The sequence below is a fragment of the Ruegeria marisrubri genome, from assembly GCF_001507595.1.
Taxonomy (GTDB): domain Bacteria; phylum Pseudomonadota; class Alphaproteobacteria; order Rhodobacterales; family Rhodobacteraceae; genus Ruegeria; species Ruegeria marisrubri.
The window spans coordinates 55253-281594 of sequence record NZ_LQBQ01000034.1 but is presented as its reverse complement, the minus strand read 5'-3'; the positions used below and the strand labels follow the sequence as shown (position 1 = coordinate 281594).

Annotated in this window: 209 protein-coding genes and 3 tRNA genes (2 of these 212 cut by a window edge); 123 read left to right on the top strand and 89 right to left on the bottom strand. The window is 63.1% G+C overall.

Annotated features, from left to right (window positions below; translation table 11 throughout):
* A protein-coding gene (gene guaD, locus AVO45_RS13860; protein WP_068347937.1) for a guanine deaminase crosses the window boundary here: on the bottom strand, positions 1–1176 show its 5' portion. 114 nt of this gene lie to the left of the window's left edge; the window shows 1176 of its 1290 coding nt (coding positions 1–1176); it begins with the start codon at positions 1174–1176; its stop codon lies off the left edge, out of view.
* Positions 1177–1313: 137 nt separating this feature from the next.
* Between guaD and mgtE the strand changes: the two genes are divergently transcribed.
* Together mgtE and AVO45_RS13850 are read left to right on the top strand one after the other, a co-directional pair.
* Entirely contained in the window at positions 1314–2708 is a 1395-nt protein-coding gene (mgtE, locus tag AVO45_RS13855; protein WP_068347935.1) for a magnesium transporter, read from the top strand.
* Positions 2705–3262: a 5-formyltetrahydrofolate cyclo-ligase gene (locus AVO45_RS13850; protein ID WP_068347930.1), complete on the top strand. Its 558-nt coding sequence runs from the start codon at positions 2705–2707 to the stop codon at positions 3260–3262. Before mgtE ends, AVO45_RS13850 begins: the two co-directional genes overlap by 4 nt.
* A gap of 3 nt (positions 3263–3265) precedes the next feature.
* On the opposite strand, the gene AVO45_RS13845 is transcribed toward AVO45_RS13850, so the two are convergent.
* A complete protein-coding gene (locus AVO45_RS13845) occupies positions 3266–3502 on the bottom strand; it encodes a putative hemolysin (protein WP_068347922.1) in 237 nt (78 codons plus the stop codon).
* Positions 3503–3621: 119 nt separating this feature from the next.
* On the opposite strand from AVO45_RS13845, the gene AVO45_RS13840 reads away from it, so the two are divergent.
* The 4 genes from AVO45_RS13840 to AVO45_RS13825 all read left to right on the top strand — a co-directional run bounded on the left by AVO45_RS13840 (position 3622) and on the right by AVO45_RS13825 (position 8384).
* Entirely contained in the window at positions 3622–4434 is an 813-nt protein-coding gene (locus AVO45_RS13840; protein WP_068347914.1) for a TIGR00282 family metallophosphoesterase, read from the top strand.
* Positions 4435–4540: 106 nt separating this feature from the next.
* The gene (locus AVO45_RS13835; RefSeq protein ID WP_068347906.1) at positions 4541–6319 is read left to right on the top strand and encodes an SLC13 family permease; all 1779 of its coding nucleotides are present in this window, start codon (positions 4541–4543) and stop codon (positions 6317–6319) included.
* A gap of 101 nt (positions 6320–6420) precedes the next feature.
* Positions 6421–7185, top strand: a complete 765-nt coding sequence (locus tag AVO45_RS13830) for a YbaY family lipoprotein (protein ID WP_240482144.1) — start codon at positions 6421–6423, stop codon at positions 7183–7185.
* Between the two features lie 143 nt (positions 7186–7328).
* Positions 7329–8384, top strand: a complete 1056-nt coding sequence (locus AVO45_RS13825; protein ID WP_157770171.1) for a patatin-like phospholipase family protein — start codon at positions 7329–7331, stop codon at positions 8382–8384.
* A gap of 16 nt (positions 8385–8400) precedes the next feature.
* Here the strand turns inward: AVO45_RS13825 and AVO45_RS13820 are convergent, their stop codons facing one another.
* From AVO45_RS13820 to AVO45_RS13810, 3 genes are all read right to left on the bottom strand, one after another.
* A complete protein-coding gene (locus tag AVO45_RS13820; RefSeq protein ID WP_068347901.1) occupies positions 8401–10062 on the bottom strand; it encodes an FAD-binding dehydrogenase in 1662 nt (553 codons plus the stop codon).
* Between the two features lie 116 nt (positions 10063–10178).
* Positions 10179–10913 carry a glutamine amidotransferase gene (locus AVO45_RS13815; protein ID WP_068347899.1) on the bottom strand — a complete coding sequence of 245 codons (735 nt, stop codon included), beginning with the start codon at positions 10911–10913 and terminating at the stop codon, positions 10179–10181.
* Between the two features lie 48 nt (positions 10914–10961).
* A complete protein-coding gene (locus tag AVO45_RS13810) occupies positions 10962–12734 on the bottom strand; it encodes an SLC13 family permease (RefSeq protein WP_068347897.1) in 1773 nt (590 codons plus the stop codon).
* A gap of 107 nt (positions 12735–12841) precedes the next feature.
* On the opposite strand from AVO45_RS13810, the gene AVO45_RS13805 reads away from it, so the two are divergent.
* Positions 12842–13582, top strand: a complete 741-nt coding sequence (locus AVO45_RS13805) for a YebC/PmpR family DNA-binding transcriptional regulator (RefSeq protein ID WP_068347896.1) — start codon at positions 12842–12844, stop codon at positions 13580–13582.
* A gap of 75 nt (positions 13583–13657) precedes the next feature.
* On the opposite strand, the gene AVO45_RS13800 is transcribed toward AVO45_RS13805, so the two are convergent.
* Positions 13658–14347 (bottom strand): nitroreductase family protein, encoded by a 690-nt coding sequence (locus tag AVO45_RS13800; RefSeq protein WP_068347893.1) that lies wholly within the window; start codon positions 14345–14347, stop codon positions 13658–13660.
* 39 nt (positions 14348–14386) lie between these two features.
* Positions 14387–15271, bottom strand: coding sequence for a LysR family transcriptional regulator ArgP (locus tag AVO45_RS13795; RefSeq protein WP_068347891.1), 885 nt, complete (start codon positions 15269–15271; stop codon positions 14387–14389).
* 87 nt (positions 15272–15358) lie between these two features.
* On the opposite strand from AVO45_RS13795, the gene AVO45_RS13790 reads away from it, so the two are divergent.
* The 7 genes from AVO45_RS13790 (at position 15359) to AVO45_RS13760 (ending at position 21894) form a co-directional block, all read left to right on the top strand.
* Positions 15359–15958 (top strand): LysE/ArgO family amino acid transporter, encoded by a 600-nt coding sequence (locus AVO45_RS13790; protein ID WP_068347889.1) that lies wholly within the window; start codon positions 15359–15361, stop codon positions 15956–15958.
* A gap of 39 nt (positions 15959–15997) precedes the next feature.
* The gene (locus AVO45_RS13785; RefSeq protein WP_068347885.1) at positions 15998–16939 is read left to right on the top strand and encodes a DMT family transporter; all 942 of its coding nucleotides are present in this window, start codon (positions 15998–16000) and stop codon (positions 16937–16939) included.
* Positions 16940–17009: 70 nt separating this feature from the next.
* On the top strand, positions 17010–17582 hold the full coding sequence (gene betI, locus AVO45_RS13780; protein ID WP_068347883.1) for a choline-binding transcriptional repressor BetI: 573 nt from the start codon (positions 17010–17012) through the stop codon (positions 17580–17582).
* Positions 17579–19087, top strand: coding sequence for a choline-sulfatase (betC, locus tag AVO45_RS13775; protein WP_068347881.1), 1509 nt, complete (start codon positions 17579–17581; stop codon positions 19085–19087). The genes betI and betC overlap by 4 nt, the downstream gene beginning before the upstream one ends.
* Positions 19088–19176: 89 nt before the next feature.
* A complete protein-coding gene (gene betA / locus AVO45_RS13770) occupies positions 19177–20835 on the top strand; it encodes a choline dehydrogenase (protein ID WP_068347879.1) in 1659 nt (552 codons plus the stop codon).
* 69 nt (positions 20836–20904) lie between these two features.
* Entirely contained in the window at positions 20905–21543 is a 639-nt protein-coding gene (locus tag AVO45_RS13765; protein ID WP_338055976.1) for a thermonuclease family protein, read from the top strand.
* A gap of 111 nt (positions 21544–21654) precedes the next feature.
* Positions 21655–21894, top strand: coding sequence for an HP1242/YdcH family protein (locus AVO45_RS13760; RefSeq protein ID WP_068347876.1), 240 nt, complete (start codon positions 21655–21657; stop codon positions 21892–21894).
* A gap of 61 nt (positions 21895–21955) precedes the next feature.
* Here AVO45_RS13760 and AVO45_RS13755 read toward each other — a convergent pair whose 3' ends face one another.
* Entirely contained in the window at positions 21956–23356 is a 1401-nt protein-coding gene (locus tag AVO45_RS13755; RefSeq protein ID WP_068347874.1) for a helix-turn-helix domain-containing protein, read from the bottom strand.
* A gap of 63 nt (positions 23357–23419) precedes the next feature.
* Entirely contained in the window at positions 23420–24625 is a 1206-nt protein-coding gene (locus AVO45_RS13750; protein ID WP_068347871.1) for a multidrug effflux MFS transporter, read from the bottom strand.
* 182 nt (positions 24626–24807) lie between these two features.
* Here AVO45_RS13750 and AVO45_RS13745 point away from each other — a divergent pair, with 182 nt between their 5' ends.
* The 5 genes from AVO45_RS13745 to AVO45_RS13725 all read left to right on the top strand — a co-directional run bounded on the left by AVO45_RS13745 (position 24808) and on the right by AVO45_RS13725 (position 30388).
* Positions 24808–26340: an acyl-CoA carboxylase subunit beta gene (locus AVO45_RS13745; protein WP_068347869.1), complete on the top strand. Its 1533-nt coding sequence runs from the start codon at positions 24808–24810 to the stop codon at positions 26338–26340.
* A 200-nt stretch (positions 26341–26540) separates the two neighbouring features.
* A complete protein-coding gene (locus AVO45_RS13740) occupies positions 26541–27023 on the top strand; it encodes a DUF6497 family protein (RefSeq protein ID WP_068347867.1) in 483 nt (160 codons plus the stop codon).
* A gap of 136 nt (positions 27024–27159) precedes the next feature.
* A complete protein-coding gene (locus tag AVO45_RS13735) occupies positions 27160–27513 on the top strand; it encodes a hypothetical protein (protein WP_068347864.1) in 354 nt (117 codons plus the stop codon).
* A 505-nt stretch (positions 27514–28018) separates the two neighbouring features.
* Complete coding sequence (locus AVO45_RS13730; protein ID WP_068347855.1) at positions 28019–28222, top strand: hypothetical protein; 204 nt, start codon at positions 28019–28021, stop codon at positions 28220–28222.
* Positions 28223–28342: 120 nt separating this feature from the next.
* Positions 28343–30388, top strand: a complete 2046-nt coding sequence (locus AVO45_RS13725) for an acetyl-CoA carboxylase biotin carboxylase subunit (RefSeq protein ID WP_068347852.1) — start codon at positions 28343–28345, stop codon at positions 30386–30388.
* 94 nt (positions 30389–30482) lie between these two features.
* Here AVO45_RS13725 and AVO45_RS13720 read toward each other — a convergent pair whose 3' ends face one another.
* Complete coding sequence (locus tag AVO45_RS13720) at positions 30483–30929, bottom strand: DUF4174 domain-containing protein (protein WP_068347850.1); 447 nt, start codon at positions 30927–30929, stop codon at positions 30483–30485.
* Between the two features lie 114 nt (positions 30930–31043).
* Here AVO45_RS13720 and AVO45_RS13715 point away from each other — a divergent pair, with 114 nt between their 5' ends.
* From AVO45_RS13715 to AVO45_RS13685, 7 genes are all read left to right on the top strand, one after another.
* Positions 31044–31985: a hypothetical protein gene (locus AVO45_RS13715; protein WP_068347848.1), complete on the top strand. Its 942-nt coding sequence runs from the start codon at positions 31044–31046 to the stop codon at positions 31983–31985.
* Positions 31982–34108 carry a methylmalonyl-CoA mutase gene (gene scpA, locus AVO45_RS13710; RefSeq protein ID WP_068347846.1) on the top strand — a complete coding sequence of 709 codons (2127 nt, stop codon included), beginning with the start codon at positions 31982–31984 and terminating at the stop codon, positions 34106–34108. Before AVO45_RS13715 ends, scpA begins: the two co-directional genes overlap by 4 nt.
* Before the next feature lie 156 nt (positions 34109–34264).
* Positions 34265–34867, top strand: coding sequence for a VOC family protein (locus AVO45_RS13705; protein ID WP_068347845.1), 603 nt, complete (start codon positions 34265–34267; stop codon positions 34865–34867).
* Entirely contained in the window at positions 34864–35346 is a 483-nt protein-coding gene (locus tag AVO45_RS13700; protein WP_068347843.1) for a GNAT family N-acetyltransferase, read from the top strand. The genes AVO45_RS13705 and AVO45_RS13700 overlap by 4 nt, the downstream gene beginning before the upstream one ends.
* 51 nt (positions 35347–35397) lie before the next feature.
* Complete coding sequence (locus AVO45_RS13695) at positions 35398–36078, top strand: molecular chaperone DjiA (RefSeq protein ID WP_068347841.1); 681 nt, start codon at positions 35398–35400, stop codon at positions 36076–36078.
* Between the two features lie 4 nt (positions 36079–36082).
* Positions 36083–37096 (top strand): endonuclease/exonuclease/phosphatase family protein, encoded by a 1014-nt coding sequence (locus AVO45_RS13690; RefSeq protein ID WP_068347839.1) that lies wholly within the window; start codon positions 36083–36085, stop codon positions 37094–37096.
* A gap of 37 nt (positions 37097–37133) precedes the next feature.
* Entirely contained in the window at positions 37134–37523 is a 390-nt protein-coding gene (locus AVO45_RS13685) for a hypothetical protein (protein WP_068348089.1), read from the top strand.
* 21 nt (positions 37524–37544) lie between these two features.
* On the opposite strand, the gene AVO45_RS13680 is transcribed toward AVO45_RS13685, so the two are convergent.
* The 4 genes from AVO45_RS13680 to AVO45_RS13665 form a co-directional block, all read right to left on the bottom strand.
* On the bottom strand, positions 37545–39089 hold the full coding sequence (locus AVO45_RS13680; RefSeq protein WP_068348082.1) for a Ppx/GppA family phosphatase: 1545 nt from the start codon (positions 39087–39089) through the stop codon (positions 37545–37547).
* A 49-nt stretch (positions 39090–39138) separates the two neighbouring features.
* Positions 39139–39828: an HdaA/DnaA family protein gene (locus AVO45_RS13675; RefSeq protein ID WP_068347837.1), complete on the bottom strand. Its 690-nt coding sequence runs from the start codon at positions 39826–39828 to the stop codon at positions 39139–39141.
* Positions 39829–40902, bottom strand: a complete 1074-nt coding sequence (locus AVO45_RS13670; RefSeq protein ID WP_068347835.1) for an AI-2E family transporter — start codon at positions 40900–40902, stop codon at positions 39829–39831. It lies immediately after the preceding gene.
* Positions 40903–41049: 147 nt separating this feature from the next.
* Complete coding sequence (locus AVO45_RS13665) at positions 41050–42414, bottom strand: FAD-dependent oxidoreductase (protein ID WP_068347833.1); 1365 nt, start codon at positions 42412–42414, stop codon at positions 41050–41052.
* Positions 42415–42583: 169 nt separating this feature from the next.
* Here AVO45_RS13665 and proS point away from each other — a divergent pair, with 169 nt between their 5' ends.
* A complete protein-coding gene (gene proS / locus AVO45_RS13660; protein WP_068347831.1) occupies positions 42584–43924 on the top strand; it encodes a proline--tRNA ligase in 1341 nt (446 codons plus the stop codon).
* A gap of 25 nt (positions 43925–43949) precedes the next feature.
* Positions 43950–44819 (top strand): glycosyltransferase family 2 protein, encoded by an 870-nt coding sequence (locus tag AVO45_RS13655; protein WP_157770170.1) that lies wholly within the window; start codon positions 43950–43952, stop codon positions 44817–44819.
* Here AVO45_RS13655 and AVO45_RS13650 read toward each other — a convergent pair.
* Entirely contained in the window at positions 44816–45226 is a 411-nt protein-coding gene (locus AVO45_RS13650) for a hypothetical protein (protein WP_240482143.1), read from the bottom strand. The genes AVO45_RS13655 and AVO45_RS13650 overlap by 4 nt on opposite strands.
* Before the next feature lie 266 nt (positions 45227–45492).
* On the opposite strand from AVO45_RS13650, the gene AVO45_RS13645 reads away from it, so the two are divergent.
* Positions 45493–46779: a lipoprotein-releasing ABC transporter permease subunit gene (locus AVO45_RS13645; protein WP_068347827.1), complete on the top strand. Its 1287-nt coding sequence runs from the start codon at positions 45493–45495 to the stop codon at positions 46777–46779.
* Positions 46772–47458 (top strand): ABC transporter ATP-binding protein, encoded by a 687-nt coding sequence (locus AVO45_RS13640; RefSeq protein ID WP_068347825.1) that lies wholly within the window; start codon positions 46772–46774, stop codon positions 47456–47458. The genes AVO45_RS13645 and AVO45_RS13640 overlap by 8 nt, the downstream gene beginning before the upstream one ends.
* Here AVO45_RS13640 and AVO45_RS13635 read toward each other — a convergent pair.
* Positions 47442–47879 carry a DMT family transporter gene (locus AVO45_RS13635; RefSeq protein WP_068347823.1) on the bottom strand — a complete coding sequence of 146 codons (438 nt, stop codon included), beginning with the start codon at positions 47877–47879 and terminating at the stop codon, positions 47442–47444. The two genes, AVO45_RS13640 and AVO45_RS13635, sit on opposite strands and share 17 nt — an antisense overlap.
* 163 nt (positions 47880–48042) lie before the next feature.
* Here AVO45_RS13635 and AVO45_RS13630 point away from each other — a divergent pair, with 163 nt between their 5' ends.
* Positions 48043–48456 carry a c-type cytochrome gene (locus AVO45_RS13630; protein ID WP_068347821.1) on the top strand — a complete coding sequence of 138 codons (414 nt, stop codon included), beginning with the start codon at positions 48043–48045 and terminating at the stop codon, positions 48454–48456.
* Position 48457: 1 nt separating this feature from the next.
* Positions 48458–48883: a c-type cytochrome gene (locus AVO45_RS13625; RefSeq protein ID WP_068347819.1), complete on the top strand. Its 426-nt coding sequence runs from the start codon at positions 48458–48460 to the stop codon at positions 48881–48883.
* A gap of 4 nt (positions 48884–48887) precedes the next feature.
* Here the strand turns inward: AVO45_RS13625 and AVO45_RS13620 are convergent, their stop codons facing one another.
* The 3 genes from AVO45_RS13620 to AVO45_RS13610 all read right to left on the bottom strand — a co-directional run bounded on the left by AVO45_RS13620 (position 48888) and on the right by AVO45_RS13610 (position 50960).
* Positions 48888–49571, bottom strand: coding sequence for a hypothetical protein (locus tag AVO45_RS13620; RefSeq protein ID WP_068347817.1), 684 nt, complete (start codon positions 49569–49571; stop codon positions 48888–48890).
* Positions 49572–49613: 42 nt separating this feature from the next.
* Entirely contained in the window at positions 49614–50276 is a 663-nt protein-coding gene (locus tag AVO45_RS13615; protein ID WP_068347815.1) for a DNA-3-methyladenine glycosylase I, read from the bottom strand.
* Positions 50277–50390: 114 nt separating this feature from the next.
* On the bottom strand, positions 50391–50960 hold the full coding sequence (locus AVO45_RS13610; RefSeq protein WP_068347813.1) for a hypothetical protein: 570 nt from the start codon (positions 50958–50960) through the stop codon (positions 50391–50393).
* 229 nt (positions 50961–51189) lie between these two features.
* Between AVO45_RS13610 and AVO45_RS13605 the strand changes: the two genes are divergently transcribed.
* The 8 genes from AVO45_RS13605 to terL all read left to right on the top strand — a co-directional run bounded on the left by AVO45_RS13605 (position 51190) and on the right by terL (position 60656).
* Positions 51190–52140, top strand: coding sequence for an ABC transporter substrate-binding protein (locus tag AVO45_RS13605; protein WP_068347811.1), 951 nt, complete (start codon positions 51190–51192; stop codon positions 52138–52140).
* A gap of 9 nt (positions 52141–52149) precedes the next feature.
* Positions 52150–53202 carry a quaternary amine ABC transporter ATP-binding protein gene (locus AVO45_RS13600; RefSeq protein ID WP_068347809.1) on the top strand — a complete coding sequence of 351 codons (1053 nt, stop codon included), beginning with the start codon at positions 52150–52152 and terminating at the stop codon, positions 53200–53202.
* Positions 53199–55265, top strand: coding sequence for an ABC transporter permease (locus tag AVO45_RS13595; RefSeq protein ID WP_068347807.1), 2067 nt, complete (start codon positions 53199–53201; stop codon positions 55263–55265). Before AVO45_RS13600 ends, AVO45_RS13595 begins: the two co-directional genes overlap by 4 nt.
* Positions 55266–55381: 116 nt before the next feature.
* Positions 55382–56047, top strand: coding sequence for an NnrU family protein (locus AVO45_RS13590; protein ID WP_068347804.1), 666 nt, complete (start codon positions 55382–55384; stop codon positions 56045–56047).
* A gap of 70 nt (positions 56048–56117) precedes the next feature.
* Positions 56118–56636 (top strand): DUF2478 domain-containing protein, encoded by a 519-nt coding sequence (locus tag AVO45_RS13585; protein WP_068347792.1) that lies wholly within the window; start codon positions 56118–56120, stop codon positions 56634–56636.
* Positions 56637–57389: 753 nt separating this feature from the next.
* A complete protein-coding gene (locus tag AVO45_RS13580; protein WP_205627893.1) occupies positions 57390–58847 on the top strand; it encodes a site-specific DNA-methyltransferase in 1458 nt (485 codons plus the stop codon).
* The gene (locus AVO45_RS13575) at positions 58847–59257 is read left to right on the top strand and encodes a DUF5681 domain-containing protein (RefSeq protein ID WP_068347789.1); all 411 of its coding nucleotides are present in this window, start codon (positions 58847–58849) and stop codon (positions 59255–59257) included. The genes AVO45_RS13580 and AVO45_RS13575 overlap by 1 nt, the downstream gene beginning before the upstream one ends.
* Positions 59244–60656, top strand: coding sequence for a phage terminase large subunit (gene terL, locus AVO45_RS13570; RefSeq protein ID WP_068347788.1), 1413 nt, complete (start codon positions 59244–59246; stop codon positions 60654–60656). The genes AVO45_RS13575 and terL overlap by 14 nt, the downstream gene beginning before the upstream one ends.
* Positions 60657–60966: 310 nt before the next feature.
* Here terL and AVO45_RS13565 read toward each other — a convergent pair whose 3' ends face one another.
* Entirely contained in the window at positions 60967–61872 is a 906-nt protein-coding gene (locus AVO45_RS13565) for a LysR family transcriptional regulator (RefSeq protein ID WP_068348078.1), read from the bottom strand.
* Positions 61873–61897: 25 nt separating this feature from the next.
* Between AVO45_RS13565 and AVO45_RS13560 the strand changes: the two genes are divergently transcribed.
* From AVO45_RS13560 to AVO45_RS13550, 3 genes are read left to right on the top strand one after another with little or no spacing between them, the layout of a single operon-like run.
* Positions 61898–62422, top strand: coding sequence for a DoxX family protein (locus tag AVO45_RS13560; protein ID WP_338055974.1), 525 nt, complete (start codon positions 61898–61900; stop codon positions 62420–62422).
* A 60-nt stretch (positions 62423–62482) separates the two neighbouring features.
* Positions 62483–63304, top strand: coding sequence for a 4,5-DOPA-extradiol-dioxygenase (gene ygiD / locus AVO45_RS13555; RefSeq protein WP_068347785.1), 822 nt, complete (start codon positions 62483–62485; stop codon positions 63302–63304).
* Between the two features lie 12 nt (positions 63305–63316).
* On the top strand, positions 63317–64276 hold the full coding sequence (locus AVO45_RS13550; protein WP_068347784.1) for a glutathione S-transferase family protein: 960 nt from the start codon (positions 63317–63319) through the stop codon (positions 64274–64276).
* A 74-nt stretch (positions 64277–64350) separates the two neighbouring features.
* On the opposite strand, the gene AVO45_RS13545 is transcribed toward AVO45_RS13550, so the two are convergent.
* Positions 64351–65259 (bottom strand): TRAP transporter large permease, encoded by a 909-nt coding sequence (locus tag AVO45_RS13545; protein WP_240482142.1) that lies wholly within the window; start codon positions 65257–65259, stop codon positions 64351–64353.
* Positions 65260–65275: 16 nt separating this feature from the next.
* Here AVO45_RS13545 and AVO45_RS13540 point away from each other — a divergent pair, with 16 nt between their 5' ends.
* On the top strand, positions 65276–65659 hold the full coding sequence (locus tag AVO45_RS13540; RefSeq protein ID WP_068347783.1) for a hypothetical protein: 384 nt from the start codon (positions 65276–65278) through the stop codon (positions 65657–65659).
* A gap of 369 nt (positions 65660–66028) precedes the next feature.
* Here the strand turns inward: AVO45_RS13540 and pgi are convergent, their stop codons facing one another.
* The 8 genes from pgi to AVO45_RS13500 form a co-directional block, all read right to left on the bottom strand.
* A complete protein-coding gene (pgi, locus tag AVO45_RS13535) occupies positions 66029–67636 on the bottom strand; it encodes a glucose-6-phosphate isomerase (protein WP_068347782.1) in 1608 nt (535 codons plus the stop codon).
* A complete protein-coding gene (gene eda / locus AVO45_RS13530) occupies positions 67633–68286 on the bottom strand; it encodes a bifunctional 4-hydroxy-2-oxoglutarate aldolase/2-dehydro-3-deoxy-phosphogluconate aldolase (protein ID WP_068347780.1) in 654 nt (217 codons plus the stop codon). The genes pgi and eda overlap by 4 nt, the downstream gene beginning before the upstream one ends.
* 4 nt (positions 68287–68290) lie before the next feature.
* The gene (edd, locus tag AVO45_RS13525) at positions 68291–70102 is read right to left on the bottom strand and encodes a phosphogluconate dehydratase (RefSeq protein WP_068347779.1); all 1812 of its coding nucleotides are present in this window, start codon (positions 70100–70102) and stop codon (positions 68291–68293) included.
* Positions 70102–70797: a 6-phosphogluconolactonase gene (gene pgl / locus AVO45_RS13520; protein WP_068347778.1), complete on the bottom strand. Its 696-nt coding sequence runs from the start codon at positions 70795–70797 to the stop codon at positions 70102–70104. Before pgl ends, edd begins: the two co-directional genes overlap by 1 nt.
* 2 nt (positions 70798–70799) lie before the next feature.
* A complete protein-coding gene (gene zwf / locus AVO45_RS13515) occupies positions 70800–72251 on the bottom strand; it encodes a glucose-6-phosphate dehydrogenase (protein ID WP_068347776.1) in 1452 nt (483 codons plus the stop codon).
* A gap of 4 nt (positions 72252–72255) precedes the next feature.
* A complete protein-coding gene (gene gap / locus AVO45_RS13510) occupies positions 72256–73287 on the bottom strand; it encodes a type I glyceraldehyde-3-phosphate dehydrogenase (protein ID WP_068347774.1) in 1032 nt (343 codons plus the stop codon).
* 90 nt (positions 73288–73377) lie between these two features.
* Positions 73378–74304: a carbohydrate kinase family protein gene (locus tag AVO45_RS13505; protein ID WP_068347772.1), complete on the bottom strand. Its 927-nt coding sequence runs from the start codon at positions 74302–74304 to the stop codon at positions 73378–73380.
* A gap of 4 nt (positions 74305–74308) precedes the next feature.
* Positions 74309–75535, bottom strand: a complete 1227-nt coding sequence (locus tag AVO45_RS13500; protein WP_068347770.1) for an ROK family transcriptional regulator — start codon at positions 75533–75535, stop codon at positions 74309–74311.
* 246 nt (positions 75536–75781) lie between these two features.
* Between AVO45_RS13500 and AVO45_RS13495 the strand changes: the two genes are divergently transcribed.
* From AVO45_RS13495 to AVO45_RS13460, 9 genes are all read left to right on the top strand, one after another.
* Positions 75782–76789 carry a LacI family DNA-binding transcriptional regulator gene (locus AVO45_RS13495; RefSeq protein ID WP_240482141.1) on the top strand — a complete coding sequence of 336 codons (1008 nt, stop codon included), beginning with the start codon at positions 75782–75784 and terminating at the stop codon, positions 76787–76789.
* 114 nt (positions 76790–76903) lie between these two features.
* Complete coding sequence (locus AVO45_RS13490; RefSeq protein WP_068347769.1) at positions 76904–78214, top strand: ABC transporter substrate-binding protein; 1311 nt, start codon at positions 76904–76906, stop codon at positions 78212–78214.
* Positions 78215–78339: 125 nt separating this feature from the next.
* Positions 78340–79206, top strand: a complete 867-nt coding sequence (locus AVO45_RS13485; protein ID WP_068347768.1) for a carbohydrate ABC transporter permease — start codon at positions 78340–78342, stop codon at positions 79204–79206.
* A gap of 10 nt (positions 79207–79216) precedes the next feature.
* Complete coding sequence (locus tag AVO45_RS13480; RefSeq protein WP_068347767.1) at positions 79217–80047, top strand: carbohydrate ABC transporter permease; 831 nt, start codon at positions 79217–79219, stop codon at positions 80045–80047.
* A 12-nt stretch (positions 80048–80059) separates the two neighbouring features.
* Complete coding sequence (locus AVO45_RS13475) at positions 80060–81064, top strand: ABC transporter ATP-binding protein (protein WP_068347766.1); 1005 nt, start codon at positions 80060–80062, stop codon at positions 81062–81064.
* Entirely contained in the window at positions 81061–81834 is a 774-nt protein-coding gene (locus tag AVO45_RS13470; RefSeq protein ID WP_068347765.1) for an L-iditol 2-dehydrogenase, read from the top strand. Before AVO45_RS13475 ends, AVO45_RS13470 begins: the two co-directional genes overlap by 4 nt.
* Positions 81822–83321 carry a mannitol dehydrogenase family protein gene (locus tag AVO45_RS13465; protein ID WP_068347763.1) on the top strand — a complete coding sequence of 500 codons (1500 nt, stop codon included), beginning with the start codon at positions 81822–81824 and terminating at the stop codon, positions 83319–83321. The genes AVO45_RS13470 and AVO45_RS13465 overlap by 13 nt, the downstream gene beginning before the upstream one ends.
* Before the next feature lie 247 nt (positions 83322–83568).
* On the top strand, positions 83569–84072 hold the full coding sequence (locus AVO45_RS19785; RefSeq protein ID WP_157770168.1) for a hypothetical protein: 504 nt from the start codon (positions 83569–83571) through the stop codon (positions 84070–84072).
* 133 nt (positions 84073–84205) lie between these two features.
* Positions 84206–86470, top strand: coding sequence for a choice-of-anchor F family protein (locus tag AVO45_RS13460; protein ID WP_068347762.1), 2265 nt, complete (start codon positions 84206–84208; stop codon positions 86468–86470).
* A 192-nt stretch (positions 86471–86662) separates the two neighbouring features.
* Here the strand turns inward: AVO45_RS13460 and AVO45_RS13455 are convergent, their stop codons facing one another.
* Positions 86663–87205, bottom strand: coding sequence for a tyrosine-type recombinase/integrase (locus tag AVO45_RS13455; RefSeq protein WP_420819938.1), 543 nt, complete (start codon positions 87203–87205; stop codon positions 86663–86665).
* On the opposite strand from AVO45_RS13455, the gene AVO45_RS13450 reads away from it, so the two are divergent.
* Both AVO45_RS13450 and AVO45_RS13445 read left to right on the top strand, forming a co-directional pair.
* Positions 87090–87425, top strand: a complete 336-nt coding sequence (locus AVO45_RS13450) for a DUF2924 domain-containing protein (RefSeq protein WP_420819937.1) — start codon at positions 87090–87092, stop codon at positions 87423–87425. The genes AVO45_RS13455 and AVO45_RS13450 overlap by 116 nt on opposite strands.
* Positions 87422–89110 (top strand): recombinase family protein, encoded by a 1689-nt coding sequence (locus AVO45_RS13445; protein ID WP_068347760.1) that lies wholly within the window; start codon positions 87422–87424, stop codon positions 89108–89110. Before AVO45_RS13450 ends, AVO45_RS13445 begins: the two co-directional genes overlap by 4 nt.
* A gap of 468 nt (positions 89111–89578) precedes the next feature.
* Here the strand turns inward: AVO45_RS13445 and AVO45_RS13440 are convergent, their stop codons facing one another.
* Both AVO45_RS13440 and AVO45_RS13435 read right to left on the bottom strand, forming a co-directional pair.
* Positions 89579–90436, bottom strand: coding sequence for an ImmA/IrrE family metallo-endopeptidase (locus AVO45_RS13440; protein ID WP_157770166.1), 858 nt, complete (start codon positions 90434–90436; stop codon positions 89579–89581).
* A 5-nt stretch (positions 90437–90441) separates the two neighbouring features.
* A complete protein-coding gene (locus AVO45_RS13435) occupies positions 90442–90771 on the bottom strand; it encodes a helix-turn-helix domain-containing protein (protein ID WP_068347758.1) in 330 nt (109 codons plus the stop codon).
* Positions 90772–90899: 128 nt separating this feature from the next.
* Here AVO45_RS13435 and AVO45_RS13430 point away from each other — a divergent pair, with 128 nt between their 5' ends.
* Together AVO45_RS13430 and AVO45_RS13425 are read left to right on the top strand one after the other, a co-directional pair.
* Positions 90900–92207, top strand: coding sequence for a site-specific DNA-methyltransferase (locus AVO45_RS13430; protein ID WP_068347756.1), 1308 nt, complete (start codon positions 90900–90902; stop codon positions 92205–92207).
* Entirely contained in the window at positions 92204–92908 is a 705-nt protein-coding gene (locus AVO45_RS13425; protein ID WP_068347754.1) for a DUF5681 domain-containing protein, read from the top strand. Before AVO45_RS13430 ends, AVO45_RS13425 begins: the two co-directional genes overlap by 4 nt.
* A 69-nt stretch (positions 92909–92977) precedes the next feature.
* On the opposite strand, the gene AVO45_RS19780 is transcribed toward AVO45_RS13425, so the two are convergent.
* Together AVO45_RS19780 and AVO45_RS13420 are read right to left on the bottom strand one after the other, a co-directional pair.
* Entirely contained in the window at positions 92978–93274 is a 297-nt protein-coding gene (locus tag AVO45_RS19780) for a hypothetical protein (RefSeq protein WP_157770165.1), read from the bottom strand.
* A 92-nt stretch (positions 93275–93366) separates the two neighbouring features.
* Positions 93367–94161: a methyltransferase domain-containing protein gene (locus AVO45_RS13420; RefSeq protein ID WP_068347752.1), complete on the bottom strand. Its 795-nt coding sequence runs from the start codon at positions 94159–94161 to the stop codon at positions 93367–93369.
* A 166-nt stretch (positions 94162–94327) separates the two neighbouring features.
* On the opposite strand from AVO45_RS13420, the gene AVO45_RS13415 reads away from it, so the two are divergent.
* Positions 94328–95338, top strand: coding sequence for an AraC family transcriptional regulator (locus tag AVO45_RS13415; RefSeq protein ID WP_169796014.1), 1011 nt, complete (start codon positions 94328–94330; stop codon positions 95336–95338).
* Positions 95339–95749: 411 nt separating this feature from the next.
* Here the strand turns inward: AVO45_RS13415 and AVO45_RS13410 are convergent, their stop codons facing one another.
* The 3 genes from AVO45_RS13410 to AVO45_RS13400 are packed head-to-tail and all read right to left on the bottom strand — an operon-like array spanning position 95750 to position 98801.
* Complete coding sequence (locus AVO45_RS13410) at positions 95750–96535, bottom strand: alpha/beta fold hydrolase (RefSeq protein ID WP_068347749.1); 786 nt, start codon at positions 96533–96535, stop codon at positions 95750–95752.
* On the bottom strand, positions 96532–97623 hold the full coding sequence (leuB, locus tag AVO45_RS13405) for a 3-isopropylmalate dehydrogenase (protein ID WP_068347746.1): 1092 nt from the start codon (positions 97621–97623) through the stop codon (positions 96532–96534). The genes AVO45_RS13410 and leuB overlap by 4 nt, the downstream gene beginning before the upstream one ends.
* Entirely contained in the window at positions 97620–98801 is a 1182-nt protein-coding gene (locus tag AVO45_RS13400) for a TauD/TfdA family dioxygenase (RefSeq protein WP_082688801.1), read from the bottom strand. The genes leuB and AVO45_RS13400 overlap by 4 nt, the downstream gene beginning before the upstream one ends.
* Before the next feature lie 49 nt (positions 98802–98850).
* On the opposite strand from AVO45_RS13400, the gene AVO45_RS13395 reads away from it, so the two are divergent.
* The gene (locus AVO45_RS13395; RefSeq protein ID WP_169796013.1) at positions 98851–99774 is read left to right on the top strand and encodes a LysR family transcriptional regulator; all 924 of its coding nucleotides are present in this window, start codon (positions 98851–98853) and stop codon (positions 99772–99774) included.
* Here the strand turns inward: AVO45_RS13395 and AVO45_RS13390 are convergent.
* Entirely contained in the window at positions 99766–101409 is a 1644-nt protein-coding gene (locus AVO45_RS13390) for a N,N-dimethylformamidase beta subunit family domain-containing protein (protein ID WP_068347735.1), read from the bottom strand. The genes AVO45_RS13395 and AVO45_RS13390 overlap by 9 nt on opposite strands.
* Before the next feature lie 4 nt (positions 101410–101413).
* Complete coding sequence (locus AVO45_RS13385; RefSeq protein ID WP_068347733.1) at positions 101414–103894, bottom strand: CoA transferase; 2481 nt, start codon at positions 103892–103894, stop codon at positions 101414–101416.
* Positions 103895–103994: 100 nt separating this feature from the next.
* Between AVO45_RS13385 and AVO45_RS13380 the strand changes: the two genes are divergently transcribed.
* Together AVO45_RS13380 and AVO45_RS13375 are read left to right on the top strand one after the other, a co-directional pair.
* On the top strand, positions 103995–104924 hold the full coding sequence (locus AVO45_RS13380; RefSeq protein ID WP_082688800.1) for a GlxA family transcriptional regulator: 930 nt from the start codon (positions 103995–103997) through the stop codon (positions 104922–104924).
* A gap of 474 nt (positions 104925–105398) precedes the next feature.
* Positions 105399–106100, top strand: coding sequence for an IS6 family transposase (locus tag AVO45_RS13375; protein ID WP_068347730.1), 702 nt, complete (start codon positions 105399–105401; stop codon positions 106098–106100).
* Between the two features lie 526 nt (positions 106101–106626).
* Here the strand turns inward: AVO45_RS13375 and AVO45_RS13370 are convergent.
* Positions 106627–107472 (bottom strand): bestrophin-like domain, encoded by an 846-nt coding sequence (locus AVO45_RS13370; RefSeq protein ID WP_068347729.1) that lies wholly within the window; start codon positions 107470–107472, stop codon positions 106627–106629.
* Positions 107473–107500: 28 nt separating this feature from the next.
* On the bottom strand, positions 107501–108505 hold the full coding sequence (locus AVO45_RS13365; protein WP_068347728.1) for a helix-turn-helix domain-containing protein: 1005 nt from the start codon (positions 108503–108505) through the stop codon (positions 107501–107503).
* A 164-nt stretch (positions 108506–108669) separates the two neighbouring features.
* Between AVO45_RS13365 and AVO45_RS13360 the strand changes: the two genes are divergently transcribed.
* The 3 genes from AVO45_RS13360 to AVO45_RS13350 are packed head-to-tail and all read left to right on the top strand — an operon-like array spanning position 108670 to position 112666.
* Positions 108670–109731, top strand: coding sequence for a DUF1214 domain-containing protein (locus tag AVO45_RS13360; protein WP_082688798.1), 1062 nt, complete (start codon positions 108670–108672; stop codon positions 109729–109731).
* Between the two features lie 15 nt (positions 109732–109746).
* Positions 109747–110748 (top strand): DUF1214 domain-containing protein, encoded by a 1002-nt coding sequence (locus tag AVO45_RS13355; RefSeq protein ID WP_082688797.1) that lies wholly within the window; start codon positions 109747–109749, stop codon positions 110746–110748.
* Positions 110749–110767: 19 nt separating this feature from the next.
* Positions 110768–112666, top strand: coding sequence for an alkyl sulfatase dimerization domain-containing protein (locus tag AVO45_RS13350; protein WP_240482139.1), 1899 nt, complete (start codon positions 110768–110770; stop codon positions 112664–112666).
* Positions 112667–113154: 488 nt separating this feature from the next.
* On the opposite strand, the gene AVO45_RS13345 is transcribed toward AVO45_RS13350, so the two are convergent.
* The 3 genes from AVO45_RS13345 to AVO45_RS13335 form a co-directional block, all read right to left on the bottom strand.
* Positions 113155–115518, bottom strand: coding sequence for an arylsulfatase (locus tag AVO45_RS13345; RefSeq protein WP_068347724.1), 2364 nt, complete (start codon positions 115516–115518; stop codon positions 113155–113157).
* Positions 115519–115544: 26 nt separating this feature from the next.
* Complete coding sequence (locus AVO45_RS13340; RefSeq protein WP_068347722.1) at positions 115545–116288, bottom strand: porin family protein; 744 nt, start codon at positions 116286–116288, stop codon at positions 115545–115547.
* Positions 116289–116540: 252 nt separating this feature from the next.
* Positions 116541–117323: a DUF2092 domain-containing protein gene (locus tag AVO45_RS13335; RefSeq protein WP_068347720.1), complete on the bottom strand. Its 783-nt coding sequence runs from the start codon at positions 117321–117323 to the stop codon at positions 116541–116543.
* Positions 117324–117509: 186 nt separating this feature from the next.
* Between AVO45_RS13335 and AVO45_RS13330 the strand changes: the two genes are divergently transcribed.
* On the top strand, positions 117510–118514 hold the full coding sequence (locus AVO45_RS13330) for an AraC family transcriptional regulator (RefSeq protein ID WP_169796012.1): 1005 nt from the start codon (positions 117510–117512) through the stop codon (positions 118512–118514).
* Between the two features lie 419 nt (positions 118515–118933).
* Here AVO45_RS13330 and AVO45_RS13325 read toward each other — a convergent pair whose 3' ends face one another.
* The 7 genes from AVO45_RS13325 to AVO45_RS13300 form a co-directional block, all read right to left on the bottom strand.
* Entirely contained in the window at positions 118934–119371 is a 438-nt protein-coding gene (locus tag AVO45_RS13325; protein ID WP_068347716.1) for a VOC family protein, read from the bottom strand.
* Positions 119372–119394: 23 nt separating this feature from the next.
* Positions 119395–120105, bottom strand: coding sequence for a DUF4386 domain-containing protein (locus AVO45_RS13320; protein ID WP_068347714.1), 711 nt, complete (start codon positions 120103–120105; stop codon positions 119395–119397).
* 24 nt (positions 120106–120129) lie between these two features.
* Complete coding sequence (locus AVO45_RS13315; protein ID WP_068347712.1) at positions 120130–121029, bottom strand: EamA family transporter; 900 nt, start codon at positions 121027–121029, stop codon at positions 120130–120132.
* A gap of 22 nt (positions 121030–121051) precedes the next feature.
* The gene (locus AVO45_RS19775) at positions 121052–121195 is read right to left on the bottom strand and encodes a hypothetical protein (RefSeq protein WP_157770163.1); all 144 of its coding nucleotides are present in this window, start codon (positions 121193–121195) and stop codon (positions 121052–121054) included.
* A gap of 12 nt (positions 121196–121207) precedes the next feature.
* Entirely contained in the window at positions 121208–121846 is a 639-nt protein-coding gene (locus AVO45_RS13310; RefSeq protein ID WP_068347710.1) for a DsbA family oxidoreductase, read from the bottom strand.
* On the bottom strand, positions 121846–122469 hold the full coding sequence (gene wrbA / locus AVO45_RS13305) for an NAD(P)H:quinone oxidoreductase (protein WP_068347708.1): 624 nt from the start codon (positions 122467–122469) through the stop codon (positions 121846–121848). Before wrbA ends, AVO45_RS13310 begins: the two co-directional genes overlap by 1 nt.
* A gap of 108 nt (positions 122470–122577) precedes the next feature.
* Positions 122578–123465 carry a LysR family transcriptional regulator gene (locus AVO45_RS13300; RefSeq protein WP_068347706.1) on the bottom strand — a complete coding sequence of 296 codons (888 nt, stop codon included), beginning with the start codon at positions 123463–123465 and terminating at the stop codon, positions 122578–122580.
* 385 nt (positions 123466–123850) lie between these two features.
* On the opposite strand from AVO45_RS13300, the gene AVO45_RS13295 reads away from it, so the two are divergent.
* From AVO45_RS13295 to AVO45_RS13280, 4 genes are all read left to right on the top strand, one after another.
* Positions 123851–124483 carry a tyrosine-type recombinase/integrase gene (locus AVO45_RS13295; RefSeq protein ID WP_068347705.1) on the top strand — a complete coding sequence of 211 codons (633 nt, stop codon included), beginning with the start codon at positions 123851–123853 and terminating at the stop codon, positions 124481–124483.
* Positions 124484–124665: 182 nt separating this feature from the next.
* The gene (locus AVO45_RS20205; protein ID WP_068347703.1) at positions 124666–124935 is read left to right on the top strand and encodes a DUF3489 domain-containing protein; all 270 of its coding nucleotides are present in this window, start codon (positions 124666–124668) and stop codon (positions 124933–124935) included.
* Positions 124932–125387 (top strand): DUF2924 domain-containing protein, encoded by a 456-nt coding sequence (locus AVO45_RS13285; protein ID WP_068347702.1) that lies wholly within the window; start codon positions 124932–124934, stop codon positions 125385–125387. Before AVO45_RS20205 ends, AVO45_RS13285 begins: the two co-directional genes overlap by 4 nt.
* Entirely contained in the window at positions 125384–127072 is a 1689-nt protein-coding gene (locus AVO45_RS13280; RefSeq protein WP_068347701.1) for a recombinase family protein, read from the top strand. The genes AVO45_RS13285 and AVO45_RS13280 overlap by 4 nt, the downstream gene beginning before the upstream one ends.
* A gap of 186 nt (positions 127073–127258) precedes the next feature.
* Here the strand turns inward: AVO45_RS13280 and AVO45_RS19770 are convergent.
* Positions 127259–127342 (bottom strand) — tRNA-Tyr (locus tag AVO45_RS19770).
* 116 nt (positions 127343–127458) lie between these two features.
* Between AVO45_RS19770 and rlmB the strand changes: the two genes are divergently transcribed.
* The 3 genes from rlmB (at position 127459) to AVO45_RS13265 (ending at position 129462) form a co-directional block, all read left to right on the top strand.
* A complete protein-coding gene (rlmB, locus tag AVO45_RS13275; protein WP_068347700.1) occupies positions 127459–128232 on the top strand; it encodes a 23S rRNA (guanosine(2251)-2'-O)-methyltransferase RlmB in 774 nt (257 codons plus the stop codon).
* 146 nt (positions 128233–128378) lie between these two features.
* On the top strand, positions 128379–128804 hold the full coding sequence (locus AVO45_RS13270) for a YHS domain-containing (seleno)protein (RefSeq protein WP_240482138.1): 426 nt from the start codon (positions 128379–128381) through the stop codon (positions 128802–128804).
* A 187-nt stretch (positions 128805–128991) separates the two neighbouring features.
* Positions 128992–129462: a CoA-binding protein gene (locus AVO45_RS13265; protein WP_068347693.1), complete on the top strand. Its 471-nt coding sequence runs from the start codon at positions 128992–128994 to the stop codon at positions 129460–129462.
* A 29-nt stretch (positions 129463–129491) separates the two neighbouring features.
* Here AVO45_RS13265 and AVO45_RS13260 read toward each other — a convergent pair whose 3' ends face one another.
* From AVO45_RS13260 to hisA, 4 genes are all read right to left on the bottom strand, one after another.
* A complete protein-coding gene (locus AVO45_RS13260) occupies positions 129492–130076 on the bottom strand; it encodes a hypothetical protein (protein ID WP_068348069.1) in 585 nt (194 codons plus the stop codon).
* 78 nt (positions 130077–130154) lie between these two features.
* Positions 130155–130472, bottom strand: coding sequence for a phosphoribosyl-ATP diphosphatase (locus AVO45_RS13255; protein ID WP_068347692.1), 318 nt, complete (start codon positions 130470–130472; stop codon positions 130155–130157).
* Entirely contained in the window at positions 130469–131230 is a 762-nt protein-coding gene (gene hisF, locus AVO45_RS13250) for an imidazole glycerol phosphate synthase subunit HisF (RefSeq protein ID WP_068347690.1), read from the bottom strand. Before hisF ends, AVO45_RS13255 begins: the two co-directional genes overlap by 4 nt.
* Before the next feature lie 121 nt (positions 131231–131351).
* Positions 131352–132074, bottom strand: coding sequence for a 1-(5-phosphoribosyl)-5-[(5-phosphoribosylamino)methylideneamino]imidazole-4-carboxamide isomerase (hisA, locus tag AVO45_RS13245; protein WP_068348068.1), 723 nt, complete (start codon positions 132072–132074; stop codon positions 131352–131354).
* Between the two features lie 132 nt (positions 132075–132206).
* Here hisA and AVO45_RS13240 point away from each other — a divergent pair, with 132 nt between their 5' ends.
* A complete protein-coding gene (locus AVO45_RS13240; RefSeq protein WP_068347688.1) occupies positions 132207–132605 on the top strand; it encodes a DUF2147 domain-containing protein in 399 nt (132 codons plus the stop codon).
* A gap of 24 nt (positions 132606–132629) precedes the next feature.
* On the opposite strand, the gene hisH is transcribed toward AVO45_RS13240, so the two are convergent.
* Genes hisH through AVO45_RS19970 form a run of 3 tightly spaced genes read right to left on the bottom strand, consistent with a single transcriptional unit; the run spans position 132630 to position 134110 of the window.
* Positions 132630–133268 (bottom strand): imidazole glycerol phosphate synthase subunit HisH, encoded by a 639-nt coding sequence (hisH, locus tag AVO45_RS13235; protein ID WP_068347686.1) that lies wholly within the window; start codon positions 133266–133268, stop codon positions 132630–132632.
* A 58-nt stretch (positions 133269–133326) separates the two neighbouring features.
* Positions 133327–133914, bottom strand: a complete 588-nt coding sequence (hisB, locus tag AVO45_RS13230) for an imidazoleglycerol-phosphate dehydratase HisB (RefSeq protein WP_068347684.1) — start codon at positions 133912–133914, stop codon at positions 133327–133329.
* Positions 133915–133942: 28 nt separating this feature from the next.
* Complete coding sequence (locus AVO45_RS19970) at positions 133943–134110, bottom strand: hypothetical protein (RefSeq protein ID WP_205627892.1); 168 nt, start codon at positions 134108–134110, stop codon at positions 133943–133945.
* Here AVO45_RS19970 and AVO45_RS13225 point away from each other — a divergent pair.
* Positions 134091–134330, top strand: coding sequence for an Lrp/AsnC family transcriptional regulator (locus tag AVO45_RS13225; protein WP_068347682.1), 240 nt, complete (start codon positions 134091–134093; stop codon positions 134328–134330). The genes AVO45_RS19970 and AVO45_RS13225 overlap by 20 nt on opposite strands.
* A 90-nt stretch (positions 134331–134420) precedes the next feature.
* Here the strand turns inward: AVO45_RS13225 and AVO45_RS13220 are convergent.
* Both AVO45_RS13220 and AVO45_RS13215 read right to left on the bottom strand, forming a co-directional pair.
* Positions 134421–134495, bottom strand: a tRNA-Gly gene (locus AVO45_RS13220).
* Between the two features lie 35 nt (positions 134496–134530).
* Positions 134531–134605, bottom strand: a tRNA-Gly gene (locus tag AVO45_RS13215).
* Between the two features lie 303 nt (positions 134606–134908).
* Between AVO45_RS13215 and AVO45_RS13210 the strand changes: the two genes are divergently transcribed.
* Positions 134909–135781: a hypothetical protein gene (locus tag AVO45_RS13210; RefSeq protein WP_068347679.1), complete on the top strand. Its 873-nt coding sequence runs from the start codon at positions 134909–134911 to the stop codon at positions 135779–135781.
* Between the two features lie 72 nt (positions 135782–135853).
* On the opposite strand, the gene AVO45_RS13205 is transcribed toward AVO45_RS13210, so the two are convergent.
* Complete coding sequence (locus AVO45_RS13205) at positions 135854–139291, bottom strand: pyruvate carboxylase (protein ID WP_068347677.1); 3438 nt, start codon at positions 139289–139291, stop codon at positions 135854–135856.
* A gap of 137 nt (positions 139292–139428) precedes the next feature.
* Complete coding sequence (locus AVO45_RS13200) at positions 139429–140586, bottom strand: alpha-hydroxy acid oxidase (protein ID WP_068347675.1); 1158 nt, start codon at positions 140584–140586, stop codon at positions 139429–139431.
* A gap of 161 nt (positions 140587–140747) precedes the next feature.
* Here AVO45_RS13200 and AVO45_RS13195 point away from each other — a divergent pair, with 161 nt between their 5' ends.
* Positions 140748–143204 (top strand): ATP-dependent helicase, encoded by a 2457-nt coding sequence (locus AVO45_RS13195; protein WP_068347673.1) that lies wholly within the window; start codon positions 140748–140750, stop codon positions 143202–143204.
* Between the two features lie 397 nt (positions 143205–143601).
* Here AVO45_RS13195 and AVO45_RS13190 read toward each other — a convergent pair whose 3' ends face one another.
* Positions 143602–143853 (bottom strand): DUF1127 domain-containing protein, encoded by a 252-nt coding sequence (locus AVO45_RS13190; RefSeq protein WP_420819936.1) that lies wholly within the window; start codon positions 143851–143853, stop codon positions 143602–143604.
* Between the two features lie 885 nt (positions 143854–144738).
* Here AVO45_RS13190 and mraZ point away from each other — a divergent pair.
* From mraZ to murD, 8 genes are all read left to right on the top strand, one after another.
* Positions 144739–145242 (top strand): division/cell wall cluster transcriptional repressor MraZ, encoded by a 504-nt coding sequence (gene mraZ / locus AVO45_RS13180; RefSeq protein WP_082688795.1) that lies wholly within the window; start codon positions 144739–144741, stop codon positions 145240–145242.
* Between the two features lie 4 nt (positions 145243–145246).
* Entirely contained in the window at positions 145247–146242 is a 996-nt protein-coding gene (gene rsmH / locus AVO45_RS13175; RefSeq protein ID WP_068348066.1) for a 16S rRNA (cytosine(1402)-N(4))-methyltransferase RsmH, read from the top strand.
* A complete protein-coding gene (ftsL, locus tag AVO45_RS13170) occupies positions 146239–146607 on the top strand; it encodes a cell division protein FtsL (protein WP_068347663.1) in 369 nt (122 codons plus the stop codon). The genes rsmH and ftsL overlap by 4 nt, the downstream gene beginning before the upstream one ends.
* Positions 146604–148394 (top strand): peptidoglycan D,D-transpeptidase FtsI family protein, encoded by a 1791-nt coding sequence (locus tag AVO45_RS13165; RefSeq protein ID WP_068347662.1) that lies wholly within the window; start codon positions 146604–146606, stop codon positions 148392–148394. Before ftsL ends, AVO45_RS13165 begins: the two co-directional genes overlap by 4 nt.
* Positions 148395–148415: 21 nt before the next feature.
* Positions 148416–149897, top strand: a complete 1482-nt coding sequence (locus AVO45_RS13160) for a UDP-N-acetylmuramoyl-L-alanyl-D-glutamate--2,6-diaminopimelate ligase (protein ID WP_068347660.1) — start codon at positions 148416–148418, stop codon at positions 149895–149897.
* Positions 149894–151288 carry a UDP-N-acetylmuramoyl-tripeptide--D-alanyl-D-alanine ligase gene (locus AVO45_RS13155; RefSeq protein ID WP_068347658.1) on the top strand — a complete coding sequence of 465 codons (1395 nt, stop codon included), beginning with the start codon at positions 149894–149896 and terminating at the stop codon, positions 151286–151288. The genes AVO45_RS13160 and AVO45_RS13155 overlap by 4 nt, the downstream gene beginning before the upstream one ends.
* 24 nt (positions 151289–151312) lie before the next feature.
* Entirely contained in the window at positions 151313–152395 is a 1083-nt protein-coding gene (gene mraY / locus AVO45_RS13150; protein ID WP_068347656.1) for a phospho-N-acetylmuramoyl-pentapeptide-transferase, read from the top strand.
* Between the two features lie 160 nt (positions 152396–152555).
* Positions 152556–153956, top strand: coding sequence for a UDP-N-acetylmuramoyl-L-alanine--D-glutamate ligase (murD, locus tag AVO45_RS13145; protein ID WP_068347653.1), 1401 nt, complete (start codon positions 152556–152558; stop codon positions 153954–153956).
* A gap of 66 nt (positions 153957–154022) precedes the next feature.
* Here the strand turns inward: murD and AVO45_RS13140 are convergent, their stop codons facing one another.
* Positions 154023–155213, bottom strand: coding sequence for a BaiN/RdsA family NAD(P)/FAD-dependent oxidoreductase (locus AVO45_RS13140; RefSeq protein ID WP_068347651.1), 1191 nt, complete (start codon positions 155211–155213; stop codon positions 154023–154025).
* Positions 155214–155343: 130 nt separating this feature from the next.
* Between AVO45_RS13140 and ftsW the strand changes: the two genes are divergently transcribed.
* The 11 genes from ftsW to ftsA all read left to right on the top strand — a co-directional run bounded on the left by ftsW (position 155344) and on the right by ftsA (position 165428).
* Positions 155344–156507 carry a putative lipid II flippase FtsW gene (gene ftsW / locus AVO45_RS13135; protein WP_068347649.1) on the top strand — a complete coding sequence of 388 codons (1164 nt, stop codon included), beginning with the start codon at positions 155344–155346 and terminating at the stop codon, positions 156505–156507.
* Positions 156507–157604: a UDP-N-acetylglucosamine--N-acetylmuramyl-(pentapeptide) pyrophosphoryl-undecaprenol N-acetylglucosamine transferase gene (locus AVO45_RS13130; RefSeq protein WP_068347647.1), complete on the top strand. Its 1098-nt coding sequence runs from the start codon at positions 156507–156509 to the stop codon at positions 157602–157604. The genes ftsW and AVO45_RS13130 overlap by 1 nt, the downstream gene beginning before the upstream one ends.
* Positions 157601–159001 (top strand): UDP-N-acetylmuramate--L-alanine ligase, encoded by a 1401-nt coding sequence (gene murC, locus AVO45_RS13125; RefSeq protein ID WP_068347646.1) that lies wholly within the window; start codon positions 157601–157603, stop codon positions 158999–159001. The genes AVO45_RS13130 and murC overlap by 4 nt, the downstream gene beginning before the upstream one ends.
* Positions 159002–159105: 104 nt before the next feature.
* Positions 159106–160314, top strand: coding sequence for an APC family permease (locus AVO45_RS13120; protein ID WP_240482137.1), 1209 nt, complete (start codon positions 159106–159108; stop codon positions 160312–160314).
* On the top strand, positions 160311–160568 hold the full coding sequence (locus AVO45_RS13115; RefSeq protein WP_420819935.1) for a DUF2484 family protein: 258 nt from the start codon (positions 160311–160313) through the stop codon (positions 160566–160568). Before AVO45_RS13120 ends, AVO45_RS13115 begins: the two co-directional genes overlap by 4 nt.
* A complete protein-coding gene (locus AVO45_RS13110; protein ID WP_068347642.1) occupies positions 160565–160840 on the top strand; it encodes a DUF2484 family protein in 276 nt (91 codons plus the stop codon). The genes AVO45_RS13115 and AVO45_RS13110 overlap by 4 nt, the downstream gene beginning before the upstream one ends.
* A 16-nt stretch (positions 160841–160856) precedes the next feature.
* A complete protein-coding gene (locus AVO45_RS13105; protein ID WP_068347640.1) occupies positions 160857–161150 on the top strand; it encodes a hypothetical protein in 294 nt (97 codons plus the stop codon).
* Positions 161147–162073: a UDP-N-acetylmuramate dehydrogenase gene (gene murB / locus AVO45_RS13100; protein ID WP_068347638.1), complete on the top strand. Its 927-nt coding sequence runs from the start codon at positions 161147–161149 to the stop codon at positions 162071–162073. The genes AVO45_RS13105 and murB overlap by 4 nt, the downstream gene beginning before the upstream one ends.
* A 106-nt stretch (positions 162074–162179) precedes the next feature.
* On the top strand, positions 162180–163100 hold the full coding sequence (locus tag AVO45_RS13095) for a D-alanine--D-alanine ligase (RefSeq protein ID WP_082688794.1): 921 nt from the start codon (positions 162180–162182) through the stop codon (positions 163098–163100).
* Positions 163088–164086 carry a cell division protein FtsQ/DivIB gene (locus AVO45_RS13090; RefSeq protein WP_082688793.1) on the top strand — a complete coding sequence of 333 codons (999 nt, stop codon included), beginning with the start codon at positions 163088–163090 and terminating at the stop codon, positions 164084–164086. The genes AVO45_RS13095 and AVO45_RS13090 overlap by 13 nt, the downstream gene beginning before the upstream one ends.
* Before the next feature lie 7 nt (positions 164087–164093).
* On the top strand, positions 164094–165428 hold the full coding sequence (gene ftsA, locus AVO45_RS13085) for a cell division protein FtsA (protein ID WP_068348058.1): 1335 nt from the start codon (positions 164094–164096) through the stop codon (positions 165426–165428).
* Between the two features lie 7 nt (positions 165429–165435).
* Here the strand turns inward: ftsA and AVO45_RS13080 are convergent, their stop codons facing one another.
* The gene (locus AVO45_RS13080; protein ID WP_068347631.1) at positions 165436–166314 is read right to left on the bottom strand and encodes a LysR family transcriptional regulator; all 879 of its coding nucleotides are present in this window, start codon (positions 166312–166314) and stop codon (positions 165436–165438) included.
* A 152-nt stretch (positions 166315–166466) separates the two neighbouring features.
* Between AVO45_RS13080 and AVO45_RS13075 the strand changes: the two genes are divergently transcribed.
* From AVO45_RS13075 to AVO45_RS13050, 6 genes are all read left to right on the top strand, one after another.
* A complete protein-coding gene (locus tag AVO45_RS13075) occupies positions 166467–166730 on the top strand; it encodes a DUF4242 domain-containing protein (protein WP_068347630.1) in 264 nt (87 codons plus the stop codon).
* A 380-nt stretch (positions 166731–167110) separates the two neighbouring features.
* Positions 167111–168736 (top strand): cell division protein FtsZ, encoded by a 1626-nt coding sequence (gene ftsZ / locus AVO45_RS13070; protein WP_068347629.1) that lies wholly within the window; start codon positions 167111–167113, stop codon positions 168734–168736.
* 201 nt (positions 168737–168937) lie between these two features.
* A complete protein-coding gene (gene lpxC / locus AVO45_RS13065) occupies positions 168938–169870 on the top strand; it encodes a UDP-3-O-acyl-N-acetylglucosamine deacetylase (RefSeq protein ID WP_068347628.1) in 933 nt (310 codons plus the stop codon).
* A 124-nt stretch (positions 169871–169994) separates the two neighbouring features.
* Positions 169995–170861, top strand: a complete 867-nt coding sequence (locus tag AVO45_RS13060) for an outer membrane protein assembly factor BamD (protein WP_068348053.1) — start codon at positions 169995–169997, stop codon at positions 170859–170861.
* A gap of 21 nt (positions 170862–170882) precedes the next feature.
* Positions 170883–172532 carry a DNA repair protein RecN gene (gene recN / locus AVO45_RS13055; RefSeq protein ID WP_068347627.1) on the top strand — a complete coding sequence of 550 codons (1650 nt, stop codon included), beginning with the start codon at positions 170883–170885 and terminating at the stop codon, positions 172530–172532.
* Positions 172533–172633: 101 nt separating this feature from the next.
* On the top strand, positions 172634–174319 hold the full coding sequence (locus AVO45_RS13050; RefSeq protein WP_068347626.1) for a chloride channel protein: 1686 nt from the start codon (positions 172634–172636) through the stop codon (positions 174317–174319).
* 17 nt (positions 174320–174336) lie between these two features.
* Here AVO45_RS13050 and AVO45_RS13045 read toward each other — a convergent pair whose 3' ends face one another.
* The 3 genes from AVO45_RS13045 to cobT all read right to left on the bottom strand — a co-directional run bounded on the left by AVO45_RS13045 (position 174337) and on the right by cobT (position 178499).
* Positions 174337–174681 carry a DUF427 domain-containing protein gene (locus tag AVO45_RS13045; RefSeq protein WP_068347625.1) on the bottom strand — a complete coding sequence of 115 codons (345 nt, stop codon included), beginning with the start codon at positions 174679–174681 and terminating at the stop codon, positions 174337–174339.
* Between the two features lie 66 nt (positions 174682–174747).
* Positions 174748–176538: an aminopeptidase P family protein gene (locus tag AVO45_RS13040; RefSeq protein ID WP_068347624.1), complete on the bottom strand. Its 1791-nt coding sequence runs from the start codon at positions 176536–176538 to the stop codon at positions 174748–174750.
* An 86-nt stretch (positions 176539–176624) separates the two neighbouring features.
* Positions 176625–178499 (bottom strand): cobaltochelatase subunit CobT, encoded by a 1875-nt coding sequence (gene cobT / locus AVO45_RS13035; RefSeq protein WP_068347622.1) that lies wholly within the window; start codon positions 178497–178499, stop codon positions 176625–176627.
* 203 nt (positions 178500–178702) lie between these two features.
* On the opposite strand from cobT, the gene AVO45_RS13030 reads away from it, so the two are divergent.
* Complete coding sequence (locus AVO45_RS13030) at positions 178703–179908, top strand: chloride channel protein (RefSeq protein WP_068347621.1); 1206 nt, start codon at positions 178703–178705, stop codon at positions 179906–179908.
* Between the two features lie 48 nt (positions 179909–179956).
* On the opposite strand, the gene cobS is transcribed toward AVO45_RS13030, so the two are convergent.
* Positions 179957–180940: a cobaltochelatase subunit CobS gene (gene cobS / locus AVO45_RS13025; protein ID WP_068347619.1), complete on the bottom strand. Its 984-nt coding sequence runs from the start codon at positions 180938–180940 to the stop codon at positions 179957–179959.
* Positions 180941–181267: 327 nt separating this feature from the next.
* On the opposite strand from cobS, the gene AVO45_RS13020 reads away from it, so the two are divergent.
* Positions 181268–182173: a Hint domain-containing protein gene (locus AVO45_RS13020; RefSeq protein WP_068347617.1), complete on the top strand. Its 906-nt coding sequence runs from the start codon at positions 181268–181270 to the stop codon at positions 182171–182173.
* Between the two features lie 62 nt (positions 182174–182235).
* Here the strand turns inward: AVO45_RS13020 and AVO45_RS13015 are convergent, their stop codons facing one another.
* Positions 182236–182856, bottom strand: a complete 621-nt coding sequence (locus AVO45_RS13015; protein WP_068347615.1) for a J domain-containing protein — start codon at positions 182854–182856, stop codon at positions 182236–182238.
* A 107-nt stretch (positions 182857–182963) separates the two neighbouring features.
* Here AVO45_RS13015 and AVO45_RS13010 point away from each other — a divergent pair, with 107 nt between their 5' ends.
* Positions 182964–183218, top strand: a complete 255-nt coding sequence (locus AVO45_RS13010) for a BolA family protein (RefSeq protein ID WP_068347613.1) — start codon at positions 182964–182966, stop codon at positions 183216–183218.
* Here the strand turns inward: AVO45_RS13010 and AVO45_RS13005 are convergent.
* Complete coding sequence (locus tag AVO45_RS13005) at positions 183215–183643, bottom strand: DUF4177 domain-containing protein (RefSeq protein WP_068347611.1); 429 nt, start codon at positions 183641–183643, stop codon at positions 183215–183217. The two genes, AVO45_RS13010 and AVO45_RS13005, sit on opposite strands and share 4 nt — an antisense overlap.
* A 160-nt stretch (positions 183644–183803) precedes the next feature.
* Here AVO45_RS13005 and AVO45_RS13000 point away from each other — a divergent pair, with 160 nt between their 5' ends.
* Entirely contained in the window at positions 183804–184577 is a 774-nt protein-coding gene (locus AVO45_RS13000) for a TIGR01458 family HAD-type hydrolase (protein WP_068347609.1), read from the top strand.
* A 70-nt stretch (positions 184578–184647) separates the two neighbouring features.
* On the opposite strand, the gene gatB is transcribed toward AVO45_RS13000, so the two are convergent.
* From gatB to pepN, 4 genes are all read right to left on the bottom strand, one after another.
* On the bottom strand, positions 184648–186159 hold the full coding sequence (gatB, locus tag AVO45_RS12995; protein WP_068347604.1) for an Asp-tRNA(Asn)/Glu-tRNA(Gln) amidotransferase subunit GatB: 1512 nt from the start codon (positions 186157–186159) through the stop codon (positions 184648–184650).
* 126 nt (positions 186160–186285) lie between these two features.
* Positions 186286–187527 (bottom strand): hypothetical protein, encoded by a 1242-nt coding sequence (locus AVO45_RS12990; RefSeq protein ID WP_240482136.1) that lies wholly within the window; start codon positions 187525–187527, stop codon positions 186286–186288.
* Between the two features lie 161 nt (positions 187528–187688).
* The gene (locus AVO45_RS12985) at positions 187689–188120 is read right to left on the bottom strand and encodes a hypothetical protein (RefSeq protein WP_068347599.1); all 432 of its coding nucleotides are present in this window, start codon (positions 188118–188120) and stop codon (positions 187689–187691) included.
* Positions 188121–188173: 53 nt separating this feature from the next.
* Positions 188174–190726 (bottom strand): aminopeptidase N, encoded by a 2553-nt coding sequence (gene pepN, locus AVO45_RS12980; RefSeq protein ID WP_068347597.1) that lies wholly within the window; start codon positions 190724–190726, stop codon positions 188174–188176.
* Positions 190727–190946: 220 nt separating this feature from the next.
* On the opposite strand from pepN, the gene AVO45_RS12975 reads away from it, so the two are divergent.
* The 3 genes from AVO45_RS12975 (at position 190947) to AVO45_RS12965 (ending at position 194504) form a co-directional block, all read left to right on the top strand.
* A complete protein-coding gene (locus AVO45_RS12975) occupies positions 190947–193085 on the top strand; it encodes a malate synthase G (protein WP_068347595.1) in 2139 nt (712 codons plus the stop codon).
* A 65-nt stretch (positions 193086–193150) separates the two neighbouring features.
* On the top strand, positions 193151–193576 hold the full coding sequence (locus AVO45_RS12970; RefSeq protein ID WP_068347593.1) for a GlcG/HbpS family heme-binding protein: 426 nt from the start codon (positions 193151–193153) through the stop codon (positions 193574–193576).
* Between the two features lie 148 nt (positions 193577–193724).
* A complete protein-coding gene (locus AVO45_RS12965) occupies positions 193725–194504 on the top strand; it encodes a gamma-glutamyl-gamma-aminobutyrate hydrolase family protein (RefSeq protein WP_068348051.1) in 780 nt (259 codons plus the stop codon).
* 51 nt (positions 194505–194555) lie between these two features.
* Here AVO45_RS12965 and AVO45_RS12960 read toward each other — a convergent pair whose 3' ends face one another.
* Together AVO45_RS12960 and AVO45_RS12955 are read right to left on the bottom strand one after the other, a co-directional pair.
* A complete protein-coding gene (locus tag AVO45_RS12960; RefSeq protein WP_068347591.1) occupies positions 194556–196796 on the bottom strand; it encodes a xanthine dehydrogenase family protein molybdopterin-binding subunit in 2241 nt (746 codons plus the stop codon).
* A 3-nt stretch (positions 196797–196799) separates the two neighbouring features.
* The gene (locus AVO45_RS12955) at positions 196800–197264 is read right to left on the bottom strand and encodes a (2Fe-2S)-binding protein (RefSeq protein WP_068347589.1); all 465 of its coding nucleotides are present in this window, start codon (positions 197262–197264) and stop codon (positions 196800–196802) included.
* Positions 197265–197365: 101 nt separating this feature from the next.
* On the opposite strand from AVO45_RS12955, the gene AVO45_RS12950 reads away from it, so the two are divergent.
* Positions 197366–197944, top strand: a complete 579-nt coding sequence (locus tag AVO45_RS12950; protein ID WP_068347587.1) for a TetR/AcrR family transcriptional regulator — start codon at positions 197366–197368, stop codon at positions 197942–197944.
* On the opposite strand, the gene kynU is transcribed toward AVO45_RS12950, so the two are convergent.
* Together kynU and AVO45_RS12940 are read right to left on the bottom strand one after the other, a co-directional pair.
* The gene (gene kynU, locus AVO45_RS12945) at positions 197937–199130 is read right to left on the bottom strand and encodes a kynureninase (protein ID WP_068347586.1); all 1194 of its coding nucleotides are present in this window, start codon (positions 199128–199130) and stop codon (positions 197937–197939) included. The genes AVO45_RS12950 and kynU overlap by 8 nt on opposite strands.
* 96 nt (positions 199131–199226) lie before the next feature.
* Positions 199227–199979, bottom strand: a complete 753-nt coding sequence (locus AVO45_RS12940) for an SDR family NAD(P)-dependent oxidoreductase (protein WP_068347584.1) — start codon at positions 199977–199979, stop codon at positions 199227–199229.
* A 131-nt stretch (positions 199980–200110) separates the two neighbouring features.
* Between AVO45_RS12940 and AVO45_RS12935 the strand changes: the two genes are divergently transcribed.
* The 5 genes from AVO45_RS12935 (at position 200111) to AVO45_RS12915 (ending at position 206286) form a co-directional block, all read left to right on the top strand.
* A complete protein-coding gene (locus AVO45_RS12935; protein WP_099045732.1) occupies positions 200111–201052 on the top strand; it encodes an MBL fold metallo-hydrolase in 942 nt (313 codons plus the stop codon).
* Positions 201053–201222: 170 nt separating this feature from the next.
* Complete coding sequence (locus AVO45_RS12930) at positions 201223–201672, top strand: methyltransferase family protein (protein ID WP_068347579.1); 450 nt, start codon at positions 201223–201225, stop codon at positions 201670–201672.
* A 133-nt stretch (positions 201673–201805) separates the two neighbouring features.
* Complete coding sequence (locus tag AVO45_RS12925; protein ID WP_068347578.1) at positions 201806–203374, top strand: Re/Si-specific NAD(P)(+) transhydrogenase subunit alpha; 1569 nt, start codon at positions 201806–201808, stop codon at positions 203372–203374.
* Positions 203375–203387: 13 nt separating this feature from the next.
* Positions 203388–204821, top strand: coding sequence for an NAD(P)(+) transhydrogenase (Re/Si-specific) subunit beta (locus tag AVO45_RS12920; RefSeq protein WP_068347576.1), 1434 nt, complete (start codon positions 203388–203390; stop codon positions 204819–204821).
* 175 nt (positions 204822–204996) lie between these two features.
* A complete protein-coding gene (locus AVO45_RS12915) occupies positions 204997–206286 on the top strand; it encodes a DUF3422 family protein (protein WP_068347568.1) in 1290 nt (429 codons plus the stop codon).
* Positions 206287–206348: 62 nt separating this feature from the next.
* Here the strand turns inward: AVO45_RS12915 and AVO45_RS12910 are convergent, their stop codons facing one another.
* The 3 genes from AVO45_RS12910 to AVO45_RS12900 form a co-directional block, all read right to left on the bottom strand.
* Positions 206349–207320 carry an ABC transporter permease gene (locus tag AVO45_RS12910; RefSeq protein ID WP_068347566.1) on the bottom strand — a complete coding sequence of 324 codons (972 nt, stop codon included), beginning with the start codon at positions 207318–207320 and terminating at the stop codon, positions 206349–206351.
* The gene (locus AVO45_RS12905; protein WP_068347565.1) at positions 207313–208320 is read right to left on the bottom strand and encodes an ABC transporter permease; all 1008 of its coding nucleotides are present in this window, start codon (positions 208318–208320) and stop codon (positions 207313–207315) included. The genes AVO45_RS12910 and AVO45_RS12905 overlap by 8 nt, the downstream gene beginning before the upstream one ends.
* Before the next feature lie 96 nt (positions 208321–208416).
* Positions 208417–210126 (bottom strand): peptide ABC transporter substrate-binding protein, encoded by a 1710-nt coding sequence (locus AVO45_RS12900; RefSeq protein WP_068347564.1) that lies wholly within the window; start codon positions 210124–210126, stop codon positions 208417–208419.
* 227 nt (positions 210127–210353) lie between these two features.
* Here AVO45_RS12900 and AVO45_RS12895 point away from each other — a divergent pair, with 227 nt between their 5' ends.
* The 6 genes from AVO45_RS12895 to AVO45_RS12870 are packed head-to-tail and all read left to right on the top strand — an operon-like array spanning position 210354 to position 217355.
* A complete protein-coding gene (locus tag AVO45_RS12895; protein WP_082688792.1) occupies positions 210354–212231 on the top strand; it encodes an ABC transporter ATP-binding protein in 1878 nt (625 codons plus the stop codon).
* Positions 212232–212235: 4 nt separating this feature from the next.
* Complete coding sequence (gene argE / locus AVO45_RS12890) at positions 212236–213402, top strand: acetylornithine deacetylase (RefSeq protein ID WP_068347562.1); 1167 nt, start codon at positions 212236–212238, stop codon at positions 213400–213402.
* Between the two features lie 3 nt (positions 213403–213405).
* Entirely contained in the window at positions 213406–213789 is a 384-nt protein-coding gene (locus AVO45_RS12885) for a nuclear transport factor 2 family protein (protein ID WP_068347560.1), read from the top strand.
* 33 nt (positions 213790–213822) lie between these two features.
* Positions 213823–214989 (top strand): M20 aminoacylase family protein, encoded by a 1167-nt coding sequence (locus AVO45_RS12880; protein ID WP_068347554.1) that lies wholly within the window; start codon positions 213823–213825, stop codon positions 214987–214989.
* 14 nt (positions 214990–215003) lie between these two features.
* Entirely contained in the window at positions 215004–216167 is a 1164-nt protein-coding gene (locus tag AVO45_RS12875) for a M20 aminoacylase family protein (protein WP_068347553.1), read from the top strand.
* Positions 216168–216191: 24 nt separating this feature from the next.
* Positions 216192–217355: a M20 aminoacylase family protein gene (locus AVO45_RS12870; protein WP_068347551.1), complete on the top strand. Its 1164-nt coding sequence runs from the start codon at positions 216192–216194 to the stop codon at positions 217353–217355.
* A gap of 47 nt (positions 217356–217402) precedes the next feature.
* Here the strand turns inward: AVO45_RS12870 and AVO45_RS12865 are convergent, their stop codons facing one another.
* Positions 217403–218710: a 3-deoxy-D-manno-octulosonic acid transferase gene (locus AVO45_RS12865; protein WP_068347549.1), complete on the bottom strand. Its 1308-nt coding sequence runs from the start codon at positions 218708–218710 to the stop codon at positions 217403–217405.
* Between the two features lies 1 nt (position 218711).
* Positions 218712–219719, bottom strand: coding sequence for a GTP 3',8-cyclase MoaA (gene moaA / locus AVO45_RS12860; RefSeq protein ID WP_068347547.1), 1008 nt, complete (start codon positions 219717–219719; stop codon positions 218712–218714).
* Positions 219720–219808: 89 nt separating this feature from the next.
* Between moaA and AVO45_RS12855 the strand changes: the two genes are divergently transcribed.
* Entirely contained in the window at positions 219809–220231 is a 423-nt protein-coding gene (locus AVO45_RS12855; protein WP_068347545.1) for a hypothetical protein, read from the top strand.
* Here AVO45_RS12855 and AVO45_RS12850 read toward each other — a convergent pair.
* The 4 genes from AVO45_RS12850 to glmU are packed head-to-tail and all read right to left on the bottom strand — an operon-like array spanning position 220219 to position 224638.
* Positions 220219–220905 carry a DNA alkylation repair protein gene (locus AVO45_RS12850; protein ID WP_068347543.1) on the bottom strand — a complete coding sequence of 229 codons (687 nt, stop codon included), beginning with the start codon at positions 220903–220905 and terminating at the stop codon, positions 220219–220221. The two genes, AVO45_RS12855 and AVO45_RS12850, sit on opposite strands and share 13 nt — an antisense overlap.
* A 7-nt stretch (positions 220906–220912) precedes the next feature.
* Positions 220913–221455, bottom strand: coding sequence for a pyridoxamine 5'-phosphate oxidase family protein (locus tag AVO45_RS12845; protein WP_068347541.1), 543 nt, complete (start codon positions 221453–221455; stop codon positions 220913–220915).
* Positions 221456–221458: 3 nt separating this feature from the next.
* Positions 221459–223282, bottom strand: coding sequence for a glutamine--fructose-6-phosphate transaminase (isomerizing) (glmS, locus tag AVO45_RS12840; protein WP_068347539.1), 1824 nt, complete (start codon positions 223280–223282; stop codon positions 221459–221461).
* 3 nt (positions 223283–223285) lie between these two features.
* Positions 223286–224638 (bottom strand): bifunctional UDP-N-acetylglucosamine diphosphorylase/glucosamine-1-phosphate N-acetyltransferase GlmU, encoded by a 1353-nt coding sequence (glmU, locus tag AVO45_RS12835; RefSeq protein WP_068347537.1) that lies wholly within the window; start codon positions 224636–224638, stop codon positions 223286–223288.
* Positions 224639–224771: 133 nt separating this feature from the next.
* On the opposite strand from glmU, the gene AVO45_RS12830 reads away from it, so the two are divergent.
* Both AVO45_RS12830 and AVO45_RS12825 read left to right on the top strand, forming a co-directional pair.
* Positions 224772–225443 (top strand): HAD-IA family hydrolase, encoded by a 672-nt coding sequence (locus AVO45_RS12830; RefSeq protein WP_068347535.1) that lies wholly within the window; start codon positions 224772–224774, stop codon positions 225441–225443.
* Positions 225444–225505: 62 nt separating this feature from the next.
* On the top strand, positions 225506–226342 hold the 5' portion of the coding sequence (locus AVO45_RS12825; RefSeq protein WP_068348049.1) for a DegT/DnrJ/EryC1/StrS family aminotransferase. 354 nt of this gene lie beyond the right edge of the window; the window shows 837 of its 1191 coding nt (coding positions 1–837); the start codon lies at positions 225506–225508; its stop codon lies beyond the right edge, outside the window.

Below are 226342 nucleotides of genomic sequence, written 5' to 3'. Positions count from 1 at the left end.
CGCGATTGCCGGCGTGGATGCGAGATCAAGCACCACCAGATCCGCCTCCATTCCCGGCGCGATATTTCCGATCAGATCGTCCATCCGCAGCGCGCGAGCCGATCCGACGGTCGCCAGCCACAACAGCTGCGCCGGATGGAGCGGCACGCCGCGCAGCTGTCCGATCTCATAGGCCGCCGCCATGGTGCGCAGCATGGAAAAACTCGAGCCGCCGCCCGTGTCGGTCGCCAGTCCAATCCGGTGGCCGGCTGCCATCAGGCCGGCCATGTCGAACAGGCCCGATCCGATGAACGTGTTCGAAGTGGGACAATGGATCAGAGCGGCATCGACCTCGCGCAGCCGGTCACGTTCGCGCGGCTCCAGGTGAATGGCATGGCCATAAAGGCCGCGCCCGCCCAGCAGGCCAAAGCTTTCGTATGTGTCCAGATAATCCCGCGCGGACGGGAACAGCGACTTGACCCATTCGATCTCGTCGGTCTGCTCGCTCAGATGCGTCTGCATCAGGCAGTCCGGGTGCTCGGCCCAGAGGGCGCCCATGGCCTCCAGCTGCTCGAGCGTCGAGGTGGGCGAGAACCGGGGCGTGATCGCGTAAGAGATGCGGTCCACGCCATGCCATTTCTGCAACAGCGTCTTGGATTGGTCATAGGCCGTCCGCGCCGTGTCGCGCAGCCCTTCGGGTGCGTTGCGGTCCATGCAGGTCTTGCCGGCCACCACCCGTTGCCCGCGCGCCTGGGCCTCGGCAAAGAATGCCTCCACGCTTTCGGGATGGATGGTGCAGTAGCTGCACATGGTCGTGGTGCCATGCGCCGTTGTCAGGTCCAGGTAACGGGCCGCGATTTCGGCGGCATAGTCCGGCGAGGCGAACTTCATCTCCTCGGGAAAGGTGTAGGTGCTCAGCCAGTCGATCAGCCGCTTGCCCCAGCTGGCGATCATCGCGGTCTGCGGATAATGCACATGCGCATCGACGAACCCCGCCAGAATCAGCCGGTCGCGGTGATCGACGATTTCGGCCTCGGGATGTGCCTTGGCCAGATCCCGCACGCTGCCTGTACCGGCGATCATGCCTCCGGACAGCAGCACTGCCTCGTCAACCCGCACCGCGTCCCCCGGCTCCCCCTCAAAAGGTGAGCCGACAAAAGACAGAACACGTCCTTTCAGAAGGGTTTTCTGCGCCATGTCGCGAGGATCTCCGCCTTGTTGAAACCGGCCCCCAGCATAGGTGCCCACGAGAAGTGGGTAAATCGAGCTATTGTCATTGTTTTCCGGTAGCAGCTTCTTCTATTTAGGGGCCAATCACCTTGGAGGGGCAGCGTATGACGACAGGCAAGGAACAGGCCGGCATCGACCATTCCCGCGATGATGACGCCTATGCGCTGGACCGCAACACCGTTGCGGCCATCCTCTATGCCGTCGATGTCGACGACCGGGACAGGCTTGCTGAGCTGATGGAGCCGCTGCACGCGGCCGACATCGCCGACCTTCTGGAACAGATCAACCCGTATGACCGGGCCCGTCTGATCCGCCTGTATGATCGTGAATTCGACGGTGAAATCCTGTCGGAACTCGAGGAAGGCGTCCGCGAAGAGGTGATCCGCGTCCTGCGCCCCGACGTTCTGGCCGACGCCGTCCGCGATCTGGAAAGCGATGACGTCGTCGATCTTCTGGAAGACCTCGAAGAGCCCGATCAGGAAACCATCCTGGGCGCCCTGGAGGATGCCGAGAGGGTCGCCGCCCAGCAGGCGCTGTCCTACCCCGAGAACTCTGCCGGTCGCCTGATGCAGCGCGAAGTGGTCATGGCGCCCGAGCACTGGACCGTCGGGCAGGCTATCGACCATCTGCGCGCCAGCGAGGACCTGCCCGAAGACTTCTACCACATCATCCTCGTCGATCCGCGGCTGCGGCCCGTCGGCTATGTGACCTTGGGCAAGCTGATGGGCACCAAGCGCGAGGTGCCTCTGAAAGACATCGCCGAGGAAGAGTTCCAGACCATCCCCATCGATCAGGACGAAGAGGACGTGGCCTATGCCTTCAAGCAGTATCACCTGATTTCGGCTCCGGTGGTCGATCAGGACGGGCGGCTTGTCGGTGTTATCACGATCGACGACGCGATGGCCGTGCTCGACGAAGAGCACGAGGAAGACATGCTGCGGATGGCTGGCGTGGATGAGGACTCGAGCCTCTCGGACACCATTGCCGAAACTGCCCGCGGGCGGGCGACATGGCTGCTGGTGAACCTGTTTACCGCGATCCTAGCCTCCTTCGTCATCGACTTCTTTGCCGACACGATCGATCAGATGGTTGCTCTGGCGGTGCTGATGCCGATCGTTGCCTCGATGGGCGGCAACGCGGGCACGCAGACGATGACCGTGACCGTGCGCGCCATTGCCACTCGCGACCTGACCGCGAACAACGCCTTGCGGGTGCTCGTGCGTGAAATCTCGGTCGGGGCGCTGAATGGCGTTCTGTTCGGGTTGCTGATGGCGCTGGTCGCCGGGATCTGGTTCGGCGTGCCAATGCTGTCGGCGGTGATCGGTGTCGCGATGGTTCTGACTTTGGTCGCCGCGGCATTGGGTGGAATCCTGATCCCGATGGCGCTGGACAAATTCAACATCGACCCGGCGCTGGCCTCGGGTCCGTTCGTGACGACGGTAACGGATGTCGTCGGGTTTTTCGTGTTTCTGGGACTTGCCGGGATGGTGCTGCTATGACCGATCTGACCGAAATCAAGGCTGCCGCCCGAAAGGCGGCTTTCGCCCGTCGCAAGAAAGCGTTCGACAGCCGCCCGCCCGGTGCCGCCGGCCGCCTGTCCGAGGTGCTTGCGGGCTATCGCGGCGTTCCCTTGTCGGGCTACATGCCGATCCGAACCGAAATCGACCCGCTGCCAGCCATGGCCGAGGCGTCGGCCTACGGCCCCGTCGGCGTTCCCGTGATTCAGGGTGCTGGTCTGCCCCTGCGCTTTTCCCGCTGGACCCCGGACGGGGAACTCAAGGACGGTCCCTTCGGCGCGAAAGTGCCCGTTGTGGACGATTACTTCGATCCGGAAATCCTGATCGTTCCGTTGGTCGCCTTTGACGCAAGCGGGGGCAGACTGGGCTATGGCGGCGGTTTCTATGACCGCACCTTGGAAGGGTTGCGGGCCAAGCGGCCCACATTGGCGATCGGTTTCGCCTTTGACGCGCAGGAGGCCGAGGATCTGCCTCTGGAGCCGACCGACCAGCGGCTCGACATGGTGGTGACGGAATCGCGGATCCTGACTTTCTGAGGGTCAGTCTCCGAAGTGGCTGCGGATGAACTCCCAGGCGTCGACCTCCTGCCCGTCGGGCAGGATGCAGACGCCGGTCTGGCTGCCGTCCGACTGGGTGCGGATTTCGTAGGTTCCGCCGTTCTCCACGCAAAAGGTCGCGGCCGGATTGGCCATCGTCGTCTTGGTTTCGGGTTTTGACTCGGCGATTGCCCCGGTGGCCATCAGCAGGACCGCGATCGACAAGGTAGTGCGTTTCATGAAATTCTCCTCGAAAATGCGAGGCCAGTTTGCATTTGCGCGACCGAGTTTCAACACTTGTCTCGCACCAGGGTGTTCCCGCTTGTTCTCGGGCCCGGCAACGCCTAGGACGGGTCTTCATGAGGATATTGTTTCTTGGTGATGTCATGGGCCGCGCCGGGCGCGCCGCCGTCAAAGAACACCTGCCGCGCCTGCGCGAGGAGTGGCGGCTGGATTTCGTCGTGGTCAATGGCGAGAACGCCTCGAACGGAATGGGGCTGAGTGGCGATCATGCCAAACTGCTGCTCGACGCCGGGGCCGACTGCCTGACGCTGGGCGACCATGCCTTCGACCAGAAGGACATGCTGCAGTTCATCGAGTCCGAGCCGCGCATCGTCCGGCCGATCAACTATGCCAAGGGTGCGCCGGGCAGGGGATACCGGCTCTACAATGCGCCCGGCGGGCGCAAGGTGCTGGTGGCGCAGGTCCTGGGGCAGGTGTTCATGAAGCGGCCCTTCGACGATCCGTTTTCGGCCATCGAGCCCGTGCTCAAGGCGCATCCGCGTGGCGGCCAGGCCCAGGCCGTCATCGTGGACATGCATTGCGAGGCGACCTCGGAAAAGATGGCCATGGGGCATTATTGCGATGGCCGGGCCAGCCTCGTCGTCGGCACGCATACCCATGTGCCGACTGCCGATGCGCAGGTGTTGCAGGGCGGAACCGGCTATCTCAGCGATGCGGGCATGTGCGGCGACTACGATTCGGTGATCGGCATGGACAAGAAAGAGCCGATGCGCCGTTTTATCACAGGCATGGCCAAGACGCGCTTCACCCCCGCGACCGGAGAGGCCACCCTGTCCGGCGTTTACGTCGAAACCGATGACCGAACCGGGGCCGCGCAAACGGTGCGCATGGTGCGCATCGGCGGGCGGTTGCAGCAGGCAGCGCCCTGAGCGGAAACCGTCGGCGTGCAGGAGAGGCTTGCCGGATGGCAGGCAATGCGTGAAACTGGCTGCCGGGCAACTCGGCCAAGCGAAAGTATCGGGCAGAATACCAGGAATGCATCTCCTTCAGCTTTCAGATACCGGCAGCGCGATCCTTGCGCTGGTCATCGTCGCAGGCATGTTCGCCCTCTTCCTGCGCGAGATCTACCCGACAGAGGTGGTGGCGATCGTCGGCGTTGCGGTGATGCTGGTGACGGGTATCCTGCCTTATGAAAACGCCTTGCCGGTTTTGGCCAACCCAGCGCCGTGGACTATTGCGGCGATGTTCATCATCATGGGCGCCCTGGTCCGGACGGGGGCGCTGGATTCCTTCACGGTGATTGCCCAGAAGAAAGCGCAGAGCAACCCGCAACTTGCGATTGCGATGTTGATGGGATTTGTCGTGGTCGCCTCTGCCTTTGTCTCGAATACGCCGGTCGTCGTGGTGATGATCCCAGTATTCGTGCAGATCGCCCGGACCTTGTCGGTGCCGGCCTCCAAGCTGCTGATCCCGCTCAGCTATGCGGCGATTCTGGGCGGCACGCTGACCCTGATCGGCACCTCGACGAACCTTCTGGTGGACGGGGTGGCCCGCACGCACGGGCTGGACGCCTTCACGATTTTCGAGGTTACGCCGCTGGGGATCATCCTGGTGATCTACGGGATGGTTTACCTGCGGTTCATTTCGCCGCGACTGCTGCCCAAGCGGGACAGCATGGCCGAGATGCTCAGCGACCGCTCCAAGATGAAATTCTTCACCGAGGCGGTCATTCCCCCCGACAGCAACCTGATCGGGCGCGAAGTGACCGGCGTGCAGCTTTTCAAGCGGCCCGGTGTTCGCCTGATCGACGTGATCCGCGGCGACCAGTCGCTGCGGCGCAACCTCAAGGGCGTCAAGCTTCAGGTGGGCGACCGCGTCGTGCTGCGCACCCAGATGACCGAGCTGCTGAGCCTGCAGCAGAACAAGGAACTCAGGCGCGTCGATCAGCTGTCCGCAGTCGAGACCAGGACGGTCGAGGTGCTGATCACGCCGGGATGCCGGATGGTGGGGCGCACGCTGGGCGCGATGCGGCTGCGCAGGCGCTACGGCGTCTATGTGCTGGCGGTGCACCGGCGCAACCAGAACATCGGCCAGCAACTGGATCAACTGGTCGTCCGGGTGGGGGATACGCTGCTGCTGGAAGGCGCGCCCGAAGACATCCAGCGGCTGGCCGCCGACATGGACATGGTGGACGTGACCCAACCTTCGGCGCGGGCCTACCGCCGCAGCCACGCGCCCATCGCAATCGCGTCGCTGATGGGGATCGTTGTGCTGGCGGCGCTGGGTGTGGCGCCCATTCTGATGCTCTCGATCATGGCCGTCGCAATCGTTCTGGTCACCGGCTGCATCGACGCCGACGAGGCGTTTTCATTCGTCGAGGGCCGGCTGCTGGCCCTGATCTTTGCCATGCTCGCGATCGGTGCCGCGCTGGAAAGCTCGGGCGCCGTCGAGTTGATCGTCAACGCGGCTGCCCCTGCGTTGGAAATGCTGCCGCCGTTCATGATCGTCTGGGCGGTATACCTGCTGACCTCGATCCTGACCGAACTGGTTTCGAACAACGCGGTGGCGGTGGTCGTGACGCCCATCGCCATCGGTCTGGCGCACGCGGTCGGCGTTGATCCCCGCCCGCTGGTCGTGGCGGTGATGGTGGCGGCCTCGGCATCGTTCGCGACGCCGATCGGTTATCAGACGAACATGCTGGTCTATGGCCCCGGCGGCTACAAGTTCACCGACTTCATGCGCGTCGGCATCCCTCTGAACCTGACGGTCGGGTTGCTGGCCTCGTTGCTCATCCCGTTCATCTGGCCGCTCTGATCCGGTCCGGGCGACAGCGCTTTGTTGCCGATCAAAACACTGGTTTCTTGAATTCCCCAGATGTTGCGCAATCTTGAGTAGGCATTTGTTTGCAACAAAGGATGACGATCATGAGTTTGACCAGAGGTCTTGCAGCAATCCTTGCCGGGTTGATGATTTGGGCTGGAGGGAGTGACATGGCTCGGGCTGGAACGGTTCAGGGCACGGCATCCTATCGAGAGCGTATCGCGGTCATGCCGGGTTCTGTGTTGGAAGTGTCCCTTTTGGACGTGTCGCTGGCCGACGCACCGGCCGTGGTTCTTTCCTCGCAGCGCTTTGCGCTGGACGGAGTGCCGGCCGAATTCCAGCTCACTTATGATGACGCGTTGATCAAGGACAGAATGCGTTATGTCGTAAGGGCGTCGATCTACAACGGCCGGAAACTGCTTTTCACCACCGACACGGCGTATCCGGTGCTGACCAATGGGGCGGGCGATACGGTTGATCTGCTGTTGGTCAAGGTTCCGGCGAAACAGCCGAAACACGAGGTAAAGCTGGAAAACACGAATTGGAGCGCCGTTGAACTGAATGGTCAGGCCTTGGATGTCGAAAACGGGCCGGAACTGTCATTCGCGCAAGGTGGCATGGTCGGGGGTATAAGCGGTTGCAACCGCTTCACTGGACTCGCCAAGATTCATGGCGACAGGCTGCGCTTTCCCGACAACATGGCCGCCACGATGAGAGCCTGCATTCCGCCGTATGACGAGATCGAAAAAGAGTTTCTCGAAGCCCTTGCCTCGGTCGAGACATACAGTGTGGACGACAAAGGTCAGCTTGTCCTGGTGAATGCAGCAGGTGACGCCGTGCTTCGTTTCGAGGCCATGTAGCATACTGGGCGCGGGGAGTTTTCCCCGGCCCCAGACGGGTTAGGAAACAGATGAACAAGTTGTTGGCGCGATGCCCGAGGGTTGTCGGCATCTTGATCGCGTGCGTAGTCACGGCTTGCGCCCCGTTCGAGCGGGGATCGCAGATGACCGAAGGGCGCAGCGAACCGCCCGAAGTCGTTTCGCCGGAATTCAGGTTCTGGGCGGATGACTCGTCCGGCGCCTTGGCCGCGCATCTGCCCTCCGGAAAGCCGGTGCGGGATGTGCTGGTGCTCTCTGGCGGTGGGCCGGACGGGGCCTTCGGTGCGGGCGTTCTGAGCGGCTGGACCCAAAGCGGCAAACGGCCGTCATTCGACGTGGTCACCGGTGTCAGCATCGGCGCGATCATCGCCCCCTATGCCTTTCTGGGGCCGGACTATGACGACAGGATCGAAGATCTTGTTCTGAACCGGACGGGCAAGCTGAAGCGACCGGAGTTGAAAGTGTCGGGTTTGCTGCTCGACGCCGGAGCCTTCGAGCGCAACGCCCTGGCCAACCTTGTTCAGACCATTCTGACTCCCGACGTCGTCGCTAAAATTGCGCGGGAACACCGATCGGGCCGGCGGTTGTTCGTCGCGACGACCGAACTGGATTCGCAGCGCGTGTCCGTCTGGGATATCGGCGCCATGGCCCAACTTGCCACGCCCGAGGCCGTCAGAGCCATCAGGGGGGTCTTCGTGGCCGCCGCCGCGATCCCCGCAGCCTTCACGCCGGTTCAGTTTTCGGTTCCATCCTCCGTGGGGCTGCAGGACGAACTGCATGCCGATGCGGGCGTTATCACGCAATTCTGGGCCCCGGATCCGCGCGTGGTCCGGCGACTGGGAGGGGCCGGGCCCACATACCACATCATCGTGAACAATCTGGTCGAAGCGGATTTCGAAGTGGTCCAGCCCGATGCGGCAAGTTTGAGCAAGCGCGCCTTCACTACGGTGTTCCGATCGGCCCTGCATGCGGATCTGGCCTTGACCGAGACCTTGCTGGGACAGGCCGGGGGCAGGATGTCACTGGCCTACATCCCGCCGGACTGGCCCGTCGCGGCCCATGCCCTGGATTTCAACCAGGATCACATGCAGGAACTCTATGGAATGGGGCGACAGGCGGGCCGCAGCCAGTCGATCTGGGTTTCGCGTGTGCCGGAAAGCTATCGGACCCTGCCGCATTGATGCCGCGCGCAGGCGATCACGCCACCGCCCGTGACCGCCCGGCATTGCGCCCCGAGAAGATACAGCCGCCCAGGAAGGTCCCTTCCAGCGCGTTGTAGCCGTGGTATCCGCCGCCGCCGAAACCCGCGACCTCGCCGGCTGCGAACAGGCCGGGCACGACCTGACCGTCGGCGCCGATCATCTGGCTGTCGAGGTTGGTCTGCAAACCACCCAGCGTCTTGCGGGTCAGGACGTGCAGCTTGACCGCGATCAGCGGACCATTCTTGGGGTCCAGGAATTTGTGCGGTTTGGCGGTGCGGATCAGCTTGTCGCCGCGATAGTTCCGCGCGGCCAGAATCGCCATCATCTGCGCGTCCTTCGAGAACGGATTGTCCACCTGCGAATCCCGCGCCTCGATCTGGGCGCGCAGATGCGCCTCGTCGATCAGGCCGCCACCCAATTGGTTCATGCCGCTCACCAGCTCGGTCAGGGTGTTGGCGACGACGAAATCCTCGCCCTTTTCCTTGAACGCCTCGACCGGCCCGGTCGCCTTCGAGCCGGACAGGACGCGCTGACGGATCACTTCCTTCCAGCTGCCCGAGGTGAAATCGGGGTTCTGCTCCGACCCGGACAGGGCGAACTCCTTCTTGATGACCTTCTGGGTCAGAACGAACCAGCTGTATTCATACCCGGTCTTCAGGATTTCCCGCAGCGTCGTCAGCGTGTCGAAACCCGGCAGGCAGGGTGGTTGAAGGCGGTTGCCCCGCGCGTCGAACCACATCGAGCTCGGCCCCGGCAGGATGCGGATGCCGTGCGCGGGCCAGATCGGGTCCCAGTTGCGCACGCCTTCGGTGTAATGCCACATGCGGTCGCCATTGATGACGTGCCCGCCCGCCTTTTCGCTGATTGCGATCATCCGGCCGTCCACATGGAAGGGAACACCTGCGACCATGTCTTTGGGCGGCTCGCCGAGGCGGTCGCGCGGCCAGTTCTTGCGCACCATCTCGAAATTCCCGCCGATCCCGCCCGAGGTGACGATGACCGAAGGCGCATAGACCTCGAACTCGCCAACCTCGTTGCGATTGGTCCTGGCACCGCGCTGGACGGTGTCATCGGCCAGAACCTCGCCGGACACGCCCTTGGCTTCGCCGTTCTGCATGATGATGTGGCTCACCTGATGGCGAAAGCGCATATCGATCAGCCCGGCGCTGACATGCTCGCCCACGCGCCGCACGAAATGTTCCACCACACCGGGACCGGTGCCCCAGGTGATGTGAAAGCGCGGGACCGAGTTGCCGTGACCATTGGCATATGACCCGCCGCGTTCGGCCCAGCCGACCACCGGAAACCAGCGAAATCCCATTTCGTAAAGCCACGGGCGCATTTCACCGGCGGCGAATTCGACATAGGCCTCGGCCCATTTGCGGGGCCAGTCATCCTCGGGGCGGTCGAACTGGGCGCTGCCTATCCAGTCGCGCAGGGCCAGGTCGTGGCTGTCGCGGATGCCCATACGGCGTTGTTCGGGCGTGTCGACCATGAACAGGCCGCCGAGGCTCCAGAAGGCCTGACCGCCCAAGAAATGCTCGGGCTCCTGATCGACGATGATCACCCGCTTGCCCCGGTCGCCCAGTTCGGCGGCGGCGGCCAGCCCGGCCAGTCCGGCTCCGACGACGATCGCATCAGCCGTGTTGTTGGTCATCCGGTCCCCTCCCTCGACATTCTCGGGAGGTGAAACATGACCACGCCTCTCCCGATAGCGTTCAGGAGCAGCCTAGTTTGGGACCAACGCCCGAGGCAATGGGGCGTGCCGCAAGGTCAACCGTAGCGCTGGACGAAGCGGCGCAGGATCAGGCCCGGCTGCGTCACGTCGGCGGAGTGGCAGAGAGAAATCAGCCGCTCGGCATCTTCGGGCGGGAAATAGCCGTGGTTGCGGTAGATGTTGATGCGCTGCTCGAAATCCGCCGCGTCCGCCTCGGGGTGGAACTGCGTGGCATAGACGTTTTGGCCCCAGCGGATCATCTGGAACGGGCACGGGGCCGAGGCGACCAGATGCACACAGCCCTCGGGCAGGGACTGCACGGCCTCCTTGTGGCCGACGAAGGCGTCAAAGACCGGCTTCAGCCCCGCGGTCAGTGGATCCTGGGCACCATCTTCGGTCAGGGTGCAGGTCGAGGGGCCCACCGGTTCGCCATAGCGCGCCTTGCTGACCTCTCCACCCAGATGCGCCGCCAGTATCCCAAGGCCATAGCAACAGCCCATGAACGGGTGATCCGCGCCGGTGATCTGCGGCATCAGCCCCATGATCGCGTCTTCGATCCGGGCATCCATCGCCGATTTCTCGGAGGGATCGTCGCTGACGCAGCCCGGCCCGCCGCCGACGATGACACCCGCGTAATCGGTCACGTCCAGACCTTGGGGCAGGTCTTCGCAATCCAGTCGGATGCGGTGGGCGCGCTCGGGCGGCAGACAGCTGCGTCCCAGAATCGAGGCGAACTCGGCATCCGCAGCATCCGTTTCGGGGCGAAGTTGTAGGATCAGAAAGCGTTTCATGTCCCGCCCTTAGCCCGGGCATGCATCGCTTGGCAATATGCCAGCCCGCTACAGCGGCCAGAAGACCAGGATCGCCGGGATCGAAACCGCGACGACCAGCACCTCGAGCGGCAGGCCCATGCGCCAATAGTCGCCAAAACGGTATCCTCCCGGTCCCAGGACCAGAGTGTTGTTCTTGTGCCCGATCGGCGTCAGGAACGCGGACGAGGCCGCCACGGCCACGGCCATCAGGAACGGGTCGGGCGACACCTCCAGCGTGCGCGCCATCTGGATTGCGACCGGGGCCGCGACGATGGTGGTGGCCGTGTTGTTGAGCACATCCGAGAGCGTCATCGTCACCACCATCAGCACGGTCAGAATGACCCATGCCGGCATCCCCTCGGTCAGCGAAACCAGCGCCCCGGCCAGCAACTCGGTCCCGCCCGAGGTTTCCAGTGCGGCGCCCAGGGGGATCATTGATCCCAAAAGCACGATGACCGGCCATTCGATGTGGTCATAGAGCTGCGTGATCGGCAGGATGCCGGTCAGCACATAGGCGATGGCGACCAGCCCCAGCGCGATCGGCAGATACAGCAGCCCGACGCTGGCGGCCACGACCGCGGCGCCGAACAGGCCGATGGCCAGCCAGGCCTTGTCCTGCGCCGTCACGGCCAGACCGCGCTCGGCCAGGGGAAGGCAGCCCAGCCACTGGGTCACTTCCGCGCCGTGATCGCGCGGGCAAAGCAGCAGCAGGATGTCGCCGGGTTCGATCTGGGTGCTGCGGACCTGCCTGAAAATGCGGCGGCCCTGGCGCGAAATGCCCATCAGAACGGTGCTTTTCCAGCGGGCAAGGCCAAGTTCCCGCGCCGCGCGCCCGACGATGCGGGCATTTCTGGGAACGACGACCTCGATGATTTCCAGGCCCTCGCCAGCGGCGGTCACCGCCTCCTGTGCCTGCGTGTCCGAGAAATCGAGGTTGATCGCGGCCCGGAATTCATCAAGGGCTTCGGGTGTTGCCTCCAGCACCAGCGTGTCGCCTGCGCGCAGCAGCGTGTTGGCCGCGCGTCCATACTGCCGCTTGCCGTTCCGGATCAGCCCCAATATCGCCACGTCGGTCTTGTCGGCGGTCTCGTACAACTCGGCAAGGCGCTTGCCGATATGGGGCGACTCGGCCGGGATGGTGAGTTCGGCGATGTACTCGGCAAGCGCGTCCGACGTATCGCTCTGCGCACCGCGCTGAGGTATCAGCCGCCAGCCGATCACGGCGACGAAGATCAGGCCGGCCAGCGCCGCCAGCCCGCCGACCGGGGCAAAGTCGAACATGTGGTAGGGCTCGCCAAGGTTTTCAGCCCGGATGGCTGCGATGATGATGTTGGGCGGTGTCCCGATCAGGGTGGCCATGCCCCCCAAGATGGTGGCAAAGCTCAGCGGCATCAGGGTCAGCCCGGCCGCCCGCCCGGCCTTGCGCGCCGTCTGGATGTCGACCGGCATCAGAAGCGCCAGCGCGGCCACGTTGTTCATGAAGGCCGACAGCACCGCGCCGATGCCGCCCATCAGTGCGATATGGGCGCCCAGCCCGCGCGAGGCATCGACCAGCGTTCGCGTGATCATGAACACGGCCCCCGACCGCACCAGCCCGGCGGAAACCACCAGCACCAGCGCCACCACCAGCGTTGCCGCATGGCCGAAACCGGAAAAGGCGTTCTCGATCGGCACCACGCCGAAAACGACGCCCGCCATAAGGGCCGAGAAGGCCACCAGGTCATAACGGAACCTGCCCCACAGCAGCAGGGCGAAAACCGTGAGGAACAGCGCAAACAGGATGATCTGATCGGTCGTCATGCCCTCACCATACGCGCCAAGGGGCCACCGGCAAGCCGCTCTCTTGATCCTTTGCCCCGCAAACGTCTATATGAGCGCCGAACACGCAATCATCACGAGGACGCAACATGGCCGGCCATTCCAAATGGGCCAACATCCAGCACCGCAAAGGGCGCCAGGACGCCGCGCGGTCCAAGCTGTTTTCCAAGCTGTCGAAGGAAATCACCGTCGCCGCCAAAATGGGCGATCCCGATCCCGACAAGAACCCGCGCCTGCGTCTGGCGGTGAAGGAAGCGAAATCGCAGTCGATGCCCAAGGACAACATCGAACGCGCGATCAAGAAGGCCACCGGCGGCGACGCCGAGGCGTATGAGGAAATCCGTTACGAGGGCTATGGCCCCAACGGTGTCGCGGTCATCGTCGAGACCATGACCGACAACAAGAACCGCACCGCGTCGAACGTGCGCTCGACCTTCGCCAAGAACGGCGGCAACCTGGGCGAGACCGGCTCGGTCGGCTTCATGTTCGAGCGCAAGGGCGAGGTGGTCTATCCGGCGTCCGCCGGCGATGCCGACACCATTTTTGAGGCCGCCATCGAGGCCGGGGCCGAAGACGTCGAAAGCTCGGAGGACGGTCATATCATCTGGTGCGCCGACACCGACCTGAACGAGGTTTCCAGTGCGCTCGAGGCGGCGCTGGGTGAATCGGAATCGACCAAGCTGGTCTGGAAGCCGACCACCACGACCGAGCTGGGTCTGGAGGACATGCAGCGCCTGATGAAGCTGGTCGAGGCGCTGGAAGACGATGACGACGTGCAGCGCGTCACCACCAACTTTGAAGCCTCCGACGAGGTCATGGCGCAGCTTTGACGCCAGCAAGACCCGAACAAGAAGAACCCGGCCTTGCGCCGGGTTTTTCTTTTTGGCACCCCGGCACCCGCGTCTTCAGAAAAAGCTCGAAATCTCCTCGAGCGGTTTCTTCAGCTTGGCGACCGCGGGCACCGTGGCGTTCTCGGCCGGATGCCCCACCGCGATGATCATGGTCGGCTTTTCCGAGGCCGGGCGGTTCAGCGCGTCGTTGAGAAACCGCATCGGGTTCGGGGTGTGGGTAAGCGTGCAAAGACCCGCGTGATGCAGCGCCGCCAGCAGGAACCCCGTGGCGATGTTGACGCTTTCGGGGACGTAGTAGTTCTTGTAGCGGGTGCCGTCCTCGAACTGGCCCCAGCGCTGGGCGAAGACCACGATCAACCAGGGCGCGACCGTCAGGTGCTCTTTCACCGCGTTCGTTCCGATCGGTTCCAGCGCCTTGATCCATTCATCGCCTGCACCACCGGCATAGAACCGGCGCTCTTCCTCTTCGGCCTCGTCGCGGATGCGTTGCTTCAGGGCAGGGTCCGATACGGCGGCGAAGTGCCAGGGCTGGTGGTTCGCCCCCGAAGGCGCCGTGCCGGCGGTGCGGATGCAGGTTTCAATGACCTCGCGCGGCACCGGGCGATCCGAGTAGTCGCGCACCGTATGCCGCTTGCGCATCATGTCGTGAAACGCCTGCGCGGCGGCCAGCATCTGTTCGTCCGACAAATCGAGCCTGTCGGGCAGCGGGATCGGATCGTAGCTGAGCGCGTCGCGGGCGAACATGGCGAAATCTCCAACAGTTTCAGACGTTATCGGGTAGGGTCAGGCGGCGATCAACCCCTTGGCCGCCGCGACCCTGACGGCTCGGGTCAGCGGCCCAAGCGCCGGGGCCATGATGCGGCTGACCTGCCAGGTCAGGGGAACGTCCAGAGGTGTGTCTGGAATGAGGGCCTGTAGCCGCCCTTCACTCATGGGCTGTCGAACCAGGATTTCCGGGTTCATGCCCCACCCAAGCCCGGCGCAGGCGGCGTCGACAAAGGCATGGGTGGAGGGCATGTAATGGGTAGGCGGCACGATCCGCGCCCCCGCATTGGCCTCAATCCAGGCCTTTTGCAGCCCATCCTTGCGGTTGAAGGTCAGGCAGGGGGCCTTTGCCAGCGCCTTTGCCGTAACCCCTTGGGGAAACCAGCGCCGCATGTAGTCCGGGCTGGCGGTGGCGAGATAGCGCATGACCCCCAAGGGCACCGCATCGCATCCCGTCACCGGCCTGCCGCCCACCGTGATCGCGGCACTGACCTCGCCACGCCGCAGCCAGTCGGCCGAGTGGTCCTGATCATCCACCACCAGATCGAACAGCATGTCTTTGGTTCTGGCCATTGCGTCTATGAACCAGGTGGCCAGGCTGTCCGCCGGCACCGCAATCCTGAGCCGCGCCGGTCCCGTGCCCCGGTCCAGCGCGAGGTCGCGGTTGAGCTGTGCCTCGAGCAGGCCGACATCCTCGGCATGTTTGGCGATCCGCAGCCCCGCTCGTGTCCCGGTGCAGGGCGGCCCGCGCTCGATCAGCGAAGTGCCCACCCGGTCCTCCAGCGCCTTTATCCGCTGGGATATTGCCGAGGGCGTGACTGCAAGTTCGGCGGCGGCGGCCTCGAAACTGCCCAGCCGCAGGATCGCGGAAAGGGCGGCAAGCTGATTGGGGTCGAATGACATTAGGACTTCTTAATCAAGGTAATCATCTTTAATTCGATAAATCCATTTCAGTAGGCTAGTCAAATCCGGCAATCGTCAGGAGGCCCCATGCCCACGTCTTTCCTTCCCGGTTTTGCCCTCGGCTTCAGCCTGATCCTCGCGATCGGCGCCCAGAACGCCTTTGTCCTGCGGCAGGGATTGCGACGCGAGCACGTGTTTGCCCTGTGCCTGACCTGCGCGGTCTCGGACGCCCTGCTGATCGCGGCCGGGGTGGCCGGGTTCGGTGCGCTGGCGACCGCCGTGCCCGTGTTCGAGCCGCTGATGCGCTATGGCGGGGCTGCCTTTCTGGTTTGGTATGGCAGTCGCAGCCTGATGTCGGCGTGGAATGGCGGGGCCGTGCTCGAGGCCGGAAACGGGCAGGGAACCAGCCTGCGCGCGGCCTTGATCACGGTGATGGCCTTCACCTGGCTGAACCCGCATGTCTATCTGGACACCGTGGTTCTGATCGGTTCGATCTCGGCGCAATATGACGACCGGTTGGGCTTTGCCCTAGGGGCCACTACTTCAAGCTTTGTCTTCTTCTTCTCACTTGGCTACGGCGCGCGCCTGTTCGCTCCGCTGTTTTCCCGCCCGCGGGCCTGGCAGGTGCTGGATACCCTGATCGGCGTCACCATGCTGGCCATAGCCGCGAAACTCGTTGCCATGTGAAGGGTTGCCCTGCGGCGGAAAGCGTGGTCAACCGAAAACATGAGCACGCCCACCGCCCAATCCCGCCCGCTCGCGGGCATGTTCTGGATGCTGTCCGCCGGCATATCCTTCGTGATGATGACGGCCCTGGTGAAAACCATGGGCACCACGATGCACCCCATCCAGGCGGCGTTTCTGCGTTATCTTTTCGGCCTCGTGTTCCTGATCCCGGCACTGCCGGCGATCATGAGCACCAAGCTGACGAGGCGGCACCTGACCCTGTTCGGCGTAAGAGGGGGCATCCACGCGCTGGGCGTGATGCTGTGGTTCTTTGCCATGACGCAGATCCCGCTGGCCGAGGTCACGGCGATGAACTACCTCACACCGGTTTACGTGACCCTGGGCGCGGCGCTGTTTCTGGGGGAAAGGCTGGCCTTTCGGCGGGTTGCTGCCGTGTTCGTCGCATTGATCGGCGCAGCCATCATCCTGCGCCCAGGATTCCGCGAGATCTCGGCCGGGCACCTGGCCATGCTGGGCACTTCGCTGACCCTTGGCGGGTCCTACCTGATCGCCAAGGTCGCGGTCGGGGATGTGCGGCCCTCGGTGGTGGTGGCGCATCTGTCGATCTGGGTGACTCTGTTTTTGACCCCTTTCGCGCTGGCGGTCTGGACGCCGCCCAACTGGAGCGATCTGGGCATCCTGTTCCTGGTGGCCTGTTTCGCTACCGGCGGTCACTATTTCATGACCCTTGCGCTGCAGGCCGCACCCGTTGCCGTGACACAGCCGGTCACCTTTCTGCAGCTGATCTGGGCCACCCTGATGGGGGCATTGGTGTTCGGCGAAGGCGTCGACGTCTGGGTCGTCGCGGGCGGGACGCTCATTTTGGCGGCCGTCAGCTTCATCACCTGGCGCGAGGCGGTGCTCAAGCGCCGCGCGATCACCCCGCCCGGGATAACGCCTACCGTCAGGGTTACTGCGGCTCATTCCGATGATCCGAACTAGGTTATTGATTGACGAGTCAATAAAATCAGCTTAGCGTTTCGGCCATTGACCTGCCTTGAAGGGGTGCGACATGCCGAAAATCGGAATGGAACCGATCCGACGCGACGCGATCGTGAAAGCCACGATCGCGGAACTTGGCGTGAAAAAGTCCCTCGACGTGACCGTCAGCCAGATCGCCAAGCGGGCAGGCATGTCCAGCGCCCTGGCGCACCACTATTTCGGCGGAAAAGACCAGATTTTTCTGGCCGCAATGCGACATATCCTGACGGATTTTGGCGCCGTGGCCCGGTCCGAGCTCAAGGCCGCGCCAAAGGACGAGCGGGCGCAGGCCATCATCCGGGCGTGTTTCGACCCGTCCTGCTTCACCCCGGACGTGATCGCGGCCTGGATGACCTTCTACGTTCTGGCACAGACCAACCAGGAGGCGCTGCGCCTCTGGCAGATCTATCAGGCGCGAATCCGCTCGAATCTGATCCACGCGCTGCGGGGGCGGCTGAAGGACCCGGTAGAGGCGGCCGAGAACATGATCGCGCTGATCGACGGGCTGTATATCCGCGCGGCCCTGAGCGCCCCCGAAGAACCCGAACTGGCCGTGGGCCACGCGATGCGCGTTCTTAATACCCTGATCGAGGCCGAGAAATGACAAAGCCGAATATTCTGATCCTGATGGTGGATCAGCTGAACGGAACCCTCTTTCCCGACGGTCCCGCCGAGTGGCTTCATGCGCCCAACCTCAAGAAACTGGCGGCGCGGTCGACGCGGTTTGCCAACGCCTATACCGCCTCGCCGCTGTGTGCGCCGGGGCGGGCCAGCTTCATGTCCGGCCAGTTGCCTTCGCGCACCGGGGTCTATGACAACGCCGCCGAGTTCCGCAGCGACATCCCCACTTACGCCCATCACCTGCGCCGCGCGGGCTACTACACCTGCCTGTCGGGCAAGATGCACTTCGTCGGCCCCGACCAGCTGCACGGCTTCGAGGACCGCCTGACCACCGACATCTACCCGGCCGATTTCGGTTGGACTCCCGACTATCGTAAGCCGGGCGAGCGCATCGACTGGTGGTATCACAACATGGGCTCGGTCACCGGGGCGGGCGTGGCCGAGATCACCAACCAGATGGAGTATGATGACGAGGTCGCCTACCACGCCAAGGCCAAGCTCTATGATCTGGCCCGCGGCAAGGATGACCGCCCGTGGTGCGTGACCGTCAGCTTCACGCATCCGCATGATCCCTATGTCGCGCGGCGCAAATACTGGGACCTGTACGAGGATTGCCAGCACCTGCTGCCACAGGTCCCGGATCTGGGCTACGACAACCAGGATCCGCATTCCCAACGCATCTTCGATGCCAATGACTGGCGCAGTTTCAACATCACCGAAGAAGACATCCGCCGCTCGCGCCGGGCCTATTTCGCCAACATCACCTATCTGGACGACAAGATCGGCGAAATCCTCGACGTGCTGGAAACCACCCGGCAAGAGGCGATCATCCTGTTTGTCTCGGATCACGGCGACATGCTGGGCGAGCGGGGCCTGTGGTTCAAGATGAACTTCTACGAAGGCTCGGCCCGGGTGCCGCTGATGATCTCGGCGCCGGACCTGCCTGCCGGTCGGATCGACACCCCGGTTTCAACGATCGACGTAACGCCCACCCTGGGTGCGCTGGCAGGCGTGGACATGGCGGAAATCGCCCCGTGGACCGACGGCGAAAGCCTGGTGCCACTGGCCAATGGCGACGAGCGCGCGGCGCCTGTCCTGATGGAATACGCCGCCGAGGCGTCCTATGCGCCGCTTGTGTCGATGCGCTACGGCAAATGGAAATACAACCGCTGCGCGCTGGACCCCGATCAGCTCTTCGATCTCGAAGCCGACCCGCACGAGCTGGAAAACCTCGCGGACAGGCCCGAACACGCCGGCACGCTGCAAACCCTGCGGGCCAAGTCCGAGGCGCGTTGGGATCTGGACCGGTTCGACGCCGATGTGCGCGCCAGCCAGGCACGACGCTGGGTGGTGTACGAGGCGCTGCGACAGGGCGGCTATTACCCCTGGGATTACCAGCCGCTGCAGAAGGCGTCCGAGCGTTACATGCGCAATCACATGAATCTGGACAATCTCGAGGAAAGCCAGCGCTTCCCGCGCGGCGAATGACCTCTTCACCTTTTTGAAAATACTCCCGCCGGAGGCATCAGAGGGTTCCCCCCAGAGCCGCCGCCGGTCGGGTCCAAGGAGTCACGACCATGGAAGCAGATTTCGTCATCGTCGGCGCCGGATCCGCCGGATGTGCGATGGCCTATCGCCTCAGCGAGGCGGGCGCCTCGGTGCTGGTGATCGAATATGGGGGCACCGATGTCGGGCCGTTCATCCAGATGCCGGCGGCGCTCAGCTATCCAATGAACATGTCGCGCTATGACTGGGGCTATCAATCCGAGCCCGAGCCGCACCTGAACAACCGCCGGCTGGTCTGTCCGCGCGGCAAGGTGATCGGGGGGTCGTCCTCGATCAACGGCATGGTCTATGTGCGCGGCCACGCGATGGATTTCGACACCTGGGCCGAGATGGGGGCGGATGGCTGGTCCTACGCCGACGTGCTGCCCTATTTCAAACGGATGGAGACCTGGCACGACGGCGGTCACGGGGGCGACCCGGCCTGGCGCGGCAGTGACGGCCCGCTGCACGTCACCCGCGGGCCCCGGTCGAACCCGCTGTTCAAGGCCTTTGTCGAGGCCGGCCGCCAGGCTGGCTACGAGGTGACCGATGACTACAATGGCGAAAAGCAGGAGGGTTTCGGCCCGATGGAACAGACCGTCTGGAAGGGACGGCGCTGGTCCGCGGCAAACGCCTATCTCAAGCCCGCGCTCAAACGCCCGAACTGCGACATCGTGCGGGGGCTGGCCGCCCGCGTGGTGATCGAAGAGGGGCGCGCGACCGGGGTCGAGGTGATCCGGGGTGGCAAGAAACAAGTGATCCGCGCCCGCCGCGAAGTCGTGGTGGCGGCCTCGTCGATCAACTCGCCCAAACTGCTGATGCTTTCTGGCATCGGCCCGGCGGCGCATCTGGCCGAACATGGGATCGGGGTGATCGCCGACCGTCCCGGCGTCGGTGCCAACCTGCAGGACCATCTGGAGCTCTACATCCAGCAGGCGGCGATCCAGCCGATCACGCTCTACAAACACTGGAACCTTGTCAGCAAGGGCCTGATCGGGGCGCAATGGCTGTTCACCAAGACAGGCCTGGGCGCGTCGAACCAGTTCGAAAGCGCGGCTTTCATCCGATCGAAACCGGGCGTGAAATACCCCGACATACAGTATCACTTCCTGCCGATCGCTGTGCGCTATGACGGGCAGGCCGCTGCCGAGGGGCATGGCTTCCAGGCGCATGTCGGACCGATGCGCTCGCCGTCGCGGGGGGCGGTGACGCTGCGCTCGGCCAAGGTCGAGGACGCGCCGGTGATCCGCTTCAACTACATGAGCACCGAGCAGGATTGGGAGGATTTCCGAACCTGTATCCGCCTGACCCGCGAGATCTTCGGTCAGGACGCGTTCAAACCTTACGCGGGCCACGAAATCCAGCCCGGTGCCGACGTTCAGACCGACGAGGAACTGAATGCCTTCATCGCCGAACATGCCGAAAGCGCCTATCACCCCTGCGGCACCTGCCGGATGGGGCGTGCGGATGACCCGAATGCCGTTGTCGATCCGCAGGGCCGGGTGATCGGGGTGGACGGGCTGCGCGTTGCGGACAGCTCGGTCTTTCCGCAGATCACCAACGGCAACCTGAACGCGCCGTCGATCATGGTGGGCGAAAAGATGTCGGATCACCTGCTGGGCCGGGATCCGTTGCCGCGCGCCAACGAACAGCCCTGGATCCATCCAAGCTGGGCAACGTCGCAGCGTTAACCTTTCTTGACATGCCCTGTTGAATGCGCCCCGCAGAGGGCGCATCTTAACGGGATGTTAAGAGTTTGTTTGCTGTTTGTTCTGGCGTTGGTTCCGCTTGCTGCGACCGCGTCAGAAACGTTCTCGGGCCGTGTCCGCGTTGTCGATGCCGATACATGGGATGTGGGCGGCGTGCGCGTCCGCCTGCATGGCATTGATGCGCCGGAACTGGATCAGACCTGCCGATACGCAGACGGCACCGAATGGCGATGCGGTGTCTGGGCGACCCAGAGGGTGCGCGTTGCATATGAAGGGCACAAGGCACGATGCCGCCCGGTGGATCAGGATCGCTATGGGCGTATCGTGGCAAATTGCGCCGTTCAGGGTGTGGATGCGGCGCAGGTTCTGGTCGGCAAAGGGTTGGCTTTTGCCTATCGCAAGTATTCCCTCGCCTATGTTTCCCACGAATGGGAGGCGCGTCGGCGGAAGGCCGGGCTGCATGCCGGAGAGGCCCAGGAGCCCTGGCTGTATCGGTCTGCAGGTGCGGATGGTGCGCCTGGTGGAACGTGCAGGATCAAGGGTAACATTTCGTCCGGTGGCGAGCGAATTTACCATGTTCCCGGCCAAAAGCATTATGCCCGGACCAAGATCAGTCCCGGCAAGGGCGAACGCTGGTTCTGCTCGGCCGCCGAGGCCCGCAGCGCTGGCTGGCGTGCCGCCCTGCAGTGAAAAATTCCAGCCGATTTCACCGTTCTTGATCCGCGTCAAAGATGACTCTGCGAACGCGCTTTACTCGTAGGTGGCAACCGCAAGACACCGCAAGACAAGGAGCGAACAGACATGTCTCATACGCCACATGAACTGGCCGAAGAATTCCCCGACAAGGTCGAACTGATGAGCCAGCTCAAGCAGTCGGATGCACATTTTGCCCGGTTGGCGGACGAGTATCATGAAATCAATCGTCAGGTGCATCGCGCGGAAACCAATGTCGAGCCGATGGAAGAACTCGCCGAGGTTACCCTGCGCAAAAAGCGCGCGGCGCTCAAGGATGAAATCTGGAGCATCCTTTCCAAAGCCTGACTTGGCCTGAGAGGGGGAGCCACGGCAGGCCGTGGGTCCCCTGCCGGGTGGTTCCAATATTTCAATTCACTTCGTAGGGAAGCGTGCCGCGTTCATCGGCATTGATGGTCAGGCGCCGCTCGAGCGGCGGCACGGAGCGCTGGTGGCAGGTCTTGCGCTCGCAGATTCGGCAGGAAATACCGATCGGCTCGTAGGCGCTGGCGTTGTTCACGTCCAGATTGTCCGCATAGACCAGCGCATCGGCATGGCGCACCTCGCAGCCAAGCGCGATGGCATAGCGGCGTACGGGGGCGCCGAACGAGCCGCCCGGTTTCGAGACGTCCCGCGCCAGTGAAATATAGCGCACACCGTCCGGGGTCTCGGCCAGCTGGCGCAGGAAATGCCCCGGCGTTTCAAAGGCCCGGTGCACGTTCCACAAGGGGCAGGCCCCTCCAAAGCGGGCAAATTGCAGGCGCGTCGCCGAATGGCGCTTGGTGATGGTGCCTGCCTGATCCACGCGGACGAAGAAGAACGGAATCCCCTTGGCGCCCGGTCTTTGCAGCGTGGACAGGCGGTGGGCCACCTGTTCGATCGAGGCGCCAAAGCGGTTGCTGAGCAGTTCCAGATCGTGGCGGTATTCCTGAGCGGCGGCAAGGAAGGTGCCATAAGGCATCAGCGCCGCCCCCGCAAAGTAATTGGCCAGACCGATCTTGGCGATGGCGCGGGCCTCGTCGCTTTGGAACCGCGCGAAATCCAGCGTCGCCTCCAGCAGTTTGTCCTGACTCAGAAGAGCGACCTGCAACAGCAGCTGGAATACCTGCGTCTGCGGCGCCGCGCGCGAGGACAGGCGCAGAGTCCGCGATTTCGGATCATAGCTGCGCAGGGATTCGGTGTCGGTGAACTCTACGGTGATGCCGCGCTCGGTCAGGCTTTCCAGCGCGACGGTGCGGATGTCGCCGGACGGCCCCAGACGTTCGGCAAAGCGTTCGGCGGCCCGGTCCACCGCGTCTATGTAGTTGTCGCAATAGTGGAAGAAATCGCGCACTTCCTCCCACGGGCTGGCCTGAATGCGGGCGTCCTCGCGCCCCAGGGCCTCGTCCAGCGAGGCCAGCCGTTCATGGGTCTGTCGGTAGGCCTTGTGCAATTCGATGAAGGCGCGAGCCAGCGCGGGGGCGTTCGAGGCCGTCAGGCGCAGATCGGCAAGCGGCGGTATCGTGTCGGCAAAGATCGGGTCCGCCAACGCTTCGCGCATGTCCGAAACCAGCCGTTCGCTGTCGCCGGTGCTGAGTTCGGTGACGTCCAGGCCAAACTCCTGCGCCAGGGCAAGAACAACCGTCGTCGAGACCGGGCGGTTGTTGTTCTCCATCTGGTTCAGATAGGGCAGCGACACGCCCAGCTTTGCGGCGAAGTCCTTTTGCGTCAGCGACAGGCGGTTGCGGATCTCGCGCAGCTTGGCGCCGGCATAGAGCTTTTGGGTGGCCATGGGGTGCCTTTGCAGATTTCCTTTTCGGGAAGGCTAACTTTGCAAAGCTCGCCGCGCAAGCGGTCAGAGGCCAAGTTGTTTTTCGCGCCAGATGACGATCTGGATCGCCATGATGCCCAGAACCGAGGTCACCAGCATCAGCCACAATAGCGGCAGGGCGCCGGTCTCGGGTGTCAGCAACGCGCCCGCCAGCGCGCTGAGCGCCGCGCCGCCGCCCAGCATGATCGCGCCGCTCAGCCCCGAGGCCGTGGCCGCGAGGTGCGGGCGGACCGACAGTGACCCGGCCGTCGCATTGGGGATCGACATGCCGTTGCCGAGACCCACGAAGGTCATGAGGCCGAAAAAGCTGAGCGCGCTGCCCCATCCCGCCACTACGATCGCCAACGACAGCGCGACCCCGATTGCGTTCAGCCAGCACCCCCAAAACACCATCCGGTTGACGCCGAAGCGCACCGAGTAGCGGCCGCTGATGAAGTTGCCGAAGAAATACCCGACGGCAGGCGCGCCGAAATAGATGCCGACCTCGGCCGGTTCCATCCCGTAGACCTCGGTGCCCACGAAGGGCGCGCCACCGAGATAGGCAAAGAATGCGCCCGACGAGAAGCCTGAGGCCAGCGAATAGCCCCAGAAACGGGGAGAGGTCAGCAGTTCGGGATATTCCCGGAACTGCTGGGCCAATGTCTTGCCGCTTCTGAGCGCGGTTTCACCGAAATCCTTGAACACCAGAACGATGGCCATGCCTCCCAGTCCGAAAAGCAGCCAGAAATTGGCCTTCCAACCAAAGGATTCATCCAGAAAGCCCCCGATCGCGGGGCCGAGCATCGGGACTACGGCCATGCCCATCGTCACGTATCCCAGCATGGATGCGGCCTTGTCCTGCGCATACATGTCGCGCACCGCAGCACGGCTGAGAACGATGCCGACCGCGATCACCGCCTGGCACATGCGGAAGAACAGGAAAATCTCGGCGGTCGGCGCGAAAATGCAACCCAGCGTAGCCAGCAGGAACAGGGCAAGTCCCCACAGGATGACCGGGCGGCGCCCGGCCTTGTCCGCCAGGGGGCCAATCACGATCTGCATCAACGCGTTCACCGCCAGATACAGCGCCACCGACAGCTGCATGACCCGGTAATCGGTCCGAAAGTATTCGGTCATGTTCGGAAGGCTGGGCAGGAAAATGTTCATGCTCAGAGCGGACAGTCCCGACAGCAGGATCAGGGTCGCCAGCGTTGGCGGACTGCGGTGAACTTGGGCGGAGCTGAACTGCATGGTTTGCATCTATGACATGCCGATGGGCGAATCCATGCCCGGCGTTGCGTTAATGTGTTAATTAACAAGTTTGCATTTCGCTTTGAATGAATTGCCAAGGATTTGCAAATTTGCCGAATAGTTCTTTGGACTGTGTGGCCCACACTATATGGTCCGTCCAAATTTGACAGGGGACAATCGCGATGAAAGATATCCTTTCCGAGCTCGAAGACCGCCGCGAAAACGCACGGCTGGGCGGAGGGCAAAAGCGGATCGACGCACAGCATGCGCGGGGCAAACTGACGGCGCGCGAGCGGATCGAGCTGCTGCTGGACGAAGGCAGCTTCGAAGAGTTCGACATGTTCGTCACCCACCGCTGCACCGACTTCGGCATGGAAAAGCAGAAATCGGCAGGAGACGGTGTGGTCACCGGCTGGGGCACGATCAATGGCCGGATGGTCTATGTCTTCAGCCAGGACTTCACGGTCTTCGGCGGTTCTCTGTCCGAAACGCACGCGCAGAAGATCTGCAAGATCATGGACATGGCCATGCAGAACGGCGCCCCGGTGATCGGTCTGAACGACTCGGGCGGGGCGCGCATCCAGGAAGGCGTTGCCTCGCTGGCGGGCTATGCCGAGGTGTTCCAGCGCAACATCATGGCCTCGGGCGTGGTGCCGCAGATCTCGGTCATCATGGGGCCCTGTGCGGGTGGCGCGGTCTATAGCCCGGCGATGACCGACTTCATCTTCATGGTCAAGGACACGTCCTACATGTTCGTGACCGGCCCCGATGTGGTGAAAACCGTCACCAACGAGGTGGTGACCGCCGAGGAACTGGGCGGCGCTTCGACTCACACCAGGAAATCCTCGGTCGCGGACGGCGCCTTTGAAAACGATGTCGAGGCCTTGGCCGAGGTGCGCCGTCTGGTGGACTTCCTGCCGCTGAACAACCGCGACAAGCCCCCGGTGCGCCCGTTCTTTGACGAGCCGGACCGCGTCGAGATGTCGTTGGACACCTTGGTGCCGGAAAACCCCAACACGCCCTACGACATGAAGGAACTGATCGTCAAAGTGGCGGACGAGGGTGATTTCTACGAAATCCAGGAGGATTTCGCCAAGAACATCATAACCGGCTTCATCCGGCTCGAAGGGCGCACGGTGGGCGTGGTGGCAAACCAGCCGATGGTTCTGGCCGGGTGTCTGGACATCGACAGCAGCCGCAAGGCGGCGCGGTTCGTCCGCTTTTGCGACTGTTTCGAAATCCCGATCCTGACCTTCGTGGATGTTCCGGGCTTCCTGCCCGGCACCAGCCAGGAATATGGCGGGGTCATCAAGCACGGGGCCAAGCTGCTGTTCGCCTATGGCGAGGCGACCGTGCCCAAGGTGACCGTGATTACCCGCAAGGCTTATGGCGGCGCCTATGACGTGATGGCGTCGAAACACCTGCGCGGCGATTTCAACTATGCCTGGCCCACCGCCGAGATCGCGGTGATGGGGGCCAAGGGTGCCACCGAGATCATTCACCGAGCCGATCTGGGCGACCCCGAAAAGATCGCGCAGCACACCAAGGACTACGAAGACCGCTTCGCCAACCCCTTCGTGGCGGCCGAGCGTGGCTTCATCGACGAGGTGATCATGCCGCACTCCACCCGCCGCCGCGTGTCCCGGGCCTTTGCCAGCCTGCGGAACAAGCAGCTCAAGAACCCGTGGAAGAAGCACGACAACATCCCTCTCTGAGACCCGCAGGGCCCGGCGGGCACCGCCCCGCCGGTCCGTGACAGGCAAGCGACCGCAAGGAAAGGCGCGATGATCCGGCTTTGGAAAGATCAGGCATTTGGCATCAAGGACGTGGGCGCTATGCCGCCCGCGGTCGCGAAGCCGCGTCTTCTCCAAGGCATTGGCAAAGCTCAGTTTGACTGGAAAACCCGATTCGCCCCATGATCCGTGCCAAGCGTCATAGAACCGCGGACGCCATGTGCGTCGCGCAAGCAGCCCCGGCAGGAGGAGCCCGCCGCTGGTGGGGTCGGGGCTGCGGTTTTGCCTTGGGTGTGCTAGTTTCCTTTGCCTCGGGCGCAGAAGCTCAGACCCTGCTGCCCGTTCCTTCAGGCCAGCCCGTGCATCTCAGCGATGTCCTGCTTGATGAAAACCCCGGGGAATTGTGGGTGCGCTTCCGCTTTGTCGCCCCAAAGATCGGCCCGGCCAACGGGCAGATCGGCCATGACGTGGCCAGCATCGACATGGATCATCTGTGCCAGACGCTTGCCGTTCCCTACGTATCCGAGCATCGGCTTGAACCCGCGCGGGTGGTCATTTCCCTGTCCGATCGCGAGCTCGAATTCGGCCACGCCGCCCCCGAAGCAACCCAGTATTTCGAAGCCTATCGGCTGGAAGGCGCCCGCTGTATCTGGGAGGGGCTCTGACGATGAAGGGGATTCTTTCCATCGCCGGAGCCTTTCAACAGGCACGATCGACTTCGGAGGCGCACGCCATGACTTCAGCCAGACCCGGATTTTTCCTTGCCGCGAATGCGGCGGCGCAGCCCGCGGAGGGACTGCCATGCTGAAACACCGTGGATTTCCCGGACGCTATCCCGGCTCTGATTTTCAGTTCACGATTCGCCGGGCCAATCCAAAGGGCGCTACGCCCTTGGTGCGGCGCGAACGCTATCGGGATCGAAAGGCGGTGGATCGCCGGGTGGACGCGGCCTTCATGGAGGCGCTGTGGCAGCATTTCGGCGATCAGCCCTTCGAGCGCGGAAACCTGGATGCGGGCCGGCTGAGCTGGCTGTTCGGGCGCGAGGTCATCCCGGCCGAAGAACCCTTCGATCCGGAAAGCTACGAGGCGTTGCTGGTGATCGACGTCGAGACGGCACGGGCAAGTTTCCCCGACATTTTCGGCGTGGGAGGGTGAAATTGCGCCGCGCTTCCCCGATCCAACCTGCTGTCACAGCGGCATGTGTCTGGCCTGCACCGGCCCTGTCGCCGTTGCAGGGCACGCCTGCTCGGTCGTGGATGGGAGGCCAGGCTGGAAAAAACCTGCGAATTCAGGGGCGCTCCCCCCGTTTCGTAGGCGCAAATTCGCGCGTGACTTTGCGGGATGGGCGAAAAGTGGCCGGATTCTCATTTCCGGTTGACGCCGAGTTGGCGGGGCGCGCGGTTGCAGGCACAGTAACGGGGCCGTGCGGCAACAGATTTCCTGCGCCGCACATGCACCTACTATTCCGTACCCCTTCCTTGGGCGGGCAGGATTGTGGTTCCCACGAATTCCTGCCCGCATTTTTCTGCTCGCGGTCTGCCGAGGCAGATTGGCAGGAATTCGCGCAGATATTCCTGTCACGCGGGTTTGGCTTGCGAACCGCCCGCGCAGCCCGGCATCAGGCGGGCGAGCAGTCAACATCTGATAGGGGACCAAACTCATGCGGATTCTTCGTTTCATCCCGGCAGTCGCACTTTGCGCGGGCCTTGCCGCCTGCGGCGAGACGACCGGTGAACAGGCGCTCTATGGCGGCAGCGCGGGGCTTTTGGGCGCGCTCGTTCTCGACGCCGACCCGGTTGTCGGCGCGGCGGCCGGCGCTGCGGGCAACCTGCTGTACTGCAAGACCCAGAACACCTGCGACTGAGGCACAGCCTTTCCCGGGGGCCTTCGGGCGCCCGACCGCAATTACGCTGAACGCCACCCTGGGCCGGCCGGCCCTGGGTGGCGTTTTGCGTTCCAAGAACCCCAAGACAAAGGACGTTCCATGTTCAACAAGATCCTGATCGCCAACCGGGGCGAGATTGCCTGCCGGGTCATCAAGACTGCGCGCAAGATGGGTATCGGCACCGTCGCCGTCTACTCGGATGCCGACAAGCAGGCGCTGCATGTGGAAATGGCTGACGAAGCCGTCCACATCGGCCCGCCGCCGGCGAACCAATCCTATATCGTGATCGACAAGGTCATGGACGCCATTCGCCAGACCGGGGCGCAGGCGGTGCATCCGGGCTATGGCTTCCTGTCCGAAAACGCAAAATTCGCCGAAGCGCTCGAGGCCGAAGGTGTGGTTTTCGTCGGCCCGCCGAAAGGGGCGATCGAAGCGATGGGTGACAAGATCACCTCGAAGAAGATCGCGCAGGAGGCCGGCGTCAGCACCGTTCCGGGTTACATGGGCCTGATCGAGGATGCGGAAGAGGCGGTCAAGATCAGCCAGCAGATCGGCTACCCGGTGATGATCAAGGCCAGCGCCGGCGGCGGCGGCAAGGGCATGCGCATCGCTTGGAACGATGACGAGGCGCGCGAGGGCTTCCAAAGCTCCAAGAACGAGGCCGCAAGCTCGTTTGGCGATGACCGGATCTTCATCGAGAAATTCGTGACGCAACCGCGCCATATCGAAATCCAGGTTCTCTGCGACAAGCACGGCAACGGCATCTATCTGGGCGAGCGTGAATGCTCGATCCAGCGCCGCAACCAGAAAGTGGTGGAAGAGGCCCCGTCGCCCTTCCTCGACGAGGCGACCCGCCGCGCGATGGGCGAACAGGCGGTGGCGCTGGCCAAGGCCGTGGGCTATTCCAGCGCCGGCACGGTGGAATTCATCGTGGACGGGGAAAAGAACTTCTACTTCCTCGAGATGAACACCCGCCTGCAGGTGGAACACCCCGTGACCGAGCTGATCACCGGTGTCGACCTGGTCGAACAGATGATCCGCGTCGCCGCGGGCGAGCCGCTGTCGATCACGCAGGACGACGTAAAGCTGAACGGCTGGGCGATCGAAAACCGCCTCTATGCCGAGGATCCCTATCGCAACTTCCTGCCCTCCATCGGCCGCCTGACCCGCTATCGCCCGCCGGCGGAGATTGCCGCCGGGCCGCTGCTGGCCAATGGCAAGTGGCAGGGTGACGCGCCCGAGGGCGACACCGCGGTGCGCAACGACACCGGCGTCTACGAGGGCGGCGAGATCTCGATGTATTACGACCCGATGATCGCCAAGCTCTGCACCTGGGCGCCGACCCGCGAGCAGGCGATCGAGGCGATGCGCGTGGCGCTGGACAGTTTCGAGGTCGAAGGCATCGGTCACAACCTGCCCTTCCTGAGTGCGGTCATGGACCACCCGAAATTCGTCAGCGGCGACATGACCACCGCCTTCATCGCGGAAGAGTATCCCGACGGTTTCGAAGGCGTCACCCTGCACGAGGACGACCTGCGCCGTATCGCGGCGTCCTGTGCCGCCATGCACCGCGTCGCCGAGATTCGCCGCACCCGTGTTTCGGGCCGGATGGACAACCACGAACGCAAGGTGGGCACGGAATGGACCGTCACCCTGCAGGGCCACGAATACAACGTGACCATCGAGGCCGACCACGAGGGCTCGACCGTCAGCTTCGAGGGCGGCGGCGTGTATCGCGTGTCCTCGGACTGGACACCCGGAGACCAGCTGGCGGTTCTGGACGTGGACGGCAGCCCGCTGGTTCTGAAGGTCGGCAAGATCTCGGGCGGTTTCCGCATCCGCAACCGGGGCGCGGACCTCAAGGTGCATGTGCGCACCCCGCGTCAGGCTGAGCTGGCCAGGCTGATGCCCGAAAAGCTGCCGCCCGACACCTCGAAGATGCTGCTGTGCCCGATGCCCGGCCTGATCGTGAAGATCGACGTCGAAGTGGGGCAGGAAGTGCAGGAAGGTCAGGCGCTGTGCACCGTCGAGGCGATGAAGATGGAAAACATCCTGCGCGCCGAGCGCAAGGGCGTGGTTTCCAAGATCAACGCGGGTCCGGGCGACAGCCTGGCGGTGGACGAGGTGATCATGGAGTTCGAGTGACCGGGGTTCCCGGTCACTCGCCCAACCAGGGGGAAACCTTGAGACACGGCAAGTCACCCATGACGGACGCAGCCCGGCGAGGCGGGGAAGGGGCCTATTTGTCCTGGCGCCGCTCGCGAATTTCGCGCTCGCGCATGGGTGTCTTGTCGATCGAGCGGGTGATTTCGCGTACGCTCCACGGCGCCGGTTTGCGCAGCTTGACGATGCCGTCCTTGTCCACAAAGACCAGCTGGAAACCGCGCGGGCGCAGCTTGCTGCGGACGGCCGAGCGCGCCTTGGGGTCGGTGTCGGTCAGCACCACCACGTCGCGGTCCCGCAGCATCGCCTCGCCCTCACGCAGCATCTCGATCTGCTGCTGGAACCGGGGGTCGGCCGGGCTGTCGGCAAACACGATGATCGGCCGCATGATCCACAGAAATTCGCTCAGATCCGTGTCGCCCGCCGGACGGATCAGTTCGTCCTCGTCCGGCATAGTGGCATCCGCGGCCATGGCGGCCAGTGGGATTAGTGCAGAGAAAACAATGGCTAGCGTGCGTTTCATCTGGCCTCCTGTCCCATTGAATATAGCCGTTGTCAGGCCGAATGCGACCGCGGAAATGCGCGAAGGCGGTAAAATTTTTTCCGTTAATCGCTTTGTCAGGGGGAGAGCGTGAAAATGCTGGCTTTCCCCGAACTCCGGCTTGGTCGCCAGATGCGAGACAAGGGCGAACCTGTGAATGTCATTTTGCATATCGGCGCGCACCGTTGCGCCACCACCAGTTTCCAGCGCTACATGCGCTGCAATTCCGCGCGTCTCTCCAGGTCTGGGATCGGATTCTGGGGGCCCTACCGGGTGCGCAATGATCTGTTTCAGGGGGTCGTTCCGACCAGAACCGGCTTTATTGCTCACAGACGACGGAGACAGGCGGTGGCCCGCGTGCGCGTTCGTCTGGACCGATGCGCCAGACGGGGCATCAAACACCTCGTCGTGAGCGATGAGAACATGCTCGGGACCATGCCTCGAAACCTGCGCGAGGCATCCCTTTATCCGAATGCCGCCGAGCGACTGGCGGCCTATGCCGGGGTCTTCGGCGCGCGGGTGACGGAGGTGGTGCTGAATATCCGCAGCCTGGATCAGTATTGGACCTCGGTCATGGCTTATGGCGCGGCCAAGGGGCGCAACATGCCCGGTCCGGCCGGGATGGAAAAAATTTCGCGGGCCGGGAGGAGTTGGCGTCACGTTGTGGGCGAGGTGGCGCAGGCGTTGCCGGCCGCGCGCCTAAAGATTTTGCCGTTTGAATCCTTCGCCGGACACCCCGATGCGCAGCTTGCCGCGCTGACAGGCCAGCCGGCACCGCAGACAGATCGCGATCACTGGCTGAACGCGGCGCCCAGTCCGGGAGAGTCGGGCGCGACGAGCCCGGCGCAGGCCGGGGTCGAGCATCGGCCCCTGTTTTCGGCGGATCAGACCGCGCGGCTTCGGGAAGCCTATGCCGACGACCTTGTTTGGCTGGCAGGCGGTGCCGACGGGCTGGCGGATCTGATTGAGAACCCAAGTGAAAATCCGGCGGGGCTCAACCCGCCCTCGACCCGAATCGACAAGAGGAAGATGCAATGACCAAGACCGACGATTGGCGGGCGCTGGCTGAGAAAGAGCTGCGCGGCCGTTCCGTTGACGAACTGACCAAGACGACGCTGGAAGGCATCGAGGTCAAGCCCCTCTACACCGAAGAGGACACCGCCGACCTGCCGCATATGGGGTCTCTGCCGGGCTTCGGCCCCTTCACCCGCGGCGTGAAGGCGACCATGTATGCGGGCCGTCCCTGGACCATCCGCCAGTATGCGGGTTTCTCGACGGCCGAGGAATCGAACGCCTTCTACCGCCGCAACCTGGCGGCCGGTCAGCAGGGCGTGTCTGTCGCCTTCGACCTGGCGACGCATCGTGGCTATGACAGCGACCACCCGCGCGTGGTGGGCGACGTGGGCAAGGCGGGGGTGGCCATCGACAGCGTCGAGGACATGAAGATCCTGTTCGACGGCATCCCGCTGGATCAGGTCTCGGTCTCGATGACGATGAACGGCGCGGTGATCCCGATCCTGGCCAATTTCATCGTCACCGGCGAAGAGCAGGGCCATGACAAGTCGGTTCTGGCGGGCACCATTCAGAACGACATTTTGAAGGAATTCATGGTTCGCAACACCTATATCTACCCGCCCGAGCCCTCGATGCGGATCATCTCGGACATCATCGAATACACCTCGAACGAGATGCCCAAGTTCAACTCGATCTCGATCTCGGGCTACCACATGCAGGAGGCCGGGGCGAACCTGGTGCAGGAGCTGGCCTATACCCTGGCCGACGGGCGCGAATACGTCCGCGCCGCCATCGACGCGGGCATGGACGTGGACAAGTTCGCCGGTCGTCTGTCGTTCTTCTTTGCCATCGGCATGAACTTCTTCATGGAGGCCGCCAAGCTGCGCGCCGCGCGCACCCTGTGGCACCGGGTGATGACCGAGTTCGGGGCAAAGAACGAACGCTCGAAGATGCTGCGCACCCATTGCCAGACTTCGGGCGTTTCGCTGCAGGAGCAGGATCCCTACAACAATGTGATCCGCACGGCGTACGAGGCGCTGAGCGCGGTTCTGGGCGGTACCCAGTCGCTGCACACCAACGCGCTGGACGAGGCGATCGCGCTGCCCACCGACTTTTCGGCCCGGATCGCGCGCAACACCCAGCTGATCCTGCAGGAAGAGACCGGCATCACCAACGTGGTCGATCCGCTGGCCGGCTCCTATTACGTCGAAAGCCTGACCAACGAGCTGGTCGAAAAGGCCTGGGCCCTGATGGAAGAGGTCGAGGAGATGGGCGGCATGACCAAGGCGGTGGCCAGCGGCATGCCCAAGCTGCGGATCGAGGAAAGCGCCGCCCGCCGTCAGGCGATGATCGACCGGGGCGAAGAGGTGATCGTCGGTGTCAACAAGTACCGCAAGGACAAGGAAGACCCGATCGACATTCTCGAGGTCGACAACCGGGCGGTTCGTGACGCGCAGATCGCCCGGCTGGAGCGTATCCGCGCGACCCGCGACGAAGCGGCCTGTCAGGCCGCCCTGGACGAATTGACCCGGCGGGCGAAAGAGGGCGGCAACCTTCTGGAAGCCGCCGTCGAGGCTGCCCGCGCCCGCGCAACGGTTGGAGAAATCAGCATGGCTATGGAAAAGGAATTCGGCCGTCACCGCGCCGAGGTCAAGACATTGGCAGGCGTCTATGGCGCTGCCTATGAGGGCGACGAAGGTTTCGCCTCGATCCAGAAATCCATCGAGGAGTTTGCCGAGAAAGAGGGGCGCCGCCCGCGACTGCTGGTGGTCAAGATGGGGCAGGACGGCCATGATCGCGGGGCCAAGGTGATTGCCACCGCATTCGCCGATATCGGCTTTGACGTGGATGTCGGCCCCCTGTTCCAGACCCCGGCCGAAGCGGCGCAGGATGCGATCGACAACGACGTGCATGTGGTCGGCATCTCTTCCCAAGCGGCGGGGCACAAGACGCTGGCGCCGCAACTGGTGGAAGAGTTGAAGAAGGCCGGTGCGGAGGATATCATCGTCATCTGCGGCGGCGTGATCCCGCAGCAGGATTACCAGTTCCTCTATGACCACGGCGTCAAGGCGATCTTTGGTCCGGGCACCAACATCCCCGAGGCCGCACAGGACATCCTGCGTCTGATTTCAGAGGCGCGTGGTTGACCTGCGTTGGAGGGGGCTGTCTGCCCCCTCTGCACAACGCGCAGGGCGTTGTGCATTCACCCCCGAGGATATTTGTGGCCAGATGAAGCATGCAGGGGTGGCTTTCGTCGGGCCGGATGGCGATGAGGCCGCGTTGTGAAAGGTGGAGGCGCTGCCATGGAACTCGATCATCTTGCGGTGGGGGCCGCGACTTTGGAAGAGGCCGTTTCCCATGTGGAAGAGGCGCTGGGCGTTCGGATGCAGTCCGGCGGCCACCACGCCAGGTTCGGAACCTATAACAGGTTGTTGGGCCTTGCGGACGGGCTCTATCTGGAAGCGATCGCGATCGACCCCGAGGCCCCCGATCCGGGACGGCCTCGGTGGTTCGACCTGGACCGCCTGTCAGGCCCCGCCCATTTGCGCAACTGGATCTGCCGGGTGGAGGATCTGGGCGCAACCCTTGCCGACCTGCCGCAAGGGGTTGGGGCGCCCATCGACCTGGAAAGAGGCGACCTGCGCTGGCAGATGGCCGTGCCCGATGATGGGCGGTTGCCCTACGACAACATCTTCCCGGCCCTCATTCAGTGGCAGGGGGCGCTCCACCCGGCGAACATGCTGGCACCAAGCGGGTGCAGCCTGAAACGGCTGGTGGTGTCCCATCCGGACGCGCGTGAACTGTCGGGGCTGATCGGAGCCGTGGAGCGGGTTGAACTGGTGACCGGTCCCGCCGGGCTGAAGGCCGAGATCGACACCCCGAACGGGCTGCGGGTGCTGGAATGACCATCCGTCAGGCAAGGCCCGAAGATGCCGCGGCGATTGCGGAGATCACCAACGCGATCATTCGGGATACGCTGATCACCTTTACCTCCGACCTGAAACAGCCCGAGGCGATTGCGTCAACCATCGAGGCCCGCGGGCCGCGATACCTGGTGGCCGAGCTCGAGGGCAAGGTTGTCGGGTTTGCCACCTATGGGCCTTTCCGGTCGGGGCCGGGCTATGTGCATACACAAGAGCATACCGTGCAACTGGGGCCACAGGCGCGCGGCAGGGGGCTGGGCAGGGCCCTGATGCAACGGCTGGAGCAAGTGGCGCGCGAGCACGGAGTGCATGTGCTGGTTGCCGGCATCTCAGACGCCAACCCTCAGGGCATCGCGTTCCACGCGGCGCTGGGCTTTGTCGAGGTGGGACGAATGCCCGAGGTGGGGCACAAGCAGGGGCAATGGCTGGACCTTGTCTTGATGCAGAATATTATCTCGTAGGGATTGACGGTTAGACCTGACAGCGGCGTCAGGGCGGGATAGTCTGAAGCCATGTCTTTGTGGACCCGCATAACCGACGCGCTCAGCGCACTGGCCAAGGGCGAAAGCCTGGCCGAGGTGTTCGAGCGCCTGCGCACGCCGCCGGAAAAATCCGTGGCCTTCGCAATCGCCGTGATCGCGCTGGGCGCCAAGATGGCCAAGGCCGACGGGCAGGTGACCCGCGACGAGGTGACGGCCTTTCGCGAAGTGTTCCAGATCGCCAAGGACGACGAGGAGGGTGCCGCGCGGGTGTTCAACATGGCCCGGACCGATGTTGCGGGCTACAAGGAATATGCCCGCAAGATCAAGCGGATGTTCGCCGACGACGACACGACGCTGTGCGACCTGATGGAGGGGCTGTTCCATATCGCGATGGCGGATGGCTTCTACCACCCGGGCGAGAACGAGTTTCTTGAGGAGGTGGCCCGGATCTTTGGCCAGTCCGACGCGCAGTTCAGGGCGTTGCGCGCGCGCTTCGTCCCCGATGCGCCCAAGGATCCCTACACGGTTCTCGGCGTGACGTCCGACACGCCATTGCCGGAAATCCGCAAGGTCTGGCGGAAACTGGTGCGCGACACCCATCCGGACGCGATGATGGCGCGGGGCGTGCCCGAAGAGGCGGTCCGGCTGGCAGAGAAGAAGCTGATCGACATCAACCGCGCCTGGGACGAGATCAACGGCGCGCGGGGGTGATGGGATGCGGCTGGCGACCTACAATATCGAATGGTTCGCCAATCTCTTCGACAGGAACGACCGCCTGGTGGTCGATGACAGCCTGTCCGGGCGGCATGGCGTCACCAAGGCGCAGCAGGTCGAGGCCGTGGCCAAGGTTCTGACCGCCGTTGACGCCGACGCGATTCTGATCGTCGAGGCCCCCAATACCGGGCGCACCCAGAACACGATCCGGGCGCTGGAGCGTTTCGTCCACGCGTTCGATCTGCGCACCCGCGAGGCGGTGATGGGGTTTGCCAATGAAACCCATCAGGAGCTGGCGGTCCTTTATGATCCGGAAAAACTGACCGCTCGACATGATCCGATCGGGGAAGAGACGGGAAAGCGGGGCAGCGGCGAAGCGCCCAGGTTCGACGGCACCTTTCGCATAGACCTGGACATCGACGCGACCGAGGACATCGTGCGGTTTTCCAAGCCGCCCATTGAACTGGCCGTGCGGACACGGGCGGGAACCGAGCTGCGCCTCATCGGTGCGCATCTCAAGTCCAAGTACCCGCACGGGGCCGAAACGAGGGATGAGAAGATCCAGATATCGATCGCCAACCGGCGCAAACAGCTGGCGCAGGCGATCTGGATCCGGACCCGGGTCGAACGGCACATGGCCGCCGGAGAGCATGTGATCCTCATGGGCGACCTGAATGACGGCCCCGGGCTGGACCAGTTCGAGCACCTTTTCGGCCGCTCTTCGGTCGAGATCCTGCTGGAGACCGGGCTCTACGATCCCAATGCCGCCAAGGTGCGGCAGCTCCGGCCCGGCCCGCTGCCGTCCACCGCACGGTTCGAGCTGGAGGCAGAGGGGCGCTATATGCACGCACTTCTCGATTACATCATGATCAGCCCCGGATTGCGCGACAGAAACCCGTCCTGGCGGATCTGGCACCCGTTCGACGACAAGGAATGCTGGGAAATGCCAGAACTGCGCGAGGCTCTGCTGACTGCGTCGGATCATTTCCCCGTTTCGCTGGATATCGAGATATGAATTTTGAACAACGAAAGGTGATTCCGATATGGGTTTCATGAAACGGTTCATTGTCACATGCGCGATTGCAGGCTTCTCTGCGGTCCCGGCCCTGGCAGAGGAAGAGGACAACGGGAAATCCCTGATGGAACAGGGGGTCGAGCTGTTCTTCGAAGGGTTGCGACAGGAAATGGAGCCTGCCTTGGAAAACCTGCAGGGGATGGCCGAGGAATTCGGGCCCTCGATCCGGTCCTTTCTCGAGGTGATGGGGCCGGCGCTTGCGGAACTGGCGACGGAAATCCGCGACTGGAGCGCCTATGAGGCGCCGGAAATGCTGCCCAACGGCGACATCATCATCCGAAAAAAAGTCAAACCCGAAGAACCGGTGCCCGAAGGCGAAGACGCTGTTCCTGAAGACGAAGCCGAGGGCGGCGCGACAGATATCTAGGGGTGGTCGGCACGCGCCGGCCTATTTCTCCACGGTCACCTGCACCGCGGACTCGAGGGCGTCGGCCAGCGACTTCAACCGGGCTTCGGCCACTTCGCTGTAAAGCGGAACGGTGGCCCGCGGCAGGCTGAGTTCGAGGATCTTCTTCTTGGGAAAGAACCGCAGCTTGCCCATCTTCACGTCGTGCTGCATCCACAGCATCGCACCGAACCGCATCGCCTTGCCCAGAACCTCGGCCTGTTTCTGGCCCTTTTCGTCGAGCAGCTTGTAAAGCTCTTCGAACTGTCTGCCCTCGCGCTTGTTGCGATAGCGGTGCTGCAGCGCCAGACCAATGAATATCCGTTCCGAATGTTTCAGCCCGCCGAGATTGGCGCGGGTCACGTTGTCGAAACAGATTTCCGCCCGGTAATCGGGATGGGCCCGCCACGAGACGTCATGCAGCAGGCAGGCCGCCTTGATCAGCCGCACCTGCGATGGCGGGGCCGACCGGAACAGCGGCATGACGAAGTCGAACAGGTGCCTGCCGAAACCCGGCAGGCGGGCGTCCTTGGATTCAGAGAAATAGCTGGCCTCGATCAGCGGGTCGCGGTCGCGCAGGCGCTGGGGCATCTGCTCGTATAGCAGGCCTTCGCGAATGCCGTAGCTGGATATCGCGATATCCTTCGGCTTGAAGGTGCGGATCAGCCGGGCCAGCACGTCCATCGCATAAGGCAGCAGCGCCATGCGCGAGCCTGACACACCTGCCTTGGCGCGCAGTTTCTCGGGGTCCGATTTCTCGATGAACTTGATCGTTTCGTGAACCTGTTTGGTGGTCATGCGATATTCATGCAGGACCTTGAGGGGATAGTTCCGCCGCAGCATGTCGATCCGGGCAAAGGCGCGCCAGCTGCCGCCGACCAGAAACAGCCTGTCCCTTTGGGGGCCAAGCTGGTCGCGCAGCTCTTCCATGACCTGTTTGATATGCGCCTTGCGCCCGCGTCGGCCGCCCTTGATGTCGCGCAGGATCAGCGGACCAAGCGGAGAGGTGACACGGCGCCCGACCTGGTTGTCGCCGATTTCGGCCAGTTCCATCGAGGATCCGCCGATGTCGCAGATAAGACCATAGGCGCCGGGCCAACCCAGCAGAACGCCCTGCGCGGACAGGCGCGCCTCTTCCTCGCCGTTGATGACCGAAATCCGAAGCCCGGTCTCGCGTTCCACCTCGGCGCAGAAATCCGGCCCATCGGCCGCCTCGCGCACCGCGGCTGTCGCCACCACATGCAACGGCGGCAGATCGAGGTCCTGTGCCAAGTGCTGGAACCGCCGCAGCGCCGCCAGCGCCCGTTCGCGCCCCGTCGGGTTGAGGCGTCCGGTTTCGGACAGGCCCGCGCCGAGGGCGCACATGATCTTTTCATTGTAGAAATAGGCGGGCGACCGGGCGGCCCCGTCGAAAACCACCATCCGGACCGAGTTCGACCCCACGTCCACCACGCCGACTCGTGACAACGCCCGCACGCTTGGATCATCGAACAGCGGTCTGCCAAATGCTCCCCAGTCGGGAACGGTGGATTCGGCTGGTTTGTTCATCTTTCTCCGGCCTTTGCCGCTGGCAGGATGCGAAATCACGTCGGTCAGGTCAATCACCGGGCCCTGCGGCATCTGTGTCACTGGTGAGCACCCGACTGGCCAGCGCCCGGGTGATTTCGCGCTTTTCGGCCAGCGCCACCCGGTCCAGCCGTTCGACGACTTCGGCAGCGGTCTCGAATCTGCGGTCCATGTGTTTCACGAGGTAGGAAATGACCTCGGGGCGGGGGCTGAGTTGTCGGTCCACGAACAGCTTGGCCAGCACGGCGCACAGCAGCGCATCATCGGGCGGGTCCAGCGCGACGTGATGGGCGCCCTCGATCCGGCTTTGCAGGTCTGCCAACGGCAGGTGCCAGAACTTCGGCGCCAGGCGGCCGGTCATCAGCAGCGCGTTGCCTTCGGCCAGAACCAGATTGTGCAGGTGGAACAGGGTTTTCTGTTGCTCCAGGTCTCCGGCGATCATCGGAACGTCCTCGACCGCGATCGGGGTGCGGGCCAGTTCGGGAACGTCCTCGTGCCGCAGCCTTGATGCCTGCACGATCCGCCCGCCGGTCTCTCCGGCCCAGACATGGGCCAGATGCGTCTTGCCCGACCCTGCGGGGCCGCTGAGAACCAGCTTGTTCCCCGGCCAGGACGAGGCCGAGATCATCGCCACCGCCATCGCATTCGCCGGTGAAACGTAAAAGTCCTCTCGCCCCAGCGCCGTCTTGGCTGGAAGGTCAAAGCTGAGCTGTCTGGCCATTCAGTCGGTTTCCTGATCCTGTCCCGCCTTCCCCTGATAGAGGCGGCTGGTCAGATACTGTCCCGTTGCAAATCGTGCAAGCACACCCAGCGCGGCGGCCACGGGAACGGCGATCAACATGCCGACAAATCCGAACAAGGCCCCGAACACCGAGAGCGCCAGCAGCAGCCAGACCGGATGCAGCCCGACCGAGTCGCCGACCAGCTTGGGGGTCAGCAGGTTCCCCTCGACCACCTGACCGGTGGCGAAAATGGCGGCGACCAGCCCGATCGACGTCCAGTCCCCCCAGAACTGGAACAGCGCCAGACCGATGGCCAACGTTCCGCCGATCAGGGCGCCGAGGTAGGGGATGAAGGTGACAAGCCCGGCGATGACTCCGACGATCAGCCCGAAATTCAGGCCGACCGCCATCAGGGCCACCGCGTAGAAGGTTCCAAGTATCACGCAGACCGTGCCCATGCCGCGCACGAAAGAGGCCAGAACCTCGTCGATTTCCTTGGCCAGTTGCCGGATCACCGGGGCATGGTCCAGCGGCAGAAGCTGGTCGATCCGGGCGATCATCCGGTCCCAGTCGAGCAGCAGATAGACCGTCACCACGGGCACGATGACCAGCAGGACGACCACGTTGATCGCGGACCCGACGGATGCGACAACCGTCTGCACAAGCTCGCCGGTCCGCGATTTCAGCGTTTCGCCGAAAGAGGCAAGGAACTGGTGCGCATTTGAATCCTGATCCAGCAGCGACGGGAAGCGCTGTTCGATGAAGGCCCGGGCGTTCTTGAACAGGTTCGGGAAAGCTTCGGTCAGGTCGATCAGCTGCGTCACAAGCGCAGGCACCAGCAACACGAAGGCCAGAACGAAGACGATCACGCCGACAATGGTGATCAGCGCGGTGGCGGCGATGCGCGACAGGCCCAGACGTTCCAGCCTGTCGGCCATCGGGTCCAGGAAATAGGCGATCGCCCCTCCGATCACGAAGGGCAGCAGGACGTCCCCCAGCAGCCACAGAACCAGGGCGAACACTGCCAAGGCAATGCCCCAGTACCTGAGCTGATCTTTTGCCGGCAAAGACATCGGCCGTCCCTCGTCAAGGCGCGTTTCCATGTTCTTGGCCCATGGGCCTGAAGGATGCAAGTAATTCGCAGACCGCAGGATTTTCGAGCAAGGCGCGGCAGCACCAGAGTGGACTCGGCCACCGCTCCTCGAAACGAACGCTCAGCGTCAGTGTACCCGAACGCCCTGCCGGTCCAGTTCCTTCTGGATGGCGGCCATGTCCAGCCTGTCCAGTTCCCGGTTGCTTTTCAGCGCCATCACGGCGGCAATGCCCGCGCCCTGGCCCTGCACAGCGCAGCAGGCCATGTTGCGCGTCGCCGCATGGGCGATGCGGTCGGCCCCGTGCGACCGGCCTGCCACCAGCAGGCCGCGCACGCCCTTGGGCAGCATAGAGCGGTAGGGAATCTGCATGTAGCGCCCCGTCGTGGGCAGGATCAGGATGCCATAGCCGTCGATGAATTCGGGGTAGATGCCGATTGAGTCCTCGAACCGGCCCTGATGGCGCGCGTCGTCCTCGGTCATGTTGTAGACCGCGTCGATCTTGCGCGTGTCGCGGATGCCGATGGTCATCCCGAAGTTGCGCAGCCGCGCGTTCTCGCAGCCGGGCATGAACCGCCGCAGAGCCTCGATGGCCAGCATGGTCTGGCGGCGGCCCTCGATCTCGCCCCTGGTCAGGCTGTCGGGGTCGGTCCCGTCGATCCCGGCCAGGTGGATCAGGTTCATGTAGGTCAGCTCACCGGTGTCATGCATCGCGCCCCATGTGCCGGCGATGGTGTTCAGATGCGCCGGGATCAGCCCCTGGTCGATGGCCTGCTGGAACGGCTTGTAGACGAAGGGCGAGAACATGTCGTCCTCCTTGCCGCTGGTCTCGATGTTCCATTCACCGCCGCCGCCCCAGTCCTTGTAGGTCTGCGGGTCGGCTTTCACGCCTTCCATGAAGGCGCGCTTGTCCACCCCGGCCAGATGGAACATGACCGAGGCCGCCATCATCTGTTCCGGCTCGGTCTTGCGGGTCGGGGCGCCGGCGCGGTGGGCCACGTCGGCATCGCCGGTGGCGTCGATCACGACGCGCGCCAGGATCGCCTCGCGCCCGGCCTTCGACTCGGTGATGACCCCGGTGATGCGGTCGCCCTCCATGATGGGCGCAACGAACTGGCGATGCAGCATCGGGCGCACGCCGGTCTCTTCCACCAGCCGGTCGGCCACCAGCTTGAACCCCTCGCTGTCCAGCTCATAGCTCAGCGACTGGCTTTCCGGCACCGCCGCGCCCATCTCCTTGGCGCGCTGCTCGAACTCCCATCCGATGCCGCCGGCCTCGACCGTCTGTTCGTGACGGTACCAGGCAAAGCCCTCGACCCCGACGGCGGTGATGTTGCCGCCCATGCAGCCGAAACGGTCCAGCAAGGTCACCTCGGCCCCGGCGCGCGCAGCCGCCAGCGCGGCGGCCAGCCCGGCGGGGCCGGACCCCACCACCAGAATGTCGGTCTTGTGCACCACGGGGATGTCGCGGTCGGGTTCGCGGATGGTCTGCATCGGGGCCTCGTCTGGTTAAAGTCTCGGCACTGTTCCGGCGCGTGGTTGGCGGGTCAATCAAAAAACCGACGAACCTTGGGTCGCAAAAGCGCCAGAGACCGATTGCCTGTCGCGCGTTGATCGCATAGACCGCCAAGAACCGCATGTGTGACGCAAAAAGAGAGAGCTGATGCGCCTGTCCCGCTATTTCCTGCCTGTTCTCAAGGAAAACCCCGCCGAAGCCCAGATCGTCAGCCACCGGCTGATGCTGCGCGCCGGGATGATCAAGCAAGCCGCCGCCGGGATCTATTCGTGGCTGCCGCTTGGCTTCAAGGTGCTGCGCAAGCTGGAAAACATCGTGCACGAGGAACAGATCCGCGCCGGTCACATCCCGATCCAGATGCCGATCCTGCAATCGGCCGACCTGTGGCGCGAATCCGGGCGCTACGACGACTACGGCGAGGAAATGCTGCGCATGAAGGACCGGCACGGCCGCGACATGCTGTATACGCCGACGGCCGAGGAACTGGTCACCGACATCTTCCGCGGACACGTCAACAGCTACAAGGATCTGCCGCTGACGCTGTATCAGATCCAGTGGAAATTCCGCGACGAGATCCGCCCCCGTTTCGGCGTGATGCGCGGCCGCGAGTTCTACATGAAGGACGGCTACAATTTCGACCTGACCAAAGAGGACGCGCTGCACGCCTATAACCGCCATCTGGTCAGCTATCTGCGCACCTACGAGCGCATGGGCCTGCAGGCGATTCCGATGCGCGCCGACAGCGGCCCGATCGGCGGCGACGACACGCATGAATTCCTGGTGCTGGCCGATACCGGCGAGTCCGAGGTGTTCTATGACAGCGCGGTCACCGACATCCGTCTGGGGCAGCGCGACATCGACTATGACGACAAGGCCCAGTGCCAGGCGGTCATGGAGGAGTTCACCTCGCTCTATGCCCGCACCGACGAAACCCATGACGAGGCCCTGTTCCAGCAGGTGCCCGAGGAACGCCGCCGCAGCGCGCGGGGCATCGAGGTCGGTCAGATCTTCTATTTCGGCACCAAGTATTCCGAGCCGATGGGCGCCACGGTTCAAGGCCCCGACGGCAAGCAGGTTCCGGTGCACATGGGCAGCCACGGCATCGGCGTCAGCCGCCTGATCGGCGCGATCATCGAGGCCAGCCACGACGACAAGGGCATCATCTGGCCCGAGGGCGTGACGCCGTTCCACTGCGGCATCGTCAACCTGAAGCAGGGCGATGACGAGGCCGACGCGGCCTGTGACAAGATCTACAAGGCCCTGACTGCTCTGGGGCTCGAGCCGCTCTATGACGACCGCAACGAGCGGGCAGGGGCCAAGTTCGCCACGATGGACCTGATCGGCCTGCCCTGGCGCATTACCGTCGGCCCGCGGGGTCTCAAGAACGGCGTGGTCGAGTTGACCAGCCGCCGCACCGGCGAAAGCGAGGAGTTGAGCCCCGAAGCCGCCGTCACCCGCATCGCCGAGATCTATGAGCGCAGGGCCTAACACAGGTGACAGGCCGCTGATCTCGGTGATCACGGTTACCCGGAACTTGATCGAGGCGGGGCGCAAAGCTGCCGTTCAGGAAACGCTGCGCTGTGTTCAGTCGCAGACTTTCCGCCGTATGGAGCATGTGATCTGGGATGGCGAATCGACGGATGGCACCCAAGGTCTTCTGGAAGACGTGATCTTGGACATAGCCAGCACCGCTGATCACATCCCGATCCGCTACTTTTGCGGCCCAGACAAAAGCCTGTTTGACGCAATGAACAAGGCTGTCGATCTGAGTGCTGGCGAGTATGTTCTGTTCCTGAACTCAGACGACTTGCTGCCCGGGCCAGACTGCCTGCAGCAAGTTGTGAACCTTATAGGAGAGCGTCGGCCGGATTTCATTTACGGCGAAACCGTATTCGTCGAAGAGGACGGTCGCAAGCGTCACGCCCGCCGCCTGACGCTTAAATCCATCCTGCAAAGAATGCCTTTCGGTCATAACGCCATGCTTGTTCGGGCAGAGGTGTTTCGGAAACTGGAAGGTCATGATCTGCAGTTTCGCAGCGTTGCGGACTACGACATGATCTTGCGTATGATCCAGGCAGGTTATCGGAGCCTGCGGGTGCAGGTCCCCTTGTCGGTTTTCCGCAAAGGCGGGGTTTCAGCTGATACCGTGGCTGCGGGTGCGGAAATGGCTCGTTGTTGGGAAAAGAACTATGCTCGGTATTGCGACATGTCCGCCTATTCGCACGACGAGCGAGTCGAATGGTACGGCAAGGGCCAGCTTCCGGTTCGGTTATCCCTCGCGATCTTGCGACAGTCCTTGACGCAGCCGCTAATAGCTCGCGCCGCGATCTACAGCCTTTCGAAAACACTGCGCCGTTCGCTCCAGCCCTGGCGAAAGTTCTAGGCGCCGTTGGTGGCACCATTGGGACGCGCCGAGAGCAGATCGCCGTCGGCATGATCGCCGCGCGCGACCACGATCGGACGACCCATCCGTTGCACCAGGTCTTTCAGGTCGAGTCCGAGAAACCTCAATCCGCAAATCCGGTTGCCGGTCGTTCCGTCTGTCAGGCACAACCGCCCGTCGCGAAACGCCAGACGATATCCCTTTGCTTTCAATGTATCCGTCAAGATGTTCCAACTGGCTGCGGTCGTGAAGAGCGGCCGGATGGCCGCCCGCAGCAAAGCGGCTGTTTCGCAGTCCATGTCGGTCGAGTTGACGGGGAGCCCGGCCGTGCCGGACCCTTGAAGTTGACTATTGAAATCCATGAGCGACCCCCGCTCGTGAAACATTTGTCCCCCGATGATCAGCATGCCAAAATTTCGGAAAACTATCAAAATAAGAAATAATGTTACGCGAATAATGTGACAAATTCACTTCACCGTGTATGGGCAAGCTTCAATCATCCGCAAAATGGAAACAAAGAGCAGTTTCAATCTGGGATTGTTGAGTTGCCTGGCGCGGCAATACCCAGCCGAATGCGGTGAGTCGCTTCGGTCCGGAGCAGCCTTCAAGGTCGACAGACCTTGACCACGGCATCGTTTCCATTGAGGGTCCGGAAAAATTCTTCGGAACTGGAATGGCCGCGACACCTCCACCTTTTGCCCCGTTCGAATGGAAGATCGCCTGGCGATACCTGCGCGCCCGCAAGGCCGAAGGTGGCGTCAGCGTGATGACCTGGATTTCGCTGATCGGGATCACGTTGGCCGTGTTCGCTCTGATCGCGACGCTGGCCGTGCGCTCGGGCTTTCGTTCTGAATTCGTTGGAACGATCCTGGGTGCCAACGCGCATGTGACGGTCTTCAGCGCGGGAACCGTCGATGCACAGGGGCGGATCGACCGGCGTATCGAAAACTTCGACGAACTGGCCGAGAAGGTGGCGCAGGTGCCCGGCGTGTCCCACGCGGCGCCCCTGATCAAGGGCCAGGTCCTGATCACCAACCGCGACCGCAGCTCGGGTGTCGAAGTGTTCGGCATCCGCCCACAGGACCTGCGCGATCTGCCCGGCATCGCCGAAAGCGATCAGGCCTATGGCGATCTAGACCGCTTCGGGGACGGCATCGCCATCGGCTCGGGCGTGGCCCGCGCGATCGGTGCGACGGTGGGAGACCGGATCAAGCTGACCTCGCCAAACGGGGTGAAGACCGCCTTTGGAACTTCGCCGCGCGTGAACGCCTACGAGGTCGTCTATGTGTTTTCCGCAGGCCGCTATGACATCGACCGCACCCGCGTCTATCTGCCCTTTGCCGAGGCGCAGAGCTTTTTCAACCGCGAAGGCTATGCCGACGAGATCGAGGTCATGGTCGATGATCCCGAAGAGGTGGACAAGATCCTGATTCCGATCATCGAGGCCGCCGGAGAGCCGGTTCAGCTCTGGACATGGCAGGATGCCTCTGGCGGCTTCCTGCGGGCGCTCGAGGTCGAGGACAACGTGATGTTCATCATCCTGTCGATCCTCGTTCTGATCGCGGCCATGAACATCGTTTCGGGGCTGATCATGCTGGTCAAGAACAAGGGACGCGACATCGGCATCCTGCGCACCATCGGGCTGAGCGAGGGCTCGGTGCTGCGCGTGTTCTTCATCTGCGGCGCCTTCACGGGCATCATCGGCACGGTGATGGGCGTGATCCTTGGCTGCCTTTTCGCGATCTACATCGACCCGATCTTTTCCTTCGTGAACTACGCGATGGGCGGCGGTGTCTGGGATCCGGCGATCCGGGGGATCTACGCGCTGCCGGCCGAGCTGCACCTGTCGGATGTGCTCAAGGCGGTGGCGCTGTCGCTGGGCCTGTCCTTCTTCGTCACCTATTTCCCGGCCCGCCGCGCGGCGCGGCTGAACCCGGTCGAGGCGCTGCGCTATGAATGACGTGACCCTGCGGCTGAAGGGCCTGACCAAGACCTATCTGCAAGGCACGCCGGGCGAGGTGCGGGTGCTGCGCGGCGCCGATCTGGAACTGCGCGCAGGCGAGGCCGTGGCCCTGGTCGCCCCCTCGGGCGCGGGCAAGTCCACCCTGCTGCACATCGCGGGGCTGCTGGACACACCCGACGGCGGCTCGGTCCAGATTGCCGGGCAGGACATGACCGGCAAGTCGGACCGCGCCCGCACGGCCGTGCGGCGTCAGGACGTCGGCTTTGTCTACCAGTTCCACCACCTGCTGCCCGAGTTCTCGGCGCTGGAGAACGTCACCCTGCCGCAACTGGCCAACGGCGTTGCGGAGCGCGAGGCCGAGGCGAGGGCGATGGAGCTGCTGGAGCGGGTGGGCGTTGCGGCGCGTGCCGCGCATCGTCCGGCGGAACTGTCGGGCGGCGAGCAGCAGCGCGTCGCCTTCTGCCGCGCATTGGCGAACCGGCCCAGCGTCCTGCTGGCGGACGAACCGACCGGCAATCTCGATCCGGGCACTGCGGATCAGGTCTTTGACGCGCTGATGGATCTGGTGTCCAGCAGCGGCCTGTCGGCGCTGATCGCCACGCACAACCTGGACCTGGCCGCGCGCATGGATCGTGTGGTCCGTCTGGAGGGCGGGGTGCTCAGGCCAGCTGCGTGATCGCCACGCCAAGGGCCATGACCGCGATGCCGCCGGCCCGCATGAGGGACAGAGGCGTCACCTGCGCGCCGAACAGGCCGAAATGGTCTATGACCGCCGTGCTGACAAGCTGGCCCAACAGCACGAAGAACACCGCGTTCCCGACCCCGAAATGCGGGGCGACATGGGTGATCGACAGCACATAGAAGGCTATCAGCGCACCGCCCAGAAGAAGGTGCTTGGGCGACCCGGCCACCTTGCCCAGGGCCTGCGGTCCGGGAAATAGCACCAGCACGACCGCCGAGCACGCCAGGGCTACGGCGAAAAGAACCACGGCCGCCGCGGTCGGCGATCCGATCAGCCGCCCCAGGGCCGCGTTGAGCGCCGCAAGGATCGGAACCCCGACTCCGGCCGCCAGCATGATTACCGCGTATTGCGTCATGGTTCCGTTTCCCTCCGGGCTCGACTGTTGATCTGGATCATTGCTACTGTTCATCCTGTGGGCAAGCCTGTTATCGCTCGGAAAGGGCGGGATTTTCGTTCACTCCCGGCGCAACGGGGCGAAGGTTTGAACTGGCGCCGGATGCAGGCAGGAGGAGGCCAGAATGAGATCGGTTTTCGGAAAATTGCAACTCGCCGTGTTGGTGGTCGGCGCGGTTTCGGCGGTGCCGGGGCTGGCTCAGGACGCTGAACGCGGGGCCCAGATCTACCGGCACCATTGTGCCACCTGCCATGGTCTGGACGCGACCGGGAACGGCCCCATGGCCTCGGTTCTGGTGATCCAGCCCAAGGATCTGACGGCCTTGCTGGATGACCAAGGCGTGTTCCCGACCGAACGCGTGGTGTTCCGCATCGATGGGCGCGACCCGCTGGTCAGCCACGGCAGCCCGATGCCGGTCTACGGGCCCTATTTCGAAGGGCGCGATGTCGCGATCAAGACGCCGGCCGGTCAGCCTGTCCTGACCAGCGAACCGATCGCCGATCTCGTGGCGTATCTGGAAACGCTACAGGGAAACTGAGATGATTTCATTGCAAAGGACCCGCTCGTTTCTGGCCGCCGTTGCGGTGTTGGCGCCGGCTGCCTGCACGACGGAGCAGATGGAACAGGTGATGCCCACCGCGCATGAGGGCGAAATGCTGTTCGCCGCGAATTGCGCGTCATGCCATGACCACCGCGGCACCGGCGGGCAGCTGGAAGGCGGGCAAACCGCCCCCGACCTGACCCGGATTACCGAACGGAATGGCGGCGCTTTTCCAAGGGCCGAGGTTCTTTCGCAGATCGACGGCTATGGGCGCGGCAAGGTGTCCGAGGAGATCATGCCGGAATTCGGCGCCCTGCTCGAAGGCGATCTGGTGCCGGTCGAAGTCGACGGTGTTCTGACACCAACCCCCCGTCCCCTCGCGGCGCTTCTGGCCTATCTCGAAAGCATCCAGATGTCAGGCTGAACGGTCAGTCGCAGATCCCTTCGATCTTGGCCCCTTTCCACGGGATCAGAACGTCGCTCTCGCGCCCACGGGGTGGCAGGTCGGCCACGTCGAAAGCCTGGCTCAGCATCGCATGAAGCCGTTTGGTGCGGGCGGCTTCGGGGGCCAGGGCGCGGCAGCAGACATATTCCTCGACGATCGCGCCCTGCTGTTCGAACCCGTAGCTGAGGAAATCGGGCGCACCATCCAGTTCGAACAGGTAGGGGTCGGCGTCCCGGCCATGCTCGGCCGCGGCGCGCAGCGGGTGATACCCGGTTTCCTTGCGGTTCTGCCACTGCCAGACATGGGTCAGTTCATGCGCCAGCAGCATCGCGGCGATCAGGTTCACCGTGTCCGGGTATTCCGGCATGTAGTCGTCCAGATACCAGTCGCGGGTGAAGAATACCCGGTTGAACAGCGCCACCGCCGCGGGCTTGCCGGTCACGATCTCTTCCTTGGCCGGCGGCAGAATGCGCTCGCGGCAGGTGACCCTCGGGCGGGCCGTGCGTTTGAAGGTGACGGGACCGACGGGGGCGCCCTCGACCAGTCGCACCCGGTTCAGATCCAGATCTTCGCCATGAACACGTGCGGCAAAGGCGCGCTCGGTATCGGTCAGCGGCCGTCCGCATGAGGCAAGAAATATCAGAACAAGGAATGCACGCAGAAACATGAGGTTGAGCCTAGCCCGACGCAGGCCGTCCGCAAGTCGTTTTCAAAGGCTCATGGCCAGAACGCGGCTGATTTCCGTCAGCGACCGCCCCGACTCCTGCATCCACGTATTGAAAGCCTGCTGCACCGCCGCCATCGCCCGTTTCGAGGTCGGGGCCTTGTCCACCACCCCTTCGGCGACCAACCGTGCGACGACATCCCGCGACAGGATGAAACTGTCGCGCCCGGCAAAGCGCATCGCGTATTGCGCGGTGGTCCCGCCCAGCCGCGAGCCACGCTTGCCCAGCATGGCCAGCAGACCGACGTAATCGGTCGAGGGCCAGCCCCCCAGCACCTTCCCGGCACCGCCTTCCTCGCGCAGTTCCATCAGAAAGGCGGCGTTGTCGCGGACCGAGGCGATCTTGGTGCCATTGCGGACGATGCGCGTGTCCTGCAGCAGGGAATCAAATTTCTTGTCGTCCATGAAGGCGCAGCGGCCCACGTCGAACCCGTCGAACGCCTCTTCGAACCCGTCCCACTTGGCTTCGATGACCTTCCAGTTGAACCCGGCCTGAAACACGCATTTGGTGATGGTCGCCAGCCAGCGGTCCTCGGGCAGGGCGGCCAGTTCCCCGGGTGTTTTCGGCTTGCCGAGCTTTTGCTCCAGCGCGTCCGGACCACCATGCCGCGCGGCTGCAATTTCGAAGATCTCGTCAAAGTGATGCACGGAACACTCCCTTGCTGCGGGTATGTTGGCAGTTCCTTGCTGATTTGCAAGCGCGCATCATGGCTGCGGGCACCGCGATCTCGGTGCCAGCAGTTTCAATCGGTTTCCGTCAGGTCAGTCGGAAAACGGATCCGAATTCGACGCGGCAAACGGATCGGATTGCGAGGACTTGGCTTCCAGATAGGACAGCTGGCAATTCACCACCTCGTCGAAGGCGCGCCGCGATCCGCGCAGCGTGTAGCGGCCAAGAACGGCATCGCCGTAGTTCCAGGTCATCGAGGTTTCGCGCTGGAATTCCTTGACGAACAGATCAGCCTCGTCGGTCCCCGCGTCGATCATGAGGCGGAGCCCGGGAAAGCCGTCGGTCTGAAGGCCTTCCATCCCAAGAGACCAGGGTGTTTCGTCACCGAACTTCACGCCGATCTGGTATTCCTTCCCGGCTTCGATGGACCCCCAGCGTTCATCCATCAGCGTCACCTCGAGGCTCAACTCGTTGAACGTGCTGTCGAAGCCGATGAAAAAGGCGGTATCCTCTTCGAAAAGTGCAAAGGCCTGGCACCCTTCGGAATTGGGGTAAAAAGATACGTCCCAGCCGCCGACGCTCTTCCAGTCGACCGGATCGGCCGAGGCCGCGCCAGCCATTGCCGCCACTGCCAGAGCAGCCAGGTTCTTGTTCAGTCTCATCCCTCTTCCCTTCAAAAATTTCAAAGACATTAGAAACTTCTTCCGCAGCTGCCAAGCGTTGCGGGGCAATGTGGTGAATTTGGTTCAGACCTGGGCAAAATCCGCGACAAAACGGCTATGTCGTATTCTGATTGACTGGTTAATCAATAACCCGCTAGGGTATGTTGCTGACAGCCGCCGGGAATTGGCGGATAGTGCCAACCAGATGAATCCAACAGGGAGAGTACCGATGAAATCATTGAGTTTCGGCGTGGCCGCCATCGTGATGGCCGGTTCCGTTCAGGCGGCTGACATGGGCGCCGTGGACGAGCCGATCAAACTGGCCATCAACGAATGGACCGGCCAGCATGTCACCACGCATGTGGCCGGTGAAATGCTCAAGGCCGCGGGCTACAAGGTCGAATACGTCACCGCCGGCATGATGAACCAGTTCCAGGCGCTGGCCGATGGCGACATCCACGCAACGTTGGAAATCTGGTCGTCGAACGTGTCCGATGAGTACGCCAAGAAGATCGAAGAGGGCACCGTGGTCGAGATCGGTGACCTGGGCCTCGACGCCAAGGAGGGCATCGCCTATCCGGCGCATGTCGCCGATCTGTGTCCCGGCCTGCCCGCATGGGAGGCGCTGAAGGACTGTGCGCAGGTCTTCGCCACCGCCGAGACCCTGCCGATGGGCCGTCTGGTGGACTATCCGGCCGACTGGGGCACCCCGGGCGCCGACCGGATGGCCGGGCTGGACCTGCCGTTCAAGGCCGTGCCTGCCGGGTCCGAGGGCGCCCTGATCGCCGAGCTGCGCGCCTCGACCGAGCGCAAGTCGCCGCTGCTCATCACCTTCTGGCAGCCGCACTGGGCGATGTCGGCCTATGACGTGAAATTCGTCGATCTGCCGCCGGGCGAAGAGGCGTGCTTTACCGATCCCGCATGGGGCCCCAACCCGAACGCGGTCAATGACTGCGACTTTGCGCCCTCGCGCATCTTCAAGGCCGGCTGGAACGGTCTGGAGGAAAAATGGCCCGCCGCATACGAGATCCTCTCGAACTATCAACTGAGCGTCGAGGACCAGCAGCCGATGATGGGCGCGATCGACGTCGATGGCGGCGCGGTCGAGGAAGTCGTGGCCAAATGGATGGCCGAGAACGAAGGCAAATGGCGTCCGGTCGTCGACGCCGCGACCAAGTGAGCCACATAAGTGACTGACGCAAATACGCCGGCCATTGCCTGCCGGAATCTCTGGCAGGTCTTTGGCCCCGGTGCCGAGAAAGCCCTGACCGACGCGCTTGCTCGGTCAGGGGGGGATGCTGACAAGGCGGCTGCCGATCTGCGCGAGCGGGGGTATATCCCCGCCGTGCAGGATGCCAATTTCGACGTCCGTGACGGCGAGCTGTTCGTCATCATGGGGCTCAGCGGCTCGGGCAAATCCACCCTCATCAGGTGCATTTCGCAGCTATTGCCGGGCACCGGTGGCGAGATCCGCATCGAGGGCGAGAATGTCATCGGGGCGTCGAAGAAGCAGTTGACCGAACTGCGCCGGAAAAAGCTGGGCATGGTCTTTCAGCATTTCGGCCTGTTCCCCCACATGACGGTGGCCGAGAACGTGGCCTATCCGCTCAAGGTGCAGGGCGTCGGCCGCAAGGAGCGGCGCGCCCGCGCGCAGGAGGTCATCTCTCTGGTCGGTCTCGAGGGCCGCGAGGACAGTTTCCCGCGCCAGCTTTCCGGCGGCCAGCGGCAGCGCGTGGGCATCGCCCGCTCGTTGGCGGTGAACCCCGACATCTGGTTCCTGGACGAGCCCTTCTCGGCGCTCGACCCGCTGATCCGGCGGCAGTTGCAGGACGAGTTCCTGCGCATTCAGGCGACGCTGAAGAAATCCATCGTGTTCATCACCCACGATATCGCCGAGGCGCTGAAACTGGCCGACCGCATCGCGATCATGCGCGACGGCAAGATCGTCCAGATCGGAACGCCGGCCGACATCGTTCTGCGCCCGGTCGATGACTACGTGCGCGAGTTCTCCAAGGACGTGGCCAAGGGGCGCCATGCCAGGGTCGCCTCGGTCATGCACGAAGGCGAGGGCGAGCGCGGGCCGGATGATCCGGGCCTGACCACGACGATGACGCTGGACGAGGCCCTGGCGCATTGCATGGAACTGTACGAGCCGGTTCCCGTCCGCGACAAAAGCGGCGCGATCGTCGGCACGGTCCATCCGTCGGATCTGGCGGCTGCCCTGCAGGTGGACGAGACATGAGCGCCTCGGTCGATGTTCTGCCGGTTCAGTCCGCACGCCTGACGGCCGGGTCTTGGGCCGCGCTGATCACACTGGTGGTCGGCGCTGTCTGTCTTGCGCTAGAACCCATCGCGCCGTGGCTGGTCACCTGGCCCGCGGCATGGGTTCTGCCCGCGACCGACTGGGTCGGAACCGGGCTTGCCTGGTTCCTCAACGGCATCAAGCCGGTGGCCCGGCTGTTCTCGGACATCATGGCCTATCCGATGAACTGGGCGAATTTCGTGCTGGGCAAGACGCCCTGGCCGATCGTGATCGGCGTCGTGACGGCCTTGGGCTGGTATCTCGGCGGTCTGGCAATGGCGTCGCTGGGCTTTTTCGGCCTCAGCTTCGTGCTGGCTTCGGGCTATTGGGCCGAAAGCATGAACACGCTGGCGCTGGTCGCCGTTTCGGTGCCGGTTGCGCTGATCGTCGGTGGCGCCATAGGGATTCTCGCCAACGAGATTCCGCGCCTCAAGTCCATCGTGCAGGCGGTTCTGGACGTCATGCAGACGGTGCCGACCTTCGCCTATCTGACGCCGCTGCTGCTGCTGTTCGGCTTTGGCCCGGTGGTGGGCCTCATCGCCTCGGCCATCTATGCCGCCCCGCCAATGGCGCGCAACGTGATGCTGGGGCTGGAACGGGTCGAGCACGAGGTGAAGGAGGCTGCGATCATGTCCGGCGGCAACCGCTTTCAGCAGCTGTTCCAGGTCGAGATCCCCTCGGCCGCGACGCAGATCATGGTCGGCGTGAACCAGTGTCTGATGGCGGCCCTGTCGATGGTCATCATCGCCGCCGTCATCGGTGGCTTCAACGACATCGGCTGGGAGGTCCTGCTGACCATGCGCAAGGCGCAGTTCGGCGAGTCGCTGCTGGCCGGTCTGGTGATCGTGGTCTTTGCCGTGGTGATCGACCGGATGAGCGGCGTGCTGGCTACCGAGCGGCAGCGCCATGACACGCGCGTCGTCTGGGCGATTCTCGCCTTCGCGGCGGTGTTCACGGTGGCGTTCTGGGCGCGTCTGCCGAATCCGTCCGAACTGACGCTCCTGGATCCGGTGGCGCAGGCGGTGGACCAAGGCCTGACCGACTTCACCCTGACCAACGGAGCGTGGCTGGACGCGCTCAAGAACAACTCGATGTTCTATGTCCTGCTGCCTCTCAGGATTGGTCTGGATCAGGCGGTGCTGCCTTTCACATGGGGCTTCCTGTGGACGCCCGCCATGTCCTACGGGCTGTTCGCCGCGGGCGCGCTGATGGCGCTGCTGATGGCGTGGCGGGGTCATGTCACGGGCGGGCTGACGGTTCTGATCGCCGTGGGCATGCTGGAAACCGGCATCGCGAACCTGCCCTGGCCCTTCGTCCTGACCGGCGCTGCCGCGCTGGGCTGGGTTGCCGGGGGGCGGCGCCTGGCGGTGCTGTCCGTGGTGCTGCTGTCCACGATCCTCGTCTCGGGCCTGTGGGAAAGGGCGCTGCTGTCGCTCTATCTCAGCGGTGCGGCGGTGTTCTCCTGCGCGGTCGTGGGCGGGATGATCGGTCTGGCCAGCGCCGTGTGGGAGCCGGTCTGGAAAGTCGTGCGCCCGATCTGCGACATGCTGCAGACCATCCCGCTGTTCGTGTTCCTGATCCCGGTGCTGATGGTGTTCCAGATCGGCGAGTTCTCGGCCTTTCTGGCGATCTGCGCCTATGCCATCGTCCCGATGATCCGCTACACGCGGCACGGGCTGGTCAACACGCCCGACGAGATGATGGAGGCGGCGATCTCCAGCGGCGCGACCGAATGGCAGATCATGCGCGACGTCCGCGCGCCCTACGCGGCGCCCACGATCCTTCTGGGGCTGAACCAGACCATCCTCTATGCCTTCGCCATGCTGGTGATCGCGGCGCTGATCGGCACGACCGGTCTGGGGCAGTCGATCTACCTTGCACTTGGTCAGGCGGATGTGGGACTGGGCATTTCGGCCGGCGCGGCGATGGCCATTCTGGCGCTGATCGCCGACCGCATGGTGCAGGGCTTTGCCGAGGAAAAACGCAAGGCGCTTGGCCTCTGACACAGGCGGCGGGCGACAGCGCCCGCCGTTCCTCTTTCCCGGCCTCGTCTTGACATCGGGCAAGGAACGGGCCGACCCCATCGCTTAGTCGTATCGCAAACATGCGGAGTGAGCGAATGAGCGGTTGGGGCGAATTCCTGCTGGCCTTGGGTGTCTTTCTGCTGAGCCACGCCATTCCCGTGCGCCCACCCGTGCGCCCGTGGCTGATCGCGCATCTGGGCCGGGTGGGCTACTTCACCGCCTATTCCCTGTTCTCTCTGGCCGTGCTCGGCTGGCTGATCCTGGCCGCCGCGCGGGCACCCTATGTCGAGGTCATCCCGCCACTTCCCGCCCTGCGCTGGGTGCCCCTGCTGGTCATGCCGGTGGTCTGCTGGCTGGCGGCGGCGGGCATGTCGATCCGCAACCCGCTCTCGTTCGGCGGGCTGGGACGCGCGCCGTTCGACCCCGACCGCCCCGGCATCCTGCGCGTCAGCCGCCACCCGATCCTGCTGGCGCTGTTGCTGTGGGCGCTGGCGCACCTGCTGGCGAATGGCAGCCTGGCCCATGTGATCCTGTTCGGCCTGTTCGCCGGTTTCGCGGTAATGGGCATGGCGCTGATCGACCGCCGCAAGGCCCGCGAGTTGGGGCAGGAGTGGCAAAGGCTCTCGCGGAACACGGCAAGGCTGTCGCTGAGCGCCCCCAAACCCTGGCCGCGGCCCTGGGTCTGGCTGGCGGCGCTTGTCGCCTATGCCGCGCTGCTGCACCTGCACGCGCCGGTGATCGGGCTGTCGCCGCTGCCGTAACTCTGGGGAGTGGCCGAAAACCGAACCGCGTGCTACTGCTAACCAAATTCCGAAGTTCAGGAGTGAATACATGCATCTGGCCTATGTCACCACCACGGATCGCGGCGCGACGGATCGTCTGCTCAGCGCCGTGGCCGAGCGTTTGCAGGCCAAGGGCTTTGCGCTGGCCGGCGTGGTGCAGACCAACACCGAATGCGCCGATTCCCGGAAATGCGACATGGACCTGAGGGTGCTGCCCGACGGCGCGACGATCCGCATCTCCCAAAGCCTGGGCGCGATGGCGCGCGGCTGCAGGCTGGACCCGGCGGCTCTGGAGCAGGCCGTGGTGGACGTAACGGCATCGCTCGAGGCCGCGCCGCAGCTGCTGATCGTGAACAAGTTCGGCAAGCACGAGGCCGACGGCCGCGGCTTCCGCCCCGTCATCGCGGAGGCGCTGGCGCGGGAGATTCCGGTCCTCGTCGGCGTCAACGGCCTGAACGAGGAGAAGTTCCTGGAATTCACCGGCGAGGCGGCGGAAAAAATGTCTGCGGATGTGGACGCGATCGAGGCATGGGTGAGCGCCGTGATCAAGGAACGCAGCGCGGCCTGACCACGCATCTTTGATCCGGTGCGGATGTCCGCGCCGGGTCCGTGTGTCCGAAAACCGATCCCGGATCACGATACCTCACGCGACGCGACCAACGCGTTTTGCAGCGCGGTATTGTCGGTATTTCCGGGGTGTCTGAAGAGGGAGAGAGATGGTGGTGGACGCAGTCTGCAGCGAACTCGTCTCTGTGCGCCGTTTCCCTGCTAACAGGGAAAAGAACAGGGAAACTTCGAAATTTGTCGCGAAGCACGAACGGTTGCCATTGGGGATTGCCCAATCTTTTTAAACATCTGGCTTCCAAGCAAGGCACTCCCGTCTTGCCCAGAACAGGGAAGAGCAGGGAAAACCGCGACAAATGGCACGTCGCTACGGGCGGTCGCGGTCCGGGTCGACGTTTCCTGTTCGACGCGATGCGAATATCAGTGATGCTTCGTCTTCGGGTATAGTCAAATGCTTCTTTTCGCAGGCGAGGATGACGGCCTCCGTGGCGCCTCCAGCGGCTCATATATGCCGCTAGGCTAAAATTATTATTTGGGAACCTTTGTTCGACAGCTCTTCGCCCGACTCCCGTTTGTCAACTGTTATCAATGCTTTATTTGACGTCTGGTCGTATTTCATGTAGTTGTTGCCTGCGGTGTGTCCTTGGCCGAGGATAACGATGATGCGCCGTATGTGACACCTGATACGTCAAGTATTTCCTGTCTCGGCCCAGTGGACTTGCTGTCGCGCTTCCATGAAATCGCTGTGGAGGCCCCGATGGCTAAGAATGCTGGGCGTAGCGCCCAATCAAACGACATGACAGGTCGCAACGACCTTCTTCCGGACCTCACAATTGATCAGGTCCCGATCACAAACCTGAAATCTGCAAAACATCCAGTCAGGAAGCTGCCGACCCGGCAGATTGCCAGGGTCGAAGCGTCGATGCGGGAAAATGGGTTTGTTGTCCCCGTCCTGCTGGGCAAAGACGACGAAATCCTAGATGGCCATATCCGCATCGAGGCGGCGCGTCGGCTTGGTCTGAAATCTGCGCCCTGCATCCGGATCGATCATCTCGACAGTCGCGCTCAGCGCGCGCTGCGCATCGCTCTGAACAAGATCCAGGAAACAGGCGAGTGGGACGAGCGGGCGCTCAGGTTCGAACTGGCTTATCAGTTGGAGTTCGGCACAGAGTTGACGGTGCTCGGGTTCGAGGCACCCGAGATCGACTGCCTGCTTGAAATCGGACCGCCACCGAATGAAGACAGCGACCTGCTCCCCGAGATCGGTGATCTGCCCAAGCCGGACGGGCCAGCGGTGGCAAAGCTTGGGGACACTTGGATACTGGGAACGCATGTCATCGTCTGCGGCAACGCGCGAGACGAAAGCATCGTGGGTCATCTGTTCGGTAAAAATGTCGCCGACTTGGTCGTGTCGGATCCGCCTTTCAATGTGCGTGTCAACGGTCATATCAGGTCGCCGACCCGCCACTTCGAGGAGTTTGCAGAAGCCTCGGGAGAAATGAGCCGTGAGGAATTCACAGAGTTTCTGACGCGCTACCTTGCCATCACCAAGAGCGTCACACGACCAGGCGCGTTAATCTACAGCTTTATGGACTGGCGGCATATGGGCGAGATGCTGGCTGCGATTTCCGCGGCCGGGCTGGACCTCATCAACCTCTGCGTCTGGGTCAAACCCAATGGTGGAATGGGATCGTTTTACCGGTCGCGGCATGAACTGGTCTTCGTCGCGAAGCACCCGGGCGCTCCACATATGAACAACGTCGAGCTCGGCGTTCATGGTCGCTATCGGACGAACGTCTGGGAATATGCCGGCGCGACCGGGGGCAGGGCGGATGAACTCGACGACTTCACCCTGCATCCAACAGTCAAGCCGGTCCGGCTTGTCGAAGACGCGATTCTCGATGCGACGGTTGCCGGGGCAACGGTTTTCGATCCGTTTCTTGGTAGCGGGACAACGCTGTTGGCCGCCGAGCGCGCGAAACGGCGTTGTGTCGGGATCGAGATTTCTCCGGCCTATGTCGATGTGGCGATCCGGCGCTGGGAGGCGCTGACGGGTCTCGAGGCAATCCACGAGGCAAGCGGGCAGACTTTCGCGGCACGTGCCGAGCAAGTGCCTTGGACGGCCAAAGGCGAAACAAACCCCGATGGTGATTACACGACTTCACCCGGATCGGTCACGAACGACCCGGGTGACGCCGCCGAGGAGGATTTCTGATGTCCGACAAGAACGACGACGAAATCGGCAAGGGCAGACCTCCGAAACAGCATCAGTTCAAACCCGGTCAAAGCGGCAATCCCAGCGGCCGGCCGAAGGGCAGCAAGAACGTGCACCATGTACTGTCCAAGATCCTCGGCGAGAAGATCACGGTCACCGACGCGGGCAAAAAAATGGTCGTCGACAAACTCGAAGGGGCGATGCGGGTGCTGGTCATGAAGGCCTATGAGGGCAAGCCGCAGTCGCTGAAGCTGCTCCTCGAAGTGATGGAGTACTCGGGAGGATATGACCAACCGCCCGCCGAAAACCCGTTCACTGATGAGGACCATGCCGTGCTGATGAAGGAGCTGGATTGGCTCGACGAAGTTCGTGCGGCACACAGCGCGGAGGTTTCCGATGATACCGAATGATGATCTTTGTCGGTTGCTGCTCCACTCGAGGCTTCACGCGTTTCTCGCGCGGTCGTTCCGCGTTCTGAACCCGGGCAAGGAGCTGTCCGGCGCGTATTACGTTCGCGGTCTGTGTCATGCGCTGGAGCGGGTTGCGCGGGGCGAAGTGCGCCGCTTGATCATCGAGATGCCGCCGCGCCACTCGAAATCCACGGTTGCAAGCATCGTTTTTCCGGCCTGGATTCTCGGCCGTGACGCGAAGAAACGGATTGTCTGCGTCAGTTACAGCAACGATTTGGCGCAGTCGTTCAGTCACAAGTGTCGCGGACTGATGCAGGAGCCGTTCTACAAGGCGTGTTTTCCGGCCATGCAGTTCGATCCGAAGAAAAATTCGGTCGCCGAGTTCCACACCTCACGGAAAGGCTTCCGGATCGCCACGTCGATGCAAGGCACGATGACAGGCAAGGGAGGTGATATCGTCGTTATCGACGATCCAATGAAGGCGCAGGACACGCATTCTCAAGCTGCCCGCGACGCGGCCTTTGAGGTCTACCAGAACACCATCGCCACGCGTCTGGATAATCCAAAAACCGGAACCATTGTGGTAGTAGGTCAACGGTTGCATGAAGACGATCTTCTGGGCCGCCTGAAGCAAAGCGGTGACTGGGAAGTCCTGAGCTGGCCCGCGCTTGCACTCGACGAGCAGCCTTTCGATCTGGGCGACGGCATGGAGTATCGGCGCCAACGCGGCGAGCCGTTGGACCCGGACCGGTTTGGGATGGACGAGTATGCCAGGATCCGGTCGGAGATTGGCATGCTGGCCTTTGAGGCGGAGTACCAGCAACGTCCGGTTCTGCCGGGCGGCAACCTCATCAAGCTTGAATGGTTTGGTGCTTACGACAAAGCTCGTCCTCGAGCGCAGTACGAAGCCGTCGTGCAAAGCTGGGATACCGCAGCCATTCCGGGCGAGTCGAACGACTACACCGTATGCACGACGTGGGGCATCATCGGCAATTACATCGACTTGCTGGATGTCCACCGGCAGCAACAGCTTTATCCGGAAATCCTCTACGCGGCACTCGCGCTAAGAAAGAAATGGAAGCCGAACCTCATCGTCATTGAGAAAGCGGTAACCGGGCTGTCGTTAAAACCTGATCTCGTGAAGAAGAGCGTCAGAGAGGCGACGTGGCTTTCCCCAGAAAAGGGTAAGGTCGAACGCATGATCGCGCAGTCCGCCAAAATCGAGGACGGTCAGGTTCGTCTTCCCAAAGCCGCGCACTGGCTAGAGGGGCTAAAGGCGGAAGTGGCTGCCTTTCCAAAGGGAAAACATGATGACCAGGTTGACAGCATGTCGCAGGTCCTGCGTGCGCTGGATTATCGACCAAACGAACTCCGCCATTGCAGTAGGTTCAAGAGGTAGATCGGGAGTGAGCGAGAGGCGTTGGCGCAAGTTGATGAGTTTATCTTCGCCTGGCGTCAAGTGTTTCCAGTGATGGAAGGTGTCTATTAAGGCATGTTTTCAGAGGGTTGCGGGGCGTTGTGTGCAAAGTATGTTCACGCTTCGATCGCGTAGTATCGTGCCTTTTCGAGCTTAAGACGGTTTGGCGGTCAGGAGAAAGATCTTGATGAGAGTGTTGAGCTTACCTGGCATTTCAGTTCCACGGCTGTATGACCGTGCCCTGCCACCGCTCAGGATTGAATGGCTCGCCATGCCGAGTGTCCTTTCCAGATCACGGCGGCTGATACGCACCGGCATTTCCAAAGTCGCCAACCGCAAAATCGATAAGCGCGCGCACCTTTTGGGGCAGTGTGCGCCCTTCAAGGTAGACGGCAGCGACGCCGCCGCGTTCCCCGGCATGGCTTTCAAGCAACCGGACCAGCTCGCCGCGATCGAGTGCACCGCTCAAGGCGAAGCTTGGAACATACGCGATCCCAAGGCCGCGGCGCGTCAGATCGACCGCGGCACTTGCTGAATTAACGTGAAATCGGCCCTCAATCTGAGCCACGACCTGAGTGCCGTTTTGTTCGAAGGCCCAACGCTTGGGATTTCTGCGGTTGGTATCGACGATGCAGCTGTGTTCTGAGAGCTCGTTTGGCGTTTCTGGGCGGCCGACCCGCGCGAGGTAGTCCGGGCTGGCGACAGGCAGGCTTTCGAACGCGCCAAGTCGCCGGACCTTGAGAGAGGCCATGTCGAAGCGGCCAATTCGAAAGGCCACGTCGATTCCCTCTGCGGCAAGGTCGCTGAAGGCATCGCTCAGCCTGAGGTCGATGGTGATCCCTGGGTGAAGTTCGGAGAACCGCGCCAGCATTCCCGCGATGTAGAGCTCGCCGAAGGTGATCGGAGCGGAAATCCTCAGAACGCCCGACAACCCCTTCGAGGAATCCGAGACATCGGCCAGCAAGCCGTCGAGTTCGTCTAGCAGGGCAGGGGCTCGGGAAAGAAGATCGGACCCGGCCGGCGTCAGCCCGACCTTTCGGGTTGTGCGCTGAAAGAGCCGCACACCGAGACGCTGCTCGAGTTCGGCCACGTATTTCGAGGTCAATCGGTTTGACATGCCCAGCTGCGCTGCCGCCCCGGTGAAGGAGCCGGACTGCGCCGTGGCGACGAAGGCGCGGAGTTGATCGAAAAGGTCCATGCGATTATTGCGAACAAAATATGGAATGTCATTCGCGATCTTCGTCATTTTAAGGGCTATCTGCAAGGCTTATGTTCCTTCTCAGACAAGTTGTCCCTCGGGCGGCTTTCAACAAAAGGACACGGATATGACCACGCAAACAAACTCTGATTATGCCGCCTTTGCACTTCGCGTCGCGAGCGGTTCGCTCTTTCTCGCCCATGGCTGGCTGAAGATCAGCGTCTTCACCGTCGCCGGAACCGTCGGCTTCTTCGAGAGCCTCGGCCTACCCGGGCTTCTGGCCTATTTCACGATCGCTGCAGAGATCGTCGGCGGGATCGCCCTGATCCTCGGTGTCGGCACGCGTCTTGTGTCACTGGCGCTGATCCCGGTGCTTCTGGGGGCAACCTGGGTTCATGCCGGGAATGGCTGGCTGTTCTCGGCGGAAGGCGGAGGCTGGGAATTCCCGATTTTCTGGGCAGTCGTGCAGGGAGCGATTGCAACGCTCGGCAGCGGTGCCATCGCGCTGAAAGTCCCGGCGCTGCAGAGGGCACTGGGCCAGTTCGCCTGATCTTCCCATCAATCCCGGGCGGCCTTTGGGCCGCTCGGACACAATCGAAAGCGGCCCATCATGCGTATTCACAGCCTACAAGACCTCAAGGATCGATTTGCGCCCTGCGACCGGATGCCGGTCGTATTTCTCGGGCATGGCAATCCGATGCATGCGATCGAAGACGGGCCGTTCAGCCGATCCTGGGCGCTGCTTGGCCAAAGCTTGCCACGACCGAAGGCGATCCTCGTCGCCTCTGCTCATTGGACGACCAACGGAACGACCCTTTTGGATGTTTCGGCTATGCCGCGCACGATCCACGATTTCTACGGCTTCCCCGAGGCGCTCTATCAACAGCGCTACCCGGCCCCCGGCCAGCCTGATCTGGCGCGCGAGGTAGTGTCGCTTCTCGGCAGCCACCGCGCCGCCGGGGATGATACCTGGGGCCTCGACCACGGTGCTTGGGCTGTCCTGAAGTTTCTTTATCGCGATGCGGATGTGCCGGTCTTTCAGGTCTCGGTCGACATGGGACGGGGGCTGGAACATCAACTGGAGATCGGCCGCGCTTTGTCGGACCTGCGGGACCGGGGCATCCTGATCCTCGGCTCGGGCAATGTCGTTCACAATCTGCGCGCCATGCGCCGGGGTGGCACGCCACACGATTTCGCGCAGGAATTCGACGCGCTTTTCGCCGACCGTCTCTCGGACCGGGATTTTCGCGCGCTGGCGGATGCGGAAGGGATGGGCGCCCTCTTTACCGCGGCGCATCCGACCGTGGATCATTACCTGCCAGCGCTGACCATCGCCGGTGCGTCGGACACGCGCGACGAGCTGATCTTCATGACCGATGCGATCGATCTTGGATCGGTGTCGATGCGGTCCTTCATCTTTCACGCGACCTGAGGAGACCGGCACATGCTTGTGGATGGCAAATGGATGGAAAACTGGCAACCGGTGCAAAAGGCCGACAAGGACGGTCGCTTCGTGCGCCAGACCTCCCGCTTTCGCAACTGGATCACGCCAGACGGCGCGCCTGGCCCAACCGGGGAGGGCGGGTTCCCCGCCGAACCTGGCCGCTACCGGCTTTATGTTGCGCTGATCTGTCCCTGGGCGTCGCGTGCGCTGATAGCCCGAAAGCTGAAGGGGCTCGATGATATGATCCCGGTAGCTGTGGTGAACCCGACCCTGACCGATCAGGGATGGCGTTTCGGTGGCTATCCCGGCGCCGACGAGGATCCGCAGTTCAGCGCGCGCTATATGCACGAGATCTATACCCAAGCCGATCCGCGATTCACCGGGCGCGCAACGGTTCCGGTGCTCTGGGACACGAAGCGGAATGTGATGGTGAACAACGAAAGCGCCGATATCCTTCGCATGTTCGATACCGCATTCGAACATCTCATGCCCTCCGATCTGCGGCTCTATCCCGCGCATCTGGCCGCCGAGATCGACGCTCTGAATCCCCGCCTCTACGACTTGCTCAATAACGGTGTTTACAAGGCTGGTTTCACATCGTCTCAGCCTGCCTATGAAGAGGCGCTGGAGGGCGTGTTCGCCATGCTGGACGAGCTTGAGGAACGGCTGACTGGCGACTACCTGTTCGGGGACAGCGTGACGGAAACGGACATTCGCGCCTTCGTGACGCTGATCCGGTTCGACGCAGCCTATCATGGTCTGTTCAAGACCAATCGGCGGCAGGTCAAGGACTACCCCCGGCTCACCGACTACGTCACACGGATGCTCGACTTGCCCGGCTTGCGGGAAACGGTGAACATGGATCACATCCTGCATGGCTACTATTCGATCAAGGCGCTCAACCCCAATGGGATCGTGCCGAAGGCACCCGATCATATCGCGGAACTGCTGAGCCTTTGAGGACATCGCCTAATAATGCGAGGGGCGAGGATTTCTCCTCGCCCGTCGCTATTCATTTGGAAAGTGGCTCACGTCTAACCGACGGTGCTTCCCAGCCAAAGCGTGATCGCGGGGAAGGCCACCAGCAATGCAAGGCGCACCACATCGACCGCGATAAAGGGTACGAGGCCCTTGAAGATCCGAACAACCGGAACATCGGGCAGAACGGCCTTGAGAACGAAGACGTTCATTCCGACGGGCGGCGTCACAAGCGCGATTTCGGTCACAACGATAACGATGATGCCGAACCAGACCAGATCGAACCCTTGAGCGACAACGATCGGTGCGAAGAGTGGCACGAAGATCAGAATGATCGCCATGGAATCCATGACGCAGCCCAATACCATGAACACGAGCATGATCGCGAAGATCAGAGGGTAGCCTTCCAACCCGGTAGATTGCACCAGCGCGAGGACACCGGCTGCCAGACCGGACAGGGTCAGCAGTTTGGACAGCATCAGCGCACCAAACAGGACCGTGTAGAGCGAGACTGACGTATAGGCCGTGTCGATGATGACGGTTCGAAGCACTTTCCAGGTCAGGCGGCCATGGAAGGTCGCAATCAGGATCGCGAGGCCTGCGCCCATGCCGGCCGCTTCGGTCGGTGTGAAAAGCTTGGCATAAAGGCCGCCGATGATGAGACCGAACAGCAGAACGAAAGGCCAGATGCCGGACAACGCTTTCAGCTTTTCCGGCCAAGGCGTCTTTTCGCCTTGTGGTGCATGGCTCGGATTGCGGGCTGCAACGAACCGGATCGCGATCATATAAAGCGCGAGGCCCAGTAGGCCGGGGATCACACCCGCGATGAACAGGTCCCCGATATTGGTCTGGGTCAGGATGCCGTAGACCACCATGATGATCGAGGGCGGGATCAGAATGCCCAGCGTGCCGCCAGCGGCAATGGTCCCGGAGGCAAGCTCATCCGAGTAGTTGTACTTCTTCATGCTCGGATAGGCGACCTTGGCTTCGGTCGAAAGCTCGCGGAAGATCCTGCACGATCAGTGGCTGGATACCGCGATCACTTACAAGGTCGAATGGGAAAAGGAACTGCGTCGCCGAGAACAGCTCGGCATCACCGATCTGCCCGAACCGCTGCCGCACCCCGATCACGTGAAGATCGACATGATTGAGGGAACAGCCAGAGTCGTGGGTCCGGCGACAAAGGAGGAGAAGGCCGAGTACGACTGGTTCGTCGGACGGCGTGACATGTTCGAGGAGGAACTGCGCCATCTGCAAGACCGGCAGGATAAGGCCGCGGACACACGGTTGATCAATCAGATCGATGAAGAAATCGGCCAGATCCGCCGCATCCTCCAGATCATCGATGCAAAGCTGCCCGACTAGGCTCCGCATCTCGACGGCCGGGGCCACGAGCCCCGGTCGGCGAAAGACCCGATTGCAGCGCATACCGGTCATCTGACCGATCTACTCAGATGACTGCCCTGAGCCCATACTAGCCGTTGATGAAACTCGCAGCATTCGGCGCAAGGGGCGGAGAGCCGACATTCGCTGCGGCAAAGGTGAACGGCCGGTTCGAGCCGTACTCAACTGTGACGTCTCCCTTTGAATGGTGGATTCCAGAACTTTGCTGCGGGCAAGAAACGGTTCAGCCATTCAGATTGGCGTATTTGGTACGCAGGAATGAGAACCGTGAGGCAATCGGAAGCTGCCGAAGGCTCTCCGCGCCCTCGCTCACACTTTCGCGCGGTGTCCTCACCCGGACAATTTCCTGAGAAGCCCCCGGGTCGAGGCGTCTTTGCCTTGCGCGGGTGCGCCCCGAACCATCGGCAACAGCGCATTGGCCAGTTCCTTGCCCAGTTCCACGCCCCATTGGTCGAAGGAATTGATTCCCCAGATCACGCCTTCGACAAAGACGCGGTGCTCGTAGAGGGTGATGATTTGGCCGAGCGTGAAGGGCGTCAGTTTTGGGTAGGCGAGTGTCACCGACGGGCGGTTGCCTTCGAAAGTTCGGTGCGCGGCTTGAACTTGCCGCTCGTCGCCGTCGAAACCGAGGCCTGCAGCGATCTCCTTGGCCGTTTCGAAGGATCGCCCAATCATCAGTGCCTCGGATTGGGCGAGGCAATTGGCTTTCAGCAGGTCGTGGTGTTCCATGAGATCGGGCTCGTGGCTTTCGGCGGCGATCAGGAATTCCGCCGGAACGACCTCGGTTCCCTGATGGAGAAGCTGGTAGAAGGCGTGCTGTCCATTGGTGCCGGGCTCACCCCACACGACCGGGCCGGAGGGGCGGGGCAAGTCCTGGCCGTCGATCGTCACGCCCTTGCCGTTGCTTTCCATGTCGAGCTGCTGAAGATAAGCGGGAAGCCGCGCCAGCCGCTGGTCATACGGCAGCACCGCGCGGGTGGGATAGTTGCAGATGTTGCGATGCCAGATACCCACCAATCCGAGCAGGACGGGAAGATTCTGGTTCAGCGGCGCGTCCTGAAAATGCCGGTCCAAGGCGTGGCTGCCCGACAGGAATTCGCAGAAGCCCTCGGGCCCGACAGCCAGCATGATCGGCAGGCCGACCGGACCCCAGAGCGAATAGCGCCCGCCGACCCAATCAGCAAAGCCGAACACCCGGTCGGGGGCAATGCCAATGTCGGCGGTCTTGTCCAATGCGGTCGATACCGCGGCCAGGTGCGAAACGGCCCCTTCGCCCAAGGCGGCGCGCAGCCACTTCAAAACGGTATTCGCATTGGTCATGGTTTCGATCGTGGTGAAAGTCTTGGAGGCCACCACAACCAACGTCCGGCGCGGATCGAGATCGCGAAGCGTGTCCGCGGCGTCGGCGCCATCGACATTGGAAATGAAGTGGCAGCGCGGCCCGTCATGAAAGGGGGCGAGCGCCCGAACCGCCATCGCCGGACCAAGATCGGAGCCGCCGATGCCGATGTTGATCACTTCGGTAAAGCTTTGTCCGGTGGAAGAGGTGATCCAGCCCGACCGGATGTCTTCGGCGAAACGTTCCATGCGACGTAGCGTTTCGGCGATCGGCGGCCGCACGTCTTTGCCATCGACCATCAGTGGATCCGATGCCGGGGCGCGAAGCGCCGTGTGCAAGACGGCACGGTCTTCTGTGACGTTTATCTTTTCGCCTCGGAACATGGCGTCGCGCTTTTTTGCGACGCCGGTGGTTTCCGCCAGCCGGATCAAGAGAGACAAGGCATCGCCGTCGATGTTGGTCTTCGAGATGTCGAGAAGCATTCCATCGGTTTCCGCCGAGAACGTGCCGAAACGCTCAGGGTCGTCAAACAGGGAAAGGATCCGGCGATCACCCGCCGCGGCAAGGTTCCGTTCCAGCTTGTTCCAGATGTCGCTCATTGTGTTTTTCCCAGTTCGGAGGCCGCTCGGGCCAGTGCTTCGATTCCCGACCAGTCCTTGGCTGCAACGAGGTTCTTCGGGGCGACCCAACTGCCGCCAGCGCAAAGGACGTTGGGCAGGCGCAGGTAAGCCGTCGCGCTGCCAGGACTGATCCCCCCGGTCGGGCAGAAGGTAATTTGGGGAAGTGGTGCAGCGAGCGCGTTCAGCGCTGGTGCGCCGCCCGAGGCTTCGGCCGGAAAGAATTTGAGCATGTCGTATCCGCGCGACAGGAGGCGCATCGTCTCGCTCGCCGTCGCGGCCCCCGGCAAGAGCGGCAGATCCTCTTCCTCGCAGGCGGCCAGCAATTCATCCGTGGCGCCGGGAGATACGCCGAACGTCGCGCCGGCCGCTTTCGCAGCCCGGACATCGTCGGGCGTGACCAGCGTGCCGGCCCCAACGTACCCACCAGCGACCTCGGCCATGGCACGGATCGCCGGCAGCGCAGCCGGTGTGCGCAGGGTCACTTCCAGCGCCGGCAGCCCGCCGGCGACAAGGGCCTCGGCCAGGGGACGGGCGTTAGCGACGTCGTCGATCACCAGGACCGGAACGATGGGGGCAAACCCGCAGACTTCCCGGGTCAGCCGGCTTGCGTCGGAAGGAGTAAGGGCCACGGGATCAGCCCCCGAAGATCGTGGCGCCGGCGGTTGCAGGGCCTACCGAGTTCCGGAAGGCGGCAAACAGCTCGCGGCCGGTGCCGGCCTGGTTGGCGGAAAGATCCGCAATAGCGGCGGGGCGCTCTTCGACGCCGGACGTCAGGATTTCCAGCGTTCCGGCCACGGCGTCGACCCGGATCAGATCTCCGTCCTTCAGTCTGGCGATTGGCCCGCCGTCCACCGCTTCGGGACAGACATGAATGGCCGCGGGAACCTTGCCCGAAGCGCCGGACATGCGCCCATCGGTCACCAGAGCCACTTTCTGTCCACGTCCCTGAAGGATCGACAAGAGCGGTGTCAGGCTGTGCAGTTCCGGCATGCCGTTGGCCTTTGGCCCCTGAAACCGGACGACAACCACCACGTCACCGGTCAACTCGCCCGCCTTGAAGGCTGCCTTGACGTCGTTCTGGTCAGCGAAGACGCGAGCCGGCGCTTCGACCACGTGGTGCTCGGGCGCGACTGCCGAGACCTTGATCACCGCCGTGCCCAGCGATCCGGTCAGCCGCTTGAGCCCGCCGGTCGGCTGGAACGGGTCATTTGCAGGGCGCAGGATCTTGTCGTTCAGGCTGTGGCCTGATCCCGCGCGCCATGTCAGGACGCCGTCCGAATATTGCGGGTCCATGGTGTAGTTTTCCAGGCCCGTTCCCGCGACCGTTTTCGTGTCGGGATGTAGAAGACCGGCCTTCAGCAATTCGCCGATCATGTAACCGAGCCCGCCGGCAGCGTGGAAATGGTTCACATCTGCCAACCCGTTGGGATAGACTCGCGCCATCAGCGGCGTGACCTCGCTGAGGTCCGAGAAGTCCTGCCAGTCAAGCAGGATGCCGCCCGCCCGGGCCATGGCGACCAGATGGATCAGCAGGTTCGTCGAGCCGCCGGTGGCATTCAGGCCGATGATGCCATTGACGAAGGCGCGCTCGTCGAGAATGTCGCAGACCGGCGTGTAGTCGTTGCCGAGCGCGCTCAGCGACAGTGCGCGGCGGGCCCCCTCGCAGGTCAGGGCGTCGCGCAATTCGGTGTTGGGCGGCACGAAACTGGCCCCCGGCAGGTGCAGCCCCATGAACTCCATCAGCATCTGGTTCGTGTTGGCCGTGCCATAGAAGGTGCAGGTTCCGGGCCCGTGATAGGCGGCCATCTCGGCGGCCATCAGCGCGTCCCGGCCGACTTCGCCGGCGGCGAACTGGCGCCGGACCTTGGCTTTCTCTTCGTTAGACAGACCGCTTTCCATTGGTCCTGCGGGCAGGAACACCGCCGGCAAATGCCCGAAGGCCTGTGCCGCGATGACGAGGCCGGGAACGATCTTGTCGCAGACGCCGAGAAACACCGCGGCGTCGAAGGTGTTGTGGCTGAGCGCCACCGAGGCGGCGAGCGCAATCACGTCGCGCGAAAACAGGGACAGCTCCATACCTGCCTCGCCCTGGGTCACGCCATCGCACATCGCCGGAACCCCGCCGGCGACCTGTGCCGTTCCGCCTGCATCACGCGCTGCCTGCCGGATCAGTTCAGGGTAGCGTTCATAGGGCTGATGTGCCGACAACATGTCGTTGTAGGTGGTGACAATTCCCAGATTGCCCGCCGAACCGCCCGCCAAGGCGTCCTTGTCGGCCCCGCTGGCCGCATAGGCATGCGCCTGACCGCTGCAGGAAAGATGCGCCCGGGCCGGTCCTTTGGAATGGGCCGCTGCCATGCGGTCGAGATAGGGGTTTCGGGTTGCTTCGCTGCGCGCGATGATCCGGTCTGTCACGCGTCGGACGGTATCGATCGGGGTCGTCATTATTCCCCTCCATTTGTGTAGTGAACTGTCAGGTTTCGGCGCCCCAGAACGATCCGAACTGGCGCTTGCATGGCAGAGCCTTCGCTTTCGGCGTGGCGCAGCGCCGCGAGCTTTTCTGGCCCTTTGATCAGCAGGTGCAGATGCGTCGCGCCTGTCAGGGCGGACGCCGTCAGCGAGACGCGCGGTTCTTCCGCGCCCGAAGCGCGCATCGGGATAAGAACGTCCGGGCCCGCGACGTCCAGCGCCTTGGCGAGGTTGTCGCCGCCGGGAAATAGGCTCGCCACGTGCATGTCTGCACCCATGCCAAGAACGCAGACGTCGATTAAAGAAACCTTCCGAACACCGGCCGAAAGCTGTTCCAGAACGCTTTCCGGCGTTGCTCCGGCGGCGTATAGCGGCACGATCGTTGCCTCCGCTGCCGCGTTTCGGACGAACTGTTCTCTCAGTAGGCGCGTGTTTGACCGCGGTTCGGTTTCGGGAACGAAGCGTTCGTCGGACAGCAGGACCGAAACGCGGTTCCATTCGAGCGCGGCATTTGAAAGTTCTGCCAGAAATCGGGCCGGCGTCGTGCCGCCGGGCACGGCCAGCGTGGCCTTTTCCTGATGCGCCAACGTGTCCGACAGCTGCTTCGCCACGACGGAGGCGAGTTCCGCGGCTTGCTGAGCTGGGTCTGAATATTCGATGAATTCATGCATGGTTACGCCTCGATTTCACGCCAGCGGCGCCCGTCGCGGTGCATCAGCATCAGTGCGTCCTCTGGGCCCGAACTGCCGGCGTCGTAGGGCGCGGGATGTTGCCGGGCGTCCTCCCAGTTGGCGATGATCGGATCGGCCCAGGCCCAGGCGGCTTCGACTTCGTCGCCGCGCATGAACAGGGTCTGGTCGCCGCGGATCACGTCCATGATCAACCGTTCATAGGCGTCTTGCGCCTCGGCATGGGGCCCAAGCGCGTCGGCAAAGGTCATGTCGAGCGTAACCTCGGCCAGCCGCAAACCGCCCGGCCCCGGCTCTTTGATCGTCGTGCGCAGGGTGATGCCTTCGTCCGGCTGCAGGCGGATGATAAGGGCATTGCCGCGCAAGCCTTCGGTCTTGGGGAACATCATGTGCGGCGGGTCGCGGAACATGACCACGATCTCCGATGCGCGCGCCCGCAGCTTCTTGCCGGTGCGCAGATAGAACGGCGTGCCGGCCCACCGCCAGTTGCCGATGTTCACTTTCATCGCGACGAAACTCTCGGTGCGGCTGTCGGGATCGCCGGCATGATCGCGATAGCCGTCCGCCGCACCCTTGCCGCGGTATTGCCCGCGGACGATATCGGCCGGCTCAACCGGTTCCAACGCCTCGATCACCTTGACCTTCTCGTCCCGCACGGCGTTTGGATGCAGCCGGGAAGGCGGTTCCATCGCGGTCAGGCACAAAAGCTGCATCAGGTGGTTCTGCACCATGTCGCGCATGGCGCCCGAGCGGTCATAGTATCCGCCGCGGCCTTCGACGCCGAGGCTTTCCGCCACCGTGATCTGGACATGATCGACATGTGTGGAGTTCCACAGTGGTTCCCACAGCGAGTTGGCAAAGCGCAGCGCCATCAGGTTCTGCACGGTCTCCTTGCCGAGGTAATGGTCGATCCGGTAGATCTGGTGTTCCGCGAAACCGTTGAGCAGGTCGGCGTTCAGGGCCTTGGCCGATGCCAGATCATGGCCGAAGGGTTTTTCCACCACGATCCGGCTGTCGGGTGTTGCGATTCCGTGTTCGTTCAGGTTGTCGGCGATGGCCCCGAACAAAGTCGGCGAAACCGAAAGGTAGAAGGCGCGGATCACATCCGGGCGCATGAGTTCGGCAAGTTCGGGCCAGCCTTTCGTGCCGGTGACATCGACCCTGACATAGTCGAGCTTTTCGAGGAAGCGGTTCACCAGCCCCTTCTGCCCGGACGCCTGGGGCACAAATTCGAGCAGGCTTTCTCCAACCAGGTCGCGGAAGGTGGCGCGGTCCAAGTCCGACCGTGCCGCCCCTAAGATCCGAGCGTGTTCCGGCATCTGTCCTACCGCGAAGCGGTGGAAAAGGCCGGGCAGGATTTTCCGGCGGGCGAGGTCTCCGGTCGCGCCGAAGATGACAAGATCGAAGGGATCCACCGGGATGACACGCGAGACCATTTGCTCAGCTCGCCAGTTTGAGATGATCGGAGGCGTTCAGCAGCGCGCCGATGCGGCGGCCGGTGTCGATCATGCGGTTCGAGAAGCCCCATTCGTTGTCGTACCAGCTGACCACGCGAACCAGGCCGCCTTCGGTGACGGAGGTCTGCGCCGCCGCGAAGCAGGACGAATGCGGATCGTGGTTGAAGTCGATCGACACCAGCGGGTCCTCTTCATAGGACAGGATGCCCGCAAGCTCGCCCCTGGCGGCCTCGGCGATCGCGGCGTTGATCTCGTCGCGCGTCGCCGGGCGCTCCGGCATGAAGCTGAGATCCACCAGCGACACGTTGGGCGTGGGCACCCGCACGGCCGATCCTTCCAGCCTGCCCTTGAGCTGCGGCAGAACCTCGGAGATCGCGCGCGCGGCGCCGGTCGAGGTGGGCACCATCGACATCGACGCGGCCCGGGCGCGATAGAGGTCGCGGTGGTTGGTGTCGTGGCTGGGCTGATCGCCGGTGAAGGCATGGATCGTGGTCATGTAGCCGGTCTTGATGCCGAAGGCGCGGTCCAGAACCATCGCCACCGGGGCCAGGCAGTTGGTGGTGCAGGAGGCGTTGGAGACGATCACGTCCCCGGCGGTCAGGTCCATGTGGTTGACGCCGTAGACCACGGTCCGGTCCACATCGGTGCCGGGAGCCGAGATCAGCACGCGCTTGGAGCCGTTCTTCAGATGCAGCGCCGCCTGCTCGCGCGTGGTGAAGAGGCCGGTGCATTCATAGGCGACATCGACATCGCTCCAAGGCAGATCCTCGGGATTGCGGATCGCGGTGAGGCGGATCCTGCGGTTGCCGACGATCAGCATATCCCCATCCACTTGCACCGGTTCACGCAGACGCCCGTGAACGCTGTCGTATTTCAGCAGATGGGCGATGTTCTTCGGCGGCGCGAGATCGTTGATCGCGACGACCGCGATGTCTTCCGTGCCCTGTTCGATCAGGGCGCGCAGCACGCCCCGGCCAATCCGCCCAAAGCCGTTGATGGCAATCTTGATCGTCATGTCTTGTCCTCCGAGTGTTTCCGTTTCCGCGGCGAAGTGTTTGCGCTAACAGTCTGCGGTAAAAAAATGATGCCGTCCCTATCCGTCAATTCACAACTCTCCGGCCCATGGGGGATTGGCGCCGACCCGCGACACGGTGATGGCCGCGACCTTTGCGCCGTGTGTCATGGCCTCTTCCAAAGTTGCCGGCGACAAGGCGGCCAGTTCGGACTTGGTCAGTTTGCCGAGTTCGGACAGTTTTGCCATGACGCCTGCATTGAACGTGTCGCCGGCGCCAACGGTGTCGGCGATTTCGGTCCGGTGCGCAGGCACATGAACTTCCGCACCGTTCGCCAGGAATCCGGTCGCGCCCTCGCCGCCACGGGTCAGAATGACGACGGATGGTCCCTTGTGCAGCAGGATCTCGACCTTTTCGCGCAGGGACAGGGGTTCAGGCTGAATCCAGTTCAGGTCTTCGTCCGAAACCTTGATGATGTCCGCCAGTGCCACCATGCGGTCCAGCCGGTTGCGATAGCGCCCGATGTCCCGAATGAATCGGGGGCGGATGTTCGGATCCAGAACGACCGCACGGCCGGGACCCTCGCGTTCAAGAAGGGCGGAATAGGCGTTTGCGCCGGGTTCGCAGGCAAGGCTGATCCCCCCGAAGTAGAGGGCGGACACCTCCGCGGACAGGGCTGGCATCACATCTGCTGACAGCATGCGACCGGCCGTGTTTTCATCGAAAAAACAATAGGTCGCATGACCGTTCATGAGGCGTACGAACGCCAGGGTGGTCGGACGGTCCGAGGTGACGATGTGCGATGTGTCCACATGGCTGGCTTTCAACGCATCTGCAAGCTGTCGCCCGAACATGTCTGTCGACAAGCCAGTCAACATGCCGGTTTGTACACCGAGGCGCCCCAGCGCGATCGCCGTATTGAATACGGCGCCGCCGGAATGGGGAACGAACCCGTCGCGTCCCGTCCCGGTCGGTGCGGGGATCATGTCGATCAGGGCTTCTCCGCAACACAAGATCATGGGTTCAGCCTTTCAGAAAAGCGTTGCGGTCCACGAGGAACCGTTCGGACAGGGGCAGGCTTGCCGCGCCAAGCGCGCGGGCATCACCGCCAATGCTCCCCGCGCGGATCTGCGGCGCCTGGACGCCGGGCAAGGCAATGGCGTCGATCCGCTGTTGGACGCGTTCCACCAGATCGGCCCGCACCCGAGCCGGCATCCACCCGTCCACGACGACGCATTCGAAATCGATCAGGCAGGCCGAGGACAGCGCGGCGCAGGCAAGGCCGTTGGCCGCTTCCTCCGTCCAAGAATTCAGCGTTTCCTCGGCAACGGACCAACTTTCCGGGTCGTCCCAGAGCGAGTTGCTTTCGCCGCCATGAACGAGCACGGTTTTCTCCAGCGCCGCCAGCGAGGCCACGTCCACAAGTTGCTTGGTCGTAGTGCCCGTGATCCTGATCGGCACGGACCCGAGCGCCGCTGCGTTCCCGGTGCGGCCGGTATAAAGCATGTTGTCCAGAACCAGCCCACCGCCGACGAAGAAGCCGATGAAGAAGAAGAGAAAATCCCGTGGCTTGGTCTGGTCTCCGAAAACGAGTTCCGCACCGCAGGCCGCGGAGGCGTCATTGCTGAGATAGACCGGAAAGTCGAAACGCTCTCGGATTGTTGCAGCAATGTCAAAGTCTCGCCAGCCGGCCATTTCGGAAGGGGCAACACTCAGCGCCTCGGCCCAATCCCAAAGTTGAAACGGCATGGCAATGCCCAACCCCGCAACGCGATTTCGGTGTTCTGGCGGCAGGCGGTCGAGAATTTGACCGATGGCCTTGTGCGCGAACTCCACGACCCTGTCGGGAGCAGGGTAGGCGTGTTTCTCTTGGACCCTGTCCACAACCTGTCCAAGGAAATCCGTCAGGACAAGATCCAGGCTGCGCCGGCCGACCTTGAGGCCAAGGAAGAAGGCGCCCTCCCGGTTCAACCGCATGGGCACCGAGGGTTGCCCTACCTTGCCACGAACGGGCTCGCCTTTTTCAAGTAGCCCATCCGCTTCCAGAGAGCGCATGATCACGGAAACAGTCTGGGCAGACAGGCCGGTCATTCGGGCGATGTCCGCCTTGGCCAGGGCGCCCGACTGACGGATCAGAGACAGGACAAGGCGTTCGTTGTAGGCACGCATCCCGCTTTGATTTGACCCACGCGCGGTCACGGAGGTGACGCGGGTCAGGTCTTCTTCGTACTGCGTTGTTGCGTGTTGCATGGATTCTTCGTCAGTGGCGTGTTTTGCGGGGAATGTGGTTCAATCCGGTCATCGAGTCAATAAATAAATCACTGTGATTTATTAAAAGGCCTTTTCGCGCAGTTCAGCCATGTACCTTGGTGGACCAAGGGCAGGCAGCCTTGCCAAGCTTGATTTTTCGCAAGCCTTGTTCATATTGAAAAGAAAAAAATTTGCGCGCGGCAAGTTTAGTGATTGCGGGATGAAATGACTCAGAAGATACGAAACATGGAAGAGTTCGCGGCCATCAGCGGCATCTCTCGCCCGACCCTGTCGAAATTCTTCAACGACCCCGAAAGTGTCAGGCGTTCGACCCGGGAGCGGATCGAGAAGGCGCTCGAGAAGTACGATTACCGGCCAAACGTCTTCGCCATGAACCAGAACCGGAGCAAGACCAAGAACGTCGGGATCGTCGTGCCCTACTTGGCGGATCCGTTTTTTTCCGAGATCGGGCGCGCAGTCGAACTTGCCTGCCTGGATGCGGGCTACAGTCCGATTTTGCACAGTTCGCATGGCAGCCCACAACTGGAGAACGATAACCTGGATTCCTTGAGATCGCTCAAGCCGGCAGGCGTTCTCCTTGCACCGTTCGGCCGGGCGTCAGACAGGAAATTCATCCAGGAATTCGCGCGCGAAGTGCCATTAGTGCTGTTCGACGCCAACATCGAAGGCGCGGGAGAAGCGTTCATCGGAACGGACAATTTCCAGAGCATAGGATTGGTCGTTGAATATCTGTGCCGAAGCGGAGAACCGCCCTGCTTCTTCGAGATGAAAACGCCCTCGAACCCGAATGCGAACAAACGCCGTCAAGCCTATCTGGAGGCGATGGCACGGCAGGGGCACCCTGCGCATATCTTCCAGGCCGAAGGAGACGGGTGGGACTTCGAGGAGATCGGAAGTGTCGAAGGGGGGCGAATGCTGGCCGACAGGGTCTTTCCCACAAACACGGTTTTGTGCAGCAACGATCGCCTTGCCATCGGCATGCTGTCAGCGGCCTACCGTCAAGGGATCCGCGTGGGCCGGGGGCCGGACTGCACACTCCGTGTGGCCGGTCATGACGACCATCCGTTCTCGCGCTTTACCTGTCCATCCCTGACGACGATTGCGCAGGATTACTCCGCGATTGCGGATCACGCTGCCAGTGCCCTGTTTGCAATTTTGGAATCGGAGCGGCGGCCCGCGGCGCGTGAAGAGACCCTATTCGAGGGCAAGCTCGTGATGCGGGAGTCCGCCTAACCGCTTGTTATCTGGACCAGTAACCATAAAAATTGACGCGCGTAAAAAAAGAATTGACTGCGCGTCGCGAAATATCCTATTCTCTTCTGCATCATCCATACAGGGAGGACTCGGATGTCTCTGAAGAATTCACTTCTCACCGCGACGGCTCTGGCGGTGGTCACCGCAGGCGGCGCTTTCGCCGAAACCACCGTCACAATTGCCACCGTGAACAATGGCGACATGATCCGCATGCAGGGTCTGGCCGATGAATTCACGGCGGCCAACCCCGACATCAAACTGGAATGGGTGACACTGGAAGAAAACGTGCTGCGTCAGCGCGTGACCCAGGACATCGCCGCCAAGGGCGGCCAGTTCGACGTCATGACCATCGGCACCTACGAGGTTCCGATCTGGGGCAGCCAAGGCTGGCTCGTGTCGCTGAACGACATGCCTGACGAATGGGATGCCGACGACCTGTTGCCCGCCATCCGCGGCGGCCTGACCGTGGACGGCGAACTCTATGCCGCGCCGTTCTACGGCGAAAGCTCGATGGTCATGTACCGCACCGACCTGATGGAGAAGGCCGGTCTGGAAATGCCCGCAGCCCCGACCTGGGACTTCATCAAGCAGGCGGCCGCCGCGATGACCGACAAGGACAACGAGATCTACGGCATCTGCCTGCGCGGCAAGGCGGGTTGGGGCGAGAACATGGCCTTCCTGACCGCCATGTCGAATTCTTTCGGCGCACGCTGGTTTGACGAGAACTGGCAGCCGGAACTCAATGGCGAAGAATGGACGGCCACCGTCAATTATTACATGGACCTGATGAACAACTACGGTCCTCCGGGCGCCTCGACCAATGGCTTCAACGAAAACCTGTCGCTGTTCCAGCAGGGCAAATGCGGTATGTGGATCGATGCCACCGTTGCCGCGTCCTTTGTGACCAACCCCAACGACTCGACCGTCGCCGACAAGGTCGGCTTCGCACTGGCGCCGGACAACGGCCTGGGCAAACGCGGCAACTGGCTCTGGGCGTGGTCCCTGGCGATCCCGGCAGGGTCTGATGCCACTGACGCGGCCAAGAAATTCGTCGCCTGGGCAACTTCGAAAGACTACACCGCACTCGTCGCCTCGAAAGAGGGATGGGCCAATGTTCCGCCCGGCACCCGGACCTCGCTCTACGAGAATCCGGAATACCAGAGCGCCGCGCCCTTTGCGGAAATGACCCTGGGATCGATCAACGCCGCTGACCCGACCAACCCGTCGGTCAAGCCGGTCCCCTACACGGGCGTCCAGTTCGTGGCTATTCCCGAGTTCGCGGGCATCGCAACTCAGGTCGGCCAGGAAATCTCCGCCGCACTTGCGGGCCAGCAATCGGTCGCCGAGGCGCTCGAAAAGGCGCAGGCGCTTGCCGCTGACGAAATGGAAGCTGCCGGCTACTGACCGGCTTCCGCCCAGCCCCGGGGGAACCTTCCTTCTCCCCTGTCTCCCCCGGGGTCCAATTCTCTCTCTATGTCGCTAACCCGCTTCAGGTAGCCTGAGGGCGACCAACAGAGGAGGTGTGCCCCATGGCAACCCAACATTCCAGATCTGCGGCGCGCCTGATGATGGCACCGGCGGTGGTCCTGCTCCTCGGATGGATGCTCGTCCCGCTGATCATGACCCTCTACTTCTCATTCAAGAAATACCTTCCCCTGCGGGGCGGCGACCTGGGTTGGGTCGGGTTCGACAACTATGTCCGCTTCGTGACCTCCAGCGCCTTCTGGCCTTCGGTTCTGGCTACCTTGGCCATTGTCGGCGGCGTGCTGGTCATCACGGTCGTCTTCGGTGTCTTGCTGGCAATCCTGCTCAATCAGCCCATGTGGGGCCAGGGGATCGTTCGCATCCTCGTCATTGCGCCGTTCTTCGTCATGCCCACCGTGTCGGCACTGGTGTGGAAGAACATGTTCATGGATCCCGTGAACGGGCTTTTCGCGCATCTATGGAAATTCTTCGGCGCACAGCCGGTCGAATGGCTGAGCCAGGCGTCACTGCAGTCGATCGTCATGATCGTGTCCTGGCAATGGCTGCCCTTTGCGACGTTGATCCTGCTGACGGCCATCCAGTCGCTCGACAGCGAACAGCTCGAGGCTGCGGAAATGGATGGCGCTTCACCGCTCAAGCGTTTCGCCTACATCACCTTGCCGCATCTCAGCCGCGCCATCACGGTCGTGGTCCTGATCCAGACGATTTTCCTTCTGGCGATCTTCGCCGAGATCTTCGTGACCACTCAAGGCTCCTTCGGCACCCGCACCCTGACCTATCTGATTTATCAGCGCGTGCTGGAAAGTCAGAATGTCGGGCTCGGCTCGGCGGGCGGTGTCTATGCAATCATTCTCGCCAACATTGTCGCCATCTTCCTGATGCGCATCGTCGGCAAGAACCTGGACGCGTGAGGAGGATTTCATGGCGCGCGCAGTTACGCAGCAACGCAAGATCATCAACACCGTCCTCGCCTGGGGTGTCGGACTTCTGATCTTCTTCCCGATCCTCTGGACCATTCTGACCAGCTTCAAGACCGAAGCACAGGCCATCTCGGATCCGCCGGTCTTCCTGTTCTTCGACTGGACCCTGGAAAACTATGCCGTGGTTCAGGAACGTTCCGACTACATGCGGTACCTGTGGAATTCGGTCATTATCGCCGGCGGGTCCACGGTGCTGGGGATCATCGTCGCGGTCCCGGCCGCCTGGTCGATGGCCTTCGTACCATCGACCCGCACCAAGGATATCCTCCTTTGGATGCTCTCCACCAAGATGCTCCCGGCGGTTGGTGTTCTGTATCCGATCTACCTGATCTTCATCAAACTGGGGCTCCTCGATAGCCGGACCGGCCTCGTCATCGTGCTGATGCTGATGAATCTGCCGATCATCGTCTGGATGCTGTACACGTACTTCCGCGAGATCCCGGGCGAAATCCTCGAGGCCGCGCGCATGGACGGGGCAACGCTGAAGGAGGAAATCCTTTACGTGCTGACCCCCATGGCCGTGCCCGGCATCGCCTCGACGCTGCTTCTGAACTTCATTCTGGCTTGGAACGAGGCTTTCTGGACCCTCAACCTTACCGCGGCCAAGGCCGCCCCCCTGACGGCCTTCATCGCCAGCTATTCCAGCCCCGAAGGGCTTTTCTACGCCAAGCTCAGCGCGGCTTCGACCATGGCGATCGCGCCGATCCTGATCCTCGGCTGGTTCAGCCAGAAACAACTCGTCAGCGGCCTGACCTTCGGCGCCGTCAAATAAGGAGATACACACATGGGACGTATCACACTGGACAAGGTCTCCAAAAGGTTCGGCGACGTAGAAGTCATCCCCCCGCTGGACCTGACGATCGAAGATGGCGAGTTCACGGTCTTCGTCGGCCCCTCGGGATGCGGGAAATCCACCCTTCTGCGCCTGATTGCGGGGCTGGAGGACACCACAAGCGGGCAAATCCGTATTGACAGTCAGGACGCCACCCACGTGCCCCCCGCCAAGCGCGGTCTGGCGATGGTGTTCCAGTCATATGCGCTGTATCCACACATGTCGGTGCGCAAGAACATTGCCTTTCCGATGAAGATGGCGGGGGTTCCCGAAGACGAGCAAAAGCGCCGGATCGAGGCCGCGGCCAATGCTTTGAACCTGACCGACTATCTTGACCGGCGTCCGGGCCAACTCTCGGGAGGACAGCGCCAGCGCGTGGCGATTGGCCGGGCGATCGTTCGTGAGCCCTCCGCCTTTCTCTTCGACGAACCATTGTCCAACCTGGACGCCGCGTTGCGGGTCGGGATGCGGCTGGAGATCAGCGAACTGCACGAGCGGCTGAAAACCACCATGATCTATGTGACCCACGATCAGGTCGAGGCAATGACCATGGCCGACAAGATCGTGGTGCTGCAGGCCGGCGTGATCGAACAGGTCGGGTCACCGCTGGAACTGTACCACGAGCCCCGGAACAAGTTCGTCGCCGGGTTCATCGGATCGCCCAAAATGAACTTCATCGAGGGTGCCGAGGCCGGCAAGCACGGAGCCCACACGATTGGCATCCGCCCCGAGCATATCGCGGTTTCAGCCGATGAGGGCCCGTGGTCCGGTGCGGTGAGCGTTTCGGAACACCTGGGATCGGACACGTTCTTCCATGTTCACGATACTGGTCTCGCGGAGACCATCACGGTTCGCGCGGACGGTGAAGTCGGTTTCCGCCATGGCGACCGCATCCGCCTGACGCCGCGGGCGGAACTGATCCACAAGTTCGACGAAAACGGCCTGAGGATCGCATGACACGTCTCGCCGGGAAATCGGCGCTCATCACGGGCGCGGCCCGGGGCATCGGGCGCGCCTTTGCCGAGGCGTATGTCCGCGAAGGCGCGCGCGTGGCAATCGCCGATATCGAATTCGACCGGGCCCGCGAAGCTGCTGTGACTCTGGGCGATGCGGCAATCGCCGTCGAGATCGACGTTTCCGATCAGGCCAGCATCGACCGCGCCGTCCAGGATACGATCAAGGCCTTCGGGCAGATAGACATCCTGATCAACAATGCGGCGGTTTTCACGGCGGCACCGATCGTCGAGATCAGCCGCGCCGACTATGACCGCGTCTTCGACATCAACGTCGCGGGCACGCTGTTCACTCTGCAATCCGTGGCGTGGCACATGATCGAGCGCGGACAGGGGGGCAAGATCATCAACATGGCAAGCCAGGCCGGCCGGCGTGGTGAGCCCCTTGTCGCCGTTTATTGCGCGTCCAAGGCCGCGGTCATCAGCCTGACCCAATCCGCGGGGCTCAATCTGATCAGACACGGCATCAACGTCAACGCCATTGCACCCGGCGTGGTCGATGGCGAGCACTGGGACGATGTGGATGCATTCTTCGCCAAATACGAAGGCAAGGCGCCGGGCCAGAAGAAGGAAGAGGTCGGTCAGGCGGTTCCCTTCGGCCGCATGGGCGTGGCGAAGGATCTGACTGGCATGGCGGTCTTTCTTGCAAGCGACGAGGCAAACTACGTCGTTGCTCAATGTTACAACGTGGACGGTGGCCAATGGATGAGCTGATCCCCCTTTCCAACTCCACGCTCGGTCAGCTTGCCATCGAGCATCCCCGCTATGACCGCAAGGCGCTCACGCCTGGCATCGTTCATGTCGGCGTCGGAAACTTCCACCGTGCGCACCAGGCTTGGTACCTGCATCGCCTGATGCAGGCGGGGCGGGCCCGCGATTGGGCGATCGTAGGCGCGGGCGTCCGTCCTTATGACACCGCAATGCGTGAAAAGCTGTTGGCGCAGGATTGCCTGACCACCTTGATCGAGCTTGATCCCGAGGGCACCTCGGCCGAGGTGATCGGATCCATGATTGACTATCTGCCCGTCGAGGCCGGCAATGGCCCCCTGATCCGCGCGATGGCAAACCCGGCCATCCGCATCGTCGCTCTGACGGTCACCGAGAGCGGGTACTACGTGGATCCGGTGAGCAAGGGTTTTGACGCCAACCATCCAGATATCCAGCACGACGCTGCGCATCCCGACGTGCCGCGCACAGTTTTCGGCGCGATGGTCGCCGCCTATCGCATGCGTCGCGCGGCAGGCCATGACCCGTTCACCGGCCTGAGCTGCGACAATCTGCAAGGAAACGGCGCAATCCTGCGCCAGGCCGTTGTTTCGCTGGCACGGCTGTCGGATCCCGACTTGTCCGATTGGATCGAAGCCAATGCGAGCTTTCCGAATTCCATGGTCGATTGCATCGCCCCGGCGACAGGCCCCAAGGAACTGGCCCTGAGCCGGGATTTCGGGGTCGTCGATGCGGCTCCGGTGACTCATGAGGCGTTCCGGCAATGGGTGATCGAAGACAACTTTTGCACCGGGCGGCCAGACTGGGATCTTGTCGGTGCGACATTCTCGGATGACGTTCACGCCTACGAGAAGATGAAGATCCGCATCCTCAACGCCGGCCACCAGGTTCTTGCCAATGCCGGCGAAATCCTCGGGCTCGAAACCATCGCCGAGTGCATGGCCCATCCGCTGGTATCTGCGATGTTCCGCAAGGTGCAGGCTACGGAGATCGCTCAGACAGTTGCCGCGGTTCCGGGCACCACGCCTCTATCTTACGTCGACCTCATCGAGAGGCGGTTCGCCAATCCGAAAATCGTGGACACGACGCGGCGTGTGGCCTTCGACGGCTCCGCCCGCCACACCGGATTTGTATTGCCGATCGTTCGCGATCAACTTGCGGCAGGCCGGTCGGTTGAAGGTCTTGCTCTGGTCGAGGCCCTTTGGGCGCGCATGTGCGAAGGAACACGTGAAGACGGGTCTGCAATCGAGCCGAATGACCCTTTCTGGACCGATCTGACCGCAGTTGCGCGTGACGCACGTGAACGTCCCAGCGCCTGGCTGGAGCAGAGCCGGTTCTACGGCGAACTGCAGCAGGTACAACCATTCGCTACGGCCTTTGAGCGGTGGTTGCGCCTGATCTGGGAGGAAGGCTGCGACACGGCCATGAAAGACTACTTGGCAGTCGAGTCCGACTCAGCTGCTGGAACCGGTTGACGCGGGCGTCACCTCTTTTCCTGAACCATACGGTGATGTCGCCCATGGCTCTGGTGCGAGCGATCCCTCGAACGCAGGAAATGCTGCGCGATACACCAGTGGCAGAAATGCGAAAGTTGCAGCGCAGCGACAACGTGGCCAATGAACGTCGGCTCTGGGCCGGGAACGCCAGTTGGCGTCTCGTTGCCGAAGGTCCGTTTTGTCCCGCATCTCGGACATAGACCCTATTCTGCTGAACGTCCGTTCTATGGCGAAAGCAGACATAGCGCAGCGTAGCCACGACTTCGTCAGCGTGAATGTCTGCTTCTGTCGAAAAGCGGTCATCTTTAAATTCCGCTCGAAGTTCCGCTGTGCGGGACAAACCTGCCTGATGCCGCCGCAGCAAGACTTCGCGACAGACGGCGACCACATCTCTGTGCCCGTCGCGGCGGCGCGGCACAACTTCCCCGAAGCGGTCATTGAACGCCGCCAAAATAGCCCGAATTGGAACCGGTCGTTTGCCGCACCGGCGTCGGATGTCTCACATGCGGGACTGAACTGCCATTCACATGCGATTGTTGATGGTACCGTTGGAGCGGTTCGGGTCTGTTGGCGTGCGCTCAAAAACACTGGTATCAAACCGCAAACCGTTGGCAGACAAATTGCCGAAATATTGCGCAGACCCAAGTTCGGGTTCAATCCGCAAATGCAACGTAGCGAAGCGCTGCGGGTGTCTCTTTCGAGCCACATATTTAACTTCGCAACCAAGTGAGGGCGGTTTGCTCGTGCAAAAAAGGTTCGCAGTATGACACATATCAAAACCAGCATGTGTATTGCGCCTTAAAACGTTTTCAGTACTCAGCAACCATCGTTGGTTTTGCTGGCAGGAAAAGAGAAAGAGTAGAATGAGTAAAAAAGTGAACAATCTTCTTCGGACAGCAGCGCCCTTGGCGCTGGCGGTATTCGCCAACGGTGGCGCACAGGCCGACTTACTCTCTGAGGATGTGCTTGTTGGTACCTCAGGTGATGGTCTGATTTTCGCAGATCCCTCCGAGGGCGTCTTGGAACCGGGCATCAAAAGCGTAACGTTCACACGCACACGGGTGCCGGATGGCATGGGCGGGTTCACATATGTTGATCCGTTTGAGGAGATCATAACCGATCTCTCGGGTCTTGCACACCGCGGGGACGTAACGAACTGCCTGATGGCCAACAAAGCCAATGTCTTTTGTGATTCCGAAGGCGGTTCCGGAAAACGGATAAAGGTACAACTTACCGGGAGAAACCCGTTCGACATTAGGTTGCGCACGGTACCATCGGCCACATACCCGTCGGTGGATTACTTCACATTTGGAAAAGTCACCAACAAGGCCGGCGCGCGAATGACTGGATTTGCACTACAGATGCTGGATTCGACCGGGCGGCCAATGGGCGAACTGAACCCTGCAAATGCAGTGCTCTTCAATCTGGGCGCGACCGGGATAGGAATAGGCTCAAGGCTGCCTGACGGCCTGTTTGGTGCAGGTGGTCAAGAAGGTGAAATCGGATTTTTCTCGACTGACCGGGCGTCATTGGCACGCACAAGCAGCGCTGACACGCTTTTGTTCGGCGCATTGAGCAATGCCGAGTACGTCGCAAACTTTGGAACGGCGTTTTTGGATCAAACGCTCTTGCCGGATGGGTTGTTTTGGGATGACAACAGCGATCCGTCGGACGAAGCAGCCTTGGTTGCGTGGAACAACCTGGCCGCAGGTGGATGGACTTACGGAAACCTCGCGCTCAATGCAAATCTAAATGCCAAGTTGCAGGAACTTGCCGCCGATTTGGGAGTAAGCGTCGCGGAACTGCAATACGCGCCCGGAGCGTTGGTTCCCGCGAACGTTGTCGCGGCCGCGGACGCAAATGGCTTGTTTAGTACTGGCTTGATTGAGGATTTGGCGAATAGCAACCTCAACTTCACCATAACAGTTGGGAGCGTGGAAGCGGGGCAGTTTGTCTGGCGGATCGTTCCCACGTTTGCGCCTATCGTCGAAGGCACTGAAACTGACTATCAATTCCGGGTCGCTGGAAATCTGGATGCCGTTGCCAACGTACCGTTCTTGGATATTGGCAATGCATCCGAGTACAGAGCAGCAATCGACCAAATCCTCGCCTTGGACTCGTCAGAGCGTGGCAGGGCTATCGAAAGCATCGGCCACAGCTTTGCTCCTGCCTACGTAAGCCTCGGGTTCGAAGCTGCAAGAAACCAAATAAATCTGATTACTGATACTGCGCCTTGGCAAAACAGTCAGGACGGCGGCATGGTCACCCAAGGTGGTGGTGGGTCCTGGAAGTTTGACGATGGCCTTTACGGATTGATCGATCTTGGAGGCGTACGCGCCGAATACGACCCGACAGCCGGTTCGGTCGGGTACGAGATCGACCTGAAGTCCCTGTCGCTTGGGCTGGAAAAGCGTATCAACTTGAACACTTCTCTAGGCGTGATGGTTTCAGCATCCAATGGTTCTGCGGACGCCAATGGCGGTTTGGGCTCAATCGACGTCGACGCCTATTCAATCGCCGGGTTCGTGAGGTCGAATTTCACAAACGGCACGCAAGCGCAGGCGGTGCTTGGATACCAAGACTTGTCGTATGACTCTGAACGCGCTGTTCTTGGAAGACAGGCCTCTGCGTCTCCCGACGGGTCGCAGTGGTTTGCGGCGCTAAGAGCTGATCACCTTTTTGATCTGAAGCCTGCGTTGCGCTTTGGCCCCACCGCCTCTTTGGGATACTACGATGTGTCGGTCGACGGCTTTTCGGAGAGCAATGCCGGAGCGTTCAATCTGGCAGTCGGAGATCAGGACGTAGGCACGTTTCTGGGGTCAATCGGCGTCCGAGGCGAATATGGACTGCCATCCGCAGGCAACGGTAGCCGCCTGACAGGCAGCCTTCAGTATGCGTTCGTGAATGAGACGGGCGTGGGAACCGCGGTCGGTTTCGTGGGGCTACCCGGCTACGATGTACCCGGATTGGCGCTGGATGATCAATGGGTGGATGTAATGCTCGGTTTCGAGGCAGATGTTTCATCCAGCGGGGATGTTCAGACAACGCTTCGCGCAGGTTACAGCGGAGCATTCGGAAGCGACTACGAAAGCCACGGTTTGAACTTGGGTTTGAACGTTCTATTCTGACTCTTTTCTGCAAGTAATCATGCGACCGCCTTGCACCAAAGGCGGTCGTCTTTTTTCGGATCGGTGATTGGCGCAATGCAAGTAACCCTCAGTCACCACTTTGACTGCTCCGGGCTCGGTGCAGCCGCTGCAGCCAGGTGGGAGCAACGACTGGTTAGAGATGACGGACTACTGTTGCCGTCCGCCAAACGCTCAGATGTCGATTTTCTCGGCGATGCTCAGCGCGTCATCGAGTTCGACGCCAAGGTAGCGGACCGTGCTGTCCACCTTTGTGTGACCGAGCAGGAGTTGAACCGCCCGCAGATTGCCGGTCTTCCGGTAGATCAACGCGGCCTTCGTCCGCCGTAGGGAATGTGTTCCATACCCGCTTGGATCGAGGCCGATCGCAGACACCCAGTCATGAACAAGACGCGCGTACTGTCTCGTCGAGATGTACGGTGAGCTGTGGAACCTGCTTGGAAACAGGAACACCTGACCGAGCATCGCTACTGACGTGACCCACGCGAGTACTGATCGCCGCGTGTTTTCCGACACTTCGAATTGAACTGGCCGCCCTGTCTTGCTCTGGATGACTGACACTCGGTCGCGGACGGTATCGCCGACGACGAGGTCCACGACCTTGAGCCGAACCAAGTCACAGCCGCGCAGTTTGCTGTCGATTGCGAGGTTGAACAGTGCGAGGTCGCGCAGGTTGTCCGCGAGCTCTATCCGGGCCCGGATTGAAAGGCGTTTCACGAAGAACTGCAGGGGTGCCGTGCCAGCAACGGTTGGCGACGGCACCCGCATCCTGAAGACCTGGGGCGGGGAGATCCATGAAGTGGTGATCACAGCGGACGGTGGCGCGATTTGGAACGGCCAGAGCTATTCCTCGCTGTCGGCGGTGGCACGGGCGATGACCGGGACCAACCGCAACGGGCCCAGGTTCTTTGGTTTGCGCGAGGTGGCAAAGCCATGATCCGCCAGCGCTGCGCCATATATACCCGCAAGTCGACCGAAGAAGGGTTGGAGCAGGACTTCAACTCGCTGGATGCGCAACGTGAGGCTTGTGCGGCCTACATCCTGAGCCAAAAGCACGAGGGCTGGGCAGAACGCACTGACCGCTATGACGATGGCGGCTTCTCCGGCGGATCCATGGATCGACCCGGGCTTGCTCGATTGCTGAGGGACGTGGAGGCGGGCCGCATCGATGTCATCGTTGTCTACAAAGTGGACCGTCTGACAAGATCTCTGGCGGATTTCGCGAAGATGGTCGACTTGTTTGACGGAGCGGGGGTGTCGTTCGTGTCGGTTACCCAAGCCTTCAATACGACCTCGTCCATGGGCCGGCTAACGCTGAACGTTCTTTTGTCCTTCGCACAGTTCGAGCGCGAGGTGACGGCCGAGCGCATCCGGGACAAGGTGGCGGCCTCCAAACGCAAGGGCATCTGGATGGGGGGTGCCGTCCCCATGGGCTACGATGTCAAAGACAAAGCCTTGATTGTTAACCCGGGTGAGGCCCAAGCGATCCACACTATATTTGCCGAGTATCTGTCGGCTGGATCGGTACGCGAACTGTCCGACAGGCTCGGCGCGCTCGGTATCGTAAGCAAACGCCGGACCGACCGGTACGGGCGCTCCACGGGAGGTACGTCCTTCTCTCGTGGTGCGCTCTACAATATCCTGCGTAACCCCATCTACATCGGCAAAACCCGTCACAACAACGAGCTCTTTGAAGGGTTGCACGAGGCGATCATCGATAATGTCACCTGGCAGAAGGTGCAGGAGCAACTCGCAGACCATGGTGGCAAGAAGATCAGCGCGTCCCGACGGTCGGCGAAGCGCTTGCTGGATGGGGTGCTCTACGATTCCAAGGGTCGCTTGATGCGCACGACCTATGCCATCAAGTCGAAGCGCTCGGGCGGAACAGAACAATCGTGGCGGTATTGGTATTACACATCCAAGCCAACCAGATCAGACGACCAAGGCCGTATCGAACGTTTTCCGGCCGGAGAAGTCGAGCGGCTGGTTCTCAGTGCGATCATAAACCACTTGGGGGATAAGATCTGGCTGACCCAGCAAATTGGATCGACGATCGATCTTGATCCTCATTCGCTCCCGGAGATCCTCTCGGCGGCGGATGTCTGGTGTGCTCAAGCCGAGGCAACAAATGACGACTCAGTATCTGAGCATCTCAGCGGGTTGATCGATCGCATTGATGCAACAAACGGACGGTTTGTTGTTCGGATCAATCTGGGTGCTTTGCTGTCATCTGAGACAACCCAGCGTCTGATTCATGCCTCCTTGGAGTTCTCATTCAAGAAGCGTCAGAACGGTCGGGCGAAGCCGATCGTCATTGCGTCGCCGGATGCACCGCAGCCAGACCGAGACCTCATCAACCTTGTTGCTGATGCGAGAAGGTGGTCGGCCGAACTTCTTGACGGCAAGTCCAGCACTGTCCGCCAGATCGAAGATCGCGAAGGGCTCCGAAGTGGATCGGTCAGTCGCATCCTGCCACTTGCCTGGCTGGCACCGGATATCTCAACCGCCATTCTCGAAGGCCGTCAGCCAGAACATCTCACAGCAAAGAAATTGCGTAGCCTTCCGGAGCTACCGCTTGACTGGCATGAACAGCGGAAGATTCTGGGCTTTCCGCATCAATAGAGCATCCGGGCCTGCCCCAAGACCTCATGCGTAAGTGCCCCGCTGAGACTTCTGCCGAAATCGCGTCAAAATGGCCCTGATCAGAGACAATATGTGAGGTCTCGACCGTCATCATGTCTCGTAAGTCACTGAAAAATATAAACTAACCGGGAGGGATGTGTATCCCACAGTTTCGTGGAGACTAAGTGGTGGTGGTCTCAGTCTTGGGCGAACTAGTCTCTGGCCCAAAATCCCTGTTTACAGGGAATTTACAGGGAAACTCGGCTGATTTGGCCTCTGAAACGTCTATTTCGGTTATTCTCGCCTTGATTCAGTGCAGGATAACAGGGGTTTAGGGGACAATTCCCTGTTCTTTCAGGAACAGGGAATTTTGTGCGCAGGAACAGGGAACGCGCTTGTGTGAACAGGGAAGGTGATCGCGCGGAACAGGGATCGCGCCAAAGCCCGTGACAAATACGGCCGTTGCGTTCAACGGAAGCCCGGCATGCCAAGCTCTTTTGGGCCACCGTCATCCTTGTCGTCTTCCGGCAATTCGGCCCAAAGCAGCGTGACTGCATGTCCGTTAGCGGCGACCCGAGTTTGCTCGTAGAGTTCAAGGTTCGACCTGCCCGTCCAGGGGTGGGAGTCCGCCTCGGCAAACTGCGTGAAACCGGGTGTTGCATTGGCAATCGCGCGATGTGCAGCTGACGTTTGCGGGATCTTGTTGCCTTTGCTGAGAGCGACGAATGGAAAGTCTGCACCCTTGGCGAAATAGCGTACGGTCCCATTTTGCGACCAGACAGCCGCCAGTGGTTCTTCGCGCCGGTTCACCATGCGCCGCACGCAGGCTTCGAGGCTTACATCGAGATGATCCCTGAGACGTTGCACGTCGCGCAGATCCGGGTCGTCCGAATAGTACGGGTCCATCAGATAATCCGGCGCAAGGAGTTCGATCGCAAACTGGTTGGCCTGCGTTTCCTGCCGCAAATGCTGTCGTCCGTCCCGAGTCTCGCGCATGTTCTGAGCTGAGCAGGTGAATCCGGTCGCCGCGGACAGTTGGTGCCGTTCCATCAGGAAATGCCCAAGCTCATGCGCGATCGTGAACCGCGCACGCCGGCGGCCTTTCGAGTTGTTGGCGAGAATGCAGCCGGTGCTTCGTACGGTATCTGTCAGCAGCATACCCTCAAACCCTTCAAAACGATCCAGCCGCACCTCCGCAATATCCAGTGCGACGGCAATGTCCTGAACCGGGACGGCGCCATCCCGTTTAGCCAGTAGCTTGTGGATCGTGCGCGCAAGTACGGCCGGGTGATGAATGTCGGCAAGATCAATGCGGTCCAACTGCACGTGTATCAGTCGGTGGTTGAGGATGTTTGCTGCATGTTTTTGATCATCTGCTCGACGATCTGTCTGTCGCGATCGGTCAGAGTGTCCAGCCCGCGATGAATCCGTTCAATCTGCATATCTCCTTCGTTCGGTTCAGCAGCTTCGCCCGTCAGCACATCGATACTGACGCCGTAATGCGCGGCCAGTTTGCGCACCAGTTCGAAGGAGGGGTTTTTGCTGCGACCTTTCTCCAGTTCCCAGACATGCGCTTTGGACACGCCGACCTTGTCGGCGACCTGCTGCAAGGACTCGCCGCTCTTCTGGCGCAGGTTGAACAGCTTTTCCCCAATGTTCATGGAAACCTCCTGTCTGATGTGTCGGACATATCCATGCGCCTGAAGTTGACGGATGTCAAATCGTAAGATATATCAAACGAAAGAGGCAGGTGTGGTGATTCCGCCCGCAAGCAGTACAGGAGCCAAATATGGCGGCTACGAACATTGAACATATCGCGATCCGCGATCTCAAACCTTGGGCGCGCAACGCCCGAACCCATTCGAAGAAACAGGTGCGGCAGATCGCCGACAGCATCGAGCAGTTCGGGTTCACCAACCCGGTGCTGATAGATGAGGCCGGAACCATCCTCGCCGGACATGGCCGGGTAGAGGCAGCGAAGCTGCTGAGCATGCATGACGTACCGTGTTTGCGCTTTGATCACATGACCGAGGCCGAGAAACGCGCCTATGTGCTGGCCGACAACAAGCTTGCGCTGAATGCTGGCTGGGACGAGGACCTGCTGGCGGCGGAACTCGGGGCGCTGATGTCCAATAACCTGGAGTTTGATGTCGGGCTCACCGGGTTCTCGATCCCGGAGATCGACAGCCTGATGGAGGCCGTGGCTCCAGAAGAAGAGGGCGATCCGGCCGACGAAAACGTGCCGGATGAGGCGCCCGCCCGCGTGCGCCCGGGCGACATCTGGCAGCTTGGACGGCACCGGCTGATCTGCGGCGATGCCCTTGAGTTGGAAACCATTGCATCTTTGATGGACGGCCAGACCGCCACGATGGTTTTTACCGATCCGCCATACAACGTCCCGATCGACGGCCATGTGGGCAACTCGGGCAAGACGCAACATCGTGAGTTTGCCATGGCTTCAGGTGAGATGTCGGTGTCGGAGTTCACGCGCTTTCTGCAGCGGGCGTTTGGCAACCTTGTTGATCACAGTATCGACGGGTCAATCCACTTCATCTGCATGGACTGGCGTCACATGGGCGAGATTCTCGAAGCGGGGCAGGCGGTCTATGATGATCTCAAGAACCTGATCGTCTGGGTCAAGGACAATGGCGGCATGGGCACCTTCTACCGCTCGCGACATGAGTTGATCTTTGCCTTCAAGAAGGGCGATGCGCCCCACATCAACACCTTCGAGTTGGGCCAGCACGGGCGGTACCGCACCAATGTCTGGGAGTATCGCGGGGTCAACACGATGCGGGCAGGGCGCATGGAAGAACTGGCGTTGCATCCGACGGTGAAGCCGGTGCAGATGATTGCCGACGCGATCCGGGATGTCTCGGGGCGCGGTGATATCGTGCTGGATGTCTTCGGTGGATCCGGTTCGACCCTGATCGCGGCAGAGAAGACCGGCCGGCGCGGGTATCTCTGCGAGTTCGACGAGATCTACTGCGATCGCATCATCGCCCGCTGGGAGGCATATGCCAAGGATGAGGCGGAGCAGGTCTTATGCGGTTGGGCACCGCCGGCTGACGCCAAAGCAATGGAGGCGGCGGAATGAGCAGTGACAAGGACAAGCGCGCTCTCGTAGCCCGTCCCGGCTACGACGTAGGCTACGGCAAGCCACCCAAAGACACCCGGTTCAAAGCGGGCCAGTCAGGCAATCCGAAGGGGCGGCCGCGTGGCGCGAAGAACAAGCGTCCGGGCATGCATGAGGAACGCATGAAGGACCTCATCCTCGATGAGGCTTACCGGGATATCACGATCCGGGAAGGGCACCGCAGCGTGACTATACCCATGGCGCAAGCAGTCATGCGCTCTCTGGCTGTGAACGCCGCAAAAGGCCAGCACCGGTCGCAGCGACTCTTCTCGGAGCTGCTGGCTTCAGTCGAAAGCTCCCGAAAGATCCTGCACGATCAGTGGCTCGACACCGCGATCACCTACAAGGTGGAGTGGGAAAAGGAGCTGCGACGCAGGGAACAGTTAGGCATCACCGATCTCCCGGATCCGCTGCCGCACCCTGATCATGTGAAGATCGACATGGTCGAGGGGACCGCTAGGGTCGTGGGTCCTGCGACGAAAGAAGAGAAAGCCGAATACGACTGGTTCGTCGAACGGCGCGAGATGTTCGAGGACGAACTCCAGCACCTGCAGGACCTGCGGGCCGAGGCAAAAGACAAACGGCTGATCAGTCAGATCGACGAGGACATCGGTCAAGTTCGCCGCATCCTCCAGATCGTCGATGCAAAGCTGCCGGATTAGATCTCTGTATCGATACGGTCGGGGCTACACAGTTTGGTTGGTGAAAGACCGGATTGCCGCGCAAACCGGTCATCTGACAAATCCGTGCGTATGACCGAAATGAGCCCTGAGCGGTAGTGTCAGATTTTCGCTACATGCGCTCGCAGCGCAGATATCGCTGCAATTGCACAGGATTTCACGCTGTTTTGCAGAGGGAATAGCAGCCGTCCATGCGTCGCGCAGCAAAACTGAAACCATGAATTGGAAAGTTGTGGAACTTTCCGCACCTTCGCGCGCGCGGCGAATGCACGCAGAATGTCGAATTTCATACTCGCCCGCGAAGCAGCGGTATCTCGGCGACGCAGCGATTTTTTCCGGAGCGGTCATTCAACATTCGGGTTTTCCGTTCTGCCTTCCATCGGCAAGTCCGAATCGAGTAACCATTCCGATCCGGGTAGAGTGATCGGTATAGGCGACGCCTAAGGTTTCTGTGCTTTGACGATAAGTGCTGGCATGTCGAACTCGACCCTTCCGTCTCCGGTGGAGAACGGCGCCAAGGCGTGCTCGGACTCCTCCATTAGTTGTTCGAACTGTTCGTCCGACAAGACGCCTCCGAGTGTCCACACGCAGGCACGCTCGGTCGAGACCATCGCGTCGATCGACCTGAAGCGAACCTCGCCGTTACGCCGTACGATTTCTGCATCAACAAGACCCGCTTCGCGGCAGATGTTCATCAGTTGCTCTGCATCGCCGAGGATGAAGGGTGCCCGAAAGGCGTTCCCAACGTCTTTTCCGAACAACTGATCGAGCAGGAGCGCGAAAGCGCCGTATCCCTGCGAATTCTCGACCGCGTCACACACCGCCACGGCAAGCCGGCCCTTTGGCTTCAGGACCCGCATCATCTCGGTGAGCGCTTTCGGCCTATCCTCGAAGAACATGAAGCCGAACTGGCTGACGACCGCGTCAAAGTTGTTGTCGGGGAACGGCAGTTTCTCAGCCTTGCCTTCCCGCCACTCGATCCGCGCTGGCTTGCGGCGCGCAACGGCCAGCATTTCCGGATTGGCATCCAGCCCGACCACCGAGCCCGATGGCCCTGCAATCTCGGCGGCGGCCAGCGTCGCCGCGCCGGTTCCACAGGCCACATCCAGAACGCGGTCGCCTTTCTGCACCCCGGCTTCGGCGCAGACCATCGGTCCCCACTGGGCAAACAGTGCTGGCACGAATTGCTCATCATAGACCTCCGCCGGCGGGCGCGTTTTCTGCTGAACAGTCATCCTTTTTCTCCTTCTGGTGGACGTTCTGGGCGCAACGGCTGGGCACATCGCGGCAATGAGGTTATCCTGAGGCATGGTTCGGACCCATGACCAGACGTCTCTATCGCATGCTGGATCGTCCACGGTTCAGCACCAGCCGCCCCCCGGCGCGCAGGGCACGGCCGACATGCCAGTCCTCTGTCAGGACTCGGCGACCGACCCGCTGTCCGACGTGCTGCGGATGGTGAAGCTGACCGGCGCAGTGTTCCACCTAGTTGAGGCGACGTTTCCTTGGGGCGTGGATGTCCCCCGGGCGCGTGACTACTCTTCGATCATCCTGCCCCGCGCGCAGCATGTAATCTCTTACCACATCATCCTGAAAGGCTCGGGCTGGGCGGGCATTCCGGGCGGCGCTTCGACCTCGTTCGAGGCTGGCGACATCCTGGTGCTGGCCCACGGTGACCCCTATTCGCTGCTCAGCACGCCAGGGCAGACGCCCGAATACGACCGCGCGGCGACCATCGGTTTCTTCCGAGAGTGGATGGCGGGCAAGTTGTCTTTCGTGACCCGCGAAGGTGGCGGTGGCGCGGGCGGCGCCGAATACATGTGCGGTTTTCTCGGCTGCGACCTGCGCCCGTTCAATCCGGTGCTCTCGACCCTTCCGCCGTTGCTGCGCGTCCGACGGTCCGGACGGGACCGGCGGGGTCTGCTGGACCGCCTGATCGACCTGACGCTTGCCGACGCCCGCCTGCCGCGGATGGGCGGCGAAGCCATCCGCCTGCGGCTGAGCGAACTGATCTTCGTTGAGGTCATCCGCCTCTACCTGGACTCGCTGCCTGCGCACGACACCGGTTGGCTGTCGGGGCTACGCGATCCGGCCATCGGCAGGGTCCTGACCCTGATCCACGACCGCCCAGCCGATCCCTGGACGCTGGCCCTGCTGGCCGAAGAGGCGGGCATGTCCCGTTCCGCCATGGTAGCGCGCTTCACCCACCTGATCGGGCACTCTCCGATGCAGTACCTGACGCTCTGGCGCATGCAGATTGCCGCTCGCCTTCTTGCAGACAGTTCCATGAAGGTGGCGAGCGTCGCGTGCGAGATCGGTTACAAATCGGAGGCGGCGTTCAGTCGGATGTTCAAGAAAGCGGTTGGTGTATCTCCTGCCCATTGGCGTAAAATGACGATTGCGGGCGTCTAGTCAGGCACCATTGACGAGATTCCGCGCTGCCTACAAACCAAAGACGACAGTATCCGCGACCGGGGCAATGCCCGTCGAAACACCTCTGCGCTCTACCTGATTGGCCGCATTTCCTTCTGCAATGCAGTGGGCAATTCCGGCGGAGCACGGGTCCTTTGCGGGAGAGTGTGAAATCCTACGCCAAGCAAGACCCGCCGTTCGTACAGCGCACGGCGAATTCAACGAAAGAGCCCAGACTCACCGATGCTGCAGAATGAACAAAGGTCCGTTTAAGCAAGAAGCACATTTATTGGCTCGCAACGCGGTTTGGCCGGAAACTATTGGAATTACGTCTCTGCAAACGAGAACTGGTGTGCCCCGCGGAAACAAACACGCCATTTAACTTAATGAGTCGTGAGATTTGCTCAATTTTCATGCTTGCGACCTTGCAACAAAGTCGCAGATTGCGTTTGCAACTGCGCCTGGGCGTTCCTGTGCAAGATAGTGTCCGCTGTTTGGCAGAGTCAGCTGCTGAGTATTCGGAGAGAGTCGCCAAGCGTCATACCAAATCGAGCTTGGGTCTTCGCGGATGCTCTGCCGCCTGATGGGGGCTACTGTGGTATATCTCGTACTTTGAAGAACCAACACGGGGCATGTAATCGCTGAAATCCTCGTAAGGCACTTTTTGCTGTCCCAATTGGCCATGGATGCAGAGTAATCTACCATTGCCTCATCAGTCATTGCGTTCATCGTTTTGGTAAGATCCGATCGTAGCCCGTCTGGTAAGTTGCCTGGAAGCGCTTCATTGATCAGTGCGTTGACCAATTCTGCTTTTCCACGTGTCCTGAGGGCCTTTTTGATCGAGCCCGCCGCGAGGTCGGCGTTGGTCGGGACACAGCTGCCGTCGATCAGAATTATTGCATGTACAAGCGGCTGTGCTCGGAAAGCGATCTCGGCCGCGATGCGTGTTCCCATGCTGTGGCCGACCAATATCGTACGTTCGCAAATGGACTGCTCAATAATCTCTTGGGCCGCGGCTTCGATGGAAAACTCGCCCGGCTCGCTGGCACGCGTTGCGTGTCCCGGCAAAGTAAGGGCGCGGCCGCGCAGGTCTGGCGGAAGCATCTCTCGAAGGTCATTCCAATGATCAGGCGCGCCGCCAAAGCCGTGAATGAACAGCGTGTCCGCTTTTCGGGATCGGTCACCGACATGTCTCAAAGTTTTGCCACTACAGAGTTGGCGAAATCGTTCGTCGTTGCTGATCCTCCCAGATCTCGCGTCAACTGACCCTCAGCAAGGACATTATCAACCGCATTCTCGACACGCGCGGCTAGGTCCTTGCGCCCCAAGCTTAGGTCCAACATCATGCCAACACTCAGGATTGCCGCCGCCGGATTGGCGATGCCTTTTCCGGCGATGTCGGGCGCGGAGCCGTGCACCGGTTCGTAGAGTGCAGCCCGCGTCCCATCCGCACGCTCAGGACCCAGTGAGGCAGATGGCAGCATACCCAACGATCCCGCAATGGCTGCAGCGCAATCCGACAGAAGATCGCCAAAGAGGTTGTCTGCGAGGATCACGTCAAAACGGCAGGGGGCGCGGACCAGTTCAAACAGACAGGCATCGGCATAAAGATGATCCAGTTCGACCTGAGGCCAGTGCGTGCGGTGGATGACATCTACCCTTTCGCGCCACAGCTCCCCGGTTTCCATGACGTTGGCCTTATCGACCGAGGTCACCTTGCCGCGTCGATCGGCAGCCACCGCGAACGCCAATTGCGCTGCGCGATCAATCTCACCTTGCGCATAATACTGGGTGTCGATGGCGTGTCGCCTGTCACCGTGCTCGAATATCCCGCGGGGCTCTCCGAAATAGATGCCTGAGGTGTTTTCGCGAAAGACCAAGAGATCGGCACCGGACACGAGCTCGGGCCGAAAAGGTGTTTGCTCAGCGGGCAAAGGCCAAGATCTGACCGGGCGAAGATTGGCAAAAAGGTCAAGCTCCTTGCGCAGCCGCGACAGACCGCTACGCGCTGTCGGTCCGCCCGGAATATTGAGGTTGTCCCAGCCGGGGCCGCCTTCGGCACCAAACAGGATCGCATCAGACTGTCGTGCCAGTTCCATCGTTTCGTCGCGCAGAAATACCCCATGCGCCTCATAGCAGGCTCCCCCTGCAAGATCGTGGGTGATCTCGACTGGACGATCCAATGCCGGAGCAATGGCCTGCAAAACGCCGAGCGCTGCCTGAATCACTTCGGGCCCGATCCCGTCGCCTGGCAGGCAGAGCAGGCGGAACTGTTGCGGGCTCATAAGTGTGCCATGGACGACATGTGCCGCCAAGCCTCCAAACGCCCACGCGCCCGGTAGGCTACACGCAGCCGCGAGTGAAATTCATCAAGGTCCACATGACAGCTGCGCACGTGACGATGCGAGCGGGCCGGGTCAAAGCCTTCGCGACCGTGCAAGAGGCGCTGATTGTTGAACACCATCATCTCGCCTTCCTGTAGTTTCACTGTGACACGTCCTTCACCGGAATAGATCATTTCAAGCAACTCGCGCAACGCATCGTAGAAGGGCTCGACTAGATCGACCGGGCAATCCACCGGTGCCATGCCCCGGTCATTGATCCGCAGGCCGGTGACGCGTCCGTAGCTGTCTGTAGGGAAGATCGGGGCCTGCACATCAAAGGCTCGTCCCTCCTTCAGGGTTCGGTTGTGGCGTGCCTTTACGGTTTTCAGTATCTCGAAAGCCCGAGGGTTCTTCTCTTCCAACCGTTTGGCAAGCCAAAGCCCATCCGCCATGGTGCTATCGCCCCCGGCATCCGATTGTTTGAGAACGTGGAAAAAGGTAATCGCCGGGATTTCGATGCGGTAAGGCTCATCCGTATGCAATTCCAGCGCTATGGCCATGTCGCCCGCAATCTCGGGTTTGGGCTTCGATTCCAGTTCGAAAATGCCGTAATTGGTCAGATGTAGTCTGCCGACAAGTCCGGCAATCTCTTCGGTTCGCTCACGGGACGCGGGAACATCCTTTAAGATCAGGACGCCATCATCGCGCAGGGTTTCGAGGAAAGCCAGATGACAATCGGAGTCTGAGGCGACATCTGTATAAGAGAAGTAGGTCAAACGATCCGCCATTTCTGCACCCCAAGGCTGTGCAGGGGGGTGGCGGTGCAGGCGTTCGCGATCAGACAGGCAATGGCCCCGCAACCAGACCGGCGCGAATCTGGATATATGGCCATTCCCCCAATCGACGTATGCATGCCCATCTTGCCTGTAAGCCGAGATGATTTGCGGACGTGACGGTTGCTGCGTTAGCTGGACATGTCGCAGCCCGGTTTCACTTGGCCCACATGCATCGCAGTCGCAGGCATGTAAAAGCCAAATCGACGGGAATTCACTTCGATGGCCATCCGTCCAATCCACGACCATTCGCTCTGGTGTGAACTCAATATCTTGGATTTCACAGGCGTCGATCTGTTTCAGCATGTCAGTTGCCCTTTGTGTGTTTTCGACAGGATGCGACCAGCGTTTATCGTTGACAAATGAGAAATCATGTCAAGGTTGTTTAGCTAAGCTCAACATGGGGCCAACAACTATGCAACCAAAGCTCCGCGACCCTTCTTTTGTTGGTGCCCTGGTCTATTTCGACCGCGTTGCCGCGCATCTGAACTTTTCCCTTGCAGCACAAGAGCTTGGGGTAACGACATCGGCAGTTAGCCACCGGATCAAGCGACTTGAGGTGGCACTGGGACAACAGTTGTTTCGTCGTGATCATAGTGTGGTCGTGTTAACGGAAGCCGGATATCGCTTGCGCAACGCATCGAAGGAAGCCTTCGATATCTTGGGTCGTGCGATCGAAAAGACCACAGAGCAGCGTAGCCTACGGGTGTCCATTGGGCCCTTTCTTTCGGTGACCTGGCTCATGCCGCTGTTGTCCGAATACGAGAAAATCCACCAGAACGTCAGAGTCGAATTGGTTCATCACATCGGCAAACCTGATTTCGCGAATACCGATCTGGCGATCTGGTGGACCGAACCGTCAGTTGCTACGCGTCATGCAGTGCAGCTCTTTTCGGCATCGATGGTGCCCGTCGCGCGGGCGGACTTTGCAGTCGACATTCCAGTGTGGGAACAAGACTTGCCGCCGCTTCACTATCGGACCCGCAAACCCTGGCAGGATTGGCTTGCTTGCGCTGGCGGTCCTGCAGATTTTGCGATGCAAGGGGAGGTTTTCGATGATCCAAATATCGTGCTTGAAGCAGCAGCGCATGGCCGTGGTATCGCATTGGGGTTTGCGCCATTTGCCAACGCACTCATCAAGTCGGGTCGCCTGCGCGCGATCTCGGAATTCGCTGCACCGTCGCCGTTGAACTATTTTTTGTTCAGTGAAAAGGATGTGGACAAGGATGTTGCCGCCTTCAGAGTTTGGTTACTCGAGCAGGCGCAGAAGTTACCGTGAGCGCTCCTTCGATTTGCCAAACCTGTTCAAGACGTTGCGTGTGATCTGTTCGACTTGGGTATCTTGCCGGATCAGGCCCGCGACCCATTCACAGGTTGCGGCGGTGAAAATTTCGCCCTTGCTACGCGGCCAAGAGACGATCATTCCGTTGCCGCGTTTGCAGGCGTCCAAGGTTTCGGGTGTGACCTCTCCGAATAGAGCCTGTGCTTTGAACGCGGCGTCCGCCGCGCCGATATAGAGCGTTTCGCCCCAGACGCCGTGATCAGCCTCGATGTTGGTGGCCAGCCCCATGGCGAGGATTTCGATCTCTGGCACAGCACCGTCCGAGCAGGTGGGAAAGGGCAATCCATCCTCGAAGTGATAGTCCAGCCCGTCGACCTCATAGCCGAATATGCGCGAGCCAGAGCCCAACACGTCGCCATAGCCAAGCCCGGCATCGTCAAAGGCCCAATGAGAGTCTCGGTAAATTGTAAAGCCACCCGCGCCGCCGCCAACACAATTGCCAAGCCCGGAATAGATCCCGCGCAGGGCGTTGACACCGAAGGTCAAAGCACCGGGACGGTTGACCGGCTCCACCTCGAATGCGCCGGAGACAAGGTGCTCTTGATCCGTCCTCACCAAAGGGTCCTGATCCGCGATATATTTGTAACAAACCTGCGTGCGGCCTTCGTCCTCGATCCGGGTCTGCCACAGGAAATTCCCGGCAAACCGCGCGACATGGCCACCCGTTTCGACATAGGCATCGACGGCATCGCGCATCTCGGAACTCCAGTATTCATCGTGGCCAACGAACACGGCGCAGCTGTAGCGGTTCAGAAGATCAGAGTCGCAGTGCAGATCGTATTGAGAGATCACGTCGAAGTCGTAGCCCTCAGCCTCTGCCCAGCGGGCGAAATGACGTTCGTAGCTTGCCCAGCCCGCCGAGGCATATTTCTTGGAATAGCCATAGGCATAGGCCCACTCCATATAAGGGTAACGCACCATCTCGCCGGGTTTGGCAGGCTGTTCGCGCAGCGCGCGTGGCGCGCCCTCGGGCAGTTTGCAAAACCCGCGCGTCCATGGCCGTTGTGTCGAGACGATGGGAGAAAAGGCATCGCCATTGGGCCCGGTGATGCCCTCGTAGTGATTGGACCCGCCCCAGCAGTTATAGGCCAGCCAGGTGCCCGTCGCACAGACCAGCACATAAGGCGGAGGGGCGGCATCGGTAGCGCTTCTGATCAGGATGACATGGTGTTCTTCAACCATATCTTTGCCTTTCCGGGCGCGAAACGTGACCAGATAACCGCCCGGTGCCCAATCATCGGGAATGGTGAAGGCATAGGCCTCGGGCCAGCCGCAGCCCTTGACCGAGCAATCCCGGGGCGTTGGGTGGTGCCTCCCCGGCAGGCCGCTCTTGGTCAGCAATGGCACATAGTCCAGCCCGTCACGGCCGATCTCAAACTCCCATTCATCCGCCGTGGTCGACACATGCAGCGCGACGCAGTCGCCGGGGGCATAGCTCATCTCTGGGGTATAGCCCCAGATTTCCAACACGGCGTCATCGCGCGCAGGGCCGATATAGTAATTGTCAAGGATGTGACGCGCTTTGGCGCGGGTGCGAGGCGTGGTGGCCGTTCCAGGGTGGTCTTGTGTCAAATGTCTACTCCGGCAGATATTTATCCGACCAGCTTTCCGCAGCCGCGCCGCTTTCAATCATGCGCCCGATTTCATCGTCTGCATAGCCCAGGCGCGTAAGGATGGCCCGCGTGTCCTGACCATACTTCGGGGCAGGTCCTGGGATGGTGATCTTGGCTTTCTCGGGCCGCACCGCATTGGGTGCGACGAGGTCTACCCACCTCCCCATCGGGTGCTGATCATGGCGCACCGTACGAAAGGTCGCCTGGGAGATGTCGATCTTGCCCTCGCTTTCACGCTGCAACCCTTCATCGCGTGTACCGTGGAGCGAGCCAAGAGGTGTGATCCCGACCGACCCACCGGCAAAAGCACGCACCCAGTCGGCTACGGGTCTATGCGCAAACCGCTCGACAAGTGCATCTTCCAGTTCGGTGTCATCCTTTCCGATAAGATCTGCCAGATCGGGCACCCGTTTCAGGGCCGCTTCCCGTTCCGTTGGCGCCGCAAAGAACATCCAGCCCTCTTCAGCCATATAGCAACGGTAGAACGGCCCCCAACCCTGCACCGAACGCCCTGAAGGCTCATCAAATGCCGAGCGTCCCTCGAAATCATACATGAATTGAGCCTGAATCATTTCGCCTGCAGCAGCCAGTGAAGCGCGGGCAATACCGCCTTTGCCAGTGACCCTCAGCCGCTCCAGCGCCGCGCCAAGGGCAACACAGGCGCAATGTCCAGTGAGGGCGTCGATGGTGCCGAAATGTGCGTGTTCCTCGGGTGTTTTGGGCCCACCTCCAAAGCGGGTCATCACACCCGTCGCTGCCTGCGCAAGGTCGTCATAGCCAAGGTGGTCAGATTTCGCCCCCCGACGCGGCCCGCCCCAGGCATCCAACTGCACCAGAATGAGCCGTGGGTTGATTTCCTTCAGTTGCGCCTCGGTCAAACCCAGCGCCTGTCGCTGTTGATCAGTCCCGTTCATGGTAACCACATCAACCTCGGCTAACATTCGTCTAAGCGCCCCTTGTCCCTGTTCCGAGCGCAGATCGAGCAGCACGCTTTCCTTGCCGCGCTGCGCATGCAGCCCGAACACCACCGCGTTCCATGGGTCGACCGAAGGCCGCACTGGCTGGACCAGCGTGACCTGCGCCCCGAACCGCGACAGTGTCGACCCAATGGTCGGACCGGCAATGACATTGGTCAGGTCCAGCACCTTCAAACCGTCAAGCCACATGCCCTTTCCGTCGCCGCTCTTGGGCCTTCGCGGCGGCTCTGCAAGAACGCCGTCCAGCTCATCGCGAAAGTCATCACTCTCCGGCCCGGCGTTTTTTTCCATTGCACGCTGATCATCTGCCAACCACGCGACATTGCCCATTTGATGCATCCGTCCGTGGCGGGGATCGTCAAGTTCGATCACTAGCCCCGAGGCCAGCGCGTGCGGATCGGCCAACCATTCGGCGGTGCTGCGTTGTGCCGTGGCCGGGGCTTTGGCTGCGCCAAACAGCGTTTCCCACTCATGCGAGGGGCGGGTCAGAAAGGCCGCTTTCATCGCATCCGACAGGCGTTTGCGATCACCCGACCCCACCGGATAACTGCGCAGCGCCCAATCCCCGGGCCAATCCGCCTGATCGACATAGACATCAAAGTCCGGCAGGTCTTTCAACAGATCGCCAAGCCCCAAAACTTCAAGCACCCTTTGGGGGTGGTTCACGATCGAGCAGGACACGATATAGAACCCACGTCCATCGGCACAGGTGTAGGTCCGATAGAACGGATCAAGAAATTCGGACAGCTCGGCAAAGCTTAGGTTATTGGGCAGGCCCTTGTGTTCCCGCCGCTCCAGCTCCAACTCACGTGGGGATTTGTAGCGGTCGGGATAGTTTTCAATCTGTTCGCAATTATAAACCAGCCCTTCCAGCAGGGCAGACGCAAGCGGCACCTCAATGTGATCGCCTCCCATTTGGGATCGCGCGGTCAATGCAAATAAGACCGCCATCGCGCCGAATGCGGCACCATAGGCCGAGGCCAGACCCAACGGTGTAAAAGATGGGTTGATCCCCATCAGCTGACGGTTCAGCCCCATATCGGTGAATTGCCCAGTCCGCGCCGCAATCACTGCCTCCCAGGCTGCTATCCCAGCGAGATCCGGGTCGGTTGACGCGAAACCGGGAAGCGACAGCGAAACGATATCAGCGTTTGCCTGTCTAAGCGCGTCCGGTCCAAGCCCCAGTCGCTTCATCACGCCCGGGCGAAAGTTGTCGATAACAACGTCTGCGCGGCAGACCAGATCAAGTGCTGTATCGCGCCCTTCGTCCGTCTTGAGATCAAGCGTCAGCGCGCGCTTGCCACGCGACAGCATATCAAAAGCTGGATCCTGCCATCGTGGGCCACCTGGCGGATCAATACGGATGACCTCGGCCCCTAGATCAGCCAGCATCATACCAACCAACGGCCCGGCCAGATAATGCCCGAAATCAACGACACGAATGTGGGAAAGCGGGCGGTTCTGCATGGTCAATTGATCCTAATCTGGTGGGCTTTACCAATGACTCTAGCAAATTCATCGAGCCTGCTTCATACTTATCCTGCCAAAAATAGGATCAGTTCTGCCAGTGCGCTCCATCCACGTCTCTATTTTCCTATGCGATGCCTTTTCCAACATGGTGCTTGCCTGCCTGCTTGAACCGTTGCGGGTGGTGCGCGATCAAACTGGTGCAGATATCCGCTGGAACATCCTGACAGATGGTGACCGTGCTGTGACCAGCTCCAGCGGTTTGAGCGTTTCACCGGAAATGCCGATCGCGGACTCCCCCAAACCCGATCTGGTCATTATCATTGGTGGCGACGCTTTTCGCGACGTCAAAGGTATGACCCCCACTCGCAATCTTGGACAATTGATGCAGGGCGCAACAGTGATCGCCGCCGATACCGGTGCCTGGGTTTTGGCGCGAGGTGGGTTCTTGAACGCTCGGAAGGCTACGTTGCATTGGCAGCTGCTTGAGGAGTTCGCTGAGGAGTTTCCCAAAGTTGAGGTTCTCCCTGACCGCCATGTGCAGGATGGGCGTTTCTGGTCATGTGGCAGCGCTGCAGCGGCTCTTGATCTGATGCTTCTATTCATTCGGGATCGGTTCGGTGCCCCTATCGCGTTTGACGCTGGTGCAATGTTCCTGCACGATAACGCCAGACGCCACGGTGCCTCCTATCCCGATCAGGCCTTGTCACAAGCGGTGTCGCCACGGCTTAAGCGAGTCGTGGTTCTCATGTCCGAAGCGCTCGAAACGACGCAATCTATCCCTTTACTGGCGGAACAGGCCAATATATCCGAACGGTCCTTACGCCGTCTGTTCTGGGCAGAATTGCAGACCACACCGGGGCGATACTACTTACTGCTTCGTCTGGCTCGTGCCCGCGAACTGCTCCGCTACAGCGACCTCTCAACCGATCAGGTTGCTCTGCGTTGCGGCTTCGCAAACACCACCACACTGACGCGCAGTCTGCGCAAAAATTTCGCAACCGATCCGCTTCGGGACCAACAGGTATGATTTTAAGCAATCCGCTACCATGTTTACAAAATTCTGTACAACGCGAGTTCGGTATTTTCGAGCACGGCTGAGTGCGAAATTCCCGAATCGACGCGTTCAAAAACCGGTCGTTGGCTGGCTCCCTTCGAAAGGCGGCAAAGTCCGCACGGCAGACATTGGCACACTCCGCAGTGAAGGCCCGCTTCCCACCGTCTATTGATTGGCCTGACAAAACCGACACAACCGACAAAACTTGGCCGCCAAAGGGTTCTGTCAGTTTTGTCAGACTTGTCATGGGGCTGGTCATGCGCCTGCCTGGTGGATCGCCGGATTGACGATATAGAGGCGAGAGCGCCGCCCGCCGGTTGGGCTTGAAGGTTGCTCCACCAAACGCGCAATATCGCTTTCTTCCAATGCCTTGAGGGCCGGATTTAAATCGGCCCTGTCAGAGGAACACGGCTTGCCGCGGAGGCAGGCGCCACCTAACGTCCGATTATGACGAAGAGATCCCCGTTCAAGTACTTCAAGACCAGCCCCGAGATCATCCGGCTGGCCGTGATGCTGTACGTTCGCTTCCCGCTCTCGCTTCGCAATGTCGAAGACCTGCTCCATGAACGCGGTATCGACGTCAGCCACGAGACGATCCGGTTCTGGTGGCACCGGTTTGGTCCGCTGTTCGCCAATGAGATCAGAAAACGTCGCGTCGAGGGCCTGAAGTCGAGCCGCTGGCGCTGGCACCTCGACGAGATGTTCGTGAAGATCAACGGTGAACGTCGTTACCTGTGGCGCGCCGTCGATCACGAAGGCGAGGTTCTGGAAAGCTTCGTCACAAAGACGCGTGACAAGAAGGCCGCGCTGAAATTCCTAAGGAAAGCAATGCGCAAGCACGGATGCCCCGAGATCATTGTTACTGATCGACTCAGATCCTATGGCGCCGCTCTGAAAGAGCTGGGCGCTGACCATCGGCAGGAGACGGGACGCTGGGCGAACAACCGCGCTGAGAATTCGCACCTGCCTTTCCGACGACGAGAACGAGCGATGTTGCGTTTCCGGCGGATGCGAAGTTTACAGAAATTCGCCGCCGTCCACGCCTCGGTCTACAACCTGTTCAATTCGGAGAGAAGCCTCTCCTCAAGACCAAATTTCAAGCTGAACCGCGCCGCCCTCGCCGAGTGGCGCGGTCTCTGCGCGGAATAAAGGGCAAGCATCCTGTCCTTGTGGAGACTGGTTAGAATCTGTCTGATAGCACCGCCACCTGACCTCAACAACTGTTTCTCCGCTTGCGGGTATCCCCGGAATTTCTTTTTGTTTTTGAGGGTTAATAGCGATTGGGCTATTCACCTCGTTCGGCATAAACAGGCCCGAAACCGTTCTCTGAGGTCCGAATTCTCTGAACCTGATGACTGCGCCGATTTGGTGAATTACTTGTAAGCCACTGGCATCTGGTGTTTTTTTGAGAGCCCAGGCTGAACATTTCGACCACAGTGGCGCTCGGTGAGATGGAACAGAAATCGAACTTTCGCCATTGCGGCCATTGGCGGCGATACGTCGAAAGGAGCTGGTCTCGGGACCCTCCGGCCCCGCATTTCATATTCATTGACTTCGCTGCGTTGAGGAGGTGCGCTAGTCTCAGGCGGGTGTCGTAGTCTGGGGCTTTGCCGGCGACCGACCAGTTCTGGTTGCGCGGATCGGCAATGCTTGTGCTGTACATGGTCTCTACCGGTTAGCCACCCCGAACGGCTAAGCTTGTCTCCAGGTCGTGGATCGTCGCGCGCAGGGTGTCGGGGTTGACGCGCATCGTCCCCTCCAGCGTGCGGTCGAGATCGTAGATGACGATCATCACGACCGAAAGCACGGCGGCGAAAACGAAGGTGCGCCAGGTCAGAGGGCGCCCCTGCAGCGCGGAGCGATTGCCGACGATGAGGATAGCGAACACGGCGACGAGGACGATCATCAGCTTCGCCGGTGGCGGGATCTGCTCGGCGGCTGCAGCGATACGTTGGGTATGCGCATCGAGCATGTCCGTGACGCTCCGCGCGACGGCGGTGCGTACCGGGTCCGATATCTCCGCATCCATCGCACGCCGGGTGGCGGGCCAGATCTCTGCCTGGGCCGCGAACGTTCGCGAAAGGAAGTCGGTCCAAGCCTCCCGGGTCGCGATATCGTCCCGGGTCGCGAGCCGCGTTTGCGCATAGGTGACGATGCGGGTCTGGAGCTCGGTGCGTCCAGGATCGTCGAGGAGATCGGCTGTGAGGAAGGCGGTGCTGATCGCCATGGCCTCGTCTACGAGAGTGGATTGCCGCGCCTCGCGCCAGCCGAGGGCCGAGCTGAAGGCGAAGCCCAGGAGAAGTCCCAGCAGCGCGAGCATCGCCCCGAGCGACGTGCCCCCCGGGACCTGCTCTGCCGGGACCTTGTTGTATCCCCGACGGCGATACTCGACGTTGCCCAAGTGGAACCCGACGAAGGCCGCCGCTGGAAGCGCGACCAGGAGAAGGGCGACGATGACGGGAAAGGACAGAAGGGGTTCGGCGAAACCCGAGTAGAGGTCGACCGCCTCGGTATAGTTCATGTCTATCCCTCCCTGCCATGTCGTCCGCTCATTTCCGGCGCACCGCCAATCTGTATGCATGGGGCGTCAGGCCTGTCCACGCGCGGAAGGCGCGGCGGAAGCTGTGGGGCTCGTCGTAACCCAGTGCGCGGGCGATGGTTGGAATATCCAGATCGGTCTCGGCCAGAAGGGCGCGGGCACGCTGCTCGAGGAACCTTGCCTTGACCTCGCGAAAAGACGTCGCTTCCGTCTTGAGCGCGCGTTGCAGGCTCCGCCGGCTAAGCGACAGGCGGCTCGCGACGCCCTCCTCCGACAGATCCCCGAGCACAAACTGGGTGCGCAGCACTTGCTCCACCGCCGCCGCCATCGTTTCGGGCGGATCCACCCGCATCAGCGACGGTAGCTCGGTGAACCCCACCCGCTGACGGGCGCCCGGCGGGCTCGGGTTCGGGGTGGAGAGGTCGCTCTCCGGGATCGCCAATGCGGGCATCTGGGCACCGGCGCGGACCGGCGCGCCGATCGTCTCCTGCAGATAGGTCGTGCTGATGCCGTCCGTGCCCGTGGCTTCGATCCATGCCGGGCGCCAGTCGGGCCCGAGGAAGTGTCGGATCACCCCGCCGATGATCAGGATCGCGCCGTCATCGAGATGGCGATGTCCTTTGACACTGTTCAGCTGCGTTCTTCGTCCGACGAGCAAGTGCCGTTCCTGTCGGTGCAGCAGGATTTCCGAGCCGGGATGCGTCAGGCCGAACGCCCGTCGTCCACGAGAGAGGGCGCCTTCCAAGTCCTTCGCACCCAGGACGTAACGCGCATAGGCGTCGTAGGTGGCGTAGTCGAATTGCTGTGCAAGGCGGGTTCCGAGGGTAGCATCCCCGATGGCCCGGGCGACATGCTCGATCACGCGCGCCTCGAGATCGTAGGGCAGGAAACCACCATCTGGATCGAACGCGTTCCTTCTCAGTCCTTCCGCCTGCAGGGCCCGGTTCACGATCGCCGGAGACGCAATGCCGTCGAGCAGGTCGAGCACGTGCGCGAACTCGACGAGGTTCACCATGGGAACAGCCATATTTCATCCTGTCGCAAAATGATCCCGAAATCTATGCTAACATTTTCAAGAGCTTGCGCGAATCATTCCGCCTGCAGGTCCAGTTCGTCTTTTCGCACGGCTGAGGGAGCCCGACACCGCTGCACACCCAAAAGAGAAATCGGAGAATTTGCATGAAGAGCAAGCTGTTACGCCCTTTCGTCGTAACTGTCGTCGCCGCGCTTGTGGCCGCGCCATCCATTGGACAACTGGCCGACGACAATCTCGACGCTCTGTTGGAGGCGCGCGAGGTCTCGGTCAACGTGGACAATTTCGTCCGAGCGGCCACGGATATCGAACTCGACAAATACGTGGCACTCGCCGGTGGCGTTAATCGCTTTTTCCATTTCCGCGAGCCGGCCCCGGTCGACGACCAGCCAACGATCCGGATGAATCGCGATACGGTCTACAGCACCGTGGTCGTCGACATCAGCGAGGGCGCGACGCTGACGCTGCCGGAGGCGGGCGAGAGGTACATGTCAGCGATGGTCGTGAACCAGGACCACTATGTGAACGAAGTTTTCCATGGCGGCGGAACCTACTCGCTCGATATGGAGACGTTCGACACCCCTTACGTCATCGTCTTCATTCGCACTCTGGTCGACGCCGACGACCCCGGTGACATTGCGGCGGTCAACGCTCTTCAGGACGCGATGACGATCGAGGCGGCCTCAGCCGATCCTTTCATCCTGCCGAACTACGACGAGGAAAGCTTCGAGGGTCTTGTGCGGGCGGCGCTGGAACTGGGCCGCTATGCCACGGCGGGAACCCGTGGCGCCGCCGGAGCCAAGGATGACGTCGACCCGTTGCTGCACTTTCTCGTCACGGCGGTTGGCTGGGGTCTGCTGCCGGAAGAGGAGGCCTTCTATCTGGGTGTCGAGCCCAGGCTGCCGGTCGGCGAATACAAACTCGAAATGCCTGCCGAGGTTCCGGTGGGCGCCTTCTGGTCGGTCAGCCTTTACAATGCCGAGGGCTTCTTCGAGCCAAACGCCATTGATGGCTACATCGTGAATTCCGTCATGGGCGAACGTAACGACGACGGCTCAATGACGGTCCACTTTGGCGGCTGCGACGATGGTCGCGTGAACTGCCTGCCGATCATGGAGGGCTGGAACTATACGGTGCGGATGTACCAGCCCGGCCCCGAGATCCTCGACGGCAGCTGGGTCTTCCCGGCTGTCGAAGCTGTGAACTGACAGAAAGGATTAACGATGAAACGTCTTTTGCTTGCTCTTGCGCTTTGCGTGCCAGTTCCCGCCCTCGCCGAGGACATCACGATCCAGAACCTTGCGCGCGCCGAGACCGACACGATGTTCCGGGCGATCATGGCGGATAACGACATCGGGATCGGAACGCTGTTCCATGAACGCACAACGACCGAAGCTGACAAGCCGCAACCTGTTATCCGGGCCAACCAGGACACGCTCTATTCCGGCGTGGTGGTCGATCTATCCGAGCCCCTGACCGTCACCTTGCCCAAGGCGGGAAACCGATTTCAGTCGGTTCTGGTGATCAACCAGGATCACTTCAACTTCGGACATGCGTCGCCGGGGGTCTATGAACTGACGGAGGAGGAAGCTGGCTCGCGTTTCGCGCTTCTTCTGTTTCGCACATTTGTTGACGTTTCAGACCCGGATGATCTCGCTCGAGCCAAGGCCGCGCAAGACGGGATCTCGATTGAAGGCGGGAGCGCGGGCCTTTTCGAGGCACCGGATTGGGATCTGGCAGCCCTCAGCAAAGCGCGCCGAGCGATCAGCGATCTCGCCGAGGTCGTCGGTGTCGAGTCCAGCAAATCCTACGGTCGCAGCGGAGACATCGATCCTCTTGAACACCTCGTGGGGCTTGCGGGCTGGGGAGGGCAGCCGGGCGCGATGGCGGAAGCCCTAGTCGACGCCGTCGAGATGAACGACGGCGAGACGCCCTACGCGGTCACTGTAAAGGACGTCCCCGTGGACGCCTTCTGGTCGATCACCGTCTACGACGCCGAGGGCTACCTCGCGCCAAACGACCTCGGCCGCAACAGCTACAACCAGACCTCCGCCACCCCGAATGACGACGGCTCCTACACCATCCATTTCGGCGCCTGCGACGACGGCCGGATCAACTGCATCCCCATTACCGAGGGGTGGAACTACACGATCCGTCTCTACCAGCCGCGTGAGGAGATCCTCGACGGCAGCTGGACTTTCCCGCACCTCGAGCCTGTGACGTAACCCGAAGGAGTCCCCCCCCATGTGCGAAAAGTGCATTGGCCTCACCCGCCGTGATCTCCTGACCTCCGGTGCGGCTCTTGCCACCGTGTCTGCTGCGGGCGGGCTCGCCCCGTCCCCAGCCGCGGCTCGTTCGCCCGGCTCGTGGGACATTTCGACGTCCACCGCGCAGATCGACGCCTATATGGGTGCGCCGGTGGAATTGGCCACTGCCAAGAACGGTGCCATCACCAACAAACGGCTTCTCGACGGCATCGATACGGTCGCATGGCCCGAACCCACCATCGAAACCCCGGCGGAAGGGGTCTGGGTCTTTGGCGGCTACGGGCTTGCGCCGATGGCGGTCATTGACACGCCCGAGGGGCTGATCGCCTTTGACACCGGCGACACCAGGCACGATGGCGAGTTGATGTTCGAGGCGCTGCGCACCGTCTCCGATAAACCGGTCAAGGCGATCATCTACGGCCACTCGCATACCTGTTTCGGGGCCGGTGTGCTCGCCGACGGAGACGACGATGTCATGGTGATCGGCCATCCCGACCTGAATGACGTGGTCGAGGCGAACGCCGGTGGAGCGCCGGCATATTTCCCTGAAATCGGGCCCTATCTGACGGCACGTTTGATGATCCAGTTCAACGCCTTCATGCCCAGCGAGGGACCGGACGCTTGGGTTGTCCCCACCACCCTCGAGCCCGACGAGGGCGCCTTCATGCCGGTGAACACGCCTGTCGAGGACGGGCAGGAAATGGACGTCCTCGGCGTGAAGATGCAGTTCTTCACGCGGTACGGCTCGGACGACAAGGTGCACACCACCGTCTGGCTGCCGGAGCGCGAGATCCTGCTCACCACCATGCTCTGGTCGAGCCCGCCGCAGCTTTACTCGGTTCGCGGCGACATCTTCCGAGACCCCCGCGAGTGGCTCGCAGGCCTCAAGCAGAACCGCGACCTGCAACCCGAAGTCCTGATCTCTGCCGCCACCCGCCCCATCGTCGGCAAGGAATACATCCAGAGGACGCTGGAAGGCTATCTCGACGGTGCGAGCTTCGTGCTCGATCAAAGCCTGCGCGGCATTCTGGGCGGGAGAGGGCCGAACGAGCTTCGCCACCTTGTCACCTTCCCGGAGTATCTTAACGAGATACCGAACAATTTGCAGAATTACGGAGAGATCTCCAGCTATTCGCCCGCGATCCATTACCAGTGCGTCGGTTGGTACGACAACGACGCTGCAAACCTCAAACCGGTCGCGCCATGGGACGAGGCCGAGCGTCTCGTTTCGCTGATGGGGGGCCGCGAGGCGGTGCTGGAGGCTGCGGCGGAAGCGATGGAGAAGAAGGAATACGCCTGGGCCGCGCAACTGGTGAATTATCTCTACCGCCTCGATTCCGAGGACGCCGAGGTTCGCCAAGCCAAGGCCGATGCGCTGCGCCAGATGGCCTATGTCGCCACCGGCGCCAATGATCGCGCGCACCTGATGTCTCAGGCCCTCGCGCTCGAAGGTAAGGTTGTGCTCCCAAAGGTCATCCCGCCCGCGCCGGAGGTCATCGCGGCCTCCCCGACGACCTATGTCGACCACTTCCGCGTGCGCATAAATCCGGAGCTGAGCGGCGAAACCGAGGCGATGATGCGGTTCGACTTCGCAGACGGCAGCTCCTGTGGCCTGCATATTCGCCGTGCCGTGGCCGAGTTCGTGGCCGACCCCGACACCCACTACCGCGATCCCGATATGGTTCTGACTCTGGCTGGCGAGACGTGGGCTAAGATCTTCGCCAGTGCGGATACGCCCGCGGCACTGATTGCCAACGGAGAGATCGAGGTCTCCGGCGACGCGACCGAGGCCGCACGGCTGATTGATCTCTTCGACCGCTATATTCCCGAAGAGGCCGTTGTCGTGCCTGTCGGCTCGCTTTTCCACAATCACTGATGCAGCTTCCGTCACGGGCCCGCCTGCGGGTCCGCGACACACAAGAACCCTAAGACCAAAAACGGAGCATTCCCGGTCAGGACCGATTGGTAGGCCTCGGCCGTACCGAACGAGGACGGCCCCGACACCGTCCATTTCGGCGCCTGCGACGACGGCAGGATCAACTGCATCCCCATCACGCCGAGCTGAAACTACACAAGCTTCGGGTTGCGCGTCTGCCAGCATTACGGTCTGGGTGATTTCGTATGGGAGGAATCGACTTCCAAATGCGTGCGCGGCAAGCGACCGCTTATTCGTCCACGGTGTGGCTGACGGCTCAATCGGCCGCGTCGATGCATCTGCAACCGTCAGAGCCTGAGCACTCCCCGGGAGCGGGCCTTCGTTGCAAGCACGAAACGCCTGTGCCAAGAAACCTGAAGCAGACATTGAGGTAGCTTGGAAGCGGTATTCTTACTTGCCGGTGAAGATCGAACAAACCTGAAGCTTAATCATTCGCCGACTGAGACTGTGACGTCGTGAACCGTGCCGGTGAAGCGGGATTTCCGCTCGGATCCGATCTCGGCGACAACAGCCGTAGCAAGGTCGATCCCCACATCCGCGGTCTCGTCGGCGGAAAACACAAGCGGCTGCGTCCGGTCGATCCGGCCTGTCGCGACCTTGGTTCCATCCACGACCAGCGTGCCGTTTCCACCTTTGCCTTTCCCGCCGCCATCATAGTCGAACTGAAACACGATTTCGTGCTTCCCGGCAGATAGCGGCGCCGTTCCAGCGACGGTGAAGCTCTGCAATCCGAGGAAATTGTAAGTGTAGGCGGGTACTCCATCCTTGATGTAGAGCGACCACCCTCCGAACCGCCCGGCCTGCGCAATGATGGTGCCGTGGCCGCCATCGGCGGGCACCTCCACCTTGGCAGTGATGGTCTTGGAGCGGTTCTTGATGTCGAGAAAGACGTTCTCTCCCATACCCGTCATGCCATCGGCCAGCGACAACGAAGTGCGCCCGGCCATGAGATCCGGGCGGCCGACCGCCGCCGCGTCGAACCGCTCAAAGGTGCGGTCATCGATGGGCAGGACGTGGTTGCGCCCGGCCTCGATCATGAACACCGTCTTGAGTTCTTCGAGTTTGTCCGGAAGTTCCTTTGACAGGTCATTGGCGAGGCTGAAATCAGAGGTGGTATCGAACAGCTCCCATGTATCGTCGGCCAAGGCGGCGCGAGGCTCGGCCTCCCACGGGGCCTTGTGGATGGTGCGGGCCAGCCAACCGTCCTTGTAGATCGCACGGTTTCCGAACATCTCGAAATACTGGATGGTGTGGCGTTCAGGAGCCGTGGCGTCCTTGAAGGTGTAGACCATACTGGTGCCTTGCATGGGAACTTGGGGCACCCCGTTGACCATGCGCGGTTCAGGCAGGCCAGCGGCTTCGAGAATGGTGGGGGCGACGTCGATCACATGCGAGAACTGCCCGCGTTGCTCACCCTTGGACTCGATGCCGGCGGGCCAATGGATCGCCATACCAACCTTGGTGCCGCCGAAATCGGAGCCCACCTGTTTCACCCATTTGTAGGGTGTGTCGAATGCAACCGCCCATCCGGCGGCCTGGTGCGGATAGGTTTCTGGTCCGCCCCAGACATCGACGTATTCAAGCAATTCTTCGACGGTTTGCGTGACGCCATTGAAATAGGTCATCTCGTTATACATGCCGTAGCGGCCACCCTCGGCGCTGGTGCCGTTGTCGCCGTAGACGAGGAATATCAATGTGTTGTCCAGCTGCCCGGCGGCCTCGATCGCCGAGATCAGCCGGCCGATTTCGTAATCGGTGTAATCGACATAGCCCGCGAACACCTCCACTTGCCGCGTGAACAGGGTTTTTTCGTCGTCGCTCAGGCTGTCCCAATCGGGAATGGCCTTGGGCTTGGGCGGCAGGATCGTCCCCTCAGGCACGACCCCGGTTTCGATCTGGCGATCAAGAATCTCTTGGCGCAGGTTGTCCCAGCCCTGATCGAACTTGTCCTTCCAGCGTGCGCTCCAGTCTTGCGGGACATGATGCGGGGCATGGGTCGCGCCTGGCGCATAGTAGACGAAGAAGGGCTTGTCGGGCGTCAGGGCCTTCTGATACTTGATCCAGGCGATCGCCTGATCGGTCATGTCGGTCAGAAAGTGATAGTCGGGGTCTTCCGGCAATTCGACCGGATGGATGCCATCATAGATGAACGGCGCCCATTGGTTCGTCTCGCCTCCGAGGAAGCCATAGAACTTGTCAAAGCCTTGCCGTGTGGGCCAGCGGTCATGCGGACCCGAGATGCTGGTTTCCCAGGTGGCGGTCTCGTGCCATTTGCCGAAGGCGGCCGTGCTGTAGCCGTTGAGGCGCAGGATCTCGGCAATGGGAGCGACCGTGTCGGGGATCATACCGTTGTCGCCGGGATATGCTGTCGCGTTTTCGGTGATGCCGCCCATGTTGTTGACGTGGTGGTTGCGGCCGCTTTTTATCGCCGCTCTCGTAGGGGAGCAGACTGCGGTCGTGTGAAAGTTGACGAAGCGCAGACCCTCGGCGGCGAGGCGGTCGAAGGTTTCGGTCTCGACCGGGCCGCCAAAGGCGCTGGTTCCGGCAAAGCCCAAGTCATCGACCAGCACGATCATCACGTTGGGCGCGCCTTCGGGCGCCGAGACCTGGAACAGGGGTGGTTTCGTCGTGTCGCGCACGTCCAGATCGTCGAACAACGCCGGAGGTGGTGCAGCGATCGGAAGAACGGACCTGTCGGGAACGAACTCCGCTTGAACCGGTGCGGCAAGAAACAGCCCGGAAAAGGCGAGCATGGCCAGAGTGCGCGGATTGGTGAATAGGGTCGTTTTCATAAGGTCGTTCTCCTCCATGCGCCGGATCAGAACCGATAGGTGGCGCCGAAGATCGGGCCGGACTGGCTGAACTCGAACGGGTTTCCGTTGACGATGTTTTCAACCGAGATGTAGCGGTACCCGCCCCGCAGCAGCCAGTTGTCGTTGAGCGCGTAGTCGGCCGTCAGAAGAACCTGCCAGGTTTCGTTTCCACTGCTGAAGCCACCGTAGTCGGCAAAGGCGGTTCCCGTCCAGCGATCCGAGAACGCGACCTGGGCACGGGCGCCGATCACCGGATCGACCCAGTTGGCATCTGCAGTGGCGGTGCGCTGGGGCATTGCGCCGGGCAGAAGTGTCATGGTGGTGGCGGTGTCAAACCAGCGAAAACCTGCCGCGAGATCGATCTGTGCGGTCTCTTCGTCATACACCCGGTAGGCGACATAGCCGTTCAGGATCTTGGTCGTCATCGAGGTGTTCAGACCGGAATGGGCCGGACCGGGCGTGTCGTTGCCGAAAGACAGGTCATTATACATGTAGTCGATCATGAAGCTCCACTGGCCGTTGCTGGCGGCGAAGGCCCCCATGAAGGCGAAATCGAGATTGTCGAGAGCATCGCTGAAGCTGAGGGTGCCTTCGACCCGTCCATCCGGGGTGGTGATCGCGGTCTTGGTTTCTGGCGCGAAGAGATAGATTGTGGCTTCGTATCCCCAATCTGAACCTTGGGCCCAAGCCGGGGCGGAGGCCAGGATGCCTGCAGCTCCGAGTGCGAGTGTGGTGAATACCTTCTTCACAAATGGTTTCCTTTCAGAATTTTCGTTTCTTGTCGCGTAGCGGCGATCAGCAGTTGTAGACGCCAGCGGCGCACCGCCGGACCGTCCGGCGACCCGCTCCAGCGACGCTTACCGGGGTGACGGGGCGTCCCACCCTTGCCTCGGCTTGTGGAACGAGGCCCGAGGAGGTGTCACGACCGGTAAAATCAGTTTCCAGGAAGAGGGAAAGCACCAGGCCTCCGGCGAGCAGGGTGAGAAGTCTTCCAGACACTGTCATTGCGTGTCCTCCAGCGTGTAGTTCGGTGGAAAGCCGTGCGCCTCGGCCGCGAAGGTGCCGATATCTGTGTCAGAGAAAGCGTCGCCGGGCAGCGCGGCGGGGATCTCGCCCGCGTCCTCGGACCAGCTGGTGATCGCGACCCGGTATTGTGGGGCCTGCGCTATGTCCCGCGTGGTGATGACCATCAGGCAGGGATAAGGCGCGTCGCCGCGCGCGATCCAGATCTGCCAGTCGACTTGAGCGTTGCGAAAGGCAAGGTGGTCGCATTCGACCCCGTTTACGACGCCAAATCCGAGATCCTTCACCTCGGTTACGTCCTCCATCAACACGTCATATGCCGACGAGACGATAAGGTCGGCTGCCGGAAGCGGTCGGCCGTAGGTGTCACGCAACTCGTCAATCAACCCGTCGATCCCGTCGGGCACGGCCTCCTTCGCGCGCAGCCCCGAGGCGCTGTCCTGCACGGCGAGGGTCTGGCCGTCATAAAGAAAATCGAACTTGCTGAACCCCGCGTGACGGTGGATATACAGTCGGTCGGGGCGCTTGATGACCACGCGTCCAGAACTGCGAAGGCCGAATTTTTCTCCATTCGTCGAGACAAGCTCGTGCTCGGCATCGAAACCGAAATTGAACCCATCCAAGCCGTCGAGATACTCCGACATTTCTTGCAGGATCCGCCTGGCATCTGCCTCGTCCGCCTGTAGCGCCGCGGGGCTGGCCAGCCAGGTGGAAAGGCAAACCGCAAGTGAGAGCAGGTATCGTCCGTTCATGCGCAGCATGGGTTTCCCTCCTCCTTGTCCTTCGGCAGCATTGCACGAAGGATATTCGTATGTTCGGCCGGATTTACTGTGCCAGACTTGACAGAGATCAATACACGCACCTCTGCTTGACTTTTGGTGCCACCGCGCGAGACTTGCCCTTTGTGAACAAAGGAAAGGAGCGACGGCATGACGCCCAGTATCCCATTGATCCGGGCGGGTGCGATCTTTCCAATCCTGCGTTGGATACGCGAGGCAGGGGGCGATCGCGATCGCTATTTGACTCCTGTGGACCTCTGCTGGGTCGATGGCGCGGACCCGTTCAAGGCGATCCCGGTGCGCAATGTGGCGATGCTGCTGAGGGATCTGAGCCGGAGTTTTGGACCGGACGTGCCGTGGCGGATCGTGGGCAATCTGGGTTTTTCTGAACTGGGATTGCTGGCAAGCCTTCTGACACAATCAGCGACGCCGCGGCAGGTGTTGCGCCGGGCCGCTGCGGTTTTGCCACTGCATTGTTCACACGAAACCGTGGAATTGACCGAGGCGAACGGGGAACTTTGCGTGCGCGAGGGGTGGACCCTGCGCTTTGACGGGGACGAGACGCTGCACGCCGTGCAACAGTATTGTGCGGCGATGATCGAGTCCCTGCTGGTCTGTGCAGGGCCGGTCACCCCGGCGGTGCGGCGGATTCGTATGGTGCCGCATCCCCGGTTCGGGTTGTCTCATCTGGCGGGTTTGCTGGGTAAAGCGATTTCGCCTGCGCCCACCGGGGCGTTGGAGATCTGCATTGCCGATCACCTTGCCGATGCGGCCTTTCCCGGCCAAGGGCACCACAGGATGCCCGCGACGAACGTTGACGCGGTACCGCCCTTGCGACCCAATCGCAGTTTTGGAGCATCAGTTGCAGTCCTTCTGGCGCAGATGATTGGGCATGGGAAGCCGTCAATTGACCGTCTGGCCTTTGCCGCGGGAACCAGCCGCCGGTCCCTGCAACGCCAACTCGACCGTGAAGGTCAGAGCTTTTCCAAGATCCTTGAGACAGTGCGCCGGGAGGAAGCCGAGCGGCGGATGGATTTGGGCGAGCCCATCTCCACCATTGCCCACGCTTTGGGTTATGCCGACCCGGCCAGCTTTACGCGCGGGATGAAACGGTGGACAGGGCAAACACCGATGGCGTTTCGCGGGGAGCTTATCTCGAGGGGTCCGAAGTGACGGTCGAAGCTCTTGTATGCAAAGAATGCTGCGCGGCGAACGGACGACCGGTAAGCTAAACTGCGCGACGGCTTGGCTCGCTTTGGACAAAGTCCGCTCAGGGCCGGGAACGCCAGTTGGCGTCTCGTTGCCGAAGGTCCGTTTTGTCCCGCATCTGAGACATTCGCTGATTTTATCTGAACGTCCGGTGCCGACGAAAGCAGTCGTTGCAAAACGCTGATCAGCGCCTTTGTGGGCTAATGTCTGCTTACGCGTCTTAAGCAGACCTTCTTCGAAAAATGGTCTAGGTCCGAGATGCGGGACAAAGCAAGCCTTCGCTGCGCCGCAGACGAATGAGCGGGTTGGGATCACTCCAGAACTTCTCGGCAGGGCTGGAAAAATCTCGATCGTTTGTGACCCTGCCAGATAGGGCCGTCATATCACGGTGCCTTTGCGACGAGTTCAACAGAGTTGCCGTCCGGATCCTTGGTGAATACCCCGCGCCAGCCAACCCAAGGGAACGTCTCGACGTGGTATTCCCGCTCCAGCATCTCGTACCACGCGATGACCGCCTCTTGCTCATCCCAGGGCAGGCTGAGAGCCAGATGATGGAGCGTCGAGCCCGGACCGGAAGCCGGAGGCTCAGTGCCCGCCCGCGTGTTCCCTGCACCTTCGATGTCATGCCGGAACAGGGCGAGCACGGCGGAATGACCGGCAAAGCCCTCGGCGATACGAAAGAACACGATATCGCCGTTTTCCGGATCGTTCATCGGCTCCAGGCCGATCACGTCACGATAGAATGCGACCATCGCGTCGAGATCGATACAGCGGATGGCGATTTCGCCAAGGGCGCGGACGGTAAATCCTCTTTGGGACATGGAAACTCTCCTATTCTTGTCCATCATGGGGCGATTTCGCGCCGCCGAGAAACCTTGTGGCCGGCGCTGATCTGAAGAAGCAATCGTAGGCAAAACGCGGTCTCGGCCAGGAACGTCAGGGCATAGGCCGGCGCGAATGCCGGGGCCAGTTCGGGTGCGAAGAAGCGCAAGCCACTGCCGGCCAGGTAGACCAGGCCGGCAATCGTTAGCCCGACGCCAAACACCCGCGCAAAGAGGCCCGACCGCCAGACCAGTAGCCCCAGGATCAGACTGTTGATACCGAAGAAAACGAGGCCAAGATCGTATCCGTGGGCATGAAGGTCGAAAAACACCAGGGCGAGCCTGGGCGCATCGGCCAGCATATCCGCGCGCGACAACAGCAGCCACCCGGTGAGCAGGCCCATGAGACTGACGGCGATGAGCACGGTCTGGATCAGCCGGAATACCATCGCACCGAGGGCCAGCCGCGGCGCCATGGATCGAAAGGTCAAAAACAGCAGGATCGCCAGCCCAGCATCGCAAACGGCCATGACGAGATCGGCGGCAATGGCCAGCCGGAACTGGCCGGGTGCCGACAGGATCGCCGCGGCCGTTGCGTTCGCGTCCTCAAGGTCGATCAAGGGACCGCGCAGAAGTAGTTCTGCGGACAGACCCGCCACGATGATCACCAGGTAGAGCAGGCCGGCAAAACGCATATCGCGCGCCAAGGCCGAGGTCATTTGAAGTTGTTGCATGGCAAACTCCTGTGTCTGCGGCCTTCAGGCGATGACCTTAGCATGTTTTCGGGTTGAGCGGATCATCTGGTGCGCCTGCGGTCGGTTCGCCCTCTGTCCGGCCCAGACCGAGCCAAGGACAATTACAGCGCCCAGAAACTGGACCAGAGAGAGCGACTGGTCGAGCCAGAACCATCCAAGCGTCACCGCTGTCACCGGGCTCATCATGCCCAGCATGGCAACGGCTCCGGGCTCGATCCGCGCCACGCCCCGGAACCAGAGCGCATAGGTCGCAGCCGCTCCGACAAGGCCAAGCCATGCCAATCCGGCAAGGTTCGTGGTCGTCAACGGTGGCAAAGCCGGCTCGACGATCAGCGCCAATGGCAAAAGGATCAGGCCACCCGCCGTCAGCTGCCAGGCGGTGAAGCTCAGCGCCGAAACCGGCGGTTGCCATTTCCGGCTGAGCACCGTGCCTGCCGCCATCGAGGCGGCCCCGCCTACTCCTGCGGCAATGCCGACCGGGTCCAGCTGCGCCTCGGGGCTGATCAGCAGCAGCGCCACGCCAAGCACACCGGTCGCGGCAGCAATCACCGCCCCGGCCCGGATCGGGGTGCCCAGCCAGCCGCGCGCCATGAAGATGACGATCATCGCTTGCAAGGACCCCAAGGTCGCCGCCACGCCCCCCGGCAACCGGTAAGCGGCCACGAACAGCAGCACCCAGAACAGGGCGAAGTTGAAACTGCCCAAGAGAAAGGTCCGTCCCAGCCAGACACGCGGCGGCAGGCAGCGCGTCACCGCCAACAGCAGCAGCCCGGCGGGCAGCGCGCGCAACGCGGCCAGCGTGATCGGGTAGCCCTCGGGCAGCGCTTCGGTGGTGACCAGGTAAGTGCTGCCCCAGACGGCAGGCGCCAGGGCGGTCAGGAATATGTCGGTCGAGCGGGACATGGCAATGCTCCTGTTTGGCGGATTACCACAGGGTGTGGATCTTCAGCTGCGGACGTTTCGGACATGGGGGCAGCCCCATATCCCGACGCAGGTGAGGTGACAGATCGCAGCGCGCATGGCGCGGCAGCCGCGAGGGTTTGAACACTCGTATCAGAAGGGATTTCATGTCGGTCTCCTTTCAGGCAACGAGCCGCCTTGCGGCACGGATTTGCGCGGCAAGGTCTTCGCGTGGCCCATTGACCAGGCGCGCACCGGTTTCCCGGATGATGAGTGTCGGGACGGACTGAACCTGCAGCGACCGGGCGCGTTGACGGTCGGTCTCGACCGCCTGAACTGTCGCCGGGGCGTTGAAGACCTCTGCGAAATGCGCCGTGTCAAATCCGAGTGCCCCCGCCGCTTCCAGCACGACCTCGGGGTCGGCGATGTTGCGTGCGTCGGTCAAATGCGCGCTCTGCAGCCGGTCGAACATGTCCCAATGGGCGGCCTGCCCGCCGAGACGCTCGGCCGCCTTGCAGCCAACGGCGGCGGTCAGCCCGTGCGGATAATCGAACGGGGCCGCGCGCATCGCGTCGATGTCGACCAGCTCGGGCCGGTCGCTGACTTGCCGACACACGTCCCAATGACACAGGATCGTCTCGCGGGCTTGCTCCGGCGTGCCCCATCGCGCCGCCATTTCGGCGCGGCTGGCTTGCAAGACAAAGGTATGATGCCGGATGTCGAGCTCGAACTCGACGGCAAGGTCACGCATCCGCGACGAGATGTTGAAGCACCAGCAGCACACGACGTCGTGGAAGAAATCTATGGTTAGGGACGCCATCACGCGGCCTCCTCTTGCCAATCTGCGCCGGCAAGTCGTGCGGCGATCCGGGCGACATACGCGCCTTGGAAGCGCGCCCCTGAAAGGTCGGTCTCGGATGGGGTGCGCGACCCGTCGGCCCCGGCGATGGTGCCCGCGCCATAGGGTGCGCCGCCCACGATTTCCACGCCCGTCTTTTGACCGGCAAAGGCATAGGGCATGCCCGCGATCAGCATTCCGAAATGCTGCAGCGGGATCTGGGTGGACAGCAGCGTCGCCTCATGTCCACCATGCTGCGAGCCGGTGGAGGCGAAGACGGCCGCCACCTTGCCAACAAGCGCATTCCGCGCCCACAGGCCGCCTGCCTGATCGAGAAAGGACTTCATCTGCCCGGCCATCATTCCGAACAGCGTCGGGGTGCCGAAAATGACGGCGTCATAGCTTTCCAGATCGGCGGGAGACGCAACCGGGGTCTCGTCCGCTTCGAACCCGGCCTTTTGCCGGACCTCCTCGGGGACGGTTTCGGGCACGCGCCGCAGATCGACATGGGTGCCGGGCACCGAGCGTGCGCCTTCGGCCTCGGCCTCGGCAAGCGCACGGACATGGCCATAGCTGGAATAGTAGAGAACAAGAACACGGGTCATGGGATCCTCTCAAGGGTTTCGGGTTTCGTCACCTGAGAAGATCGGGGATGAGGCGGCCCGGAATAACCGGCCCGCTCTCATTTCACTCTTTACGTGGATTGAAGAATGTCAGGGGTTCAATGCGGCGCGCAGATGATCGAGAAACGCCGTGACCTTCGCATCCATGCCGAGGCGCGAGGCCGTCACGGCGTAGATTTCCGGCGCGGGCAGCTCCCAATCGGGCAGCACGCGGACCAGTTCGCCGCGCGCGACCGCATCCTTTGACACGAAATCCGGCAAGGTGCCGATGCCCTGTCCGGCAATCAGCAGATCGCGCAGGACAAGGCTGTTGCCGACGCGGATGGGCGGATCGAGGTCCACGGTCACCGTTTCGGACGGACCGTGAAGGGTCCAGGCAGTGAGGTGATCGGCCAGCAGAAAGCCGACGACGCGGTGATTGACGACGTCCTGCGGCGTTTCCGGGGCGCCGACGCTGTCCAGGTAGGACGGCGCGGCAAAGACCTGTTGCCGCATCGTTCCCAGCTTGCGGGCCACAAGCGCGGAATCCGGCATCGCCGCCCGGATCCGGATCGACACATCGAAACCGCCCTCCACCATGTCGATCACCCGGTCATCCATCGACAGCGTCAGGCGCAGGTCGGGATAGGCGTCGAAAAACCCCGGGAGGATCGGGGCAATGACGGTCTGTCCGAAGGAACTGGAGGCGTTCACCTTGAGATGGCCGCGTATCGCCCCGGCTCCGTCACGGATGCGCGTCTCGACCTGGGACACGGCATCGAGGATGCCGGATGCCTCGTCATAGAAAAGCTGTCCGGCATCGGTGAGAGACATCGAACGTGTCGTGCGGGTGAGCAATACCGTGCCCAGGCTCTCCTCCAAAAGCTTGATCTCGCGGCTGAGAAGGGCGGGAGAAACCCCGAGATCATCCGCTGCACGCGCAAAGCTGCCACGCTCGACGATGCGGCGGAAGGCGTTCATGACAGAGAGCTTGTCCATTGTTGCTTTCGATCAGTCTAAGTGAAACGTCACCTTGTACGAGCGACCAAGTCGAGGAATAACATGAACACGGAGCTCGCGCGAACAAGCCGCGAGACCGCCTTACCGCCAATTCTCCAAACTCTAACCGGATGCCGTATCTGAGAAGCCCAGTGACACGAAGCACTGGAAGCGGAAGAACTTTGGCCGAACGACTACTTTGGAAACTACCCCTGCCGTTCATGCAGGCTGCGGCATTAGTCAAAAAGGGCTCTTTTCGGCCGATCGCTGCGTGTGACACGAAGGTCGCGTATGCGGAAGAACCGGCGGTTCGATCAATTGGTAGAGTCGGTCGGTTGACGTTGTGTCGACGCCAGGAGTGGGAGGGACGGATGGAGGACGATAATTGTCCAATATTCAACTTCCCGCCATCAAACCGAAACGCACCCCGTGGAACAAGGGGCGCCTGATCGGTCAGAAACGCCCGCTTCTTGCCAAACAGGTCTGGGCCATCCGCGCCCGGCTGGAACTTGCGGGCAATCTCAGGGATCTGGCACTCTTCAATCTTGCGATCGACAGCAAGCTGCGAGGCTGTGACCTAGTGCGGTTGAAAGTCACCGATCTTGTGATTGGTGACCGGGTTCGTGAACGCGTGACAGTGATCCAGAGCAAGACCCGGCGACCCGTTCAGTTCGAGGTTTCCGAGAACACCCGTGATTCTATCTGGAATTGGGTGTGTCGCCCGGAGATGATGGGGCGCGGGTTCTTGTTTCCTAGCCGCTTCCACGACAGGCCGCATGTATCGACCCGGCAATATGCACGTCTGGTCCGTGATTGGGTGGCCGCGATTGGTCTTGATCCGAGCGGTTATGGCACGCACTCGCTACGGCGCACCAAGGCCGCGCTGATCTATCGCAAAACCGGCAACCTGCGTGCAGTGCAGCTTTTACTCGGCCACAGCAAGGTGGACAGCACAGTTCGATACTTAGGTGTCGAACTGGAAGACGCGCTGAGTATCGCTGAAAAGATCGACATATGAGGACTAAGCGGGCGGTGGCAGCCGCCCGCCATTCCTAGCGTTTGATTGTCGATCTTCCACTGGACTTCCGGGCAAGGGTGAGCGTCACTGACGTTGTTGAACGAATTGAGCCTCCCGCCCGGAACGCCGGGCTTTGGTCAGTACGGGGTGCGAGAAAGCCCCGCGACCAAGAGGAGACGATAATGACCGAACATATTACTGAGGCTCTTTCCACCGCCCCCGCGACGTCCAGGTCGGTAAAACCAGCGGGCAAGAGTAAGACTGAGATGCTTCACAAGCTGCTAGCATGCCGCACCGGGGCAACAGTTGTGCAGATCCAAAAGCAGTTGGGCTGGCAGCCGCATACGATACGCGCGGCGATCTCGCGACTGCGGTCGTCAGGCGTACCTGTCGAGCTTGACCGGTCGGGCAGGGTGGCCCGCTACCGTATTATGCCCGGGCAAGGCCAATGACGTTGACCGTGACTGCCCCCGACATCTGCCGACTGGCAGAAGCCAACGCCGCAACGCTGCGCCGGATCTGGCAGGAGACCAAGGGCACCGCGCCGCCCAAAACCTTTACCGCGCGCCTGATGCGGTTGTCGCTGGCATGGGACGCACAGGCTGCTTTGGCGGAATGCGAGAGCGCAGTTGCACGCCGTGCCTGGAAGCGGGTCATCCGGGCCCGGATTGACTCGCGTTCCCTGAAAAGCTGCGGGGGCGCCGTGCCAGCAACGGTTGGTGATGGCACCCGCATTTTGAAGGACTGGGGCGGGAAGATGCATGAAGTGCTGATCACAGCGGATGGCCGTGCGACATGGAACGGCCAGAGCTATTCGTCGCTGTCGGCGGTGGCGCGGGCGATGACCGGGACCAACCGCAACGGACCCAAGTTCTTCGGGTTGCGTGAAGGAACGCGCACATGATCCACCAGCGCTGCGCCATATATACCCGCAAGTCGACCGAAGAGGGGTTGGAACAGGACTTCAACTCGCTGGATGCGCAACGTGAGGCCTGTGCGGCCTATATCCTGAGCCAGAAGCACGAGGGCTGGGCAGAACGCGCCGAGCGCTATGACGATGGCGGGTTCTCCGGCGGATCCATGGATCGACCCGGACTTGCACAATTGCTCAACGATGTGGAGGCAGGCCGCGTCGACATCATCGTTGTCTACAAGGTGGACCGCCTGACCCGGTCGCTGGCGGACTTTGCGAAGATGGTCGATCTCTTCGACGGGGCAGGGGTGTCGTTCGTGTCGGTCACCCAAGCCTTCAATACGACATCGTCCATGGGGCGCCTGACCCTAAACGTCCTATTGTCATTCGCCCAGTTCGAGCGCGAGGTGACGGCTGAGCGTATCCGGGACAAGGTTGCAGCTTCCAAACGTAAGGGGATCTGGATGGGGGGCGCGGTGCCAATGGGCTACGACGTCAACGACAAGGCCTTGATTGTTAACCCGGTTGAGGCCGAAGCGATCCGCACCATATTTGCCGAGTATCTGGCGGCCGGATCGGTACGCGAACTGTCCGACAGGCTCGAGGCGCTCAGTATCGTAAGCAAACGCCGGACTGACCGGTACGGGCGCACGACGGGAGGAGCGCCCTTCTCTCGTGGTGCGCTCTACAACATCCTGCGCAACCCTATTTACATCGGCAAGACCCGTCATAAGGATGAGCTCTATGATGGGCTACATGAGGCCATCATAGACGGTGCTACCTGGCAGCAGGTGCAGGAACTGCTTGCAAACCACGGTGGCAAGACGATCGCCACGTCCCGACGGTCGGCTCGGCGCCTGCTGGATGGGCTGCTTTTTGATTCCGCAGGCCGTCCAATGCGCACGACCTACGCTATCAAGTCGACGCGAACGGGCGGAACAGCCCAATCGCGGCGGTACTGGTATTATACGTCAACGCCATCCGGCTCAGACAAACAAGGCAGTATAGAACGACTTCCCGCAGGAGAAGTCGAGCGGCTGGTTCTGAGTGGGCTTAAGAACCATCTGGACGATCAGTCATGGCTGACCCGGCAGATCAGATCGGCAGTCGATTTGGATCCGTCTTCGATCACAGAGATCCTCGGGGCAGTGGATTCTCTGAGAAACCAGATTGCCGATGAGGGTGAATACTCAGACGCAAAGCATCTCAACGGCTTGGTTGATCGTATTGATTTATCAAAAGGACAGTTTTGTGTTCGGTTGGATCTAGGTGCCTTACAGCCAACTGAGAAAGCTAAGCTACCAATCCATGCCGCCTTCGAGGCCCCGTTTCAGAAGCGTCAGACCGGTCGGGCGAAGCCGATCGTCATTGCGCCGCCGGATGCACCGCAGCCTGACCAAGATCTCATCAACCTTGTCGCTGATGCGAGACGGTGGTCGGCCGAACTTCTTGACGGCACGTCCAGCACCATCCGCCAGATTGAAGACCGCGAGGGTCTCCGAAGCGGATCGGTGAGTCGTGTCCTGCCCCTGGCCTGGCTGGCACCGGATATCTCAACGGCCATTCTTGAAGGCCTTCAGCCGCAACATCTCACAGCAAAGAAGTTGCGCAGTCTTCCGGAACTACCGCTGGACTGGCATGAACAGCGGAAGATTCTGGGCTTTCCGCATCAATAGAGCATCTAGACCTGCCCCAAGACCTCACGCGCGAATGCCCCGCTGAGACTTCTGCCGAAATCGCACCAAATTGGCCCTGATCAGAGACAATACTTGAGGTCTCGACCGTCACCGCCCCTCGTAACCAACGGTAAATTAAACACTATCCAGAGAAGGTGTGTCCGTTATGGTTTTGTGGAGACTGAGTGGTGGGCGACCCTGGAATCGAACCAGGCGTGCGTCTCCGCGAGGGAGTTACAGTCCCCTGCCACACCTTGCGGCCTGTCGCCCACTGTCAGGCGTTGCACCTGACGTGGAGGCGTGATTACTAGCGCGCCAAAGGGGCGTCAACAGGAAAATTCCGCTTTGGCGCAGGAAACTGAATTCAGGGCCCGGAGGCCGGCAAAATGAAAAAACCCAAGTGGGTCATCGAGAAGGAACAGGCCCGCAAGGCGGCCGCCGCGGAAACCGTCTGGCTGTTCGGTCTGCACGCCGTGCGCGATGCCCTGATGAACCCAAAACGGCAAAAACTGCGGCTGATCGTGACCCGGAACGCACAGGCGAAACTGGCGGAAGCCATTGAATTTGCTGGGATGGAACCCGAAGTCGTCGATCCGCGCAAATTCACGGCCCCGATCGACCCCGGCTCGGTCCACCAGGGGGCGGCGCTCGAGGTCAAGCCGCTCGACTGGGGTGGCTTGGCGGAAAACTGCATCGGCCGCGAACATCCCCGGGTGATCCTGCTGGACCGCGTCACCGACCCCCACAATGTCGGGGCGATTCTGCGCTCGGCCGAGGTCCTGGGCGCCAGCGCGGTAATCGGCACGCGGCACCACTCGGCGCCCGAGACCGGCGCCCTGGCCAAGACCGCCAGCGGCGCGCTGGAGCGTCAGCCCTACCTGCGGGTGCGCAACCTGGCCGACGCCATCGTCGAGTTGCAGGGCATGGGCTTTGTGGTCCTCGGACTGGACGGCGAAGCCGAAGAGACCATCGAACAGGCATTGGAGGGCAAGCTGGACCGCCCGGTGGCCCTTGTCCTCGGGGCCGAGGGGCCGGGGCTGCGGCAGAAGACAAAGGAAACCGTTGACCAACTCGTGAAGATCGACGCGGCCGGCGGGTTCGGCTCTCTCAACGTGTCGAATGCCGCGGCGATTGCGCTCTACGCCTCGCGTCACAGGTAACGGGGCGATCACTCGGGGGTGATGCACATAAACACACAGGGTAGTCACATCACCGTTAGCCGGGGTTCCTGAATCGCGGGGATGCGGGCATCTTACAGAGCAACGATCACCACTCTCCGAGTTCCATGTTTTCGCGACGTTCATTCTTGGCCAGCCTGACCGCAATCCTGATTGCCCCTGCGGCGGACGCTGATTCTCCGGTGTTCTACTCGGCCGACGGGGCCGCCGTCAGCGGCTATGACGCCGTCGCCTATTTCATGACCGGCCAGCCGGTCATGGGGGACCCGGATATCTCGGTCATGTGGAAAGGCGTGGTTTGGCGTTTCGTGTCTCAGAAGAACCGAGAGGCATTCGAAGCAAACCCACGCGCCTTCGCGCCGCAGTTTGGCGGATACTGCGCCTATGCCGTCGGGAAGGGATATCTCATGAGCGCGGACCCGACCGCCTGGAGAATCGTGGATGGGAAGCTCTACCTGACCCATTCCGCCGAGGTTGCGGACATGTGGCAGGAGGATATTCCGGGGAACATCGTTCTGGCCGAACAGCACTGGCCGCAGGTCCTGCGCCAGTAGGTCAAGCGAAAAAAAGCTATCACATTTTCGCGCGCTCCCCTTTTTTTCTCGGATTGTTTGCCTAAATGTCACAGTGACCGCGGATTGGAACTGCCGCGGGTCATTTCACTGTCCCTCGTTCCATAACTGGCGCCCAGGCTTTACTTGGGCGCTTTTTTCTTGCCTGGACCGAGGGTAGGGTGGCGCCATGCCAGACTATTCCGATGCCTATCTCAAGACCATCCTCCAGCGCACCAGGGTCGTTGCCGTGGTGGGCGTGTCCATGAACCCCGTGCGGCCCAGCTACTACGTGGCGCGCTATCTGGGGCTCAAGGGGTTCCGGGTCATCCCCGTCAACCCGGGCCACGCGGGCAAGACGCTTTTCGGCGAGACCATCCGGGCCAACCTGGCCGAGATTCCCGAGCCGGTGGACATGGTCGACATCTTTCGCCGTTCCGAAGCCGTGCCGCCGATCGTCGACGAGGCGCTTGAGGCTTTTCCCAACTTGCGGACGATCTGGATGCAGATCGGCGTCGAGCATGAAGGGGCGGCTGCCAAGGCGCAGGCGCGCGGTGTGGATGTGGTGATGAACCGCTGCCCCAAGATCGAGTATCAGCGCCTGTTCGGCGAATTGCGAATGGGCGGGTTCGCCACCGGGATCATCTCGTCAAAACTGTAGAGGCCTGCCGGGCCGTTCGGCTCTGCCCATCAGCCGGTGGTCAGGTTCGCGCGCTGTTCCAGCAGCCTGCGCTCTTTGTTCTGCAGAACTTCCATGCGCGGCCGCCAGTGGTAGCGCGTGTCCTCGAGTGTAGGCGCCCAGAACAGCTTGCCGGCATTCCGCCATCCGTCGAGGACGATGCCCTCGAACATCGTATCCCCCTTGCGGCCAATGATGACTGAACTGTGGTCGATCCTGAACGGGTTGTCCGGGTCGGAAATCGCCCTGTGCAGGGTCAGGGTGCGGAAGTTTTCCTGGTCTAGGCGCCGCTCGATGTCCTCGGCCCAATGCCAGCACAGCCCGCGCTCTCGGAACCCGTTGTTGACCTTGGCATTATGGACGATCGGCGGATCGGTGATGTCGTATTCCACCGCCAGCTGGCTTGCATAGTTGAAAGCGATAGTTGCAGCCCGCTCGGCCTCGGCGGGATCAACGTCCGGCCCGAGGTTTTTCAGTTCAAGCGCCAGCGCCTCGACATCGCGCTGGTCGACGACCGGTTGCGTGGGTTTGCCGGCGCAGCCGCTGACCAAAACAGCCATCATCATGGCGAAAACGGGAACGACCAAATTCTTCATTCCAAAATCCTTGAAACCTCGGCGCATCAGCTTGCGGGTGCGTCGGACTCAGGATGGTAGAGGCGATGGCGCCGTGTTTCAATCTCTGCCTCGGGCCGCTTTCTCTGCGACGCCGCTGATCCCCTGCCGGCGGGCCAGTTCGTCGAGAACCGCATCCAGCGGCACGTCGCGGGCAGCCAGCATGACGAGGAAGTGATAGAGCACGTCGGCGGCCTCGGCGGTCAGTTTGGCCTGATCTCCCCTGACGGCTTCGATGATCGCCTCGACGGCCTCTTCGCCGAATTTCTCGGCGCATTTCTCGGGGCCCTTGGCCAGCAGCTTGGCGGTCCAGCTGGTCTCGGGATCGGCGCCCTTGCGCGCCTCGATCGTGGCGGCCAGGTCGTGCAGAATGCTCATGTCAGCCTCATGGGGATGCCCGCGGCGGCCATGTGTTCCTTGGCCTCGCGGATCGTGTATTCGCCGAAATGGAAAATCGAAGCGGCCAGCACCGCGCTGGCGCCGCCCTTGGTCACGCCCTCGACGAGGTGGTCCAGGTTGCCGACCCCGCCCGAAGCGATCACCGGCACGTTCACGGCGTCGGAAATGGCGCGGGTGAGGGGAATGTTGAAGCCGGCCTTGGTGCCGTCGCGGTCCATCGAGGTCAGCAGGATCTCGCCCGCGCCCTTGGCGACGACGGTCTTGGCAAATTCGACAGCATCAATGCCGGTGGGCCTGCGGCCGCCATGGGTGAAGATCTCCCACTTGCCGGGGCTGACCGTCTTGGCGTCGATGGCGCAGACGATGCACTGGCTGCCGAACTGGTCGGCGGCCTCGGCCACCACGTCGGGATTCGCAACTGCGGCAGAGTTGAAACTGACCTTGTCGGCGCCGGCAAGCAGCAGGTTGCGCACGTCCTCCTTGCTGCGGACGCCGCCGCCCACGGTCAGGGGCACGAAACACTGCTCGGCGGTGCGCTGCACCACGTCGAACATGGTGCCGCGGTTTTCGTGGGTGGCATGGATGTCGAGGAAACAGATCTCGTCCGCCCCGGCCGCGTCATAGGCCTTGGCCGATTCCACCGGGTCGCCCGCATCGCGCAGGCCGACGAAGTTCACGCCTTTGACCACGCGGCCATCGGCCACGTCGAGGCAGGGGATGATGCGGGTTTTCAGCATAGGGCAGTTATAAGTTCGGAACGGGTTTCGGCAAGCTGTTTGCGGGGAAGGGGGCTGTCTGCCCCCTCTTGGCCTGCGGCCAATTCACCCCCGAGGATATTTTGGGCCAGATGAAGAAGGGTCATTCGCGCAGGGCGGCGAGCGCCTCGGCAAGGTCCAGCGCGCCGTCATACAGGGCGCGGCCCGAGATCGCGCCGTTCAGGGCAACGCCGCAGTCTCGCAGGGCGATCAGGTCGGCCAGGGAACTGACGCCGCCGCTGGCGATCACCGGGATCGACACGGCGCGGGCCAGGGCGGCCGTGGCCTCGATGTTGGGGCCTTGCATCGCGCCGTCGCGGTTGATGTCGGTGTAGATGATGGCGGCGACGCCGGCATCCTCGAAGCTTTTGGCCAGATCGGTGGCCTCGACATCCGTTTCTTCTGCCCAGCCCTTGGTGGCGACCTTGCCGTTGCGGGCGTCGATACCGACGGCAACCTTGCCGGGGAAGGCGCGGGCGGCCTCTCGTACCAGGGCGGGATTTTCGACCGCGACGGTGCCAAGGATCACGCGCGCCAGCCCCTTGTCGAGCCAGGTCTCGATGGTGGCCATGTCGCGGATGCCGCCGCCCAGCTGCGCGGGCACCCTGCAGGTCTTCAGGATCGCCTCGACCGGGGCGGCGTTGACCGGCTCGCCGGCGAAAGCGCCGTTCAGGTCCACCAGGTGCAGCCATTCGCAGCCGGCCTCGACAAAGGCGCGGGCCTGTGCCGTCGGGTCTTCGTTGAAGACGGTGGCCTTGTCCATGTCGCCGCGCAGCAGGCGCACGGCCTTGCCGTCCTTGAGGTCGATTGCGGGGTAGAGGATCATGATGTGCGACCTTTCGCTGAATTCCGGGCGGGATATGGCATGGGCAGGGCAGGGAATGCAACGCGACCCAAAGTCAGCCTTGCCTGCGGCCGCGACGCCGCGCAACATTGCCCGAAAACAGGGAGGTTTTCGATGAACAGGGTGATTCTGGCGTCCGTTCTGGGGTTTGGACTTGCGGGTGCAGTTCAGGCGGACCCGGTGGAAGGGATCTGGAAAACGGCAGAGGGCGAAGAGGGGGGCTATCTGCATGTCGAGATCGCGCCCTGCGGCAGCGCGATCTGCGGCACGATCAACAATGCGTTCAAGTCCTCGGGCGATCTTTCGGCCGACTACGAGCATCTGGGCAAGCAGATCATCTGGAACATGCTGCCCGATGAAGAGGGGTACTATTCCGGCGGCAAGATCTGGGCGCCGGATTCGGACAAAACCTATCGGTCGAAAATGGCGCTCGAGGGCGACTCTCTGACTGTGAAGGGCTGTGTCGCCGGGGGGCTGATCTGCCGCGGGCAGGTCTGGACGCGGATCAAGTGATCTCTCGCGCCTGACCTGCGCCCCTCAGGGGGTCCAGGTCAGGAAATTGCCAATCAGGCGCAGGCCGACATCCTGGCTTTTCTCGGGGTGGAACTGCATGCCCAGCATCGTGTCACGCCCGATCACCGCCGTCACCGGCCCGCCATAGTCGACATGGGCCAGACGCTCGGCCGGGTTGTCCACGTGGAACTGGTAGGAGTGGACGAAATAGGCGTGGTCGCCGGTCTTGATGCCGTCGAACACCGGGTGGTCATGTTCGATGACCAGATCGTTCCAGCCCATGTGCGGCACTTTCAGGCTTTTGTCCTTGGGCTCGATCCGGACCACGTCGCCCGCGATCCAGCCCAGACCAGGGGTTTCCTGGTATTCGTGGCCCGTGGTCGCCATCAGCTGCATGCCGACGCAGATGCCCAGAAAGGGGCGGCCCTTCTGTTCGACCGCCTCGACCATGGCGTCATGGATCCCCTTGTGCCCGCGCAGCTCGGCCGCACAGGCGGGAAAGGCGCCGTCGCCGGGCAGCACCAGCCGGTCGGCGCGCGCCACGATTTCGGCGTCCGAGGTCACGACGACCTCGCCCGCGTCCAGTTCGCGGGCCATACGTTGAAACGCCTTTTCGGCCGAGTGCAGGTTGCCGCTCTCGTAGTCGATGATGGCCGTCAGCATTTGATTCCTTCCTGCGCGAAGCTTGTCCGAAAACCGGTTCCCACTATACGGGCCGCGCTCAAAGCGCGCCCTTGGTCGAGGGAATCGCGTCGGCCTTGCGCGGGTCGGTCTCGACCGCCATGCGCAGGGCGCGGGCGACGGCCTTGAACGCCGCCTCGGCGATGTGGTGGCTGTTGAACCCGTGCAGCTGGTCCACATGGAGGGTGATGCCGCCATGGGTGCTGAGCGCCTGAAAGAACTCGCGCACCAGCTCGGTGTCGAACGTGCCGATCTTGGGCGTGGGCAGGTCGACGTTCCAGACCAGGAAGGGCCGGCCCGACAGGTCGAGCGCGCAGCGCACCTGCGCGTCGTCCATCGGCAGGTGGCACTCGCCATAGCGCAGGATCCCCTTCTTGTCGCCCAGGGCGGCGGTCAGCGCCTGACCCAGCGCGATGCCGGTATCTTCGACCGTGTGGTGGTCGTCGATGTGGTAGTCGCCCTTGGCGCGGATCTTCATGTCGATCAGCGAATGGCGCGCCAGCTGGTCCAGCATGTGATCGAAGAACCCGACGCCGGTCTGGTTGTCATAGGTGCCGGTCCCGTCGAGATTGATCTCGACCGTGATTTCGGTTTCGGCCGTCTTGCGGCTGATCGAGGCGCGACGCATGGGCGAATTCCTTTTGCTACGGGCGTGCTTATAGGCCCGGCGCGGGGGCGATTTCCAGCCCGCAATCCGCGGGCGCGGCGATGTGTTGCGTGAAAATCAGGGGATTGCGCCCGTCGGGCCGCCATGCCAGCTTGACGCCGAAACCAACAGCCAAATTCAAACGAAAGTCTCGCGGCATGACCACCTGCGTTTTCATCCAGATCCGCTGCAAACCCGGCACGACCTACAAGGTGGCCGAAGAAATCGCGCTGCGCGAAATCCACTCGGAGCTGTATTCCACCAGCGGCGAATACGACTTGCTGATGAAGCTCTACATCCCCGAGAGCGAGGATGTGGGCCATTACATCAACGAACACCTGCTGGTGATTCCCAATATCGAACGGTCGCTGACCACGATGACCTTCAAGGCCTTCTGAGGCCGCTGGCGGCAGTCAAGCCGCCACGCCGGCTTCACGCGCCGATATTCGCCCTGACCTGCGATTTCGTCGGGAAGGTGGATCGGCATCTGGAGCGGGCGATGAGATTCGAACTCACGACCCTTACCTTGGCAAGGTAATGCTCTACCCCTGAGCTACGCCCGCATTCAGATACTGTCTGTGGCCATTCGGCCTCTCACTGGAGCGGGCGATGAGATTCGAACTCACGACCCTTACCTTGGCAAGGTAATGCTCTACCCCTGAGCTACGCCCGCCCCGTTGAGTGAGGCGTGAAGTATAAATTCTGGCCGGAAGCTGCAAGAGGAAAAACGCATCGCTTCCGAAAAAATTTTCACCTGCGAGCGGCAACTCGCCCAGGCATGGCGGAAATGCCGGTCGTGGATGGTGACGTGCAGCCTGGTGCGGCATGTTTCACGGCCGGCATGATTTTGACAAAATTTCGTGCTAGGGTGCATCTCCGGATTTCGTCAGGCGCAGACAAGTGCAGAAACGCGCAAGTCGAATTGTTGACCAGGCAGGCGGGCAGGCGAAGTTGTGGGACAAGTGGAGGAAATCTCATGAAGATCAATTCGGCCATGCGCGTCACTGCCGTGTGTTTCATGCTGGCCGGTGCGGTCAGCTTTGCAGTCACCGTTTCCATGCCTGAACCCGCTTTTGCCAAAGATGGCAACGGCGGTGGCAACGGCAAAGGCGGTGGCAACGGCAAAGGCGGCGGAAACGGAGGTGGCCACGGCGTCGGCCATGCCGGTGGCAACGGGAAAGGCGCCGGGTTCGGTTTCGGCAACGGTAGAGGCAATGACAGATCCGGCAAGGGGGCCGGTGTGTTTGCCGGGCTCGGCATAGGCAAGGGAAAGGGCCAGGGACAAGGCAACGGCCTTGGCGCAAGGGCCGAAGCATTTGCCGACAAGGTCACAGGGTTGTTCAGTGGCAAGTCACAACGCAGCAACGGCCGCGCGAAATCCCAAACCGAGACTAACCACGTTGCCCCGAACCATCACGGCAAGATCGCGTCCGAGCTGAAGGGCTGGAACGCGGCTCATGCCAGTGCGCAGGCCTTTGCCAATGCGGCTCCGAACAGCCGGGTAGGCCAGCTTTCGGACTATCGCGACACGCTTTTCGATCTGGACATGGCGCAGGATGACCTGGACGAGGCGCTCGGGGTTCTGGCGGACGCAGAGAAGGAACTGGCAGATCTTGAGGCTCTGACAGACGACGAGATCGACGAACAGTTCGATTCCATCGACGACTACAACGACGCTGTCAGCGACGCCGAAGAGGCGGTGGAAAATGCCGAAAACGATGTCGCCGACGCAGAGGACGCGGTGGATACCGCACAGGACACCACCGATCAGGCGCTGGCCGATCTGACCGGAGATCAGGAGCTGTCGGACGAGGCCGTCGAGGCCCTGAACGGAATGCTCACCGACTGAACGAAAAACGCCGCCCAGAGCGATCCGGGCGGCGCGGTATCAGGACAGGGGGCGGCCAGCGGCCGCCCTTTTTCATTCCAGTTCGACCAGCAGGTCCTTGGCGTCGATCTGACCGCCGGGCTGGACATGCACCGCCTTCACGGTGGCGTCGCGCTCGGCGTGGATGCCGGTCTCCATCTTCATCGCCTCGATGGTCAGCAGCATGTCGCCTTCCTTGACCACCTGGCCCGGCGTAACCGCGACCGTGGCCACGACACCCGGCATCGGCGCGCCCACATGGTTGGGGTTGCCGACCTCGGCCTTGGGCCGCTGGATCGTCGAGGCCTTCACCAACCGGTTCGGCACGCGGATCACCCGCGGCTGGCCGTTGAGCTCGAAGAACACCTTGACCTCGCCGTTCTCGTCGGTCTCGCCGATCGCCTGGCAGCGGATCTCCAGCGTCTTGCCGGGGTCGATCTCGGCGGTGATCTCCTCGCCCGGCTCCATGCCGTAGAAGAAGGTCTTGGTCGGCAGGGTACGCACCGGACCATAGGTGCGGTGGCGGCCCATGTAGTCGAGAAAGACCTTGGGATACATCAGGTAGCCGTTCAGATCCTCGTCATCGACTTCCTTGCCCTCGAGCTGCCTGGACAGGTCGGCGCGGGTCGCTTCCAGGTCCACCGGCGGCAGGTGCTTGCCCGGACGCTCGGTATTGGGCGCCTCGTCCTTGAGCACCTTCCTGATGATCTTCTCGGGGAAGCCACCCGGCGGCTGGCCGAGGTTACCGCGCATCATGTCCACGACCGAGTCGGGGAAGGCCACTTCGGTATCCGGGTCCTCGACCTGCTCGCGCGTCAGGCCCTGGCTGACCATCATCAGCGCCATGTCGCCCACCACCTTCGAGGACGGCGTCACCTTGACGATGTCGCCGAACATCTGGTTCACGTCGGCATACATCTGCGCCACCTCGTGCCAGCGTTCCTCCAGCCCCAGCGAGCGCGCCTGCGCCTTGAGGTTGGTGAACTGGCCGCCCGGCATCTCGTGCAGATAGACCTCGGAGGCGGGGGCCTGCAGCCCGGATTCGAAGGCGGCGTATTGCTCGCGCACCGCTTCGAAATAGTCGCTGATCTCGCGGATTGCCTTGATGTCCAGCCCGGTGTCGCGGTCGGTGTGGCGCAGCGCCTCGACCACGGTGCCCAGCGTCGCCTGGCTGGTATTGCCCGAGAAGCTGTCCATCGCGCAGTCCACCGCGTCCACGCCCGCCTCGCTGGCCGCAAGGATGGTGGCGCTGGCGATGCCGGCGGTGTCATGGGTGTGGAAGTGGATGGGCAGGCCCACCTCTTCCTTCAGCGCCCGGATCAGCACCCGCGCGGCGGCGGGTTTCAGCAGGCCGGCCATGTCTTTCAGGCCCAGAACATGGGCGCCTGCGTCGCGCAGCTCTTTCGCGGTTTGGACATAGTATTTCAGGTCATACTTGGCCCGGTCCGGGTCCATGATGTCGCCGGTATAGCAGACGGTGCCTTCGCAGATCTTGCCGTTCTCGATGACCGCATCCATCGCCACGCGCATGTTCTCGACCCAGTTCAGCGAGTCGAACACCCGGAACACGTCGATGTTCTGCGACGCCTGGCGGACGAATTCCTGCACCACGTTGTCGGGATAGTTGGTGTAGCCCACCCCGTTGCTGCCGCGCAGCAGCATCTGGGTCATCAGGTTGGGCATCGCCTCGCGCAGGTCGCGCAGGCGCTGCCAGGGGCATTCCTGCAAGAAGCGATAGGCCACGTCAAAGGTCGCGCCGCCCCAGCACTCGACCGAGAACAGCTGCGGCAGGTTGGCGGCATAGGCCGGCGCCACCCGGATCATGTCGATCGAGCGCATCCGCGTCGCCAAGAGCGACTGGTGCCCGTCGCGCATGGTGGTGTCGGTGATCAGCAGCTGCCGCTGCGCCTTCATCCAGTCGGCCACCGCCTGCGGGCCCTTCTGCTCCAGCAGGTTGCGGGTGCCCATCTGCGGCTCGGCCTTGCGGGCCGGGGGCTTGGGCTCTTTCAGGTCGGCGCGGGGCAGGGGGCGGTCCTTGGTCTCGGGATGCCCGTTCACGGTGATGTCCGCGATATAGGTCAGCACCTTGGTGCCCCGGTCGCGCCGTTTCTTGAAGGTGAACAGCTCGGGCGTCGTGTCGATGAACTTGGTGGTGTATTCATTCGACAAAAAGGTCGGATGCTTGAGCAGGTTGATGACGAAGTCGATATTCGTCGAAACGCCGCGGATGCGGAACTCGCGCAGGGCGCGGTCCATGCGGTGGATGGCTTTCTCGGGCGTCGGCGCCCAGGCGGTGACCTTGGTCAGCAGCGAGTCGTAATAGCGCGTGATCACCCCGCCCGCATAGGCCGTGCCGCCGTCCAGACGGATGCCCATGCCGGTGGCCGAGCGATAGGCGGTGATCCGGCCGTAGTCGGGGATGAAGTTGTTCTGCGGGTCCTCGGTGGTGATCCGCGTCTGCAGCGCATGGCCGTTGAGACGGATGTCCTCCTGGCTGGCCATGCCGGTGGCCTCGGCCAGCGTCTTGCCCTCGGCGATCAGGATCTGCGCCTGCACGATGTCGATGCCGGTGACCTCTTCGGTGACGGTGTGTTCGACCTGAACGCGCGGGTTCACCTCGATGAAGTAGAACTTGCCGGTGTCCATATCCATCAGGAACTCGACCGTGCCGGCGCATTCGTAATTCACATGGGCGCAGATGCGGCGGCCCAGCTCGCACAGCTCGGCGCGCTGCTCGTCGCTCAGATAGGGGGCCGGGGCGCGTTCCACGACCTTCTGGTTGCGGCGCTGGACCGAGCAGTCGCGTTCATACAGGTGATAGATCTGCCCGTGCTTGTCGCCCAGGATCTGCACCTCGACGTGGCGGGCGCGGGTGATCATCTTTTCCAGATAGCCCTCGCCATTGCCGAACGCGGCCTCTGCCTCGCGGCGGCCTTCCAGCACCTTCTCTTCCAATTCGTCCTCGGACAGGATCGGACGCATCCCGCGTCCGCCACCGCCCCAGCTGGCCTTGAGCATCAGCGGATAGCCGATCTCGGCCGCTTCCTTGCGGATCGCGTCCATGTCGTCGCCCAGAACCTCGGTGGCCGGGATCACCGGCACGCCGGCCTCGATCGCCACGCGCCGGGCGCTGGCCTTGTCGCCTAGCGCGCGCATGGTCTCGGCCTTGGGGCCGATGAAGGTGATTCCGTTCTTGACGCAGGCATCCACGAAATCCGGGTTCTCGGACAGCAGGCCATAGCCCGGATGGATCGCGTCGGCGCCGCTTTCCTTGGCGACCCGGATGATCTCGTCGATCGACAGATAGGCCGCGACCGGCCCCAACCCTTCGCCGATGCGATAGGCTTCATCCGCCTTGAAGCGGTGCAGCCCCAGCTTGTCCTCTTCGGCAAAGACGGCGACGGTGCGTTTTCCCATCTCGTTCGCCGCACGCATCACTCGGATGGCGATTTCGCCGCGGTTCGCGATCAGGATTTTCTTGAAGTCGGTCATGGCAGGTCCCGTGGTCTTTCAGCTTGGCCGTGTTTTAGGCGGACAATACGCACAGGTATATCTGTATTTCTGGGTAGAACCGGCATGTTATCGCTCGCAAACGCCGCGAAACGACAGTTTTTCAGTCATGATTTCCGTCAGGCATTCTGCGATGCGGCATGATTCAGCATGATCGGCGGCGGCAACTCGGTTGCCGTAACGGCACCCAGCTGTCCCATATTTGCCTCCAAATCCTTGCGGAGAATGTCGATCACATGGGCTGGGCCGCGCTCGCCAAGGGCGGCGAGGGCATAGAGAAACGCCCGCCCAAGCATCACGAAATCGGCCCCCAGCGCCAGCGCGCGCAGAATATCCAGCCCGCCCGCGGTGCCCCCGTCAAAGATCAGCGGCAGATCCGTCGCGGCGCGGATCTGGGGCAGAACCTCGATACTGGCGGGCGCGCCGTCGAACTGGCGGCCACCGTGATTCGATACCCACAGCGCATCGACCCCGGTCGCCTCCAGCGGCGCGGCATCCTCGGCCCGCATCACGCCCTTGATGATGAACGGCCCCTCCCAGTGATCGCGCAGCCACTTCACGTAATCCATGCCGGGCGAGGTGCGCAGCAGATATCCGACATGCGCGGTCGGGGGCAGGTCGGCAGAGCCGTCGATGTATTTGTCCAGCGCCCGCATCCGCGGCATCCCCGCCCGCGCCATGCACCAGGCCCAGGCCGGCCGCCTCGCGACCTGCGCCATCAGGCGCGGGGTCAGTTTCGGCGGCTGCCGCAGCCCCGATCTGGTCTGCCGCTCGCGCCGCGAGGCGACGGGCACATCGGCGGTCAGCACCAAGGTCGAGAACCCGGCCGCGCGGGCGCGCTCCAGCATGTCGCGGCGGATCTCGGGGTCTTTCGGCGGGTAAAGCTGGAACCAGGCGTTCTCGCCCAGGTGCGGGGTCAGGTCCTCGGGGCTCTGGCTGGCGACGGTCGAGAGCGTATAGGGAATGCCCGCGCGGGCCGCGGCGCGGGCCAGAATCCCCTCGGCATCCGGCCAGACCAGCCCCGACATGCCGATCGGCGCGATGCCGAAGGGCAGGGCATGGTCCTGCCCCAGCATTCGGGTGCGCAGGTCGGGTTCCTGCGGGCCGTGCAGGATCGAGGGCAGGAACCGCACCTGATCCAGCGCCCAGCGGTTGCGGTTCACCGCCACCTCGGCCCCGGTGCCGCTGTCGAGATATTCCCAGACGAAATGCGGAACGCGCCGCTTGGCGCGCCGTTTCAGATCCTCGAGTCCGGGGTAGGTGCTGTGCAGGTCCATGCCGATTGATCCGACCTGCCGCGCGATTCGGCAAGGGTTTCAGGCAGATGCAGCCTGCGCCCGACGGCTCCACCAGCATCCCGAAAGAAATTCGCAAAATCGCGCGAACAAGCCGTGAACAAACCCTTTCCCTCGGCACGCTTCCGGCTTAGTTTGGGCGCATGAGCAGTTTCGATGAAAATGACGCCTTCGAAAGCGCCTCGCTGTCGGCCCGTGCCATGGCCGCCCGCCCGATGCCGTATCTGGATGACCTGAACCCGGCGCAGCGGGAAGCGGTCGAGCGGCTGGACGGCCCGGTGCTGATGCTGGCGGGTGCGGGCACCGGCAAGACCAAGGCGCTGACCACCCGCATCGCCCATCTGCTGAGCACCGGCCGGGCGCGGCCGAACGAGATTCTGGCCGTGACCTTCACAAACAAGGCCGCGCGCGAGATGAAGGAACGGGTGGGCCGCCTGCTGGGCCAGCCCGCCGAGGGGATGCCGTGGCTGGGCACCTTCCACTCGATCTGCGTCAAGCTGCTGCGCCGCCATGCCGAACTGGCCGGGCTGAAGTCGAACTTCACCATTCTGGATACCGACGACCAGCTGCGCCTGCTCAAGCAATTGGTGCAGGCCGCCAATATCGACGACAAGCGCTGGCCCGCGCGGATGCTGGCGGGCATCATCGACGACTGGAAGAACCGCGCCCTGACCCCCGACAAGGTGCCCGCCGCCGATGCCGGGGCCTACAACAACAAGGGCGTTGACCTCTACGCCCAATACCAGACTCGCCTGCGCGAGTTGAACGCGGTGGATTTCGGCGACCTGCTCTTGCACATGGTCACCATCTTCCGGACCCACCCGGACGTGCTGGAGCAATACCAACGCTGGTTCCGCTACATCCTTGTGGACGAATACCAGGACACCAACATCGCCCAATACCTGTGGCTGCGGCTGCTGGCGGGCGGGCACAAGAACATCTGCTGTGTGGGTGACGACGACCAGTCGATCTATGGCTGGCGCGGGGCTGAGGTGGGCAACATCCTGCGCTTCGAGAAGGACTTTCCCGGCGCCCATGTGGTGCGGCTGGAACAGAACTACCGCTCGACGCCGCACATCCTGGCCGCCGCCTCGAACGTGATCCGCGGCAATGAAAGCCGTCTGGGCAAGGAGTTGTGGACCGACAAGCCCGAGGGCGAAAAGGTCCGCCTGATCGGCCATTGGGACGCCGAAGAGGAAGCCCGCTGGATTTGTGAGGAAATCGATGCAATGCGAAGCGGTACCCGAGGCATGCGACCCTTTGAGCTAAATGAAATAGCGATAATGGTTCGAGCTACCCACCAAATGAAAGTGCTTGAGGATCGGTTTCTGAAGATCGGCATGCCATATAGAGTTATTGGTGGGGTGCCATTCTACCGTAGATTGGAAATAAGGGATGCAATTGCCTATTTCCGCGTCGTGGTCAGTCCTGACAATGATCTGGCTTTCGAGCGAATCGTAAACACGCCTAAGCGCAGTTTAGGAGAGAAAGCGCAACAGACGATCCAGCGCACCGCGCGGGATCATGGCGTGTCGCTGCTTCAAGGCGCGCGGATTGCGGCCGAACAAGGGCTGATCAAGGGCAAGGGTGGCGCGGCTTTGCGCGAATTGGTCGATGGGCTGGCGCGCTGGAATGCCATGACCCGCGGCCCGCGGATTGAAATCGATGATGATTCAGTGATTGATAACGGTGCCGAACCTGCCCGGTATGGCGATCCAGAGGTTTCACATATTGAATTGGCTCAGATAATCTTGGATGAAAGTGGTTACACTGAAAGTTACTTAAAACCACTTTCCGATGAAGAGCTAAAATTGGATCCAAGCCCGCCACGTAGGCCGCGTGATCACGAGGCTGCCGGACGGTTGGAAAACTTGAAGGAGTTGGTTAACCACTTGGGCGAATTTGAGAATCTGCAAGGTTTTCTCGAGCATGTAAGTCTCGTCATGGACAACGAACAGGACAATGATGAGCCAAAGGTCTCGATCATGACCCTGCACGCGGCCAAGGGGCTGGAGTTTCCCGCCGTGTTCCTGCCGGGGTGGGAGGATGGTCTGTTCCCCTCGCAGCGCTCGATGGATGAAACCGGCCTCAAGGGACTCGAGGAAGAGCGTCGCCTCGCCTATGTAGGCATCACTCGCGCGGAGGAAGTTTGCACAATTTCATTTGCCTCCAATAGATTAATTTTCTCTGGTGACTTTAAAGGTTGGCAATCGATGTTGCCCTCGCGCTTCATCGACGAGTTGCCCGAGGACCATGTCGAGGTTCTGACGCCTCCGGGCCTCTATGGCGGCGGGCACAGCGCCCCCGGAATCGAGACCCACGCGGCGCAGGCCAATGTCTACAACTCGCCCGGCTGGAAACGGATGCAAGCGCGGCAGGGACAATACGGCATGTCGCAACCCCGCGAATCCCGCAACACCGTGATCGACGCGACCGCCGTCGCCAGCTTCGCCTTGGGCGAGCGGGTGTTTCACCAGAAATTCGGCTATGGCGAGGTGATCGCCATCGAGGGTGACAAGGTCGAAGTCGCGTTTGAAAAGGCCGGGACGAAGAAGGTGGTCGCCCGGTTCCTCTCGGCCAAGGACGACGTGCCCTTCTGATCCAGCGGAATGTGCCTGCCGGCACATGCTCGATTGTTTGATCGGCGCCCGGTTCGGGCGCCTTTTTCATGTCTGAAAACAAGAAACGGCGGTTCCCAGGGAGGAGGAGGGGGAACCGCCGTTCTTTGCAACATCAGGGCAGGGAGGAGGAGTGGCCCCGATGCATCCGAACCCGGGTTTGACCCCGGTATGAGGAGGCGGCGATGCCAGGGAGGAGGAAGGGCATCGCCGCTCGCTTGCAACACCGGACTAGGGAGGAGGAGAACCCGGTGTATCAGCTCCGGCCAGCAAGGCCGGTATAAGGTGCGGCGACATCAGGGAGGAGGAGGATGTCGCCGCCGAAGTTCAGACCCACAGGGAGGAGGAGAAGGGCCTGATCTCGGTGTTCTTCAGGCGTTTAGTGCGCCGTGTAGTCCTCGGCCGCCTGCATGGCGATGCGACGGATCATCGAGCGGTGCAGGCCCAGATCGGCCAGTTCGCGGTTCGACAGGGCCGACAGTTCGTTGACCGTCTGGCGGTACACCCGGTGGCGGGTGTAGCGGGTCTTGATGGCTTCGATCAGCGAGGAGAAGCCGATGGAGTGCGTGCCCTTCAGGACGGTATGTTCGCTTGTGACTGCCATGGTCGTAACCTGTCGTTCCAGTTTCATGCCGCAGTGCGGCGTCGCTTGCTTGAGGGTGAAAATAGGCAATTGCTGCGGACGCGCAACAGGGAGGATGAGCAATGCCGCTATGCAGCAAATGCATAGATTGTTTGGAGAAATCGCGTGGTCTCTGAAAATGGCCGCTGGGATTGTTGAGAAGTGTCGCGGCATGGCCGGGGATGCCGTGAGGTCATTTGCCCAGCCAAATGCGAACAGATCCCAACATCGCCTGGCGTTCATGGGCATAGACCGTTTGCACCGCGCCGATGTCCTGCTGTGCCACGGATCGCTGCCGTGGGAATTCATGGGACGGCACTGAAAGAGTGCGGGAGCACGCCTGCGATTTTCTGTATCGACGGGGCCGGTGATTCGGGGGAGATCGGGAAAAACTGGGTGGCTCCGGCCCAGTTTTCAGGGTTTCTGAAAAAAAATCGGGAATTCATGGGAGATTTTTTCGGTCTACCATGAGGCACAACATATGGTGTGGCTCTCGTGTCGTTATCCCAAAAGTGCTATTTTTGAGTATACATTTTGCGGATGACCTGCCCGACACCGAGTGCTATCGTCGCGAATCTCCAGATTCTTCCCGCAGAATTTTGTTGATTTCCATGAATTCCCATGTCATCCCTAATACATCCGATGAGGACGAGGCAGCAGGGGCGCCAAACGACCCCAACCAACAATAATCAGGTTTCATACAGGCATCTCGCTTTCATCAGACCACAGAGATCCGGCGCGCGGGCGAGCAGACATCCCCCCAGGTGGCGCGCGCAGCTGGACATCCCGCAAGGCGGGCAAATGCGGCGGGTTGATCAATGGCAGCAGATCAACCCGCCGTTTTTAAGTTTCGGGGGGAGAGATTTTTGAGGCGCAAGCGAAAGGGACGTCGTCTTGGCGCGCAGGTTCAGAGGCGAAAGCCACCACAAGGTGGACAGCAAGGGCAGGGTCTCGATCCCGGCCTCTTTTCGCCGCGTGCTCGAAGCGGGCGATCCCAACTGGCAGTCCGGCAGCAATCCCGAGCTTGTCATCGTCTATGGCGACCATCGCCGCAAATACCTGGAATGCTACACGATGGAGGCGATCGACGAGGTCGATGCCAAGATCGACGCGCTGCCGCGCGGCTCGAGAGAGCGCAAGATGCTGCAGCGCCTGTTCCACGGGCAGTCCTTTCCGACCAATGTCGATGAAACCGGGCGGCTGGTGCTACCGGCCAAGCTGCGCAAGAAGATCGGGCTCGAGGACGAGGCGTTTTTCATCGCGGCAGGCGATACGTTCCAGATCTGGAAGCCCGAAACCTACGAGACCGAGGAACTGGCGGCGACCGAAGAATGGCTCGACAGCCTGGGCGACGATGTCGATCCGCTGCAGTTCCTCGATGCGGTCGAGGGCGGGTGACGGCATGGCGGCCGCGGATCACCCTCGACCGGACGCGCCTCACATCCCTGTCTTGCTGCGCCCGCTCCTGGCGGCGGTGGCGCCGGTTCATGGCGTCTGGCTGGACGGAACCTTCGGCGCCGGTGGCTATACGCGCGGGTTGCTGGATGCCGGCGCCGACAAGGTGATCGCCGTTGATCGCGACCCGCTGGCCTTTGACATGGCCGCCTCCTGGGCCGGCGACTACGGCGACCGGCTGGTGATGCAGCCCGGCGTCTTTTCCCGCATGGACGAATACGCACAGGATCTCGACGGCGTCGTTCTGGATCTCGGGGTGTCGTCGATGCAACTCGATCAGGCCGACAGGGGGTTCTCCTTCATGAAGGACGGCCCGCTCGACATGCGCATGAGCCAGGAAGGCGAAAGCGCCGCCGATCTGGTGAACACGGCCTCCGAGGCGCTGCTGGCCGACATCCTGTTTCACTATGGCGAGGAACGCGCCAGCCGCCGCATCGCCAAGGCCATCGTCAAGGCCCGCGCCGAAGAGCCGATCACCACCACCCTGCGGCTGGCGGAAATCATCGAAGGCTGCCTGCCGCGCGCCAAGCCGGGGCAGTCGCATCCCGCCACGCGCTCGTTCCAGGCGCTGCGGATTGCCGTGAACCGGGAATATGACGAGCTGTTCGAGGGGCTGATGGCCGCCGAACGGGCGCTGAAACCGGGCGGGCAGCTTGCCGTCGTCACCTTCCACTCGATCGAGGACCGCATGGTCAAGCGGTTCCTGCAGGCGCGCTCGGGCAGAACCGGCCGGGCCAGCCGCTATGCGCCCGAACTGCCGCAGGAGCAGCCGCAGTTCACCCTCAAGACGCGCAAGGCGATCGGCCCGGACGAACAGGAACTGGCGGAAAACCCGCGCGCGCGGTCGGCCAAGCTGCGGGTGGCGGTGCGGACCGACGCGCCGGCGGGGCCGATCGACCCGCGCGCCATCGGCATGCCGCAACTCGGTGGAGGAGCGAGATGAAGAGTGTCCTGTATGTGTTGACCGCTCTGGCCGTGTTCGGTCTGGCCCTGTGGGCCTACAACGAGAATTACCGCACCCAGCAGGTATTGAGGGAAACGCGCGCGCTGCAGAACCAGATCGGCGAGGCGCAGGCCCGTCTCAGCGTCCTGCGCGCCGAGTGGGCCTATCTCAACCGCCCCGACCGGCTGCGCGAGCTGGCCGACCTGAATTTCGAGCGTCTCGGCCTGTTGCCGCTGCGCGCCGACCAGTTCGGCCGCGTCGATCAGATCGCCTATGGCGAGGACCCCGACCTGCCCATCGTCGATCCGATCGAGCTGCAGGCCATCACCGACGTTCAGGCCGCGGCCGAGGTGCAGCTGCCATGACCGCCCGTACGCCGCTCCGCCCCCTGCCGCGCGTTCTCGACGCCCGCGCCCGCGGCGAAAACCCCGATGTCATCGAGCGCGAGAACATCCGCAAGCGCCACGAGGAAATGAAAGATCGCGCCCGCGCGCGGGCCGAGGGCCGCCTGCTGGTTCTGGGCGCGTTTTTCCTCTGCGTTTTCGTCGTGATCGGTCTGCGCATGGGGGCGTTGGCCACCTCCGAGGCGCAGGAACCGCTTGCCAGCGCACCTGGCGCCTCGATCGCGATGCAGCGGGCCGACATCGTGGACCGCGAAGGGCGCATCCTGGCGACCAATCTCGAAACCTACTCGGTCTATGCGCAGCCGCCGCTGATGGTCGATCCGGTCGCCGCCGCCGAGGGGCTGGTCCGGGTCTTTCCGGATCTGGACAAGGAGCGGCTGATCAAGGACTTCACCGGCAAGCGCAAGTTCCTCTGGATCAAGAAAAGGATCTCTCCGGAACAGAAACAGGCGGTTCACGACATCGGTGATCCGGGCCTGCTGTTCGGCCCGCGCGAGATGCGGCTCTATCCCAACGGCCAGTTGGCCGCGCATATCCTGGGCGGGGCGGGATTCGGGCGCGAGGGCGTGAACGCGGCCGAGGTGATCGGCGTGGCAGGCGTGGAAAAACAGTTCGACGACTATCTGCGCGACCCGGCCAACGGCAACAAACCGCTCACGCTGTCGCTGGACCTGACGGTTCAGGCGGCGATGGAACAGGTGCTGTTCGGCGGCATGAAGATCATGAACGCCAAGGGTGCCTCGGCCGTTCTGATGAACGCTCATACCGGCGAGGTGGTCGCGGCGGCCTCTCTGCCGACCTTCGACCCGAACGACCGCCCGCGCCCGCCGACCTCGGGGTTCGACCCTTCCGACAGCCCGCTCTTCAACCGCTATGTGCAGGGCGTCTACGAGCTGGGATCGGTCTTCAAGATTTTCACGGCAGCACAAGCGGTTGACCTGGGTCTGGTGAACTCGGACACCATCATCGACACCTCGGGACCGATGAAGATCGGGCGCTATCCCATCGGCGAATTCCAGGGCAAGAACTATGGCAAGCTCAGCGTCGCCGACATCATCGTCAAAAGCTCGAACCGGGGCACCGGGCGGCTGGCCCTGCAGATCGGGGCCGAGCGGCAGCAGGAATTCCTGCGGTCGCTGGGCATGTTCGAGCCGACCCCCTTCGAAATCGTCGAGGCCAAGGGCGGCGAGCCGCTCAAGCCCAGGAAATGGGGCGAGTTGAGCACGGTCACCATCTCCTACGGCCACGGCCTTTCGACCAGCCCGATGCACCTTGCGGCCGGCTATGCGGCCATCGCCAACGGCGGACACTATGTCAGCCCCACGATCCTGCGGCGCAACGGCCCGCAATACGGCCCTCGCGTCATGTCGGAAAACGCCGCACGGCAGGCGCAGGCCATGCTGCGCAAGGTGGTGACGGACGGCACCGCCAGCTTTGCCGAGGTGCCGGGCTATGACGTTGCGGGCAAGACCGGCACCGCCGACAAGCCCAAGCCGCGCGGCGGCTACTATGACGACAAGGTGATCGCCACCTTCGCCTCGCTGTTTCCCGCCTATGATCCGAAATATGTCCTGGTCGTCACGCTCGACGAACCGTCGATCCTGGCCTATGGCGAAAAGCGCCGCACGGCGGGCTGGACGGCGGTGCCGGTGGCGGCCGAACTGATCGGGCGCGTGGCGCCGCTGCTGGGCCTGCGCCCCCGGCTTGAGCCTGAGGCGGACGCTGCTATAACCCTGACCTCGAACTAGGCGGAACCGGACGGATGGGTCATGGGCGAGAGGTCGAAGAAACTTAACCAACTGGCCCTGACCGCGCGCGAAGGGAAAAACCCCGACATCACCGGTCTGGCCATCGACAGCCGCGAGGTGAAAGAGGGCTATCTGTTCGCCGCCCTGCCCGGAACGCGGGTTCATGGCGGCGAGTTCATCCAATATGCGCTGCGCATGGGTGCGGCCGCCATCCTGACCGACGCGCAGGGGGCCGAGATCGCGGCCAGCGAACTGGCCGCCTCGGACGCCGCGCTGGTGATCGCCGAAGACCCAAGGCAGGCGCTGGCCTATACCGCCGCCCTGTGGTTCGGCGCTCAGCCCGAAACGATCGTCGCGGTGACCGGAACCAACGGCAAGACCTCGGTTTCGACCTTCGTGCGCCAGATCTGGACCGAACTGGGCCATCCCGCCATCAATCTGGGCACCACCGGCGTCGAGGGGGCATGGACCGCGCCGCTGGCCCATACCACGCCCGACCCGATCACCCTGCACCGTTGCCTGGCCGAGGCGGCCGAGGCCGGCATCACCCACGCGGCGATGGAGGCCTCGTCGCACGGGCTGGAACAGCGTCGGCTGGACGGGGTGCGTCTGACGGCGGCGGCGTTCACGAACTTCACCCAGGATCATCTGGATTACCACAAGACGTTCGACGCCTATTTCGCGGCCAAGGCCGGGCTGTTCCGCCGGGTGCTGCCGCCGGACGGAACCGCGGTAATCAACCTCGACGACCCGAAGGGCAACGAGATGCGCGCCATTGCGGCAGCACGCGGGCAGCACATCCTGACGGTCGGCCGCGCCGGAGGCGATCTGTGCCTTCTGAACCAGCGTTTCGACGCGACGGGGCAGGACCTGCGCTTTACCCTCTGGGGCAAGACCTTCCAGGCCCGGCTGAACCTGATCGGCGGCTTCCAGGCGGAAAACGTGCTGCTGGCCTGCGGGCTCGCCATCACCAGCGGCGACGACCCGGCGCGCGTATTCGAGACCCTGCCGCACCTGACCACTGTCCGGGGCCGGATGCAGCTGGCCGCGACCCGCAGCAACGGCGCGGCGGTCTACGTCGATTACGCCCATACGCCCGATGCCGTGGCCACCGCGCTCAGGGCGCTGCGCCCGCATGTCATGGGCCGGCTGATCGCCATCGTCGGCGCGGGCGGCGACCGCGATGCCACCAAGCGCCCGCTTATGGGCCAGGCCGCGGCCGAGAATGCCGACGTGGTCTATGTCACCGACGACAACCCCCGCAGCGAGGACCCGGCGCAGATCCGCGCCGCCGTCATGGAGGGCGCGCCCGAGGCCTACGAGGTGGGCGACCGGGCCGAGGCGATCCTGCGCGGCATCGACGCGCTGCAACCGGGCGACGCGCTGCTGATCGCGGGCAAGGGGCATGAAACCGGGCAGATCGTGGGCGACCAGATCCTGCCCTTCGACGATGTCGAGCAGGCCAGCATCGCGGTGGCCGCTCTGGACGGGAGGGTCGCATGACGCTCTGGACCGCGGCCGAGGCCGCCCGTGCCACCAAGGGCCGCGCCACCACCGACTGGCAGGCCAGCGGCGTGTCGATCGACACCAGAACCCTTCAGCCCGGCGATCTGTTCGTGGCGCTCAGGGCGGCGCGGGACGGGCATGATTTCGTGGCGCAGGCGCTGGAAAAGGGCGCCGCTGCCGCGCTGGTCTCGCGCGTGCCCGAAGGCGTGGCTGAGGACGCGCCGCTGCTGATCGTCGAAGACGTGCAGACCGCGCTCGAGGCGCTGGGCCAGGCCGCGCGCGACCGCTGCAGGGCGCAGGTCGTCGCCGTCACCGGCAGCGTGGGCAAGACCTCGACCAAGGAGATGCTGGCCACCATCCTCGCCGAACATGGCCGCACCCATGCCAGCGTCGCCAGCTACAACAACCACTGGGGCGTTCCGCTGACCCTGGCTCGGATGCCGCGCGACACCGAGTTCGCCGTGATCGAGATCGGCATGAACCATCCCGGCGAAATCGCGCCGCTGGCCCGTCAGGCCCGCCCCCATGTGGCGCTGGTCACCACCGTGGCCGCAGTTCACCTCGAAGCCTTCGACTCGGTCGCGGGAATCGCCCATGAAAAGGCCGCCATCTTCGAAGGGCTCGAGTCCGGCGGCACCGCCGTGGTGAATGCCGATATCGACCACACCGACATCCTGCGCACCTGTGCGGCCCGGCACGGCGCCGTGATCGTCGATTTCGGCCGCACCGCCACCGACTACACGCTGACCGGCGTCACCCAGTCCTCCGACTCGATCCACGCCACGGCAGATGTTTATGGCCGGGCGATCGCCTTCGACGTGCAGTCGGCCGGCACCCATTTCGCCATGAACGGGCTGGCCGCGCTGGCGGCCTGCGTCGCGCTGGGCGTCGATCTGGACAGCGCAATCGCCGGGCTGCGCAAATGGTCCCCGGTCAAGGGGCGCGGCGTGCGCGAGAAGCTGTCCCTGAAGGATGGCGGGCAGATCGAGCTGCTGGACGACAGCTACAACGCCAACCCCACCTCGATGGCGGCGGCGCTGGACGTGGTTGCCGGGGCCGAGGGCGCGCGCCGTATCGCCTTTCTGGGCGACATGAAGGAACTGGGGCCGCAGGCCGAGGCCATGCACGCCGACATGGCCGGGCTGGAGGCGATGGAACGGGTGGACAAGGTGCATTGCATCGGCCCGCTGATGCGGGCGCTGCACGCGGCACTGCCCGAGGACAAACGTGGCCTGTGGACCGAAACCAGCGCCGAGATGGCCGACCACCTGCCGCAGCTGGTGCAGGCCGGCGACGTGGTGCTGGCCAAGGGCTCGCTCAGCATGGGGCTGGCCCGGATCGTTGACGGCGTCCGCAAAATGGGGCATGGGCCCGCGCTTGAACACTGATACGCGACTGAGGAAGGTATCGAGATGCTCTACTGGTTGACCGCCCTGTCGGACGGAGGGGACTTTTTCAACCTCTTTCGCTACATCACCTTCCGGGCGGGCGGTGCCTTTCTGACGGCGCTGGTGTTCGGGTTCATCTTCGGCAAGCCGCTGATCAACGTGTTGCGCAAGAAACAGGGCAAGGGCCAGCCGATCCGCGATGACGGCCCCGAGGCGCATTTCTCCAAGGCGGGCACACCGACCATGGGCGGGCTGTTGATCGTGGGGGCGCTGGTCACCTCGACGCTGCTGTGGGCGCGGTGGGACAATCCCTTTGTCTGGCTGGTGCTGTTCGTCACGCTGGCCTATGCGGCCATCGGTTTCGCGGACGATTATTCAAAGGTTTCAAAGCAGAACACCAGGGGCGTTCCGGGCAAGGTGCGTCTTGCGCTGGGCATCATCATCGCCGTCATCGCCGCGCTCTGGGCGGCCTACAATCACCCCGCCGAGCTGCAGAACCAGCTGGCGCTGCCGGTGTTCAAGGACACGCTGATCAATCTTGGCTACTTCTATGTGCCGTTCGCGATCGTGGTGATCGTCGGCGCGGCCAACGCGGTGAACCTGACCGACGGACTGGACGGGCTGGCGATCATGCCCGCGATGATCGCCGCCTCGACCCTTGGCGTGATCGCCTATGCGGTGGGGCGCGTGGACTTCACCGAATATCTCGACGTGCACTACGTGCCGGGAACGGGCGAGATCCTGATCTTCACCGCGGCGCTCTTTGGCGGGGGGCTGGGCTTCCTGTGGTACAACGCGCCGCCGGCTGCGGTGTTCATGGGCGATACCGGCTCATTGGCGCTGGGCGGCGCGCTGGGCGCCATCGCGGTGGCGACCAAGCACGAACTGGTGCTGGCGATCGTCGGCGGCCTGTTCGTGGTCGAGGCGCTCAGCGTGATCATCCAGGTGCTCTATTTCAAGCGCACCGGCAAGCGTGTGTTCCTGATGGCGCCGATCCATCACCACTATGAAAAGAAGGGCTGGGCCGAGCCGACCATCGTGATCCGTTTCTGGATCATCTCTCTGATCCTGGCGATGATCGGCCTGGCGACGCTGAAGGTCCGCTGAGGCGGCGGGTGCTCCCGCCAGGTTCGGCGGGCTGACGCCCACCTGCCACCTGTTGGGCCGGGCGCGCGCGGGGCGCGCGCGCCGTGATGCGCCCTTGCCAACCCAAATCGCCCCGGTGCAGTGTGGCCGCGGAATGCGCGGGTGGAAAGGAAGGGGCGAGATGATCCCGGTCAAAGGGTATTCGGGCCAGAAGGTTGCGGTTCTGGGGCTGGGCCGGTCGGGCCTGACGACGGCGCGGGCCCTGCGGGCCGGCGGCGCCGAGCCGGTCTGCTGGGACGACAACCCGGCCGCTCGCGAGACCGCCGAGGGTGAGGGGTTCGTCTGCGCCGATCTGCGCCGCCAGGGCGCGTTCGAGGGCGTTTCGGCGTTGATCGTCAGCCCCGGCATCCCGCATCTCTATCCCGAGCCGAACCCGGTCGTCGCCGCGGCCATCGAGGCCGGCGTGCCGGTGGACAACGACATCGGTCTGTTCTTCCGCTCTTTTGCCGGGCCGGAATGGGACGAGTTCGACACCGCTCCGCGCGTCGTGGCGGTGACGGGCTCGAACGGCAAATCCACCACCGCCGCGCTGATCCACCACATCCTGACCGAGTCGGGCCGGCCCTCGCAACTGGCGGGCAATATCGGGCGCGGCGTGCTGGACATCGAGCCGGGCGCGGACGGGTCGGTGGTGGTGCTGGAGCTGTCCAGCTACCAGACCGAGCTGGCGCGGGCCCTGACCCCGGATATCGCCGTGTTCACCAACCTGTCGCCCGACCACCTTGACCGGCATGGCGGCATGGGGGGCTATTTCGCCGCCAAGCGGCGGCTGTTTGCCGAGGGTGGCCCCGACCGGGCGGTGATCGGCGTGGACGAGAAAGAGGGCGCCTTTCTGGCCGGGCAGATGTCTGAAGGGGCCGCCGATGACCGGGTGATCCGGGTGTCGGTGACGCGCAAGCTGACCGGGCCGGGCTGGCAGGTCTTTGCCCGCAAGGGGTTCCTGTCGGAGTATCGCAAGGGCCGACAGGCGGGCTCGATCGACCTGCGGCCCATCAAGGGTCTGCCGGGGGCGCACAACCACCAGAATGCCTGCGCCGCCTATGCCGCCTGCCGGGCGCTGGGGCTTGCGCCCAAGGCGATCGAAGCGGCGCTGCACAGCTATCCGGGCCTGCCGCATCGCAGCCAGATCATCGCCGAGGCCGGCGGTGTCACCTATGTCAACGATTCCAAGGCCACCAACGTGGACAGCGCGATCAAGGCGTTGAGTGCCTTCAAGCGGGTCCGCTGGATCTGCGGCGGGCTGGAGAAGGAAGGCGGGCTGGCGGCGCTCAACGATGCGGTGGGCGAGGTCATCAAGGCCTATGTCATCGGTCGCGAGGCGGCCGCTTTTGCCATGCAGCTGAAGGTCGAGGCCGAGGTCTGCACGACCATGGCAGCGGCGGTCGAACGGGCGGTGGCCGAGGCGCAGGAGGGCGAGACCGTCCTGCTTGCGCCGGCGGCGGCGAGTTTCGACCAGTATGACAGTTTCGAACGGCGCGGCGAGGATTTCGTGGCCGAGGTGACCCGGCGGCTGGCGGAGTAGGGGGCGCTGCCCCCGTCGCGGCCTGGCCGCGACTCCCCCGGAGTATTTTGGGAAAAGATGAAGATGTCAGGAACGGGATTGCCTTGCGGCAATCGCTGTGCCTGCCGCGTGGCCCGAGGACCAGGCCCATTGGAAGTTGTAGCCGCCAAGCCAGCCGGTGACGTCGACGGCCTCGCCGATGGCGTAGAGGCCGGGGACGGATTTGGCCTCCATGGTTTTCGATGAAAGGGCATCGGTGTCGATGCCGCCCAGCGTGACCTCGGCTGTGCGGTAGCCCTCGGTGCCGGTCGGCGTGAGGTGCCAGTTCTCGAGGGCGGCGCAGATCTCGGTAAGCCGGGCGTCGGACTGGTCGGCGAGGTTGCCGCGCAGGCCCAGACCGGGTTTGAGGAAATCGACCAGACGGGCCGGCAGGTGGCGCGCCAGTTCGGTCGTCAGCGCCCGGCGGCCGGAGGTCTGGCGCTGGTCGCGCAGGGTGTCGAAAAGCGGCAGGCCGGGGATCAGGTTGGCAGAGATCGACTCGCCCTCGCGCCAGTAGGATGACAGTTGCAGCACCGCCGGCCCGCTGAGGCCGCGATGGGTGAAGAGAAGCGCCTCGTCGAAGCTGGCGCGTGCGTTGCTGAGCCGCGCCGGAACGGACACGCCGGACAGGTCCCTGAAACGTCCGTCGGAAAAGGTGAAGGGCACCAGCGCCGGGCGGGTTTCGGTCACGGACAGGCCGAACTGGCGCGCGAGGTCATGGGCCAGCCCGGTCGCGCCCATCCTGGGGATCGACTTGCCGCCGGTGGCCAGGACCAGGTTGGCGCAGGTCACCGCGTGCCGCTTGCCCTCGCGTTCCAGGTCCAGCGAAAACCCGGCCTCGGACCGCCGCACCGATTGCAGCGACGTCGAGAGCCAGAGGTCGGCCCCGGCGCGTTCCATCTCGGCCAGCAGCATGGCGATGATCTGTTTCGACGAGCCGTCGCAGAACAGCTGCCCCAGCGTCTTTTCGTGCCAGGCGATACCGTGCCGGTTCACCAGATCGATGAAATCCCACTGGGTGTAGCGCGCCAGCGCCGATTTGCAGAAATGCGGGTTCTGCGACAGGAAGTTCGCGGGTTCCGCATGCATGTTGGTGAAATTGCACCGGCCGCCGCCCGAGATGCGGATCTTTTCGCCCGGCGCGCGGGCATGGTCGATCACCAGCGTGCGCCCGCCGCAATGGGCGGCGCACATCATGCCGGCGGCCCCGGCGCCCAGGATGACCGTGTCGAACCTCATGCCCCGGCCTTGGCGCGGATTGCCGCCAATGGCAAGAGGAAGAGACTGGCCTGATTCCGGTTTTGCCTGTAGAATCGCGAACAGATCCCGAAAACGGGACGTTTGCGAGGCAGAGAGTGGCGGTAATCTCATGACTGAGATGGTGTATGGTGCCGTGCCCGAACGGGGCGGCGAACCGGTTCTTCCCAGATGGTGGCGGACGATCGACAAGTGGACGATGTCCTGCGTGCTGATCCTGTTCGGGATCGGGCTGCTGCTGGGGCTTGCCTCGTCGCCGCCGCTGGCCTCGCGCAACGGCTTTGATCCGTTTCACTATGTCGAGCGGCAGGCGCTGTTCGGCGTGCTGGCGCTGATCGCGATGCTGCTGACCTCGATGATGTCGCCGACGCTGGTGCGGCGGCTGGCGGTGCTGGGCTTTCTGGCGTCTTTCGTGGCGCTGGTCTTTCTGCCCGTGTTCGGCACCGATTTCGGCAAGGGCGCGGTGCGGTGGTATTCGCTGGGCTTTGCCTCGGTGCAGCCGTCCGAGTTTCTCAAGCCCGGCTTCGTGGTCGTCGCGGCCTGGCTCATTGCCGCCTCGCACGAGATCAACGGGCCTCCGGGCCGGCTGTGGTCCTTTGCGCTGTGCATGGCCATCGTGCTGATGCTGGTGATGCAACCCGATTTCGGACAGGCCTGTCTGGTCCTGTTCGGGTGGGGCGTGATGTATTTCGTGGCCGGTGCGCCGATGGTTCTTCTGGTCGGCATGGCCGGGGCCGTGGTGCTGGGCGGGATGCTGGCCTATTCCAACTCGGACCACTTCGCCCGCCGCATCGACGGGTTCCTGAACCCCGATGTCGACCCGACCACCCAGCTGGGCTATGCCACCAACGCCATCCGCGAAGGCGGCCTGTTCGGCGTTGGCGTCGGCGAGGGGCACGTGAAGTGGTCGTTGCCCGATGCCCATACCGATTTCATCATCGCCGTGGCGGCCGAGGAATACGGCCTGATCCTGGTGCTGGTCGTCATCGCGCTCTATACGATGATCGTCGTGCGCTCGCTGATGCGTCTGATGCGGGAACGCGACATGTTCATCCGCCTCGCCGGAACCGGTCTGGCCTGCATGTTCGGCGTTCAGGCGATGATCAACATGGGCGTTGCGGTGCGGCTCCTGCCCGCCAAGGGCATGACCCTGCCATTCGTCAGCTACGGCGGATCGTCCCTGATCGCGGGGGGCATCGCCGTGGGCATGCTGCTGGCCTTCACGCGCTCGCGCCCGCAGGGCGAGCTTGGTGACATTCTGCGCGGACGAGGCTGATGACGAACCCATATCTGCTGATCGCGGCTGGCGGAACCGGGGGGCACATGTTCCCGGCTCAGGCGCTGGCCGAAGCCATGCTCAAACGGGGCTGGCGGGTGCGCCTGTCCACCGATGCGCGCGGCGCCCGCTATACCGGCGGCTTTCCGCATACGACCGAGATCGTCGAGGTCTCGTCCGCCACCTTCTCGCGCGGCGGTCTGGCCGCCAAGGCATTGGCGGGACCGGCGATCGCGGGCGGCGTGACCAGCATGGTCTGGCAGATGCTGCGCGACAGGCCGGACGTGGTCGTGGGCTTTGGCGGCTACCCCTCGATCCCGGCGCTGGGCGCGGCGGTGATGCTGGGCGTGCCCCGGATGATCCACGAGCAGAATGGGGTTCTGGGGCAGGTGAACCAGCTTTTCGCCACGCGGGTCGCGCATGTGGCCTGCGGCGTCTGGCCCACCGACCTGCCCGAGGGCGCGCATGGCATCCATGTGGGCAACCCGGTGCGCGCCGCCGTGCTGGAACGCGCCGCAGCCCCCTACATCCCGCCCGGAGACTACCCGATGTCGGTGCTGGTGATGGGCGGCAGTCAGGGCGCGCGCATCCTCAGCGACGTGGTGCCCGGCGCCATCGCCGCGCTGCCCGAGACCCTGCGGCAGTATATCCGCGTCTCGCATCAGGCGCGCGAAGAGGACGGCGAGCGCGTTTCGGCCTTCTACGAACAACACGGCATTCTTGCCGATGTGCAACCCTTCTTCCAGGACGTGCCCCGCCGCATGTCCGAGGCGCAACTGGTCATCAGCCGCTCGGGCGCGTCCAGCGTCGCGGACATCTCGGTGATCGGCCGGCCCTCGATCCTGATCCCCTATGCCGCCGCTGCGGGCGACCACCAGACCGCCAATGCGCGGGGGCTGGTGCAGGCCGGGGCCGCGATCATGATTCCCGAAAGCGCCCTTGACGTTTCCGCGCTGTCAGAGCAAATCGCACTGGTTCTGACCAACCCCGAGGCCGCGCAACAGATGGCCCGCTCCGCCCTGACGGTCGGGGCCCCGGACGCGACCGAGCGACTGGTGGCCCTTGTCGAAGAGCTGGCCCAAAAGGAGACCGCATGACCCCTGCAACCAAACTGCCCCAGGACGTAGGCCCGATTCACTTCGTCGGAATCGGCGGCATCGGCATGTCGGGCATCGCCGAGGTGCTGCTGAATCTGGGCTACCAGGTGCAGGGATCGGACCTGAAGGGATCAAAGATCACCGACCGTCTCGCCAGCCTCGGCGCCAGGATCTTCGTCGGCCAAAGCGCCGAGAACCTCGAAGGGGCCGAGGTCGTGGTGGTCTCGACCGCGATCAAGCCGGGCAACCCCGAGCTGGACGGCGCCCGCGCCCGCGGCCTGCCGGTGGTGCGCCGCGCCGACATGCTGGCCGAGCTGATGCGGTTGAAGTCCAACATCGCCATCGCCGGCACCCACGGCAAGACGACCACCACCACGATGATGGCCGAACTGATGGTGGCGGGTGGCTTTGACCCGACCGTCATCAACGGCGGCATCATCCACGCCTACGGCTCGAACGCGCGGATGGGGCAGGGCGAATGGATGGTGGTCGAGGCCGACGAATCCGACGGCTCGTTCAACCGCCTGCCCGCGACCATCGCCATCGTCACCAATATCGACCCCGAGCACATGGAGCATTGGGGCGATTTCGACAAGTTGCGCGCGGGTTTCCACGAATTCGTCTCGAACATCCCCTTCTATGGGCTGGCCGTGTGCTGCACCGACCATGCCGAGGTGCAGGCGCTGGTGGGCCGCATCTCCGACCGCCGCGTGCGCACCTATGGCTTCAACGCGCAGGCCGACGTGCGCGCGGTGAACCTGACCTACAAGGGCGGCGTCGCCCATTTCGACATCCACCTTCAGAGCGAGGACAAGGTGATCGAGGGCTGCACCCTGCCCATGCCCGGCGACCACAACGTCTCGAACGCGCTTTCCGCCGTGGCCGTGGCCCGGCACCTGGGCATGAAAACCGCCGAGATCCGCGAGGCGCTGGCCAATTTCGGCGGCGTCAACCGCCGCTTCACCAAGGTGGGCGAGGTGAACGGCGTCACCATCATCGACGATTACGGCCACCACCCGGTCGAGATTGCCGCCGTTCTGAAAGCCGCGCGCCAGGCGACCGAGGGGCGCGTGATCGCCGTGCACCAGCCGCACCGCTACTCGCGCCTGTCCAACCTGTTCGACGATTTCTGCACCTGTTTCAACGATGCCGACGTGGTCGGCATCGCCGAGGTCTATGCCGCCGGCGAAGATCCGATCGAAGGCGCCAGCCGGGATGATCTGGTCGCGGGCCTGATCCGCCACGGCCACCGCCACGCCCGCGCCATCCTCAGCGAGGACGAGCTCGAGCGTCTCGTGCGCGAGCAGGCCGGACCGGGCGACATGGTCGTGTGCCTCGGCGCGGGCACCATCAGCGCCTGGGCCAACAACCTGCCCGAACGGCTGGGGCAGGGCTGATCCGTTCCCTGCCCCGGCGTTTTCGCGGGTCCGCCGCAAAACCTTTGCTCCCAAAATGGCTTGGCGGAATGCCGCCGCCATCATAACGTGGCTTGGCTTTCGAGATGCGGGGGGTATTCATGGGCGCGCCGCTCAAGCGACGCATCGGACTGGGCCTGCTGACCGCCTATGGTGTCGGCGTGATGGTCGGCGCGGGGATCTACGTTCTGGTCGGAGCCATCGCCGGCGATGCCGGTGTCTGGGCTCCGGTATCCTTCCTGCTGGCCGGCCTGATCGCCGCTCCGACGGCGCTGAGCTACTGTGAATTCTCCACCCGCCTGCCCGAAGCCGCCGGAGAGGCCGCCTTTGTCGGCACCGGTCTGAACAGTCAGGCGATGGCCATACTGGTGGGGCTTGCGATCGTGGCGGTCGGAACCGTCTCGGCGGGGGCGGTGTTGCGGGGCGGGGTAGGGTATCTGATCCACGCGATGGAAGTCCCGGCGTCAGCGGCCACCCTCGTGCTCGGAGTGACCCTGACGGCGATCGCGGTCTTCGGTGTGCTGGAAAGCCTTGCCGTGGCTGCGGTATTCACCGTGATCGAGCTGACGGGTCTTGCACTGGTCGCATGGGCGGGCCTGATGGCGGCGCCGTCGCCATCTCCTGACTGGACCATCGGGGCGCCTCCGCACTGGATGGGGATCGGGTTTGGCGCGGTGCTGGCCTTTTTCGCCTTCATCGGCTTCGAGGACATCGTCAACATGGCCGAAGAGGTCAAGCACCCCGAGCGCACTCTGCCACGCGCCATCCTGCTGTCACTCGCGATCACCTCGGTCATCTACGCGCTTGTCTGCTGGGCGGCGGTGCGGGCTGTGCCCGTTTCCGCCCTGTCCGCCTCGGGCAGCCCGCTGGCTCTGGTCTGGCAGACGGCGCGGGGCGGATCGGGCGAGTTTCTTTCGGCAATCGCCGTCTTTGCCGCGCTGAACGGCGTGCTGGCCCAGATCGTGATGGCCAGCCGGGTGCTCTTCGGTCTGGGCAAGCGCAGCCCGACGCTGGCCATCTTTCACCGGGCCCATCCCCGGTTCGGCACCCCGGCGCTGGCGACCGTGCTGATCGGCACCGCAGTGATCGCAGCCGCCCTTTTCGTCCCTGTCGCGACCCTCGCCGAGACGACTTCGGCCATCATTCTTGGCGTTTTTGTTCTGGTCAACCTCGCGTTGATCCTTCAGAAAAGGAAGGAGCCGCCAGCACGCTTCATGGTGCCGATGGCGGTTCCGGTCGTTGGACTTGCCCTGTCGTCCATCGCGCTGTTGGTAGCAATTGGAGGGATGGTGTGAGCCTGTCGCTCGCCTTGGCAATCGGTTGGGTCTTCGCCGCGACCTTCGTGGCCTTCCTGCCCATGCGCCGGCAATACGTGCCCGGCATGGTCCTGCTGCTGGCCGCGCCGGTTCTGATCGGCTTCCTCGGTTACCAGCATGGCTGGTTCGCCGCGGCCGGGGCGCTGGCGGCCTTCGTGTCGATGTTCCGCAATCCCCTGCTGTATTTCTGGCGCAAGTGGCGCGGCGCCCAAGAGAGCGGAGGCAGGCAATGACCACCTCGCTCATTCTTGCCTGCGTCTGGGCCATCGCGGCCAATCTTCTGGCCATGACACCCAGCCGCGACAACCACTGGACCACGGCCTATGTGCTGATCGCGATCGGCATCCCGCTGCTGGGCTATGTCACCTATGAAAACGGCCCCTGGCTGGGCCTTCTTGGGCTGATGGCCGGCATGTCCGTGCTGCGCTGGCCGGTGATACGATTTACCCGTTGGACAAAGGCGAAAATGCGGGGCATGAAGGCGACCGACGAAAACAACGGTTGAAATCGGAGGTCCCGCCATGACGGACGTCGCCACGCTCATCTACCTGCCGCTGGCCGCACTGGCGCTCGGCGCCGTCGCAGGGTTTGTCTCGGGGCGCTGGCTGGGGCTGCGCAGCCTGCTGGTGCTGATCGGCCTGACCTCGGCCGCGGCGCTGGTGCTGATCGTCATCCTGGCCACCATCGGCGAAGGCGAGGAAAAGCAGGCCTTCGCGCCCTTCGTCTGGCTGACCGGCGGGGTTCTGCCCTTCCTGTTCACCGCCGTCATGGGCGGTGTCGGCGGGCGCAGCCTGGCGGCGCGGGCCGACGCATGAGCGACCTGCCGAAGGTCAGGGGGCGGCTGACCGAGGCGCGCCCTCTTTCCGATCTGACATGGCTGCGGGTGGGCGGCCCGGCCGACTGGCTGTTCCAGCCGGCCGACCTGGATGACCTGCGCGATTTCCTGCGCCAGCTTCCGCGCGACATGCCGGTGTTCCCGATGGGCGTCGGCTCGAACCTGATCGTGCGTGACGGCGGGTTGCGTGCCGTGGTGATCCGGCTGGGGCGCGGCTTCAACGGGATCGAGGTTCAGGGCAACACCGTCACCGCCGGGGCCGCGGCGCTGGACGCGCATGTGGCGCGCAAGGCCGCCGATGCCGGGGTCGACCTGACCTTCCTGCGCACGATCCCCGGCTCGATCGGCGGGGCGGTGCGGATGAACGCGGGCTGCTATGGCAGCTATGTCGCCGACGTGTTCCGCAAGGCCACCGTCGTCACGCGGGACGGCGAGCTGCGCGAGCTGACGGCGCAGGATCTGAATTTCTCCTACAGGCACACGGATTTCCCCGAGGGGGCCGTTCTGGTCTCGGCCACCTTCGAGGGCCCGTCCGGCGATCCGCAGGACCTGCACGCCCGGATGGAGGCGCAGCTGAAAAAGCGCGACGAGACCCAGCCCACCAGGGACCGCAGCGCCGGATCGACTTTCCGCAACCCGGCCGGGTTCTCTTCGACCGGGCGCGCCGATGACGTGCATGACCTCAAGGCGTGGAAGGTGATCGACGACGCCGGCATGCGCGGCGCCCGGCGGGGCGGGGCGCAGATGAGCGAGAAGCACTCGAATTTCCTCATCAACACCGGTGGCGCGACCGCCGCAGATCTCGAAGGTCTGGGCGAGGATGTCCGAAAAAAGGTTTACGAAACAAGCGGCATCACGCTAGAGTGGGAAATCATGCGGGTCGGCGATCCGTTGAAAGAATAACAGCCCTGTCCGTTGGCCTGAGCAGGCAAATTTCAGGCGGCGAATCAAAGGCATAAAAGAAACACGGACCACCAGATAAGGTCCGGGGACATTGAGGCGCACGAAGGTGGGTAAGTCGAGCAGGACAGACCCCAAGGTGGCGGTATTGATGGGTGGACCCTCGAAGGAACGTGAGGTGTCTCTCAGCAGCGGGCGCGAATGCGCAGCCGCCCTCAGGGGAGAAGGTTTCGAAGTGGTCGAGCTGGACGCCGGTCCCGACCTCTGCGCACGCCTCAGCGAAATTCAGCCCGACGTGGTGTTCAACGCCCTGCATGGCCGCTGGGGCGAGGATGGCTGCGTTCAGGGAATGCTGGAATGGATGGGCCTGCCCTATACCCATTCGGGCGTTCTGGCCTCGGCGCTGGCGATGGACAAGCAGCGCAGCAAAGAGGCCTTCCGCACCGCCGGCCTGCCGGTGGTGGACAGCGTCATCGTCAGCAAGGCCGACGTCGCCGCCGCGCATGTGATGGCTCCGCCCTACGTGGTCAAACCCAACAACGAAGGCTCCAGCGTCGGCATCTACATCGTGCATGAAAGCGCCAACGCGCCGCCGCGGCTTTCGGCTGACATGCCCGATCAGGTCATGGTCGAGCAATACGTCGCCGGCCGCGAGCTGACGACCACCGTGATGGGCGACCGTGCCCTCACCGTGACCGAGATCCTGACCGAGGGCTGGTATGACTACGACGCCAAGTACAAGCCCGGCGGCTCGCGCCACGTCGTGCCGGCCGAGATCCCCTCGGACATCTTCGACCTGTGCATGGATTACGCCCTGCGCGCCCATCGGGCGCTGGGCTGTCGCGGCGTCAGCCGCACCGACTTCCGCTGGGACGAGGCGCGCGGGGCCGAGGGCCTGTTCCTGCTCGAAACGAACACCCAGCCGGGCATGACCCCCACCTCGCTGGTGCCCGAGCAGGCCGGCAAACTTGGCATCGGTTTCGGCGAGCTTTGCGCCTGGATGGTGAGGGACGCCTCATGCGACAGGTGAAACCGCGCCGGGATCTGGTTGCCTACAGGGACAAGCCGCCGTCCGGCCCGGACGCCGAGTTCGCCAGTGCCGACGCCGCCCCGACGGCCAGGCCCAAGCTGCGCCTGAAGGGGCGCAAGCGGGCAGGCCGCAAGGCCGACCCGGCGCCGTCGCGCCTCAGCTATCGCTACCAGCGCTGGATGCTGACGCCGGGGATCCGGCTGGGCCTGCGGATCGGCGTGCCGGTCAGCCTGGTCCTGCTGGCGGCGGGCGTGTTCTTTGCCGACGAAACCCGGCGCGACATGGTTCGGGGCCATGTCAACGACGTGATCACCTCGATCCAGGAGCGCCCGGAATTCATGGTCAACCTGATGGCGATCGACGGGGCGGGCTCGGGCCTGTCCGAGGACATCCGCGAGGTCGTGCCGCTGGATTTCCCGATCAGCTCGTGGGATCTGGACGTGGAACAGATCCGCGACGTGATCGCGGGGCTTGATCCGGTCAAATCCGTCAGCGTGCGCATCCGCCCCGGCGGCATCCTTCAGGTCGATGTGGTCGAACGCCAGCCCGCCGTGGTCTGGCGCACCCGCGACGGGATCGAGCTGCTGGACGAAACCGGCGCCCATGTGGACGAGATCGCGTCACGCGCGGACCGGCCCGACCTGCCGCTGATCGCAGGCGAGGGGGCGGATGCCCATGTCGCCGAGGCGCTGGCCCTGTTGCGCGCCGCGCGCGGCCTGGGCGACCGGGTCCGCGGCCTGGTGCGCGTGGGCGAGCGGCGCTGGGACCTGGTGCTGGACCGCGACCAGCGCATCATGCTGCCGACCGAGAGGCCGGTGCAGGCCTTGGAGCGGGTCCTCGCCGTCAGCGAGGTGCAGGATCTGCTGGAGCGCGACGTGGCCGTGGTGGACATGCGCATCGGCTCGCGCCCCACGATCAGAATGAACGAAACCGCCAGCGAGCAGTGGCGGAATGCGAAAATAACCAAAACCGGGAACGGACAGTAAGACGATGATGACGGATATCTATCAGTCTCAACGAGCGATGCGGCAGATGCGCCGGCAGGCGATTCAACGGGGTGTCGTGGCGATTCTGGATGTCGGCAGTTCCAAGATCTCGTGCCTCGTCCTGCGTTTCGACGGCATCGGCAGGCTCAGCGACGACAACTCGATCGGCTCGATGGCGGGGCAGGCGGGGTTCCGCGTCATCGGCGCGGCGACAACCCGCTCGCGCGGCGTGCAGTTCGGCGAGATCACCGCCATGCAGGAAACCGAGCGTGCCATCCGCACGGCGCTCCAGCAGGCGCAGAAGATGGCGGAAATCCGAGTCGATCACGTCATCGCCTGTTTCTCGGGGGCCAATCCGCGCTCTTACGGGCTGGATGCGCAGGTGGATCTCGAAGGGCAGATGGTGACCGAGGCCGAGATCGGGCGCGTTCTCAACGCCTGCGAGCTGCCCGATTACGGCGCCGGGCGCGAGGTGCTGCACGCCCAGCCGGTGAATTTCGCCCTCGACAACCGCTCGGGGCTGATCGACCCGCGCGGGCAGCTGGGGCAGACGCTGGCGGTGGACATGCACATGCTGACCGTGGATGCGGTGGCGATCCAGAACCTGGTGCACTGCGTCCAGCGGTGCGACCTGGAACTCGCGGGTATCGCCAACTCGGCCTATGTCTCGGGCATCTCGGCCCTCGTGGAGGACGAACAGGAACTGGGCGCGGCCTGCATCGACATGGGCGGCGGCACCACCAGCGTGTCGATCTTCATCAAGAAACACATGATCTACGCCGATTGCGTCCGCATGGGCGGCGATCATGTGACCAGCGACATCTCGATGGGCCTCGGCATCTCGACCGCCGTCGCCGAACGGATCAAGACCATGAACGGCGGCGTCCACGCCACCGGCGCCGACGACCGCGACTTCATCGACATCGGCGGTGACACCGGCGACTGGGAGCACGACCGCCGCACCGTCAGCCGGGCCGAGCTGATCGGGATCATGCGCCCCCGCGTCGAAGAGATTCTGGAAGAGGTCCGCACCCGTCTGGACGCGGCCGGGTTCGACCACATGCCGACCCAGCAGATCGTGCTGACCGGCGGCGCCAGCCAGATCCCCGGACTCGACGGGATGGCCAGCCGCATCCTGGGCCAGCGCGTGCGCCTCGGGCGTCCCCTGCGGGTGCACGGCCTGCCGCAATCGGTCACCGGGCCGGGCTTTTCCTCGGTCGTGGGCCTCAGCCTGTTTGCCGCCCACCCGCAGGACGAATGGTGGGATTTCGAACTTCCGGTCGACACCTATCCCGCCCGCTCGCTGCGCCGCGCGGTGCGGTGGTTCAAGGACAACTGGTAAGGATGGTTCAGCCCGGCCAGGCAAAGCTTCGGGCCGCGCGCATCATCGCCTCGACAGGGGGCGAGAACCTGCGGCCGGGAACGGTGATCATCGCCACTTCCCGGCTTACCTCGGGCTCGGTCAGCGGGCGCTGGACGAGGCCGGGCAGGGTCACCGAATATTCCGGCATGAAGGCAAAGCCGATCCCGGCCAGAACCATCGCCTGCACCCAGTCCTCGCGTTCCGAGCGGAACCGGGCATACAGCTCGACCCCCTTCGAATCGCAGACCGACATGACCATTTCGCGCAGCTCGCAGGCCAGCCGGTCGACGTAATCCTGCCCCGAAAGCTCGGCCAGCGTTATGGCGTTCTTGCGCCGCAGCCGGTGCTCGGGCGGCAGGACCACCACGTAGCGCTCGGAATAGAGAGGGTGGACGCGGAACCTGTCCCGGAGGCCGTCGCCCGCCGTCATCACCACCGCGTCCAGCTCGTCCTCGGCCAGAAGGCTCTCCAGCTCGGATACCGGTGCCTCCCTGACCGCCAGTTCCATGCCGGGGTGGTCGTGCTTGAAGGCGGCCAGGAACCGCGCCAGCCGCACATGGCCGATCGTCGCCATCACGCCAAGGCGGATCGGCGTCTTTTCCAGCAGGCGAAAGTTGCGGGCCAGAACCCGCGTGGCCTCGGTCTCTTCGAGGATATGCTCAAGATGCGGCAGCATCGAGCGCCCGAACTCGCTGAGCAGGATGCGCCGCCCCTCGCGGTGAAACACCGGTGCGCCCAGTTCCTCCTCCAGCGCCTTGATGCCCTTGGTCAGCGCCGGTTGCGACACGTCGCATTCCTCGGCCGCCTTGGTGAAATTCAGCGTCCGCGCCGCGGTCAGGACATAGCGGATCTGGGACATCTCCATGGCAACCCTCCCTCGAAAGCCACGGGGGCAAGGATACAACACCCGCGCCAAACCGTCAGTTATCGAATGATAACGGCGCGCCCGTAGTCCGAAGCGCCGGGTTCTGCTGCAATGCCCGCATTCCCTGAAACGGTTTGTGAGAGGAGCAAGAAATGCCGGTATTCATGGTGGAAAGAAATCTCAAGGGAATCAGCATGGAAGACCTCGCAGGCGCCCAGAAGGCCGCAATCGGCACGGCCGAGACCATGCGTGCGGGCGGTGACCAGATCCGCTACATCCGCTCGACCTTCTCACCGGGCGACGGCCGCTGCATGTGCCTGTTCGAAAGCGACACGCCCGCCCAGGTGGCGCGGCTCAACGACACCGCCGGTCTGCCATATACCCAGATCGTCGAGGCGCTGGACCTGACACCCTGAGAAATCAACGATGTGCGGCGGTTTTCGCCGCGCATTTTGCCCGATTGCACGGTGACAGGATCAAGAGGCCGTGCTAGGGTCAGACGCAGCACCCGGACAAGAGGTGCAGACCGAAGGCCGAGCAGGCTTTCTGACAGTTTGGAAACGTGACCTGACCCCGCAACCCGGCGTTGCGGGCCGTTGGCGTGTTGTGTCGTCTTAACTTCAATCCGCAACATCTGCCAGAGTCGGCGAAATACTGCAAGCGCGGGTCTGTTTTCGTCCATATTTTGTGGCAATTTTGCGTTTTTGGCGTGACGTTTGCCAATTCGGATTGTAGGATTGCAGGTGGATAGGCAAGAAAATCCCGCATTGGCGGACATATAACAGGCGGACAGAGCATGACATTAAATCTTTCGATGCCCGGGCAGGATGAACTGAAGCCACGGATCACGGTATTTGGCGTTGGCGGGGCAGGCGGCAATGCCGTCAACAACATGATTGAAAAACAACTCGACGGCGTGGATTTCGTCGTCGCCAACACCGACGCGCAGGCGCTGCAGCAAAGCCACGCACAGGCGCGGGTGCAGCTGGGCATCAAGGTGACCGAAGGGCTGGGCGCGGGCGCGCGTGCATCGGTCGGCGCCGCCGCCGCCGAGGAAAGCATCGAGCAGATCGTCGACCATCTTGCGGGCGCGCATATGTGCTTCATCACCGCTGGCATGGGTGGCGGCACCGGCACCGGGGCCGCGCCGATCATCGCGCAGGCCGCGCGTGAACTGGGCGTGCTGACCGTGGGCGTGGTGACCAAGCCCTTCCAGTTCGAGGGCGCCAAGCGCATGCGTCAGGCCGAAGAGGGCGTCGAGGCGCTGCAAAAGGTCGTCGATACGCTGATCATCATCCCGAACCAGAACCTGTTCCGCCTGGCCAACGAAAAGACCACCTTTACCGAGGCCTTCTCGATGGCCGACGACGTTCTCTACCAGGGCGTCAAGGGCGTGACCGACCTGATGGTGCGTCCGGGCCTGATCAACCTCGATTTCGCCGACGTCCGCGCGGTGATGGACGAGATGGGCAAGGCCATGATGGGCACCGGCGAGGCCGATGGCGAAGACCGCGCCATCCAGGCCGCCGAAAAGGCCATCGCCAACCCGCTGCTGGACGAGATCAGCCTCAAGGGCGCCAAGGGCGTGCTGATCAACATCACCGGCAGCCACGACCTGACCCTGTTCGAACTGGACGAAGCCGCCAACCGCATCCGCGAAGAGGTGGACCCCGACGCCAACATCATCGTCGGCTCGACGCTGGACCCCGACATGCAGGGCACCATGCGCGTCTCGGTCGTCGCCACCGGCATCGACGCCTCTCAGGGGCAGCAGGGCGAAATCCCGCGCCGCCCCCTGTCGGCCCCGCTGGGCCGGAACGAAGCCGCAGCGGAACCCGCACCGGAACCGACCCCGGCTCCGGCCGCCGAACCCGTGGCCGAGCCGGTCGTCGCAGCAGAGCGTGAACCTTCGCTGTTCGAAGGAATCGACACGGCCGAAGCGCCCCAGGTGGCCCAGCAGCCCGAAGCGCACGCCTACGGGCACGAGGCCGAGGCCATGGCCGACGACGATCTTCCGCCCCCGGCATATCAGCCGCAGGTCGCCGCCTTCGAGCCGCAGGCCGATACGTTCGAGACCCCGGCGGAAACCTTCGTGGCGCCGAGCCGGTCGTCCCCCGGAACCCCGACCCCGGAGACACTGCAAAAGCTGCAGGCCGCCGTCCAGAACGTGCCGAACTCGCAACCACAACCGGCCGCATCGGCCGAGCCGACCCGGCCCCAGCCGGTGCAGGAAAAGCCGCGTTTCGGCTTCAACCGGTTGATCGACCGCATGACCGGACACGCCACGGACACCCCGTCGCAGCCGGTGCGCCAACAGCCTCCGCTGCGCCAGCATGACGCCACGGCACCCGCGCATGACGACGGTGATCCGGAACAGGACCGCATTGAAATTCCCGCCTTCCTGCGGCGTCAGGCCAACTGACAGCGGTAACAAATCCACTCACGGGGGTCGCCATCCGGCGGCCCTTTTTCCTTTTGAATCAGCGCCTTTTCGCCCAATGAGCAGGGTTTTGCCGACCTGTTGGCACCATGTTTCAAACGGTTACAAAGAGTGAATTGTGCCTGGCGCGCGCGTAACTTACCTGATTTCGCAACACGGCCCCGAGAGGTCGGACACGGTTCGATGAGACAGACCTTGCAACATACGCTCAAATCCCCGGTTACCTTCAAGGGCGTCGGCCTGCATAGCGGCAAGCCCGCCACGATGGTCCTGCATCCGGCCGCGGCCGGCCACGGGATCTGGTTCAAGCGGACCGATATCGAGCTTGGCAATGGTCTGATCCCGGCCGTCTACGACATGGTCGAACGCACGCCGCTGTGTACCCGTCTTGTCAACGAAGCCGGAGTCTCGGTCTCGACGGTCGAACACATCATGGCCGCGCTGGCCGGATGTGGCGTGCATAACGCCCTGATCGAGATCGACGGCCCCGAGGTTCCGATCATGGACGGCTCGTCGGTCGAATTCGTGCGCGGCATCATGAGCCGTGGCGTGCGCCAGCAGTCCGCCTCGGTTCTGGCCTATCAGGTGCTCAAGCCGGTGACGGTCGAGCGCGAGGGCGCGCGCGCCTCGCTGCTGCCTGCCGACAGCATGGAAATCGAGTTCCACATCGATTTCGAAGATGCCGCGATCGGCCGGCAGAGCATGGTTCTGGACATGCGCAACGGCACCTTCGCCCGCGAGCTGAGCGACTGCCGCACCTTCTGCCGCCGCGCGGATGTCGAGGCGATGCGCGAAAACGGCCTGGCCCTGGGCGGAACGCTCGACAATGCCGTCGTGGTTCAGGATGACGAGATTCTCACCCCCGGCGGGTTCCGCCGCGAGGACGAGGCCGTGCGCCACAAGATGCTCGACGCGCTGGGCGATCTCTATCTGGCCGGCGGCCCGATCCTGGGCCGCTATGTCGGCGAGAAATCCGGCCATTCCATGACCAACACGCTGCTGCGCAAGCTGTTCGAAACGCCCGGTGCGGTTCGCCCGGTCCTGTGCACGCCCGAACAGGCAGCCCGTCTGCCGGGGCAGGGGCTGGCCTTGGGCGAAATTCCTGCTGTTGCCTAGGCGTTTCCACACCGATCAGTAGTTGCCGGCGGTGTTGATAAGGCGTTTTGCCCCGCAATTTTCTATGCTAGACCGAAACCCGATCCGGGATTAACCCGCAGACGGAAAAGCAAGGATGGGCGGTATGGTTGGCAGCAAAGCGGCAGTCAGATTTGCGGTTGCGATTCTTCTGACGGCTACTTTGACGGCATGCAGCGGTGGTGGCGGTGGTGGGCTGTTCAGCTCGGCGGCGGACCGCACGCAGAATCTCGAGACCTTCACGCCCGAGCAGATCTATCAGCGCGGTGAATACGAACTGGCGCAGAATCGCACCGATGACGCGGCCTGGTACTTCTCCGAGGTCGAGCGTCTCTACCCCTATTCCGACTGGGCCAAGCGCGCGCTGATCATGCAGGCCTTCTCCCATCATTCCGGCAAGAACTACGAAGAAAGCCGGGCCGCGGCGCAGCGTTACATCGACTTCTACCCGACGGACGAGGACGCCGCCTATGCCCAGTATCTTCTTGCGCTCAGCTATTATGACCAGATCGACGAGGTCGGACGCGACCAGGGCCTGACCTTCCAGGCGCTGCAGGCGCTGCGCACCGTGATCGAGGTCTATCCCGACAGCGAATATGCCACCTCGGCGATCCTGAAATTCGACCTGGCCTTCGACCATCTCGCCGCCAAGGAAATGGAGATCGGCCGCTACTACCTGCGCCGCCAGCACTACACCGCCGCGATCAACCGCTTCCGGGTGGTGGTCGAGGATTTCCAGACCACGACCCACACCGCCGAGGCGCTGCACCGTCTGGTCGAGGCCTACCTGTCGCTGGGGCTGGTGGCCGAGGCACAGACCGCCGGCGCCATCCTGGGCTACAACTACCGGTCGTCGGAATGGTATGACGCAAGCTACAAGCTGCTGACTTCGCGCGGGCTCGAACTCAAGGACAGCGGCAACAACTGGCTCAGCCAGATCTACCGCCAGTCGATCAAGGGGCAGTGGCTCTGAGCCGGGTGGGCACCACGTCTCATGCTGCGCGCGCTTGATATCCGGGACATGTTGATCATCGACCGGCTGGAGCTTGCGTTTCAGCCGGGTCTGAACGTGCTGACGGGCGAAACCGGCGCGGGCAAGTCGATCCTGCTGGATTCGCTGGGCTTCGTGCTGGGTTGGCGCGGCCGGGCCGAGCTGGTGCGGCAGGGCGCCAAGCAGGGCGAGGTCGTGGCCGAGTTCGAACTGTCCCCCGATCACCCCGCCCACGCGATTCTGGACGAGGCCGGGATCCCGTCCTCCGAGGAACTGATCCTGCGCCGGGTGAACACGTCGGACGGGCGCAAGACCGCCTGGGTCAACGACCGGCGCTGCTCGGGCGAGGTGCTGCGGGCGCTCTCGGATACCCTGGTGGAGCTGCACGGCCAGCATGACGACCGCGGCCTGCTGAACCCACGCGGCCACAGGGCCATGCTCGACACCTTTGCCGGGCTCGAGGGCGCCGTCTCCGAAACCCGCGCCGCCTGGGCCGACCTCAGCCGCGCGCGCAAGGATCTGGAACAGGCCGAGGCGGCCTTGGCCGCCGTCCGCGCCGAAGAGGATTTCCTGCGCCACGCGGTGGCCGAGCTCGACCAGCTGGACCCGCAGCCGAGCGAGGACGCCGAACTCGACGCCCGCCGCCGCATGATGCAGGGGGCCGAGCGCATCCGCGACGACGTGGCCCGCGCCTTTGCGCTGCTGGGCGGCGAGGGGGCCGAGGGCGCGATGGGCGATGCCCTGCGCTGGCTCGAAGGCGTGTCCGACAAGGCCGGTGACCAGCTGGACGAGCCGATCGCAGCACTTGGCCGCGCCCTGATCGAACTGGGCGAGGCGCAGGATGGCGTCGCTGCCTGTCTCGAGGCGCTCGACTTCAACCCCGCCGAACTGGAACAGACCGAGGAACGGCTCTTTGCCATCCGCGCGCTGGCCCGGAAACATGACGTGGCCCCCGACGAACTGGGCGGCTTTGCCGAGACGCTGCGCACGCGGCTGAACCAGCTCGAGGCCGGCGACGCCGATCTTGCCGACCGCCGCGCGACACTGACCAGGGCCGAGGCCGCCTATGACGCCGCCGCCCGCGCCCTGACCGCCGCCCGCGCCGAGGCCGCCGGGCGTCTGGACAAGGCGGTGATGCAGGAACTGGCCCCGCTCAAGATGGAGCGCGCGGTGTTCGAAACCTCCATGACCCAGGCCGAGCCCGGCCCCGAGGGGCGCGATGCGGTGGCCTTCACCGTGGCCACCAACCCGGGCGCGCCCGCGGGTCCCCTCAACAAGATCGCCTCGGGGGGCGAGCTCAGCCGCTTCCTGCTGGCGCTCAAGGTCTGCCTGAGGGGCGATGACAGCAGCCGCACCATGATCTTCGACGAGATCGACCGCGGCGTCGGCGGCGCCACGGCGGATGCCGTCGGCCGTCGGCTGGCGGCGCTGGCGCAGGGCGGTCAGGTGCTGGTGGTGACGCACTCGCCACAGGTCGCCGCCCGCGCGGCGCATCACTGGCGGGTGCAGAAACAGGTGTCCGACGGGCAGACCCTCTCGACAGTCACGCCGCTTGACCCGGACGAGCGCGTGGACGAAATCGCCCGCATGGTTTCGGGCGACACCATCACCGACGAGGCCCGCGCCGCCGCCCGCGCCCTGCTGGGCGCCTGAGGGGCGCTTTGCCGCAACGCCCCGGCCGGGCTGTCGCGAAGCGCCTTTTCTGTTTGGGTGGTGTGGCTTACTAAGGGATACGGCACCACCCAAGGCACGAGATGACGCACCCCACCCGAACCGTCCTGCGCACGCAGTTCAACCAGGCTCTGGCCCAACTCAAGGACGCCCTGCGGGTCATCCGCCGCCGGGGGCCCAGCCAGATCCAGTTCTGGTTCATCGCCCTTGCCATCGGGATCGCCGCCGGCTTTGGTGCCCTGTTCTTCCGCAAGGGCATCGCCGCCCTTCAGGCCAGCCTCTACGGCACCCAGGATGTCCACTTCCTGCACAGCTTCGCCGAACAACTCCCGTGGTACTGGCTCTTGATCATTCCGATCACCGGCGGGTTGATCGTCGGCGTGGTCCTGCACCTGTTCACCGATGACGGCAAAGTCCGCTCGGTCGCCGACGTGATCGAGGGCGCGGCGATGACGGATGGCCGGGTCGAGGTCAAGGCCGGCATCGCCTCGATGTTCGCTTCGCTCATCACCCTCAGCTCCGGCGGCTCGTCCGGGCGCGAAGGGCCGGTGGTGCATATGGCCGGCGTGATCTCGACCTGGGTCTGCCGCCGGATCAACGCCGACGGCATCACCGGGCGCGACCTGCTGGGCTGCGCCGTGGCGGCGGCCGTCTCGGCCAGCTTCAACGCGCCGATCGCGGGGGCGCTCTTTGCGCTCGAGGTGGTGCTGCGCCACTTCGCCATGCACGCCTTTGCGCCCATCGTCATCGCCGCCGTGGCGGGCACGGTCATCAACCGGCTGGAATATGGCGACGTGACCGAGTTCACGCTCGAGACCCCGGGGGCGCTGCAATTCTATGTCGAACTGCCGGCCTTTCTGATCCTCGGGCTGGTCTGCGGCATCGTCGCAGCACTTCAGATGCGCTCGATTTTCTTCGCCGAGGATATCGGCAACCACATCCAGTCGCGCCTGTCGCTGCCCCGCTGGCTGCGCCCGGCGATCTCGGGGGCCATGCTGGGGATGATCGCCGTCTGGTTCCCGCATATCATCGGGGTGGGCTACGAAACCACGCTCCGCGCCCTCAGCGGCGACCTGCTGCTGACCACCGCCATCCTGTTCGCCATCGTCAAGACCGTGGCGCTGGCGATCACCATGGGCGGGCGCATGGGCGGCGGCGTCTTTTCCCCGTCTCTCATGATCGGCGCGCTGACCGGCCTGGCCTTCGGCCTCATCGCCACCGGCATTCTGCCCGACGTGTCCGGCACCCATACCCTATATGCCTTCGCGGGCATGGGGGCCGTCGCCGCCGCCGTGCTCGGCGCGCCGATCTCGACGACCCTGATCGTTTTCGAACTGACCGGAGACTGGCAGATCGGCCTCGCGGTGATGGTCTCGGTGTCGATGTCCACCGCATTGGCCTCGCGGCTGGTCGACCGCTCGTTCTTCCTCACGCAGCTCGAGCGGAAAAACGTGCATCTGGCCGCCGGTCCGCAGGCCTATCTGCTGGCCATGCTGCGCGCCGGGGCGGTCATGCGCCCCATCGGAAGCGCGCGCTGCATCTCGCGGGAAGAGGCGCAAGCCCTGGCCGACCAAGGGCTTTGCATCGAGGCCAGCGCCACGCTCGAGGCCGCCATGCCCTATTTCGACCGGGATGACATTCCCTGCATCCCGGTGGTGGTGCGGGACGAAGACGGGGCCGAGGATCTGGTCGGGGCGCTCTATCACATAGACGCGCTCAAGGCCTACAACCGGGCGCTGGCGGCCACGGCGGCCGAGGAACATTCCTGACGCGGGCTGCCCGGTCGTCAGATCCGTTCGACCTTCACCGACTCCAGCGGATAGAAGGCCAGATAGCCCTTGATCTCGGCCACGTCCGAAATCGGGTCCTCATAGCTCCATGCCGCGTTTTCGGTGACCGACGACTTGTTGGCGATCGAGTAATGCGTGGCATCGCCCTTGTGCGGGCAATGGGTCACCTTGTCGGTCCGGTCCAGAAACGCCATGGCGATATCTTCGCGCGGGAAATAGATCACCGGGTCCAGATCGCCCTCGCTCAGCTCCAGCGCATTCGTCGTCTCGCCCAGAATGGCGCCGCCCGAGCGGACGCACCACTTGCCTTGCGCCTTGCGTATCTTGATGTGACCGGTCATTCCTTCTCCCTTCCAGTTTGGCGGCAGAGTCTCTCCCCTCTGCCCGATCAATGTGACAGCCCGGTGTCACACTGGCGCGGTTGCGGCATCCAACCACAGCCGCGCGTCCGTTCCTACCCTCGGGCCCACCCTTTCCGCAACGTCGCGGTGATAGGCGTTCAGCCAGTCGCGTTCCTCGCGCGTCAGCATTTCGGTGACGATCAGGCGGCGGTCGATGGGCACATAGGTCAGGGTGCGCCAGCACAGCATGGCGCGTTCCTCGTCGCCGCCGGGCAGGGCCGGGGCCTCCTGCACGACCAGCAGGTTCTCGATCCGGATGCCAAAGGCGCCCTCGCGATAGTAACCCGGCTCGTTCGACAGGATCATGCCGGGCTCGAACGGCACATGGCTGACCCGGGACAGGCGCTGCGGGCCTTCGTGCACGCTCAGATAGGCGCCGACGCCGTGGCCGACCCCGTGGTTGAAATCCTGCCCGGCCAGCCACAGCGGCACCCGCGCGACGCACTCGATGTCACGTCCCGCCAGCCCCGCCGGCCAGCGCAGCATCGACATGGCGATCATGCCCTTCAGAACCCGTGTGAAACAGGCCTTCTCCTCGTCGCCCACCGCGCCGATGGCGATGGTGCGGGTGACGTCGGTGGTCCCGTCCAGGTATTGCCCGCCACTGTCCAGCACCAGCAGATGGCCGTCCTCCAGCCGGGCGTCGGTTTCCTCGGTCACCCGGTAATGCATGATGGCCCCGTTCGGGCCCGTCCCGGCGATGGTCTCGAACGAGATGTCCTGCAACGCGTTGTCCTGCCGCCGGCATTCTTCCAGCTTGGTCACCACCTGCGTTTCCGTCAGACTGCCCGCAGGCTGCGCGTCCAGCCAGCTCAGCAGTTCCACCATTGCCGCCGCATCGCGCAGATGCGCCTCGGCCGACCCTTCGATCTCGGCCTTGTTCTTGCGCGCCTTGGGCAGGGCGCAGGGATCGCCCCCCTCGGCCAGCCGGTCGCCCAGAATGTCGGCCACGATCTGCGGCACCGTCGCCATGTCCACCTGCACCGGCCCATCCAGCGTTTCCAGCGCCGGCAGGAACGCTTCCGGCTCAAGCTGCGCCACCTCCGGGCCCAGATGATCGCCCAGCCCCTCCAGCTTCTTGCTCGCCATGAACAGATCGACCCGCCCCTCGGCGTGCAGAATGGCAAAGCCATGCGCCACCGGGTTCCGCGGAATGTCCGAGCCCCGGATGTTCAGCAGCCACATGATCGAGTCGGGCAGGGTGATGACCGCCGCCGTGTTGCCCGCCTTGCGCAACTCCTCCGCCAGCCGGCCGATCTTGCTCTCGGCGCTTTCGCCCGCGAACTCCAGCGGATGCGCCCGGACCGGGTTCATCGGAGGCTCCGGCTGATCCTCCCAGATCCGGTCCACCAGGTTGTCATGCCGGACCAGTTCGATGCCGCTGCCCTGCAACTCTTCCTGCGCGGCCTTGATCTGCCCCGCCGCGTGCAGCCATGGATCAAACCCCACGCGCCCGCCACCCGGCAGCTTTTCCTTCAGCCACCTGGTCAGGCTCACCTCCGGCCACGGCACCGGCGTGAAATCCTCGGCCACCTGCGCCTTGACCTGCGTCCGGTAGCGCCCGTCCACGAAGACCCCCGCCACATCACCCAGCACCGCGCAGAACCCGGCCGAGCCGGTGAACCCGGTCAGCCAGGCCAGCCGCTCGTCATGGGCGGCGACATACTCGCCCTGATGCGCGTCGGCCCGGGGCACCAGAAACCCGTCCAGCCCCGCCTTCTCCATCTCCGCGCGCAACAGCGCCAGGCGCGGCGGCCCCTGTTCCGGGCGCGCGGTCACCTCAAAGCTCTGGAACATCTGCTTCTCCCTCCCCACGCGCGGCGGATCATGGCCGCCACGTCTTCATCTTTTCAAAAATACTCCCGCCGGAGGCAAGGCCAGCGTCAGCTGGCCTTTCTGATCCCCATGACACGCGCCCGCGCCCGCGGATCGCTGTCGAACAGGGCGGCCAGCTGCTCGGTCATGGCGCCGGCCAGCTGTTCCACATCGGTGATGGTCACCGCGCGGTCATAATAGCGCGTCACGTCATGGCCGATGCCGATGGCCAGCAGCTCCACCTGCTTGCGCTTCTCGACCATGGCGATCACGTCGCGCAGGTGCTTTTCCAGGTAGTTCGCCGGGTTCACGCTCAGCGTGGAATCATCCACCGGCGCCCCGTCCGAGATCACCATCAGGATCTTGCGCTGCTCGGGCCGCATCAGCATCCGCCGATGCGCCCATTCCAGCGCCTCGCCGTCGATGTTTTCCTTCAGCAGCCCTTCCTTCATCATCAGCCCCAGGTTGGGCCGCGCCCGCCGCCAGGGCGCATCGGCGCTCTTGTAGATGATGTGGCGCAGATCGTTCAGACGGCCCGGCTGCTGGGGGCGGCCATCGTTCAGCCACGCCTCGCGGGCCTGCCCGCCCTTCCAAGCCCGGGTGGTAAAGCCCAGGATCTCGACTTTCACGTCGCAGCGTTCCAGCGTCCGCGCCAGAACGTCGGCACAGATCGCCGCGATCGAGATCGGACGACCGCGCATCGACCCCGAATTGTCCAGCAGCAGAGTCACCACCGTGTCGCGGAATTCGGTGTCCTTCTCCATCTTGAAACTCAGCGGAGTCGTCGGGTTCGCCACCACCCGCGCCAGCCGCCCGGCATCCAGAATGCCCTCCTCCAGGTCGAACTCCCAACTGCGGCTCTGCTTTGCCTGAAGCCGGCGCTGCAGCTTGTTGGCCAGCCGGCTCACCGCACCCTTCAAGGGCTCCAGCTGCTGATCCAGATAGGCGCGCAGACGCTCCAGCTCGGCCGGCTCGGCCAGATCCTCGGCGGCGATCTCCTCGTCATGGGTGTTCAGATAGACCTTGTAATCGGGGTCGGCCTCGGACGCCGGCGGCGGGGCAGGGGGCTCCATCGGGGCCTCGCCCTCGGGCATCTCGGCCTCGTCGCCCATCTCGTCATCGGCCATCTCGTCCATCGAGACCTGCGCCTGCGACTGGTCCTGCTGCTCTTCCTGCGCCTGTTCCGGGTTCGCCTCGGCGTCCTGATCCTGCTGATCGTCCTGCCCGGTGCTGTCGGGGTCGGGCTGTTCCTCGGCGTCGTCCTCGGCCTGATCCTCCTGATCCTCGTCCAGCTCGTCAGGGTCCTCGCCCAGCTGGTCGCCATAGCCCAGATCCTTGATCACCTGCCGGGCGAACTTGGCGAACTCGGTCTGGTCCGACAGGATGTCCTGCAGGTTTTCCAGCGTCTCCCCGGCCTGCTCCTCGATGAAGCCGCGCCACAGTTCCATGACATTGGCGGCCGCCGGCGGCAGCTCGCGCCCCGTGGCCAGGTGCCGGATCAGGTAACCCGCCGCCACCGGCAAAGGTGCCTCGGATGGCTGCTTGCACTGGTCATAGCCACGCCGGATCGCCTCGTGGCTGATCTTGACGTCGATATTGCTGGCGGTGCCGGGCATGTCGCGCGCGCCCATCGCCTCGCAACGGGCCACCTCCATCGCCTCGTAGAGGTCGCGCGCCATGTCGCCCGGCGGAGCATATCGCGCATGGGTGGCGTCGTCGTGATACTTGCGCTGCAACGCCAGCGCGTCCGCCGTGCCACGCGCCAGCAGGACCTCTTCACGGCTCATGCGGCGCGACACTTGCGGCAGGCGCATCGAATCCCCCGACATGCCTGACGGATCGACCGAGTAGCTGACGCTCAGTTCGGGATCGTCGGCCATCACCTTGGTGGCCTCGGCCAGGGCCTTCTTGAACGGATCGGCTGGGTTGTCGTTTTTCTTCATCTCGGGCCCGTTTCCTGCAATGGCGGCCCATTGGCCGCCCCGATGCACAGCGCTTTGACCTTATTCGGCCATGCCGGGGAAAATGGCAAGCGCCGAGGGCGGAAATAGCCCGCAGGCCCCGCAGAGCAACCGCGGGGGCTTGACCGGAGCCTGTATTTCCCGCGTCATGGCAGCATCCAAAAAACATTTGTCAGGACAAGCCCTTGCGTATCGCGATCATTGCCGTTCTGGTCAGCTTTCTGGCCGGCGGGTTCACCGCCCTGATCCTCAAGGGCATGCTGTGGATCACCGACCTCGTCTGGCAGCGCGAGATCGCCGCCTCTCCGCTCTACATCTTCGGCGCCTGCGTGGTGGGTGGCCTCCTCGTCGGCCTGACCCGGATCGGCAGCAACCATGTCGAAACGCTGGACGAACAGATCGCGGCCGCATCCGAACCGCTGAAAGAGCAGCAGCGCACCATCGTCATGACCGCGCTCGGCGCCGTGTTCGCGGTCGGATTCGGCGGCGCGCTGGGCCCCGAGGCCGGGCTGATCGCCGCGATTACCGAGATCTCGGTGCTGGTGTCGATGATCCTCGCCCGCAGCGCCGCCGAGGCCAGAACCATCGGTCAGGCCAGCATATCCGCCGCCTTGGCAGGGCTATACGCCTCGCCCCCCGGCGGTCTGGCCTATTCGGTCGAGGAAGAGGGCAGGACCGGCTGGCAACAGGCGCGCGAGGCCTCCATCCCCTATCTGGGCTTCATCGCCGCCGTGGCCGGTTTCGTCGGGTTCAAACTGACGGCGGGCTGGTTGTTCGAGGGCGGGTTCCACCGCATCCACCTGCCGCATTACGAAAGCCCGGGTGACGGATCAGACCTGATCCAGGCGGTGCTGCCGGCGATTTTCGGGGCGCTGATCGGCGCGTTTTTCCTGCATGCCCGCGTCTTCGTCACCCACCAGGTCGAAAGCCGCATCTCGCATCCGGTGGTGCAATCCACGCTGGGCGGCATCCTGTTCGGCGGCCTTGCGGCGATGCTGCCCTTCGTTCGTTTCTCAGGGCATCATGAATTCGAACCGATGCTGGAACTGGGGGCCGAGGCGACGGTTCTGGCGCTTCTGGGCCTCGCCGTGGTCAAGATGATCGCCACGGTTCTTTGCCTGTCCACCGGCTGGCGCGGCGGGGCGATCTTTCCGCTGATCTTCGCGGGCGGCGCGGCCGGGCTGGCGGCGCATCACCTGCAAGGGGGCGAGGACGTGGCGGTTGCCGTCTCGGCCGGCCTTGCCGCCGCCACCGCGGCCGGCTTGGGCAAGCCGGTGGCCTCGCTGCTGGTGCTAGTGTTCCTGGTGGGGGCCGACACCCTGCCTGCGCTTTGCATCGGCATCGCCTTCGGCCTGCTGGCCGCCAGCAAGAGCCCGAAAATCGTGCATTGAGGAAATTCGGGCCACCGTGTGCCGTGCCGTGGCCCGAATGGAATTTTCTTAGCCCACCGTCGCGTTCGCCGCGCTCTCGGGCAGTTCCTCGTCGAAACAGCGCTGGTAGAACTCGGCCACGGTCTGCCGCTCCAGCTCGTCGCATTTGTTCAGGAAGGACAGGCGGAAGGCATAGCCCACGTTGCGGAAGATCTCGGCGTTCTGCGCCCAGTTGATCACGGTTCGCGGGCTCATCACCGTGGACAGGTCGCCATTCATGAAGGCGGTCCGGGTCAGGTCGGCCACGGTCACCATCTGGCTGACGATCCTGCGGCCGTTCTCGGTGTTGTAATGCGGCGCCTTGGACAGCACGATCATCATTTCGGCATCATGGCTGAGATAGTTCAGCGTCGCCACCAGCGACCAGCGGTCCATCTGCGCCTGGTTGATCTGCTGCACGCCGTGATACAGGCCGGTGGTGTCGCCCAGACCCACGGTGTTGGCGGTGGCGAACAGGCGGAAATACCGGTGCGGCGTCAGGATCTCGTTCTGGTCCAGAAGGGTCAGCTTGCCGTCGGCTTCCAGCACGCGCTGGATCACGAACATCACGTCGGCGCGGCCGGCGTCGTATTCGTCGAACACGATGGCCACCGGGTTGCGCAGCGCCCAGGGCAGGATGCCTTCCTGGAACTCGGTGATCTGCACGCCGTCGCGCAGCTTGATCGCGTCCTTGCCGATCAGGTCGATCCGGCTGATGTGGCTGTCGAGGTTGACGCGCACGGTGGGCCAGTTCAGGCGGGCGGCGACCTGTTCGATATGGGTCGATTTGCCGGTGCCGTGATAGCCCTGGATCATCACCCGGCGGTTATGGGTGAATCCCGCCAGAATCGCCAGCGTGGTTTCCGGGTCGAACTTGTAGGTATGGTCAATCTCTGGCACGCGCTCGGTCTGCTCGAAGAACCGCTTGACGTGCATGTCGCTGTCGATCCCGAACACTTCGCGGACCGAGATCTCTTCTGTGGGTTTTGCGTTTGCGTCAATCGGCCAATCCATGCCTGTCGTCCTTATCCTGATACCGCAACACCGCGCGGGCGTCTGAACCCGTGTGTGGTGCAACATATTCCGGTTGAGGGCAAGGGAAAGCCGCGCGGAATGCTGGTGACCGCGCGTTTCTGTCTTGAAATACGCCTGGCCAGGCTCTGCTCATAGGCAGGCGCTCACGGCGGGCACCGGCAGGAATCCGCCTCTGCCAACGTGCGGATCCGGCGGGCGTTCCCTGAAACACACTGAAAACTGGAACTTTCAGCCTTTCCTGCCTACCGTGTTGAATATGTCGTAGAGACGCGGTGAAGTGTTTGCATCTGGTTGCGAGGTAGTTTCATGGCGCTAGTTATTACGGGCCCATCGATCATCAACTTCCCGTCCGGGACCGACACGTTTTCCGTCGATTACAACACGACGAAATCGGTCACCTGGAGTGTCACCGTCCTCGATGACGGGGGCCTCGACCCGTCGGACTATACCGTTTCCATAGATTCCAACGGACTTCTGACGATCACCCTGACGCCGGGAACCACCATTCCGCCGGGCACCTCGCTTTCGCTTCAGATAAGCGCAACCACCGGCAACCCCGGCGCCGGCAACAACGGAACCCTCGGCGTGACCGTCAACCTGCCCGAGGGCGTGGTGCCCTGTTTCGTTGCCGGCACGCTGATCGAGACCGAATACGAGCCACGCCCCGTCGAAAACCTCGTCGTCGGTGATCTGGTATATGTCTCGAGCGGCGAATTGCTCCCGATCGTGTGGATCGGCAAAAGAGAGTTGTCCGCAGAGCAGCTGGAACTGCACCCCCATTTCAGGCCGGTCTGCATCGGCAAGAACGCCCTGGGACCGGATTTGCCATCCCGCGACCTCTACGTCTCGCCGCAGCATCGGATCGTCCTCGAAGGAGCGGCGGCCGAACTGCTATTCGGCGAAACCAGGGTTTTCGCCGCCGCGATCCACCTCGTCGACGATCGGTACATTCGTCAGGTGGCGGCGGACAGGCCGGTCACCTACCACCATCTGGCTTGTGAACGCCACGCGATCCTGATTGCCAACGGCTTGCCGACCGAAAGCCTGTTCCCGGGCGATATGGCGCTCATGGCCTTTGGGCGCGAGGACGTGGACGAGCTTCTGGAACTCTTCCCGGAGCTGAACTCGGACGAGGCCGCACATCCCCAAACTCGCCTGCGGTGCCTGAAGCGCGGCGAAGCCTTGGTCGCGCGGGACCACTACCTTCGCTGACCGCCGGAACGCCGCCGGCCGAGCGGGGTTCAGACCGGCCTTGGCGTGGCAAGGCCGCGTAACTACTTGAAGTTGCGGCTGTCCTTGATCTGATCCCAGGCCCAGACGACCTCCTGCAGCTGTTCCTCCTGGCTGCGGTCGCCGCCGTTCATGTCGGGGTGCAGCACCTTGATCAGCTTCTTGTAGGCCTTGCGCACCTCGGCCTTGGTCCAGGTGTCCTTGGCCTCGAGAATCTCGATGGCGCGGCGCTCGGTGGGCGGCAGGCGGCGGCCCACGGCGGCGCGGCCGGGGTTCTTGGTCGCGTTCTCGCCCAGCACCTGGTGCGGGTCCTCGATGCCCAGCCGGGCCCAGGCGCGGGCCTCGGGATCGGTCATCGGGCGGGTGGTGCGCTCCCACACCTTGTCCTTCGACCGCTGCGCGTTCAGTTCGGCCTCGGTGGTGCCGTCGAAGAAGTTCCACTTCTGGTTATACTCGCGCACATGCTGTTGGCAGAACCAGAAAAAATCGTCCAGAACGTCCGGCGCCTTGGGGGCGCGGTACTTGCCCGCTTCGTTGCAGCCCTCGTGATCGCAGACCCGCGTCGAGGTCTCGGACGCACCGGACATGCCCCGCCGCCCGCGCGGGTTTTTCTTCTTGGCGGACGAAACGGACAGGTCGAACCCGAACGGGTCTGGTTTCACCATTGCACTGCTCCTAGCGAACTCGTCTTTTCGACTCGGAGGCAGCATTCTAATCTAAGTGACCGAAGATAGAAGAGGGGAGCGGCAATTTATTTTCCGCTGAGCAGAATATGAGCCTGACCGAAGAAATCCGTGCGCGGCTTCAAGCCGCCTTCGATCCGCGCGAACTGGAGGTGGTTGACGACAGCGAACGCCATCGCGGCCACGCAGGCTATCGCGAAGGGGGCGAGAGCCATTTCAACGTGCGCATCCGCGCGGCGGCCTTCGAGGGCAAGTCGCGCGTGGCGCGCCACCGCGCCGTTCATGCCGCGCTGGGCGACATCGTTGAGCGCATCCACGCGCTGGCGCTGGATATCGACAGCTAGCCTTTTTCCGGCTCCTCGCCCGAGGGCCTTTCCCTGCGGTCTTCCGCCTTCAGCGACAGGGGCGGTTCCTTGGTCTCGGCGGGAATGGGCCTGGGCGCGGCCACTTCGCCCGGAACCGGCTGCGCCAGCGGAGTTTCATCCAACTCGGGCGGGGTCAGGAACCGTTCGGCCTCGTCTGCGGGCAGTTCGGCCTCGACCGCGCGCCGGAACACCAGAACGTTGCGCCAGTTCACCGTGGTGCCGGTCAGCCCGCTGCGCTCTTCGCTGGGCAGCAGTTCGGCGCGCAGATATTCCCAGCCGTCTTCGCCCATCTGGTTCAGAACCTGTTCGATCGACAGGGCAAACCGGCCTTCGACCGTTTTCACGGCTTTCGCCTTGGTTCCTTTTTTGGGGGCGGGGACAACCTTGTATTCGTATCGGGTCATGCTCGGGCCTCTGATGATTGCGCGCAGGTTACGCAACCTGTTCCGGAAACGCCAGAGGCCTCGCGTGGTTGTGCGCGGGGCTTGCCTCAAGGCCGCCATTGCGGAACTCTTGGAATGGCAGGAAGGTTTTGGACTTGCAGCAAGGGAAACGGCCGCAGACATGATCCGGGGCGTGATGCTGGATATCGCCGGGGTGCTGGTGCAGGGCGCCGACATCATCGTCGGCGCGGACGAGGCTCTGCGACGGCTGCGCGCGGCCGGCCTGCCGGTCCGCTTCCTCACCAACACGACGCGCAGGCCCAAACGGCAGGTGCTGGAGCAGCTCGCCGCCAGCGGAATCGCGGCCGACCCCGACGAGGTCCTGACGCCCGCCGCCGCCGCCCGCGACTGGCTGGTGGCCAATGGATACGCGCCGCATCTGCTGGTCTATCCCGGCCTCGAAGAGGACTTCGCCGGCTGCCCTCAGGGCGGCCGGGTCGCGGTCGTCGTCGGGGATGCCGGGCCATATTTCACCTATGACCGCCTGAACGCCGCCTTTCGCGCCATCGAGGCCGGGGCGCCTTTTCTGGCGTTGGCCGAAAACCGCGTGTTCAAGGATGCCGATGGCAAACTGAGCCTCGACGCCGGGGCCTTCGTCCGCGCGCTCGAGTTTTCCAGCGGCACGCAGGCGCAGTTGTTCGGGAAACCGGCCGCCGCGTTCTTTCAGGCCGCGGCGCAGAGCATGGGGTGCAAGCCGGGCGACTGCGTGATGATCGGTGATGACGCCGAAAGCGACGTGGCCGGGGCGCTGGCGGCAGGGGTTGGCCGGGGCATCCTGGTGCAGACCGGCAAGTATCGCGCGGGCGACGAGTCCCGCTTTGACCCCCGCCCCAGCGCGGTGGTCCGGGACGTGGCGGAGGCGGTCGATCTGATCCTCAAGGACCGCGCGAAGTAGCCGTAGGAAAAATGTACAAACCCGACAGAAGGCTCTGCCGGGTCGGTACAAAACGGAAGATTCGGGGCGATTACAGGCCCAGCTTCTGGCTCACCAGCTGGTTCACCGCCTTGGGGTTGGCCTTGCCGCCGGTGGCCTTCATCACCTGGCCTACGAACCAGCCGGCCAGTTTCGGGTTCACCTTGGCCTTCTCGACCTGGGCGGGGTTGGCGGCGATGATCTCGTCCAGGGCGGCTTCGATCGCGCCGGTGTCGGTCACCTGTTTCATGCCGCGTTCCTCGACGATCTGCGCCGGGTCACCGCCTTCGGTATAGACGATCTCGAACAGCTCCTTCGCGATCTTGCCCGAGATCGCATCCGACGAAATCAGGTCGATGATCGCACCCAGCTGCGCGGGCGAGACCGGCGACTCGGTGATGTCGTGGTCTTCCTTCTTCAGGCGGCCGAACAGTTCGTTGATGACCCAGTTCGCGGCCACCTTGCCGTTGCGGCCCTTGGCCACTTCTTCGAAATAGGCTGCGGCTTCGACCTCGGCCGTCAGCACCGAGGCGTCATAGTCGGTCAGGCCGAAGTCATTGATGAAGCGCGCTTTTTTCTCGTCCGGCAGTTCCGGCAGGCTGGCCTTGATGTTGTCCACCCACTCCTGCTCGATCTCCAGCGGCAGTAGGTCGGGGTCGGGGAAATAGCGATAGTCATGCGCCTCTTCCTTGGACCGCATCGAGCGGGTCTCGCCCTTGTCGGGATCATAGAGACGGGTTTCCTGCTCGACCTTGCCGCCGGCCTCGACTATGGCGATCTGGCGGCGCGCCTCGACCTCGATGGCCTGCTGGATGAAGCGCATCGAGTTCATGTTCTTGATCTCGCAGCGGGTGCCCAGATAGGAAAAGTCCTGCGTTTCCATGTACTTTTCATAGTCGCCCGGGCGGCAGATCGACACGTTCACGTCAGCCCGCAGGTTGCCGTTCTGCATGTTGCCGTCGCAGGTGCCCAGGTAACGCATGATCTGGCGCAGCTTGGCGATATAGGCGGCGGCCTCTTCCGGCCCGCGGATGTCGGGGCGGCTGACGATCTCCATCAGGCAGACGCCGGTGCGGTTCAGGTCGACGAAGGACATGTTCGGGTCCATGTCGTGGATCGACTTGCCCGCGTCCTGCTCCATGTGGATACGCTCGATCCGCACCTTGCGCGCGGTGCCGTCACCCATCTCGACCAGCACTTCGCCTTCGCCCACGATCGGGTGATACAGCTGCGAAATCTGGTAGCCCTGCGGCAGGTCGGGGTAGAAATAGTTCTTGCGGTCAAAGGCCGACCACAGGTTGATCTCGGCCTTCAGGCCAAGCCCGGTGCGCACCGCCTGTTCCACGCAGAATTCGTTTATCACCGGCAGCATCCCCGGCATGGCCGCATCCACGAAGGACACGTTCGAGTTCGGCTCGGCCCCGAACTTGGTGGATGCGCCCGAGAACAGCTTGGCGTTCGACGAGACCTGGGCATGCACTTCCATCCCTATCACCAGCTCCCAGTCGTGCTTGGCACCGGCAATGGTCTTGGGTTTGGGCATTTCGTAGGTCAGATCGAGCATGGCGCGCCTCTTGTCCGCGGAAGTCTAGGCCCGCGTATTAGGCCCGGCAGGCGCAGGGAGCAAGGGGCAAAGGGCGTTTCGGCCCCGTTGCCCGTCACGAAATCCCGCGCAAAGCGCCGATACGGCTCAGTTGACGGTGATCTGCGGCCCCGATGCGGTGAACACGACCTGTTGGCCGTTCTGCAACTCGTCTAGGAAAAGCGTGGCGATGGCGTCCATAGCGGCGCTGCGGCCGCGTGCGGCAAGCCGCTCGGGTGAGGTGATGCGGGCGCTGTTGTTGAAGCCTTCGGCCGCATGGGCCCAGATCAACGGGTGCAGCTCGGTCAGGTGATCGCGGATCAGCCAGTTGCCCGCCTCGCAGATGCGGTCGCGCGCGATGTCGGCGTCAGAGTTCAGGCCAAAACCCTTCTCGAGCGTGATCAGGCAATAGGCAGCCAGCAGGTTGACCATCATTTGGTCCGGGCGGCGGCGGATGATGTCGCGCAGCCCGTCCAGGAAGAAATCGACATCCACGCGGGCGCAGGCTTCTTCGTCCAGCGCGATGGCGTCGAACTGAACCCAGGTGTAGCCCCCCATGCCCCAAGTCTCGTGCGTGAGCGAGGCGGTGCGGCGGGCCTCGAGCTCGAGCTCGTCGTAGCTTCCGAACCAGCGGGGCAGCAGATGGTTGCCCATTGCCCGCATGTGGCGGTGGTTGCCGGGATCGAGCGAGATCAGGTGTTCATATTCATCCGCCACGCGGATGTCCGGCGCACGCTTGCCCGCCAGCAGACCCAGATTGGACGATGTGACGAGCGGGCTTTCGGGCAGCGCATTGCGGCAGGACGGCAGGATGTCTCCGGCGCGGTCGAAATGCGCGGCGCAGCGTTCACGGTGGGCGGGCGGAATTTTATCCTCGAGCCCAGTGCCGCGCCAGGCCCAGGCGATGTCGATATGCGCAAGCCCCACCACGGCGCCGATCATCGGATCGCCGCGATATTCGCGCAGAACCGATTCCAGTTCGTTGATCCCTTCGATGAAGGCGGGGTGATGGGCCGGCAGGTTCTCGGACAGGGCATGTTCCACCGCGAGGACGACATCGGCGCGCGCGCCAAAGGCCATGAGCTCGGCAATCGGGGTTCCGTCGGCTGCGGCCTCACGAGCCGCGTCGGCTTCGCCCATCTCGGCGGACAGTTCCTCCCACATCTCCTGCCGGGCCAGATAGCGGCCTCTTTCAAAGGCGTTCTGCCCGGCGGGATCGTCGCCCGCACGGGTCGCGACCGGGATATACAGGCCGTCGGCAGTCGTCTGCTGGCGGTTGACGGCGTCTTTCCGGGCAACGGCGGGGACGTTGGCACGTTGGGCGACAAAACCGGAAAGCAGAGCCGGCATGCTCTTTGCAACATTCAACATTTTGACACTCGTACTGGCAGAAACTTGAGCAACTGACATGAAACGCTTGTCAAGAAATATGGCAGAAACATGGCGGGTGGCCCGCAGCGCCCGATCAGCGAGAAAATGCGAATTTTTAGCGAATTTGCGGAAACAGTGGCTCAGAAAACCGTGAAATGGTGCCGGGTCACTTTCAATCCTCGGTCTGTCAGCACCTTTTCAAAGTCCCTGTGTGGGGGACGAATCTCGTCCGGCAGGCGGACTTTCCTGCCTGACTTCAGAATGGCCGTCACGCGGACCGACAGGTCCCACCGCGTGTCGAAGCGCATGTGGTCGATCTCGTCCAGCGCAAGCTGGCCGGACCGCTTGCCGGAGAACCAGCGCAATTCTCCATCCTCGATGCTGAGGCCCGCGCGCGTGTCGGCGATGACATCCCTAAGCGCCGGCAGGGTGGCAAGGGCGAACAAGGCTATCAGCCACCACTTTGCGTCAAAGAGGATGACCAGCGACGCCAGCGCCGCATAGACGCAGATCAGGATTGCCACGGTGCGCGGCGTCCGGTTGTGCCGGACGAAGTGATAGGACTCGGACATCACCGGCCCGAGCCCCTCGGCGCCGTTTCGATGCAGGCGGCCACGCGCATCGCTCAGCCCGCCAGGATGCGCGAGATCATTTCGGTCGTGTCCCGCGACAGGTCGGGCGTTTCGGCGATGCGGATCAGCTGTGCGCGGATCAGGTCCTGCCGGTCGGCGTCATAGCGTTTCCACGTCTGGAAGGCCGAGCACATGCGCGCGGTCGTCTGCGGGTTCACCGGGTCGAGCCGGATCAGCCAGTCGGCCAGCAGTTCATAGGAGGCGCCGCTTGCGTGGTGGAACCCCGCATGGTTCATGGCCAGCCCACCCATCAGAGCGCGGAACCGGTTGGGGTTCTTCCAGTTGAAGTCCGGATGTTCTGTCAGTCGCCGGGCGATTTCGGGCGCGCGATCCGGGCTGGCCAGCGCGACCTGCAGGCCGAACCACTTGTCCATCACCAGCCGGTCGTGGCGCCATTGCTCGTAGAAGGCGGCCAGTTCCGCTTCTCCCTTGCCGGATTTCAGCAGGCAGGAGAGCGCCGAGAGCTGCAAGGTCATGTTGTCGGCGCGGGCGTATTCGGTCGCCGCCTGCGTGCCGCCGTCCAGCCGCGAGATCAGGGCCAGCGCGGCGCTGCCGAGTGCGCGTTTGCCGGATTGCTCGGCATCGGGACGGTAGGGGCCATCGACCAAGGACTGGCTGTGCAGACGGGGCAGCAGGTCTTGCATGTGCTGGGCGGTGGCCTGCCGCAGCGTTTCCACCGCGGTCCAGATGGCCATCGGGTCAGGTGTCACGCCCTTGTCGTGCAGCATCCCGGCCAGTTCCGACTGGGTGGGCAGGCCCAGCATCAGGGCGCGATAGGCCGGGTCCAGCGCGTCGTCACGCATCACCGCCAGCAACCCGTCCAGATAGTCGGAGCCGGGGGCGGCGTCCCGCGTGATCATGCCCAGCAGCGTTTCGGTCGCCAGAGCGCGTCCGGCCTCCCACCGGTTGAAGGGGTCGGTGTCATGCGCCAGCATGAAGGCGCGCTGGGCGGGGGTGCTGTCCTGTTCCAGGATCACCGGGGCAGAGAACCCGCGCAGGATCGACGGCACCGGTTTCGCGGCAAGACCTTCGAAGGTGAAACTCTGCCGCGCGTCGGTCAGTTCCAGCACCTCGGTGCCGCGCACCTCGTCGCCATTGGGGCCCAAGAGGCCCACCGCCACGGGGATCACCTGCGGCAGCTTTTCGGGCTGGCCGGGTGTGGGCGGGGTGCTCTGGCTGAGGGTCAGGGTATAGGTGCCGTCGGCCCAGTCCTCTTCGACCTTCACACGTGGCGTGCCGGCCTGGCTGTACCAGCGCTTGAACTGGCTCAGGTCGCGGCCGGTGGTGTCCTCGAACACTTTCAGCCAGTCCTCGATCGTGCAGGCCTGCCCATCGTGGCGCTCGAAATACAGGTCCAACGCCTTGGCATAGGCCTCGTCCCCGACCAGCGTTTTCAACATGCCGATCACCTCGGCGCCTTTTTCATAGACGGTCGCGGTGTAGAAGTTGTTGATCTCCTGAAAGCTCTCGGGGCGCACCGGATGGGCCAATGGTCCGTTGTCCTCGGGGAACTGGCGCGCGCGCAGCTCGATCACGTCGTTGATACGCTTGACCGGGGCCGAGCGCATGTCGGACGTGAACTGCGCATCGCGAAACACGGTCAGCCCCTCTTTCAGGCACAGCTGGAACCAGTCGCGGCAGGTGATGCGGTTGCCCGTCCAGTTGTGGAAATACTCATGCGCGATGATCGCCTCGATCCGTTCGAAATTGGCATCGGTCGAGGTTTCCGGGCTGGCCAGAACCGCCGACGAGTTGAAGATGTTCAGCCCCTTGTTCTCCATCGCGCCCATGTTGAAGTCATCCACGGCGACGATGTTGAACACGTCGAGGTCGTATTCGCGGCCATAGACATCCTCGTCCCATTTCATCGACTTCTTCAGCGCCTCCATGCCAAAGGCGCATTTGCCCTCGTCCCCGGGGCGGACCCAGAGGTTCAGGTCGACATGCCGGCCCGATTTGGTGGTGAAACCGTCGGAATGGGCAACCAGGTCACCGGCGACCAGCGCGAACAGATAGGCGGGCTTGGGCCAGGGGTCGGTCCATTCGGCCCAGCCTTTGCCCTTGCCCGTCGGGTTGCCGTTCGACAGCAGCACCGGCAGATTGCCGTTGATGCGCACGGTGAAGGTGGACATCACGTCGGGCCGGTCGGGGTAATAGGTGATCTTGCGGAACCCCTCGGCCTCGCACTGGGTGCAGTACATCCCGTTGGACATGTAGAGCCCTTCGAGCGCGGTGTTGTTGCCGGGATCAATCTCGACCTCGGCCTCCCAGACGAAGGGGGCATCGGGGACGCTGGCGGTCAGGCCCTTGTCGGTGACGTCGGGCGTGACCTCGGCACCGTCGATGCTGGCGCGGATCAGCTTCAGTTCCTCGCCATGCAGGAAGAACGTCTTGTCGGAAGCCTCGGGGTTGGGGCGGAAGGCGATACGTGATTTCACCCGCGTCGCGTGCGGGGCCAGATCGAATGTCAGGTGAACGCTGTCCACGATGTAACCGAATGGGGTGTAGTCCTTGAGGTAGATCGTGGTCGGAGCGGCGTCGCGCATCTGGGGCCTCTTTCGCGTGTGGTTGCGGACGAGACGTTATGGGCTTGGGCAGGGGGCCGCAAGTGGCCCTCCTGGCGGGTACGTCGATTGTTCGGGCCAGGTTGAAAATGTCTGCGGTGATTTCGGAAAATTGAAAACGGTGCACAAAGTTGCCTATCGGAAACTTTCCCTCTAATTGAAGGCTGCATACAGCGGCACACAAATGCGGGAGAAGTCGAAGATGAGTGGCAGGGAAATTCGTGGCGGGCTGCAGGTAGATCCGCAGTTGGCGGAGTTCATCGAGGCACGGGCGCTGCCGGGCACCGGTGTCGAGGCGTCTGCCTTCTGGGCCGGGCTGGCGCGCATGGTCGCGGAACTGGGGCCGAGGAACCGCGAGTTGCTTGCGAAACGCGAAAAGATCCAGAGCCAGATCGACGCTTGGCATCTGGCCCGCAGGGGCCAAGAACATGACCCGGTTGCTTACGAGGCGTTCCTGCGCGAGATCGGCTATCTGGTCGACGAGGGGCCGGATTTCTGCGTCGAAACAGAAAACGTGGACCCCGAAATCGCGGCCATTCCCGGGCCGCAGCTGGTTGTGCCGATCACCAATGCCCGCTTTGCCCTGAACGCGGCGAACGCCCGCTGGGGCAGCCTGTATGATGCGCTTTACGGCACGGATGCGATGGGGGATCTTCCTCAGGGCGGCGGCTATGACGCGGCGCGCGGCGCGCGGGTGATTGCGTGGGCCAAAGCGTTTCTGGACGAGGCCGCACCGCTGGCCGAGGGCGCATGGGCGGATGCGACGGGCCTGAAGGTCGAGAACGGCGCGCTGGTTCCCGCCCTGGCCGATCCGGGCAAGTTCGTGGGCTTTGGCGGTGACGCTGACAGTCCGTCCTTCGTGCTGCTGAAAAACCACGGCCTGCACATCCAGATCATGATCGACCCGACCAGCGCGATCGGCGCGTCGGACCCGGCCGGCATTGCCGATGTCCGGCTCGAATCCGCGCTGTCCACCATCATGGATTGCGAGGACTCGGTGGCCTGTGTCGATGCCGAGGACAAGGTCGTCGCCTATGGCAACTGGCTGGGCCTGATGAAGGGTGATCTGACCGAAGAAGTGACCAAGGACGGCACGACCTTCACCCGCAAACTGTCCGGTGATCTCAGCTATACCGCCGCCGACGGATCGACCGGCAGCCTCAAGGGCCGGTCGCTGATGCTGGTGCGCAATGTGGGGCACCTGATGACCAACCCTGCCGTGCTGGATTCCGAGGGCAACGAGATCGGCGAGGGGCTGATGGATGCGCTGTGCACCACGCTGATCGCCATGCATGACCTGCAGCGCGAGGGCGGCAACTCGGTCCACGGCTCGGTCTACGTGGTCAAGCCCAAGATGCACGGGCCCGAGGAAGTGGCGTTCTCGGTCCAGATCTTCGACATGGTCGAGGATATTCTGGGCCTGCCGCGCAATACCGTGAAACTGGGCATCATGGATGAGGAACGCCGGACCTCGGTGAACCTCAAGGAATGCATCCGGGCGGCGAAATCGCGGGTGGCCTTCATCAACACCGGGTTCCTCGACCGGACGGGGGACGAGATCCACACCTCGATGGAGGCCGGGCCGATGCTGCCCAAGGGCGACATGAAGAACACGCCCTGGATCCTGTCCTACGAAGACCGGAACGTGGATATCGGGCTGGCCTGCGGCTTGCAGGGCAAGGCCCAGATCGGCAAGGGCATGTGGGCCATGCCGGACCGGATGGCCGACATGCTGGAGGCCAAGATCGGCCATCCCATGTCGGGGGCCAATTGCGCCTGGGTGCCGTCGCCCACGGCCGCGACCCTGCACGCGACGCATTATCACAAGGTGGATGTTCTGGCGCGGCAGAAGGAGATCGCCGCCGGAGGCCCGCGCGGCACGCTGGCCGACCTGTTGACGATCCCGCTGCTGGGCGGGCGCAACTTGGGCGACGACGAGATCACCCGCGAGGTCGAGAACAATGCGCAGGGCATCCTGGGCTATGTCGTGCGGTGGATCGACCAGGGCATCGGCTGTTCCAAGGTGCCGGACATCAACGATATCGGTCTGATGGAAGACCGCGCCACCTGTCGGATCTCCAGTCAGGCGCTGGCGAACTGGCTGCATCACGGCGTGGTGGATGAAGGCCGCGTCATGGCGGCGATGCGCAAGATGGCGGCGGTTGTGGATCGCCAGAATGCCGGCGACCCGGCCTATCGGCCCATGGCGCCCACCTTCGACGGCATCGCCTTCCAGGCGGCCTGCGACCTGGTGTTCAAGGGGCGGGTGCAGCCCTCGGGCTATACCGAGCCGGTTCTGCATGCGCGGCGGCTTGAGTTGAAGGCCTCTCTGGGCGCATAAGACAGGGCGCGGGGGTGTTCCCCGCGCCTTTTTTGAATCTTGAAACCCGCTGAAAGGGGGCAGGCATGGGCATTTCGCTGCGCAAGGCACGGACGATCATTCGCAAGACGCTGGAAAAAGGGCGCGAGATGGAGCTGAAGCCGCTCTCGGTGGTGGTTCTGGACGCCGGCGGCCATGTCATCGCCTTCGAGCGCGAAGATGGCGCCGCGCCCGGCCGTTTCGCGATCGCGCATGGCAAGGCCTATGGTTCGGTCATGCTGGGCATGGCGGGGACGGCGCAGATGCAGCGGGCCGAGGGACAGGCCTATTTCATGGCCGCCGTGAACGGGGTTTATGGCGGTCAGGTCGTGCCGGTTCCGGGGGGCGTGCTGCTGCGCGACAGGAAAGGCGCGGTGATCGGTGCTGTCGGGGTCACCGGGGACACCTCTGACAATGACGCGGCGGCGGCCATGGCCGGGATCGAGGCTGCGGGGTTGGCTGGCGAGATTTGACACTGCGCCAAGACCAGCGGGATGAACAACGATTTCTGTGTGGCATTGAACACGCGCCTGCGCTGCTACGCAGAGTGTGCATTGTTGCAGGGTCCCGGCGGTGGGAGTAACGTCGTCGGAAATCCACGCAAACAGCAAAGGAAGCATGATGTCTCGTCCGGTGGTCGGTATTATCGGCAATTCGTACCTTATCAACGATGAATACCCGACCCACGCCGGGGGCACCATGAACTCGGACGCGGTTGCGAACGTGTCGGGCTGTCTGCCCCTGCTGGTGCCGGCCGATCCGCGTTTCGTTTCGGTCAAGGAATTGCTGGAGGTCTGCGACGGTTTCCTGCTGACGGGCGGACGCCCGAACGTGCACCCCGAGGAATATGGGGAGGCCGAGACCGAGGCGCATGGCGACTTCGACCGTGCCCGCGATGCGATCACCTTGCCGCTGGTCCGCGCCTGCGTCGAACGCGGCCAGCCCTTTCTGGGGATCTGCCGCGGCTTTCAGGAGGTGAACGTGGCGCTGGGCGGCACGCTCTATCCCGAGATACGGGAGTTGCCGGGACGGATGAATCACCGGATGCCGCCGGATGGCTCGCTGGAAGAGAAATTCGCGTTGCGCCATGTGGTGACGCTGAGCGAAGACGGGGTGTTTCACCGCCTGTTCGGATCGCGCGAGGTCATGACCAACACGCTGCACGGGCAGGGCATCAAGACACCCGGTCAGGGGATCGTCGTTGACGGCCATGCGCCCGACGGCACGCCCGAAGCCATCTATGTCAAGGATGCGCCCGGGTTCACCCTGTCGGTTCAGTGGCACCCGGAGTGGGACGCCGCCAATGATCCGGTCTCGCGCCCGCTGTTCACAGCCTTTGGGGAAGCGGTGCGGGATTGGGCCGAAGGCCGGCAAGCCAGGTTTCTTCAGAAAACGGCCTGAAGTGTCAGGCTTGGGGCAAAGGCCCGCCCGAAGGGGGCGGGCCTTTTCTTGTCAGACCAGCAGGTTGAAGCTCTTGTTCAGCGGCAGCGTGCGCGCGCGTTTGCCGGTCAGATCGAACAGCGCGTTGCCAAGCGCCGGCATCGAGGGCGGCGTGCCGGGCTCGCCCGCGCCGCCCATGAAGCGGTTGGTTTCCAGCACCTGCACCTCGACCTGCGGCGCGGTGTGCATGCGCAGTGCGTCGTAATCGGGGAAGTTCATCTGCTCGACCTCGCCATCGGCAAAGGTGATCTCGCCGTAGCAGGCCGCCGACAGACCGTACATCATGCCGCCGAACATCTGCGCCTTGACGTTTTCGGGGTCCAGCGCCAGCCCCATGTCGCAGGCGATCCAGGCCTTGCTGATGCGGATGGTGCCGTCTTCGTCCACGACCTCGATCACCTGCGCGACGGGGGTGCCGAAGCTGTAGGTCAGGGCCACGCCGCGCCCCACGCCATCGGGGGTCTTGCCCGTCCAGCCGGACATGTCGCGCACCGCCTCAAGGCACCCGGCCGAGGGCGCGTGTTCGTCGCGCGCCAGCTCCAGCCGGAACTCCAGCGGGTCGCGGCCGGCGGCATGGGCCATCTCGTCGATGAAGGTCTCGTGGAAGAAACCGTTGTGGCTGTTTCCGACCGAGCGCCAGAAGCCCACCGGGATCTTCAGATCGGCGATGTGGCCGCTCATGCGATAGTTGGGCACCGCGTAGGGCTGGTTGAAGAACCCTTCGACCAGCACCTTGTCGGGACCGGCGCCGGGCATTCCGGTATAGCGCTCGACGGCTTGCTGCGTGCAGGATTGCGCGGCAACCGCACCGTCGATCAGCACTGCTTTGCCATCCTGAACCGCACCGCGCATCCGCGCCATCGCACCAGGACGGTAGTAGTCGTGACGCATATCCTCTTCGCGGCTCCAGATCGTCTGGACCGGAGTGCCGGGCACCGCCATGGCCACCTTGGTTGCGATTTCGCCGAAATCCAACTCTCCGCGGCGACCAAACCCGCCGCCCAGATAGGTGGTGTGGATTTGGACGGCTTCGGTGTCCAGACCCGCGGTGTTGGCAACGCGGAACTGGATCAGCGTGGGCGCCTGGTTGCCGCACCACAGTTCCAAGGCGTCGCCGGTGAACAGCGCGGTGGCGTTCATCGGTTCCATTGTGGCGTGGGCCAGGTAGGGGACGGTGTATTCGGCCTCGATCACGGTTGCGCCTTCGGGGACGGTGCTGGCATCGCCGTCATCGCGCATGGTCGAGTTCGGGTCCGTGTCGAAGGCCTTGGCGATCTCGGCAAAGATGGCGTCGGTTTCCGGTGGATAGGGGGCCTCGCCCCAATCGACCTCGATCGCTTCGACCGCCTTGTTCGCGAGCCAGGTGTTGGTGGCGATCACCGCGACGCCATTGCCCAGATCGACGATCTTTTCGACGCCCGGCATCGCGCGGGCGGCGCTGTCGTCAAAGCCGTTCATCTGGCCGCCCAGCCTGGGGTTCATCCGGACGCTGGCAAATTTCATGCCCGGAAGGCGCACGTCAACACCGAACTGGGCGGTGCCGGTGGCCTTTTCCACCATGTCCAGACGCGGCAGGGTCCGGCCCAGATAGCGCCACTCGGACGGGTCGCGCAGGGGCGCCTCGATCGGCTCCATCCGCGCCACAACGGCGGCCAGTTCGGTATAGGCGATCTTGGTGCCGTCGGGCGCGATGACGTGGCCCGAAGCGGTTTTCAACTGGCCCCGGTCGACACCCAGACGCTCGGCCGCAGCCTGTTTCAATGTCTCGCGGGCCGAGGCGCCGGCCGCGCGCATCCGCTCGAACCCGTCCTTCATCGAGGTCGATCCGCCGGTGACCTGCAGGCTGAGCACCTTGCCGATCACGCCCAGTGCCTCGCCCAGATTGTGCTGGAAGTCCGAGACGTCATAGCCCTTGTTGGGCAGGCTCTCGCCGATCAAGGCCGAGTTGTAATAGGCCGCCGCAGCAGGCCCGTGCAGAACGGTGACCTGATCCAGATCCACGTCCAATTCCTCGGCGATCAGGGCGGCCCAGGTGGTTTTCACGCCCTGGCCCATCTCGGCGCGCGGCGCAAACAGGGTCACTCCGTTCTGGTCGATCAGGATGAAGGGATTCAGGGCCGCTTCGCCGTCGCCCGGCTTCAGCGGGTTCTTGGCGGGGCGGTTGACGTAATAGACGCCGAAGGCGACGCCGCCGACGATGGCGGCGGACCCGATCAGGAAAGTGCGGCGCAGGATTTTTCCGATGCTGGCCATGGATCAGGCCTCCTTCATCTTGGCGGCGGCGTCGTGGATCGCGGCGCGGATGCGGGGGTAGGTGCCACAGCGGCACAGGTTGCCCTGCATCGCCTCGTCGATCTCGGCATCCGTGGGGGCCGGGTTTTCGGCCAGCAGCGCGGCGGCCTGCATGATCTGGCCCGACTGGCAATAGCCGCATTGCGCGACCTGATGATCGACCCAGGCCTGCTGGACCGTCGACATCGCCTCGGGCGAGCCGATGCCCTCGATCGTCGTCACCTCGCCCCAGACGTCGGACAGAGGGACCTGGCACGACCGAACCGCTTCACCGTCGATGTGAACCGTGCAGGCCCCGCAGGCGGCGACCCCGCAGCCGAACTTGGTGCCGGTCAGCCCGATCTCGTCCCGAAGAACCCACAACAGGGGCACGTCGTCCGGAAGATCGACCTGATGCGTCTTGCCGTTGATGGTCACTGAGGTTGCCATGGCGGATCTCGTTTGTTGTTGCGTTTCGCTGCTGACAAAATGATCTGAAAATGTCACGGTGTCAATTGACAAATTCAACAAAAAATGTCACGGGTCATTTCATGAAAGATGCAAATATCGATCCGCGTCAGAAGGCGATCCTGGATTCAGCGTTTCAGGCCTTTTCCACCTATGGGTTCCGCAAGACCTCGATGGATGACATAGCGCGCGGTGCGGGCATGTCCCGCCCGGCGCTGTACCTGCACTACAAGAACAAGAATGCCATCGTCCGCAGCTTGACGCAGGCGCATTACGCCGAGAAGGTCGCGGCGGTGGCGCAGGCGCTGCAGGGCGGCGGTACGGTGCCCGAGATCCTGATGCGGGCGATTGACGCCCAGATCGCCGGAATGGCAGCCATTCTGGCCTCGCCGCATGGGCTTGAGATGCTGGATACCAGCAAGTCCACCGCCGCCGACATCGTGGCCGAGGGCGAGGCGGCGCTGGCGGACCTCTATGCCGAATGGCTGACGCGCGAACTGGCGGCAGGGCGCGTGCGCCTGCCCGACGGTCCGGCCGAGACGGCGCGGACCATCACCGCCACGCTGAAGGGCGTCAAGATGACCGCCTCGAACGCCGAGGAGTTCGAGCGGCGCATCGCGCAGCTGGCCGCGCTGATCGGTTCAGGGCTCGAGGTCAGGTAACCCGCTGCCGGACCTTGTATTCCGGCCTGTCCCACAAACGGTTCTGCATGATGTCGCCCAGAATCTCGACGGAGCGCGTCACGTCCCCTTCGTCGATATACAGCGGCGTGAACCCAAAGCGCATGATGTCGGGCGCGCGGAAATCCCCGATCACGCCGCGCGCGATCAGGGCCTGCATCGCCGCGTACCCGTCGGCAAACCGGAACGAGACCTGACTGCCGCGCATTGCGGGGTCGCGGGGGCTGGCCAGTTCCAGATCGGGGCAGGTGGCCTCGACCTGCTGGATGAACTGCTCGGTCAGGGCGATGGACCGGGCGCGCACATCGCCCATGTCGGCCATGTCCCACACATCCATCGCCGCGGCCAGCGCGGTCATCTGGATCACCGGCGGCGTGCCGACGCGCATGCGCTCGATGCCCGCGCCGGGGCGATAGTCGAGATCGAAGGCAAAGGGGGCCTCGTGCCCAAGCCAGCCCGACAGGGCCGGACGCGCGCTGTCGGCCCAGCGAGGCGCCACATAGATGAAAGCAGGTGCGCCGGGGCCGCCGTTGAGATACTTGTAGGTGCAGCCGACGGCGAAATCGGCGTTGCATCCGGCCAGATCCACCGGAATCGCGCCCGCCGAATGGGCCAGGTCCCAGACCGTTAGTGCGCCCCTGGCGTGCGCAAGTTCGGTCAGCGCCTTCATGTCGTGCTTGCGGCCGGTGCGGTAATCGACCTCGGTCAGCATCAGCACGGCGACCTCGTCGGTGATGTTGTTGGCCACCGCCTCGGGGTCCACGACCCGCAGCTCGTAATCCTCGCCCAGCGAGCGCAGCAGCCCGTCCACCATGTAGAGGTCGGTGGGGAAATTGCCGTTGTCCGACAGGACCACCTTGCGACCGGGGTTGAGTTCGAGCGCCGAGGCGACCGCCTGATAGACCTTGATCGACAAGGTGTCGCCGACCACGGTGGTTCCGGGTTCGGCGCCGATCAGCTTGCCGATCCGGTCGCCCAGTTCCGTAGGCATCCCCATCCAGCCGGCCTTGTTCCAGCCGGTGATCAGCATCTCGCCCCATTCATCGGCCATCATGTTTTGCACCCGCGCCTTGGCGGCATGTGGCAGTGGGCCCAGCGAATTTCCATCGAGATAGAGGACACCCTCAGGAAGATCGAACATCGCCTTGGTGGCGGCAAAATCGGTCATCGTGGCCCCGCATTTATTTTAGGCTTGAAGAATTAAGGCCCGGCATACCTGCGTGCCGGGCCTTTGTCCAGCGATAGTGAAGCGGCGGATAGGCGCTCAGGTCTGTCCGCCCGCGATCTCGATGCATTGGCCGTTGATGCTCTGCGAGCCGGGGCGCACCAGCCACAGCGCGGCGGCGGCGACCTCTTCCGGCGCGATCAGACGCTTGTGGCGGTTCTGGCTCACCATCGCCTTGAGCGCATCCTCCTGGCTGATTCCTGCGCGCTGCGAGATCGAGGTGATGTTGCGCTCGACGATGGGGGTATCGACATAGCCGGGGCAGAGGGCGTTGAAGGTGTAGGGTTTGCCCATGAATTCCTCGGAATAGCTGCGGGTCAGCCCGATCAGCCCGTGCTTCGAGGCCGCGTAGGCCCCGGCGCCCGGCGCGCCACGCAGGCCAGCGATCGAGGCGACCGAGATCACCCGACCCCAATCGGTTTCCAGCATCGACCGCAGGCTTTCGCGGATGGTCAGAAAGGCGCCGTCCAGATTGGTCGCCATGATGTCGCGCCAGAATGGCATCTCGGTCTTTTGCAGCGTCTTGCCGATGGCGATGCCGGCATTGGCCACGCAGATCTGGATCGGTCCGCGCGCCTGCACCGCGGCGGCGATACCGGAAACGACATTCTCTTCGTCGCGGACATCCATGACCATTCCGGTGATGCGGTCGGTCGCGACCTCGTCCAGAACCTCTTGGCGGCGGCCGGTGATCGTCACGGTCGCGCCTTCGTCGGCCAATGCGCGTGCGATTGCCAATCCGATTCCCGTGCCGCCGCCGGTGACGAGCGCGTGTTTTCCTGTCAATGTCATTGCTGCACCTCCCTGTTGACCCGAACCCTATAGGTCTTGCGCCCTGTGACAAGACGCGCCGTCCCGTCACGTCAGAAATAATGCATAAATGCGAATATGTAATTCAGGGTGGAGCAAAAATGATCCGTAGAATGACAGTCGCAGCCGCCGTGGCAATTGTCGCGACGCAGGCCTTGGCCAGCGAGGATATCGCGGACCAGTATCCCGCGTCAGAGCTGTATTCAAAGCCGGTCGAAGTGATCCCGCATGTCTTTTCGGCAATCGGAGCGACCGCGCCGCCGACCTATGAGAATGCGGGGCACAACAACAACCTGTCCTTCATCGTGACGGATGAAGGTGTCGTGGTCATCAATTCCGGCGCTTCCAGTCGTCTGGCCGCCGCGCTGCATGACGAGATCAAGAAGGTCACCGACCAGCCCGTCGTTCTGGTCATTAACGAAAACGGGCAGGGGCACGCGATGCTCGGCAACGGGTATTGGCGCGATCAGGGGGTGGACATCCTGGCCCATGTCGATGCGGTTGCGGAAACCACCGAGAATGGCGACTTCATCCTGCAGGGCATGGAACGCTACAACAAGGACCGGGCCGAGGGCACGCGGGTCGAACATGCCAACCTGACCTTCGAGGACGAATACACGGTCACGCTGGGCGGTGTCGAAATCAAGGTGCTGCATCTGGGTCCCGCGCATGATCCCGGAGACCTGCAGGTATGGATCCCGCAATGGGACATCATGATCACCGGCGACATCGCCTTTCACGAGCGGATGCTGCCGATCTTCGAGCATACCTGCACCAGCTGCTGGATCGAGACCTGGGAAACCAAGCTGGAGCCCATCGCACCGACCTATGTGATCCCCGGCCATGGCCATCCGACCAATTTCGCGCAGGTCCGGCGCTATACGCTCGACTATCTCAAGGATCTCCGCGAGAAAATCGGCGCGCATATCGACGAGGGGGGCGATCTGGCAAGCGCCTATTACGTGGACCAGTCGAGATGGGCCCATCTCGACACGTTCGAGGAACTGGCGACCAAGAATGCCGGGCGCGTCTTCGAGGAAATGGAGTGGGAGTAACGGAGGCGGGCAGGCTGTGCACTCCGGGAGGCCCCGAGGGCGTCAGGTTGCAACTCCGTGGGGCATTTCATCGCGGAGAGGGATGTAGCTTTTGCCAAGAAAAGGGAACTTGGCTAGGAATTTTGCCATGAAGAGCCTGGCTTCATGCTTGCTGCTGATGGGGGCTGCCCATGCGCCTCGTTGACATTCCTCCGGTCTGGCTGGTGGGGTTTGCAGTTCTGGCCTGGCTGCAATCGCGCTACCTGTCGTTGGGGTTGTCGCTGGAGGGGGCCGTTACCGACCTGCTGTCCGGCCTGCTGATCGGTGGAGGTATCCTGTTGCTGATCCTCGCCGCGGTCGAGTTCCGCCGCCACCGCACCACGATCGTGCCGCATGAGACGCCGACGGCCATGGTGCAGACCGGTATCTACAAACGCAGCCGAAATCCGATCTATCTGGGCGACGTTCTGATCCTGACAGGCCTGGTCCTGCGCATGGACGCCGTCCTGTCGCTGGTCCTGATCCCGATCTTCGTCTGGGTGCTGGAACGGCGATTCATCCTGCCCGAAGAGGACCGCTTGCGCCGCACCTTCAGGGCAGATTTCGCGCGCTACGAACGCAAGACCCGCCGTTGGCTATAGGAGGAACGTCGTAGTGACCTAACGTTGCAAATGCTGCGCTTGCGAAATAATGTTGCGCAGGATACATCTTTGCTTTGCAACTAATACCATCGTTCGGGCACATCTGAACGAAATAGAATGGGGGACCCGACTGGTGAAAATAGGGACACCAAAGGAAGTATTCAAAGGCGAGAACCGGGTCGCGATGACACCGGACTCGGCGTTGCAGTTGCAGAAACTGGGCTATGACTGCGCCATTGAAGCCGGCGCAGGCGCGGCCGCCGGTTTCTCGGACGAGGCTTACGAGGCGGCAGGTGTCGAGATCGTCAAGACCGCGGCGGCGCTGTGGAAAGCGGCGGATATCATCGCCAAGGTCCGTCCGCCCACCGAGACCGAGCTCAAGCGTCTGACCAAGGGCAAGACGCTGATCTCGTTCTTCAACCCTGCGGGCAACGAAGAAGGGCTGGAACTGGCCAAGTCCAAGGGCGCCAACGTCATCGCGATGGAGATGGTGCCGCGCATCAGCCGCGCCCAGAAGATGGACGCGCTGTCTTCGATGGCCAACATCGCCGGTTACCGTGCCGTGATCGAGGCGGGCAACAATTTCGGCCGTTTCTTCACCGGCCAGGTCACTGCCGCGGGCAAGGTGCCTCCGGCCAAGGTTCTGGTCGTGGGGGCCGGCGTGGCCGGTCTTGCCGCAATCGGCACGGCCGTCAGCCTGGGCGCGGTGGTCTATGCCTTTGACGTGCGCCCCGAAGTGGCCGAGCAGGTTGAATCCATGGGCGCCGAGTTCGTCTATCTGGATTTCCAGGACGACCAGGACGGCGCCGAAACCGGCGGTTATGCCAAGCCGTCCAGCCCCGAGTTCCGCGAGGCGCAGCTGGCCAAGTTCCGCGAGATGGCGCCCGAGATGGACATCGTCATCACCACGGCCCTGATCCCCAACCGCGAGGCGCCCGAACTGTGGACCGAGGACATGGTCCAGTCGATGAAGCGCGGTTCGGTCATCGTGGACCTGGCCGCCGAGAAGGGCGGCAACTGCAAGCTGACCGTGGCGGACGAAAAGATCGTCACCGACAACGGCGTGACCATCATCGGCTACACCGACTTCCCCAGCCGGATGGCGGCGCAGGCCTCGTCGCTCTATGCCACGAACATCCGTCACATGATGACCGATCTGACGCCGAACAAGGACGGGCAGATCGTTCATGACATGGAAGACGACGTGATCCGCGGCGCGACCGTGACCTATCAGGGCGAGATCACCTTCCCGCCACCACCGCCCAAGGTGCAGGCCATCGCGGCCAAGCCAAAGAAAGAGGCCAAGGAACTGACGCCCGAAGAAAAGCGGGCGCAGGAGATTGCCGAGTTCAAGGCGCAGACCAAACAGCAGGTGACCCTGCTGACGGTTGGCGCCGTGGCGATGATGCTCGTCGGCGCCGTGGCTCCGGCCAGCTTCATGCAGCACTTCATCGTGTTCGTGCTGGCGGTCTTCGTGGGCTTCCAGGTGATCTGGAACGTCTCGCACAGCCTGCACACGCCGCTGATGGCCGTGACCAACGCGATCTCGTCGATCATCATTCTCGGTGCGCTCATGCAGATCGGGTCGGGCTCGTGGCTGGTGATCCTGCTGGCGGCTGTGTCCGTCTTCATGGCCGGGATCAACATCTTCGGCGGATTCCTCGTAACCCGGCGCATGCTCGCCATGTTCCAGAAATCGTAAGGAGGCCGGGACTATGGAATTCGGTTTCACGACTGCCGTCTATGTTGTTGCGGCTGTTCTGTTCATCCTGTCGCTTGGCGGCCTCTCGGGGCAGGAAAGCGCGAAACGCGCGGTGTGGTACGGCATCGTCGGCATGGCGCTGGCGGTGATCGCCACGCTCATCGGCCCGGGGTCCAGCCTGTGGCTGCTGTCGGTCCTGCTGATCGCGGGCGGGGGCATCATCGGCTATTACGTTGCACAGCGCGTGCAGATGACCGAGATGCCTCAGCTGGTTGCCGCGATGCACTCGCTGGTGGGTCTTGCCGCCGTGTTCGTGGGCTTCAACGCGCATATCGAGCTTGGCCGCGTGCTGGCCATGGACGACACCGCGCGCAAGTCGCTGGAAGGCTTCGCGGCTCTGATCGCCAAGAAGGATGCGGTCGAGGTGAACATCCTGCGCGTCGAGTTGTTCCTTGGCGTGTTCATCGGGGCGGTGACCTTCACCGGCTCGGTCGTCGCCTTCGGCAAGCTCGCGGGCAAGGTGACCAGTGCCGCGACCAAGCTGCCCGGCGGGCACGCTTTGAACGCGGGCGCCGCGGCGGTCTCGCTGCTGTGCCTGTTCTGGTACCTGGGCACGGGCGGCTTCTTCCCGCTGCTGCTGATGACGCTGCTGGCGTTCTTTATCGGCTACCACCTGATCATGGGCATCGGCGGCGCCGACATGCCGGTGGTGGTGTCGATGCTCAACAGCTACTCGGGCTGGGCCGCGGCGGCCATCGGCTTCAGCCTCGGCAACGACCTGCTGATCGTCGTGGGCGCGCTGGTGGGCTCGTCGGGTGCGATCCTCAGCTACATCATGTGCAAGGCGATGAACCGGTCGTTCATCTCGGTGATCCTGGGCGGCTTTGGCGGCACCGGCGGACCCGCGATGGAGGTCGAGGGCGAGATGGTCGCCATCGACACCGACGGTGTTGCCGCGGCGCTGAACGATGCTGACAGCGTGATCATCATCCCGGGCTACGGCATGGCGGTTGCGCAGGCCCAGCAGGCGGTCAGTGAACTGACCCGCAAGCTGCGCGCCAAGGGCAAGAATGTCCGCTTTGCCATCCACCCGGTGGCAGGCCGTCTGCCCGGTCACATGAACGTGCTGCTGGCCGAAGCCAAGGTGCCCTATGACATCGTTCTGGAAATGGACGAGATCAACGAGGACTTCCCGGACACGGATGTCGCCATCGTCATCGGCTCGAACGACATCGTGAACCCGGCGGCCCAGGAGGATCCGAACTCGCCCATCGCCGGCATGCCGGTTCTGGAATGCTGGAAGGCCAAGCAGGTGATCGTGCTGAAACGCGGTCAGGGCACCGGGTACTCCGGCATCGAGAACCCGCTGTTCTACAAGGAGAATACGCGGATGTACTACGGCGACGCCAAGGAGTCGCTCGACAAGCTGTTGCCGATGATCGACTGATCCGGCGGACAGGACACACCAAGGGGCGCCCTGAACGGGCGCCCTTTTTCGTTGGTGCAAACACGGCCCTTCAGGGGGTATGTATACGGCGGTATTCAGCTAAGTGCATGAAATAAAGAGGGAATTGATGTATTTCGGCTTTCGCGTATAGTGCGCGCAATTGCAGGAGCCGACCATGACGCCGATCACCGACCACCCCTTGCGCTATGCGCTGGCCAATGAGCTGCACGCGCGGCCGTTCCCGGCGACTTCGGCGCCCTGCACGGTCGTCTTTCTTGCCATCAAGCAGCCGGTGGCGGCGGTTGCGCGTGACAGGGATGCCGACCGCGCCCATCTGCTCGACCTGCTGGACCGCCACGGCACCCAGCACCCGCAGCCGGGGGCGACCCACTATGCGGGCCAGATCGGGCGGCACTGGCTGAAATGGGAGCAGCATACCGAGTTCGTCACCTACACGACGATCTCTCAGGGCGTCAGCGACCGCGCCTTCAACCCGGCGGATTTCGAGATCTTCCCCCCGGACTGGCTGGCAAATAGCCCGGGTCAGAGGATCACTTCAGCGATGCTGAGGGTCGTCGAACGGCCCGAGGATGACGACATCAGCAAACCGTTGGCCGAGTGGTTCGAGGCAGAGAGCCTGGCAGTTGCGCATGTGCTGGATGATGCCGCCATTGCCGCCAGCGACTTTCGGATAGACCCGGCAGGGCACATGCGGTTTGCGGTGTTCGTCTCGCCCGACACCGGGCAGCGAAGAACCGCGCGGATCATCCAGCGCCTTTGCGAGATCGAAACCTACAAGGCGATGTCGATGCTGGGATTCGCGCGGGTCAAGAAGCTGATGCCGCGTATCGGGGAACTGGACGGTCGCCTGACCGAACTGATGACCGAAATGACGGATGAAGCCGCGCGCCCCGACGAATTGTTGGATCAGCTGCTGTCCATTTCGACCGAGCTTGAAACCCTTTCGGCCCGGTCCTCTTTCCGGTTCGGGGCGACCGGAGCCTACGAGGCGATCGTGGAACAGAGGATCAGGGCGCTGCGCGAGCAGCGGTATCAGGGGCGCCAGACCTTCGCGGATTTCATGATGCGACGCTACGAGCCGGCGATCCGCACCGTGAAATCGACTGAAACGCGGCTGGTTGCCCTGTCAAACCGGGCGATCCGGGCGGGTGATCTGCTGCGCACGCGCGTCGATGTGGAGCGCAGCGCACAGAACCAGGCCCTGCTGGAGAGCATGGATCGCAGGGCCGACCTCGCCCTCAGGCTTCAGCACACGGTTGAAGGGCTGTCGGTGGTGGCGATCAGTTACTACGCGGTGTCGCTGGTCAGCTATCTGCTCTATCCGCTGACTGCGACCGGCATCAGCAAGGGGATGCTTTCGGCCGTCGTCACCCTTCCCGTCGTCGCGGCGGTCTGGTGGGGCGTCCGGCGGATCAGAAAGCGGCTCGAGACGAAACCCCACTGAGGCAAAGGAAAACGGCCGCCCGAGTGGAGGCGGCCGTTTTTGAAGCGATTTCCGGCGCGGGCTCAGCGGCCCCGGATGCGCGGATCCAGCGCGTCGCGCAGGCCGTCGCCCAGGTAGTTCACGCTCAGCACCGTCAGCGAGATGGCCAGACCCGGCCAGAACACCCGCTCGGGGTACTGCTGCAGATAGTCCACGCCGTCGAACAGCAGCCGGCCCCATGTCGGGAAGTCCGGCGGGAAGCCGAGGCCAAGGAAGGACAGGGCGCTTTCGGTGATGATCGCGGTGGCGATCCCAAGGGTTGCCGACACCATGATGGGCGACAGCACGTTGGGCAGGATGTGCCGCGAGATGATCTTGGAGTTGTTGGTGCCGATCGAACGCGCGGCCATGACGAATTCGCGTTCCTTGATGGCCAGAACGTCGCCGCGCACGATCCGCGCCGTGGGCATCCACGAGGTGATGCCGATGGCCGCGACGATCAGGATGAAGATCCCGCGTTCCAGCCCGAACGTGGCCGCCAGCGGCTCGCGGAACAGCAGCATCATCACCAGCAGCAGCGGCAGCAGCGGCAGGGCCAGGAACAGGTCGGTCAGGCGCATCAGCGGGCCGTCGAGTTTCTTGAAGAAGCCGGCCAGCACTCCGATGAACGAGCCCAGGAACAGCGCCAGCAGCATGGCGGTTATCCCCACCGATACCGAGGTCGCGCCGCCTGCCATCATCCGGGCCAGCATGTCACGCCCCAGTTGGTCGGTGCCAAAGGGGTGCTCCCAGCTGGGTCCCTGGTTGCGGGCGCGGATGTCGATCTTGGTCGGGTCGATGTCCCAGAAGAACGGACCCAGATAGACCGAGGCCACGATCAGGATGAACAGCATGGCGCCGATCATCGCGCCCTTGTGCGTCTTGAACTGATCCCACACGTCGCGCCACTGGCTGCGCGGAGGGCTTGTCAGCTCTTCCATCGGGCCGGCCGAGGGCAGGGCGGTCGAGGCGGGGGCGAGCCCTTCGTCGGGCACAAAGCGTTCCTTGTCAGTCATAGCGGATCCTCGGGTCGAGAATGCCATAGAGAACGTCGGCGATCAGGTTGAACAGAACGATCAGCACGGCAAAGATGAATGTCAGGGTTTGCACCATGGGCAGGTCGTTGGCCTCGATGGCGCCGATCAGCAGCTGGCCGATGCCGTTCACCTTGAAGACCTGCTCGGTGATGATGGCGCCGCCGAAGATCGACGGGATGCCAAGCGCGATGACGGTGACCACCGGGATCATCGAGTTGCGCAGGACGTGGACCATGACCACGGTGTATTCGCTCAGGCCCTTGGCGCGGGCGGTGCGGACGTAGTCCTGGTTGAGGTTGTCCAGCATCGAGGCGCGCATGAACCGGCTGAGCTGCGCGGTGATCTGCAGGGCCAGCACCATGACCGGCATGATCATCTGTTTCAGCTGCACGACGAAGCTGTCCCAGCTGTCGACCACATGGGTGGTGTCATAGATCGACGGGAACCAACCCAGTTGGACCGAGAAGATCACGATCACCAGCACGCCCGAGAAAAACGGCGGCACGGAAAAGCCCACCATGGATACGAAGGTGCCCATCTGGTCGAACCAGGAATACTGGCGGTAGGCGGAGTAGATACCGATGGGCAGGGCGATCAGAATGGCGACGACATAGGCGGTGCCCACGACCCACAGGGTTTGCGGGATGCGCTGAACCACGATGTCCATGACGGGCGAGCGGGTCTGCCACGAGATCACCCGCAGATCACCTTCCGAGAAGGTGGTGCCGAACATGTGGTCGATCAGAACCTGCGGCTCGATCCAGAAGAACTGCACGATCCATTTCCAGAACCGGACATGCATCGGCTGGCCGAGGCCGAGCGCCTCGCGCATCTTTTCCTTGACTTCCGGCGGCACCGTCAGGGGCACCTGCGCCATCGGGTCGCCCGGGGCCATTTCGAGTAGCAGGAAAATCACGAGACTGATGAACAAAAGCGTCGGAACGGCAAGGATCAGACGGCGGATCGTGAAGGTCAGCATTCAGGTGCGCCTTTGTTTATGAGTCTTTTTCTTGGGTCGAGATACCAGTGACCGCGCCCCGATAAAGAACGGGGCGCGGCTTTGCAAGTCTATCGCTTAGGAACCGGTCTTGCGGTGCCAGTCAGCGATGTTCCACAGTTCGCTGTCCCACACGTTCAGAACGACGCCACCCAGCGTGTTCGAGTGCGCCGACAGACGGCCGCGGTGCACCAGCGGGATCATGGCCCCGCCTTCGACCGCCATGTCGTTCAGCTTCTTGGCGATTTCGGCGCGGGCTTCCAGACCGGCAGTCTTGGCCAGTTCCGCGTGGAGTGCGTCGTATTCCGGGTTGCACCAGCGCGAGATGTTCTCACCCTGCCACTGGGTTTCCGGACGCGGTGCCTTGTCGCACAGCAGGTTGCCCAGGTAGGCCTGCGGGTCGGTGCCGTTGAAGGTGTTGGCGTACATCTGCACGTCGGCATAGAACTTCTGGAAGGTGTCGGGCGAGCCCGGGTCACCGCCGAAGAAGACCGACGCGTTGATGTTGCGCAGTTCGGTCTCGATGCCGATCTGGCCCCACCACTCCTTGATCAGCGCTTGGAAGTCCTGACGCACGGCGTTGGTCGAGGTCTGGTAGACGACCTTCATCGGAACACCATCCGGGGTCTCGCGGATGCCGTCGCCGTTGGTGTCCTTGTAGCCGGCCTCTTCCAGCATCGCCTTGGCGCCTTCGATGTCCTGCTTGTCACAGGTGAAGGTGTCCGAGTTGAACGCAGCAGGCGCCGGAACCCAGTTGCAGGTCACCTTGCCGGCCTGACCATAGCCGATTTCCACCAGCAGCGGGCGGTCGATGGCCAGCGACATGGCCTTGTAAACCGCTGGATCGGTCAGGAACGGGTGCGGATGCTTGGCCGTCGAACGCTCGCCCTCGGGCAGGTCGGGCGACGGGTTGGTCTGATTCAGCATGATGCGCTCGACCAGCGGGCCAAAGCCTGCGACCGGGGTGCCTTTGCCGCCTGCCTGCATCTGCGCAATCACTTCCGGCGCCAGCTGCAGGTTCCAGGCATAGTCGAATTCGCCCGTTTCCATCACGGCGCGGCCCGCAGCGGTTGCGTCGCCGCCACCCTTGAAGGTCACGGTCGCGAAGGCCGGCTTGTTCGGGTCACGATAGTTGTCGTTGGCCTTGAAGGTGATCACGTCGTTCGGCTTGAACTCGGTCACCACGAAGGGGCCGGTGCCGACCGGGTTGAAGTTTTGCTCGGTGCATTCGGGGGCCTTGGCGCCCATGCAGTTTTCGAACTGAGCCTTCTGGATGATCGGGCTTTCACCGCCCACGAACGGCCCGTAGGGGAACGGCGTCGGCTTGTCGAAAGTGACCTTGACGGTCAGGTCGTCCAGAGCCTCGACCGAGGTGACGCCTTCGAATTTGGTCAGCTGCGCGCAGCCGCCCTCGGGGTGCATGCAGTAGTCGGCGGTGAATTTCACGTCAGCCGCGGTGAAGGGCGTGCCGTCGGACCAGGTGAGTCCCGGCGCGATCTTCCAGGTGATCGAGGTCAGATCCTCGCTGACGCCACCGTTCTCGACGGTCGGGATCTCGGCCGCCAGGTAGGGCACCATGTTGCCGTCCTGGTCGTAGCGGGCCAGAGGCTCGATCACCAGCGACGCGGCTTCGACGTCCTTGGTGCCACCCGACAGGAACGGGTTCAGAATCGAGGGGGCCTGCCAGTAGATGATGCTGACATTGCCGTCCGATCCACGCTCGGCCATGGCCATGGGGGCCAGTGCCGTGCTTGCAATCGCACCAAGCAAAAGGGCTTTGATTTTCATTCTACACTCCATGTTGGACACGAATGTGTCTTGATTGTATCCGCAAAGTACGCGGATTTGGCGTTGCCGCTTTGGGTTAACTTTTTGAAATTGAACAGAAACGCAGGGCGCGTTTCGTATTTTGTCCACTCTCCCCCAGAACGGTTACGCCGCGTATCGAAACAGAGTTTCCGAAAATTGCAAGACTTGCCGTTGGGAAAATTGGCTATGCGTTTGACTTTCCCCGTCTGGCGGTCTTAGCGTTTGGCTCTCAATCAAGAAGGGCGACCAAAGGGAGCGCACTCGTGCTGGATCAGCCTATTGCCAAGATCAGAAAACTGCGTGTCGAGTTCCAGACCAAGGACGGACCTGTGGTCGGCGTCGAGGACGTGTCCTTTGACGTCTATCCCGGCGAAACCGTTTGTATCGTTGGAGAATCCGGCTCGGGCAAGTCGGTCTCATCGCTGTCGTTGATGCGGCTGGTCGAGTTCGGTGGCGGTGAAATCGCGGGCGGCGAACTGATCTTTGACCGGCGCGATGGCCACGAGGTGGACCTGTCGAAAGTTGACCAGGATCTGATGAAACAGATTCGCGGCAACGAGATCGGGATGATCTTTCAGGAGCCGATGACGGCGCTGAACCCGGTCTTTACCGTCGGCCGCCAGCTGACCGAGGGCCTGCGCATCCACAAGAACATGTCCAAGGCCAAGGCCGAGGCGCGCGCGCTGGAGCTGCTCAAGCAGGTGCGAATCCCCGAGCCGGAACGGCGGCTCAAGCAGTATCCGCACGAACTGTCGGGCGGGATGCGGCAGCGGGTGGTGATTGCGATGGCAATGGCCTGCGAGCCGCGCCTGCTGATCGCCGACGAGCCGACCACGGCGCTGGACGTGACGATTCAGGCCGAGATCCTTGCGCTGATGGACCGGCTCAAGCGGGAAACCGGCACGGCGGTGATGTTCATCACGCACGACATGGCGGTGGTCGCGCAGATGGCCGACCGGGTCGTGGTCATGTATCGCGGCAAGAAGGTCGAAGAAGGAACCGTCACGGAAATCTTCGAGAACCCGCAGCACGCATACACCAAGTCACTGCTGGCCGCGGTGCCCAAGCTGGGCGAGATGCGTGGCAAGGCGGCCCCGGAGCCGATGAAGCTGATGGGGGTCGAGAACCAGAAGATCGCGCCGATCCCGGGAACGCAGGACGTCCTGCTGACGGTCAAGGGTCTGACTACCCGTTTCCCGGTCAAGGGCGGTCTGTTGCGTCGCACCGTTGCGAATGTTCACGCGGTCGAGGATGTCTCTTTCGTTCTGAACCGCGGGCAGACGCTGAGTCTCGTCGGTGAATCAGGGTGCGGCAAGTCCTCGGCCGGGCGTTCGATCCTGCGCTTGGTCGAGCCGATGGCGGGACAGATCAATCTCGACGGCGTCGATATCATGAATCTGGACCAGGACGGTCTGCGCAAGGCGCGCCTGGACATGCAGATGATCTTTCAGGATCCCTTCGCCTCGCTCAATCCGCAGATGCAGCTGGTGGATCAGGTGGCCGAACCTCTGCGCAACTACGGGGTAGCGTCCGGCTCGGAGCTTCACGATCGGGTGGCAAACCTGTTCGACCGGGTGCAGCTGCCGCGCAGCTTCATGCGTCGTTTCCCGCACGAGATGTCGGGCGGTCAGCGTCAGCGTATCGCGATTGCCCGGGCGCTGGCCCTGAACCCCAAGCTGATCGTCGCCGACGAGGCGGTGTCGGCGCTGGACGTGTCGGTGCAGGCGCAGGTTCTGAATCTGATGATGGAGCTGCAGGCCGAGCTGGGGCTCAGCTATCTGTTCATCTCGCACGACATGGCCGTGGTGGAACGGGTCAGCCATTTCGTCGGCGTGATGTATCTGGGCCGCATCGTGGAACTGGGGCCGCGCAACCGCGTGTTCGAGAACCCGCAGCACCCTTATACCCAAGCCCTGATGAAGGCGGTTCCGATCGCGGATCCGAACAAGCGGAAATCGGAAAAAGATTTGAATTTCAAGCCGATACCGTCGCCAATTCATCCGATCGGGTATGATCCGGCACCCTCGGAATACCGCGAGATCGAACCGGGCCATTTCATCCTGACCACCGACAGCGGATATTGAGGTCATGCCCCAGCGCCTGACGCCGTTGGAGATCATGACCCGGCTGGTCTCGTTCCCGACGGTAAGCCGTGAGAGCAACCTGCCGCTGATCGACTGGGTCGAGTCCTATCTGGGCGAGCATGGCATTGACGCGCATCGCTGGCCCGATCCCGAGCAGTCGCACAAGGCGGCGCTGTTCGCGCATGTCGGGCCTTGGAAAGAGGGCGCTGTCGTGCTCTCGGGCCACACCGATGTTGTTCCCGTGGATGGCCAGCCCTGGGACAGTGATCCGTTCACGGTGATCGAGCGTGACGGCAAATATTTCGGGCGCGGCACCTGTGACATGAAGGGATTCGACGCGCTGGCGATCTGGGCGCTGGTCGAGGCGCGCTACCGGAGCCTCAAGCGGCCCCTGCAGCTGGCGCTGAGTTTCGACGAGGAAATCGGCTGCACCGGGGCTCCGCCGATGATCGAGGCGATGCAAGGTGTCTTGCCCAAGGGCGCGGCCGTGATCGTGGGCGAGCCGTCGATGATGCAGGCGGTCACCGGCCACAAGGGCGGCTGCGGGTACGACGCGCATGTCGTGGGGTACGAGGTGCACAGCTCGATCATGCACACCGGCGTCAACGCGATCATGGCTGCCGCGCCGCTGATCGACTGGGCCAACCAGCGAAATGCCGAGAACATGACGGCCGAGCCTTCGGCCCTTGCCTCGGTGTTCGACCCGCCCTGGACCACCTGCCATGTGGGCATGATCAAGGGCGGAACCGCGCACAACATCACCGCCAAGGACTGCCATTTCATGATGGATTTCCGGGTCGTGCCCGGAGAGGACCCGGCGGCCTGGCGCGATGCCTATCTGGCGCGCGTGCGCGAGGTCGAGGCGCAGATGCAGGCCATTCATCCCGAAACCCGGATCGACGTGACCGAGAATTTCTCGGTGCCGGCCTTGAAACCCGAACAGGATGGCGAAGCCGAGGCGCTGGTCCGCGCGCTGACCGGTGACAATGCGACCCATGTGGTCAGCTACGCAACCGAGGCGGGGCAGTTTCAGGAGGCCGGCTATTCCGCCGTCGTGTGCGGGCCTGGCGACATCGCGCAGGCGCATCAGCCGAATGAATTCATCACCGTGGCGCAGTTCGACGCCGGGCGCGCGTTTCTGGAACGATTGTTGGACAAGCTGGAAGGCTAGGAAATGGTGAATACGCGGTCAGAGAGAGTTCATGCCTATTTCGACGCCCTGACCGCGGGGGATGTCCCGGCGATCCTGGCGTTGTTCACTCCGGAAGCCGAGATCCACTCGCCGTTTCTGGGGGTGATGAAGGCTCCCGATTTCTATGCCAAGCTCGACGCGGCCTCGGCCTCGAGCCAGCTCACGGTTCTGGATGTGCTGTTCGGAGAGGACAGCCAGACCGCCGCGGCACGGTTCCGGTATGACTGGGTGCTGAAAAGCGGCGACCGTCTGGTGTTCGAGGGGATGGATCATTTCACCTTTGGCCCGGACGACCGGTTCACGGAAATGCGGATCTACTATGACACCCACCCCGTGCGCGAAGAGGTGGGTGACAAATACGCCTGACGGAACAGGCGATCCAAAAGGGGAGAGTTGGATATGCCGATCAAGAACCGGCTGGCGGAAATGCACGACGAGATCACCGGATGGCGCCGGCACCTGCACGCCCATCCCGAGCTGATGTATGACGTGCATGAAACCGCCGCTTTCGTTGTCGAACGACTCAAGGAATTCGGGGTCGATGACATCACCACAGGCGTCGGCAAGACGGGGGTTGTCGCTGTCATCGAGGGAAAGACCGACACCAAGGGCCGCGTTATCGGGCTGCGGGCGGACATGGACGCGCTGCCGATCGAAGAGGCCACCGGGCTCGACTATGCCTCGACGGTGCCGGGCAAGATGCACGCCTGCGGCCATGACGGACATACCTCGATGCTGCTGGGGGCCGCGAAATACCTGGCCGAAACCCGGAATTTCGACGGCAAGGTGGTTCTGATCTTCCAGCCCGCCGAAGAGGGCGGCGCGGGAGGTCTGGCCATGTGCAAGGACGGGCTGATGGACCGCTGGGGCATTCAGGAGGTCTATGGCATGCACAACATGCCCGGCCTGCCGGTGGGCGAATTCGCGATCCGGCCCGGTGCGCTGATGGCCTCGTCGGACGAATTCGAGATTGTGGTGACCGGCAAGGGCGGCCATGCCGCCGCGCCGCACGAGGCGGTGGACACGACGCTGGCGGCGGCCCAGATCGTCGTCACCCTGCAATCGGTGGTGTCGCGCACGGTCGATCCGATCAAGCGCGTCGTGTTGACGGTCGGCACCTTTCAGACCGACAGCGTCGCCTCGAACGTGATCGCACACACGGCACGGCTGCAAGGCACGGTGCGCACGCTTGACCCGGAATACCGTGCGATTGCCGAAGAGCGCGTGCGCCGCATCGCCGAGGACACCGCTTCGGCCTTCGGGGCCAGCGCTGAGGTGACCTGGACCCCGGGATATCCGGTGACCGTGAACTCCGAGGATGAAACGAAACATGCGGCCGAAGCGGCGGCGGCGGTCGCCGGCAAGGTGGATGACAATGTCGATCCCATCATGCCGTCCGAAGATTTCGCTTACATGCTTGAAGAACGGCCCGGAGCCTACATCTTTCTGGGGAACGGGGACACGGCCATGTGCCACCACCCGGCCTACAATTTCGATGACGATGCCATCCCGGCCGGCTGCAGCTGGTTTGCCGAGCTCGTGGAACGGCGCATGCCGGTGGCGTGAGAGGGGAGAGTGAGATGCCGATAAAGAACCGCCTTGCGGAGATGCACCAAGAGATTACGGCCTGGCGGCGGGACATCCACGAGAACCCGGAAATCCTCTATGACACGCACCGCACCAGCGCCCTGGTGGCGGAAAAGCTGAAGGAATTCGGCTGCGACGACGTGGTGACGGGCATCGGGCGTACAGGGGTCGTCGGCGTGATCCGTGGCAAGTCGGATACGCAAGGCCGGGTGATCGGGCTGCGGGCCGACATGGATGCCCTGCCGATGGAAGAGCATACCGGGCTGGACTATGCCTCGAAAACGCCGGGCGCCATGCACGCCTGCGGGCATGACGGGCATACGGCGATGCTGCTTGGCGCGGCCAAATACCTGTCCGAGACCCGTAATTTCGATGGCACGGTCGTGGTGATCTTTCAGCCCGCCGAAGAAGGTGGCAACGGTGCCGATGCGATGTGCAAGGACGGGCTGATGGACCGTTTCGGCATCCAGGAAGTCTATGCCATGCACAATGTGCCGGGCATACCCACCGGCCAGTTCGCGATCCGCTCGGGGCCTTTGCTGGCGGCTGCGGACGAGTTCGACATTCACCTCGAAGGGCGGGGCGGTCACGCCGCGAAACCGCATGAGACCATCGACACGACGGTCATGCTGTCTCAGGTGATCGTGGCCCTGCAAACGATTGTCTCGCGCAACGCGGACCCGGTCCTGCAGGGGGTGGTGTCGGTGACCGCGGTCGAAACTTCGTCGAACGCCTTCAACGTCATCCCGCAATCGGCGCGCTTGCGCGGCACGGTGCGGACACATTCGAACGAGCTGCGCGACCTGATCGAAAGACGCCTGACCGAGGTGCTCCAAGGGGTTGCAGCAACATTCGGAGGTTCAGCCAAGGTCAACTATACCCGCGGCGTTCCGGTGACGATCAACGCCGAAGAGCAGACGGGCTATGCCGAACAGGCTGCGATCGCCGTGGGCGGCAGCTGCATCGAGGCGCCGATGGTGATGGGTGGCGAGGATTTCTCGTTCATGCTGCAGGAACGTCCCGGTGCATTCATCGTGCTGGGCAACGGCGACAGCGCCGGGCTGCATCACCCCGAATACGATTTCAACGACGAGATCATCCCGATCGGATGCTCGTGGTTTGCCGAAATGGTCGAGCGCCGGATGCCGGCTGCCTGAATTCCCGAAGGAGAGAGAAGAGACATGCCAGTCAAGAACCGGTTCGCCGAGTTGCAGGACGAAATCACCGCGTGGCGACGCGATATCCACGAAAACCCCGAGATCCTGTTCGAAACCCACCGCACCAGCGCGCTGGTGGCCGAAAAGCTCAAGGAGTTCGGTTGTGACGAGGTCGTGACCGGGATCGGCCGCACCGGCGTGGTCGGCGTGATCAAGGGCAAGACGGATACCAAAGGCCGCGTGATCGGGCTGCGGGCGGACATGGACGCGCTGCCGATCCACGAGGCGACGGGGCTGGAATATGCCTCGAAAACGCCGGGCGCCATGCATGCCTGTGGCCATGATGGCCACACGGCGATGCTGCTTGGTGCGGCCAAGTATCTGTCGGAAACCCGCAATTTCGACGGCACGGTCGTGGTGATCTTCCAGCCCGCCGAAGAGGGCGGCGGCGGTGGCCGCGAGATGTGCGAAGACGGCCTGATGGAGCGCTGGAACATCCAGGAGGTCTATGGGATGCACAACTGGCCGGGCCAGCCGGTGGGCCGTTTCGCCATCCGCCCCGGTGCCTTCTTTGCCGCCACCGACCAGTTCGACATCACCTTCGAAGGGCGCGGAGGCCATGCGGCCAAACCGCACGAGACGGTGGACACGACCGTGATGGCGGCGCAGGCGGTGCTAGCACTTCAGACCATCGCCTCGCGCAATGCCGACCCGATCGATCAGGTCGTCGTGTCGGTCACTTCGTTCGAGACCTCGTCCAAGGCGTTCAACGTCATTCCGCAGAAGGTGCAGATCAAGGGCACCGTCCGCACCATGAGCAAGGAAATGCGGGATCTGGCGGAACAGCGGATCAAGGAAATCTGCGCCGGTGTGGCGGCAACCTTCGGCGGCACGGCGGACGTGACCTATATTCGCGGCTACCCGGTGATGGTGAACAGCGAGGAGCAGACCGAATTCGCGGCCGAGGTCGCCCGGTCGGTGTCGGGCGCTTGCGAAGAAGCGCCGCTGGTCATGGGGGGCGAGGATTTCGCCTTCATGCTGGAAGAGCGTCCCGGTGCCTATATCCTTGTTGGCAACGGCGACACGGCGATGGTTCATCACCCGGAATACAACTTCAACGACGAGGCCATTCCGGCAGGTTGCAGCTGGTGGGCCGAGATCGTCGAACGGCGGATGCCGGCGGCCTGAGGCAACGACGGGCGGGGGCTCTGGCCCCCGTCGCAGTCAGTGCTGGTTCAGGAAGTCAGTTCCAGATTCAGGCGGTCGCAGAGCGTGTCGATGACCGAGTCCAGCGCGGATTTCTGGGTGTTCACGCAGCCCTGTGCCGCCTTGCGCGCCTGCGCCAGGGCGGCGTCATCCTCCAGCCAGTGACCGACAGCCTGCGCAAGCTCGTCGGCGGTGCGGACCTCGACCGCGCCGCCGCCTGCAAGCAGCGGCGCGTAGGTTTCGGCAAAGTTGAAGTAACCCGGCCCGGTGATGACTGCCGCGCCCGCCTGCGCGGGTTCGAACGGGTTGTGGCCGCCGATCTCTTTCAGCGAGCCGCCAAGGAAAACGATGGGGCAGAGCGCATACCACGTTCCGGTTTCGCCAAGCGTATCCGCCAGATAGACCTGCGTGCGGGGTGAAACGGGTTCGCCCTTGGTGCGCTGCGCGCAGGTCAGGCCTGCGTCGGAGATCAGTTCAGCCACTTCCGCGCGCCGTTCGGGGTGGCGCGGGATGAGCAGCAGCAGAAGGTCGGGCCAGCGTTCCAGCAGGGCGGTGTGGGCGGCCAGAACGCTTTCTTCCTCGCCCGCATGGGTCGAGCTGGCGATCCAAACGGGGCGGTCTCCAATTTCCGCACGAAGCCCGGCCAGTGTTGCCTCGTCAACCGGCAGAGGGTCGGACATCGCCTTGAGGTTGGTGCCGGGCTGCACGCGCTTTGGGTCCGCGCCCATGGCGATCAGGTTCGCCGCCGTCTTGTCGTTCTGGGTCAGGAACAGGCGGAACCGGTCTAGAATGAAGCGCGCCGTGCGCGGTCGCTTTTTCCACCCTTCGACTGACTTGTCCGAGAGCCGGGCGTTGAGCAGGGCCATCGGGACACCGCGAGAGGCGCCCTCGACGATCAGGCGCGGCCATATCTCGCTTTCGACGAAAATCCCGGCATCCGGTTTCCAATGGTCCAGAAATCTCCGGACGGGCGCCGGGGTGTCGAGCGGGGGATATTGGTGCCGGGTCCGGGGCGGCAGGCGCTTTTCGATCAGGGCTGCCGATGTCGGGGTGCCCGAGGTGATCAGGAATTCGGCCTGCGGCAATCGGGTGCCCATGCGCTTGATCAGGCTGAGAACCGACAGGCTTTCACCGACGCTTGCGGCGTGAAACCAGATGAGCTGACCTTCCGGGCGCGGCAGGCTGGCATGGCCCAGACGTTCGCGTTGCCGTTCCTCCGGCACCTCGGCGCTTTGCAGCTTTTTCTTGACGACTGACCATGCGACCGGCGCGGCCAGGGCCGTGAAGCCCTTGTAAAGCGCGAACAACAAGGTGGGCCGGTTGCTCCGGTCCGTCACGTCAACCGCCCGTGTGACTCATGTGCCGGGTCATCTGCCCGTCGACCTTCTGGCGCGAATAGTCGAAATCGTGGCCCTTGGGCTTGTGCTCGATCGCGGCGCGGATCGCCCGTTCCAGCGGCTCTTCTGTATCGGGGTGATCGCGCAGCGGCGCACGCAGATCGGCCATGTCCTCCTGCCCGAGGCACATGAAAAGCTCTCCCGTGCAGGTCAGGCGCACGCGGTTGCAGCTTTCACAGAAGTTATGGCTGAGTGGGGTGATAAAGCCGATCTTCTGGCCGGTCTCCTCCAGCCGGACATAGCGGGCAGGCCCGCCAGTGCGTTCGGCCAGATCAGTCACCGTGTAGTTTTTCTCGTATTCGGCGCGGACATCGTTGAGAGACCAGTATTGGTCCAGCCGGTCCTCGTTGCCGATATCGCCCATCGGCATGACCTCGATCCAGGTCAGGTCCATGTCGCGCTCGGCGCACCATTCGGTGATGCGCGGCAGTTCATCCTCGTTGAAGCCCTTGAGCGCGACGGCATTGATCTTGATCCGCAGCCCCGCCTTTTGCGCCGCGTCGATGCCGTTCAGCACCTGCGGCAGGCGGCCCCAGCGGGTGATTTCTGCGAATTTCTTCTCGTCCAGCGTATCCAGCGAGACATTCACCCGGCGCACGCCGGCCGCATAAAGATCATCGGAAAACCGGGCCAATTGCGAGCCGTTGGTGGTCAGCGTCAGTTCCTTGAGGGCACCGCTTTCCAGGTGTCGGGTCATGTTGTGGAAGAACTGCATGATGTCCCGCCGCACCAGCGGCTCGCCGCCGGTAATCCGCAGCTTCTCCACGCCAAGGCGAATGAAGGTCGAGCACATGCGGTCGAGTTCTTCCAGCGTCAGCAGATCTTTCTTGGGCAGAAAGGTCATGTTTTCCGACATGCAATAGACACAGCGGAAATCGCAGCGGTCCGTGACGGAGACGCGGAGATAGGTGATGGCGCGTGCGAACGGGTCGATCAGCGGAGCAGTCATGCGCCATAGGTAAAGCGGAGCGGGGCCTGCCGCAAGGGCGAACGTGTTTTGGCTGGTGCGGCAAAGTTCCAGAGGCTAGGCTTCAAACCATGAGATATGCCGTTCTGATATCGCTGGGGCTTTTGGCTGGTTGCGAGGCCGTACAGACATCAGCGAGCCGTCAACCAGACGAAGAAGATCGGCCGCAGGAAGCGGCTGTAGAAGAGGTTGCAGAGCAAGAGGCCAAGCCCGCCCAAACGGCCGTTATCGTCGATCCAGGCTGGGAAGGGGCAAAGCGGACGATCGCCGGGCTGGGCGACCCCACCAAGCCGGGCCGGTGGATGGAAACGCCCTTGGTCAAGACCGAGATGAACGGGCGGATCGTGGTGCGCAAGACCGGGGCGCAGGCCTATGTGGCGTTGGTCCCGGCACCCGGCGCGGCGGGGGCGGGCAGCCGGTTGTCCTTTGACGCGATGAAGGCGTTGCTGGTGCCATTGGACGAGCTGGTCGAACTGGACGTCTATTCCAACTGATATTTCAGGTACTTGGCCGCTTCCTTGCGGGCGAACGGCTTCATGGCGTCACCGTGCGTTTCCAGAAAGGCGCGCGTGCGGGCCGGGTCGTGCTTGGACAGATCCCGCAACCACCACGCGATGGCTTTCTGAATGAACCAGTCGCGGTCGGCGACATAGCTTGCCGCCCAGCCCAAGATACGGTCGCGACGTTCAAGGTCCTCGGGTTTGGGGTGGTTCTGCTTGGTCCAGGGCAAAGTCGCGACAAGCACCGCGCGACGGGTCCACATGTGATCGGAACGGGTCCAGCCTTCGACGTCGTCCAGCCGGGCAGGATCGGCGACCAAGCGTTTCTGCATCGCCATGCAGGCGTGGTCGGCGACCGCCCAGCCGTCGAAATCCGGCAGCCAGCTCTGCAACAGTTCCCATGCTGCGTCATCTGGCCCAATGCGGGCTTGCGTGAGCAGCTTGGCCGCGGCCACGCGTGCCTCGTGAATATCCGTCTTCCACAGGGCATCGGCCAACTCCACGCGCTCGGGAACGCCCAGTTCCTGCCGCCATGCCTTTGTCAGCTCGTTGAGCATCGGGTTCGGCACGCCAAGATAGGTCCGGTCGGCCTTGTGATAGGCCGCCATCTGCCCGGCGCGTCCAGGGTCGGCATGGGCCTTGATCTGATCGAGGTGGGCTTCGAGCATGACGATCTCAGTCCGCAACGCCGGTGGGTTTGCCGTCGATGGTCGTCTGGTTCCTTTCCGCCCAATAGGCGCGGATTTCTTCGTCGGATTTGCCATCCACCCATTTCTGCATCGTGTCACGCTCTTCGCGGTAGTCCATGAAAGGCACGGCATAGCCGCACGACGTCTGAACCATGTCCACCGTCACGTCAAAGATCTGGCGGGCGCTGCGGTGGGCTGGGAAATGCGCGGCGAGGTCTGCCCAATCGGTGTCGCCCGGTTGCACTGTCCGGGCAAAGCCATAGGCGCGCAGGATGAGCGGGCGGGTTGTGAAGGAACACCACATCAGCGTCATCCGGTTCGCCTCCAGCAGGTGCCCGGCCGTTTCGTTGCCGCTGCCGGTGAGGTTCATCCAAAGGATCCGGTTCGGCCCCAGCACCCGCAGAGAGTCCATCCCCTTGGGCGAGATGTTCACACGGCCTTCCGGCCCGGCTGTGCCGGTAAAGAAAAGGTGCTGTTCCTCGATGAACTTGCGATGCGCCTCGTCAAGCGCCGGGAACTGCTTGGCCATGGCTCACTCCACCGTCACGGATTTTGCAAGGTTGCGCGGCTGGTCCACGTCGGTCCCCTTGGCAACGGCGGTGTGATAGGCCAGCAGCTGCGCCGGCACCGCGTAGAGGATCGGAGTCAGGCTCGGGTGGACATAGGGCATCCGGATCGTTGCCCAGACGCCGTCCTGGGCCTCGGCAATGCCTTCGTCGTCGGACACGAGAATGACCTTGCCCTTGCGCGCCATCACCTCCTGCATGTTCGACACGGTCTTGTCGAACAGCACGTCGCGCGGGGCCATCACCACGACCGGCATGTTCTTGTCGATCAGGGCGATGGGGCCGTGCTTGAGTTCGCCCGAGGCATAACCTTCGGCGTGGATATAGCTGATTTCCTTGAGTTTCAGCGCGCCTTCCATTGCCAGAGGATACATCAGGCCGCGGCCCAGAAACAGCACGTCGCGCGCCTCGCTCAGCCGTTGGGCGGCTACACGGATCGAATTGTCCTGTTCCAGCGCCGTATTCAGCGCCGATGGCAACCCACGCAGAGCGGCGGCGTGATCGGCCAGTTCCTCATCGGTCAGGGTGCCGCGATCGGCGGCGGCCTTGAGCGCCAGCATCAGCAGCACCGCCAACTGGCAGGTGAAGGCCTTGGTCGAGGCGACACCGATCTCCACCCCGGCATGGATGGGCAGGGCCAGATCGCTTTCGCGCGCGATCGAGCTTTCGGGCACGTTCACGACCGACACGATCTTGTCTGCCTTGCCCTCGCAATAGCGCAGGGCCGCAAGCGTGTCGGCGGTTTCGCCCGACTGGCTGACGAACAGGGCCAGGCTGCGCTCGGGGATCGGCGGTTCGCGGTAACGGAATTCCGAGGCGATATCGACTTCGACGGGCATCTTGGCCAGTCGCTCGAACCAGTATTTCGCGGTCAGGCAGGCATAGAAGGCGGTGCCGCAGGCCACCATGGTCAGGCGGTCCAGCTTGGAGAAGTCCAGATCCTCGCCGGGCAGGCAGATCCGGTCGCTGGCCGCTGGCAGGCACGAGCGTATCGCTTCGGCGACCACCACCGGCTGCTCGGCGATTTCCTTGGCCATGTAGTGCTTGTGGCCGGCCTTGTCGGTGCGCGAGACATCCAGATTGATGCGGCGCATGTCGCGATTTGCCAGTTCGCCCCTTTCGTCGCGGATTTCCAGCGAGTTGCGGGTGACTATCGCCCGATCGCCCTCTTCCAGATAGGTGACCCTGTCGGTCAGCGGCGCCAGCGCAATGGCGTCCGAGCCCACATACATCTCGCCATCACCATGCCCGATGGCCAGCGGCGAGCCCTTGCGGGCGGCGACGATCAGGTCCTCTTCGCCATCGAACAGGAAGGCCAGCGCAAAGGCGCCTTCAAGCTGGTCGATGGTCTTGAATGCCGCCTGAACCGGGTCGAGACCGGACTTCATGTGATGCTCTGTCATCAGGGCAACGGTTTCCGTGTCGGTTTCGGTCTCGAACCGGAAGCCGTGGCTTGCGAGTTCGGCGCGAAGTTCGCGGTAGTTCTCGACGATCCCGTTGTGCACGACCGCGACTGACCCGGCGCGATGCGGGTGGGCGTTTTCAACGGATGGAACTCCGTGGGTGGCCCACCGGGTATGGCCGATCCCCGATTTGCCCGGAAGAGGATCATGCACCAGAAGATCGCTGAGATTGACCAGCTTGCCGACCGCCCTGCGGCGATCCAGCACCCCTTCGTTCACCGTCGCGATGCCCGCACTGTCATAGCCGCGGTATTCGAGCCGCTTCAGGGCCTCGACCAGAATGGGCGCGACTTCGTGTTTTCCAAGAACTCCAACAATTCCGCACATCGGTCAGGCCCCTTTTCCCCGGCGAGCTTTCTTTGCCTTCAGCATCTCGAACAGTTTGCGCGCGTAGCCGGGCTTGTTTTCCTGTTTGGCACGGGCCACGGCAAGCGCGTCCGCCTCGACGTCGCGGGTGACAACCGTGCCCGTAGCAGTCATCGCGCCATTGCCCACGCGCACCGGTGCGACCAGCATGGTGTTCGAGCCGATGAACACGTTTTCGCCGATCTCGGTGCGGTGCTTCATCACGCCATCATAGTTGCAGGTTATGGTGCCTGCGCCGATATTCGTGGCCGCCCCGACCGAGGCGTCGCCAATATAGCTGAGATGGTTGACCTTGGCGCCTTCGGCAATCTCGGCGTTTTTGATCTCGACGAAATTGCCGACGCGCGTGTTCTCGGCCAGTTCCGCTCCGGGGCGCAGTCGGGCATAGGGTCCAACCACGGACCCGCGGCTGACGTGACAGCCTTCGAGATGCGAAAAGGCGCGGATCGTGGCGCCGCTCTCCACCGTCACTCCGGGGCCGAACACGACGTTCGGCTCGATCACCGTATCGCGCCCGATCACCGTGTCGGCAGCGAGGTATACGGTTTCCGGCGCCATCATCGTCACGCCCAGTTCCAGCAATTCGGCACGCGCCCGGGCCTGGAACACCGCGTCCGCCGCCGCCAGTTCGGCGCGCGAGTTCACGCCCATGGTTTGCGCCTCGTCGCACGCCACGGCAGTAACCTTCAGGCCGCGCCGGCGGGCGATCTCGACCACGTCCGTCAGGTAGTATTCCTGCGCGGCATTGTCGTTTCCCACCTCGGAGATCAGAGAGAACAGCGTTTCCGCGTCACAGGCCATAAGACCGGAATTACAGAAGGTTATCGCCCGTTCTTCATCTGACGCATCCTTGTATTCGACGATCCGCTCCAGCGTGTCGCCCTGCATGACCAGTCGCCCGTAGCGCGCCGGGTCGGCGGCCTCGAAGCCGAGGATCACCAGATCATGTGTCTGCCGCGCCGAAACCATACGTTCCAGTGTGTCGGCTTGCAGAAATGGGGTGTCCCCGTAGAGCACCACGACATCGCCGGAGAAGCCGTTCAGCGCCTCGCGCGCCTGATCGACGGCATGGGCGGTGCCCAGTTGTTCCTCCTGCATGACGACGACCGCGTTCTCGTCTTCTTCCGTGGCTGCCTTGGCCACCTCCTCGGCCCCATGCCCGGCCACGACCACGGTCTTTTCCGGTGCAAGGGCGGCGCCGGCGCGCATGGCGTGGACCAGCATCGGGGTGTGGGCGATGGGGTGAAGAACCTTTGGTAGATCGGAATTCATCCTGGTGCCTTTACCCGCGGCAAGGATGACAAGGGCAATGCTCATGAAGATATTTTCTCTTTTGTTTTGCTGGCGACCGTTTTATCCGCTGAGAGCGAAGTCGCAAGCGGTTCCACGATCAAACAAGATTGCCGTTTGCAACAGGGCATGGCGGATTTCCGCCGAGCAAGGAGGCCGCATGCGAACGGTGATCTTCGATCTGGACGGGACCCTGGCGGACACGTCTGGCGACCTGCTGGCCGCGGCGAACCACTGTTTCCGGCAGATGGGGCATGGGGATGTTCTGGAGCCGGGACGAGACGCGCCGATTGCCCTGCGTGGCGGCCGGATGATGCTGACCCGGGGGCTGGAGCGGATAGGGGTCTATGCGGTCGAGACGGTTGACGCCTACTACCCCGTGTTGCTGGAGGCCTATGCCGAGGCGATCGATCATCATACCCAATTCTATCCGGGCGCCATGCAGGCGGTGGAGGCGCTGAAGGCCGCCGGCTATGGCGTCGGCATTTGCACCAACAAGCCCGAGGCGCTGGCGGATCTGCTTCTGCAGAGGCTCGGCGTGCGCAAGGTGTTCGATTCTCTGGTGGGGGCCGACACCCTGCCGGTGCGCAAGCCCGATCCCGAGCCGCTGCGCGAGGCGGCGCGCCGGGCTGGCGGAGATCCCGCGTTGTGCGTGCTGATCGGCGATTCCGATACCGACCGGAACACGGCCCGTGCGGCCGGGGTGCCGTCGGTTCTGGTGACATTTGGCCCATCCGGTGCCGAAATGGCCGCCTTGGAGCCCGAAGCCCTGCTGCATCACTTCGACGACTTGCCGGGGCTGATTCCGAACCTGATCGGTCAAGTGGTCTAGCGTTTCTGGCAGCAGGCGTTTCTCTCTTGACCGAAGGCATGGCCTGCCCCCACAAACAAGCCATGACCGAGCGATTTTCTGGCAGTTTCACCCAACAGGAGCCGATCCCGGAAGAGGCGATCGAGGCAGCCGTGGCCGTTCTGCGCCACGGGCGGTTGCACCGCTACAATCTTGCGCCCGGCGAACTGGGCGAAACCGCGCTGCTGGAACAGGAATTCGCGGCACAGGTGGGCGCGAAATACTGCCTGGCCGTGGCCTCGGGCGGCTACGCCCTGGCGACTGCGCTGCGGGCGGTTGAGGTCAAGCCGGGCGATCCGGTGCTGACCAACGCCTTCACACTGGCCCCCGTGCCCGGGTCGATTGCCTCGGTCGGGGCAAAGCCCATCTTTGTCGGGGTCACCGAGAGCCTCACGATCGATCTGGAAGACCTTGCGGCCAAGGCGGGGCGGGCGAAGGTGCTGCTGCTCAGTCACATGCGCGGGCATCTGTGCGACATGGACCGCTTGATGGAAATCTGCGACGCTGCGGGCATCACGGTGGTCGAGGATTGCGCGCACACGATGGGCGCGGCCTGGAACGGGGTGCCATCGGGGCGGCAGGGGGCGATCGGTTGCTATTCCTGTCAGACATACAAGCATGTCAACTCGGGCGAGGGCGGGCTGCTGGTCACCGATGACGAGGATCTGGCCGCGAAAGCGGTGATGCTGTCGGGCTCCTACATGCTTTACGAGCGGCACCTGGCGGCGCCTCCGCCGGAGGTGTTCGAGCGGATCAAGTATGACACGCCCAACATCTCGGGGCGCATGGACAATCTGCGGGCGGCCATCCTGCGCCCGCAACTAAAGACCCTCGATGCGCAGGTCGAGCGGTGGAACGAGCGCTACCGCGTGATCGAGGAG

Coding starts and splice junctions, on each gene's coding strand:
- AVO45_RS13335 (WP_068347720.1), bottom strand. CDS start 117,323: ATGCTGCGCATGAACGGACGATACCTGCTCTCACTTGCGGTTTGCCTT.
- murC (WP_068347646.1), top strand. CDS start 157,601: ATGACCCCTGCAACCAAACTGCCCCAGGACGTAGGCCCGATTCACTTC.
- AVO45_RS13120 (WP_240482137.1), top strand. CDS start 159,106: ATGCGGGGGGTATTCATGGGCGCGCCGCTCAAGCGACGCATCGGACTG.
- AVO45_RS13445 (WP_068347760.1), top strand. CDS start 87,422: ATGATCCGCCAGCGCTGCGCCATATATACCCGCAAGTCGACCGAAGAA.
- gatB (WP_068347604.1), bottom strand. CDS start 186,159: ATGCTCGATCTGACCTACGAAATGCCCAAACCCAAGACCATTGCCGGT.
- AVO45_RS13430 (WP_068347756.1), top strand. CDS start 90,900: ATGGCGGCTACGAACATTGAACATATCGCGATCCGCGATCTCAAACCT.
- AVO45_RS19970 (WP_205627892.1), bottom strand. CDS start 134,110: ATGAAAACGCAGGTGGTCATGCCGCGAGACTTTCGTTTGAATTTGGCT.
- cobS (WP_068347619.1), bottom strand. CDS start 180,940: ATGGATTGGCCGATTGACGCAAACGCAAAACCCACAGAAGAGATCTCG.
- proS (WP_068347831.1), top strand. CDS start 42,584: ATGCGCCTGTCCCGCTATTTCCTGCCTGTTCTCAAGGAAAACCCCGCC.
- AVO45_RS13435 (WP_068347758.1), bottom strand. CDS start 90,771: ATGAACATTGGGGAAAAGCTGTTCAACCTGCGCCAGAAGAGCGGCGAG.
- AVO45_RS12905 (WP_068347565.1), bottom strand. CDS start 208,320: ATGCTGACCTTCACGATCCGCCGTCTGATCCTTGCCGTTCCGACGCTT.
- ftsW (WP_068347649.1), top strand. CDS start 155,344: ATGACTGAGATGGTGTATGGTGCCGTGCCCGAACGGGGCGGCGAACCG.
- AVO45_RS13140 (WP_068347651.1), bottom strand. CDS start 155,213: ATGAGGTTCGACACGGTCATCCTGGGCGCCGGGGCCGCCGGCATGATG.
- AVO45_RS13500 (WP_068347770.1), bottom strand. CDS start 75,535: ATGCAACACGCAACAACGCAGTACGAAGAAGACCTGACCCGCGTCACC.
- AVO45_RS13310 (WP_068347710.1), bottom strand. CDS start 121,846: ATGGCGTCCCTAACCATAGATTTCTTCCACGACGTCGTGTGCTGCTGG.
- ygiD (WP_068347785.1), top strand. CDS start 62,483: ATGCGTATTCACAGCCTACAAGACCTCAAGGATCGATTTGCGCCCTGC.
- AVO45_RS13580 (WP_205627893.1), top strand. CDS start 57,390: ATGGCTAAGAATGCTGGGCGTAGCGCCCAATCAAACGACATGACAGGT.
- rsmH (WP_068348066.1), top strand. CDS start 145,247: ATGGCGGCCGCGGATCACCCTCGACCGGACGCGCCTCACATCCCTGTC.
- AVO45_RS13755 (WP_068347874.1), bottom strand. CDS start 23,356: ATGGCCACCCAAAAGCTCTATGCCGGCGCCAAGCTGCGCGAGATCCGC.
- AVO45_RS13195 (WP_068347673.1), top strand. CDS start 140,748: ATGAGCAGTTTCGATGAAAATGACGCCTTCGAAAGCGCCTCGCTGTCG.
- AVO45_RS13640 (WP_068347825.1), top strand. CDS start 46,772: ATGAATGACGTGACCCTGCGGCTGAAGGGCCTGACCAAGACCTATCTG.
- murB (WP_068347638.1), top strand. CDS start 161,147: ATGAGCGACCTGCCGAAGGTCAGGGGGCGGCTGACCGAGGCGCGCCCT.
- mraY (WP_068347656.1), top strand. CDS start 151,313: ATGCTCTACTGGTTGACCGCCCTGTCGGACGGAGGGGACTTTTTCAAC.
- AVO45_RS13675 (WP_068347837.1), bottom strand. CDS start 39,828: ATGGCCAGACAGCTCAGCTTTGACCTTCCAGCCAAGACGGCGCTGGGG.
- recN (WP_068347627.1), top strand. CDS start 170,883: ATGCTGCGCGCGCTTGATATCCGGGACATGTTGATCATCGACCGGCTG.
- AVO45_RS12855 (WP_068347545.1), top strand. CDS start 219,809: ATGAGATATGCCGTTCTGATATCGCTGGGGCTTTTGGCTGGTTGCGAG.
- AVO45_RS13050 (WP_068347626.1), top strand. CDS start 172,634: ATGACGCACCCCACCCGAACCGTCCTGCGCACGCAGTTCAACCAGGCT.
- scpA (WP_068347846.1), top strand. CDS start 31,982: ATGACCAAGACCGACGATTGGCGGGCGCTGGCTGAGAAAGAGCTGCGC.
- moaA (WP_068347547.1), bottom strand. CDS start 219,719: ATGACTGCTCCGCTGATCGACCCGTTCGCACGCGCCATCACCTATCTC.
- AVO45_RS13720 (WP_068347850.1), bottom strand. CDS start 30,929: ATGAAACGCACGCTAGCCATTGTTTTCTCTGCACTAATCCCACTGGCC.
- AVO45_RS13735 (WP_068347864.1), top strand. CDS start 27,160: ATGCTGAAACACCGTGGATTTCCCGGACGCTATCCCGGCTCTGATTTT.
- AVO45_RS13240 (WP_068347688.1), top strand. CDS start 132,207: ATGAACAGGGTGATTCTGGCGTCCGTTCTGGGGTTTGGACTTGCGGGT.
- AVO45_RS13630 (WP_068347821.1), top strand. CDS start 48,043: ATGAGATCGGTTTTCGGAAAATTGCAACTCGCCGTGTTGGTGGTCGGC.
- AVO45_RS12900 (WP_068347564.1), bottom strand. CDS start 210,126: ATGAAAATCAAAGCCCTTTTGCTTGGTGCGATTGCAAGCACGGCACTG.
- AVO45_RS12975 (WP_068347595.1), top strand. CDS start 190,947: ATGAGTGGCAGGGAAATTCGTGGCGGGCTGCAGGTAGATCCGCAGTTG.
- AVO45_RS12935 (WP_099045732.1), top strand. CDS start 200,111: ATGACAGTCGCAGCCGCCGTGGCAATTGTCGCGACGCAGGCCTTGGCC.
- AVO45_RS13110 (WP_068347642.1), top strand. CDS start 160,565: ATGACCACCTCGCTCATTCTTGCCTGCGTCTGGGCCATCGCGGCCAAT.
- AVO45_RS13705 (WP_068347845.1), top strand. CDS start 34,265: ATGGAACTCGATCATCTTGCGGTGGGGGCCGCGACTTTGGAAGAGGCC.
- AVO45_RS13670 (WP_068347835.1), bottom strand. CDS start 40,902: ATGTCTTTGCCGGCAAAAGATCAGCTCAGGTACTGGGGCATTGCCTTG.
- AVO45_RS13345 (WP_068347724.1), bottom strand. CDS start 115,518: ATGAAAACGACCCTATTCACCAATCCGCGCACTCTGGCCATGCTCGCC.
- AVO45_RS12930 (WP_068347579.1), top strand. CDS start 201,223: ATGCGCCTCGTTGACATTCCTCCGGTCTGGCTGGTGGGGTTTGCAGTT.
- AVO45_RS12970 (WP_068347593.1), top strand. CDS start 193,151: ATGGGCATTTCGCTGCGCAAGGCACGGACGATCATTCGCAAGACGCTG.
- rlmB (WP_068347700.1), top strand. CDS start 127,459: ATGAAAAAACCCAAGTGGGTCATCGAGAAGGAACAGGCCCGCAAGGCG.
- AVO45_RS13610 (WP_068347813.1), bottom strand. CDS start 50,960: ATGAGACTGAACAAGAACCTGGCTGCTCTGGCAGTGGCGGCAATGGCT.
- AVO45_RS13210 (WP_068347679.1), top strand. CDS start 134,909: ATGAAGATCAATTCGGCCATGCGCGTCACTGCCGTGTGTTTCATGCTG.
- AVO45_RS12955 (WP_068347589.1), bottom strand. CDS start 197,264: ATGGCAACCTCAGTGACCATCAACGGCAAGACGCATCAGGTCGATCTT.
- AVO45_RS13495 (WP_240482141.1), top strand. CDS start 75,782: ATGGAAGAGTTCGCGGCCATCAGCGGCATCTCTCGCCCGACCCTGTCG.
- ftsA (WP_068348058.1), top strand. CDS start 164,094: ATGACGGATATCTATCAGTCTCAACGAGCGATGCGGCAGATGCGCCGG.
- AVO45_RS13585 (WP_068347792.1), top strand. CDS start 56,118: ATGCATCTGGCCTATGTCACCACCACGGATCGCGGCGCGACGGATCGT.
- AVO45_RS12850 (WP_068347543.1), bottom strand. CDS start 220,905: ATGCTCGAAGCCCACCTCGATCAGATCAAGGCCCATGCCGACCCTGGA.
- AVO45_RS13010 (WP_068347613.1), top strand. CDS start 182,964: ATGAGCCTGACCGAAGAAATCCGTGCGCGGCTTCAAGCCGCCTTCGAT.
- AVO45_RS13810 (WP_068347897.1), bottom strand. CDS start 12,734: ATGACGACCGATCAGATCATCCTGTTTGCGCTGTTCCTCACGGTTTTC.
- AVO45_RS13365 (WP_068347728.1), bottom strand. CDS start 108,505: ATGGTGAACCTCGTCGAGTTCGCGCACGTGCTCGACCTGCTCGACGGC.
- AVO45_RS13465 (WP_068347763.1), top strand. CDS start 81,822: ATGGATGAGCTGATCCCCCTTTCCAACTCCACGCTCGGTCAGCTTGCC.
- AVO45_RS13680 (WP_068348082.1), bottom strand. CDS start 39,089: ATGAACAAACCAGCCGAATCCACCGTTCCCGACTGGGGAGCATTTGGC.
- AVO45_RS13020 (WP_068347617.1), top strand. CDS start 181,268: ATGGCGCTAGTTATTACGGGCCCATCGATCATCAACTTCCCGTCCGGG.
- pgi (WP_068347782.1), bottom strand. CDS start 67,636: ATGAGCGACATCTGGAACAAGCTGGAACGGAACCTTGCCGCGGCGGGT.
- AVO45_RS13080 (WP_068347631.1), bottom strand. CDS start 166,314: ATGGAGATGTCCCAGATCCGCTATGTCCTGACCGCGGCGCGGACGCTG.
- AVO45_RS13425 (WP_068347754.1), top strand. CDS start 92,204: ATGAGCAGTGACAAGGACAAGCGCGCTCTCGTAGCCCGTCCCGGCTAC.
- wrbA (WP_068347708.1), bottom strand. CDS start 122,469: ATGACCCGTGTTCTTGTTCTCTACTATTCCAGCTATGGCCATGTCCGT.
- kynU (WP_068347586.1), bottom strand. CDS start 199,130: ATGACCGATTTTGCCGCCACCAAGGCGATGTTCGATCTTCCTGAGGGT.
- AVO45_RS12990 (WP_240482136.1), bottom strand. CDS start 187,527: ATGCCGGCTCTGCTTTCCGGTTTTGTCGCCCAACGTGCCAACGTCCCC.
- AVO45_RS13415 (WP_169796014.1), top strand. CDS start 94,328: ATGCCAGTCCTCTGTCAGGACTCGGCGACCGACCCGCTGTCCGACGTG.
- AVO45_RS20205 (WP_068347703.1), top strand. CDS start 124,666: ATGACCGAACATATTACTGAGGCTCTTTCCACCGCCCCCGCGACGTCC.
- AVO45_RS13605 (WP_068347811.1), top strand. CDS start 51,190: ATGAAATCATTGAGTTTCGGCGTGGCCGCCATCGTGATGGCCGGTTCC.
- AVO45_RS13475 (WP_068347766.1), top strand. CDS start 80,060: ATGGGACGTATCACACTGGACAAGGTCTCCAAAAGGTTCGGCGACGTA.
- AVO45_RS13490 (WP_068347769.1), top strand. CDS start 76,904: ATGTCTCTGAAGAATTCACTTCTCACCGCGACGGCTCTGGCGGTGGTC.
- AVO45_RS13060 (WP_068348053.1), top strand. CDS start 169,995: ATGGTTGGCAGCAAAGCGGCAGTCAGATTTGCGGTTGCGATTCTTCTG.
- AVO45_RS19785 (WP_157770168.1), top strand. CDS start 83,569: ATGGCGAAAGCAGACATAGCGCAGCGTAGCCACGACTTCGTCAGCGTG.
- AVO45_RS13715 (WP_068347848.1), top strand. CDS start 31,044: ATGCTGGCTTTCCCCGAACTCCGGCTTGGTCGCCAGATGCGAGACAAG.
- AVO45_RS13400 (WP_082688801.1), bottom strand. CDS start 98,801: ATGCTGAAACAGATCGACGCCTGTGAAATCCAAGATATTGAGTTCACA.
- AVO45_RS13800 (WP_068347893.1), bottom strand. CDS start 14,347: ATGTTCGCCCGCGACGCGCTCAGCTACGATCCGATCCCGCTGCCCGAC.
- AVO45_RS13075 (WP_068347630.1), top strand. CDS start 166,467: ATGCCGGTATTCATGGTGGAAAGAAATCTCAAGGGAATCAGCATGGAA.
- AVO45_RS13840 (WP_068347914.1), top strand. CDS start 3,622: ATGAGGATATTGTTTCTTGGTGATGTCATGGGCCGCGCCGGGCGCGCC.
- AVO45_RS13825 (WP_157770171.1), top strand. CDS start 7,329: ATGACCGAAGGGCGCAGCGAACCGCCCGAAGTCGTTTCGCCGGAATTC.
- AVO45_RS13190 (WP_420819936.1), bottom strand. CDS start 143,853: ATGAAACTGGAACGACAGGTTACGACCATGGCAGTCACAAGCGAACAT.
- AVO45_RS13590 (WP_068347804.1), top strand. CDS start 55,382: ATGAGCGGTTGGGGCGAATTCCTGCTGGCCTTGGGTGTCTTTCTGCTG.
- AVO45_RS12940 (WP_068347584.1), bottom strand. CDS start 199,979: ATGACATTGACAGGAAAACACGCGCTCGTCACCGGCGGCGGCACGGGA.
- AVO45_RS13635 (WP_068347823.1), bottom strand. CDS start 47,879: ATGACGCAATACGCGGTAATCATGCTGGCGGCCGGAGTCGGGGTTCCG.
- AVO45_RS13695 (WP_068347841.1), top strand. CDS start 35,398: ATGTCTTTGTGGACCCGCATAACCGACGCGCTCAGCGCACTGGCCAAG.
- AVO45_RS13460 (WP_068347762.1), top strand. CDS start 84,206: ATGAGTAAAAAAGTGAACAATCTTCTTCGGACAGCAGCGCCCTTGGCG.
- AVO45_RS12830 (WP_068347535.1), top strand. CDS start 224,772: ATGCGAACGGTGATCTTCGATCTGGACGGGACCCTGGCGGACACGTCT.
- AVO45_RS12845 (WP_068347541.1), bottom strand. CDS start 221,455: ATGGCCAAGCAGTTCCCGGCGCTTGACGAGGCGCATCGCAAGTTCATC.
- glmS (WP_068347539.1), bottom strand. CDS start 223,282: ATGTGCGGAATTGTTGGAGTTCTTGGAAAACACGAAGTCGCGCCCATT.
- AVO45_RS13805 (WP_068347896.1), top strand. CDS start 12,842: ATGGCCGGCCATTCCAAATGGGCCAACATCCAGCACCGCAAAGGGCGC.
- AVO45_RS13480 (WP_068347767.1), top strand. CDS start 79,217: ATGGCGCGCGCAGTTACGCAGCAACGCAAGATCATCAACACCGTCCTC.
- AVO45_RS13845 (WP_068347922.1), bottom strand. CDS start 3,502: ATGAAACGCACTACCTTGTCGATCGCGGTCCTGCTGATGGCCACCGGG.
- AVO45_RS13790 (WP_068347889.1), top strand. CDS start 15,359: ATGCCCACGTCTTTCCTTCCCGGTTTTGCCCTCGGCTTCAGCCTGATC.
- gap (WP_068347774.1), bottom strand. CDS start 73,287: ATGACGATCAAGATTGCCATCAACGGCTTTGGGCGGATTGGCCGGGGC.
- AVO45_RS12915 (WP_068347568.1), top strand. CDS start 204,997: ATGACGCCGATCACCGACCACCCCTTGCGCTATGCGCTGGCCAATGAG.
- AVO45_RS13130 (WP_068347647.1), top strand. CDS start 156,507: ATGACGAACCCATATCTGCTGATCGCGGCTGGCGGAACCGGGGGGCAC.
- AVO45_RS13315 (WP_068347712.1), bottom strand. CDS start 121,029: ATGTCCCGCTCGACCGACATATTCCTGACCGCCCTGGCGCCTGCCGTC.
- AVO45_RS13360 (WP_082688798.1), top strand. CDS start 108,670: ATGAAGAGCAAGCTGTTACGCCCTTTCGTCGTAACTGTCGTCGCCGCG.
- AVO45_RS13620 (WP_068347817.1), bottom strand. CDS start 49,571: ATGTTTCTGCGTGCATTCCTTGTTCTGATATTTCTTGCCTCATGCGGA.
- glmU (WP_068347537.1), bottom strand. CDS start 224,638: ATGAGCATTGCCCTTGTCATCCTTGCCGCGGGTAAAGGCACCAGGATG.
- AVO45_RS13300 (WP_068347706.1), bottom strand. CDS start 123,465: ATGGACAAGCTCTCTGTCATGAACGCCTTCCGCCGCATCGTCGAGCGT.
- AVO45_RS13470 (WP_068347765.1), top strand. CDS start 81,061: ATGACACGTCTCGCCGGGAAATCGGCGCTCATCACGGGCGCGGCCCGG.
- AVO45_RS13320 (WP_068347714.1), bottom strand. CDS start 120,105: ATGCAACAACTTCAAATGACCTCGGCCTTGGCGCGCGATATGCGTTTT.
- AVO45_RS13005 (WP_068347611.1), bottom strand. CDS start 183,643: ATGACCCGATACGAATACAAGGTTGTCCCCGCCCCCAAAAAAGGAACC.
- AVO45_RS13485 (WP_068347768.1), top strand. CDS start 78,340: ATGGCAACCCAACATTCCAGATCTGCGGCGCGCCTGATGATGGCACCG.
- edd (WP_068347779.1), bottom strand. CDS start 70,102: ATGACGACCCCGATCGATACCGTCCGACGCGTGACAGACCGGATCATC.
- leuB (WP_068347746.1), bottom strand. CDS start 97,623: ATGAGCCCGCAACAGTTCCGCCTGCTCTGCCTGCCAGGCGACGGGATC.
- hisF (WP_068347690.1), bottom strand. CDS start 131,230: ATGCTGAAAACCCGCATCATCCCCTGCCTCGACGTGGCCGATGGCCGC.
- AVO45_RS13255 (WP_068347692.1), bottom strand. CDS start 130,472: ATGAGCATTCTGCACGACCTGGCCGCCACGATCGAGGCGCGCAAGGGC.
- betI (WP_068347883.1), top strand. CDS start 17,010: ATGCCGAAAATCGGAATGGAACCGATCCGACGCGACGCGATCGTGAAA.
- AVO45_RS12965 (WP_068348051.1), top strand. CDS start 193,725: ATGTCTCGTCCGGTGGTCGGTATTATCGGCAATTCGTACCTTATCAAC.
- AVO45_RS13820 (WP_068347901.1), bottom strand. CDS start 10,062: ATGACCAACAACACGGCTGATGCGATCGTCGTCGGAGCCGGACTGGCC.
- AVO45_RS13560 (WP_338055974.1), top strand. CDS start 61,898: ATGTCATTCGCGATCTTCGTCATTTTAAGGGCTATCTGCAAGGCTTAT.
- murD (WP_068347653.1), top strand. CDS start 152,556: ATGATCCCGGTCAAAGGGTATTCGGGCCAGAAGGTTGCGGTTCTGGGG.
- AVO45_RS13205 (WP_068347677.1), bottom strand. CDS start 139,291: ATGACCGACTTCAAGAAAATCCTGATCGCGAACCGCGGCGAAATCGCC.
- AVO45_RS12875 (WP_068347553.1), top strand. CDS start 215,004: ATGCCGATAAAGAACCGCCTTGCGGAGATGCACCAAGAGATTACGGCC.
- AVO45_RS13200 (WP_068347675.1), bottom strand. CDS start 140,586: ATGGACCTGCACAGCACCTACCCCGGACTCGAGGATCTGAAACGGCGC.
- AVO45_RS13595 (WP_068347807.1), top strand. CDS start 53,199: ATGAGCGCCTCGGTCGATGTTCTGCCGGTTCAGTCCGCACGCCTGACG.
- AVO45_RS13280 (WP_068347701.1), top strand. CDS start 125,384: ATGATCCACCAGCGCTGCGCCATATATACCCGCAAGTCGACCGAAGAG.
- cobT (WP_068347622.1), bottom strand. CDS start 178,499: ATGAAGAAAAACGACAACCCAGCCGATCCGTTCAAGAAGGCCCTGGCC.
- AVO45_RS13000 (WP_068347609.1), top strand. CDS start 183,804: ATGATCCGGGGCGTGATGCTGGATATCGCCGGGGTGCTGGTGCAGGGC.
- AVO45_RS13785 (WP_068347885.1), top strand. CDS start 15,998: ATGAGCACGCCCACCGCCCAATCCCGCCCGCTCGCGGGCATGTTCTGG.
- AVO45_RS13325 (WP_068347716.1), bottom strand. CDS start 119,371: ATGTCCCAAAGAGGATTTACCGTCCGCGCCCTTGGCGAAATCGCCATC.
- AVO45_RS13155 (WP_068347658.1), top strand. CDS start 149,894: ATGACGCTCTGGACCGCGGCCGAGGCCGCCCGTGCCACCAAGGGCCGC.
- AVO45_RS13550 (WP_068347784.1), top strand. CDS start 63,317: ATGCTTGTGGATGGCAAATGGATGGAAAACTGGCAACCGGTGCAAAAG.
- zwf (WP_068347776.1), bottom strand. CDS start 72,251: ATGGTCTCGCGTGTCATCCCGGTGGATCCCTTCGATCTTGTCATCTTC.
- AVO45_RS13375 (WP_068347730.1), top strand. CDS start 105,399: ATGACGAAGAGATCCCCGTTCAAGTACTTCAAGACCAGCCCCGAGATC.
- AVO45_RS13350 (WP_240482139.1), top strand. CDS start 110,768: ATGTGCGAAAAGTGCATTGGCCTCACCCGCCGTGATCTCCTGACCTCC.
- ftsZ (WP_068347629.1), top strand. CDS start 167,111: ATGACATTAAATCTTTCGATGCCCGGGCAGGATGAACTGAAGCCACGG.
- AVO45_RS13265 (WP_068347693.1), top strand. CDS start 128,992: ATGCCAGACTATTCCGATGCCTATCTCAAGACCATCCTCCAGCGCACC.
- AVO45_RS13045 (WP_068347625.1), bottom strand. CDS start 174,681: ATGACCGGTCACATCAAGATACGCAAGGCGCAAGGCAAGTGGTGCGTC.
- hisA (WP_068348068.1), bottom strand. CDS start 132,074: ATGATCCTCTACCCCGCAATCGACCTCAAGGACGGCAAGGCCGTGCGC.
- AVO45_RS13370 (WP_068347729.1), bottom strand. CDS start 107,472: ATGAACTATACCGAGGCGGTCGACCTCTACTCGGGTTTCGCCGAACCC.
- AVO45_RS13420 (WP_068347752.1), bottom strand. CDS start 94,161: ATGACTGTTCAGCAGAAAACGCGCCCGCCGGCGGAGGTCTATGATGAG.
- AVO45_RS13740 (WP_068347867.1), top strand. CDS start 26,541: ATGATCCGTGCCAAGCGTCATAGAACCGCGGACGCCATGTGCGTCGCG.
- AVO45_RS13795 (WP_068347891.1), bottom strand. CDS start 15,271: ATGTCATTCGACCCCAATCAGCTTGCCGCCCTTTCCGCGATCCTGCGG.
- mgtE (WP_068347935.1), top strand. CDS start 1,314: ATGACGACAGGCAAGGAACAGGCCGGCATCGACCATTCCCGCGATGAT.
- AVO45_RS13575 (WP_068347789.1), top strand. CDS start 58,847: ATGTCCGACAAGAACGACGACGAAATCGGCAAGGGCAGACCTCCGAAA.
- AVO45_RS13835 (WP_068347906.1), top strand. CDS start 4,541: ATGCATCTCCTTCAGCTTTCAGATACCGGCAGCGCGATCCTTGCGCTG.
- terL (WP_068347788.1), top strand. CDS start 59,244: ATGATACCGAATGATGATCTTTGTCGGTTGCTGCTCCACTCGAGGCTT.
- AVO45_RS13545 (WP_240482142.1), bottom strand. CDS start 65,259: ATGAAGAAGTACAACTACTCGGATGAGCTTGCCTCCGGGACCATTGCC.
- AVO45_RS12985 (WP_068347599.1), bottom strand. CDS start 188,120: ATGTCCGAGTCCTATCACTTCGTCCGGCACAACCGGACGCCGCGCACC.
- AVO45_RS13225 (WP_068347682.1), top strand. CDS start 134,091: ATGACCACCTGCGTTTTCATCCAGATCCGCTGCAAACCCGGCACGACC.
- AVO45_RS13815 (WP_068347899.1), bottom strand. CDS start 10,913: ATGAAACGCTTTCTGATCCTACAACTTCGCCCCGAAACGGATGCTGCG.
- AVO45_RS12885 (WP_068347560.1), top strand. CDS start 213,406: ATGGTGAATACGCGGTCAGAGAGAGTTCATGCCTATTTCGACGCCCTG.
- AVO45_RS12910 (WP_068347566.1), bottom strand. CDS start 207,320: ATGACTGACAAGGAACGCTTTGTGCCCGACGAAGGGCTCGCCCCCGCC.
- AVO45_RS13015 (WP_068347615.1), bottom strand. CDS start 182,856: ATGGTGAAACCAGACCCGTTCGGGTTCGACCTGTCCGTTTCGTCCGCC.
- AVO45_RS13105 (WP_068347640.1), top strand. CDS start 160,857: ATGACGGACGTCGCCACGCTCATCTACCTGCCGCTGGCCGCACTGGCG.
- ftsL (WP_068347663.1), top strand. CDS start 146,239: ATGAAGAGTGTCCTGTATGTGTTGACCGCTCTGGCCGTGTTCGGTCTG.
- AVO45_RS13090 (WP_082688793.1), top strand. CDS start 163,088: ATGCGACAGGTGAAACCGCGCCGGGATCTGGTTGCCTACAGGGACAAG.
- AVO45_RS13160 (WP_068347660.1), top strand. CDS start 148,416: ATGGGCGAGAGGTCGAAGAAACTTAACCAACTGGCCCTGACCGCGCGC.
- argE (WP_068347562.1), top strand. CDS start 212,236: ATGCCCCAGCGCCTGACGCCGTTGGAGATCATGACCCGGCTGGTCTCG.
- AVO45_RS13690 (WP_068347839.1), top strand. CDS start 36,083: ATGCGGCTGGCGACCTACAATATCGAATGGTTCGCCAATCTCTTCGAC.
- AVO45_RS13355 (WP_082688797.1), top strand. CDS start 109,747: ATGAAACGTCTTTTGCTTGCTCTTGCGCTTTGCGTGCCAGTTCCCGCC.
- pgl (WP_068347778.1), bottom strand. CDS start 70,797: ATGCATGAATTCATCGAATATTCAGACCCAGCTCAGCAAGCCGCGGAA.
- lpxC (WP_068347628.1), top strand. CDS start 168,938: ATGAGACAGACCTTGCAACATACGCTCAAATCCCCGGTTACCTTCAAG.
- betA (WP_068347879.1), top strand. CDS start 19,177: ATGGAAGCAGATTTCGTCATCGTCGGCGCCGGATCCGCCGGATGTGCG.
- AVO45_RS12880 (WP_068347554.1), top strand. CDS start 213,823: ATGCCGATCAAGAACCGGCTGGCGGAAATGCACGACGAGATCACCGGA.
- AVO45_RS13760 (WP_068347876.1), top strand. CDS start 21,655: ATGTCTCATACGCCACATGAACTGGCCGAAGAATTCCCCGACAAGGTC.
- AVO45_RS12870 (WP_068347551.1), top strand. CDS start 216,192: ATGCCAGTCAAGAACCGGTTCGCCGAGTTGCAGGACGAAATCACCGCG.
- AVO45_RS13725 (WP_068347852.1), top strand. CDS start 28,343: ATGTTCAACAAGATCCTGATCGCCAACCGGGGCGAGATTGCCTGCCGG.
- AVO45_RS13850 (WP_068347930.1), top strand. CDS start 2,705: ATGACCGATCTGACCGAAATCAAGGCTGCCGCCCGAAAGGCGGCTTTC.
- AVO45_RS12950 (WP_068347587.1), top strand. CDS start 197,366: ATGAAAGATGCAAATATCGATCCGCGTCAGAAGGCGATCCTGGATTCA.
- AVO45_RS13165 (WP_068347662.1), top strand. CDS start 146,604: ATGACCGCCCGTACGCCGCTCCGCCCCCTGCCGCGCGTTCTCGACGCC.
- AVO45_RS13040 (WP_068347624.1), bottom strand. CDS start 176,538: ATGTTCCAGAGCTTTGAGGTGACCGCGCGCCCGGAACAGGGGCCGCCG.
- AVO45_RS13750 (WP_068347871.1), bottom strand. CDS start 24,625: ATGCAGTTCAGCTCCGCCCAAGTTCACCGCAGTCCGCCAACGCTGGCG.
- hisB (WP_068347684.1), bottom strand. CDS start 133,914: ATGCGTCGCGCCTCGATCAGCCGCAAGACGGCCGAAACCGAAATCACG.
- AVO45_RS13625 (WP_068347819.1), top strand. CDS start 48,458: ATGATTTCATTGCAAAGGACCCGCTCGTTTCTGGCCGCCGTTGCGGTG.
- AVO45_RS13700 (WP_068347843.1), top strand. CDS start 34,864: ATGACCATCCGTCAGGCAAGGCCCGAAGATGCCGCGGCGATTGCGGAG.
- AVO45_RS12920 (WP_068347576.1), top strand. CDS start 203,388: ATGGAATTCGGTTTCACGACTGCCGTCTATGTTGTTGCGGCTGTTCTG.
- AVO45_RS13385 (WP_068347733.1), bottom strand. CDS start 103,894: ATGCAGAACCGCCCGCTTTCCCACATTCGTGTCGTTGATTTCGGGCAT.
- AVO45_RS13830 (WP_240482144.1), top strand. CDS start 6,421: ATGACGATCATGAGTTTGACCAGAGGTCTTGCAGCAATCCTTGCCGGG.
- AVO45_RS13685 (WP_068348089.1), top strand. CDS start 37,134: ATGAAACGGTTCATTGTCACATGCGCGATTGCAGGCTTCTCTGCGGTC.
- AVO45_RS13665 (WP_068347833.1), bottom strand. CDS start 42,414: ATGCAGACCATCCGCGAACCCGACCGCGACATCCCCGTGGTGCACAAG.
- AVO45_RS13730 (WP_068347855.1), top strand. CDS start 28,019: ATGCGGATTCTTCGTTTCATCCCGGCAGTCGCACTTTGCGCGGGCCTT.
- AVO45_RS13285 (WP_068347702.1), top strand. CDS start 124,932: ATGACGTTGACCGTGACTGCCCCCGACATCTGCCGACTGGCAGAAGCC.
- AVO45_RS13260 (WP_068348069.1), bottom strand. CDS start 130,076: ATGAAGAATTTGGTCGTTCCCGTTTTCGCCATGATGATGGCTGTTTTG.
- pepN (WP_068347597.1), bottom strand. CDS start 190,726: ATGCGCGACGCCGCTCCGACCACGATCTACCTCAAGGACTACACCCCA.
- AVO45_RS13565 (WP_068348078.1), bottom strand. CDS start 61,872: ATGGACCTTTTCGATCAACTCCGCGCCTTCGTCGCCACGGCGCAGTCC.
- AVO45_RS19775 (WP_157770163.1), bottom strand. CDS start 121,195: ATGAAATCCCTTCTGATACGAGTGTTCAAACCCTCGCGGCTGCCGCGC.
- AVO45_RS13505 (WP_068347772.1), bottom strand. CDS start 74,304: ATGATCTTGTGTTGCGGAGAAGCCCTGATCGACATGATCCCCGCACCG.
- hisH (WP_068347686.1), bottom strand. CDS start 133,268: ATGCTGACGGCCATCATCGACTACGAGAGCGGCAACCTGCACTCGGCC.
- AVO45_RS13745 (WP_068347869.1), top strand. CDS start 24,808: ATGAAAGATATCCTTTCCGAGCTCGAAGACCGCCGCGAAAACGCACGG.
- betC (WP_068347881.1), top strand. CDS start 17,579: ATGACAAAGCCGAATATTCTGATCCTGATGGTGGATCAGCTGAACGGA.
- AVO45_RS12960 (WP_068347591.1), bottom strand. CDS start 196,796: ATGGCCAGCATCGGAAAAATCCTGCGCCGCACTTTCCTGATCGGGTCC.
- AVO45_RS13650 (WP_240482143.1), bottom strand. CDS start 45,226: ATGCTGATCATCGGGGGACAAATGTTTCACGAGCGGGGGTCGCTCATG.
- AVO45_RS19780 (WP_157770165.1), bottom strand. CDS start 93,274: ATGACCGCTCCGGAAAAAATCGCTGCGTCGCCGAGATACCGCTGCTTC.
- AVO45_RS13645 (WP_068347827.1), top strand. CDS start 45,493: ATGGCCGCGACACCTCCACCTTTTGCCCCGTTCGAATGGAAGATCGCC.